The 230686-nt window shown below is 63.5% G+C and carries 204 protein-coding genes, 1 tRNA gene and 2 pseudogenes (2 of these 207 cut by a window edge); 113 read left to right on the top strand and 94 right to left on the bottom strand.

Annotated elements, in window-relative coordinates; translation table 11 throughout:
• From ACVIIW_RS12725 to ACVIIW_RS12740, 4 genes are all read right to left on the bottom strand, one after another.
• A protein-coding gene (locus ACVIIW_RS12725; RefSeq protein WP_456701062.1) for a spermidine synthase crosses the window boundary here: on the bottom strand, positions 1-760 show its 5' end (the start). The gene continues 1502 nt to the left of window position 1, outside the view; the window shows 760 of its 2262 coding nt (coding positions 1-760); it begins with the start codon at positions 758-760; its stop codon lies off the left edge, out of view.
• Positions 757-1062 carry a hypothetical protein gene (locus ACVIIW_RS12730; protein WP_456701063.1) on the bottom strand — a complete coding sequence of 102 codons (306 nt, stop codon included), beginning with the start codon at positions 1060-1062 and terminating at the stop codon, positions 757-759. Before ACVIIW_RS12730 ends, ACVIIW_RS12725 begins: the two co-directional genes overlap by 4 nt.
• A 584-nt stretch (positions 1063-1646) precedes the next feature.
• Positions 1647-1895: a lysozyme inhibitor LprI family protein gene (locus ACVIIW_RS12735; protein WP_456701064.1), complete on the bottom strand. Its 249-nt coding sequence runs from the start codon at positions 1893-1895 to the stop codon at positions 1647-1649.
• A gap of 316 nt (positions 1896-2211) precedes the next feature.
• Complete coding sequence (locus ACVIIW_RS12740) at positions 2212-3135, bottom strand: LacI family DNA-binding transcriptional regulator (RefSeq protein WP_456701065.1); 924 nt, start codon at positions 3133-3135, stop codon at positions 2212-2214.
• Between the two features lie 375 nt (positions 3136-3510).
• Between ACVIIW_RS12740 and ACVIIW_RS12745 the strand changes: the two genes are divergently transcribed.
• The 5 genes from ACVIIW_RS12745 to ACVIIW_RS12765 are packed head-to-tail and all read left to right on the top strand — an operon-like array spanning position 3511 to position 10385.
• A complete protein-coding gene (locus ACVIIW_RS12745; protein WP_456701066.1) occupies positions 3511-4803 on the top strand; it encodes an ABC transporter substrate-binding protein in 1293 nt (430 codons plus the stop codon).
• 35 nt (positions 4804-4838) lie between these two features.
• Positions 4839-5879 (top strand): carbohydrate ABC transporter permease, encoded by a 1041-nt coding sequence (locus tag ACVIIW_RS12750; RefSeq protein WP_456701067.1) that lies wholly within the window; start codon positions 4839-4841, stop codon positions 5877-5879.
• A gap of 10 nt (positions 5880-5889) precedes the next feature.
• Positions 5890-6945 (top strand): carbohydrate ABC transporter permease, encoded by a 1056-nt coding sequence (locus ACVIIW_RS12755; RefSeq protein ID WP_456705142.1) that lies wholly within the window; start codon positions 5890-5892, stop codon positions 6943-6945.
• Between the two features lie 16 nt (positions 6946-6961).
• Positions 6962-8044 carry an ABC transporter ATP-binding protein gene (locus tag ACVIIW_RS12760; protein WP_456701068.1) on the top strand — a complete coding sequence of 361 codons (1083 nt, stop codon included), beginning with the start codon at positions 6962-6964 and terminating at the stop codon, positions 8042-8044.
• A 19-nt stretch (positions 8045-8063) separates the two neighbouring features.
• A complete protein-coding gene (locus ACVIIW_RS12765; RefSeq protein ID WP_456701069.1) occupies positions 8064-10385 on the top strand; it encodes a TIM-barrel domain-containing protein in 2322 nt (773 codons plus the stop codon).
• Here ACVIIW_RS12765 and ACVIIW_RS12770 read toward each other — a convergent pair.
• The 5 genes from ACVIIW_RS12770 to ACVIIW_RS12790 all read right to left on the bottom strand — a co-directional run bounded on the left by ACVIIW_RS12770 (position 10378) and on the right by ACVIIW_RS12790 (position 14594).
• Positions 10378-10956 (bottom strand): hypothetical protein, encoded by a 579-nt coding sequence (locus tag ACVIIW_RS12770; RefSeq protein WP_456701070.1) that lies wholly within the window; start codon positions 10954-10956, stop codon positions 10378-10380. The two genes, ACVIIW_RS12765 and ACVIIW_RS12770, sit on opposite strands and share 8 nt — an antisense overlap.
• Positions 10957-11185: 229 nt before the next feature.
• Positions 11186-11929 (bottom strand): CoA-transferase, encoded by a 744-nt coding sequence (locus ACVIIW_RS12775; protein ID WP_456701071.1) that lies wholly within the window; start codon positions 11927-11929, stop codon positions 11186-11188.
• On the bottom strand, positions 11929-12747 hold the full coding sequence (locus tag ACVIIW_RS12780) for a CoA transferase subunit A (protein WP_456701072.1): 819 nt from the start codon (positions 12745-12747) through the stop codon (positions 11929-11931). Before ACVIIW_RS12780 ends, ACVIIW_RS12775 begins: the two co-directional genes overlap by 1 nt.
• Before the next feature lie 239 nt (positions 12748-12986).
• A complete protein-coding gene (locus tag ACVIIW_RS12785) occupies positions 12987-14009 on the bottom strand; it encodes an aldo/keto reductase (RefSeq protein ID WP_456701073.1) in 1023 nt (340 codons plus the stop codon).
• A 159-nt stretch (positions 14010-14168) separates the two neighbouring features.
• The gene (locus tag ACVIIW_RS12790) at positions 14169-14594 is read right to left on the bottom strand and encodes a PaaI family thioesterase (RefSeq protein ID WP_456701074.1); all 426 of its coding nucleotides are present in this window, start codon (positions 14592-14594) and stop codon (positions 14169-14171) included.
• 72 nt (positions 14595-14666) lie between these two features.
• On the opposite strand from ACVIIW_RS12790, the gene ACVIIW_RS12795 reads away from it, so the two are divergent.
• On the top strand, positions 14667-15293 hold the full coding sequence (locus ACVIIW_RS12795; RefSeq protein ID WP_456701075.1) for an NUDIX hydrolase: 627 nt from the start codon (positions 14667-14669) through the stop codon (positions 15291-15293).
• A 55-nt stretch (positions 15294-15348) separates the two neighbouring features.
• Positions 15349-16565, top strand: a pseudogene (locus tag ACVIIW_RS12800) (hypothetical protein).
• A 125-nt stretch (positions 16566-16690) separates the two neighbouring features.
• Here ACVIIW_RS12800 and ACVIIW_RS12805 read toward each other — a convergent pair.
• A complete protein-coding gene (locus ACVIIW_RS12805; protein WP_456701076.1) occupies positions 16691-16993 on the bottom strand; it encodes a hypothetical protein in 303 nt (100 codons plus the stop codon).
• A 195-nt stretch (positions 16994-17188) separates the two neighbouring features.
• Here ACVIIW_RS12805 and ACVIIW_RS12810 point away from each other — a divergent pair, with 195 nt between their 5' ends.
• Entirely contained in the window at positions 17189-17668 is a 480-nt protein-coding gene (locus ACVIIW_RS12810; protein ID WP_456701077.1) for a hypothetical protein, read from the top strand.
• Between the two features lie 113 nt (positions 17669-17781).
• A complete protein-coding gene (locus ACVIIW_RS12815; RefSeq protein WP_456701078.1) occupies positions 17782-18588 on the top strand; it encodes an SDR family NAD(P)-dependent oxidoreductase in 807 nt (268 codons plus the stop codon).
• Between the two features lie 21 nt (positions 18589-18609).
• Here ACVIIW_RS12815 and ACVIIW_RS12820 read toward each other — a convergent pair whose 3' ends face one another.
• The gene (locus ACVIIW_RS12820; RefSeq protein WP_456701079.1) at positions 18610-20187 is read right to left on the bottom strand and encodes a cation:proton antiporter; all 1578 of its coding nucleotides are present in this window, start codon (positions 20185-20187) and stop codon (positions 18610-18612) included.
• A gap of 71 nt (positions 20188-20258) precedes the next feature.
• Here ACVIIW_RS12820 and ACVIIW_RS12825 point away from each other — a divergent pair, with 71 nt between their 5' ends.
• The 4 genes from ACVIIW_RS12825 to ACVIIW_RS12840 all read left to right on the top strand — a co-directional run bounded on the left by ACVIIW_RS12825 (position 20259) and on the right by ACVIIW_RS12840 (position 25040).
• Positions 20259-21032 carry a hypothetical protein gene (locus ACVIIW_RS12825; protein ID WP_456701080.1) on the top strand — a complete coding sequence of 258 codons (774 nt, stop codon included), beginning with the start codon at positions 20259-20261 and terminating at the stop codon, positions 21030-21032.
• A 158-nt stretch (positions 21033-21190) separates the two neighbouring features.
• Complete coding sequence (locus ACVIIW_RS12830) at positions 21191-22576, top strand: tetratricopeptide repeat protein (protein ID WP_456701081.1); 1386 nt, start codon at positions 21191-21193, stop codon at positions 22574-22576.
• Between the two features lie 216 nt (positions 22577-22792).
• Positions 22793-24715: a propionyl-CoA synthetase gene (locus ACVIIW_RS12835; protein WP_456701082.1), complete on the top strand. Its 1923-nt coding sequence runs from the start codon at positions 22793-22795 to the stop codon at positions 24713-24715.
• A 64-nt stretch (positions 24716-24779) separates the two neighbouring features.
• Positions 24780-25040, top strand: a complete 261-nt coding sequence (locus ACVIIW_RS12840; protein WP_092226968.1) for a hypothetical protein — start codon at positions 24780-24782, stop codon at positions 25038-25040.
• A 109-nt stretch (positions 25041-25149) separates the two neighbouring features.
• Here the strand turns inward: ACVIIW_RS12840 and ACVIIW_RS12845 are convergent, their stop codons facing one another.
• Positions 25150-25845, bottom strand: coding sequence for a DUF1013 domain-containing protein (locus ACVIIW_RS12845; protein ID WP_456701083.1), 696 nt, complete (start codon positions 25843-25845; stop codon positions 25150-25152).
• 267 nt (positions 25846-26112) lie between these two features.
• On the opposite strand from ACVIIW_RS12845, the gene ispH reads away from it, so the two are divergent.
• From ispH to rnhA, 3 genes are read left to right on the top strand one after another with little or no spacing between them, the layout of a single operon-like run.
• Entirely contained in the window at positions 26113-27081 is a 969-nt protein-coding gene (gene ispH / locus ACVIIW_RS12850) for a 4-hydroxy-3-methylbut-2-enyl diphosphate reductase (protein WP_456701084.1), read from the top strand.
• Positions 27082-27087: 6 nt separating this feature from the next.
• A complete protein-coding gene (locus tag ACVIIW_RS12855) occupies positions 27088-28071 on the top strand; it encodes a homoserine kinase (protein ID WP_456701085.1) in 984 nt (327 codons plus the stop codon).
• Complete coding sequence (gene rnhA, locus ACVIIW_RS12860; RefSeq protein ID WP_456701086.1) at positions 28068-28532, top strand: ribonuclease HI; 465 nt, start codon at positions 28068-28070, stop codon at positions 28530-28532. The genes ACVIIW_RS12855 and rnhA overlap by 4 nt, the downstream gene beginning before the upstream one ends.
• Positions 28533-28665: 133 nt before the next feature.
• Here rnhA and ACVIIW_RS12865 read toward each other — a convergent pair whose 3' ends face one another.
• From ACVIIW_RS12865 to ACVIIW_RS12880, 4 genes are all read right to left on the bottom strand, one after another.
• On the bottom strand, positions 28666-29151 hold the full coding sequence (locus ACVIIW_RS12865; protein ID WP_092226973.1) for a peroxiredoxin: 486 nt from the start codon (positions 29149-29151) through the stop codon (positions 28666-28668).
• A gap of 223 nt (positions 29152-29374) precedes the next feature.
• Entirely contained in the window at positions 29375-31060 is a 1686-nt protein-coding gene (locus ACVIIW_RS12870; RefSeq protein ID WP_456701087.1) for a long-chain-fatty-acid--CoA ligase, read from the bottom strand.
• Between the two features lie 208 nt (positions 31061-31268).
• Positions 31269-32753, bottom strand: a complete 1485-nt coding sequence (locus ACVIIW_RS12875; RefSeq protein ID WP_456701088.1) for a D-alanyl-D-alanine carboxypeptidase family protein — start codon at positions 32751-32753, stop codon at positions 31269-31271.
• Between the two features lie 200 nt (positions 32754-32953).
• Complete coding sequence (locus ACVIIW_RS12880; RefSeq protein WP_456701089.1) at positions 32954-34774, bottom strand: glucan ABC transporter ATP-binding protein/ permease; 1821 nt, start codon at positions 34772-34774, stop codon at positions 32954-32956.
• 296 nt (positions 34775-35070) lie between these two features.
• Between ACVIIW_RS12880 and ACVIIW_RS12885 the strand changes: the two genes are divergently transcribed.
• The 7 genes from ACVIIW_RS12885 to ACVIIW_RS12915 all read left to right on the top strand — a co-directional run bounded on the left by ACVIIW_RS12885 (position 35071) and on the right by ACVIIW_RS12915 (position 40637).
• Positions 35071-35433 (top strand): hypothetical protein, encoded by a 363-nt coding sequence (locus ACVIIW_RS12885; protein WP_456701090.1) that lies wholly within the window; start codon positions 35071-35073, stop codon positions 35431-35433.
• A gap of 112 nt (positions 35434-35545) precedes the next feature.
• A complete protein-coding gene (gene hisE, locus ACVIIW_RS12890; protein WP_456701091.1) occupies positions 35546-35950 on the top strand; it encodes a phosphoribosyl-ATP diphosphatase in 405 nt (134 codons plus the stop codon).
• 34 nt (positions 35951-35984) lie between these two features.
• Positions 35985-36587 carry a YqaA family protein gene (locus tag ACVIIW_RS12895; protein ID WP_456701092.1) on the top strand — a complete coding sequence of 201 codons (603 nt, stop codon included), beginning with the start codon at positions 35985-35987 and terminating at the stop codon, positions 36585-36587.
• Positions 36588-36642: 55 nt separating this feature from the next.
• Positions 36643-37179: a hypothetical protein gene (locus tag ACVIIW_RS12900; RefSeq protein ID WP_456701093.1), complete on the top strand. Its 537-nt coding sequence runs from the start codon at positions 36643-36645 to the stop codon at positions 37177-37179.
• Positions 37180-37208: 29 nt separating this feature from the next.
• Positions 37209-38609, top strand: a complete 1401-nt coding sequence (locus tag ACVIIW_RS12905; protein ID WP_456701094.1) for an aspartate ammonia-lyase — start codon at positions 37209-37211, stop codon at positions 38607-38609.
• 274 nt (positions 38610-38883) lie between these two features.
• Positions 38884-39852: an NAD(P)H-dependent flavin oxidoreductase gene (locus ACVIIW_RS12910; RefSeq protein WP_456701095.1), complete on the top strand. Its 969-nt coding sequence runs from the start codon at positions 38884-38886 to the stop codon at positions 39850-39852.
• 11 nt (positions 39853-39863) lie between these two features.
• The gene (locus tag ACVIIW_RS12915; RefSeq protein WP_456701096.1) at positions 39864-40637 is read left to right on the top strand and encodes a thioesterase family protein; all 774 of its coding nucleotides are present in this window, start codon (positions 39864-39866) and stop codon (positions 40635-40637) included.
• A gap of 28 nt (positions 40638-40665) precedes the next feature.
• Here the strand turns inward: ACVIIW_RS12915 and ACVIIW_RS12920 are convergent, their stop codons facing one another.
• Positions 40666-41439 (bottom strand): AraC family transcriptional regulator, encoded by a 774-nt coding sequence (locus ACVIIW_RS12920; RefSeq protein ID WP_456701097.1) that lies wholly within the window; start codon positions 41437-41439, stop codon positions 40666-40668.
• Between the two features lie 97 nt (positions 41440-41536).
• Here ACVIIW_RS12920 and ACVIIW_RS12925 point away from each other — a divergent pair, with 97 nt between their 5' ends.
• The gene (locus ACVIIW_RS12925; protein ID WP_456701098.1) at positions 41537-42457 is read left to right on the top strand and encodes a DMT family transporter; all 921 of its coding nucleotides are present in this window, start codon (positions 41537-41539) and stop codon (positions 42455-42457) included.
• Between the two features lie 353 nt (positions 42458-42810).
• Here ACVIIW_RS12925 and ACVIIW_RS12930 read toward each other — a convergent pair.
• Positions 42811-44034: pseudogene (locus tag ACVIIW_RS12930) on the bottom strand (AMP-binding protein); the annotation flags it as partial.
• Between the two features lie 110 nt (positions 44035-44144).
• Between ACVIIW_RS12930 and ACVIIW_RS12935 the strand changes: the two are divergent.
• The 4 genes from ACVIIW_RS12935 to ACVIIW_RS12950 all read left to right on the top strand — a co-directional run bounded on the left by ACVIIW_RS12935 (position 44145) and on the right by ACVIIW_RS12950 (position 47099).
• Positions 44145-45110, top strand: coding sequence for an NAD(P)H-dependent flavin oxidoreductase (locus tag ACVIIW_RS12935; RefSeq protein ID WP_456701099.1), 966 nt, complete (start codon positions 44145-44147; stop codon positions 45108-45110).
• Positions 45111-45233: 123 nt separating this feature from the next.
• On the top strand, positions 45234-45482 hold the full coding sequence (locus tag ACVIIW_RS12940) for a hypothetical protein (RefSeq protein ID WP_092226984.1): 249 nt from the start codon (positions 45234-45236) through the stop codon (positions 45480-45482).
• 133 nt (positions 45483-45615) lie between these two features.
• Positions 45616-46377 (top strand): hypothetical protein, encoded by a 762-nt coding sequence (locus tag ACVIIW_RS12945; RefSeq protein WP_456701100.1) that lies wholly within the window; start codon positions 45616-45618, stop codon positions 46375-46377.
• An 86-nt stretch (positions 46378-46463) separates the two neighbouring features.
• The gene (locus ACVIIW_RS12950; RefSeq protein ID WP_456701101.1) at positions 46464-47099 is read left to right on the top strand and encodes a hypothetical protein; all 636 of its coding nucleotides are present in this window, start codon (positions 46464-46466) and stop codon (positions 47097-47099) included.
• Positions 47100-47193: 94 nt separating this feature from the next.
• Here ACVIIW_RS12950 and ACVIIW_RS12955 read toward each other — a convergent pair whose 3' ends face one another.
• From ACVIIW_RS12955 to ACVIIW_RS12975, 5 genes are all read right to left on the bottom strand, one after another.
• Positions 47194-47427 (bottom strand): hypothetical protein, encoded by a 234-nt coding sequence (locus ACVIIW_RS12955; protein WP_456701102.1) that lies wholly within the window; start codon positions 47425-47427, stop codon positions 47194-47196.
• Positions 47428-47722: 295 nt separating this feature from the next.
• Entirely contained in the window at positions 47723-49552 is a 1830-nt protein-coding gene (gene edd / locus ACVIIW_RS12960) for a phosphogluconate dehydratase (RefSeq protein ID WP_456701103.1), read from the bottom strand.
• A gap of 70 nt (positions 49553-49622) precedes the next feature.
• Positions 49623-51101, bottom strand: a complete 1479-nt coding sequence (zwf, locus tag ACVIIW_RS12965) for a glucose-6-phosphate dehydrogenase (protein WP_456705143.1) — start codon at positions 51099-51101, stop codon at positions 49623-49625.
• A gap of 51 nt (positions 51102-51152) precedes the next feature.
• Positions 51153-52112 (bottom strand): carbohydrate kinase family protein, encoded by a 960-nt coding sequence (locus ACVIIW_RS12970; RefSeq protein ID WP_456701104.1) that lies wholly within the window; start codon positions 52110-52112, stop codon positions 51153-51155.
• An 8-nt stretch (positions 52113-52120) separates the two neighbouring features.
• Positions 52121-53359, bottom strand: coding sequence for an ROK family transcriptional regulator (locus tag ACVIIW_RS12975; RefSeq protein ID WP_456701105.1), 1239 nt, complete (start codon positions 53357-53359; stop codon positions 52121-52123).
• A 205-nt stretch (positions 53360-53564) separates the two neighbouring features.
• On the opposite strand from ACVIIW_RS12975, the gene ACVIIW_RS12980 reads away from it, so the two are divergent.
• The 3 genes from ACVIIW_RS12980 to ACVIIW_RS12990 all read left to right on the top strand — a co-directional run bounded on the left by ACVIIW_RS12980 (position 53565) and on the right by ACVIIW_RS12990 (position 56561).
• Positions 53565-54584, top strand: coding sequence for a substrate-binding domain-containing protein (locus ACVIIW_RS12980; RefSeq protein ID WP_456701106.1), 1020 nt, complete (start codon positions 53565-53567; stop codon positions 54582-54584).
• A 106-nt stretch (positions 54585-54690) separates the two neighbouring features.
• Positions 54691-55773: an ABC transporter permease gene (locus ACVIIW_RS12985; protein WP_456701107.1), complete on the top strand. Its 1083-nt coding sequence runs from the start codon at positions 54691-54693 to the stop codon at positions 55771-55773.
• Positions 55749-56561, top strand: a complete 813-nt coding sequence (locus ACVIIW_RS12990; protein WP_456701108.1) for an ATP-binding cassette domain-containing protein — start codon at positions 55749-55751, stop codon at positions 56559-56561. The genes ACVIIW_RS12985 and ACVIIW_RS12990 overlap by 25 nt, the downstream gene beginning before the upstream one ends.
• Before the next feature lie 213 nt (positions 56562-56774).
• Here ACVIIW_RS12990 and ACVIIW_RS12995 read toward each other — a convergent pair whose 3' ends face one another.
• A complete protein-coding gene (locus ACVIIW_RS12995; RefSeq protein ID WP_456701109.1) occupies positions 56775-57653 on the bottom strand; it encodes a GNAT family N-acetyltransferase in 879 nt (292 codons plus the stop codon).
• Between the two features lie 334 nt (positions 57654-57987).
• Here ACVIIW_RS12995 and ACVIIW_RS13000 point away from each other — a divergent pair, with 334 nt between their 5' ends.
• The 3 genes from ACVIIW_RS13000 (at position 57988) to ACVIIW_RS13010 (ending at position 60958) form a co-directional block, all read left to right on the top strand.
• Positions 57988-58911 (top strand): 2-hydroxyacid dehydrogenase, encoded by a 924-nt coding sequence (locus tag ACVIIW_RS13000; protein ID WP_456701110.1) that lies wholly within the window; start codon positions 57988-57990, stop codon positions 58909-58911.
• Between the two features lie 13 nt (positions 58912-58924).
• Positions 58925-59281: a cupin domain-containing protein gene (locus ACVIIW_RS13005; RefSeq protein ID WP_092226994.1), complete on the top strand. Its 357-nt coding sequence runs from the start codon at positions 58925-58927 to the stop codon at positions 59279-59281.
• Between the two features lie 219 nt (positions 59282-59500).
• Positions 59501-60958 (top strand): NAD-dependent succinate-semialdehyde dehydrogenase, encoded by a 1458-nt coding sequence (locus ACVIIW_RS13010; protein ID WP_456701111.1) that lies wholly within the window; start codon positions 59501-59503, stop codon positions 60956-60958.
• 132 nt (positions 60959-61090) lie between these two features.
• Here ACVIIW_RS13010 and ACVIIW_RS13015 read toward each other — a convergent pair whose 3' ends face one another.
• Complete coding sequence (locus tag ACVIIW_RS13015) at positions 61091-61780, bottom strand: haloacid dehalogenase type II (RefSeq protein WP_456705144.1); 690 nt, start codon at positions 61778-61780, stop codon at positions 61091-61093.
• Positions 61781-62124: 344 nt separating this feature from the next.
• On the opposite strand from ACVIIW_RS13015, the gene ACVIIW_RS13020 reads away from it, so the two are divergent.
• The gene (locus ACVIIW_RS13020) at positions 62125-63501 is read left to right on the top strand and encodes an aminotransferase class III-fold pyridoxal phosphate-dependent enzyme (RefSeq protein ID WP_456701112.1); all 1377 of its coding nucleotides are present in this window, start codon (positions 62125-62127) and stop codon (positions 63499-63501) included.
• A gap of 16 nt (positions 63502-63517) precedes the next feature.
• On the opposite strand, the gene ACVIIW_RS13025 is transcribed toward ACVIIW_RS13020, so the two are convergent.
• Together ACVIIW_RS13025 and ACVIIW_RS13030 are read right to left on the bottom strand one after the other, a co-directional pair.
• Positions 63518-63994, bottom strand: coding sequence for an Lrp/AsnC family transcriptional regulator (locus ACVIIW_RS13025; protein WP_027544593.1), 477 nt, complete (start codon positions 63992-63994; stop codon positions 63518-63520).
• Positions 63995-64107: 113 nt separating this feature from the next.
• A complete protein-coding gene (locus tag ACVIIW_RS13030) occupies positions 64108-65433 on the bottom strand; it encodes an NAD(P)/FAD-dependent oxidoreductase (protein WP_456701113.1) in 1326 nt (441 codons plus the stop codon).
• Between the two features lie 685 nt (positions 65434-66118).
• Here ACVIIW_RS13030 and ACVIIW_RS13035 point away from each other — a divergent pair.
• The 9 genes from ACVIIW_RS13035 to ACVIIW_RS13075 all read left to right on the top strand — a co-directional run bounded on the left by ACVIIW_RS13035 (position 66119) and on the right by ACVIIW_RS13075 (position 77065).
• Positions 66119-67807 (top strand): ABC transporter ATP-binding protein, encoded by a 1689-nt coding sequence (locus ACVIIW_RS13035; RefSeq protein ID WP_456701114.1) that lies wholly within the window; start codon positions 66119-66121, stop codon positions 67805-67807.
• 9 nt (positions 67808-67816) lie between these two features.
• Complete coding sequence (locus ACVIIW_RS13040) at positions 67817-69481, top strand: peptide ABC transporter substrate-binding protein (protein ID WP_456701115.1); 1665 nt, start codon at positions 67817-67819, stop codon at positions 69479-69481.
• A 73-nt stretch (positions 69482-69554) separates the two neighbouring features.
• On the top strand, positions 69555-70505 hold the full coding sequence (locus ACVIIW_RS13045; protein ID WP_456701116.1) for an ABC transporter permease: 951 nt from the start codon (positions 69555-69557) through the stop codon (positions 70503-70505).
• 39 nt (positions 70506-70544) lie between these two features.
• Positions 70545-71423 carry an ABC transporter permease gene (locus tag ACVIIW_RS13050; protein ID WP_456701117.1) on the top strand — a complete coding sequence of 293 codons (879 nt, stop codon included), beginning with the start codon at positions 70545-70547 and terminating at the stop codon, positions 71421-71423.
• 54 nt (positions 71424-71477) lie between these two features.
• Positions 71478-72788 carry an NAD(P)/FAD-dependent oxidoreductase gene (locus ACVIIW_RS13055; protein WP_456701118.1) on the top strand — a complete coding sequence of 437 codons (1311 nt, stop codon included), beginning with the start codon at positions 71478-71480 and terminating at the stop codon, positions 72786-72788.
• 112 nt (positions 72789-72900) lie between these two features.
• Positions 72901-73503 (top strand): hypothetical protein, encoded by a 603-nt coding sequence (locus ACVIIW_RS13060; protein WP_456701119.1) that lies wholly within the window; start codon positions 72901-72903, stop codon positions 73501-73503.
• Positions 73475-74332 carry a GNAT family N-acetyltransferase gene (locus ACVIIW_RS13065; protein WP_456701120.1) on the top strand — a complete coding sequence of 286 codons (858 nt, stop codon included), beginning with the start codon at positions 73475-73477 and terminating at the stop codon, positions 74330-74332. The genes ACVIIW_RS13060 and ACVIIW_RS13065 overlap by 29 nt, the downstream gene beginning before the upstream one ends.
• Before the next feature lie 26 nt (positions 74333-74358).
• The gene (locus ACVIIW_RS13070) at positions 74359-75528 is read left to right on the top strand and encodes an alanine racemase (protein ID WP_456701121.1); all 1170 of its coding nucleotides are present in this window, start codon (positions 74359-74361) and stop codon (positions 75526-75528) included.
• Positions 75529-75604: 76 nt separating this feature from the next.
• Positions 75605-77065 (top strand): aldehyde dehydrogenase family protein, encoded by a 1461-nt coding sequence (locus tag ACVIIW_RS13075; RefSeq protein ID WP_456701122.1) that lies wholly within the window; start codon positions 75605-75607, stop codon positions 77063-77065.
• Here ACVIIW_RS13075 and ACVIIW_RS13080 read toward each other — a convergent pair.
• A complete protein-coding gene (locus ACVIIW_RS13080) occupies positions 77059-82944 on the bottom strand; it encodes an AAA family ATPase (protein ID WP_456701123.1) in 5886 nt (1961 codons plus the stop codon). The two genes, ACVIIW_RS13075 and ACVIIW_RS13080, sit on opposite strands and share 7 nt — an antisense overlap.
• Before the next feature lie 476 nt (positions 82945-83420).
• Here ACVIIW_RS13080 and ACVIIW_RS13085 point away from each other — a divergent pair, with 476 nt between their 5' ends.
• From ACVIIW_RS13085 to ACVIIW_RS13110, 6 genes are all read left to right on the top strand, one after another.
• Positions 83421-83972 carry a nucleotide-binding domain containing protein gene (locus tag ACVIIW_RS13085; RefSeq protein ID WP_456701124.1) on the top strand — a complete coding sequence of 184 codons (552 nt, stop codon included), beginning with the start codon at positions 83421-83423 and terminating at the stop codon, positions 83970-83972.
• Positions 83969-84973 (top strand): 4-hydroxythreonine-4-phosphate dehydrogenase PdxA, encoded by a 1005-nt coding sequence (gene pdxA / locus ACVIIW_RS13090; protein WP_456701125.1) that lies wholly within the window; start codon positions 83969-83971, stop codon positions 84971-84973. The genes ACVIIW_RS13085 and pdxA overlap by 4 nt, the downstream gene beginning before the upstream one ends.
• On the top strand, positions 84973-86028 hold the full coding sequence (locus tag ACVIIW_RS13095) for a cupin domain-containing protein (RefSeq protein WP_456701126.1): 1056 nt from the start codon (positions 84973-84975) through the stop codon (positions 86026-86028). Before pdxA ends, ACVIIW_RS13095 begins: the two co-directional genes overlap by 1 nt.
• Positions 85976-86458 carry a cupin domain-containing protein gene (locus tag ACVIIW_RS13100; RefSeq protein WP_456701127.1) on the top strand — a complete coding sequence of 161 codons (483 nt, stop codon included), beginning with the start codon at positions 85976-85978 and terminating at the stop codon, positions 86456-86458. The genes ACVIIW_RS13095 and ACVIIW_RS13100 overlap by 53 nt, the downstream gene beginning before the upstream one ends.
• Before the next feature lie 88 nt (positions 86459-86546).
• Entirely contained in the window at positions 86547-87869 is a 1323-nt protein-coding gene (locus ACVIIW_RS13105) for an NAD(P)/FAD-dependent oxidoreductase (protein WP_456701128.1), read from the top strand.
• Positions 87870-88307: 438 nt separating this feature from the next.
• Complete coding sequence (locus tag ACVIIW_RS13110; protein WP_456701129.1) at positions 88308-88448, top strand: hypothetical protein; 141 nt, start codon at positions 88308-88310, stop codon at positions 88446-88448.
• 137 nt (positions 88449-88585) lie between these two features.
• Here ACVIIW_RS13110 and ACVIIW_RS13115 read toward each other — a convergent pair whose 3' ends face one another.
• The 5 genes from ACVIIW_RS13115 to ACVIIW_RS13135 all read right to left on the bottom strand — a co-directional run bounded on the left by ACVIIW_RS13115 (position 88586) and on the right by ACVIIW_RS13135 (position 93538).
• Positions 88586-89431: an ABC transporter permease gene (locus ACVIIW_RS13115; protein WP_456701130.1), complete on the bottom strand. Its 846-nt coding sequence runs from the start codon at positions 89429-89431 to the stop codon at positions 88586-88588.
• 1 nt (position 89432) lies between these two features.
• Positions 89433-90281: an ABC transporter ATP-binding protein gene (locus tag ACVIIW_RS13120; RefSeq protein ID WP_456701131.1), complete on the bottom strand. Its 849-nt coding sequence runs from the start codon at positions 90279-90281 to the stop codon at positions 89433-89435.
• Complete coding sequence (locus ACVIIW_RS13125; RefSeq protein WP_456701132.1) at positions 90278-91324, bottom strand: ABC transporter substrate-binding protein; 1047 nt, start codon at positions 91322-91324, stop codon at positions 90278-90280. The genes ACVIIW_RS13120 and ACVIIW_RS13125 overlap by 4 nt, the downstream gene beginning before the upstream one ends.
• Positions 91325-91391: 67 nt before the next feature.
• Positions 91392-92606 (bottom strand): CaiB/BaiF CoA transferase family protein, encoded by a 1215-nt coding sequence (locus ACVIIW_RS13130; protein ID WP_456701133.1) that lies wholly within the window; start codon positions 92604-92606, stop codon positions 91392-91394.
• Complete coding sequence (locus ACVIIW_RS13135) at positions 92603-93538, bottom strand: hydroxymethylglutaryl-CoA lyase (protein ID WP_456701134.1); 936 nt, start codon at positions 93536-93538, stop codon at positions 92603-92605. Before ACVIIW_RS13135 ends, ACVIIW_RS13130 begins: the two co-directional genes overlap by 4 nt.
• Before the next feature lie 88 nt (positions 93539-93626).
• Between ACVIIW_RS13135 and ACVIIW_RS13140 the strand changes: the two genes are divergently transcribed.
• Complete coding sequence (locus ACVIIW_RS13140; RefSeq protein WP_456701135.1) at positions 93627-94535, top strand: GntR family transcriptional regulator; 909 nt, start codon at positions 93627-93629, stop codon at positions 94533-94535.
• A gap of 546 nt (positions 94536-95081) precedes the next feature.
• Here the strand turns inward: ACVIIW_RS13140 and ACVIIW_RS13145 are convergent.
• Positions 95082-95166: transfer RNA gene (locus ACVIIW_RS13145), tRNA-Leu, on the bottom strand.
• A gap of 157 nt (positions 95167-95323) precedes the next feature.
• Here ACVIIW_RS13145 and ACVIIW_RS13150 point away from each other — a divergent pair.
• Entirely contained in the window at positions 95324-95866 is a 543-nt protein-coding gene (locus tag ACVIIW_RS13150) for a disulfide bond formation protein B (RefSeq protein WP_456701136.1), read from the top strand.
• Here the strand turns inward: ACVIIW_RS13150 and ACVIIW_RS13155 are convergent, their stop codons facing one another.
• The 3 genes from ACVIIW_RS13155 to ACVIIW_RS13165 are packed head-to-tail and all read right to left on the bottom strand — an operon-like array spanning position 95867 to position 99412.
• Complete coding sequence (locus ACVIIW_RS13155) at positions 95867-96598, bottom strand: ABC transporter ATP-binding protein (RefSeq protein ID WP_456701137.1); 732 nt, start codon at positions 96596-96598, stop codon at positions 95867-95869.
• On the bottom strand, positions 96595-98364 hold the full coding sequence (locus ACVIIW_RS13160) for a branched-chain amino acid ABC transporter ATP-binding protein/permease (protein WP_456701138.1): 1770 nt from the start codon (positions 98362-98364) through the stop codon (positions 96595-96597). Before ACVIIW_RS13160 ends, ACVIIW_RS13155 begins: the two co-directional genes overlap by 4 nt.
• A 7-nt stretch (positions 98365-98371) precedes the next feature.
• Positions 98372-99412, bottom strand: coding sequence for a branched-chain amino acid ABC transporter permease (locus ACVIIW_RS13165; RefSeq protein WP_456701139.1), 1041 nt, complete (start codon positions 99410-99412; stop codon positions 98372-98374).
• Between the two features lie 177 nt (positions 99413-99589).
• Here ACVIIW_RS13165 and ACVIIW_RS13170 point away from each other — a divergent pair, with 177 nt between their 5' ends.
• On the top strand, positions 99590-100111 hold the full coding sequence (locus ACVIIW_RS13170) for a MarR family winged helix-turn-helix transcriptional regulator (protein ID WP_456701140.1): 522 nt from the start codon (positions 99590-99592) through the stop codon (positions 100109-100111).
• 311 nt (positions 100112-100422) lie between these two features.
• Here ACVIIW_RS13170 and ACVIIW_RS13175 read toward each other — a convergent pair whose 3' ends face one another.
• The 9 genes from ACVIIW_RS13175 to ACVIIW_RS13215 all read right to left on the bottom strand — a co-directional run bounded on the left by ACVIIW_RS13175 (position 100423) and on the right by ACVIIW_RS13215 (position 110335).
• Positions 100423-101706 carry a glycerate kinase type-2 family protein gene (locus tag ACVIIW_RS13175; protein ID WP_456701141.1) on the bottom strand — a complete coding sequence of 428 codons (1284 nt, stop codon included), beginning with the start codon at positions 101704-101706 and terminating at the stop codon, positions 100423-100425.
• Positions 101707-101907: 201 nt separating this feature from the next.
• Entirely contained in the window at positions 101908-103137 is a 1230-nt protein-coding gene (locus ACVIIW_RS13180) for an ABC transporter substrate-binding protein (RefSeq protein WP_456701142.1), read from the bottom strand.
• Between the two features lie 227 nt (positions 103138-103364).
• The gene (locus ACVIIW_RS13185; RefSeq protein ID WP_456701143.1) at positions 103365-104591 is read right to left on the bottom strand and encodes an ABC transporter substrate-binding protein; all 1227 of its coding nucleotides are present in this window, start codon (positions 104589-104591) and stop codon (positions 103365-103367) included.
• A 119-nt stretch (positions 104592-104710) separates the two neighbouring features.
• Positions 104711-105940, bottom strand: a complete 1230-nt coding sequence (locus ACVIIW_RS13190) for an ABC transporter substrate-binding protein (RefSeq protein WP_456701144.1) — start codon at positions 105938-105940, stop codon at positions 104711-104713.
• 41 nt (positions 105941-105981) lie between these two features.
• On the bottom strand, positions 105982-107001 hold the full coding sequence (locus ACVIIW_RS13195; RefSeq protein WP_456701145.1) for a branched-chain amino acid ABC transporter permease: 1020 nt from the start codon (positions 106999-107001) through the stop codon (positions 105982-105984).
• A gap of 2 nt (positions 107002-107003) precedes the next feature.
• The gene (locus ACVIIW_RS13200; RefSeq protein WP_456701146.1) at positions 107004-107882 is read right to left on the bottom strand and encodes a branched-chain amino acid ABC transporter permease; all 879 of its coding nucleotides are present in this window, start codon (positions 107880-107882) and stop codon (positions 107004-107006) included.
• A 12-nt stretch (positions 107883-107894) separates the two neighbouring features.
• Complete coding sequence (locus tag ACVIIW_RS13205) at positions 107895-108608, bottom strand: ABC transporter ATP-binding protein (RefSeq protein WP_298875186.1); 714 nt, start codon at positions 108606-108608, stop codon at positions 107895-107897.
• Positions 108605-109402 (bottom strand): ABC transporter ATP-binding protein, encoded by a 798-nt coding sequence (locus ACVIIW_RS13210; protein ID WP_456701147.1) that lies wholly within the window; start codon positions 109400-109402, stop codon positions 108605-108607. Before ACVIIW_RS13210 ends, ACVIIW_RS13205 begins: the two co-directional genes overlap by 4 nt.
• Positions 109403-109468: 66 nt before the next feature.
• A complete protein-coding gene (locus ACVIIW_RS13215; protein ID WP_456701148.1) occupies positions 109469-110335 on the bottom strand; it encodes an IclR family transcriptional regulator in 867 nt (288 codons plus the stop codon).
• A gap of 130 nt (positions 110336-110465) precedes the next feature.
• On the opposite strand from ACVIIW_RS13215, the gene ACVIIW_RS13220 reads away from it, so the two are divergent.
• The 10 genes from ACVIIW_RS13220 to ACVIIW_RS13265 all read left to right on the top strand — a co-directional run bounded on the left by ACVIIW_RS13220 (position 110466) and on the right by ACVIIW_RS13265 (position 124750).
• Positions 110466-112562 (top strand): 3-hydroxyacyl-CoA dehydrogenase NAD-binding domain-containing protein, encoded by a 2097-nt coding sequence (locus ACVIIW_RS13220; RefSeq protein WP_456701149.1) that lies wholly within the window; start codon positions 110466-110468, stop codon positions 112560-112562.
• Between the two features lie 223 nt (positions 112563-112785).
• A complete protein-coding gene (gene pimA / locus ACVIIW_RS13225) occupies positions 112786-114462 on the top strand; it encodes a dicarboxylate--CoA ligase PimA (protein WP_456701150.1) in 1677 nt (558 codons plus the stop codon).
• Positions 114459-115646 (top strand): acetyl-CoA C-acyltransferase, encoded by a 1188-nt coding sequence (locus ACVIIW_RS13230; RefSeq protein ID WP_456701151.1) that lies wholly within the window; start codon positions 114459-114461, stop codon positions 115644-115646. The genes pimA and ACVIIW_RS13230 overlap by 4 nt, the downstream gene beginning before the upstream one ends.
• 16 nt (positions 115647-115662) lie before the next feature.
• Entirely contained in the window at positions 115663-116853 is a 1191-nt protein-coding gene (gene pimC, locus ACVIIW_RS13235) for a pimeloyl-CoA dehydrogenase large subunit (protein ID WP_456701152.1), read from the top strand.
• Between the two features lie 91 nt (positions 116854-116944).
• A complete protein-coding gene (gene pimD, locus ACVIIW_RS13240; RefSeq protein ID WP_456701153.1) occupies positions 116945-118087 on the top strand; it encodes a pimeloyl-CoA dehydrogenase small subunit in 1143 nt (380 codons plus the stop codon).
• A gap of 123 nt (positions 118088-118210) precedes the next feature.
• Positions 118211-118984: an SDR family NAD(P)-dependent oxidoreductase gene (locus tag ACVIIW_RS13245; RefSeq protein WP_456701154.1), complete on the top strand. Its 774-nt coding sequence runs from the start codon at positions 118211-118213 to the stop codon at positions 118982-118984.
• A 206-nt stretch (positions 118985-119190) separates the two neighbouring features.
• Positions 119191-120696: a glycerol kinase GlpK gene (gene glpK, locus ACVIIW_RS13250; protein WP_456701155.1), complete on the top strand. Its 1506-nt coding sequence runs from the start codon at positions 119191-119193 to the stop codon at positions 120694-120696.
• Positions 120697-120765: 69 nt separating this feature from the next.
• On the top strand, positions 120766-123213 hold the full coding sequence (locus ACVIIW_RS13255; RefSeq protein WP_456701156.1) for a penicillin acylase family protein: 2448 nt from the start codon (positions 120766-120768) through the stop codon (positions 123211-123213).
• A 33-nt stretch (positions 123214-123246) separates the two neighbouring features.
• Positions 123247-123840: a GNAT family N-acetyltransferase gene (locus ACVIIW_RS13260; protein WP_456701157.1), complete on the top strand. Its 594-nt coding sequence runs from the start codon at positions 123247-123249 to the stop codon at positions 123838-123840.
• Between the two features lie 280 nt (positions 123841-124120).
• The gene (locus ACVIIW_RS13265) at positions 124121-124750 is read left to right on the top strand and encodes a glutathione S-transferase family protein (protein WP_456701158.1); all 630 of its coding nucleotides are present in this window, start codon (positions 124121-124123) and stop codon (positions 124748-124750) included.
• A gap of 16 nt (positions 124751-124766) precedes the next feature.
• On the opposite strand, the gene ACVIIW_RS13270 is transcribed toward ACVIIW_RS13265, so the two are convergent.
• From ACVIIW_RS13270 to metF, 3 genes are all read right to left on the bottom strand, one after another.
• Positions 124767-125333: a YbhB/YbcL family Raf kinase inhibitor-like protein gene (locus ACVIIW_RS13270; protein ID WP_456701159.1), complete on the bottom strand. Its 567-nt coding sequence runs from the start codon at positions 125331-125333 to the stop codon at positions 124767-124769.
• Positions 125334-125614: 281 nt separating this feature from the next.
• Positions 125615-129481: a methionine synthase gene (gene metH, locus ACVIIW_RS13275; protein WP_456701160.1), complete on the bottom strand. Its 3867-nt coding sequence runs from the start codon at positions 129479-129481 to the stop codon at positions 125615-125617.
• Positions 129482-129487: 6 nt separating this feature from the next.
• On the bottom strand, positions 129488-130405 hold the full coding sequence (metF, locus tag ACVIIW_RS13280; RefSeq protein ID WP_456701161.1) for a methylenetetrahydrofolate reductase [NAD(P)H]: 918 nt from the start codon (positions 130403-130405) through the stop codon (positions 129488-129490).
• A 389-nt stretch (positions 130406-130794) separates the two neighbouring features.
• Between metF and ACVIIW_RS13285 the strand changes: the two genes are divergently transcribed.
• Positions 130795-131811, top strand: coding sequence for an LLM class flavin-dependent oxidoreductase (locus ACVIIW_RS13285; protein WP_456701162.1), 1017 nt, complete (start codon positions 130795-130797; stop codon positions 131809-131811).
• Positions 131812-131848: 37 nt separating this feature from the next.
• On the opposite strand, the gene ACVIIW_RS13290 is transcribed toward ACVIIW_RS13285, so the two are convergent.
• Both ACVIIW_RS13290 and ACVIIW_RS13295 read right to left on the bottom strand, forming a co-directional pair.
• Entirely contained in the window at positions 131849-132709 is an 861-nt protein-coding gene (locus ACVIIW_RS13290) for a prephenate dehydratase (protein WP_456701163.1), read from the bottom strand.
• A 21-nt stretch (positions 132710-132730) separates the two neighbouring features.
• Positions 132731-133471, bottom strand: a complete 741-nt coding sequence (locus ACVIIW_RS13295; protein ID WP_456701164.1) for a 3-deoxy-manno-octulosonate cytidylyltransferase — start codon at positions 133469-133471, stop codon at positions 132731-132733.
• 219 nt (positions 133472-133690) lie between these two features.
• On the opposite strand from ACVIIW_RS13295, the gene ACVIIW_RS13300 reads away from it, so the two are divergent.
• The 7 genes from ACVIIW_RS13300 (at position 133691) to ACVIIW_RS13330 (ending at position 142676) form a co-directional block, all read left to right on the top strand.
• Positions 133691-134245: a c-type cytochrome gene (locus ACVIIW_RS13300; RefSeq protein WP_456701165.1), complete on the top strand. Its 555-nt coding sequence runs from the start codon at positions 133691-133693 to the stop codon at positions 134243-134245.
• A gap of 211 nt (positions 134246-134456) precedes the next feature.
• A complete protein-coding gene (locus ACVIIW_RS13305; protein ID WP_456701166.1) occupies positions 134457-136358 on the top strand; it encodes an ABC transporter substrate-binding protein in 1902 nt (633 codons plus the stop codon).
• Between the two features lie 14 nt (positions 136359-136372).
• Complete coding sequence (locus ACVIIW_RS13310) at positions 136373-138259, top strand: extracellular solute-binding protein (RefSeq protein ID WP_456701167.1); 1887 nt, start codon at positions 136373-136375, stop codon at positions 138257-138259.
• A 3-nt stretch (positions 138260-138262) separates the two neighbouring features.
• Positions 138263-139372 (top strand): microcin C ABC transporter permease YejB, encoded by a 1110-nt coding sequence (locus ACVIIW_RS13315; RefSeq protein ID WP_456701168.1) that lies wholly within the window; start codon positions 138263-138265, stop codon positions 139370-139372.
• Positions 139372-140550, top strand: coding sequence for an ABC transporter permease (locus ACVIIW_RS13320; protein WP_456701169.1), 1179 nt, complete (start codon positions 139372-139374; stop codon positions 140548-140550). Before ACVIIW_RS13315 ends, ACVIIW_RS13320 begins: the two co-directional genes overlap by 1 nt.
• A 7-nt stretch (positions 140551-140557) precedes the next feature.
• Positions 140558-142195, top strand: a complete 1638-nt coding sequence (locus ACVIIW_RS13325; protein ID WP_456701170.1) for an ABC transporter ATP-binding protein — start codon at positions 140558-140560, stop codon at positions 142193-142195.
• Positions 142196-142487: 292 nt separating this feature from the next.
• Complete coding sequence (locus ACVIIW_RS13330) at positions 142488-142676, top strand: hypothetical protein (RefSeq protein WP_456701171.1); 189 nt, start codon at positions 142488-142490, stop codon at positions 142674-142676.
• Positions 142677-143669: 993 nt separating this feature from the next.
• Here ACVIIW_RS13330 and ACVIIW_RS13335 read toward each other — a convergent pair.
• The 6 genes from ACVIIW_RS13335 to ACVIIW_RS13360 form a co-directional block, all read right to left on the bottom strand.
• Positions 143670-143969 (bottom strand): hypothetical protein, encoded by a 300-nt coding sequence (locus tag ACVIIW_RS13335; RefSeq protein WP_456701172.1) that lies wholly within the window; start codon positions 143967-143969, stop codon positions 143670-143672.
• A 112-nt stretch (positions 143970-144081) separates the two neighbouring features.
• Complete coding sequence (locus ACVIIW_RS13340; RefSeq protein WP_456701173.1) at positions 144082-144324, bottom strand: phage integrase N-terminal SAM-like domain-containing protein; 243 nt, start codon at positions 144322-144324, stop codon at positions 144082-144084.
• Between the two features lie 373 nt (positions 144325-144697).
• A complete protein-coding gene (locus ACVIIW_RS13345) occupies positions 144698-145294 on the bottom strand; it encodes a c-type cytochrome (RefSeq protein ID WP_456701174.1) in 597 nt (198 codons plus the stop codon).
• 58 nt (positions 145295-145352) lie between these two features.
• Positions 145353-145943 (bottom strand): c-type cytochrome, encoded by a 591-nt coding sequence (locus tag ACVIIW_RS13350; protein WP_456701175.1) that lies wholly within the window; start codon positions 145941-145943, stop codon positions 145353-145355.
• A 72-nt stretch (positions 145944-146015) separates the two neighbouring features.
• Complete coding sequence (locus tag ACVIIW_RS13355) at positions 146016-146786, bottom strand: outer membrane protein (RefSeq protein WP_456701176.1); 771 nt, start codon at positions 146784-146786, stop codon at positions 146016-146018.
• 25 nt (positions 146787-146811) lie between these two features.
• Positions 146812-148302, bottom strand: a complete 1491-nt coding sequence (locus ACVIIW_RS13360; RefSeq protein WP_456701177.1) for a cytochrome C — start codon at positions 148300-148302, stop codon at positions 146812-146814.
• Positions 148303-148604: 302 nt separating this feature from the next.
• On the opposite strand from ACVIIW_RS13360, the gene ACVIIW_RS13365 reads away from it, so the two are divergent.
• The gene (locus ACVIIW_RS13365; protein ID WP_456701178.1) at positions 148605-149228 is read left to right on the top strand and encodes a c-type cytochrome; all 624 of its coding nucleotides are present in this window, start codon (positions 148605-148607) and stop codon (positions 149226-149228) included.
• A 52-nt stretch (positions 149229-149280) separates the two neighbouring features.
• Here ACVIIW_RS13365 and ACVIIW_RS13370 read toward each other — a convergent pair whose 3' ends face one another.
• Both ACVIIW_RS13370 and ACVIIW_RS13375 read right to left on the bottom strand, forming a co-directional pair.
• Complete coding sequence (locus ACVIIW_RS13370; RefSeq protein ID WP_456701179.1) at positions 149281-149955, bottom strand: Crp/Fnr family transcriptional regulator; 675 nt, start codon at positions 149953-149955, stop codon at positions 149281-149283.
• Between the two features lie 526 nt (positions 149956-150481).
• The gene (locus tag ACVIIW_RS13375) at positions 150482-151882 is read right to left on the bottom strand and encodes an invasion associated locus B family protein (protein WP_456701180.1); all 1401 of its coding nucleotides are present in this window, start codon (positions 151880-151882) and stop codon (positions 150482-150484) included.
• A 1007-nt stretch (positions 151883-152889) separates the two neighbouring features.
• On the opposite strand from ACVIIW_RS13375, the gene ACVIIW_RS13380 reads away from it, so the two are divergent.
• The gene (locus ACVIIW_RS13380; RefSeq protein ID WP_456701181.1) at positions 152890-153897 is read left to right on the top strand and encodes a cytochrome-c peroxidase; all 1008 of its coding nucleotides are present in this window, start codon (positions 152890-152892) and stop codon (positions 153895-153897) included.
• Positions 153898-153944: 47 nt separating this feature from the next.
• On the opposite strand, the gene ACVIIW_RS13385 is transcribed toward ACVIIW_RS13380, so the two are convergent.
• Positions 153945-154106: a hypothetical protein gene (locus ACVIIW_RS13385; protein ID WP_456701182.1), complete on the bottom strand. Its 162-nt coding sequence runs from the start codon at positions 154104-154106 to the stop codon at positions 153945-153947.
• Positions 154107-154399: 293 nt separating this feature from the next.
• Between ACVIIW_RS13385 and ACVIIW_RS13390 the strand changes: the two genes are divergently transcribed.
• The gene (locus ACVIIW_RS13390; RefSeq protein ID WP_456705145.1) at positions 154400-155407 is read left to right on the top strand and encodes a hypothetical protein; all 1008 of its coding nucleotides are present in this window, start codon (positions 154400-154402) and stop codon (positions 155405-155407) included.
• A 2-nt stretch (positions 155408-155409) separates the two neighbouring features.
• On the opposite strand, the gene ACVIIW_RS13395 is transcribed toward ACVIIW_RS13390, so the two are convergent.
• Positions 155410-155766, bottom strand: a complete 357-nt coding sequence (locus tag ACVIIW_RS13395) for a methylamine utilization protein (RefSeq protein WP_456701183.1) — start codon at positions 155764-155766, stop codon at positions 155410-155412.
• A 211-nt stretch (positions 155767-155977) separates the two neighbouring features.
• Between ACVIIW_RS13395 and ACVIIW_RS13400 the strand changes: the two genes are divergently transcribed.
• Positions 155978-158914 (top strand): EAL domain-containing protein, encoded by a 2937-nt coding sequence (locus ACVIIW_RS13400; protein ID WP_456701184.1) that lies wholly within the window; start codon positions 155978-155980, stop codon positions 158912-158914.
• Positions 158915-159982: 1068 nt separating this feature from the next.
• Here ACVIIW_RS13400 and ACVIIW_RS13405 read toward each other — a convergent pair.
• Together ACVIIW_RS13405 and ACVIIW_RS13410 are read right to left on the bottom strand one after the other, a co-directional pair.
• The gene (locus ACVIIW_RS13405) at positions 159983-160825 is read right to left on the bottom strand and encodes a C40 family peptidase (protein WP_456701185.1); all 843 of its coding nucleotides are present in this window, start codon (positions 160823-160825) and stop codon (positions 159983-159985) included.
• Positions 160818-162191 carry a leucyl aminopeptidase family protein gene (locus tag ACVIIW_RS13410; protein WP_456701186.1) on the bottom strand — a complete coding sequence of 458 codons (1374 nt, stop codon included), beginning with the start codon at positions 162189-162191 and terminating at the stop codon, positions 160818-160820. The genes ACVIIW_RS13405 and ACVIIW_RS13410 overlap by 8 nt, the downstream gene beginning before the upstream one ends.
• Before the next feature lie 189 nt (positions 162192-162380).
• Here ACVIIW_RS13410 and ACVIIW_RS13415 point away from each other — a divergent pair, with 189 nt between their 5' ends.
• Complete coding sequence (locus tag ACVIIW_RS13415; protein WP_456701187.1) at positions 162381-162584, top strand: hypothetical protein; 204 nt, start codon at positions 162381-162383, stop codon at positions 162582-162584.
• 275 nt (positions 162585-162859) lie between these two features.
• Positions 162860-163672: a tetratricopeptide repeat protein gene (locus ACVIIW_RS13420; RefSeq protein WP_456701188.1), complete on the top strand. Its 813-nt coding sequence runs from the start codon at positions 162860-162862 to the stop codon at positions 163670-163672.
• A gap of 130 nt (positions 163673-163802) precedes the next feature.
• Here the strand turns inward: ACVIIW_RS13420 and ACVIIW_RS13425 are convergent, their stop codons facing one another.
• From ACVIIW_RS13425 to ACVIIW_RS13465, 9 genes are all read right to left on the bottom strand, one after another.
• Positions 163803-164777 carry a type II secretion system F family protein gene (locus ACVIIW_RS13425; RefSeq protein WP_456701189.1) on the bottom strand — a complete coding sequence of 325 codons (975 nt, stop codon included), beginning with the start codon at positions 164775-164777 and terminating at the stop codon, positions 163803-163805.
• A 9-nt stretch (positions 164778-164786) separates the two neighbouring features.
• A complete protein-coding gene (locus tag ACVIIW_RS13430) occupies positions 164787-165764 on the bottom strand; it encodes a type II secretion system F family protein (RefSeq protein ID WP_456701190.1) in 978 nt (325 codons plus the stop codon).
• 16 nt (positions 165765-165780) lie between these two features.
• Complete coding sequence (locus tag ACVIIW_RS13435; RefSeq protein ID WP_456701191.1) at positions 165781-167244, bottom strand: CpaF family protein; 1464 nt, start codon at positions 167242-167244, stop codon at positions 165781-165783.
• Between the two features lie 21 nt (positions 167245-167265).
• On the bottom strand, positions 167266-168531 hold the full coding sequence (locus tag ACVIIW_RS13440) for an AAA family ATPase (RefSeq protein ID WP_456701192.1): 1266 nt from the start codon (positions 168529-168531) through the stop codon (positions 167266-167268).
• Positions 168528-169262, bottom strand: a complete 735-nt coding sequence (locus tag ACVIIW_RS13445; RefSeq protein ID WP_456701193.1) for a CpaD family pilus assembly protein — start codon at positions 169260-169262, stop codon at positions 168528-168530. Before ACVIIW_RS13445 ends, ACVIIW_RS13440 begins: the two co-directional genes overlap by 4 nt.
• Positions 169263-169282: 20 nt before the next feature.
• The gene (locus ACVIIW_RS13450) at positions 169283-170758 is read right to left on the bottom strand and encodes a type II and III secretion system protein family protein (RefSeq protein WP_456701194.1); all 1476 of its coding nucleotides are present in this window, start codon (positions 170756-170758) and stop codon (positions 169283-169285) included.
• Positions 170759-170769: 11 nt separating this feature from the next.
• Positions 170770-171567, bottom strand: a complete 798-nt coding sequence (cpaB, locus tag ACVIIW_RS13455; protein WP_456701195.1) for a Flp pilus assembly protein CpaB — start codon at positions 171565-171567, stop codon at positions 170770-170772.
• Between the two features lie 125 nt (positions 171568-171692).
• Positions 171693-172217 carry an A24 family peptidase gene (locus ACVIIW_RS13460; RefSeq protein WP_456701196.1) on the bottom strand — a complete coding sequence of 175 codons (525 nt, stop codon included), beginning with the start codon at positions 172215-172217 and terminating at the stop codon, positions 171693-171695.
• Between the two features lie 301 nt (positions 172218-172518).
• Positions 172519-172683 carry a Flp family type IVb pilin gene (locus ACVIIW_RS13465; RefSeq protein WP_092227069.1) on the bottom strand — a complete coding sequence of 55 codons (165 nt, stop codon included), beginning with the start codon at positions 172681-172683 and terminating at the stop codon, positions 172519-172521.
• A 255-nt stretch (positions 172684-172938) separates the two neighbouring features.
• On the opposite strand from ACVIIW_RS13465, the gene ACVIIW_RS13470 reads away from it, so the two are divergent.
• Entirely contained in the window at positions 172939-173766 is an 828-nt protein-coding gene (locus tag ACVIIW_RS13470; protein ID WP_456701197.1) for a sterol desaturase family protein, read from the top strand.
• Between the two features lie 143 nt (positions 173767-173909).
• Entirely contained in the window at positions 173910-174410 is a 501-nt protein-coding gene (locus tag ACVIIW_RS13475; RefSeq protein ID WP_456701198.1) for a pilus assembly protein N-terminal domain-containing protein, read from the top strand.
• Between the two features lie 320 nt (positions 174411-174730).
• Here ACVIIW_RS13475 and ACVIIW_RS13480 read toward each other — a convergent pair whose 3' ends face one another.
• From ACVIIW_RS13480 to ACVIIW_RS13495, 4 genes are all read right to left on the bottom strand, one after another.
• The gene (locus tag ACVIIW_RS13480; protein ID WP_456701199.1) at positions 174731-174943 is read right to left on the bottom strand and encodes a cold-shock protein; all 213 of its coding nucleotides are present in this window, start codon (positions 174941-174943) and stop codon (positions 174731-174733) included.
• A 264-nt stretch (positions 174944-175207) separates the two neighbouring features.
• Positions 175208-175495, bottom strand: a complete 288-nt coding sequence (gene infA / locus ACVIIW_RS13485) for a translation initiation factor IF-1 (RefSeq protein WP_008131890.1) — start codon at positions 175493-175495, stop codon at positions 175208-175210.
• 23 nt (positions 175496-175518) lie between these two features.
• Positions 175519-177069 (bottom strand): DEAD/DEAH box helicase, encoded by a 1551-nt coding sequence (locus ACVIIW_RS13490; RefSeq protein WP_456701200.1) that lies wholly within the window; start codon positions 177067-177069, stop codon positions 175519-175521.
• Positions 177070-177271: 202 nt separating this feature from the next.
• Complete coding sequence (locus ACVIIW_RS13495) at positions 177272-177484, bottom strand: hypothetical protein (protein ID WP_456701201.1); 213 nt, start codon at positions 177482-177484, stop codon at positions 177272-177274.
• Positions 177485-177573: 89 nt separating this feature from the next.
• Here ACVIIW_RS13495 and urtA point away from each other — a divergent pair, with 89 nt between their 5' ends.
• The 15 genes from urtA (at position 177574) to ACVIIW_RS13570 (ending at position 191725) form a co-directional block, all read left to right on the top strand.
• Entirely contained in the window at positions 177574-178896 is a 1323-nt protein-coding gene (gene urtA / locus ACVIIW_RS13500; protein ID WP_456701202.1) for an urea ABC transporter substrate-binding protein, read from the top strand.
• Positions 178897-178978: 82 nt separating this feature from the next.
• On the top strand, positions 178979-180589 hold the full coding sequence (urtB, locus tag ACVIIW_RS13505) for an urea ABC transporter permease subunit UrtB (RefSeq protein WP_456701203.1): 1611 nt from the start codon (positions 178979-178981) through the stop codon (positions 180587-180589).
• On the top strand, positions 180586-181749 hold the full coding sequence (urtC, locus tag ACVIIW_RS13510) for an urea ABC transporter permease subunit UrtC (protein ID WP_456701204.1): 1164 nt from the start codon (positions 180586-180588) through the stop codon (positions 181747-181749). The genes urtB and urtC overlap by 4 nt, the downstream gene beginning before the upstream one ends.
• A 5-nt stretch (positions 181750-181754) precedes the next feature.
• Complete coding sequence (urtD, locus tag ACVIIW_RS13515) at positions 181755-182516, top strand: urea ABC transporter ATP-binding protein UrtD (RefSeq protein WP_456701205.1); 762 nt, start codon at positions 181755-181757, stop codon at positions 182514-182516.
• Positions 182517-182603: 87 nt separating this feature from the next.
• Positions 182604-183299, top strand: a complete 696-nt coding sequence (urtE, locus tag ACVIIW_RS13520) for an urea ABC transporter ATP-binding subunit UrtE (protein ID WP_456701206.1) — start codon at positions 182604-182606, stop codon at positions 183297-183299.
• Positions 183300-183352: 53 nt separating this feature from the next.
• Positions 183353-184195: an urease accessory protein UreD gene (locus ACVIIW_RS13525; protein ID WP_456701207.1), complete on the top strand. Its 843-nt coding sequence runs from the start codon at positions 183353-183355 to the stop codon at positions 184193-184195.
• A 24-nt stretch (positions 184196-184219) separates the two neighbouring features.
• Positions 184220-184522, top strand: a complete 303-nt coding sequence (locus ACVIIW_RS13530; RefSeq protein ID WP_007605424.1) for an urease subunit gamma — start codon at positions 184220-184222, stop codon at positions 184520-184522.
• 9 nt (positions 184523-184531) lie between these two features.
• Positions 184532-184837, top strand: a complete 306-nt coding sequence (locus ACVIIW_RS13535) for an urease subunit beta (RefSeq protein WP_456701208.1) — start codon at positions 184532-184534, stop codon at positions 184835-184837.
• A gap of 218 nt (positions 184838-185055) precedes the next feature.
• Positions 185056-185595, top strand: a complete 540-nt coding sequence (locus tag ACVIIW_RS13540; protein WP_456701209.1) for an HD domain-containing protein — start codon at positions 185056-185058, stop codon at positions 185593-185595.
• Positions 185596-185629: 34 nt separating this feature from the next.
• Positions 185630-187342 (top strand): urease subunit alpha, encoded by a 1713-nt coding sequence (ureC, locus tag ACVIIW_RS13545; RefSeq protein ID WP_456701210.1) that lies wholly within the window; start codon positions 185630-185632, stop codon positions 187340-187342.
• 139 nt (positions 187343-187481) lie between these two features.
• Entirely contained in the window at positions 187482-187781 is a 300-nt protein-coding gene (locus tag ACVIIW_RS13550) for a putative quinol monooxygenase (RefSeq protein WP_456701211.1), read from the top strand.
• A gap of 6 nt (positions 187782-187787) precedes the next feature.
• Positions 187788-188396 (top strand): urease accessory protein UreE, encoded by a 609-nt coding sequence (locus tag ACVIIW_RS13555; protein WP_456701212.1) that lies wholly within the window; start codon positions 187788-187790, stop codon positions 188394-188396.
• Positions 188377-189105, top strand: a complete 729-nt coding sequence (locus ACVIIW_RS13560; RefSeq protein WP_456705146.1) for an urease accessory protein UreF — start codon at positions 188377-188379, stop codon at positions 189103-189105. The genes ACVIIW_RS13555 and ACVIIW_RS13560 overlap by 20 nt, the downstream gene beginning before the upstream one ends.
• Positions 189106-189143: 38 nt before the next feature.
• On the top strand, positions 189144-189767 hold the full coding sequence (gene ureG, locus ACVIIW_RS13565; protein ID WP_456701213.1) for an urease accessory protein UreG: 624 nt from the start codon (positions 189144-189146) through the stop codon (positions 189765-189767).
• Positions 189768-190066: 299 nt separating this feature from the next.
• Positions 190067-191725, top strand: coding sequence for a CHASE domain-containing protein (locus ACVIIW_RS13570; protein ID WP_456701214.1), 1659 nt, complete (start codon positions 190067-190069; stop codon positions 191723-191725).
• 10 nt (positions 191726-191735) lie between these two features.
• On the opposite strand, the gene ACVIIW_RS13575 is transcribed toward ACVIIW_RS13570, so the two are convergent.
• The 6 genes from ACVIIW_RS13575 to ACVIIW_RS13600 form a co-directional block, all read right to left on the bottom strand.
• Complete coding sequence (locus ACVIIW_RS13575) at positions 191736-192095, bottom strand: RidA family protein (RefSeq protein ID WP_456701215.1); 360 nt, start codon at positions 192093-192095, stop codon at positions 191736-191738.
• 59 nt (positions 192096-192154) lie between these two features.
• On the bottom strand, positions 192155-192763 hold the full coding sequence (locus ACVIIW_RS13580; RefSeq protein ID WP_456705147.1) for a TetR/AcrR family transcriptional regulator: 609 nt from the start codon (positions 192761-192763) through the stop codon (positions 192155-192157).
• Between the two features lie 104 nt (positions 192764-192867).
• On the bottom strand, positions 192868-194010 hold the full coding sequence (locus ACVIIW_RS13585) for an OpgC domain-containing protein (protein WP_456701216.1): 1143 nt from the start codon (positions 194008-194010) through the stop codon (positions 192868-192870).
• A 189-nt stretch (positions 194011-194199) separates the two neighbouring features.
• Entirely contained in the window at positions 194200-194652 is a 453-nt protein-coding gene (locus ACVIIW_RS13590) for a hypothetical protein (protein WP_456701217.1), read from the bottom strand.
• A gap of 90 nt (positions 194653-194742) precedes the next feature.
• Positions 194743-195108, bottom strand: a complete 366-nt coding sequence (locus ACVIIW_RS13595) for a DUF883 family protein (RefSeq protein ID WP_456701218.1) — start codon at positions 195106-195108, stop codon at positions 194743-194745.
• A gap of 79 nt (positions 195109-195187) precedes the next feature.
• A complete protein-coding gene (locus ACVIIW_RS13600; RefSeq protein ID WP_456701219.1) occupies positions 195188-196300 on the bottom strand; it encodes an AI-2E family transporter in 1113 nt (370 codons plus the stop codon).
• 208 nt (positions 196301-196508) lie between these two features.
• On the opposite strand from ACVIIW_RS13600, the gene ACVIIW_RS13605 reads away from it, so the two are divergent.
• Together ACVIIW_RS13605 and ACVIIW_RS13610 are read left to right on the top strand one after the other, a co-directional pair.
• On the top strand, positions 196509-197279 hold the full coding sequence (locus tag ACVIIW_RS13605; protein ID WP_456701220.1) for a L,D-transpeptidase: 771 nt from the start codon (positions 196509-196511) through the stop codon (positions 197277-197279).
• A 17-nt stretch (positions 197280-197296) separates the two neighbouring features.
• Positions 197297-197950 carry a DUF2865 domain-containing protein gene (locus tag ACVIIW_RS13610; protein ID WP_456701221.1) on the top strand — a complete coding sequence of 218 codons (654 nt, stop codon included), beginning with the start codon at positions 197297-197299 and terminating at the stop codon, positions 197948-197950.
• 5 nt (positions 197951-197955) lie between these two features.
• Here ACVIIW_RS13610 and ACVIIW_RS13615 read toward each other — a convergent pair whose 3' ends face one another.
• Positions 197956-200049 (bottom strand): methyl-accepting chemotaxis protein, encoded by a 2094-nt coding sequence (locus tag ACVIIW_RS13615; RefSeq protein ID WP_456701222.1) that lies wholly within the window; start codon positions 200047-200049, stop codon positions 197956-197958.
• 234 nt (positions 200050-200283) lie between these two features.
• Here ACVIIW_RS13615 and ACVIIW_RS13620 point away from each other — a divergent pair, with 234 nt between their 5' ends.
• Entirely contained in the window at positions 200284-200439 is a 156-nt protein-coding gene (locus ACVIIW_RS13620; protein ID WP_008546817.1) for a Thivi_2564 family membrane protein, read from the top strand.
• Positions 200440-200502: 63 nt separating this feature from the next.
• Here the strand turns inward: ACVIIW_RS13620 and ACVIIW_RS13625 are convergent, their stop codons facing one another.
• The 3 genes from ACVIIW_RS13625 to cysD all read right to left on the bottom strand — a co-directional run bounded on the left by ACVIIW_RS13625 (position 200503) and on the right by cysD (position 205689).
• Positions 200503-202668, bottom strand: a complete 2166-nt coding sequence (locus ACVIIW_RS13625; protein ID WP_456701223.1) for a malate synthase G — start codon at positions 202666-202668, stop codon at positions 200503-200505.
• Between the two features lie 289 nt (positions 202669-202957).
• Positions 202958-204874: an adenylyl-sulfate kinase gene (gene cysC, locus ACVIIW_RS13630; protein ID WP_456701224.1), complete on the bottom strand. Its 1917-nt coding sequence runs from the start codon at positions 204872-204874 to the stop codon at positions 202958-202960.
• 20 nt (positions 204875-204894) lie between these two features.
• Positions 204895-205689 carry a sulfate adenylyltransferase subunit CysD gene (cysD, locus tag ACVIIW_RS13635; RefSeq protein WP_456705148.1) on the bottom strand — a complete coding sequence of 265 codons (795 nt, stop codon included), beginning with the start codon at positions 205687-205689 and terminating at the stop codon, positions 204895-204897.
• Between the two features lie 245 nt (positions 205690-205934).
• Between cysD and cysG the strand changes: the two genes are divergently transcribed.
• The 12 genes from cysG (at position 205935) to ACVIIW_RS13695 (ending at position 217139) form a co-directional block, all read left to right on the top strand.
• Positions 205935-207359 (top strand): siroheme synthase CysG, encoded by a 1425-nt coding sequence (cysG, locus tag ACVIIW_RS13640; protein ID WP_456701225.1) that lies wholly within the window; start codon positions 205935-205937, stop codon positions 207357-207359.
• Positions 207356-207673: a DUF2849 domain-containing protein gene (locus ACVIIW_RS13645; protein WP_456701226.1), complete on the top strand. Its 318-nt coding sequence runs from the start codon at positions 207356-207358 to the stop codon at positions 207671-207673. The genes cysG and ACVIIW_RS13645 overlap by 4 nt, the downstream gene beginning before the upstream one ends.
• Before the next feature lie 11 nt (positions 207674-207684).
• Positions 207685-209340 carry a nitrite/sulfite reductase gene (locus ACVIIW_RS13650; protein WP_456701227.1) on the top strand — a complete coding sequence of 552 codons (1656 nt, stop codon included), beginning with the start codon at positions 207685-207687 and terminating at the stop codon, positions 209338-209340.
• On the top strand, positions 209327-209842 hold the full coding sequence (locus ACVIIW_RS13655; RefSeq protein ID WP_456701228.1) for a DUF934 domain-containing protein: 516 nt from the start codon (positions 209327-209329) through the stop codon (positions 209840-209842). Before ACVIIW_RS13650 ends, ACVIIW_RS13655 begins: the two co-directional genes overlap by 14 nt.
• Entirely contained in the window at positions 209839-210564 is a 726-nt protein-coding gene (locus ACVIIW_RS13660; RefSeq protein ID WP_456701229.1) for a phosphoadenylyl-sulfate reductase, read from the top strand. The genes ACVIIW_RS13655 and ACVIIW_RS13660 overlap by 4 nt, the downstream gene beginning before the upstream one ends.
• Before the next feature lie 112 nt (positions 210565-210676).
• Entirely contained in the window at positions 210677-211678 is a 1002-nt protein-coding gene (locus ACVIIW_RS13665; protein WP_456701230.1) for a sulfate ABC transporter substrate-binding protein, read from the top strand.
• 36 nt (positions 211679-211714) lie between these two features.
• Positions 211715-212551: a sulfate ABC transporter permease subunit CysT gene (gene cysT / locus ACVIIW_RS13670; protein WP_456701231.1), complete on the top strand. Its 837-nt coding sequence runs from the start codon at positions 211715-211717 to the stop codon at positions 212549-212551.
• Positions 212552-212561: 10 nt separating this feature from the next.
• Entirely contained in the window at positions 212562-213473 is a 912-nt protein-coding gene (cysW, locus tag ACVIIW_RS13675; protein ID WP_456701232.1) for a sulfate ABC transporter permease subunit CysW, read from the top strand.
• Positions 213463-214500: a sulfate/molybdate ABC transporter ATP-binding protein gene (locus ACVIIW_RS13680; RefSeq protein ID WP_456701233.1), complete on the top strand. Its 1038-nt coding sequence runs from the start codon at positions 213463-213465 to the stop codon at positions 214498-214500. The genes cysW and ACVIIW_RS13680 overlap by 11 nt, the downstream gene beginning before the upstream one ends.
• A 90-nt stretch (positions 214501-214590) precedes the next feature.
• Positions 214591-215094: a CAP domain-containing protein gene (locus tag ACVIIW_RS13685; protein ID WP_456701234.1), complete on the top strand. Its 504-nt coding sequence runs from the start codon at positions 214591-214593 to the stop codon at positions 215092-215094.
• A gap of 79 nt (positions 215095-215173) precedes the next feature.
• A complete protein-coding gene (locus tag ACVIIW_RS13690) occupies positions 215174-216349 on the top strand; it encodes a DUF3734 domain-containing protein (RefSeq protein WP_456701235.1) in 1176 nt (391 codons plus the stop codon).
• 1 nt (position 216350) lies between these two features.
• Complete coding sequence (locus ACVIIW_RS13695) at positions 216351-217139, top strand: 3-hydroxybutyrate dehydrogenase (protein ID WP_456701236.1); 789 nt, start codon at positions 216351-216353, stop codon at positions 217137-217139.
• A 132-nt stretch (positions 217140-217271) separates the two neighbouring features.
• On the opposite strand, the gene ACVIIW_RS13700 is transcribed toward ACVIIW_RS13695, so the two are convergent.
• The 3 genes from ACVIIW_RS13700 to ACVIIW_RS13710 form a co-directional block, all read right to left on the bottom strand.
• Complete coding sequence (locus tag ACVIIW_RS13700; protein ID WP_456701237.1) at positions 217272-218096, bottom strand: sulfite exporter TauE/SafE family protein; 825 nt, start codon at positions 218094-218096, stop codon at positions 217272-217274.
• A gap of 196 nt (positions 218097-218292) precedes the next feature.
• On the bottom strand, positions 218293-219660 hold the full coding sequence (locus ACVIIW_RS13705) for a lipopolysaccharide biosynthesis protein (protein ID WP_456701238.1): 1368 nt from the start codon (positions 219658-219660) through the stop codon (positions 218293-218295).
• Between the two features lie 111 nt (positions 219661-219771).
• Complete coding sequence (locus tag ACVIIW_RS13710) at positions 219772-220611, bottom strand: protein-disulfide reductase DsbD domain-containing protein (RefSeq protein ID WP_456701239.1); 840 nt, start codon at positions 220609-220611, stop codon at positions 219772-219774.
• A gap of 142 nt (positions 220612-220753) precedes the next feature.
• Between ACVIIW_RS13710 and ACVIIW_RS13715 the strand changes: the two genes are divergently transcribed.
• Entirely contained in the window at positions 220754-221398 is a 645-nt protein-coding gene (locus tag ACVIIW_RS13715) for a YqgE/AlgH family protein (RefSeq protein ID WP_456701240.1), read from the top strand.
• A gap of 89 nt (positions 221399-221487) precedes the next feature.
• On the opposite strand, the gene ACVIIW_RS13720 is transcribed toward ACVIIW_RS13715, so the two are convergent.
• Both ACVIIW_RS13720 and ACVIIW_RS13725 read right to left on the bottom strand, forming a co-directional pair.
• Positions 221488-222375, bottom strand: coding sequence for a TauD/TfdA dioxygenase family protein (locus ACVIIW_RS13720; protein WP_456701241.1), 888 nt, complete (start codon positions 222373-222375; stop codon positions 221488-221490).
• A gap of 98 nt (positions 222376-222473) precedes the next feature.
• Positions 222474-223253 (bottom strand): SDR family NAD(P)-dependent oxidoreductase, encoded by a 780-nt coding sequence (locus tag ACVIIW_RS13725; RefSeq protein ID WP_456701242.1) that lies wholly within the window; start codon positions 223251-223253, stop codon positions 222474-222476.
• 116 nt (positions 223254-223369) lie between these two features.
• On the opposite strand from ACVIIW_RS13725, the gene ACVIIW_RS13730 reads away from it, so the two are divergent.
• Both ACVIIW_RS13730 and ACVIIW_RS13735 read left to right on the top strand, forming a co-directional pair.
• Positions 223370-224107: an SDR family NAD(P)-dependent oxidoreductase gene (locus tag ACVIIW_RS13730; RefSeq protein ID WP_456701243.1), complete on the top strand. Its 738-nt coding sequence runs from the start codon at positions 223370-223372 to the stop codon at positions 224105-224107.
• Between the two features lie 74 nt (positions 224108-224181).
• Positions 224182-224556: a CsbD family protein gene (locus ACVIIW_RS13735; protein WP_456701244.1), complete on the top strand. Its 375-nt coding sequence runs from the start codon at positions 224182-224184 to the stop codon at positions 224554-224556.
• 157 nt (positions 224557-224713) lie between these two features.
• Here the strand turns inward: ACVIIW_RS13735 and ACVIIW_RS13740 are convergent, their stop codons facing one another.
• Entirely contained in the window at positions 224714-226462 is a 1749-nt protein-coding gene (locus ACVIIW_RS13740) for an SGNH/GDSL hydrolase family protein (RefSeq protein WP_456701245.1), read from the bottom strand.
• 146 nt (positions 226463-226608) lie between these two features.
• Positions 226609-228000 carry a lytic murein transglycosylase gene (locus ACVIIW_RS13745; protein WP_456705149.1) on the bottom strand — a complete coding sequence of 464 codons (1392 nt, stop codon included), beginning with the start codon at positions 227998-228000 and terminating at the stop codon, positions 226609-226611.
• 201 nt (positions 228001-228201) lie between these two features.
• On the opposite strand from ACVIIW_RS13745, the gene ACVIIW_RS13750 reads away from it, so the two are divergent.
• Complete coding sequence (locus ACVIIW_RS13750) at positions 228202-229077, top strand: UTP--glucose-1-phosphate uridylyltransferase (protein WP_456701246.1); 876 nt, start codon at positions 228202-228204, stop codon at positions 229075-229077.
• Between the two features lie 179 nt (positions 229078-229256).
• On the opposite strand, the gene ACVIIW_RS13755 is transcribed toward ACVIIW_RS13750, so the two are convergent.
• Positions 229257-230686: the 3' portion of a sensor domain-containing diguanylate cyclase gene (locus tag ACVIIW_RS13755; protein WP_456701247.1), read on the bottom strand. Its footprint extends 67 nt past the window's final position; only the last 1430 of its 1497 coding nucleotides appear in the window; the start codon falls outside the window, past its right edge — the gene reads right to left on this strand; its stop codon occupies positions 229257-229259.

The raw sequence follows: 230686 nt of genomic DNA on the forward strand, positions 1-230686 counted from the left end.
GGATGAAGGCAAGCCCCGTCCAGATCAAACGATCGCGTGTACTGCTCGCTCTGCTCAATTCAATGACCTGCGTCGGCTCACCCGGGCGACGCCTCTCTGACAACATGATGGCGGCGCACGAAGCCACTCCCAGAGCCAATACTGCAAATCCAGCGGACCAAAACGTCGCCTGTCGATCAAGCGGCAGTTCCGGCTCGACTACCAATGGATATGCTAACAGCGCTAGAAGGCTTCCGGCGTTGCTCACTGCATAGAGAAAGTAGGGATCGCGCGCCCCCTTGTGATCGCCATCCGCGAACCAATGCTGCAAAAGGGGTGCTGTCGCCGAAATAGCGAAGATCGGGATCCCACACGACGAGCTGAGGCGCAACAACAGCCATAAGACCGCGGACTGGTCCGCTGACGGTCCGTCGGGTCCAAGCGTCAAGGGAAGTGCAATGGCCGATAACGGCAGAAGAATGCAGACGTGAACGCCAACTTGCGCTAAGCGCGATGATAGTCGGGTTAGAAGATGCGCGTACGCGTAGCCAAGAAGCAGCATAGTCTGGAAGAACACGAGGCAGGCGCTCCAGACCGATGCTGCTCCGCCGAGCTTCGGCAGCACCATCTTGGCTATCATCGGCTCGACGAGAAACATCAAGCCCGCGCTTAGAAACAGGGTGGCTGCAAATGTCGGTATCGCCAGCGAGGATCGAATGGGCAGCCGACCAACACCTGCTGAAACGTTCATTGTGGCCCAGAAATATTTCAAAGTATTCATTGCCCCTCGGCCTTGACCGGCGGCATCTGCGTGCCTTGGACGCTCTGGCTCAGCGACGCCAGCGCGGTCCTGAGGTCATCAGAAATCGGCGCGAGCCCCTTGATCTCTTCGAAGGCCTGGGAGACGCGCTCATTCGCTGATTTCTCGAATGGTTCGAAGCCGTCGGAGATGCGCGTTCCACCTCCGAGAACGAGGGCAGCGATCGGTCCTAGCACGAGGATCGTGGTCCAGACGCCGAGTCTGTGGTTGCTGCTGTGTTGCTGAAGTGTGGGCGATGGCTGCACAAGGTGGTTGTTGGCCATTGTCGTAGCTCTCGGCGAGTGCATGATCACCGATATTCGCGAACAACGACAGACCAGGCGACTGCTATTAAGTGGTAACCTGCTTGTGTTTGCGGGCTTTCGCGTCTGAAAGGTCTCCCTGGGTCGCCATGGATTTTGCGAGGTCCTGTCGTCACACCGGAGTAGTTACAAGTGCGCAGCCGCGCGGGGCGGCAGCGGCCCGGGCCTCCGGATGAAATTTTGATTGACTGGAAGCTCTCGCCCCCGTGGACGAAATTACGGTGACAATGCACAAGACTCGTCGGCCGTCACGCGTCTCCACGATCCAGGCACCACATACACCGTTCTACAGTTGCGGTGATTCCAGGCCAACCTCCGCCCAGTACAGTTGGGCTATGTGACAACGGCTTCGTCGGGCACCGCGACCCATTCGCCGTCGATGAGAGGAATGCTGCGCATCAAGGCGTCCCGTTGAGGCGGTTTTCAAGCTGCAGCGTTCGCTGGACCAGGTCATCCAGTTCATACGACTGCGACTCGAGGAATGCGACGGACCCATTGTCGGGATCACTCGCCAGCCGGTGGGTCTCGCTCAAATGATGCTTGAGCTAGGCCCTCTGCTCCTGCTGCAATTGCGCCCGCTTCCCGTCCGCGGCCCCATGCAAAAGCCTCTGATAGGCGGCATTCAGTCGCGCATCCCATTTGCCGATTTCGACTTTGCCGCAATCCAGCATCTTCGCGGACACGCCGTCGGCCTGCGCCGTGCAGGCGTCGAACTCCGCGCTCTGCTGCGCGCTTGCAGGACATGCGGCGATCGAGAGGACGGCTCCCAGAACGAGCGATGATTTCCAGACCATTGTGGCCGTCCCATGCGTAGCTTTCACTGCGTAAAGCCTCATCCGCCTGTTGTGGCTTTTTCGCGATTGCCCTGATGAAGGCAGCGATGGCGGGGATCCACGCGCAGCCCGTCTTCGCCAGCAGGCTTCGCCGGGCAACCTCACTGCGTCGCTATCAGGGAGAAGAGATCGGCCGCGCCAAGCCCAGCTGCGAGGCTTGCTGGGCGCATTCAGAACCAAATTACGAAGCGCTATATCATTGAAAGAACGATATGATCTCTTGTGTTGGTCAGGCGCCACGCATGCGCCCACCCGGAACGCCGCGAACGGTCGCGTATCAGCCGAACTTGCAGGGAAGCAGGCGCTCGCCAAAAGCTTCGCCTCGCCAGATCAATTGCAGGCCCGCGACGATCTCCGCCCCGTAAACGGCGTAGGGAATTTCGATCGACTTCAGCCAGGGTGCAACCCACTGGTTGAGAGGCGTGCCGTCGATGCTGACAAGATCGCAATCGCCGGGAATCTTCAGGCCGTGCTCAAGGGCGCGCCGGTTCACGCCGTAGGCGATTTGGTCGCTCACACAGAGAATGGCGTCCGGCGTCTCGCTGCCGCGGAAAATTCGCGCGCCGGCATCGTAGCCTATTTGCAGATGCGATCGCCCTTCCCCGTCGGCCCGGATGATCGCCTCGTCGGACCATCCGCGCTCCCGCAGCCTGGCCACGAAGCCTGACACCCGGTCTCGCGATGCGGACGAGCCCAGCCGCGGAAAAACAACGGCCGGGGCTCGCCGCCCGAGATCGGCGAAATAGTCGGCGACGCGAGCACCCGCCGCGCAATCGTCGATTCCGACGAACGGGCCGTTGCCGTTCGGATCACGGCGGTTCACGAACACTATTGGGACGCCCGATGCCGAAAGCTCGCTCAAGCCGGGGCTGGGCACCGCGGCGACGAGGACGTAGCCGCTCACCATCTGGGCCCGCATCGCGTGGAGATACTCGTCCTGAAGCTCGGGCCGGTCGTGCGTATCGCACAAGACCATGACGTAGCCCGCCTCGCGCAGCGCCGCCTCGGTCGAACTTGCGATCGTCGCCATCGCCGGATTGTCGAGGTTGGCCGCGATCATCGCCACCAGCTGGCTTTGGCCGCGCTGGAGCGCGCGTCCCACCGGGTTCGGCCGGTAGCCAACCGCGTCGATCGCGTCGAGCACCCGCGCCACGGTGGCCGGCGAGGCGCGGCGCATCTCGCCATTGACGATCCGCGACACGGTCGAAACCGAGACGCCAGCCCGGACTGCGACTGTGGCAAGTGAGACGTCGTCTGACATAGGCCTCCGTGGGGTCTGGCCCGATCGCCTTTTCATTGTCATTTCCGACGTCCGTGGTCGAGCCCTTCCTGCACAACTAGCAAACGAAGAAATAGGGGTATTGACGCTTTGGCAAACGTTTGCCAAAGTCAGCTTAATCTTTGTTGGCGGTTTTACGCCAGCAGAAAAAGCGTGAATTCGTGGGACACGGCATCCGACTTGGGTGGGTGCCGATGCGGAAGGAAACGTCGGCACAGAGGATCCGGCCGAGAACGGACCCGTGCAATTTCTCGCGGACCCGGTGCGGGGCCGCCGAGCGGAGAGGGAGATACGAGCATGCGCGCCGCCACGACCGTGATCACGTCTTTTGCGCTGTGCTGTCTTGCCGCCGTTGTGTTCGGCGGGCCGGCCGCCGCTGAGACCACCACGCTGCGAATGACCTGGTACTCGGATGGCAACGAGGGCGAGGTGATGGCTGACCTGCTCAAGCGATTCCACGACCAGAACAAGGACATCGAAATCGTCCTGGATCAGGTGCCCTACAAGGCGGTCAACGAAACCTTGCCGGTGCAGCTGGCCTCGGGCCAAGGCCCCGACATGGCGCGCGTCGTCGATATGGGCGGTCTGTCGCGGTTTGCACTCGATTTGCGCCCCCTCCTCAAGGACCCCGGTTACTGGGAAGCGAACTTCGGTCCCTTCCTCGAATGGATGCGCCCGGCTGGCGATACCAAGTCAATTCCGGGCTTCATGACCCAGCTCACCGTCACCGGCCCGTTCGTCAACAAGACGCTTTTCGATCAAGCCGGCGTCGCGATCCCGGGCGAGAAGTCGACCTGGGAGGACTGGGCCAAGGCGGTGAAGCAGGTTGCGGACAAGGTCCAGGCGCCGTTCCCGCTCGCGCTCGACCGCTCGGGCCACCGATTCTATGCGCTCGCGGTGTCGCAAGGCACGCAGGTCTTCGGCGCGAACGGCGAGCCGGAAGTCGTCGACGAGGGGTTCAAACGCGCGGCGCAGCTCGTCTACGACTGGCATAAGTCCGGCGTGATGTCGAAGGAGCTGTGGGGCTCGGTCTCGGGCACCGCCTATCGCGGCGCCAACGACGAATTCAAGAACGCGCAAGTCGTGATGTATCTGTCCGGATCGTGGCAGATCGGTCAGTTCGCCAAGACCATCGGCGACGCCTTCGATTGGGTGGCGGTCCCCAATCCCTGCGGGCCCGGCGGCTGTAGCAGCATGCCGGGCGGCGCCGGTCTCGTCGCTTTCAAGACGACCCAGCATCCGAAGGAAGTCGCGCGGGTGATGGAATATCTCGCGAGCGAACCGGTGCTTGCGGAGTTCTATTCGCGCTCGCTCTTCGTTCCCGGCCACCTTGGGCTCGCGAAGAAGGGCATCGACTATCCGACGGCCAGCCCGGATGCTGCCGCCGCGCTGAAGGTCTTCACCGCAAGCGCGGCCCAGATTTCCCCGCTTGCCTACCGCATCCAGGGCTACGGCAACAGCCGGATCATCCTGAACGCCGCCATCAGCCGCCTCGGGCAAGCTGTCTCCGGCGAGACGACGCTCGAGGACGCCTACAAGCGCATCACCGCCGACGTCGCGCAGCAGATCGCCGAGCGCAACAAGAAGTGAAGACAACTGGTTCATCGGACGGGAGGATCACTGCGATGTCGGAGATTCTGTCCGCCACTCGGCCGCAGCGCGGCTTAGCAAACGGAGCGCTCGCATGGCTTGGCGGCGTTGCCGCTCTGCCTGTCGGCGTCGCGTTGCAACTGCTCGATCCGCCAATGCGCGCGATGCAGCGCATGATCGGCGCGCGGCGCATGGCCTATGTGTTCCTGCTGCCCAACTTCGTCTTCTTTGGCCTGTTCGTGTTCCTGCCGATCGGCATCAACGTCGTTTTCTCGGTGACCGGGGGCACGGCCCTGTTTCCCTCGCAGCGCCCCTATGTCGGCGCTGAGCAGTTCGCCTATCTGTTCGACTGCGGATCCTATCTCGATCCGTCGAGTTGCCGCGAGGACCATTTCTGGCGCGGCGTCGCCAATACGGTGAAGTTCATCTTGTTTCAGGTGACGGCGATGGTGCTGTTTTCGCTCGTCACGGCGCTCGTCCTCAATATGAAGATCCGCGGACGTGGCTTTTTCCGGGCGGTGTATTTCTTCCCCGTCCTGCTGTCCCCCGTGGTCGTCGCGCTGATCTGGAAATGGATTCTGCAGCGCGACGGACTCCTCAACGCCGCCATCACCACATTTGGCGGGCAGAAGATCCTGTTCTTCGTCGATCCCGGCTGGGCGATGTTTTGGGCGGTGTTCGTGTCGGTGTGGGCGCATATGGGCTTCTACACTCTGATCCTGCTCGCCGGCCTGCAAGCGATCCCGGCCGACCTCTACGAGGCGGCCGAGATGGACGCGACGCCGCGCTGGCGCGTGCTGATGCGCATCACGCTGCCGCTGCTGTGGCCGAACATGATCGTCGTGATCGTGCTCGCGTTGATCAAGGGCGCGCAGACCTTCGACGAGGTCTTCGTGCTGACCGGCGGCGGTCCCGGCACCGCGACGCTGATGGTCGTCCAGTACATCTATGAGACCGCGTTCTCCAGCCAGGTGCAGAATTTCGGCCTCGCCGCGGCCGCCTCCGTCGTGCTCGGCGTAGTCCTTTTCGTCCTGACGCTCCTGCAATTCGCCGCCGCGCGGCGCAAAGAGGTCTGAAATGGCAACCATGCGCCTTTCAACTCTGATTGGCCAGCGTCGCAACGGCCAAGGGCGGCCGCTGCACTGGACCGACGTCGCGGCCTACGTCTATCTGGCGTTCGGTATCGTGCTGATGTTCGGCCCGGTGCTTTGGTTGGTGATGTCGTCGTTCAAGACCCAGAGCGCGCTGCTGGAATTTCCGCCCTCCGCGCTGCCATTCGCGCAGGTCGAGGTGACGGTGCCGGGTCAGCCACAGAAGCTGCCACTGTTCCGCGTGGCGCTGCCCGATGGCACGGTTCGTGAACTGGCGCAGGTCCGGCGCATCGGGCTCATCGCCCAGATGGTCGATCCCGCCGATCCCTCGCGACAATTCCGCGTCGCGATCGATAAGCGCGAGCCGGTGCGCCGCATCGCGCTTGCGACCGAGAATTACAGCGAGCCGCTCCAGCGCTTCGCCTTCCTGCGCTTCCTGTTCAATTCGGTGTTCGTGACTGTCGTCGCGACGCTGATCACACTGCTGATCAATTCCATGGCTGCCTACGGGCTCGCCGTCTACCAATTTCCCGGTAAGCAGGCGGCGACGCTGGCGGTGATCGGAACGCTGATGATCCCGATGACGATCATCCTGGTGCCGGTCTATCTGGTGGTGACCGAACTTGGCCTCACCAACTCGCTGTGGGCGGTGATCCTACCGGGGGCGGCGACGCCGACGGGGGTATTCCTGCTGCGGCAATACATGCTGACCCTGCCGAAGGATCTGATCGAGGCCGCGCGTATGGACAAGGCGTCCGAGTGGCAGATCTATTGGCGCATCGTGATGCCGCTGACCCTGCCGGCGCTGGCGGTCCTGGCGATCTTCTCGATCATGTGGCGCTGGAACGAATTCCTGTGGCCGCTGGCGGTCCTCACCAAGACCGAGGTCTACACCCTGCAGATCGCGCTCAATGCCTTCCAGGGCGAACTCCAGACCCAGTGGCACTACTTGCTTGCGATGACGGTCGTGACGCTCATTCCCGTCGCGCTCGTCTTTGTATTCCTCCAGCGTTTCATCGCGACGGGCATCGGCTCGACGGGAATGAAATGACCGATCGGACCATCCAATGGCTGAATTGAAACTCACGGGCGCGCGTAAATCCTTCGCCAATGTCGACGTGCTGCACGGCATTGATCTGGCGGTGAAGGATGGCGAATTCGTCGTCTTCGTCGGCCCCTCCGGCTGCGGAAAGTCGACGTTGCTGCGGGTCATAGCCGGCCTCGAAAACGTCACCAGCGGTGAGGTCCTTATCGACGGCGAGCGCGTCACCCACCTGCCGGCGTCCGAGCGCGGGCTCGCCATGGTGTTCCAGTCCTATGCGCTTTATCCGCACATGAGCGTGGCCAAGAACATGGCCTTCGCGCTCGAGAACATGGGGCTCAAGCCTGCGGAGATCCAGGCGCGAGTGGCGCGTGCCGCGGCCATGCTGCGGCTCACCGATTATCTCGACCGCAAACCGAAGGCGCTCTCCGGCGGCCAGCGACAGCGCGTCGCCATCGGACGGGCCATCGTGCGCGATCCGAAGATCTTCCTGTTCGACGAGCCGCTGTCGAACCTCGACGCCGAATTGCGCGTCGCCACGCGCAAGGAACTTGCTGCGCTGCATGCCAAGCTCGGCGGCACGATGATCTATGTCACCCACGATCAGGTCGAAGCCATGACGCTGGCCGACCGCATCGTGGTGCTCAACGCCGGCCGGATCGAACAGGTCGGCACGCCGCTCGAACTCTACAACCGACCCTCGAACGCCTTCGTTGCCGGCTTCATCGGTTCACCCCGCATGAACTTCCTGCCGGCTGTGGTGACGTCCGACGACGGCACACTGCGCCTGAGCGTTGGTGAGCGCGAAGTCGAATTGCCCCGGACGGCATCCGGCCTCGTTCCCGGAGCGGGCGTGACGCTCGGCATCCGTCCCGAGCATATCGACGTCGCACCCAACACGGGCATGCTCGCGGCCACCGTCGATCTCGTCGAGCAGCTCGGCGGCGAGACGTTCATCTACGCCTCGGCGCCCGGCCTGCCGCAGATCACACTGCGCCAGGACGGCCAGTCGCAGTTCCACCGCGGCGACGCGATCGCGATCCGCTTCGCCGCCGACCATCTGCACATCTTCGATGCAACAACGGGCGCGGCCCTCGCGCGGCCCTGAGAGACCCGGAGCCTATCCCATGAAAGCCCTGACCCACGGCCGCTTCCGCGGCCTCGACGGCAATGCCGCGCTGTTCGAACTTTCGACCGGACCGGCGGCTGCCCCGCTCGCCACGCTCCGCATCACCCTTCTCGAGCGCGACATCGGCCGCGTCACCTTGCGCCGGCCGGAGGGCTATCGCCTCGATCGCGGCTGGGCGATCGCGCCTGATCGCTCCGAGCCGCCGTTCGAGGGACGGCCGCGCGACGACTTCGCAGGCTTTGCCAATCCGGCGCCGACGGTCTCGGAGGCCGGCGGCATCGTCACGCTCGCCGCCGCAGGTCTCAGCGCGCAGATCCGGCTCGATCCGTTCGGCATCGCCTGGAACCGCAACGGCGAGGATCAGCCATTCCTGCGCGACCGTCCGACCCAGGCTTATTTCCTGTCGCGCAAGACCGGTGCGTTGCTGCACGCGATGGAACGACATGAAGACGAACGCCATTATGGCCTCGGCGACAAGGCTGGTCCGCTCGATCGCACGGGGCGGCGCTTCGCCATCGATGCCGTCGACCCCTGCGGCTTCGACGCAGAGCTGTCCGATCCGCTCTACAAGATGCTGCCGTTCTTCATCGTCGACGGCGCGCGCGGTGCTCACGGCATTTTCTACGACAACCTTGCGCTCGGCTCGGTCGATCTCGGCTGCACGCTCGACAATTACCACGGCCTGTTCCGCAGCTACCGTGCCGAGGACGGTGACCTCGATTATTACGTGCTCGCCGGCCCGACGGTACCCGAGGTCACGCGCCGATTTTCCTGGCTGACCGGCGGGCAGGCTTTCGCGCCGCGTTGGACGCTCGGCTTCGCGATGACGACCATGACCATCGCGGACGCACCGGACGCGGACGCGCGGATCACCGGCTTCATCGAGGATTGCAGGCGCCACGGCATCCGCTGCGACAGTTTTCACTTCGGCTCGGGCTACACCTCGATCGGCAACCGTCGCTACGTCTTCAACTGGAATCGCGACAAGTTTCCCGACCCGGCGGCGACCATGGCGCGGCTCAAGGCCGCCGGCATGCAGCCGGTCACCAACATCAAGCCTTGCCTGCTCGACGATCACCCGCGGCTCGCTGAAGCCAGGGCCAATGGCATCCTGGTCGTCGATGGCGAGACCGGCGAGCCGGCGGTGGCGCAGTTCTGGGACGGCCTCGGCTTCCATGTCGACTTCACCAATCCGCAAGGACGGCGGTGGTGGGCGGACGGCATCCGTGACGCGCTGCTCGCCTTTGGCGTGACAGCCGTCTGGAGCGACAACAATGAATTCGAAATCTGGGACGAAGACGCGGTGTGCGATGGCGACGGCCGGCCGTATCCCCAGGCGCTGGCCCGTCCGGCGCAGGCGCTGTTGATGCACAAGCTTGCCTACGAGACCCAGGCCGCGCAGGCGCCGGACAAGCGTCCCTACACGATCACGCGGGCCGGCAGCGCAGGCATCGCCCGCTACGGCCAGACCTGGAGCGGCGACAACGAAACGTCCTGGAAGACGCTGCGCTACAACCTGACCCAGGGCCTCAACATGAGCCTGTCGGGCCTCTACAACATCGGCCATGACGTCGGCGGTTTCCATGGCCCGTCACCCGGGCCGGAACTGCTGTGCCGCTTTGTCGAGTTTTGCGCGCTGTGGCCGCGCATGGTGATGAATTCCTGGAAGACGAGCGGCATCGTCAACACGCCCTGGATGCATGAGAGCGTGCTTCCCGAGGTGCGATCGGCCATGAATTTGCGTCACAGCCTCATCCCCTATCTCTATACCCAGATGTGGCGCGCCGCGGCGGACGACGTGCCCGCGGTGCGCCCGCTGCTGTGGGATTTCGCGTCCGACGCAGTCGCCGCAGCCGTCGAGGACGCATTCATGCTCGGTCCCGATCTCCTCGTCGCTCCGGTGCTGGAAGAGGGCGCGACGACGCGCGAGGTCTATCTGCCCGCCCATCCTGGCGGCTGGTACGACTGGCATGACGGTACGCCGTTCGAGGGCGGGCGAACCATCACCGTCGCAGCACCGCTGGGCCGGCTACCGCTCTTCGCGCGCGCGGGCTCGATCGTTCCGATCGAGGACGAGAAGGGGCTGACGGCAATCGTGTTCGGGCCCCCCGATCATGGCGGCTCCGGCCTTGTCTATGTCGATGATGGCGAGACGGCGGATTGGCGCAGGACAGGCCGGGCAATCGAATTCCGTCTGCGTCGCGATGAGATTGGTTTCGTTCTCGACGTCTGTGGAGAAGAGTTGGCGGCACCCATCCGCGCCCGCGGCGTCGGCGTGCCGAAGCTGCGCCTCGACGCGAAGCGTCTGTCGCCTACTTGAACGGATCCTGGACCGACGGCGACGACTGCCTGATCCGGCGCACACTCACTGGCGTGCCGTCGGAGACGAACAGCAATTCATATGTCCGGCCTTCGCTGTCGATCGCAGAGCAGGTGACGTCGTTCACCCTCCTGGCGGCGAAATTGCCTGTTTGCCGGCAGGTGCCGGTGGAGGTCTGCGCAGCCGGGACCGGCAGGCCGTCAACCTTTGGCCTGTGCTTGGAGTTGAGCAGCATGCGGTCGATCGGCAGCTCATAGGAATTGTCGTCGGCCCGCTTGCCGTTCTGGCCGGAGAAGGACACGACGTGGTTCTCGTCGCTGGGGTCGTCGACGGCGACGGCGAAATTGACCCGGCCCTTGTCGTCGTGCGCGAAGGCCACGGTCTTGCAGGCAAAGGGACGCCCGGCGACCTTCAGCGTCTTGCAGTGGCCCGACATCAGAGCCAGCACGTCGACAAGTGAATTCTGTTGCGCCGGCGGATTGTTCACCGGGACCGTGGTGGAAGATTCGGCCAAACAAGGACTTGCGAGAGCAATGAGAGATGCAGCCAGAACCAGTCGGTGGAGGCGCATCGTCAGGCTCATGTGCCGGCGGGCCACGGAGGGGCGGAAGTTCCGTCCAGTAACCATCAGATCGCAAATTGGTTGCGATCCCGTTTGCTCCGTCACGTGTCCGGTCAAGCCCGTCTGCAATACCACCGCGCCACCCATCGGCGATTCGCCCTGACCGCCCGCCTCAATCGTGCCAGCAGGCACTTGCCGCCAAGCCGATGTTTTTTTCGTGGCAGCAACGAAGCGGGCGTCATGCCGCCTGCTTCATGGTCCGAGCAAAAGCCGGATAAGTCTCGGCAAGCTCATCGAAAATCCGGCCGCGGAGCAGCGCCAGCGTCGCGGCATCCGGCCGCGGGGTCTCGCGCACGACGTCCGGCTCCCGGTAGGCGAAGCCCGTGTTCTCCCTGATGTCGGCCGGGGTGAAGGGCGGGTGCACGGAGCGCAAGGCAAAGCCGCCTGCCTCGCGATCGAAGTCGAACAGCGCCATGCTGGTCAGCAGCGCATGCGGCCCGCCGCGGCGCGGCACCTCCGGCGTTATGGCACGCGCGCTGACGAAATCGACCTTGGGTACGAACACGCGCGGCGAATGCTCCTCGCGAAACAGGATCACGCGCGGCACGAGATGATAGAGATAGGCCGAGCCGAACGAGCCGGGCCAGCGCACGTGGCTCGCGGGATAATCGCCGGTGCCGACCAGGTTGATGTTGCCCTCGCCGTCGATCTGGCCCCCGCCGAGGAAGAAGGCGTCGACCCGGCCTTGCGCGGCACAGTCGAACAGCTCGATGCCACCATTGGTGAAGAAATTATGCGCCCGCGATCCCAGGATCGAGATACGCACCGGCGGCTTGCCACAGAGCTCGTTGCGGGCGCGCAGCAGCATGGCCCCGGCCGCAGGGATCGGCGACGACGCGCCGACCGCGACATGACGGATGCCGTCGAGCAGATCGGCAATGGTCACAATCAGGATTTCGCGCCGCTCGCGCTCGGCTGACATCACGCGACCTGCTTGCGATGGGTCAGGAAGGTCGAGAGGTAGGCGCGAAAGCCGTCGTCGCTGCGCGCCATCGCGGCGTAGCGCGCAATCTCGGCCTCGTCGGCCGGATATTCGTCCCACAGCGCCAGCGGCCAGGCGCCGCGTTCGGCGACGGCGATGGTGTCGACATAGAGCGAAGGCAGCACACCGGCAGCGGAATCCTTGCCATCCAACAGATTGCGATCGACGATGCGCTCCACGGTGACCAGCGTGCGCTTCGACGCATAAGCGAGGTCGGCGAGCTCGCGATGCCGGCCGATGCGGACATTGCCGGCGCGGTCGGCTTCGGGTGCGTGAAACAGCGCAACGTCAGGCGAGATCGCGGGCACCACGACCACCTTGCGCGCCTCGCCGACGGGACTATCGATCACCTGCCAATCGGATCGCACGTTGAGGAGATCGCTGCCGATGATGCCGGCGATCGGCATGAACGGCACGCCTTTCTGCGCGGCGAGCAGCCCGGCATAGATCGCGGGGCAGGTGGAGTCGCGCATCGTGAAGGCTCGGCTCTTGATGCCGGCGGTGAAGCGCGGCGCGGCGCCGGCCTCGCCCAGCGACACCGCGCTGGTTTCCAGCGAGGCGACGGCCCCGGCACCGATCAGGAGATCGGCCTGCAGGCCGGAGATCGGCACGCAGATCAGCTTGAGGTCGCGGACTCCGGCCTCCAACAGCGCCGCGGTCGCCGTCATTGCCACGCCCGAGCCGTCGACGGGAATTGCCAGCGACCGGCCCGGTGTAACCCGCGCCGCCAGTGCCTCCAGCGCAACGATCTCGGTCATGGGCGTCCTCCGGCCGTGTTGTCTCCATCCTGCCTCAAGCCATCGCCGCCTGCCAGCGCGTCTCGCGCAAGGATGGCGTGCGGCCCGCATCGCCGTGCGCGCGCTCCAGCGTTTCCGCCGTGCCGGTCTCGCCCGAGAGCATCTGGTCGACGCGCTCGCTGGAGGCGGACGCCGCCTGTTCGGATGTGGTGGAGAGCGGGAGGCCGTAGCGGTCCTTGCGCCATTGTCGTCTTCCGCTCTCACGCCGTTCGCGCGCGGCGTCCTTCGATCGGATAGGCGGGATCGTTGTAGCCCGGCGTCGAGGGATGACCCGGCACGACCAGCCGGTCGATCAATGCCTCGTCCTCCGCGGTGAAGCGGTAGTCGAGCGCGCGGATATAGCCGTCCCACTGCTCCTCGGTGCGCGGGCCGGCGACGATCGAGGAGACGAAAGCGGAATTGAGCACCCAGGCGACCGCGAACTGGCCGGCGGTGATACCGTTCTTCTCGGCGTGAGTCTTGATCTCCTGCGCGAGCTCAAGCGATTCCGGCCGCCATTCCGTCTGCATCATCCTGACGTCATTGCGGCCGGCGCGCGTCTCCTTGTCCGGCGCTGCATCGGGCTTGTACTTGCCGGTGAGCACGCCGCGCGCCAGCGGGCTATAGGGCACGATGCCGAGGCCGTAATGGGCGCAGGCCGGAAAGTGCTCGACCTCGGGCATGCGGTTCATCGCATTGTAATAGGGTTGGCTGGCCACCGGGCGGTCGATGCCGAGCCGGTCGCAGATGTTGCAGATCTCGGCGACGCGCCAGGCACGGTAGTTGGAGACGCCGAAGTAGCGGATCTTGCCTGATCGGACGAGATCGCCCATCGCGCGCACCGTCTCCTCCAACGGCGTCGCATGGTCTTCCTTGTGCAGATAGTAGATGTCGATGTGATCGGTGCCGAGCCGCTTCAGGCTTTCGTCGGCCGCCTGCAACACCCACCGTCGCGAGAGTCCGACGCGATTGGAATCGTTCCCCGTACCAGTGTTCATGGGATTGGCGAGTTTCGTCGCGAGCACCCAGGCATGCCTGATGTTGCCGATCGCGCGGCCGACGACTTCCTCGGAGACGCCCTTCGAATAGGCGTCCGCCGTGTCGATGAAATTGATACCGGCCTCGTACGCCTTGGCAATGATCCGCTGCGAGGTCGCCTCATCCGTCGGCCCGCCGAACATCATGGTGCCCAGGCAGATCGGCGAGACCTTCAGGCCGCTGCGGCCGAGTTGGCGGTATTGCATGGGCGGATCCTTGTTGCTTCTTGTGGCGCCAGCATAGCTGCCCGGTTCCGTCATTGCGAGCGGAGCGAAGCAATCCAGAACTGCATCTGCGGAGAGACTCTGGATCGCTGCGCCGCGCTCGCAATGACGCGGAGAGAGCGGGGGCAGCTCGACCGCAGCCTACGCCGGCCCCTTCAGGATCTTGAACACGCCGTTCGCCATCACCACGCAGCGGCCGTCGACGGTGACCTCGGTGCTCATGAAGATCAGGCTGCGGGTCGAGCGCACCACGCGGGGGCGGGAGATCAGGATGTCGCCGATCTGGCCGGCCTCGACGAAATGGGTGTCGAGCTGCACCGTGGCCATATACTCCTTGCCGGAGACATAACGGGCGCTCATGCCGCAGGTGCGGTCCGCAAAGGTCATCATCACGCCGCCCTGGACCATGCCGCGGCGGTTGTGGTGCTTGTCTTCGGTCGCGAGCGCGAATTCGTAGTGGCCGTCGACCTTGCGCTCCCACAGGGGGCCGACCAGGTGCATGAAGCCCGTGGTCTCCAGGATGCTCCATCCGTCCGATTTGAGCATTGCGGCCGTTTTGCTGGTCATGGCGCCGTCCATCCTCGCAACGCTTGATCTCTCCTCGTTTCATCGAGCGCGGTCCTGGTGTAGTCAAGCATCATGAGAGCTTTCGGCGATGCCACCAGACGGAATATCGCAGAGGCCTGCGCCGCATTTGCGCGGCTGCCTGATGCAGCCGCGCCATCGGCGCTGAAGCGGGCCGCGGTGGTGCTGGCGCTGACCGCGTCCAATGACGGTCACGACACGGCGTTTCTGCTGACCATGCGCGCATCGAGCTTGCGCTCGCATCGCGGCCAGTGGGCGCTGCCCGGTGGTCGCTGCGACGCCGGCGAAACGCCGGTGGAGGCAGCATTGCGCGAGCTGGAGGAAGAACTCGCGCTCAGGCTTGCACCTGACGCCGTGCTTGGCCTGCTCGACGACTATCCGACGCGCTCCGGCTATCTGATCACGCCGGTCGTGGTCTGGGCCGACGAGAGCGCCGCCATCGTGCCGAACCCGGACGAGGTCGCCTCGGTCCATCGCATCGCGCTCGACACGATCGAGCGCGACGATGCCTTCGACTTCACTGCGATACCCGAAAGCAGTCGCCGCGTGATCCGCTTCCATCACCAGATGAGCTTGATCCACGCACCGACCGCGGCGCTCATCTACCAGTTCCGCGAGGTGCTGGCCGGGCGGCAGACCCGCGTCACGGACCTGGAACAGCCGGTGTTCGCCTGGAAATGAGATGGTAAACGGCGTGTTAACGTGACGGTTACCTGATGCCTGCTAAGACGGCAGCATGCATCATTCGATTCGAACATATCTGGCGCTGGTTCCACTCGCGGTCGTCCTGCTCGTTCCCGCCGCGCGTGGCGGCGGGTCCGACGCGCTGCCGTCCGCCGTTCGCAATGCCAACGCCCAGCTGCTGTCGCAGTTCTTCGCGCAAGGCGGCGGCGCATCGCCGGCCGTGCTGGAATATCGCCGCAAGCTGGCGGAGTATCAGCAGATCCGTGGCGCCTTCGACGAAGAGGCCGGCGCCTATTGGAGCCAGGTCACGGAAAAGCGGAAAGGCCGCAACGCCAAGCGGCGCAGTGGGCAGCAGATCACGCTCGACGACTACGTGCTGGAGCAGCCGCCTGTCTATACCGGCCCGAAGCGGCCGGTGAATCCGGAGCCGGAGGAAACGCCGAGCCGTCCTCCCCGCAAGCCGCTTCCGGTCGCCTCCGATCTTTTGCGCGCAGCGCAGGATCTCTATCAATTCACGCCGCAGCGGCCGACCTCCGAGGTCGAGTTCAAGCGTGCCTATGCGCGCTACGCGCTCGCATCCGGGCTGACGCGCGAGCAGGCGGTGCGGGTCTATTCGTTCGAGACCGGAGGTACCGGCAATTTCGACGTGCAGGCCGGCATCGAGCATGGTGGCAAGCGCGCGATCTCGACCGCGATGGGCTACAACCAGCTGCTCACCACCAACAGCGTCGAGCTGCTCGCCGAGCAGGGGCATGAGTTCATCCGCGCGCTCTCCGACAAGATCGCGCGCTCCTCCGGGCCGGCGCGGCAGTTGCTCGAGCACAAGCTTGGCGTTCTGAAGAAAATGGTGGCGCATGCGAAGTCGGTGCCGGACACCTGGTCGGAGCATGAGAAGATCGGCGACACCGCGCAGGGCTGGGCCATGCATGCGATGGTGCTCGACATCGACATCGGGCCGATGCTGCAAACCCACAAACTCTTGACCTCGGTGCTGTTCGCCCGCGCCAAGGGCTACACCCGTCCACTCACCGCGGCCGAGCTCGAGATGATGAACCTCACGGGCGACGGCACCGGCCTGGACATGGTGACGATGCCGCAGGCGATGCGCGAGCAGGTGCCGACCTCGAACTTCTTCCAGCGCAGCGGCTACGAGCGCAACCCGTCGCGATCCGCCACAACACGGTGGCCAAGCTGCTGGCGGTGACGGATGCGCGGATGGACAGCAACAGCAACAATGCCGGCGCACGGGAGCTGGCGGCGGCGTTTTAGGACGGTGCCTCTTCCGGGTGAGGGGGTACAGGTCTCTCGACGATCTCATGCGCGGAGAGAAGCCTCTCGCCCCAACCGCCTCCCCGTAGGAACGGGGCGAGGGAGCGCGCCAGCGATCGTGGCCTCTACTGATCTGGCCCGAACTTGAACCGGCCGTCGCCTTCGAGATACTGCCCGCTGCGCATATAGAGCTGGCCGTTCTGGCCGATGAAGAACAGCGTGCCCCTGGGCACCTTCTTGGCGCCCTTCAGGAGTTCACCTGCATTGCTGGTGCCCATTTTGTAGGAAAACGTCTTGCCTTCCTTGTCATAGGCATAGCCTGTGTCCGGCTTGAGCTCCCACGGCGTTGCGGTGTTTTGCGCGAAAGCGGGCGCGGAGAGCGCGCCCAGTGCGGCTGCAATTGCAAATGTCTTGATTGAAAATGCCATCATCCATCTCCCCACCATCGGTGGTGCCCGTTTTGAACAAATCACGAACGATGATGCCCGGTCAATCCGCAATGACGCCGCAGCGCATCACGCCTTGCCCAGCAGTTTGTGATTTTCCCTTCGTCCCCTCGCGACTATGTTCCGCTTTCAGTCTAGAACGCAACACGACCAAAGATAGTGGTGGGGGTGATTCGAATGCGTCATGTCATTAAATTCTGCTGGGCTGCCTTGGTGTCGCTGACACCGCTGGCGCCGGCCGCCCGGGCCGACGACTTCCAGCTCAGCCACAACCAGCGGATTTCGTGCAGCCGCGGACTTGCCCCGGGCAAGCTCAATACCGCGACCTGCAAGTCCTACACCTATCTCTTCAATACCAAGACCTCGGAATATTTCCGCTGCCAGGTCTCGCTGGCGCTGACCCGCGACAACAAGGAAGTCATCAACGTCCAGACCGACGGCGGCTGCACCAAGAAGCCGCGCATCTTCGAGACCGACGGTCACTATGATTTCGACGCGACGGAGACCGAGCCGCCGAACACCAACTCGTTCTTCGGCCCCGGCGGCTATTCGGTTTGGGCCGCCGACATGACCACGCAGAAGATCCGCGGCTGCATCACCATCTCCTCCGGCCTTGGTTCCGACATCTCCAAGTGCCTGGACATGACGTTCCAGTAAGGGTTTGCCAGCGACGGGTTCACCCTCTCAGCGTGCGGCGAGATGGTGTCCCCGCAAGATGAGCGCCGGCAAAGATCCGGGCTCCAACAAAGAACAAGATGGGAGAACACGCGATGGACCGGCTCAAGGGCAAGGTTGCGATGGTGGTGGGCGCCGGCTCGATCGGACCCGGCTGGGGCAACGGCAAGGCCACCGCGGTGACCTTTGCGCGCGAAGGCGCGCAGGTGTTTTGCGTCGACCGCAACGGCACTGCTGCCGAGGGGACCGCGGAGATCATCACCGGCGAAGGCGGCAAGGCGATCGCATTCACGGCCGACGTCTCGCGCGCGAGCGACATCGAGGCGATGGCCGCGGCGTGTCTCAAGGCCTATGGCCGCATCGACGTGCTCGACAACAATGTCGGCATCGCCGAGATGGGCAGCGTGGTCGAGGTCACCGAGGAAAGCTGGGACCGCGTCTTCTCCGTCAATCTCAAGAGCGCCTATTTCGCCATGAAGCACGTCATCCCCGTGATGGTGAAGCAGGGCGGCGGCTCGATCATCAACATCTCCTCGATCGCCTCGATCCGCCATATGGGAATTTCCTACGTCACCTACGGCACCTCCAAGGCTGCGATGAACCAGATGACGCGCACCACAGCGATCGAGTTCGCGAAGCATCACGTGCGGGTGAACGCGATCCTGCCCGGCCTGATGAAGACGCCGATGGTGGAGCATTCGGCGGGCTTGGCTGCGAGCTACGCCAAGGGCGATGTCGAGGCGATGTGGCGCGCCCGCGATGCGCAGGTGCCGATGGGCCATATGGGCGACGCGTTCGATGTCGCCAATGCCGCGCTGTTCCTGGCGTCGGACGAGTCGAAATATGTCACGGGGATCGAACTCGTGGTCGACGGCGGGATCACCTGCAAGGCGGGGGCTTGAGTTTCGCCTCGCGCGCCACGACTATCCGCCCGCACTCAGCTCCGCGCGATCCAGCTCCTCCTCGATCCGGTGAAACGCATCGTCGCCGATCACGTCGGTGGCGCGCAGGTCAAAAATCGATTTCCGTGCGGCGTCGATGGCGCGGCGGCGCAGCGGATCGGCGGGGAGTTCGCCGTTGGCGATGCCGCCGTGAGGATCATCGTCGGCCTGCATCAGGACGGCGCGGTATTCGAGCCTGAGGATTTCAGCCTCCTCCGAGGGATCGTCCTCGATGGCATCGAGTGCGGCGCGATAGGCAATGGCGCGGGCGCGCGCGACCTCGATGCCCACCGGGTCGTCGTCCTTGAGCGCGAAGGCAAGGATCAGCGGCCGCAGCGTCAGGCCCTGGATCACCAGCGAGCCCAACACCACCGCGAATGCGATGAAGACGATGAAATCACGATAGGGGAAGTTCGCCGGCAGCGCGAAGGCGGTCGCCAGCGTGACGAGGCCACGCATGCCGCACCAGGAGATGATGAGGCCGCCCTTCGGTGAAGCGACGGCGTTAGGATCTTTCGGATGAAAGATCCCTTGGACAACCAGCACACGCAAGGTCGTGCGGTAGAACGTCACCCAGAGCAGCCGGACCAGAACCACGGTGAGCAGGATCCAGGCGGCCGCCACGCAATATTCCCATCGGACGTCCGCATCCAGCCGCGTCCAGATCGGCCGCATCTGCATGCCGATCAGCATGAAGGCGAGCACGTTGAGCACGAATACCGTGGTTTCCCAGACCGCATAGGACGGCACCCGCAGCCGCGCCGGCATGCGCAGCCCGGCCGAACGCGCGACCGTCATGGCATAGACCACGATGGTGAGGATGCCGGAGAGGCCGAGATGCTCTGCCGTGATCCAGACCAGGAAGGTGGTGGCGAACTGGACGATGATCGCGCTCGGCGCTTCCTTTACCCGTTCCATGAGCAACGGGATGATGCGTCCCGCGGCTAATCCGGCGACGACGCTGCCGACCAGCCCCAGCGCGATCGTCGGCGCGACCTCGCTCCATTTGAGGTGCTCCATGACAACGGCGCCGACCGCGATGCGATAGATCAGGAGCGCGCTGGCATCGTTGAGCAGGCTCTCACCCTCCAGCACCTTGACCATGCGGTAGGGCAGTTTCACCTGGCTCAGGATCGCGACCGCAGCCGCGGCATCCGGCGGTGCGACGATTGCACCGAGGGCCACCGCGGCGGCCCAGGGCATGTCCGGGAAGAGCCGATGCGCGACATAGGCGACGCCGGCCGTGGTCAGGCCGACCGCGGCCACGACCAGGGTCGAGACCGGAACCCAGTTCTTGCGCAGGTCGCGCAGCGAGGTGTCGAAGGCGGCATCCAGCAGCACCGGTGCGACAAAAAGCGCCAATGCCAGATCCGGTTCGAGCGTCCAGGTCGGGCTATCAGGCACGAAGGCGATCAGCGCGCCGCCGATCGCGAGAAAGGTCGGGTAGGGGACCTTGATCCGCCGCGCCAGCGCCGATAATGCAACGGCGCCGAGCAGAAGCGCGATGATCCATTCGAATGTCGACAAATTGGTCCCCAAAACCGGTGTGAGCGGCGCCACAAGCTAGCACCGATCGGGCCGTATGATGAATAATACGGCCTCAAGGCAAGCCTTTCCGACCCGCAACGAGCATGCGTTTTCAAAAGTTCATTCAGGTCTCGGCTGCAGCGCTGCTCTCGGCGCTCTCAGCGATCTTGGCTGGAGCGGCTGATGCTGCGGCCGGGGGCGAGCCGGCCGGAATCGTGCAGGTCGACATCGCGGCATGCCTTTCCGCAGCTGCGGCCGATGATGCGGACAAGGCCGGCGCGGCCTGCGCCGCCGTCATCGATGACGAGAAGACGGCCAAGCCCGACTTGATCAAGGCGCTGATCGCGCGCGGTGCGCTTTATGCGCGTCATGACCAGATCGACCGCGCCATCGCCGACGACAGCCGCGTGCTGCTGCTTGATCCCACGCTCGCCGATGTTTTCAACGCGCGCGGCGATCTCTGGCTGAAGAAGGGGGACAAGCCCAGAGCGGTGCTGGATTTCGGCGCGGCGCTCCGGATCGATCCGAACCATGAAAAAGCCAAGGCCAACCACAAGGCGATGGCGCGCGAGATCGAGCGGATCGGCGCGCAGATGGCGGTTGCCGGCAAGCCCAGCTTCAACTGCGCAGGCGCGCACCGCCCTGTCGAGAAGGCGATCTGCGGAAATCGCGAACTCGCGGACCTCGACAGGGAGGTTTATGTCGCCAATGCGCGCGTACAGCGCGCGGCGCGCAACGAGGGCGAGGCGAAGAAGCTCCAGCGTGAGCAGGAAGACTTCATCGCCCGCCGGAATGCCGGGTTTGGCCGGCCGGGATATGATCTGAAGAAGGCGTTGCAGGAGCGTCTGCAACGATTGAATGGGCTGGACGGGTCTTGAGTTGACCCCATGGGAGGTCGTCACGCCCGGGCATCCACGTCCACGATGAAGGCGTGGATGGCCGGGACGAGCCGGCCATGACGTCGGAGACAGCCCCATTTGAACCCACTTACCCGTCGCCGCGACAACCGGAAAATCTGAGTCACGGAGTTATCGCCATGTGCGGCTCGCGTTCTTCCGCGCAAGCATTCCCGATTGCAAATGGCCGGGTAAGCCGCTTCCTTATCGGCGCTGCAATCAGCCTCGCTATCGCCGCTCCGGCATCTGCCGCCGCCGATTGCGTGATGGGCAGCAAGGCTGCGCCTGCGGACCTGATCTCGGTATGCAGCGCCGTCATCGACCAGGCCTCGAACCCGGCGTCCGATCGCGTCGCGGCGCTGCTGGTCCGGGCCGATGCCAATGCGCGGATATCAGGCGGTCTCACGCAGGCGTTGCGGGATATCGATCGTGCCATCGCGCTCGATGGCAAAAACGCGAGCGCCTGGCGGTTGCGAGGCAATTTGTTGCGGGAGGCTGGCGGCGATCTCAACCGCGCCGCGTCCGATCTCAGCAAGGCGATCGAACTCGATCCGACAGATGCCGAAGCCTATGAACAGCGCGGCGTCGCCTACACCAACCAGCACCGACTCGATCGCGCGCTCGCCGATTACGACCAGGCGATCAAGCTCAAGCCGGATTATGCGCAGGCCTGGTCCGACCGCGGAGCTACCTTTTATCTCAAGGGCGACTACGACAAGGCGGTGAGCGATCTGAGCGAGGCGCTGCGGCTCGATCCCAACCGGCCGCGCAGCTACACCAATCGCGGCGCCGCCTACAAGAAGCTCGGCCAGCTCGAAAAGTCCATCGCCGATGACGACGAGGCGATCAGGCTCGATCCGAAAGTGCCGGAATATTACGACAATCGCGGGCTCTCTTATGCCGCGACGAAAGACTACGACAAGGCGATCGTCGACTATAACCAGGCGCTTCAGCTGGCGCCGCGGCCGAACTTCTTCACCAACCGCGGCGATTCCTACCAGTTCAAGGGCGAGTTCGGCGCGGCGCTCAGCGACTACAATGACGCGCTGAAACTCGATCCTGACTTCGCGAAGGCCTACAACAACCGCGCCGTGCTCTACACCAGGATGGGCGAGCGCAAGAAGGCGCTGGCTGATTACGAGACGGCGCTGCGGCTCGATCCCGGCAACACCAACGCCGCGGACGGTCGCCGCACCATGATCACGGAGATCGCAAAGTTCGGCGCCGTCCCGCCGCAGCCGCTCGCTGCGAATTCCGGAAACGGACCGTCATTCGATTGCGCCCATGCCAGGCGCGAGGTGGAGAAGGTGATCTGCGCCGATCCACAGCTCGGCATGCTCGACCGCCAGCTCGCCGAGGCCTATCAGCGCGTACTGCGATCGATGAGCCGGCGCTCGGCCGCCGATCTGCGCAAATCCCAGCATGAATTCCTCGCCACCCGCGACGCCAGCTTCCGGCTCCCCGGCTACGATCTGAAGAAGGTCATGCAGGACCGGTTGCAGCGGTTGAATGCGATGGAGGGGTGAGGTTCTTCGCCTCTTCCCGCACGCGGCGCCAGCGAGCAGACCACCTGCGCAGCGCCCCTGCCTCCGCCAAAAGGCCGATCCTTTTCAGCTTGAACCGCAGCCCGTTCCCGGGAAAATACGTCTCAAACAAGGTCGGCATTTGATCCCTGTCATGGCGCGACTTCTACCCTGCCATCAGGTCAAGGCGAGGCCATCAAAGGGAACGGGAGCGCGGCAATGGACGTCCAGGGAACCGGTGGCGGGAAGAGCCGATATCACGAAGTCCATGCGCGCTCGCTGGCTGATCCCCAAGGCTTTTGGGCCGAGGCGTCGAAGGAGATCGACTGGATCGAGCCGCCGAAGGCAATCTTCGATGGCGCGCAGGGCGTCTATGGCCGCTGGTTCGCCGGTGGAGTCGTCAACACCTGCTACAACGCGCTCGACCGTCACGTCGAACGTGGCCGCGCTGACCAGGTCGCGCTGATTCATGATTCGCCGCTGACGAATTCCGTCGCCAGGTTCACCTATGCGGAGCTGCTGGCCGAGGTGCAGGCGCTCGCCGCGATCATGCAGGACTTTGGCGTCGCCAAGGGCGACCGCGTCATCCTCTATATGCCGATGGTTCCGGAGGCCGTGGTCGCGATGCTGGCCTGCGCCCGTATCGGAGCCGTACACTCCGTGGTGTTCGGCGGCTTTGCCGCGAAGGAGCTTGCGACCCGCATCGACGATGCGCAGCCAAAACTCATTCTCTCCGCAAGCTGCGGCATCGAGCCTGGCCGCATCGTGCAGTACAAGCCGCTGCTCGACGAGGCGATCAAGCTGGCGTCTTCGAAGCCGAAGGCCTGCATCGTGCTGCAGCGTCCGCAGCTGACTTGCGACCTCGCGCCAAAGCGCGATTATGACTGGGCGAGCCTGCGCCGCAAGGCGATGAACGACGGCAAGCGCGCTCCTTGCGTGCCGGTTGCCGCCACCGATCCGCTCTACATCCTCTACACGTCGGGCACGACAGGCATTCCCAAGGGGGTCGTCCGCGACAATGGCGGCCATCTGGTCGCGGTGAAATGGTCGATGTTCAACCTCTATGGCGTCAAGCCGGGCGAGGTCTGGTGGTGCGGCTCCGATATCGGCTGGGTGGTCGGACACAGCTACATCGTCTACGGGCCGCTGCTGCACGGCGCGACCTCGATCATGTACGAGGGCAAGCCGATCGGCACGCCCGATGCCGGCGCGTTCTGGCGCGTCATCTCCGAGCACAAGGCGGTCGCCTTGTTCACCGCGCCGACCGCGTTTCGCGCGATCAGGAAAGAGGATCCGGAAGGCAAGTTCATCCGGCAATACGATCTTTCCCAATTCCGCACGCTGTTCCTCGCCGGCGAACGGGCCGACCCGCCGACGGTGGAATGGGCGGAGCAGCAGCTGAAGGTGCCTGTCATCGATCATTGGTGGCAGACCGAAACCGGCTGGTGCATCGCCGGCAATCCGGTCGGCCTCGGCCAGCTGCCGGTCAAGCACGGCTCGCCGACGGTGCCGATGCCCGGCTACCAGGTCGACGTCGTGGACGAGGCGGCAAAACCCGTCGGCCCCAACACCATGGGCTCGATCGTGATCAAGCTGCCGATGCCGCCAGGCTGTTTGCCGACGCTGTGGAATCAGGACGCGCGCTTCAGGGAAGCGTACTTGAGCGAGTTCCCCGGCTACTACAAAACCTCGGACGCCGGCTACAAGGACGAGGATGGCTACGTCTTCGTCATGGGCCGCACCGACGACATCATTAACGTCGCCGGCCACCGTCTCTCCACCGGCGGCATGGAGGAGATCCTGGCCTCGCATCCTGACGTCGCCGAATGCGCCGTGCTCGGCGTCAAGGATCCGATCAAGGGCGAGGTGCCCTGCGGCTTCCTGGTGCTGAAGGCCGGCGTGAAGCGCCCGCCTGATGAGATCGAGAAGGAGATCGTCGCGCTGGTCCGCGACAGGCTCGGTCCGGTCGCCGCCTTCAAGCTCGCCATCACCGTCGGCCGGCTGCCCAAGACGCGCTCGGGCAAGATCCTGCGCGGCACCATCAAGAAGATCGCCGACGGCGAGGCCTGGACCATGCCCGCCACGATCGAGGATCCAAAGGTGCTCGACGAGATCGGAGAGGCGCTGAAGGGCAGGGCGTGAGCGACGGCGACTTACAATCTCCTCATTCCCGCGCTAAACAAGGCCCGCCAACAGGGGACCTCGTATGCCACTCGCCACCGCGCCGCGCCTGCTCGCAGCCGTTCTGCTCGCCATCGCTCTCTCCGCCTGCTCGGCGCGCTACCAGACGCCGGTGGCGATGGGAGGTGATGACGATGATGCGGTGTGCCAGAGCCGCGGCTATGCGCAGGGCTCACCAGAATACGTGGCATGTCGCAAGGACCGCGACGTGCAGCGTAGCGCCGCCACCTCACGCGCCGACCGCCGTCAGCGCGATCTCGGCGAATACATGCTGAACCATCCGTAGCGGCCCTGATCGACGCTTCTTCCGTGATTGCGAGGTGAGGTTTTCGAAACAAAAACGCGGCGGGTTGTCCCGCCGCGTTTTGCGTTTCGATGACGAAAGGGAGGGGCGACTACTCCTCCTCTTCCTCGTGCTTCTTGCCGCCGAGGGTCTTGAGCTTGGCGAACACGGCGTCGACGTTGAGGTCGTCGCTCGACTTCTCCGACTGCTCGTACTCGTCCTTCTTGGTGGTCTCGGAGGCCGGCAGCAGCGTGGCGCCGCCATAGGCTGCGTCGATCGGCTTTTCCTTGGCCGCCCGCGCCACTTCGAAATCGAGCTCGATCTGCGAGCAGAGGCCGAGCGTCACGGGGTCGATCGGGGTCAGCTGGGACGTGTTCCAGTGGGTGCGGTCGCGGACGCTGGCGATGGTGCTCTTGGTGGTGCCGACCAGACGCATGACCTGGGCGTCCTTGAGCTCGGGATGGCTGCGCAGCAGCCACAGGATGGCGCTGGGGCGCTCGTGGCGGCGCGACACCGGGGTGTAGCGCGGGCCTTTGCGCTTGGGCTGCGGCGGCAGCACGACCTTGCTCTCCTGGAGACGGAGCCGGTAGTCCTGGTTCTTCTCGCCCTTCTCGATCTCCTCGCGGGTGAGCTGGCCGTTGGAAATCGGGTCCATGCCCTTGATGCCCTGCGCGGCGTCGCCGTCGGCGATCGCGCGCACCTCGAGCGGGTGCATCTTGGTGAAATCGGCGACCTGGTCGAAGGTCAGCGCGGTGTTGTCGAGCAGCCAGACGGCGGTCGCCTTGGGCATCAGAGGTGCGTTGCTCATGGCAAATCTCCTTTGTGCTTCGCCCACCCCTCTGGAGGCGAAACCGGTGGTCATCAGCGATGACAGGGAATTCGCGCTATATAAGCCCGGAGGGGGTAGCCACGCAATGGTTCTGCTATAGATAGTGCCTTGACAGCGCCCGAAAGGGGGCCCAATTCCCTCTCAAGCCGCTATATCGTCGAAGCAGACGGTTTTACGCCCTTTTCCATCCATCGACCCGTCCCGCGCCAGCAGGCGAGTGGGGTGATTCGGTCCCGAGATCGCTCAATGTCAGCCAAACCAGACCTCAAGATCGTGCTTTGTTCTCCTCGCGGCTTCTGCGCCGGGGTGGTCCGGGCGATCGATACCGTGGAACGGGCGCTCGATAAGTATGGCGCCCCCGTCTATGTTCGCCATGAGATTGTGCACAACAAATACGTCGTCGACGGGTTGAAGAAGAAGGGCGCGATCTTCGTCGAGGAGCTCGCCGAAATCCCCGAGAATACCACCGCGCCGGTGGTGTTCTCGGCCCATGGCGTGCCGAAATCGGTTCCGGCCGACGCCTCGTCGCGCAATTTGTTCTCGCTGGATGCGACCTGTCCGCTGGTCACCAAGGTGCACCGCGAGGCCGCGATCCACTTCAAGCGCGGCCGCGAGATCTTCCTGATCGGCCATTCGCATCATCCTGAAGTCGTCGGCACGCTCGGCCAGCTTCCGGTCGGCGCCGTGACCCTGATCGAGACCGCCGAGGACGCCAAGACCATCAATCCGAAGGACCCGGATAATCTGGCCTTCGTGACCCAGACCACGCTGTCGATCGACGACACCGCCGAAATCGTGGCGCTGCTCAAGGAGCGCTTTCCGAACATCAACGGGCCGCACAAGGAAGACATTTGCTACGCCACCACCAACCGCCAGCTCGCGGTGAAGAAGGTGGCCCCGGTGGTCGACGCCCTCATCGTTGTCGGTGCCCCCAATTCGTCGAACTCGCAGCGCCTGCGTGAGGTCGCCGAGCGCGAGGGCTGCGGAATCGCGGTGCTGGCGCAGCGCGCCGCCGACATCGACTGGACGAGGTTCGGCAACATCAAGAGCCTCGGCATCACCGCAGGTGCGTCCGCCCCCGAAGTGATCGTCGAGGAGATCATGGACGCGTTCGCCGAGCGCTACACGCTGCATGTGGAGACGGTCTCGGCCGCCGAAGAGAACGAGTTCTTCCCGCTGCCGCGCCAGGTGCGCCCCGAAGCCGCCGCTGAGTAGATTTTCATGGCGGTCTACACCGACGTTGCCGCCGACGAGCTTGCGGATTTTCTGAAGCAGTACGATGTCGGCGAATTGCTCTCCTACAAGGGCATCGCCGAGGGCGTCGAGAACACCAACTTCCTGCTGCACACGAGTCAGGGCTCGTTCATCCTCACGCTCTATGAGAAGCGCGTGGCGAAGAACGATCTGCCGTTCTTCCTCGCGCTGATGACGCATCTGGCCGAGCACGGCGTGAACTGCCCGCTGCCGGTGAAGGCGAAAGACGGCGAGGCGCTGCACGAGATGCAGGGAAGGCCCGCCGCGATCATCACCTTTCTCGAAGGCATCTGGCCGCGCAAGCCGAATGCCGTGCATTGCGCCGGCGTGGGCGACGGGCTCGCGAGAATGCATCTGGCCGGCGCGAACTTTGCCGGCAAGCGTGCCAACGCGCTCTCGGTTGCCGGCTGGCGACCCTTGTTCAATGCGGCGGCGGACCGCGCCGACGAGGTGCAGCCGGGCCTGCGCGCGTTCCTCGCGGCCGAGCTCGACTATCTCTGCGGCGGCGTCTGGCCGGCGGATCTCCCCGAAGGCGTGATCCACGCCGATCTCTTCAACGACAACGTCTTCTTCCTCGGCGACAAGCTCTCGGGCATCATCGACTTCACCTTCGCCTGCAACGACATGCTGGCCTATGACGTCGCGATCTGCCTGAACGCGTGGTGCTTCGAGCCCGACCATTCCTTCAACGTCACCAAGGCCCGAGCCTTCCTCAACGCCTATGGCCGGGTGCGCAAGCTGAGCGAGGCGGAAGAGGCTGCGCTGCCGCTGCTGGCGCGCGGCGCTGCGATCCGGTTCCTGCTGACGCGGCTGGTCGACTGGCTCAATGTGCCGCCCGGCGCGCTGGTGAAGCCGAAGGATCCGCTGGAGTATTTTCGCAAGCTGCGCTTCCACCAGAGCGTTTCCAGCGCGCGCGATTACGGGTTGATAGCCTCAGGACTGGTCGCGTGAGCGAGCTCCCCAACGTCACGATCTTCACGGACGGCGCCTGTTCGGGAAATCCCGGGCCCGGCGGCTGGGGCGCAATTCTCAAGTTCGGCGACAAGGAAAAAGAGCTGAACGGCGGCCAGCCGCACACCACCAACAACCAGATGGAATTGATGGCGGCGATCTCCGCGCTCGAAGCGCTGAAGAAGCCGTGCACCGTCGATCTCTACACCGACAGCCAGTATGTCCGGCAGGGCATCACCGGCTGGATCCACGGCTGGAAGCGCAACGGTTGGCGCACCGCCGACAAGAAGCCGGTCAAGAACGTCGAACTGTGGCAGCGCCTCGATGCCGCGCTGAAGGCGCACGAGGTTCGCTGGCACTGGGTGAAGGGCCACGCCGGGCATCCCGAAAACGAGCGCGCGGATCAGCTCGCGCGCGATGGGATCGTGAAGGCAAGGACGCAAGCGCGGGTGGCGGAGTAGGGGCATACGCTCCCTCCGTTCATCATGGCCGGGCTTGACCCGGCCATCCACGCCTTCCACACGCAGCCAAAAACGTGCATGCCCGGGACAAGCCCGGGCATGGCGTCATTGGTGGTACGAAGTGGCCTGAAGCTTACAGCTGCCCCAGCAGTGTATCGCCGCCCGACACCTCGACCTTGCCGGGCATCGCCTCCACATTCAGCTTCTTGACCACGCCGTCCTCGACCAGCATCGAATAGCGCTTGGAGCGGATGCCGAGGCCGTTGCCGGAGGCGTCGAGCTCCATGCCGATCGCCTTGGCGAAGTCGGCATTGCCGTCGGCGAGGAAGATCGCCTCGTCGCGCTGGTCGGTGTCGCGCTTCCAGGCATTCATGACGAAGGCATCGTTGACGGAGACGATCGCGATGGTGTCGACGCCCTTGTCCTTCATGGCATAGGCGTTGAGGAAGATGCTCGGCAGATGCATCTTGTGGCAGGTGCCGGTGTAGGCGCCGGGCACCGCGAACAGCGCCACTTTCTTGCCCTTGAAGATATCGTCGGTGGTCTTCACCTGCGGGCCTTCCGCCGTCATCACGCGGAATTTCGCCTCGGGCAGCTTGTCGCCAGTCTGGATCGCCATCGTCGTTTCTCCATGGAAAGGGCCGGGGCTGTTCTAGAGCATTTTACCGCCGGAGGGAAACGGCTTCAAACAGCCGTGACGAGGCCGCGGTGCCTTTTTCTCGTCCTTGCGAGGAGCTCTTGCGACGAGCCGATGCAGACTGCCTCCGCAGATACATTCTCGGATTGCTTCGCTTATGACGTAAGGGCGCGCAGACGCGCGCCGTTCCGGGACAGAGGCGGCCTTACGCCGCCTGGGCCTTCTTCTCGTCGCGCAGCTCGCGGCGCAGGATCTTGCCGACATTGGTCTTGGGCAGATCGCTGCGGAATTCGATGTGCTTGGGTACCTTGTAGCCCGTCAGCTGCTCGTGGCAGAATTTGATGACGGATTCAGCCGTGAGGTTCGGGTCCTTCCTGACCACGAAGGCCTTCACCGCTTCGCCCGACTTGGCGTCGGGAATGCCGATGACGGCGCATTCCAGCACGCCTGGATGGCTCGCGATCACTTCCTCGATCTCGTTCGGATAGACGTTGAAGCCGGAGACCAGGATCATGTCCTTCTTGCGATCCACGATCTTGGTGTAGCCCTTCTCGTCCATGATGCCGATGTCGCCGGTGCGGAAATAACCGTCCGCCGTCATCACCTTCGCGGTCTCTTCGGGCCTGTTCCAGTAGCCCGACATCACCTGCGGGCCCTTGGCGCAGATCTCGCCGGCCTGGCCGAGCGGCAGCTCGTTGCCATCGTCGTCGCGGATCGAAATCCAGGTCGAAGGCACGGGAATGCCGATCGTACCTGTGAACTCCGTTGCCGTCGCCGGGTTGCAGGTCAGCGTCGGCGAGGTCTCCGACAGGCCGTAGCCTTCGGCGATGAAGCAGCCGGTGATCGCTTTCCATTGATCGGCCACGGGGCGCTGCACCGCCATGCCGCCGCCGTTGGATATCTTCAGCTTGGAGAAGTCGAGCTTCTTGAAGTCGGGGTGATGCATCAGCCCGTTGTAGAGCGTGTTCACTGCCGGGAAGCTGTTGACCTGGTACTTCGCCAGCTCCTTGACGAAGCCTGCGATGTCGCGCGGGTTCGGGATCAAGAGATTGCAGCCGCCGGCGCGCACCGCGAGCAGATAGCAGGCCGTCAGCGCGAAGATGTGATAGAGCGGCAGCGCGCAGACGATCATGAGCTGCTCGACATGCGGCGGCGCATTGAGCGCCGGCTGCAGCCAGGCATCGTTCTGCAAGACGTTGGCCACGATGTTGCGATGGAGCAGCGTGGCGCCCTTTGAGACCCCGGTGGTGCCGCCGGTATATTGCAGGAAGGCGACGTCGCCGGGCGACAATTTCGGCTTGTTGAAGGTCTGGCCACGTCCGGCCGAGAGCGCGTCGTTGAACGACACCGAGCCCGGCAGTGACCAGGCCGGCACCATCTTCTTCACGCGGCGGACGACGAGATTGACGATCATGCCCTTGAAGCCGAGCAGATCGCCCATGCTGGCGACGATGACGTGCTTGACCGTCGTCCTCGCGACCACCTGCTCGACGGTATGCGCGAAGTTCTCCAGCACGATGACGGCTTCGGCGCCGGAATCCTTGAGCTGATGCTCCAGCTCGCGCGGCGTGTAGAGCGGGTTGACGTTGACCACGGCAAATCCGGCGCGCAGCACCGCGGCGGTGGCGACGGGATATTGCAGCACGTTCGGCATCATGATTGCGACGCGAGCGCCGCGCTGCAGGCCGCGACCCTGCAGGTAAGCCGCGAGCGCCAGCGACATCTGGTCGAGGTCGCGATAGGTGATGGCCTTGTCCATGCAGATGAACGCCTTGCGGTCGGCGAACTTCGTAAAGCTCTCCTCAAGCAGGTCGACCAGCGATGCGTATTGCGTCGGCTCGATATCGGCGGGCACGCCGGGCGGATATTGCTTGAGCCAGATGCGCTCCATGGAAACTCCCCTCTCTTGCATCAGAGCCCGTTGTGCCTCGGGCTTGCCTCATTGCCCGCAGTATCGAGCCTGCCGGAACGGCTGGCAAGCGGTCCAGGCTTGGAGGCCGAGGCTTAGGGCAAAGGCTGGAGAGTGGCTACTGGAATCGTCGCAAATCGCTGCCGCAGGTGCGAAGTGCGCTCGCAACCAACGGGCCGGCCGCGTGAACCTAGCTGTTGTTGGGCGCGGGCTTCGGCCTGGTGGCCGCCTTCGGCTTGGCCGGCTTGGCGGCAGCCTGGTCGCTGCTCGCTGCAGGTTTGTCCGTAGACTTGGCCGCGGCATGCTTGCTTGCCGCCGGCTTTGCCGCGGCCTTGGCATCGCTCTTGGCATTGCTCTTGGCAGCCGCGTCCGGCTTTGTGGCCGCGGGTTTTGCAGCCGCTGCCTTCGCATCGGTCTTGGCGCCGGTCTTGGCATCACTTTTGGCATCGCTGCCGGCGTCAGGCTTCTTGGCGACGCGCGGCTTCTTGCCACGCGCCTTCGGCGGACTCTGCTGGTCCGTGTCGGCGGCGACCGCCGCGACCAGGGCTGCGCCGGTGCGAGTCGGGCCGGTGTACACCACGACGGGCTCTGCGGCCGCAGGCGCTGAAGCCATCAGCTCGGAGGCCTTCATCAAAGGGGGCTGGAGGCCTGCGGTGAAGAACGTCACCTGGGCTGCGCCGCCGGTTGCGGAAGCCGGACCGCCCGTCGCGCCATTGGTCGCGATCAACGCATCGTCGTCGTCGCTGGCCGGATGCTTGCGATGACCGCCGCACATTTCCTCGCGCAGGTTCGGCGGAGAGGCATCGACCGGCACGAGGTTTTCGACCGTGCCGAGCGAAGGACGCAGCCACGACAGATTGTCCTGGCTGAAGCCGCGCTCGAGCAGCTGCGCGGCCTTCACCGCGCGCGCGGTGCCGGAGCTGGCGCCGAGCACCACCGCGATCAGGCGGCGGCCGTTGCGGGTGGCCGATGCCACGAGATTATAGCCGGAGGCGCAGATGAAGCCGGTCTTGAAACCGTCGGCGCCGGGATAGCGGCCGATCAGCTTGTTGAAATTCGGCGTGATGCGCTTGCCGAAGCGGATCGCCGGGATGTGCACGTAGGACTCGTATTCCGGCAGGTCGCGCAGGAACGAGCGCGCGAGAATGCCGAGATCGCGCGCCGAGGTGACGTGCCCGTCCGCGGGCAGGCCGTTGGGATTGACGTAGTTGGTCTGCGTCATGCCCAATCGCTTCGCGTTGTCGTTCATCATGTCGGCGAAGCCGTCGATCGAACCGCCGACGCCCTCCGCGAGCACCACCGCCATGTCGTTCGCCGACTTGACCATCATCATCTTCAGCGCGTTGTCGACGGTCACCTGTGTTCCCGGACGGAGGCCCATCTTCGAGGGCGACTGCGAGGCGGCCATCGGCGACACCGTCAGCAGCGTGTCGAGCGTGATCTTGCCGTCCTTCACCGCTTTCAAGGTCACATAGGCGGTCATGATCTTGGTGACGGAGGCCGGATACCAGGGAATGGTCGCGTTCTCGGCTTGCAGCACCTTGCCGCTGTCGGCTTCGATCAGCAGCAGCGCTTCGGCATTGGCGAGGCTCGGCAGGACAAGCGCACCGATGGCGAGCGCTGCAGCGAACAGGTTGAACAGGGACTTGCGAAGCAGCGGGCGAAAGGCGTGCACTATCCGATTCCGGTCCTGGGAGATCCGCCTGATACGGACGGTTCTCGTGTGATGTACGCTCTGAAATCCAGCGCCGCCGCTTGCGGCGGTCGCAAACCTATACCGGCTCGTGCGTCGAGAATAGGGGCTTCCGCCTGGTATTCCGCAATGAAATAGGCCGAATTTCGACGGTGCTGCGGGGACTTGTTGAGGGGACTTGGTCAGGAGGATTTGGCGGCGGAAGCCGCGGCCTCGGCGGCACTCGCGCCGTGCCGTGCGTTTGCCTGTCCCTGTGTTTGTTCCCGTTCCTGCACCATGAACTGAGCCTTGGCGAGCTCGGCAAAATGGCCGCCCTTGGCCACGAGTTCATCGAAAGTTCCGCTTTCGATCACGCGTCCGTTCTCGAACACCAGGATCCGCGTGGCGTTGCGAATGGTCGAGAGGCGGTGCGCGATCACGAAGGTGGTGCGGCCCTTCATCACTTCATCGAGAGCGGCGTTCACCTTGGCCTCGGTGACCGCGTCGAGCGCGCTGGTGGCCTCGTCCAGGATCAGGATCGGTGGGTCCTTCAGCAGCGCGCGCGCGATCGACAGCCGCTGCCGTTCGCCGCCGGACAGCATGCGGCCGCGCTCGCCGGCATTGGTCTCGAAGCCGCCGCTGCGCTCGATGAAATCGAGCGCCTGCGCGCGCTCCGCAGCCTTGCGCATCTCGGCTTCGGTCGCATCCGGCTTGCCCACGCGCAGATTCTCCGCGATCGAACGGTTGAACAGGAGCGCTTCCTGAAACACGACGCCGATGTTTCGGCGCAGCGATGTCAGCGTGACGCCGCGCACGTCCATGCCGTCGATCCTGATGAAGCCGGATTGCGGATCGAAGGCGCGATGCAGCAGCGCGATCGCGGTCGACTTGCCGGCGCCCGTCGGGCCGACCAGCGCGATGGTCTGGCCGGGCAGCGCCGTGAAGGAGAGGTCCTCGACCGCCGGTCGCTTGCCGTCATAGGAGAAGGTGACGTCGTTGAACTCGACGAGACCCGACAGCCTGCCCGCATCGATCGCGTCATGCCGGTCGTGGACTGCCGGCACGGCATCGAGCACGCCGAAGAACTCGCGCAGGCGCGGGGCTTCCATGAACACGTTGTTGATGAAGCTCACCACCTGCTCGAGCTTCTGGATCAGCAGCGTCGCGAAGCTCACGAACATCACGATCTCGCCGACCGAGCTGAGACCCTGCCCATGCAGTGCGATGCCGAGCGTGAAGATCGCGAGCACGGTGATGGTGGTGGAGGCGCGCGTGATCACGGTGACGAGCGCCCACCAGGACAGCACCGGCATCTGCGCCGCAAGCAGCTGGTCGGCAACCGAACGCAGTCCCTGCACCTCGGATTCGACGCGCACGAAGCTCTGCACGAGCGCGACGTTCCCGAGCGCGTCGGATGCGCGCGCGGAGAGTTCGCTGTACTGCTCCTCGACCGCCATCTGCATGCCGAAGGTCCTGCGCACGACGAAGGTCGTCAACGCGGTGAAGACGATGCACAGCACGAAGAGAAGGATCGCGAGCCGCCAGTTCAGATACAGCGACAACGGCAGCAGCACCACGACCGACAGGATCGCGGCAAAATGCTCGCGGAAAAAGCCGAGCCAGAGCCGCCATAGCGCATCGGTGCCGTTGAGCATCACCTTCATCAACCGGCCCGAATGGGTGCCGGAATGGAACGTCAGCGGCAGCTGCAGGATGTGCTCGAAATAGCTCGTCAGCACCGCCTGACGCTGCCGGTGGGAAAGCCGGTCCGCTTGCAGTGCAACGAGCGCGCTGCAGGCGATTGTGAACAGCCCGAACGCCACCCAGGCCATCAGGAATGGCCATGCGGAATTCGAGCCCTGCACCGTCTTGCCGGAGAGCACGTCGACGATGCGCCCGAACAGCACCGGCTCGGCGAATTGCGAGGCGGCGAGCAGAAGATTTGCGAAGGCCAGCAACCAGCCCAGCCGCGCCTCCTTGCCGAGCAGCTCGAGAACGCGGGTATAGAGGCTGAAGATGGACATGAGGCGGCGCTGACCGGGACAGGCGATTTGACGATGGGATTGCATTTTAAGCAGGGATCGTCAGCGAGATACAGCGGAAGCTTTTGGCGTCTTTAGCCGATCTATCGAGTGGCCGAGCCTGTGCGGGGTCGGCGCGCATCCTTCAACCTGAACAGGAGATGAGCGGCGGTTGCGTCATGTTTACGCAACCCCGTTCAGCTTGTGTTGGGTTTGGGGAACCCAAGATGGGATGCAGGTGTTTGAAGGACTTGAGCCTGTCTCGAGGCACCCCAGAGGTCCCAAGGAGGGTCCAAATCATGTTCGACCGATTTGCGAAATTTGCTGGCCGCAAGGCCGTTCTTGCCACCGCGGCGGTGCTCGCGCTGACCGCCGTCGCCCCCACCGCATCGTTCGCAGGCGGCCGCCATTGGCATGGTGGTGGCGGTGCGGCCTTCGCCGGCGCGGCCATTGCCGGCGCCATCGGCACCGGCCTTGCGATCGCAGCGACCCGTGACGCCTACGCCTATGATGCGGGTCCGGGTTACTACTACGACAGCGGCCCGGCCTACTATGGCGGCCCCGGCTATGGCTCCTATTACTACGGCTCGGGCTATCAGGAGCGCTATGGCGGCTACGACAAGGTCTGCGCCCACGGCTATTCCGGGTACGGTTGCAATTAACCGTTCGGCCATAAGCCATCGACCAAACAGGCCGGCGCGCTCGCGCCGGCCTTTTTGCCTTTATTGTCAAGCGTTAACGCGTCGACCATTTGTTTAGAGTAATTTTGCGTCCATGAGTGATTCGCTTGAGCGGCTATATCTGGCTGTGCTCGCGGCCAGGGACCTTGATCCGGCAATCTCGCGTACCGCGCGGCTGTTTCAGCGCGGCCCCTCCAAAATGGCGAAGAAGCTGGCCGAAGAGGCCATCGAGGTCGTGATCGATGCGGTCAACGGCGACACCGAAGCGGTGATCCGGGAAAGCGCCGACCTGCTCTACAATCTCACCGTGCTCTGGGCTTCCGCCGGCGTCCGTCCCGAAGATGTCTGGCGTGAAATGTCGCGACGGGAAGACATGCTCGGCATTGCCGAAAAGCTGCCGAAATCGTCGATGAAGCTGCCCAAGGTCGCGTCACCCCCTACCTCGGCCCGGCGTCCAATCGTCGCGATCGAGGGCCGTTCGGCACGGAAACGGCACTAAATCATCACAAACTCACGATGGACAAATCCGTCACATGGTGCTTGATCGCGGCGCCATGCTGAAACGTATCTACGATTGGTGCATCGACGCCGCCCACAAGCCCTATGCGCTCTGGATCATGGGTGCCGTGGCTTTCGCCGAAAGCTCGTTCTTTCCCGTTCCCCCGGATGTGATGCTGATCCCGATGTCACTGGCGCGCCCGCAGCGTGCCTGGGTCTATGCGGCGATCTGCACGGCGACGTCGGTGTTGGGCGGCCTGCTGGGCTATGCCATCGGCGCGCTCCTGTTCGACTCGGTCGGCCACTGGCTGATCCAGGTCTACGGCCTCGGCGACAAGGTCGATGCTTTTCGTGCCTCCTACGCCCAGTGGGGCGCGGTCATCATCCTGCTCAAGGGACTGACGCCGATCCCCTATAAGCTCGTCACCATCACCTCGGGCTTTGCCGGCTACAATCTCGTCCTTTTCATCCTGTGCTCGGTCGTCGCGCGCGGCGGACGCTTCTTCATCGTGGCGATCCTGCTCAACCGCTATGGCGACTGGATCCGCGAGCGGATCGAGAAGCATCTCGGCCTGTGGGTCGCGCTCGGCGCTGCCGTGCTGGTGCTTGGCTTCGTGGTGGCGATCAAGCTGATCTAGGATTTGAATCGGCGGCGGCTTTGCCGCTGGGCCGGCTTCGGCTACGCTTGCCTGCATGATGGTTCGATCCGGCAATCCGGTGGTGCGGCTCGGGACGCTGAAATCAGCAGTGCTGCTGTTGCTTGCTGTCGGTGGGGCCGGATGGGCGCAATCCGCGCCGCCGTCGCTCGGCTTGCAGGAGCAGGGACCGCTGGCCGCGCCGCCGTCCTCGACGCCGGCTCCCTCGGCCCCGCCCGCGCGGGAGGAAAACCCCGGCCTGTTCAACGAAATGGGCAAGCTGTTCGACAAGCTGCCATCGATCCTGCCGCCCACCAAAAGCCCCGGCGAGACCATCAACGATCTGTCTCGCCTGGCACGGCCGGCCACCATGGTGTCGGGCCGCGCGGCCTGTCCGGTTTCGTCCAATGGCGCGCCCGACTGCAAGCCCGCCGCCGACCAGCTCTGCCAGAGCAAGGGCTACAGGGAAGGCAAGAGTCTGAACACCGACGCTGCCGAGAAGTGCTCGGCCAAAGTTCTCATTCCGGGCAGGCAACGCAAACCGGATGATTGCCGCACCGATACCGTCGTCACCAGCGCGCTGTGCCAGAACTAGGGACGTCGCGCGAGCAGCAAGGAGCGCCCATGAGCCGCACGGAGCAGGACTTCCTCGGACAACGTGAGATCGCCGACGACATCTACTACGGCGTCCAGACCATCCGGGGTAAGGAGAACTTCCACATCACCGGCATTCCGATGAACCAGGAGCCTTACTTCGTGAAGGCGCTCGGTTACGTGAAGAAGGCCGCTGCGATGGCCAACCGCGACCTGGGCGCGATCGACGCCAAGGTCGCCGATGCCATCATCCTCGGCTGCGACCGCGTCATCGCCGGCGACATGATGGACCAGTTCGTCACTGATTTTATCCAGGGCGGCGCCGGCACCTCGACCAACATGAATGCCAACGAGGTGATCGCCAATCTCGCGCTGGAATCACTCGGCTTCGTCAAGGGCGACTACCAGCACGTCAGCCCGAACGACCACGTCAATTACGGCCAGTCGACCAACGACACCTATCCGACCGCGTTTCGGCTGGCGCTGATCCTGCGGCTCGAGAGCTACATGACGGCGCTGCGCCAGCTTCAGGAGGCGTTCTTCGCCAAGGGCCGCGAATTCGATCGCGTGCTGAAGATGGGGCGCACGCATTTGCAGGATGCGGTGCCGATGTCGCTCGGCGCCGAGTTCAGGGGATGGGGCACCACGATCGGCGAGGAGGTCGACCGCATCTCGGAAGCGCGCGCGCTGCTGCGCGAGATCAATCTCGGCGCCACCGCGATCGGCACCTCTGTCACTGCCGCGGTCGGCTATCCCAAGCTCGCAGTCCGGCACCTGAGCGCGCTGACCGGGGTCGACTTCATTCTCGCCGGCGATCTCGTGGAAGCGACGTCGGACACCGGCGCCTATGTGCAGCTCTCCGGCGTGCTGAAGCGCACCGCGAGCAAGCTGACGAAAATCTGCAACGATATCCGCCTGCTGGCCTCCGGTCCGCGTGCCGGCTTCAACGAGATCAATTTGCCACAGCTCCAGCCGGGCTCCTCGATCATGCCGGGCAAGGTCAATCCCGTCATCCCCGAGGTCGTCAACCAGACGAGCTTCCTCGTCATCGGCCTCGACACCACGGTGACGCTGGCGGCGAGTGCCGGCCAGCTCCAGCTCAACGTGATGGAGCCGGTGATCTCGTTCGCGCTGTTCTTCTCGATCCGTACCATGGAGCGCGCGGTCAACAGCCTGCGCGAGAATTGCGTCGTCGGCATCACCGCCAACGAGGAGCACACCCGCAACATGGTGCTGAACTCGCTCGGTATCGTCACCGTGCTGAAGCCGCTGCTCGGCTACAAGCAATGCGCCGAGATCGCACGCGAGGGCTACAAGAGCGGCAAGTCGCTGCACCAGATCGTGGTGATCGAACGCAAGCTGCTGACGCAGGAGAAATGGGACGAGATGTTCTCGTTCGAGCGCCTGATCAATCCGGATTTGACCGGGTAGGCTCGCGCCATCCGCAAGTCTCTCCTCGTCCCCGCGAGGAGTCCTTGCGACGAAGCAATCCAGACTGTCTCTATGGAAAGACACTGGATTGCTTCGCTTCGCTCACAATGACGGAGAAGGCGGATAGACTGCACGCGGTCGGAATTCCGCGCGTTGGAATTGTGGTAAGGGCGTCCGCCGCGGCGTCGCAACGCAATGCTTGACAGTGGAAAGATTGCCTTGTTGGTATGGCCCCCAACCTTCAATGCGTCCGCCAGCAAAGGATCGTTCCACCATGTCCATGCCTGCTCTGTTCAAGGGGCGCCTGTCGATCCCGGTGATCGGTTCGCCGCTCTTCATCATCTCGGTGCCCGATCTCGTGATCGCGCAGTGCAAGGCGGGCGTGGTCGGCTCGTTTCCGTCGCTGAACGCGCGCCCGCCGGAGCTGCTCGACGAATGGTTGGCGCGGATTACCGAAGAGCTCGCGGCCTATGACCGCGCCCACCCCGACAAGCCATCGGCGCCGTTCGCGGTCAACCAGATCGTGCACAAGTCGAACAACCGGCTCGACCACGACATGCAGCTTTGCGCCAAGTACAAGGTGCCGATGATCATCTCCTCGCTCGGCGCGCGCGAGGAGCTGAACCAGGCCGTTCACCGCTGGGGCGGCATCGTCTTCCACGACGTGATCAACCAGAAGTTCGCCCGCAAGGCGATCGAGAAGGGCGCCGATGGCCTGATCCTGGTCGCGGCCGGCGCCGGCGGTCACGCCGGCACCATCTCGCCGCTCGCTTTCGTCGCCGAAACCCGCAAATGGTTCGACGGCCCGATCGCGCTGTCGGGCGCCATCGGCAACGGCAAGGCGATCCGCGCCGCGCGCATCCTCGGTGCCGACTTCGCCTATATCGGCTCGGCCTTCATCGCGACCAAGGAAGCCAACGCGGTCGAGAAGTACAAGGAGATGATCGCGGGCTCGACGGCCGACGACATTGTCTATTCCAACCTCTTCACCGGCGTGCACGGCAATTATCTGAAACCTTCGATCCTCGCAGCCGGCATGGATCCGGAGAACCTGCCGACATCGGATCCATCGAAGATGAACTTCGGTACCGATGCATCAGGCGAACGCCCCAAGCCGAAGGCCTGGAAAGAGATCTGGGGCTCGGGCCAGGGCATCGGCAGCGTCGACGGCATCGTCCCCGCCGCCGATCTGATCGCGCGCTTCAAGAAGGAATATGAGGAAGCGATCGATCCGCCGTTGTGATCGGTCTCGCAATGAGCGCCATCTACAGCGTCGACGGCAACAACGTCGTCACCAGCCCCAATGCCGCAGGGCCATGGGATCGGCGCATGCAGCACGGCTCGGCGCCATCTGCGCTGGCGGCATGGGCGGCGGAGCGCATTCCGACGCCCGTGCCGATGAACATCGCGCGTGTCAGCATCGACCTGATGCGCCCGGTGCCGGTCGGGCCGCTCACGATCGAGACGGACATCTTGCGCGAGGGCCGCAAGATCCAGCTCTGCGGGATCAAGCTGCTCGCCGGCGGCGTGCAGGTCGTTGGCGCCACCGTGCTCAAGATCAAGCAACAGTCTCAGCCGCTGCCTGATGACGTCAGGGATCCGCCGGTCGCGCTGCCGCCGCCCGAGGATTCGCTGGTCGAGGACGGGCACGGCGCGACCAGTCCGTTCGCGGGCATGGTCTCCATGCGCGCGGCGCGCGGCCGCTTCGGCCAGGCCGGCGCCGGCGCGATCTGGTTTCGGCTGGACCATCCGCTGGTTGAAGGTGAGGCGGTCTCGCAGGCCGTGCGCGCCGTGGTCGCCGCCGATTTCTCCAACGGCACCGCCTCGACGCTCGACTTCGGCGCCTGGACCTATATCAACGCCGACCTCACCGTGAGCCTTGCGCGCCAGCCGGTCGGCGATTGGATTTTGCTCGACGGTGAATCCTGGATCGGCCCTGACGGTGCAGGGCTCGCGATGTCACGCTTGGCTGATCGGCAGGGCTATTTCGGCCGCGCGATTCAGAGCCTTGTGATCGAGAAGCGGTGAAGGCACTGGTCAGGGGGCAGGCGGCGCCTCACCGGTAAAACATCGACGGCGGCACCCCGAAGTGCCGGCGGAACATTGCCGCAAATGCACTCTGGCTCGCGTAGCCGCAATCGAAGGCGACGTCGATGATCTTCTCGCCGGAGGCCAGTCGGCGCAGCGCGCGCAGCAGCCGCGCCTGCTGTCGCCATTGCGCGAAGCTCATGCCGGTCTGTTTCGCGAACAGGCGATGCACTGTCTTGGCGGTGACGCCGACGCGATCCGCCCATTGTTCGGCGGTTGAACCGTCGGACGGATCGTCGGCGATTGCCACGCAGATCGCACGAAGCCTGGCGTCATCGGGAAAGGGCAGATGCAGCGGCAGTGCGTCCGAGACGCGCAACTCGTCGAGCAGCAGCCGCATCAGGCGGCCGTCGCGGCCAGTCTCGTCGTAGTCGATCGGAATGCGCGTGGCCGCGATGATCAGCTCCCGCAGCAGCGGCGATACCGCGAGTACGCAGTTCTTTTCCGGCAGATGCGGTGATGCCTGCGATTCGACGAACACCGTCCGGATCCGCACCTGCCCCGACATGATCGTCTCGTGGTCCAGACCAGGCGCAAGCCAGACCGCCCGGTTCGGCGGTACGATCCACGTGCCCGCGGCCGAACGCACCACCATGACGCCTTCGATCGCGTAGAGCAGCTGCGCGGTCGGATGCGCGTGCACGCCGGTGGAGGCGCCATCCGGATAATCCGCTTCCATCCCCACCAGGGGGCGATGGGTCGCGTGGAAGGCAAGATGGCGCGAGGTTAGTTCGTCCAGCATGTCTCAATCTCGACAGTCACGGTCAGTCTAGAGCGATACGGACGCTCGCGGAAGCGCTACGCCCGGCTTCACCATTTCGAGCTCAACGGTTGAAACCATGGCCACCAAGCCCGCTTTCCTCTATCCGTTCTTCGCCATCGTGCTGTGGGCAGGAAACGTCATCGTCTCACGGTTGTCCGCCCACGCCATCGGCCCCGAGGCGATCACGTTCTATCGCCTCCTGCTCGCGGTCGGATTGATGAGCCTGTTCGTCGGGCGGCCTGCTTGGTGCAACCGCGCGGCCATCTGGCCGCATCTTGGCCAGTTCGCCGTCCTCGGCTTTCTGGCGATGTGCCTGTTCCAGAGCCTGTCATATCTCGCAGCCGAGACCAGCACCGCGACCAACATGGCGGTGTTCACCGCGCTGACGCCGCTGCTCACGGTGCTGCTGAGCGCGCTATTGCTGCGCGAGACGCCGACTGTGGGCCTCGTCGGGGGCGGCGTGCTGTCGCTCGCCGGCCTCGTTTATCTCGTCAGCGGCGGCGATCCGGCCGCGTTGCTGCGCAACGGCGTGCATCCGGGCGATCCCCTGATGTTCCTCGCCGCGCTGGTCTATGCGCTCTATGGCGTTCTGCTGAAGCGCTGGGATCTGCCCGTGGTTGGTTGGCAATCGACCTACATGCAGGCGCTGTGCGCGCTGGCCATCATGTTTCCGGCCTTTCTCGCCACGCCGGCGCCGATGCGCGCTCTCAATGCCGAGACGTTGCCGCTGATCGCCTATGCCGGCGGGCTTGCCTCGATCGTGCTGCCGTTCCTGTGGGTCCGCGGCGTGCAGATCCTGGGTCCCAATCGTTGTGCGATTTTCATGAATCTGCTGCCGGTGCTCACCGCGTTGGGTGCCATTCTGCTGCTCGGCGAACCCGTCCGCGCCTCCGATGTGATCGGTGGTGGTGTTGCGCTTGCCGGCGTCGGCTGCGCTGCGCTGTTTCGTCGGCCGCTATGGATGTCGAAGCCCGTGATGGGAGCGCCCGGCAATTAACCGGCAGGCTTCCGCCGCCGCGGAAGGGATGCCTAGCATCCTGCCAGTTCATAATCCGTAGAAGATCTTGATCTCCCACAGCACCACGATGATAGCCGTGATCAACGTGACCGCGGCGACTGCACTTTCCAGGGAAGCGACTCTCATGTCCCACTCCGCTTCCCCAGCCCCAGAAGCGATGTAGTTGATTCCCTGATTTGCCGGCAATCGGGCGGGCGCACGGACGCGCACTCCGTCGCGCATTGTGGTGCCGGCGCCACAACGACACCGTAATATCCCGGGTGAAAACGCTGATTGTTTCGGAGGGTTCGCGCGATGCGTGTGGTCCGAACCCGGTGCTGCAATCAGGGAGATTACCCGACCATCCGGCCCCGGCCGCTCCAAAAGCCGGCGCGCAGCACCTTCTTGTCGATCTTGCCCACACCGGTCATCGGCAGCTGCTTGACGAACTGGATCTGCTTTGGTGCATGCGCGGAGCCCTTTCGCGTCCGCACCATATTGATCAGCTCGTCCGGATCGGGCTTCGTACCCTCGCGCGGCACGACGATGGCCGTGACGGCCTCGCCCCATTTCTCGTCGGGGATTCCGACCACCGCGACCATCGCGACATCTGCATGTTGCGACAGCACGTCCTCGACCTCGCGTGGAAAGATGTTGAAGCCGCCGGTGACGATCATGTCCTTCTTGCGGTCGAGGATGAACATGTAGCCGCGTTCGTCCTGGCGCGCGATGTCACCGGTATGGACCCAGCCGTTCTTCAACGTTTCGGCGGTTATCTCCGGCCGCCTCCAGTATTTCGCCATGACATGCGGCGCGCGCACGCAGATCTCGCCGGGGTCGCCCGCCTTCACCTCCTGGTCGTCGTCGTCGAGAATCCTGACCTCGCAGGCCGCGATCGGGAAACCGCAGGACAGGAACAGCTCTGGCGTCTTGGCGTCGTGATCCCGTTTGCGCAGCACCGAGACCGGATAGCACTCGGTCTGGCCATAGAGCTGCGAGAACACCGGGCCGATGCGCTCTATGCCTTCCACCAACCGGCTCGGCGACATCGCAGAGGCGCCGTAAAGCACGAGATCGAGCGAGGAGAGATCGGTCTTGCCGAGCGCGGGATGGTCGAGCAGCACATAAATCATGGTCGGCACGAACAGCGTGAAATTGATCCGCTCGCGGGCGATCGTCGCCAGCACGGCTTCGGGATCGAAACCCCCGAGCATGTGCACGCTGCCGCCGCGCATCAGTGTCGGCAGCACCTTTGTGCCTGCGACGTGGCTGATCGGCGCGACCGTGAGATAGCGCGGGGCGTCGGGGATTTCGAAGTCGGCGAGGATCGCGCCGGCAGCGCCGGCATTCTCGCGGTGATAGCGCAGCGCCCCCTTGGACTTGCCCGTGGTGCCGCCGGTGTAGTTCAGCGTGGAGAGATCGTCGAGACCAGCGAGGCACCGCGCGCCGGCATGTCCCGCGCTCTCGGTCGCGGCCAGCAGATCGACGCCGTAATCGGCCGGCCCCCTCGTGAAGACAGCCTTGAGCAGCGTCGCCTGCGCGGCGAGCTCGCCAGCGCCCGTAGCGTCTGCGCACAAGCCGAGGACGATGCGTAGAGCGGATCGGACATATGTTTCCTCGTTGCTTTGTCATCGGCTTCTCGCGTGCCAATGTTGTCGAGGACTCTAGCAGAGAGAGGGAGGTCTGGGTGGCATCCGATCGACTGCAACATGTTCGCGATCGTCTGAGCTTGCCGCTGATCGCGGCGCCGATGTTTCTGGTGTCAGGCGTCGAGCTCATGGTCGCGGCTTGCCGCAACGGCGTGATCGGCAGTTTTCCCACCGTGAATTGCCGCAGTACGGAACGGCTTGATGCGTGGCTCACCGAGATCGCAACGCGGTTGCGGCAGCACGAGGATCAGACCGGCTGCAGGGCCGCGCCGCTCTGCCCGAATTTGATCGTGCATCGCTCCAATGCACGGCTGGAGCAGGATCTTGCCGTGCTGCTCAATCACCGGCCCGAAATCGTCATCACGTCGGTCGGCTCGCCCGCGCCGGTGTTGCAGCCGCTGCATGATGCGGGCGCGCTGGTGCTGGCGGATGTTGCTTCCATCCGCCATGCCGAACGCGCGGCGGCGGCAGGCGCCGACGGGCTTGTGCTGCTTACCGCCGGCGCTGGTGGGCAGACCGGCTGGCTCAATCCGTTTGCCTTCGTCCGCGCGGTGCGCGCGTTCTACGACGGCATCATCGTGCTCGCCGGCGGCATCAGCGACGGCCGCGCGCTGCATGCGGCCGAAGTGCTCGGTTGCGATCTCGGCTACATGGGCACCAAATTCATCGCGACGCACGAGAGCATGGCGGACGAGCGCCACAAGCAGATGCTGGTCGACAGCACCGCCGACGACATCCTGCTCACCACCGCGTTCACGGGCCTGCAGACCAGCATGCTGACCCCGTCGATCGTGGCGGCCGGGCTTGATCCTGACGATCTGCCGGCACGCGGTGCCATCGACATCGGCAAGGACATCGACGTCGGTGCGCGTGAGAACCGGCCGCAGCGTTGGCGCGACATCTGGAGCGGCGGGCATTCGACTTCAGGCGTCGCCGGCGTGATGGCGGTCGACGAACTCGTGGCGCGGACGGTCACGGAGTACCGCGAGGCTCGCGAGCGGTAATCTTCTGCGCCCTGGTTCGGTTAATCTCGCATGGCTCCGCAAGCCGGCGCTTAACGGGAGATTAACCAACCCTCGCCAAGAATCCCCAACAGGGCCGCCAATCAGGACCGAGAGGGACAGGCGATGGATTTCGATTTTCTCAACAGCAAGACCTCGGCAACGCTGGACGAAATCCGCGTCCGCGTCGCCCATGCGCTGGCCCGCCACCCGCTGTGCCGCAATGTCCGCTTCGACATCGTCAGCGTCCCCCGGACCCGCCGGGGCGGCAATTGGACGGTGACGTTGCAGTCCGTCGAGCCGCGCGCCGTCTGGGAGGCCTCCGAGATCGTCGCCGACATCCAGGATGCCTATGATCTGGCGCTAGCTGCCTGATCTTACTTGGTATTCTGGATTCGTCGCCGCAGGCAGGGTGATTGTCGCCGCAAAGGCACACTCAAGCCTTAATTCGTTCCCTTTTGCTGGGCATCTCTAACAACAACGTGAAGCGGCCCTTCCGGAGAGACGTTTGTCCAGAGCCATCACCATCACCGTGCTGACCTGCTTGCTGGTCCTCGGTGCAGCCACCACCGCCATTCTAGGCCGTGACAGCGTGCCGAGCGCCGGTGCCGAGATGATCACGCAGGCACAGCCGCCGAAGCAGATCACCGCCAACCGCGCCGCCAAGGCGGACCGGCTGGTTCCGACACTGGCGCTGGCCTCGGCCGCGATCGAGCCCGTTCAGGTGCCGGCCGACAAGCTGTCCCAGGCGCCCGTTCTGACCGAGCCGCTGCGCCAGGCCTTTGCCGCGTCCACGCCCGCCGATTTCCCCATGCCCAAAGCTGTCGAGTCAACGGCTGTTGAGCCTAAGGCCGGCAACACCAAGGTGGCCTCGTTGGAGGCGCCTGTTGCTGCCGAGGTCACCGTCGCGCTCCACGACGCCCCGGCCAAGCCGAAGGTCGCCGCCAGGCCGCAGCCGCAAAAGACCTATTCGCTGCTCTCTGACGTGCAGATCGCCGGCATCAGGGATCGCCTGAAATTGTCGTCGTCGCAGGAATATTACTGGCCCTCGGTCGAGAGCGCGCTGCGCAACGTCGTCCGCAAGATCTCCGCGAACAAGCTCTCCAATCCGAACGGGCCGAACGTGCAGATCGATCCGAACTGCGACGAGGTCCAGCAATTGAAGTCGGCCGCTATGCCGCTGTTGTTCCAGTTGCGTGACGACCAGAAGGAAGAAGTGCGCAAGCTCGCCCGCGTCATCGGACTCGAGAAGGTCGCCGAGCAGATCTGACAGGACATTCCCTCACGGGGAACCTGTTCCATCAGGAACATCCGACAATCGTCGGGCGTTGCCCGCTCCGAAGAGGGAGTGGACCTATGCGCGCCTTGACAGCGTATTTCGTCGGCGCCGGATCGATCATTGCCGCCATCGCCATTGGTCTCGGCGGCGGCATCGTTGCCGGCAACATCATGCATCCGATCGCGCCCAAGCAGGGACCCGACACAGCCAAGGCGGCGCAACGCGCCGAAGCCGCCACGCCGGTGACGACGAATGCGCCATCGGAGCGTGTGCAATATCTCACGGGATCACAGTCGTTCGGCGCGATGATCGCCGCGCCGGCTCAGGCACAAGGCGAAGCGAAACCCGATGCCGGAACTAGTCAGGCCAGCGCTGAGCCGCCCAAGCCAACGCCTTCACCATCTCCGCAAGCAACGAAACCCGCCGAGCAGCAGGCCTCCACAGAGCCGGCATCTCCTCCCGACAATGCCTATGCGAAGGCCAGCAATTCCGACGTGAAGCGCGCCGCATCCGAACGACGGCGGGCGGAACGGCACGAGCGCTGGGCGCGCCACCGTTACGAGCAACGAGATGCCCGCGGCATGCGCGATCAGACCAATTGGGATGATGTGGCACGCAACGTCCGCGAGGATTCCAACGCGCGCGACTACGCCAGCCGGCCGCGCGGCGGCTTCCCGCAAATCCGGCTCTTTGGTCTCGATGACGACGACTAAAGGGAGACGGGATTGAGTTGGAGTCGCCGTCGCGCGTTCCGTGGCAGCCCGTTCCTCGAACGCTGCGCGCGCCCTGTCGCGTGATGTGTCGCGGCTAAAGCGTCTCCACCCGTGGCGGCGGATATCGCCGCACCAGCACCGACAGCGGCAGGCGCCGCTCGTCCGCCGGCAGCTCCAGCCAGGCCAGCACCAGCGGCCGCTTCCAGTCACCGAGGCCGAAATCCATGTCGATCCATTTCTGCGGCTCGGGCCCGTCGAGCCCGCGGACCCAGACGAAATAGCGGGGCAGGTCGTCGGCCTCCGTGTCGGTCGTGCGTCTTCCGGCCATCACATGCTCACTGCATCGACATGCGTTCGCCGCAGGATATAGGTATTGCCGTGGCGAAGTCGAAGGTCGCCGAGCCGCCGATCGACCGGGCGCCTGGGTTTGGAGAACATGAGCGAAGCTGTGATCGATGCTTGGCGCGACGTGTTGCAGGTCGCGACGCGGCTGGCTCGCTCCCGGTTTTCAACCGGGCGATCGAAGGCCAGGGAATCATGCACGGCCTCGCGATTTTCACCCGATTGGGCACGGGGAGCCTGGCTTATCGCGAGCAGAGATGCCGCGGACGCGTCTCGCGCATTCAACCGGCAAAAACGCTTGCGCCGGTATCGGCGCTACTGACCCGTTCGCGGAACAAGCCGAAGAGTTCACGGCCGACCCCCACATGCGCCCCCGAGAGATCTGCTTGCGCATGCACTCGTGTGGCCCAGTCGCCGGGATCGACGAGCACCTCGAGCCGGCCGGCGGCGGCGTCGAGCCGAACGACGTCGCCATCGCGAATCCGTGCAATCGCGCCGCCCTCGGCTGCTTCCGGAGTGACGTGGATGGCTGCAGGAACCTTGCCGGACGCACCTGAAAGCCGCCCATCCGTCACAAGCGCGACCTTCAGGCCGCGATCCTGAAGTGAGCCAAGAGGCGGCATCAGCTTGTGCAACTCGGGCATGCCGTTGGCCTTCGGACCCTGGAATCGGACCACCGCGATAAAATCACCCACGAGTTCGCCCGCAGCGAAAGCCTTTTGCAGATCCTCCTGGGAATGGAATACGCGTGCAGGCGCCTCGATGACCTGGCGCTCGGTCGAGACCGCGGATGTCTTGATGACGGCGCGGCCGAGATTGCCCGTCAGAACCCGTAGACCGCCCGTTGTTTGGAAAGGCTCGGCGGCTCCTCGAAGCACGGCAGGATCGCCGCTGGCGACGGGGCCGTCATGCCACGTCAAGGCTCCCTCGGCATCGAGCGCCGGCTCCTGCAGGTAGGCGTCCAGTCCATCGCCGCAAACGGTTGTGACGTCGCGGTGAAGCAGCCCCTCCGCCAGCAGTTCCCGTATCAACATGCTCATCCCGCCGGCCGCGTGAAAATGATTCACGTCTGCCGAGCCATTGGGATAGATGCGCGCGAGCAGCGGGGTCACCTGCGCGAGATCGGCGAAATCGTCCCACGTGAGGCTGAGGCCGGCCGCGGCACCCATGGCAACCAGATGCAGCGTCAGGTTGGTCGAGCCACCTGTCGCATGCAGCCCGACGATGCCGTTGACGAAAGCGCGCGCGTCAAGCATCCGGCCAATCGGGGTATATTGATTGCCGAGCGCGGTGATGTTCAACGCCCGCTTGGTGGCTGCGCGGGTCAGTGCATCGCGCAAGGGCGTGTTCGGTGTCACGAAGGATGCCCCCGGCAAATGCAGACCCATGATTTCCATCAACATCTGGTTGGTGTTGGCCGTGCCGTAGAAAGTGCAGGTGCCCGCGCCATGATAGGCCTGCGCTTCAGCTTCCAAGAGCGCTTCGCGACCGAGCTTTCCTTCCGCGTAGGCCTGCCGGATCTTCGACTTGGCATCGTTGCCAAGGCCTGAAGTCATCGGACCGGATGGAATGAATATCGCGGGCAAATGCCCGAACGAGAGCGCGCCGATGACGAGGCCAGGCACGATCTTGTCGCAAATGCCGAGAAACACCGCAGCATCGAAGGTTTGATGCGACAGCGCGACCGCGGTGGACAAGGCGATGACGTCCCGCGAAAACAGCGAGAGCTCCATTCCCGCTTCGCCTTGCGTGATGCCGTCGCACATCGCAGGGACGCCGCCCGCGACCTGGGCAACTCCACCGGCTGCGCGCGCGCTTTGACGGATCAACTCAGGGAAGCGCTCGTAGGGCTGATGGGCCGAGAGCATGTCGTTGTAGGCGGTGACAATTCCGACGCTGGGAACGTGGCCATCCTGCATCGCCTTCTTGTCGTGCGTTCCGCAAGCCGCGAAGGCGTGGGCTTGATTGGCGCATCCCAATCGCCGCCGCACCGGCGTAGTGGCCGCTGCCGTGATGCGGTCGAGATAGCGTGCACGGCTGTCGTGACTGCGGCGAGCGATGCGATCCGTCACCTCGGCGACCCGCGCATTGACCCTTGCATCGATCGTCATAGAAGCCTCCTGTTCAGGAATATTCCGTCTGCAATGCCCGCCTCTGCGCCATCGGCGGATCGAGCCGAGGTCATGGACCGTCCTCCGCCCATGTTCGGCCGTCGCGTTCGATCAGCGCGACGGCGGCAGAGGGGCCCCAGCTGCCCGCGACATAGGGCCGGGGAAGCTCATTCATCTGGCCCCACGCCCGGCGGATCGGATCAATCCAGCGCCATGCTGCTTCGACCTCGTCACGGCGCATGAACAGCGTCGCGTTGCCGCGGACCACATCCATCAGGAGCCGCTCATAGGCGTCCGGCACGGAGACGTCGAAGGCTTCCGCAAAGCTCATGTCCAGCGGGGTGTATCGCAACCGCATGCCTCCCGGCCCGGGCTCCTTGACCATGAGACAGAGCTTGATCCCCTCGTCCGGCTGCAGGCGGATCACGAGTCGCGTCTGCAAGACCTTTCCCGACTCCGAATCGAAGATCGAATGCGGGACTTTGCGGAAAGTCACGACGATTTCGGAGCTGCGCTGCTGCAGCCGCTTTCCGGTGCGCAGGTAAAACGGAACGCCGGTCCAGCGCCAATTCGCAACGGCAACCTTGAGCGCCACGAAAGTCTCGGTTGTACTTTGGTGATTGGCGATCTCGTCGGCGTAGCCGGGGACAGCGACGCCGTTACACGCACCGGCGCGGTATTGACCCGGCACAGTCAAGGCCGCCGCGTTCGTCTCGTCGATTCGCTCGAGCGACTTAAGGACCTTGAGCTTCTCATCGCGCACGGCATCGGCTTCGAGCGAATATGGCGGCTCCATCGCGACAAGGCACAACAGTTGCAGGAGATGGTTCTGCACCATGTCGCGGAGAGCGCCCGACGTGTCGTAGTAGGCGCCACGTTCTTCCACGCCGATGGATTCGGCGACCGTGATCTGCACATGATCGATGTGGGCGGCGTTCCACAGCGGCTCGAACAGCGCGTTGGCAAAGCGCAGCGCCATCAGATTCTGCACGGTCTCCTTGCCGAGATAGTGATCGATCCGGTAGACGCGCTCCTCCGGGAATGTGCTGCCGATGGTTTTATTGAGCCGGATCGCGGACTCGACGTCCTTGCCGATCGGCTTCTCGATGACGATGCGAGAGTCGCCGGTTGCGAGGCCGTAACTTCCCAACCTCTCGCAGATCGGTCCGAACAGCTGCGGTGCAGTCGCTAGATAATGGACCTGAACGCGTTCGGCGTAGTGCGACAGGGCGGCTGCGAGTTCGGCCCACCCGTTTTCACCTTCTGCATCGGCGGCCATGTAGTTGAGGCGCGCAAGGAAGCGATCGAGTACGGGTCCGGTGGTTTTCGATTCCGGCACATGCTCCAAGATGGCCGCGCGCACCATTGCGAGAAATTCGTCCCGGGGCATCGGGCCGCGTGCAACGCCGAAAATGGTGGCCGCATCGGGCAGCTGGCCGGCGAAATCGCGGCGAAACAGCGCCGGTAACAGCTTGCGGCGCGCAAGATCGCCGGTCGCTCCGAAGACGGTCAGGACAAAGGGAGCAACCGGAATCACGCGGCCGGTCACGCTCGCCCGTTTCTCAATTCCAACAGATCCCATGCCGCCATCTTGCATTCGTCAGCCTCTCGGATGTGGATTCAGGCTTGCTGTGATGTCGTCCGCAGTCGGCAGATCGGCGCCGCTGCGGGAAACCGTGACTGCGGCGGCGATCGTCGCATAAGCGAGCAGGTCGCGGATGTCCGGCAGTTCGAGCGTCGCGATCGCCTCAGGATGGAGCCTTCCGGTCTTGGCGAGCTGCGCGAGCAGCGCGGCGTGGAAAGTATCGCCGGCGCCGACGGTGTCACGCACGACGACATGACGACCCGGCACGGAAACGCTGCCCGCGGCGGAAAACGCGGTCGCGCCCTTCGCTCCCTCTGTAACGACCACAAGGCGCGCCCCGCAGCTGAGCCAGTAAGTGGCGGCGTCGGCGATTGACACGCGACCGCCCCACGCAACGCGGATGTCCTCGTCACTCGCCTTGATCATCGTGGCCGTCCGGTAGAAGCGTTCCGCAGCGACGGCCCAGCGTTGCAGATTGCCAACGACGCTCAAACGCAGGTTCGGATCGACGCTGATGACGCGACGCCCCTGCTCGCGTTGGGCGAGCGCGGCATATGCGGTGCCGACCGGTTCGACCGCCATGCAATAGGAGCCGAAGGTCAAGGCTCGAATGTCGTCCGGCAGCGCCGCGGGCAGATCAGCAGGTTGAAGCGAACGATCCGCCGCGCCCTCGCCATGGAACGCGTAGTTTGGCTGACCGTCATCGGCAGTCGCCACGACCGAAATCGTGGACAGCCGGTCGGTGCGGACGACAAAGCGATCGTCGACTCCTTCGCGTGCGAGGGCCTCTGCGAGGAACACGCCGAATCGATCGCGCGAGATGCCACCGAGAAAAGCCGTTCGAACGCCAAGCCTGGCCAGGCCAACGGCGACGTTGAACGGAGAGCCTCCGGCAACGGCGCGGGCCGGCATTTCCGTTGCCTCGGGTGCCTTCACGAACAGGTCGATGAGTGCTTCGCCGCAAACGAGAATCACGATGCTGCTCACTCCTTGAAGAGCACGTCGTAGTCGCGGGCGAATGCCGCGAGCAACGGCAAGGCCGCGCCGCCAATCGCGCGCGCATCACGCCCGATCGAGCCTTCGACCACCACGGCATCGGTGAGGCCCTGACGATCCATGTCGACCCAATATGCGTTTGTGCGCGCAACGAGCCGTCGACGCACATCGAGCGGAAAGGCCCCGTCGATGATGACGGCTTCGAAGTCGATAACGGCCAGCAATGCGGCGGTCGCTTGTGCCAGCGCCTGGGCAGCTTCGGCAATCCAGCCTTCCAGCGGTTCATCGAAGCTCGACCAGTCGTCGGGCGACAGCCAGATATCCGTGCTCTGGCGGCCCGCGGCGATCAGACGTCGCTCCAGCCGGTAGATGGAGGCGGTGCGGATCAGCTGTTGAAGGCTTGCCGCGCCATTGTCCTCGCGCCGCATGATCGGCATCGAGCCAAGCGCGCCGGCATTGCCGCTGCGGCCGGGGAAGAGGCTGCCGTTGAGAGCGATGCCGCCGCCGACGAATGCGCCGATATAGAAATATGCGAAGTCGCGATAAGCAGCCCCGGCACCGAAGTTGAGTTCCGCCGCACATGCCGACGTTGCGTCGTTGCAGACGCGCACCGGCCAGGGGGCGAAGCGGCGCGAAAGCTCGGCGGCAACGTTGAAGTTCCGCCATTTCCCGAGCAGGCCCGGCGGCGTTTGCAAATCCGCTTCCCAATTCCACAACTCAAAGGGCATCGCGACGCCGATGCCGCTAATTCTGCGTTGCTGGGATTCAGGCAGTTCGTTGAGCAGACCCGGCATCTCGCGTTCTACAAACGCAACGATGTCTTCAGGGAGAGGAAAGGAATAAATCATGCGGCGCCTGGCGCGAATTCCGGCAGTGAAATCCATCAAGACCAGATCAGAACTGCGCCGGCCGATCATCAGACCGACTCCGAAGGCACCGTCCGGGTTGAGCGAATAAGGCACGGAAGGTTGTCCGATGCGCCCTCGCTGCGGCTCGCCCGCGAGCAGCAGGCCATCAGCCTCCAGCCGGTTGATGATCACCGTTGTGGTCTGAGTGGACAGACCGGTCATGCGCGCGATCTCGACCTTGGCGAGACCGCGGTGGCGCCGAATAAGCGAAAGGATCAGGCGCTCGTTGTAAAGTCTCACGCCCGACTGGGTCGTGCCGCGGCTCTCGCCCGACGAGACTGCCTGTGGATTCCCCGCAACCGATCCCGTTTTGTCCATCCGCGGCCTCCAAACTCCGTGTTCTCGCTGTGCGGTGGTCTTATGGCCGATCCCAAGCGGTTTCTCCTGACATGAACCCAGAATGGACGCCTGTCAATTAATAAGTCGGGATGATTTATTTATTGACACGCGCGTTCCCGTGCTTCTAGGATCGTCAGAACGCGGTCCGGCCGCGCCCAACAAAGTGTTCCAGGGAAGGGAAACAATGCGTCAGTCAATCAGTCTCGTCGCTGCGCTCGCGCTTACTCTCGGCGCCGGTAGCGCTCATGCGGCCGACAAGCCGATCGTCGGCCTGATCACCAAGACGAATACGAATCCATTCTTCGTGAAGATGAAGGCCGGCGCCGAAGAGGCGGCGAAGTCCAACGACGTCGAGCTGCGCTCCTTCGCCGGAAAGGTCGATGGCGACAATGAGAGCCAGGTCGCAGCAATCGAGAACCTGATCGCGGCCGGCGCCAAGGGCATCCTGATCACGCCGAACGATTCCCGCGCCATCGTGCCGGCCGTGGAGAAGGCGCGCGCTGCGGGCATCGTGGTCATTGCTCTCGATACCCCGCTCGATCCCGCGAATGCTGCGGACGCAACCTTCGCCACCGACAATTTCCTGGCCGGCCAGATGATCGGGCAGTGGGCTGCCAAGATGCTGGGAGCCAAGGCGGCATCCGCCAAGATCGCGCTGTTGGACCTGAACGTGAACCAGATCTCGGTGGACGTCGCCCGCGATCAGGGCTTCCTCAAAGGCTTCGGTATCGATCTCGGCAATCCCGCCAAGATCGGTGACGAGAAGGATGCGCGCATCGTTGGACATGATGTGACGCTCGGCAGCGAGGAGGGCGGCCGCAAGGCGATGGAGAACCTGCTGCAGAAGGAGCCGGGCATCTCGCTGGTCTACACCATCAACGAGCCGGCGGCTGCGGGTGCTTACGAGGCGCTGCGTTCGGTCGGCCGCGACAAGGACGTGCTGATCGTGTCCGTGGACGGCGGCTGTCCCGGCGTGCGCAATGTGAAGGACGGCGTGATCGGCGCCACCTCCATGCAGTTTCCGTTGCTGATGGCTGCGAAGGGCGTCGAGGCGGTGAAGGTCTACGCCACGGGCGGCGGCAAACCCAAGCCGTCGCCTGGTCTGGACTTCTTCAACACCGGCGTCGAACTCGTCACCGACAAGCCGGCCGGCGAACTTCCGTCGATCGACAGCACGGCAGCACTGAACAAGTGCTGGGGCTGATCGCCAAAGCGTCCCCGACACGGACAGGCGCCCGGAGGGCGGGCGCCTGAGAATGCCGCAAACGTCCGCTCCGAAGCTGGCTCGGTACGCAATGAGGAAACCGGTGATGACCGAAATCGGAAATGCCCACCCTGGTGGTCAGGCTTTCGAGCTCGTGCTCGACAAGAGCGAAAACCGCGTGGCCGAATTCGAGGTCCGTGCGAGATCGCCGCTGCAGAAACTGCAGCACCTTCTCCACGCCAATCCCACGGCGGTCCCGGCGATCGTGCTCCTGCTCAGCGTTGCGGTGTTCGGATTGATCGTCGGGCCGCGCTTTCTGTCGCTGTTCAATCTGTCGCTGATCATTCAGCAGGTGACGATCATCGGCGTGATCGGGGTTGCCCAGACGCTGATCATCATCACCGCAGGCATCGATCTGTCGGTCGGCGCCGTCATGGTGCTGTGCTCCGTGATCATGGGCAAGCTTGCGATCGCAATGGGGCTCGCGGCGCCGCTGGCGCTGCTGATCGGTCTTGCCGTGGGCGCGGGCTGCGGGGCGATGAACGGCGTGCTGGTGACGCGCCTCAAGCTGCCGCCCTTTATCGTCACGCTCGGGACCTGGTCGATCTTCTTCGCCCTCAATCTCTGGTACTCGGCGTCCGAGACCATCCGCTCGCAGGACGTGGCGAAAGCCGCGCCGCTGCTGCAGGCACTCGGAATGCCGGTGGATGTGTTCGGCGCGCGCTTCACCTACGGCTCATTCTTCATGCTGGGGCTGGTTGGGTTCATTTGGTTCGTGCTCAACCGCACTGCCTTCGGACGTCACCTCTATGCGGTGGGTGACGATCCCGATGCGGCGCGGCTGGCCGGTATCCGGACCGGCCGTATCCTCTTCGCCGTCTATGTGATCGCCGGCATGATCTGCGCGCTCGGCGCCTGGGCGCTGATCGGGCGCATCGGCTCGATCAGCCCGCAAGCCGGCCAGACCGCCAATCTCGACAGCATCACGGCCGTGGTGGTCGGCGGCGCCAGCCTGTTCGGCGGCCGTGGTTCGATCATCGGCACGCTGATCGGCGCCCTGATCGTCGGCGTATTCCGCAACGGGCTCGCGCTGTCGGATGTCGACGTGCTCTGGCAGGAATTCGCAGTCGGCTGGCTGATCATCGTCGCCGTGGCCCTCGATCAATGGATTCGCAAGGTGTCGGCATGAGCATTGAAACCAGCACTCCCCAGCCGGTTCTGCAAGCGCGCGGTCTCGTCAAGCGCTATGGTCGTGTGACCGCGCTCGATGATGCCGATTTCGATCTCTACCCCGGTGAAATCCTCGCCGTCATTGGAGATAACGGCGCGGGAAAATCCTCGCTGATCCGCGCGCTGTCCGGAGCGCTCGTTCCCAATGCGGGCGAGATCAGGCTCGAAGGCAAGCCCGTCGCGTTCCGCTCGCCTCTCGATGCGCAGGCTGCAGGCATCGAGACGGTTTATCAGACGTTGGCGCTGTCTCCGAGTCTGTCGATCGCCGACAACATGTTTCTCGGACGCGAATTGCGTCGCACGGGACCACTCGGCACGGTCTGCCGCATGCTCGATCGCAGAGCCATGCAGCGCATAGCCCGCGAGAAGCTCACGGAGCTTGGCCTCATGACGGTGCAGAACATCAATCAGCGCGTCGAGACGCTATCGGGCGGGCAGCGCCAGGGCGTAGCGGTGGCAAGGGCTGCGGCCTTCGGCTCGCGCGTGGTGATCCTGGACGAACCGACTGCGGCGCTCGGGGTCAAGGAATCCCGTCGTGTGCTCGAACTGATCCTCGACGTGCGGCGGCGAGGTTTGTCGGTCGTCCTGATCAGCCATAACATGCCGCACGTGTTCGAGATCGCCGATCGTATCCACATCCATCGGCTCGGCCGGCGGCTCACTGTGATCGATCCAAAATCCTATACGATGTCGGATGCCGTCGCCTTCATGACCGGCGCGCGCGCGCCGGCCGAAGCGGCAGCCTGATGTGTGACTTCTGACTTCCGGCCGGCGACGCCTACGCCTTCAGGTGCATTCGCGCAAAGTTCGCAGCCTCCTCGATCGAGGCCATGCCCTCGCCGGGCATCGGTGCGAAGAGCTGACAGCAATGGCACATCCCGTCCCAGACCTTGAGCTCTGCGGCGGCGCCGCGATCGGCACCATGGAGATCAGCCCCGCACGGAGCTTCGCCTCAGAGTCTCAGCTCAACGCGTGACCGGCTAGCCCGTACACCCACGGCTCGTTTTCCTTTCGGTTCAGGAATCGCCGACCCTTAGACATCGTTGTGACGGTCTCGGCTATCCCGAGGCGGCTCTGTTGAAGGAAGTCGGCAAACAGACCTGTCTGCTCCCGCGTATCGACGCGGACGAATTGCCCCGCGAGATCTTTGAGATGCACCGCCGTGAGATGGATCGCATCACAATCATTGCTGGCGATGATGGGGCCGATCACATGACCGCGCCCGAATTCGCGCTTCATGGAAAATCCGACGGCCTCCCCGCCGCGGCGCAAAACCGAGATTGAGGCACCTTCAGAAAGCAATGCGAGCACCTTCTGCCGGTTAGTTCCGAACGCGCGCTCATCCAGTGCCGCGATCTCTGCGATGTTCGCAGCGGAAATCGAGCTCAATTCACCGGCCAGAGCCGGCACCGGCGGAGGGGGTGAGACGACTTCGCCTTGCCACTGATACACGGTGGCTTCCTTCGTGAACCCCAGCGACAGATACAGATGATAGGCGGCATGGGTTGAGTTGAGGGTCAAATTCCGATCGCCACACCGCTCGAAAACCTGCTCCATGAGCCAGCGGCCGGTTCCTTGTGCCTGGGTTCGGGGCGATGTGATCACCAGGCCGATGGTCGCGAATTCCTGGCCACAAGGGAACCACATCGCGCTGCCGAACACGCGCCCTATGCCATCAACGGCGACGATGCCATGACCGATGCGGCGCAAAAAGTCCCAATCCTTGGGTCGATGCGGCCAGCCGACACCGATCGAAAGCGCGTGGAGGAGCTTCACATCAACGTCGTCGATGTCCTTGGCCGCCAGTTCAAAGGACTTCACGCGTACCGTTCGTCCCATTCAGCTCATCCGTTCCTTGCGGCAACACGCTTTCGGCCTATCGCCCTCGCCGGCCTTCTGCTGCGTGCTGCACAAGCCCGTTTTGCAGCAGCATAACGCGGAAGGCCAGCAGGTTTCGCCTGTTTGGCAGGCGGTATTCGGAATGTTCCGCCGCCAGCGCAAGTCGATTCAGCAGGGAAAGCTCCTGGTTGCGGCCTATCGATATCCGGCAACAGCAGACAGGGTGAGCCCCAGTGAATGTTGAAGGCTTCGCTGGAGGCGCCGCCCTGCCAGCCCTCGGTGGTCGGCCGGGCCGGTCTCAACGCCCAGCATCCCGGGCGAGGACCTGAGATCGATGGCGTTCCTTTTCAATTCCGATGCTGCTCGAGGGGCAATCTTCCGGCAGGCCTTTGCGCGCGAGCTCCCTGATCTCGAATTCTATCATTCCGGTGAATGCGTTGATCCGGCAAAGGTACGCTACCTGCTGACCTGGAACGTACCCGATCATGTCGAGCGGTTTCGAAATCTGGAAGTGCTTTTTTCCATCGGTGCTGGGGTCGACCAATTCAAGCCGGAGACCATATCCGACCGCGTCAAACTCGTGCGCATGGTTGAAGACGGCATCATACGCATGATGCAGGAATATGTCGTGCTCGGCGTGCTGACGCTCCATCGCGAGATGCCGGCCTACCGGGAGCAGCAGAGAAAGGGCCTATGGCAAGCCCTTGCAAGCGTTCAGCCGACCGGTCGGCGCGTGGGCTTCCTGGGCCTTGGGATGCTGGCGCAAGCCGCGATCGACCGCTTGAGGCCCTTTCAATTTCCGCTCGCAGGGTGGAGCCGCAGCAAGAAAGAGGTCGACGGTGTCACCTGCTTCCATGGCGAGGACCAGCTCGACAGTTTCCTGCAAGGAACGGATATCCTGGTCTGTCTTCTGCCCCTGACGGGGCAGACGAGCGGCATCCTGAATGCAAGGCTCTTCTCGCTTTTGCCGGCGGGAGCGAGGCTGCTCCATGTCGGCCGCGGCCCGCAGCTTGACCACGGTGCACTCATCGAAGCGCTCGACAACGGGCATCTCGCGGCCGCCATGCTCGACGTCACCGATCCCGAGCCATTGCCAGAGAATGATCCACTCTGGTCGCATCCGAAGGTGATCATCACGCCACATATCGCGTCCGTGACTCAAGCGGATACGGCGGCACAATCCGTCATAGAGAACATCCGGCGCCACCGCGCGGGACTGGATCCGATCGGCCTCGTCGATCGAACACTCGGCTACTAACGGGAAGAATGCCATGTCGCTTCTGGTTACCATCGATACCAATCCGGATTTCGCACCGAAGAACGCCCTGCCTGCCCCGGAACGGCTCATTTCTGGCAATCCTTCCTTCAAGACCTGGGCACAGGACGCCTCGAAAGGCGAAAAGGTGCTGACCGGCGTATGGGAAGCCACGCCGGGCGAGACCCATTCCATCAAGGGCACCACCTTCGAGTTCTGCCACATCATCTCGGGCCTCATCGAAATCGAGGAAAAAGGCGGCGAGGTCAGGAGGTACCGCGCCGGCGACAGCTTCGTGATGAAACCCGGCTTTGTCGGCGTCTGGCGCACGATCGAAACCGTGCGGAAGATCTACGTCTGCCATTATGACTGAGACGATGGCGAGGACCGCTGTTAAGCGGTCCTGTTAAGCGGTCCTCAGAATTTTCGACTTGCGAAGCCGCGTCCGACCAGATTCAACGCGGCCAGTCACTTCATTCTCGATGAAAAATGCGGCGTGCGGTCCTGTACTGCTCGCATGAAACGGCTTCGCCTCGCCAAACGCAATTCCAGGCACCGACGGCGAGGTCGGGTGAAGGCAAGGAGCAAGCCCATGATTGCATTGAAGGACAAAGACCTGTTTCGCCAGCAGGCGCTGATCGGCGGCAATTGGCGGGATGCGAGCACGCAAGCCACCGTTGACGTCATCGATCCTGCGAGCCAGAAAGTGCTTGGCACCATCCCTGACATGGGTCGAGACGAGACCAGGGCAGCAATCGACGCCGCGGCCGCTGCGTTCAAGCCTTGGAAGACGAAGGCTCACGCGGAACGTGCTGCGCTGCTGGAGCGCTGGTATGAGCTCATGCGACGCCATGAGCAGGATTTGGCGCTGCTGCTGACGCTGGAGCAGGGCAAGCCGCTTGCTGAATCGCTTGGAGAGATCCGGTACGGGGCCTCCTTCGTCAAATGGTTTGCGGAAGAGGCCCGCCGCATCAACGGATCGACAATCCCGGCGCCGACCGTTGATCGCCGCATTCTGGTGCTGAAAGAACCGGTCGGCGTCTGCGGGATCATCACGCCCTGGAATTTCCCCAACGCGATGATCACGCGGAAGGTGGCACCCGCGCTTGCCGCGGGCTGCACAGTCGTCATCAAGCCATCCGAATTTACGCCCTTTTCAGCTCTCGCCATCGCCGTTCTGGCTGAGCGGGCCGGCATTCCAGCGGGCGTGATCAACATCGTGACGGGCATGCCGGCGGACATTGGCGCGGAGCTGATGGCCAACGAAACCGTCCGCAAGATTTCGTTCACCGGCTCCACGCGTGTCGGCGCGCTGCTGATGAAGGGCGCCGCCGACAACATCAAGAGACTGAGTCTCGAATTGGGTGGCAACGCGCCGTTCATCGTCTTTGACGACGCCGATATCGACCGGGCGGTCGAGGGGGCGATTGCGTCAAAATTCCGCAATGGCGGGCAGACCTGCGTCTGCTGCAATCGCATTCTCGTTCAATCCGGCATCTACGATGCCTTCGCCGAGAAGCTCGGCGGCCGGGTCGCGAAATTGAAGGTCGGTGCCGGTACGGAAGAGGGGGTCGCAATCGGGCCGATGATCAACAGCGCGGCGATCGAGAAGATCAAGCGGCACGTGCTCGACGCAATGGATAAGGGGGCGAAGATCATCTCGCAGAGCGCAGCCGTGCCGGAGGGGCGGCAATATGCCCGGCCTCTCGTGCTTGGTGGCGCGACGACCGAGATGCTACTCGCGTCGGAGGAGACCTTCGGGCCGGTCGCTCCGCTTTTCCGGTTCGAGACCGAGGACGAGGCGATTGCGATCGCAAACGGTACGCCATTCGGCCTTGCGGCGTATTTCTACACTGAAAACCTGAAGCGTTCCTGGCGTGTCGCCGAAGCGCTGGAGTTCGGCATGGTTGGCCTGAACACCGGCCTGATTTCGACAGAGGTTGCGCCGTTCGGTGGTGTCAAGCAGTCGGGACTGGGACGCGAGGGATCGCAGCTCGGGATAGAAGAATATCTCGAGACCAAGGCGCTCCATGTCGGCGGTCTGGACTGAGCGGTCCATCGGGTAATCTGAAACAAGAAAAGGGGGCGGCTGAACCGCCCCCTTTTTCCTTTGCAGCACAGATCTCTATCGAAGGTTTCCAAGAACTGAAGTTGCCGCGAGAGATCCCGAAGAGAACTGCGCTCACGCGCTTTTGCGAAGGGGCTCCAAGCCGACGGCCCCGGCAAGCCCATCGATGCCAGCGACCTCGGTGTATTCATAGAACGGGTTCGCTGGCTCATGACCCCGGTTCACCCAGACCTTGCTCTTGATGCCGAGATCGTAGGCGGTCATCAGGTCGTAGCGGAAGGAGGAGGAGACGTGGGTAATGTCTTCCGGCCCGCAGCCCAGCTTGTCCAGCATATATTCGAAGCCCTTCATCTGCGGCTTGTAGGCGCCGGTTTCCTCCGCCGTGATGACCATGTGGAACGGAGCGCCGAGCTTTTCGACGTTCGACATGATGAGATTCTTCATGGAGTTCGATAGGATGACCAACGGAATCTCCCTGGCAACTTTGGCCAGACCCGCCGGGACGTCGGGATGTGGGCCCCATGTGTGGACCTCTTCATTGATGCGCTGGGCATCCTCGGGCCGAAATACGATACCGTTGCGCTTGCACGCGCGCTCTACCGAATTATGCACGACCTCGAAGTACGGCTTCCACGCGCCAAGAACCTCGTCCAGGCGATAGGCAGCGAAATCCTTGATGAAACTTGCCATCGTCGTGGCAGAAAGTTGAGAGCCGTAGACTCGCCTTGCCGCGCCGGCCATGTCGAAATTGGTCAGCGTGCCGTAACAGTCGAAAGTGATGTACTTGGGTCTGAAAGTTGCCATGACTCGATCCTTCTCGGTCCTCACGCACCGCATTCCGGTACGACAGGGATCATAGCGCGCAGACGACCGGATAAAGCACCGCCGTCGCGGCGACCGGGAGCAGATTGTATCGTATCGGATCGGAGCCATGGCAGAGAGTTGCACGAAAAGACGCCCGCCGACGTGAGCGCCAATGCCTGACGCAGCCCGATGCCGGCATAACATGCGGCGCCGATCGTCAATGGCAGTCAAAATGCTCTTCGTCCATGTCTAGCGTGGGAGCAACTGCTGTCTTGGTCATCCTATGTTGACTGCGAAAGCATCGCGCTGGCTGCACAGGCGCTGCAGTTGATCTGGAGGACGACATGTTGAGCAACTCGCTGATTGAACTCGATCGCGCCCATCTGATTCATCCGGTCTCATCGTATCGCAGCCACGAGGCGACTGGCGTCCGCGTACTGAAGTCAGGGAAGGGCGCGACACTGACCGATGTCTCGGGCCGCCAATTGCTCGACGGCTTCGCCGGCCTGTGGTGTGTCAATGCGGGCTACGGACAGGATAGCATCGTTGAAGCGGCCACGAGGCAGCTCCGCGAACTGCCTTATGCGACGGGCTATTTCGGGTTGGGCTCCGACTCGGCTATCCGGTTGGCTGCAAGGCTGGCTGAACTGGCGCCCGGCGATCTCAACCACATCTATTTCACGCTGGGTGGCTCCGATGCCGTCGACAGCACGATCCGGTTCATCCGCTACTACCATCACGCCAAGGGCACGCCACAGAAGGACCAGTTCATCTCCGTCGAGTATGGCTACCATGGATCGTCAACGGCAGGGTCTGGCCTGACGGCGCTGCCCGCCTTTCATGCGGGTTTCGGGGTGCCCCATAGCTGGCAGCACAAGATCCCGTCGCACTATGCCTATCGCAATCCGGTCGGTCCCCACCCGCGGGCGATCATCGATGCGTCCGTCGCGGCCCTGCGGGCGAAGATCGCCGAACTGGGCGCGGATCGTGTTGCTGCCTTCTATGCCGAGCCGATACAGGGCTCGGGAGGCGTCCTCGTTCCGCCGCCGTCCTGGCTGAAGGCCATGCACGCGGTTTGCAAGGAGCATGACGTTCTGTTCATTGCCGACGAGGTCATCACCGGCTTTGGCCGAACCGGTCCGCTCTTCGCCTGTGAAGAGGATGACGTCGTGCCGGATCTCATGACAACGGCAAAGGGACTGACGTCGGGCTATGTGCCGATGGGGGCCGTTCTGATGTCGGACCGCGTCTACAACACCATTGCCGATGGCGCCGGCAAGGCGGCGGTCGGTCACGGCTACACCTATTCCGCGCATCCCGTCAGCGCGGCCGTCGGGCTCGCGTGCCTCGACCTCTACGAAAACGGCTTGCTCGAGAACGGCCGCAAGGCCGGGCACCGCCTCATGGAAGGTCTTCGCGCGCTGGCGGATCATCCGCTTGTCGGCGATGTCAGGGGCCGCGGCATGCTGGCCGCAATCGAGCTCGTTACCGACAAGGAACGCAAGACGCCCCTGCCGGCGGAAGCAGACGCGGCGCGCCGCATTTTCGATCGCGCCTGGGACAACGGCCTCGTCATCCGCGCCTTCGCGCAGGGCGTGTTGGGTTATGCTCCGCCGCTCTGCTGCACGGATGCGGACATCGAGGCCATCATCGAGCGGACAAACGCCACGCTCGACCAGACGCTCCAAGACAAGGACGTCCGCGCGGCCATGAAAGGCTAAGCACCGCGCCCGTCCTCTAGCCGTTGAATATGCTTTCGAGAGGCAGATGGGATTTCACGATCGGCGACTTCAGCACGACGAAGCTGAAGTACTTGTCGATGCCGATATCCATCTCCACCAGGCGTTCCATGACCGCCTGGTATTCGCTGATCCCTGCGGTGATGAACTTGACGAGATAGTCATACCCGCCCGAAACCAGATGGCATTCGACGACGGAATCGATTTTCTCGATCGTCGTGAGAAAGCGGGCGAAATCGATTTGCCTATGATTCTTGAGCGTGATTTCCGCGAAGACCGTCAAGGTCTGACCGAGCTTGGCAACGTCGATCTGGGCGGAATAGCCGGTAATGAAGCCCTCCGTCTGGAGCCTTTTGACGCGCATCAGGCAGGGGCTCGGGGAAAGGTTTATCAGCTCTGCGAGCTCGACGTTGGAGATCCGCCCGTTCTTCTGCAGTTCGCACAAAATCCTGATGTCGATCTTGTCGAGCTTCATAGCATTGCCATGAGATGGAGGCCGACCACGGCGTCGAGGTTTTGCTTCAGCGTCATATGCATTGTCATAGCATCAATCGGCATTTTTTCCCAACCAAGGGCGGAAACTGGATTCTAGAAGTCACTGACTTTGCCCCAGGCGCTCATTTTCAGCCGCTCCGGCCTGTAGGGGCGCGGGTCGACGATGGGCGCACTGCCCGTAATGATGTCGGCGATCATGTGCCCGGCGCCTGGGCCGATCCCGAAGCCGTGGCCGCTGAATCCTGCGGCCAGGATGAAACCTGGAATCGACTGAACTTCGCCGATAGCGGGGATGCCGTCCGGCGTGCTGTCGATGTAGCCGGCCCAGACATTCGAGATTTCGACGCGCTCAAGTTCCGGCACGAGCTCGCAGGCTCGTCGATGCGTCGCGCGAATCTGCTTCATGTCGGGGCGCGGATCGAGCGTCCGGTTCAGCTCCATCGGCGTCACCTCATCCAGTCCCCATTTAGCCAGAGTCTCGTGGCCCTGCCGCAGCCCCTCGAAAGCCCCAGGGCTGAGACTTCGCCACCGGCGCGCGAACAGAGGCAGGAATTCGCGTCCGAATCTGAATTGCTGCGGCGTTGGGTCAACTCGCGCACGCCCGCTGATGGCGAGCGTGTATCCGCCATCGCCCCGCCGGGTGAGCGAGACGAGCCCGGTGTGAAGAGCATCAGGAAGGCCGCCAGCGCCAGGAGCCACGGCGAGAATGGACTGGCGCACGGACGCCTGCGGGAAGCGAATTCCAAGCTGGTTGCAGAACGACGATGCCCACGCACCTCCTGCCATGACCACTGTCTTGGTCCGGATCGTGCCGGCTTCGGTTACGACCCCGCTGACCCGGCCACCACTGAGCTCCAAGCCGCGCGCCGCGCATTGCTGGTGCACCGTCCCACCGGCCGCCATGATCGCACGCGCGGCAATGGGCACTGCCTTTGAGGTATCTGCCGTCCCGTCCGTCGGCGAGAAGACGCCGCCCTTCCACTTGCGACCCGTCGCCTTGCCCCGACCGCTCGCCTCTTCCGAGCTCAACATATGCGTCGTGACGCCGACGGTCCTGGCGAAGTCTCGCCACTTGGCCCAGCCTGCCAGCTCATTCTCGTCGTTCGACAAATACAACAGGCCGCAGCGGCGAAAGCCGGTGTCTTCACCCGTTTCCTGGGCAACTCGTTCCCAGAGATCGAGGCTCTTGGTCGCAAGCGACAACTCGCGTGCATCGCGGTTCTGTTGGCGGCACCATCCCCAGTTGCGGCTGGACTGCTCGGCGGCGACGCGGCCCTTTTCGAGCAAGGCAACCTTGAGGCCGCGACGCGCCAGATAGTAGCTCGTGAACACGCCCACGACGCCGCCGCCGATGACGACGACGTCCGCCTCACGAGGCAGGGACGGACTGGATTCGATATGCAGGAGCGGCGCGCTCATTGGGCAGGAATCTCCATATGGCTCTATCGTATCCGAGGAGGTTCGGCAGACACGCAGCGGACTTTCAGGCTCGGGCGGAATATCCTGCGGTTTGCTGCTTTTGGCATAGGCAATTGTTGCGGGATGCTTCGCTGGCGCGGCAAATCGTAGGCGAGGAATCCAATGGATAGTCTCTGCAATCGGATCAGCCCTTCGTCGTCGGCGGCTTGCCCCAACCCCGCGCCTGCATCGGCAGCCCTGGCAGCCGCAGACCGAAATGCCAAAACGGGCTTCGTTTTTAGAAGTTCGTGCTGCCTATCCGGCGCGTTTCGGCGACTCCGGGGTGATTGAAGCAGTCAGACTCGCGAATACCGGATCAATGTCGATCAAAGGGCAAAGTTTAAAAGGTGACGCTTGATGAGCCTTGTCTGGGAGGAGACCTTTGCCGAAGCGATCCAGCGAGACGCCAATGGCAGGCACTCGGACCTCGATTCATTGTTCGAGCCGTTCCCTCGACTGATGGGCCGCGCTCGGCGACGCCTTTGCCGGTAGAGCAGCACTCTGAATCATGTCGGATTCATCGCGCGGAGAATGGCAGAATGACCGACGAGTTGTTGACCTGTCCGAGCGTAGTGGCGGCAAACGGGGCCGAAGAGCCGACCGACAACCGGATATCAGGACGCTGTTGAAAGGGGAGAATGCTCAAATGACCTCTGCTCCCCAGCCTGTAGCCTCGGAAGATGTGGTACTCGCGGTCTGCGGCCTGACCGTGAGTTTGCCGGCGGGCATGGAGCGGGCGCACGCGGTCGAGAACGTCTCCTTCGAATTGAGGCGCGGTCAGATCCTCTGCATCATAGGAGAATCCGGATCTGGCAAATCGGTCACGGCCAACGCGATCATGGGGCTGTTGCCCAGGTCGATCCGCGTGTCCTCGGGAGCAATCCGTCTGGAAGGGATGGATCTGGTCGGACTCTCGCAGGAGAGGCTACGAGACCTCCGTGGCCGTATCGTCTCCATGATCTTTCAGGACCCGCTGTCCGCGCTCAATCCGTTGATGACCGTGGGCGCGCAGATCGAGGAAGTGATGGCGGCGCACGGCGTGGGGACGCCGAAATCCCGTCGTAGTCGCGCCATGGAATTGCTGATCGAGGTGGGCCTGCCGGATCCGCCGCTCATGTATCATCAATATCCGTTCCGGCTCTCGGGCGGGCAGCGACAGCGGGTGATGATCGCCATGGCTCTGGCTTTGGAGCCTACGATCCTGATCGCGGACGAGCCGACCACCGCCCTCGACGTGACGACCCAGGCCCAGATCCTGCATCTGATCCGCGATATCCAACGCCGCAAGGGAATGAGCGTGATGTTCATTACCCATGATTTCGGAGTCGTGGCGGAGATTGCCGATTCCGTCGTGGTGATGGAGAAGGGACATTGCGTGGAGCAGGGGAGCGCCGAGCAGGTGCTGAAATCCCCGAGTCATCTCTACACGCGCCGCCTGATCGCGGCCGTGCCGCATCTGACGGGCAAGGACCGCCTCCCGGCGGAAGCTGCGGCCCCGTCCCCCATTCTGAAGGTCGAATGCCTGGTCAAGACCTATCGCAGCGGCAGTGCGCTGTTCGGTAGGCAGCGGATCGTACCCGCGGTCAATGGCGCGTCGTTCGACCTTTCGCCGGGACGCACCCTGGGCGTCGTCGGAGAAAGCGGCTCCGGCAAATCATCGCTCGGGCGACTGTTGATCAAGCTCCTCGACAGCGACAGCGGCTCCATCCTGTTCGAGGGACGCGATATTGCCCGGCTGTCCGAAGCCGAGTTTCGGCCGCTTCGGCCGAAGATCCAGATGATTTTCCAGGATCCTTTTGCCTCGCTCAATCCGCGGTCGACGGTCGGGCAAATTTTGACCGTTGGTCCGATTGCGCACGGGACGCCTCACAAGCTGGCTTGCGAGCAGGCGCGAGAGCTCCTCGCCCATGTCGGCCTGGATGCGGGAACGTTCGATCGCTATCCCCACGAGTTCTCGGGTGGTCAACGTCAGCGCGTCGGCATAGCCCGGGCGCTGATGTTCAAGCCGAAGCTGCTGATAGCGGACGAAGCGGTTTCCGCACTCGACGTATCGATCCAGGCGCAGATCTTGAAGCTGCTGGACCAGGTTCAGCGCGAGACCGGCGTATCGATGGTGTTCATCACGCACGATTTGCGTGTGGCCAGCCAGATCTGCGACGAAATCGCAGTCATGCATCGAGGCCAGATCGTCGAGCACGGACCGCCGTCGCAGATCTTCCTGAACCCGAAATCCGCCTACACGCGCGAACTCGTCGCTGCCATCCCCGGCGAGCGGCAAAGCAGCGCCCGCTCCGCTGGAAGCCAATCGACCCTTGCCGGACATAGCCACAAATGAGGAGGCGTCATGACTGAAGCTCAGACTGCATCGATCTATTCGCGGCGTAGCGCACTCCAGTTGATGGTCGCCGGAGCAGCCGGCCTTACCGGATCAAATCTGTTCGGCAAACCTGCCCACGCGCGCACCTCTCCGGCGAAACCGAGCGGCCGCGTGATCGTGGGGCTTGGACAAGAGCCGACCGTCTTCAATCCGCTGATGGTACACATTGAAGTCGATGACGGTGTGCATTTCTCGGTTTTCGACGCGCTGTTCCGCATCGATCCGCAAGGCGTCATTCAGCCCAACCTGGCCGTGGAGGTGCCGGACCAACAGAACGGCGGCATCACGCCGGACGGCCTCAACTGGCGTATTCGCTTGCGTGACGATGTGCTCTGGCACGACGGCAAGCCTTTCAGCGCCGAGGACGTGAAGTTCACTCTCGAACTGATCATGAATCCCAACTTCCGCAGCTGGCGCACGGCCGGCCATGCTCTCGTGCGCGACATCAAGGTGATCTCGCCCACGGAGATCTCGTGGCGAATGGAAGAGGCCTTTGCGCCTTATCTGTCGTTCCTGACCGAAACTTTCATCGTACCGAAGCACGTCCTCGAGAAGGAGGCCAATCCGAACAGCGCCGCTTTCAATCAGGCGCCTGTCGGCACCGGTCCGTTCAAGTGGGGCCAGCGCATCGCCGGCGATCATCTCGAGCTCGTGGCGAACCGCGATTATTTCGGGGAAGGTCCTCATATCGAGACGTTGGTCTTCAAATACATCCCGGACCTCACGGTTCTGTACACCCAGTTCAAGAGCGGCGACATTGATCTCGTAGGTCAGCCCTACATCACGCCTGATCATTATGGGGAGGCCAAGACGCTGCCGAACCGTGTGGTGACGCTCGTCCCGAGGACCTCGTTCGAATCCTTCTACCTGAACCTCGAGCGCCCGCAGTTCAAGGAGCTTGCCGTTCGCGAGGCGCTTTACGCGGCGATCGACAAGGAGGCGATCATACAGGGTCTCTACTACGGGGTGCCTTCGCCGACAGAGACGTTCATGCCGCGGCAATCCTTCTTCTTCAACCCCAATCTGCCCTTGCACCAGTTCGACGTGAATCGCGCGGCCAAGATCCTCGATCAGGCCGGCTGGGCAAAGGGCGCGGACGGCATTCGTGCCAAGAACGGCGTTCGCCTATCCTTTGCCAATTCGACCACGTCGGGCGATCCCCTTCGCGAACAGGTGCAACAATACCTGCAGCAGACGTTTGCTCAATTGGGCATCGAGATGAAGATATCGAACCTGCCCGCCGCCGTGATGTGGGGCGATTTTTGGGTGCAATCGCAGTTCGATTCCGTGATCGTCGGCTCCTCGTTTCTGATCGGTGCGGACCCGGACGTCACCAATCGCCTGCACTCGCGCTCGATCGCAGCGAAGGGCGGCCGCGGCTCGAACAATGCACAATACGCAAATCCGGAGGTTGATGCCTTGCTCGACAAGGGCGCACGCACCTTCGATCCGGAAGCGCGGCGCCCGATCTACTTCCGCATCCAGGAACTCGTGCGTCGCGATTTGCCGTTCCTGCCGCTGTATCAGAACAACTCGGTCGAAGGTCTCAAGAAGGGGATCAACGGCTTCGTGCCGAACGGCAATACGCGCACCGAATCCTGGAATGCGCTGGCCTGGTATTGGGCGAGCTGACGTGCTGCCGGCCGGGGCTCGGTGGCCGAGGCCGGCGCGGGAGTGATGCTGCAACGCTAACATGGTGACTCGAATGTCCGGGTTCCTGCTCAATCGTCTCGTGCAAAGCATCGTGCTGCTGGTGATCGTCTCGATCATCGGTTTCACGGTTCTGAACCTCATGCCGGGTGGACCTCTTGCGCAATTCGGACTGGATCCCGGCATGTCCCGGCAGGACGTGCAGCGACTGACAGCTCAGCTGGGGCTGGACCGGCCGCTGTGGATTCAGTATCTCGACTGGGCCTGGCGACTGGTACGGGGCGACTGGGGGCACTCTTTCCGTGACGGCTCTTCGGTGCTGGCGGTGATTGGCCGACATCTCCTGGCGACGCTGCTGCTGATGGGCACATCCACCGCATTGGCAATCGCGGCCGGCACGTGGATCGGAATCCGTGGCGCCACCCATCGCTATTCCCTGTTCGACTACTGCGCGACGGTCGGCGCGATGGTGGCGCTATCGGTCCCGACCTTCTGGTTCGGCCTGATCGGCATCTACATCTTCACCCTGAAGCTGGGCTGGGTACCCGCAGGCAACATGTACACGATCGGCGACGGCTCGGTGCTGGACTATCTGCATCACCTGATCTTGCCGAGCTTGGTGCTGTCGCTCGTTCATGTCGCGATCTGGAGCCGCTATATGCGTACGGCGACACTCGATGCGCTCAGTCAGGATTTCGTCAAGACGGCGCGAGCCAAGGGCTTGAGCGAGCGTCGCATCCTGCTGAAGCATGTCGTCGGCAATGCGCTGCTGCCGATGATCACCCTGGCAGGGATGCAGCTGCCCAGCATTCTCACCGGGGCGCTGGTCACCGAGACCGTGTTCACCTGGCCGGGCATGGGGCGACTGTTTCTCGACAGCCTCGGCTACAGCGACTATCCGGTCGTGATGGGGCTGTTGATCTTCTCGGCCATGCTCGTCCTGTTGGGCAACCTGATCGCAGACATCGTGATCGCGACCGTCGATCCGCGCATTCGCCTGGCCTGAGCCCTGCGGACTCACGCCAGATAAGAGGAGCCAGGAGATATGACCGCCATCGTCGCGCACGCAGCTCCGACCCGCTGGTGGCACAGCCGTGCTGTCAACCGCTTCATGCGTCACCATCTGGCACTCCTGGGAATCGCGATGATCACGCTGCTTGTGCTGGCGTGCGCCATCGGTCCCTATGCCTTGCCCTACGATTCGCTCCACATCGACCTGCGCGCCCGCTTTGCTCCGCCCCTGGCAGGCAACCATTACTTGGGCACGGATCCCTTGGGGCGTGACCTCGCCGTGCGGCTGTTGATGGCCGGTCGCGTCTCGCTCGCGGTGGGATTCTCCGCGATGTTGCTGTCGACGTTGATCGGTACGCTCGTCGGCGTGACGGCCGGCTACCGCGGAGGCTGGGTCGGGGCGGCACTGATGCGGACGGTGGATGGCTTCCTGTCCTATCCCTCGATCTTCCTCGTGCTGGCGTTGGCCGCAACGCTGCGGCCAAGTCCGGTGATGATCACCGTGATCATTGCCGTCACGAGCTGGATGGAGACTGCGCGAATCGTCGAGGCCGAGGTCCGTTCGCTGCGCGAGCGCGAGTTCGTCCAGGCTGCGCGCATGGTCGGGCTTGGCAGGGCGCACATCATGTTCCGCGAGATCCTCCCCAATGCCATGGGGCCCATCATCGTCGCCGCAAGTCTGGCCGTCGCGCGCGCGATCCTTCTGGAGGCCTATATCAGCTTTCTCGGCTACGGAATCCAGCCGCCGCTGCCGAGTTGGGGCAATATGCTCAACGGCGCCCAGCAATATCTGGCCAGTGCTCCGTGGCTCGCCATCATTCCCGGCGCCGCGATCACGATCGCCGTGACGAGCTTCAACTTCATCGGCGATGGGCTCCGAGATGCTCTCGACGTTCGAAACGACAACTTCTGATCAGTGTGAGCCAAGTCGCGGCCGGACATAGAAGACATAAGAAGAGCACACGCCATGCACGCGCCCAGAATTGCCGAGAAGGCGACGCCCTACTGGTGGGAAGCTGCCCCGCTGAAGCCGCTGTCTCGGCAGCCATCGCCCAAAAAGCTCGACGTACTGATTGTGGGCGCGGGCTACGCCGGACTTTCAGCCGGCCTGGTATTGGCGCGCGAGGGACGCTCAGTTGCAGCTTTCGATGCAATGGATCCCGGAGAAGGGGCTTCCACGCGCAATGGTGGGATCACCAGCGGAAGCATTCGTCCGGATTACGCGACACTCTCGCGCCGCTTCGGTGAAGAGAAGGCGCTGGCGATCGAAGCAGAAGGCAAGGCTGCACGCGAGTTCCTCTACGAGTTCATCAAGACGGAAGGGATCGCATGCGACTTCCAGCCGGTGGGACAGTTCAAAGGCGCCTTCGGATTTGAACAATACGAGGCCATGGCGCGTACCGCAGAAAGGCTCGCGAAAAAACTGAAGATCGAGGCTTATGCCGTTCCGTATGTCGAGCAGCGCAAGTATATCGGCACCGATGTCTATCGCGGCGGCACGGTTCGAATGGACATCGGCGGATTGCATCCGGCGAAATTCCATGCCGAGCTGCTGCGCGTCGCGCTCGCCTCGGGCTTGACGGTCCACACGCGGACATCGGTCGTCTCTATAGAAAGACATGACGGCGGATTTCGCGTCGTCACCGCGGCCGGTCAGGTGCAGGCGCGTCAGGTGCTGGTTTGTACCAACGGTTACACGGATGGCGCCGTGCCCTTCCTGCGCCGCAGGCTGGTCCCGGTTCGCAGCCGGATCATTGCGACGGAGGAGCTTGCGCCCGACGTCATGGCGCGGCTGATGCCGAAACGGATGATGATCACCGAGAACCGGGAGGTCGGGTTCTATTATCGGCCCTCGCCCGATGGCAAACGCATTCTGCTCGGCGGCCGCGACAGCTCTCGGGTCGGCGATCCCGTTGCTCCGAAGCTGCTTCTGCGCAGCGGCCTGGTGAATCTGTTCCCTGAGCTGGAGAGCGCTCGCCTGTCACACAGCTGGTTCGGCAATGTGGCGATGAACCGCGACATGATTCCGCGCATCTTCCAGAAGGACGGCATCGTCTATGCGACCGGATTCTGCGGTTCGGGCGTTGTCTGGGCACCATGGATCGGCATGCATGCGGCCCACAAGCTGTTGGGACATGACGAGCAGGCGCGCACGGCCTTTGACTTCCGGCCGCCGGCCTTCATCCCGTTCTATCGAGGCAATCCCTGGTTCATGCCTGCGTTCATTCAGACCTATCGCATGCGTGATCGGATCGCGCTGTGGCGTGCCAGCCGCTGATCGCTGACAGCACCGGATCCAATTAGCGGCACGGCCGCCTCTCAAAAGAAGAGAATCGACGCACTACGTCTCCACACGCGGTCATTCGGGTCGCAGGCAGTTCTGCGAGATATTGCGCGAAGGGCTCGCGCAGGATGGCGGGCTCTACGTTCCCGAGAGCCACCCTCGCGTGGACCACGCCACGCTGGATGCGTGGCGTACGCTGTCCGACGCCGACCTGGCTTTCGAGATCCTGTCGCTCTACGTCGACGATATTCCGCCGGCCGATCTGAAGGCCATCTGTGACAAGACCTATACGCCGGAGGTCTTCGGCCATGCGCGGCAAGAAAGGGGTGCGGGTCTACATGCTCTCGCCCCGCGGACGAATGAGCGACTTTCAACAAGCTCAGATGTTCAGCCTCCAGGACCACAACATCCAACAATTGCGGCAAGATCGTTCTGGACTGGAAAGCGTGATTGCGGGCTTGCGAAGCACCTTCGAGAGCACGTGACGCGCACCCGCCGACAGCAGATTGGACCTTCTGCGGCATCACCAACGAAATACTATGCCGGACTTTATTCCAGCCTGATGCGTAATGCTGTCGGGCTCAAGCTACACAGTAGACCGTGCGGGGATCATCGGATGGTCCTTGCCTGGCAAGCGCTGGCGATCAGGCTGGCAATCCGAGCAGAGAAGCCGGCGTATCATGACAACCGCAGATTACCAGACGAATGAAGGCGTGGTCCTCGTCCCTTTCGCTACGTCACATCTGCAAGGCGCCCTGAAGCTCTCGCAGGAGATGTCCTGGCCCTATCGGCTCGCGGATTGGGATGTCGCGCTGCAGTTGGGCCATGGCTTTGTTCTGCAGCGTGCCGGAGCGGTGGTCGGCACCGCAGCCTGGTGGCCGTACGGCGAGACACATGCTTCCGCCGGGATGATCATCGTTGCGAAAGCCGCTCAAGGCCGTGGCTACGGTGCGCGGCTGATGGATGCGCTGCTTGCGTCCGCGCATCCACGGTCTATCGCGCTGAATTCGACGGCGGAAGGCATTACGCTTTACCGGCGTCGCGGCTTTGTGCCGATCGGGGTCATCCACCAGCATCAGGGAATCCCAAGAGGACGCCATGAGTCGCCGCCGGGGCTCGTCAGGCCAATGGCTGCATCGGATTTCGGGGCGATCATGCGACTCGATCGCGAGGCCACGGGCTTGGAGAGACGACAGATGCTCGAAAAGCTGCTCCAAAGCGGTGATGGCTATGTCCTGCAGCGTGACGGCATGGCCCGCGGCTATGCCGTCTCCCGGCTTTTCGGCCGCGGTCATGTCATAGGACCTGTCGTCGCCGAAACCGCGACCGACGCACGCGCGCTGATCGAGGCTGCGCTCGCGCGGCTCGGCAGCGTTTTTGTCCGCATCGACACCTCTGCCACGTCGCAACTCGGGGAATGGCTTCAAGGCATTGGCCTCGAGCGGGTCAGCGATGCCACCACCATGGTGCTGGGCACGCCGGCGTCATCGAGCGGGCCGGCGCGCGTGTTTGCGATTCCCAATCAGTCTTTCGGCTAGGAGAGATCGACGTGCGACGCGGGGAGATGAGCGGGACGGATCACCGGGACGGCGAGGCGGCCGCAACGCTCGGCACGTTGGCCACGCCGGCTCTCCTGCTCGATGAGCATCGGCTCGATCGCAATCTCGCCCGCCTGTCCTCGCGCATGGCGGAGCGGGGCGTCGTGCTGCGTCCCCACATGAAAACCGCGAAATCCATCGATGTGGCCCGACGGGCCTGTCCGTCCGGATCGGGGCCGATCACCGTCTCCACCCTGGCGGAAGCCGAGTACTTCGCGCGGCACGGTTTTCGCGACATGACTTATGCCGTGGGTCTGGCGCCCCACACAGCTGAAAGAGCGATGCGTCTGCGGAAAGCGGGCCTCGACCTCAAGGTACTGCTCGATTCGACGGAGCAGGCGAGACTGCTTGGCGCCGCCGGGCGTGCCGCAGGCGTGACACCGTCCGCGTTCATCGAGATCGACTGCGATGGTCACCGCGGCGGGCTGACCGCCAACGATCCAAAGCTCATTGCAGTCGCGGTCGCGCTGGGCGAGGCCGGAGTCAGGCTCGCCGGGATCCTCACCCATGCCGGCGAATCCTACAGCCTCTTCACGCGCGAGGCTCTCGTCGCGGCCGCGGAGAATGAGAGGGTGGTGGCGGTTGCGGCGGCGGAGACCTTGCGGGCGGCCGGCCATGAATGTCCTGCCGTCAGCGTCGGCTCGACGCCGACCGCACATTTCGCCGATGATCTGACCGGCGTCACTGAAATGCGCGCCGGCGTCTACATGTTCTTCGATCTGGTCATGCAAGGCGTCGGTGTCTGCACGACCGACGACATCGCCATCTCGGTGCTCACCACCGTGATCGGCACGAAGCCCGAGAAGGGCTGGATTTTTGTCGATGCGGGGTGGATGGCGCTCTCGCGCGACCGCGGCACTGCGGCGCAGCGGGTTGACCAGGGATATGGTCTGGTCTCCGACGTGGCCGGCAAGCTCTATCCCGACCTGATCGTCTCGCAAGCAAACCAGGAGCACGGGATCCTCGCCATCAGGCCCGGGTCGGCGCACGCTTTGCCCAATCTTCCGATCGGCGCGAAGATCAGGATTGTCCCCAATCACGCCTGTGCGACGGCGTCGCAACACGAACTGTACAACGTCGTCTGCGCCGGCAGCGACGCGATTCACGCCCGATGGCCCCGGATGCGTGGCTGGTAGGGCTGACCGGCCATTCCCAGCCCTTCCGGTTCCTGCCGCTGATCGGCGCCTGTTACAGGATCAAGGATTGCTTCCAATGACCTCGCCCCTTCGACGCCTGACGGAAGCCGGCTTCCTCGGAAAATTCTACATCGACGGAAAATGGCGGAAGCCGATCGGATCAGTCACGGCAGCAGCAACTGTCGTCAATCCGGCGACGGAGCAGCCGGTCGCCGACGTCGCCCTCGGCGATGATGATGACGTGGATTGCGCCGTCGCGGCCGCCAGACGAGCCTTTGCCGGCTGGTCCATGACGCAGCCGGCTGTGAGAGCGGCACTGCTCGACCGGATTCACGCCTTGCTCCTTGAGCGGCTGGAGCTGTTCGCGCAGGCCCTCACGGCCGAGATGGGAGCCGCTATCACCTACGCGCGCCGCGCGCAGGTGCCGCTGGCCGCGGAACACATCCGTGTCGCCCGCGACAATCTCGCGATTTATCCGTTCATCGCCGCGCGCGGGAGCACCGCGATCATGCGCGAGGCAATTGGCGTCTGCGGCCTCATCACGCCATGGAACTGGCCGCTCTATCAGATCACCGCCAAGGTGGGTCCGGCGATCGCAGCCGGCTGCACGGTGGTGTTGAAACCGAGTGAATTGTCGCCGCTGAGCGCCTTGCTGTTCGCTGAGGTGATGAACGACGCCGGTTGTCCACCCGGCGTGTTCAATCTCATCAACGGCACTGGTCCAATCGTAGGAGCCGGTCTGGCGTCGCATCCGCAGGTGGACATGATCTCGATCACCGGCTCGACGCGCGCCGGGGTTCTCGTCGCGCAAGCGGCCGCGCCCACCGTCAAACGCGTTGCCCAGGAACTCGGCGGCAAGTCGCCGAATATCATCTTGCCGGACGCCGATCTCAGCCGGGCTGTTTCGCTCGGCGTCGGCGCCGCGTTCCGCAATCTCGGCCAATCCTGCAGCGCACCGACGCGCATGCTCGTGTCTCGCTCACACATGGAAGAGGTCGAGACCTTGGCGGCAGCGGCCGGTTCAGAACTGGTGGTCGGCCATCCCCGTGCGGAAAGCACGACCCATGGCCCGATCGCCAACCGGCCGCAGTTCGAGCGCGTGCAGACCATGATCGGCGTCGGCCTGGAGGAAGGCGCCAAGCTCGTCATCGGCGGGCCGGGGCGGCCCGGCGACCTTCAGATTGGCTTCTATGCGCGACCGACCATCTTCTCGAACGTCCGCCCCGACATGCGGATCGCGCAGGAGGAGATCTTCGGCCCGGTGCTGTCGATCATTCCTTACGACACCGTGGACGAGGCGATCGCGATCGCCAACGACACCGTCTATGGCCTCGGCGCTCACGTGCAGGGCACTGATATGGAGACAGTGCGGGCCGTCGCCCGTCAGATCCGGTCTGGTCAAGTTCATCTCAACCATCCCGACTGGGACCCCAACGCACCCTTTGGCGGATACAAGCGCTCCGGCAACGGCCGGGAATACGGCCGCGAAGGCATAGACGAATATATCGAGACGAAGGCTGTCCTTGGATTCTACTGATCAGACGCCGTCTCGTCTGCGGGACGGACCGGCACGGTGAAGTGAAAAATCGCGCCGCGGGGCAGGTTAGGGGTCACCCATAAGCGCCCGGCATGAGCTTCGATGATCGAACGGCAGATGGACAGTCCCACACCGAGTCCGCCCGCCTTCGTCGTGTAGAAGGGGGTAAAGACGTGCTCGAGATTCTCCAGCGCCAACCCCGGTCCCGAATCCTGCACCTCGACAAGAACACGATCAGGCGCGACCGAACCGGTGGTGATAAGCACCTTTCTGGCGTCGTCCGCGACCGTGCCCATTGCCTGGACAGCATTGACGATCAGATTAAGGACCACTTGCTGCAGTTGGACGCGATCGCCCTCGATACGCGGCAAGCTTTCTGCAAGTTCCGTCTGAACCGAGACGCCGTTTTTCATCGCTTCGCCGCGGGTAAGCTCAATCACATCCCGGATGGCCTCGTTGATGTCCAGATTATCCTTCCGGGGCGGTGCTTTTTTGATGTGATCACGAATTCGCTGGATGATGTTGCCGGCCAGAGCAGTATCGTTCATGACCCAATCCAGTGATTGCCTCACCCTCGCGAGATCGGGTGGATCTCTGTCAAGGAACCGGGCGGCCGCACCGGCATTCATGGATGCCGCCGCGACCGGCTGGCTTACTTCGTGGGCAATCGAGGCCGTGAGTTCGCCCATGGTGGCGAGCCGGTTGGCATGCGCCAACTCCCTCTGCATCTCGCGCAGAGCCTCCGTGGCGCGCTTCTGTTCGGTGATGTGCCGTCCCACGCCGCGGTAACCGATGAACCGACCGGACTTGTCGAAGACCGGCATCCCGGAGACGGAGACGTAGCGCTTGCGGCCGTCGCTCGTAGGGCGCGCGAGCTCGAAATCACGGAACGGCTGGTGCGCATCGAGCGTCTCCCGATGCTTGCGCCAAGCTTCCTCGTCGGGCTCCAAGTAGGGTACCTCCCAGCGCGTCTTACCAAGTTCAGAACCCGCTCCCGGAGCGTCAGCAATGGTTTCGGCGAACTCCTGGCGGATGAAGCGATGGTTCGCATCTGACTCCCAGTACACGTCGAAAGAGAACTGTACGAGAGTACGAAAACGTTCTTCGCTCTCCCGCAGAGCCTCCTCGGACCGTTTACGCTCGGTCAGGTCGACGACAAAGGAGACACCTTGGTCCCGTTGCTCGTCGAACGCAGCCATTCCGATCAGGACCGGCACGCGGCTTCCGTCCTTACGGAAATACTCTTTCTCGAACGGTTGTACGCTCCCCATCTTCTTGAGTTCCGGGATCCACCATCGTTCGTGGCGGTCGAGCCATTCCGGCGGCGTCAGGGCGGTCCAGAGCAGGCGGCCAGAGGCGAGATCCTCACGGTTGTACCCCACGATGCGCAGAAACGCGTCATTGGCCTCCAGAATGGGACCTTCAAGCTCCCAGATGACGATTCCGACGATGTTGGCGTCGACAAGTCGTCGGATTTTCGCTTCGCGCTCCCTCACATCGCGGTACAGCGTGGCATTTTCCAGCGCGATTGCAGCCTGGGAGGCGAGCAGCTTCAGCACCGCAATTCGCGCCGGTGCAAAAACGTGGGGCGTCAACGTATTCTCAAGGTAGAGTACGCCAATGAGCTTGCCATGGTTGATCAAGGGCAGGCCGAGAATGGAACGGGCCTTGAGCTGATTGACGTAGGGGTCCGTGGCAAACGGAGGCTCGACGGCGGCATCGTCGAGAACGGCACATTCTCTGGCTCGCAGGACGTAGTGAAGAACGGATTCCGGAAGCAGGTCCGCGGTCACGCGTGTTTCTCGCAGTTCGACGATGACTCTGTCGCCGTGGGTCGTAGCTTCCGCCTCGATGCGCGGCTCGGTGTCGTGCGACAGAATCAACAGACCTCGGTCAGCACCAGCTTGTTCAATGGCCGTGCGCATGAGAGTGTCGACGAGCTTCTCCAGCACCATCTCGCCCGACACCGCTTCCGACACCTTGATGACGGTGGCTAGGTCGAGGTGCTCGACCGGTCCCCCGATTGTGCTCATCGGGCCGTTCTCCGATCTCTCCTCCCTCAGGTACGGGTACATACGCTCGAGCTGCCTCACCTTGCCGTCGGCTCCCCAGCGCTGATAGCCGTATCGGGCATCCCGCAAATAGGCATGCGCGATGGTTTCGAATCCTCGCGCCGCGTAGAAGCGCGCAGCAAGTTCGCTGGCCAGCGCTTCATCCTGCACGAAACCGTTCTCGCGGGCAGAACGGATGGCGCGGTCGTAAAGACGCATGGCGTCAAGATCGCGGCATTCGATGCGTACTATTTCGGCTTGCACGAGCAGCGCTCGGCTTTCGAAGTTCTGTGGACAACCATGCGCCCAGCTATCGAGTTGTTGTTTGTGCTCGGACAGCAGCTGGAGATAATGCGAGCGCTCGTCGGCTGGAACCGTGTCCAAGAAAGCCGCAAGCGTCAGCGCGCGATAGAAATTGTACTCCGCAATCTCGAAATACGCGAGAAAAGACGGAGATACAAGCCGCTCCGCCTGAGCTGCTGCCTCGATGGCGGATGCATAGTCGGCGGCGTAGTAACGCGCTTGCAGCTTGCGGATCCAATAGCGCCAAGCCGCATATGCCAGCCGCCGGTCGCCCGTGAGATGCTCTTCAAATCGACGCTCGTCGAATTCGGCGTCGCTGAAGCAGCCAAATTCCGGTGTCAGTCCGCGCAGCGTGCGGATCAGCCCGAGCTGCGCCCTGATCACATCGGCGACGAGCCAGAACTGCGCTTTTTGCGCAAATTCGAGCGCGGCTTCCGCTTCATTCTGGATCTCCACCAGCGGTTCACCGCTTGCGATAAGGTGTGTGATCAAAGCGCCGCGCGCGATGTTCGCAAAGCTCACATCGCCTGTCTCCTGCGCGGCCTCGAGCGCGGTCCGCACCAGGGGAATGGCCGTGCGGACGTGCCGCGTCCAGGCAACAACGTGCCCGAACCCCAGGTAGACACGCGCTTTGAAGCCAAGGAGCCCGCCGTTCTCCACCAAATCCACGCCGAGTTGGCCGAAGCGAAATCCCGATTGGTAATCACCGAACCGGGGCCCGAGCAGCATTCCGAGCCAGACATAGGCGAAACATGATGCACCGCGATTGCCATGTTCGAGACTCACGTTGGCCATGCGAGCAATGACAAGGCAGTGCAGATTGGTATCGGTGAACAGGGCCGGTGGCAGCAGCTCCGCGAGCACGTCCATGGTCGCACACCATATCCCGTCACTCATCGCCGGCAAAGCGATGAGCGCCTCGATCGGCCGGCTTCCGAGCCGCCGCCACATCTCTTCGAATTCGCCCCGGACCTCCTCGTCCGTCGGATGCGGCGACCACGAGATGCCAACGTGCTTCAGATATTCGAGGCCCACATCGACGGCACGGTCGCTCTGAGCCAAGGTCATGTAGAGCGGCACGCGCACACAGGTGATCGCTGCGAGATCGACCAGGTTTGCGGCGCGATGCGCTAGCATCGCAAGCCGCTGCTCCGCTGCCGCCAACGCGCCAGTGAGGAATTCGCATTCCGCGCGAAGCAGGTTGAGCGCAAAGGCGAGTTCGTGTTGTTGCTTCCAGCAGTCTTCCGGCAGCAGGCGTGCTCCATCGACCAGATATTTCAGCGCCGGCGCGTAAGCGGTCGAGCGTTTGGCGCGTTTGCCTGCGAGCAGATTGAGCTCGGCCAGCTGCTCGCGTTCATCTCGCGAGGTCATCAAGGTCTCGCCACGGTTTAGTTGGTTGACGATCTCGAAGATGGCCTTCTCACGCTCCTCCTGCAGAGTCTGCGCCAGAAGTCGGCGGCCAATTCGCAGATGCACCGCCGCGCGTAGATCATCCGCGATCAGCGAATAGGCGGCTTCCTGCACGCGGTCGTGCACAAACCTGTAGGCTCCCGTCTGGTGCTCGACCAATTCCTGGCGAACGGCCTCCCATAGATCGGAATGAACCTGCGGATCGGAGCGCTCGAGCACGATCGAGAGTGTCGTACTTTCGGCGATGTTGCCGAGACAGGCCAGCTGCTGCAGCGTATTCAGTGTGCCAGCCGGCAGGCGGCTCAGCTTCTCGATCATCAGGTCCACGACATTGTCGGTATGACCCTTGAGGTGAATGCGATCCAGATCCCAGCACCAGCACCCTGCGTCATGATCGAATCGGACTAGTCCCTCTTCGGCAAGTGCGCGGAGGAACTGAATGACGAAGAATGGGTTGCCGGCCGTTTTCTCGTGGATCAGCTGGGCGAGCGGCGCGGCACGCTTCAAATCGCAGTGAAGCGCATCTGAAATCAATTGCGAAATGTGTTCGCCGGCGAGCGGCGCAAGGATGATCTGCTGCACGTTTGCGCCAGCGTTCCTTATGGCTTCAAGCCTCCGCCGCAATGGATGAGCGGCGGTGACTTCGTTGTCGCGATAGGCGCCGATCAGCATCAGGTATTGCAGATCGGACCGGGTCAACAGATCCTCAAGCAGGTCCAACGTAGCAGCATCGAGCCACTGCAGATCGTCGAGGAACAGCGCCAATGGATGCTCGGATCGTGCGAACACCCCTATGAAACGCCGGAGCACGAGATGGAAGCGGTTTTGTGCCTGCCGCGGGGGCAACTCGGCAACGGGCGGCTGCTCTCCCATGATCAGCCGCAATTCAGGGATCAGGTCGGCAACGAGCCGTCCATTTGCGCCCAGCGCATCTTGAAGGGCTTGGCGCCACCTCGTGAGTTCGGCGTCATTCTTGCTCAGAAGAGACCGCACGAGACTCTGAAAAGCCTCGACCAGCGTGGAATACGGAATATCGCGTTTGTACTGATCGAACTTGCCTGAAGCGAACAGTCCCTGCGACGGAATTAGCCGATGATGGAGCTCATTGACCACCGAGGACTTGCCGACGCCGGCATAGCCGGAAACCAGCACCAATTCCGGCGCGCCGCTCTTAATCATGCGCTCAAAGGCAGCCAGCAAGGTTTCAATCTCGCAGCCTCTTCCGTACAGCTTTTCGGGGATCAGCAACCGGTCGGGCGTGTCGTACTGCCCGAGTGCAAACTCTTCTACGCGGCGTCCGGTTTCCCATTCACTCAGGCAGCGGCTTAGATCATGCTCGAGGCCTGACGCGCTCTGATAGCGTTGCTCGGCGGACTTGGCGAGCAGCTTGAGGACTATGGCCGAGATTGGGGCCGGTACAGTGCTCACCCGCTCGCTGGGCGGCACCGGCTTTCTCGCGATATGGCAATGCACCCACTCCATCGAATGTGCCGCAGTGAACGGCAACGAGCCGGTCAGCATTTGATAGAGCGTCACACCAAGCGAGTAGAGATCGCTGCGGAAATCGATCGAGCGGTTCATCCACCCGGTCTGTTCGGGCGCCATGTAGGGGAGCGTGCCCACGATAAACTCGGGCGGTCCTGGCGTGCGTCGTTCCCGGACCAGGCGTGAGGCTGTACCGAAGCCGGTGAACCGGATCCGTCCATCCTCGCAATTCACCAGAATATGCGCGGGTTTGATGTCCTTGTGAATAAGGCCGCACCGATGCACCTTGTTCATGGCTCTCGCGATGCCGATCGCCAGTCGCAAGAAGCGTCCGATGTCCATGGGAGCGCCAAGCAACCGGTCGAGCGGCTGGCCGCCAGGATACTCGAGCAGCAGAACTGGATGACCGCCGGAGTACTCCAGCCCAAGCGGCCGCAGGGCCCATCCGCCGTCCAGCTGGTCCTTCAGTGCAAACTCGTGAGCGAGACGATCAAGGATGCCGGACGAAGCGTGCTTCACCTTGGGAAGTACCGCCAACACAGCTCTGCAGCCGCTATTCGAATCCGGGCGCAATGCCCGGCAAAAGATGCGGGCATCGTCCTCCCATAGCACTTGGAACCTGTTGTCCATACGCGTCGAACCGAAAACGATGGGTTCAACCGGAAGCCTCCAAGTGGCCCAACGCCCGGGTGAGGAGGTACTGTCCTAAGCGTGGAGTCTGCCACAAACGCGGGCATGTGCCCAGTGTAAGCTGCCGCGTCGGCCAACGCAGCTCGAAGAAGCGTCGCGGATCGTCTGCAGAGGTTTTCTCACAATCCTTGGTTTATCCCGGTTCGGCGCTATCGGAATAGGCTCGTTCGCGCCGTGCGCGTCAGGCGCTGACAGCACATCGCCTGGTCCTGCGCGTCTTCAAGCAACTTCGTGCCGAATTTCGCTTCGTTTGACCGCGCGTGCTTCATCTACGCTGGAGCCAATTGGCAACGGGATGCGTAGCTGGAGGGTGACCAAATTCCGCAAAAGGCGCTTGCGATGAGCCAGCGCCTTCGCGCCGGTGCGAGCTGAAAACTATCGCTTTTCATGCTACGTTGATTTGGCATGATTGATCCATGCGAACCGATCGTCCATGTACAATTGCCATTCTCGCCGATGACCTCGGCTCTCCGGGCCTGGCTCTGGCCTTGGCCAAGCGGCTTGCGCCGGTACAGGTTGCGTCTGACGTGACGCTGGCCGGTGGCAGCGAGATTCTTGTTGTTGTCGGCAGTTCCAACCCGCGCCGCCATCGTCAGGCCGATCGGATCGGGGTCGAGCGCGGTGTTGCCCTGTTACGAGCTCCGGTGGAACGTATCGACGACCCCGGCTCCATCCTGCGCGACATTGCGCAGGCTGCAGCTGGAAGTGTGGTCGACGAGCGTTTCGACGTGGTGATGGCCACTGGCGGGGATACAATGGAGGCGATCCTCGATGGCCTGGACATCTCTGCGTTCGAGATTCTGCAGGAGCTCGAGGCAGGGTTTCCGCTCGGCCGCGCGTCGCTCGGGAATGGGCGAGAGCTGCTCATCGCCATGAAGGCGGGCGGCTTTGGCGACGACGACACGCTGCGCCGTGCGATCGCGCGGCTCCGCGCCTGCGCCTCGCTGTCAGAAAAGGTTCTGCGATGACCCAAATAGCTCCCCTTGCCATCACCATGGGCGATGCCTCCGGCATCGGCCCGGAGATCGTGGCCAAGACATTGGCGAAAAGCGCCGAAAACCTGGTCGTCTTCGGCAGCTCGGTCGTGATGGAGAACATCGTCGATCGTCTGGGTCTCGGCCTCAAGGTCAAGCGAATCGCCGGACCTCACGAGGCGCGGTCTGAGCCGCGGTCCGTCGAGGTCGTGGAGGCGACGCAAATCATCGCGCCGCCTCCGCTCGGGAGAGTCAGCGCCATGTCCGGCCAAGCTTCCTTCGACGCCGTCGTCGCCGCCATCGCGGCAGCCAAAACCGGCAAGGTCAGCGGCATCGTCGCCGCGCCAATCAACAAGGAGGCAATGGCAAGCGCGGGCATTCGGTATCCCGGGCACACTGAGATTCTCGCGGAGTATGGTGGCGCGAAGCGCGTCGCGATGATGCTGGCCAACGACGAAATCCGCACGGTACTCGTCACGATCCATACGTCTCTGCGCAAGGCCATCGACGAGGCGGATTTTGATGCGCAGATGTCGGCCATTCGGCTCGCAAATGAGGGTGGGAAGGCTCTCGGAATCGCGGCACCGCGCGTTGCGGTGGCAGGGCTCAACCCCCATGCCGGTGAAGGCGGTCTCTTCGGCGACGAGGAAATCCGGATCATTGGTCCCGCGATCGAGGCGGCACGCGCAGAGGGCATCGACGTCAGCGGCCCTTGGCCCGGCGACACCGTCTACATGCAGGCCCGCAAGGGCCGCTTCGATGTGGTTGTGGCCCAATATCACGACCAGGGCCTGATTCCTGTGAAATATCTCGGCCTCGAAAAGGGTGTGAACATCACGCTGGGCCTGCCGTTCGTCCGCACAAGCCCTGACCACGGCACTGCGTTCGACATTGCAGGCCGAGGCATCGCCGATCCCGCCAGTCTCGAGACCGCGCTGGCTTACGCGCGAAGGCTCGTCGCCGCGCAGATTAAAGCCAAAGAAGGGGTAGTCTAATGGGCCTTCGCTTCATCTTCATGCTCACGCGCAACGATCGCACCGTCGAGGACGCATCTGAACAACTCAAGACCGCTCTGGGCCTCGGTGTTCGCCACATTGGCTTCAAGGACATCGGCCTGCCGATCGACAGACTCAAAGTGCTCAATCAGGCCATCAAGGCAGATGGCGCGACCTCCTATCTCGAAGTCGTTTCACTCGACCGGCAAAGTGAGATCGTTTCGGCGAAGGCGGCGGTCGAAATCGGCGTCGACGTCTTGCTCGGCGGCACAAATGTTGACGACGTGCTACCGATCCTTGCCGGCACCGGGATTCAATACTGCCCCTTCCCGGGTCGCATCTCCGGTCACCCGAGTGTGCTCGAAGGGACGATCGATGAGATCGTTGGGAGTGCCAAGGCGCTCGCCTCGCGGGAAGGCGTTTATGGCCTCGACCTGCTCGCCTATCGCTCCAAGGAAGACGTCCCGGCCCTCATCAAAGCGGTTTGCGCGGCGGTGCCCAAGCCCGTCTACGTGGCCGGCTCGATTGATACGCCTGAGCGGATCGCCGCGCTGAAGGACGCAGGAGCCGCCGGCTTCACCATCGGCACGGCCGCATTGGATGGCAAGTATCCGGCCGTCGACAAGGACGTCGCTCGCCAGCTCGGGGCCATCATTCGTGACGTGGCCGCTCTGAACCGGCATCTCTCGCCGCTCCACAAGAAGAACCTCGCCAACTCGTTCGGGCAGCTCGAGGAGACCTGGTCTCCGAAGATCGCCGGCCAGATCAACGACATGCAGATCAAGCTCGCCAAGTTCGCGGGCGAGTTCGCCTGGCGCTTTCACAGGAGCAGCGACGAGCTCTTCCTGGTGCACAAGGGCCGCCTGCTGATGAAGTTCCGTGATCGGGACGAGATCATCGAGCAAGGCGAGTTCATCGTGGTCCCCCATGGGGTCGAGCATTGTCCCGTCGCGCTGGACGACATCTGCGAGGTCTTGCTGCTCGAACCCGGCACAGCCTTGGATGCCGGCACCGCTCACGCCGGGCCGCCTGGTTTCCGGCGATCCGTCCTATAAGACCTGGGAGCAGGATTCCTGCCGCGGCGACTCGGTGAAGGCAGGAGTCTGGGAGGCCTCGCCTGGCGAGAACCGCTCGATCGAGGGCGAGACCTTCGAGTCCTGCCACATCGTTTCCGGCGTGGTGGAGCTGACCGAGGAAGGCAAGAAGCCTCGCATTTTTCCGAGCTCACGCAGCCTCTCGGACAGACGGGTCGCCAGCTCGGGCGCGAGCTCAACAAAGACCATGTTGGACTGCGACGGTGTGACCGTCAGGCCCTCGATCCCCATAATGATCCAAGCGGCGCACGAAGGCTTCGCCACGAGCGCGGTTCAACGGGTCTGCAGGCAGGCTGCGTCACCCTCAACCGAACCGGGACTCGATCGGGCTCGAGCAGCTTGTATCACTCAAGCGGTCAAAAACCCGAACATCTTGCGAAGTCCCGGATGATTTCAGCACATTCTATCGCGCGCACGATGCGATGAACGGCTGATCGGAAGCTTTGCTTCCGCATTTGGCAGCCGAGGTTTGTTGGAATATGTCGCCCCGCGTCGAGCGCATTCACAGCGACGAGCGTGTTCCGGCCGAGGCCGACGTCGTCATCGTCGGCGGCGGCATCCTCGGCGCTACGGCCGCCTATTACCTGGCGAAGCGCGGTGTCTCCGTGGCGCTCCTGGAGAAGGGCCACGTCGCCTGTGAGCAATCGAGCCGAAACTGGGGTTGGTGCCGCCAGCAGAACCGCGACCGGCGCGAACTGCCGCTCTCGGTGCTCTCGATGCGGCTGTGGGACGAACTCACGCGCGATATCAATCGGGATCTCGGATTTCGACGCTGCGGTCTGGTTTATGCGACCCATGACGAGGCTGTGCTCGCGGGCTGGGAAAAATGGCGCGAGGTCGCCAGGGAATACGACGTCGACACACGCGTGCTGAGCCGGTCCGAGGTCGCCGAGCGCGTCCCCGAAGCGCGGGACAAATGGGTCGGCGGCACCTATTCGGAGCGGGACGGCAAGGCTGAACCTGCGCTCGCCGCGCCTGGTATCGCCGATGGGGCCAGAGTGCTGGGCGCCACGATCCACCAGGGATGCGCCGCGCGGGCGCTCGACTTGGCCAATGGCAACATTGCGGGCGTGCACACGGAGAAGGGCTATATCAGAACCAGCGCGGTGCTGTGCGCCGCCGGTGCCTGGTCCTCGCGCTTCCTTCGCCCGCTCGGGATCCGTTTCCCCCAGGCGAGCATCCGGCAGACGGCGCTGCGTTCCACCCCCACGATCAACATCGGCGAGGCGGTCTCGACACCCTACTGCACGATCACGCGCCGACTGGACGGCAGCTACACGCTTGCGATCAGCGGCAAGGCGAATCTCGAAATCACGCCCCAGGCGCTCCGGTACAGCCGGGAGTTCATGCCGCAGTTCTTGCGTCGCCTGAAGAACGTCAGGCTCGGCGTCGGGCGATCATTCGTTTCGGGGCCGGATTCATTGCCCGCGCTGCTGACCAACGACGATCGCATCTTCGAACAGAATCGCGTGCTGGATCCTCCGCCTTTGAAATGGCTGATGAGCCAAGTGGTGGAGAGCGTCCGGAAGACCTTCCCCCAACTCGGCGAAATAAAAATCGACAGCGCCTGGGGCGGCTTCGTCGATTGCACGCCGGATGCAGTGCCTGTGGTATCGCAGGTGGACGGGGTGAAGGGCCTCGTCCTCGCGGCGGGCTGCTCGGGTCACGGCTTCGGCCTGGGCCCGGGACTCGGCTATCTTGCCGCACAGCTTGTCGTCAACGACACGCCGTGCGTCGATCACACACCGTTCCGGCTGTCGCGTCTGGTCGATGGTTCCAAGCTGGACATCTCCGCCATCTGAAGATCGAGCCGGAGGTCAGGCCTGACGCGCGACAAGCGGCGCGCGATCGATCGCGCCGTCTCGGAGCAAAATTGGACGGAAAATTCGGGCCGTCGGACCGGGGCGGCCACTATGGCGACGCAACCCCTGTAACCTCTCCAGGAATTAACTGGCGCGCTGTAGGCCCCGGATCTCAGGCTTGACGTCGTTCAGGGACGGTTTCGGAAGGCTTCTCGCAGCTAGTTCCTGACCAGCGCGGATCAAATTCTCCATCGCCCGTGCGAATAGGGCGTCCTGTACCGCCAGCCCCTGGTTGAGCATGCCAACGAAGCTCGCGTAGATGAAGTTGGCGAGCTCCATGATCTCCGGGATTCGTCCTCGGGGCGTACATGGCCGCACGCAACCAATCTGCGTAGAGCAACAGGAATTCATGGTCCTTCTCTGTGCCATGTGCTCCGCATGCGGACGGCGAAGCACATAGAGCGTCATTTCCTGCAGCGCGAGTTGCTCGCCTGGAGCTTTCTTGATTTCGCTCCAGATGAACTGCAGAAGATCCGCGAAGTCCTGAACAAGCGGCTCCAGCGCGGGTCCCCGGAATAGGTTCGGTGTTTGTCTTGATCAGTGCGACTTCGGCAATTCTTTCCAGGGTAACTTGCCCGGTGCTGGCGATGCACTCCCGCGAGGACCATGTGGTGCCGCCTTGCTTAAGTTGATCTTTCGGCGGTGGTGCCTGGCCCTTAATGCTCGAACTGCGGCTGCCAGCGCAGCAGATAAGACTGCAGTGCGCGGACGGCGACCGCCAGCAGGATTCCTACGAACATCATGACGAAGATGGCGACCATCATCTCGCTGGCGTTGGCGCGTGCCTCCGCCTCGATGATGAGCTTGCCGAGCCCGCGCTCGGCACCGATGAACTCGCCGACGATGACGCCGATCAGCGCGAATGAAACCGCCGGCAGCAACGAAGCGAACACCCAGGCGAGCGCGGAGGGAATCACGACCGTGCGCAGCACGGTGAATTCGCTGGCGCCGAGCAGGCGAGCAGCCGCGATCTGGTCGCGGTCGACCGCGCGCGTGCCCTCGAAGGTGTTGAAGAACACCACGAAGAACACGACGAGCCACGCGGTCGCGATCTTGGAGAGATCGCCGAGGCCGAAGATCAGGATGACGAGCGGCACCAGCGCAATGCGCGGGATCGAGTTTAGCGCCACGATGTAGGGCCCGAACACGCGCGCCAGAAAATCGGAGCGGCCGAGGATCAGACCGGCCGCAATTCCGCTCGCCGAGCCGAACAGAAATCCCCACCAGGTGTTCTTCAGGGTCACCAGGGTGGCGAGCCAGAGATTGTTGTCGTTGCCTTTGAAGCAAGCCGCAAAGCCGCTTGCATCGGATAAGCAGCCAAGACGGAGGAAGCTCTGCCAGATCAGCGACGGCTTTGCGACGAAGTAAGGATCGAGGATTTTCGGCACATAGGCCTTCGGCAGCAGCGCCTTGCTCCAGTCGAAGCCCCATTGCCAGATGATGAGCACGGCTGCGAGGATCGCGATCTGCCAGAACAGGATGACGGCGCGGCTTCTGCTCATATCAGTCGGCCCTGGTGCGGCGGAATTCTTCGCCGAGCGAATGCCAGATGTGGGAGTAGAGGCGGCCGAATTCGGCGGTCTCGCGCAAGGCGACAGGATCGCGCGGCCGCGGCAGCGCGATCTCGAAATCCTCCTTCAACCGCCCGGGCCGCGCCGAGAGCAGGATGATGCGGCTCGCCAGGGTAATGGCTTCGCCGAGATCGTGCGTCACGAACAGCACAGTCTGCCGTTCACGCTCCCAGATCTCCAGCAGCGTCTTGTGCATCTCGAGCTTGGTGTGGGTGTCGAGCGCGCCGAACGGCTCGTCCATGAGCAGGATCTCCGGCTCCAGGATCAGCGTGCGCATCAGGGCGGCGCGCTGGCGCATGCCGCCCGACAGCATGCGCGGGAAGCTTTGCGCAAAACCTGAGAGGCCGGCCTTGTCGATCGCCGATGCAACGCGCCGCCCACGTTCCGGCTTGGGCAGCCCGGCGATCTCCAGACCATAGCCGATATTCTGCTCCACGGTGCGCCAGGGAAACAGCGTGTCACGCTGGAAGACGTAACCGACCTTGCGGTTGACCTTGCCGGTGTCAACTGCGTCCTCGTCGATCAGGATGCGTCCGCCCGAGCGCGGCAACAGGCCTGCGACCATGTTCAGGATGGTGCTTTTGCCGCAGCCGGAGGGGCCGAGCAGCGCGACGAACTCGCCCTGCTTGACCTCGAAGGAAACGTCATCGACCGCGACGAACTCGCGGCCGGCCGAGATGAAGCGCTTGGCGAGACCTTGCACGGCAACGCGCGAGCGGGCCGCGGTCGCATCCTTGTCCTCTCGCGCGAGGGCGAGGCTCGGGCCCGGCGTGGCCATCATTTGGATTTCGCCCCCGCTGCTGCGAGGAAGCTCATGTCGACGACGTCCTCATATTTGGTTTCGGGAATATCGGTGCCCTTGCGATACCAGGGCTTTGCGCCGCGCTCGAACGCGGCCTTGTCGATCTGCCCGTCATAGGCCCAGGTGGATGTGTCGAAGCCGAGTTCGGCGCTGACCGCATCCGGATCGATGCCGGAGAAATATTTCGGCGTGACCAGCGCCTGCACCTCGGCGAGCGGAGCTGCCTTGACGTAGGCCATGGCACGCGAGATCGCGTTGACATAGGCCTGCACCATCGCCTTGTCCTGCTCGACCGTATCCTGCAACGTGTAGATCACGAGGACGGGCAGCGTGCCGCCAAAGTCCTTTTCGAACACGCCGGGCTTGGAGGTGTCGTAAATCGTCTTGCCGAATCCCTTCTTCTCGACTTCGACGATCCAGCTCGGCGGCGCCATGATGGCGTCGAATTGCTTGGTCTGCAGGGAAGGGAACATCGTGTTGGGGCCGCCGCCGGCAACCCAGTTCACCTTGTCGCCTAGCCCGCGCGCCTCGAACACATAGGTACCGAACACCCAGGTGCCCGAACCGATGGCGGTCGCGGCGACGATCGGCTTGGCGCCATCGGCGCGCTTGTAGGAGGCAAGCTTCTCGACCGAATTGATGCCGCTGTCGTAGAGGTCCTGCCGAACCATGATGTTGGCATAGGAGCATACCATCTCGGTCGCGAGCAGGATCTTGCAGGGCTTGCCACGTGCGCTGAGCTGGAGCGGATGGCTGGCATCGCCATGGGCGAACAGGGCTTGCCCCGCAGCGAGCGTCTGCCGGCCGAACGTGCCGGCGTTACCTGTGACGAGCTTGGAATCGAGCCCTTCGTCCTTGAAGTAGCCCTTCAGCTCCGCGATCATGCCGATGGCATAGACCGGCGACACCGGTCCGAATGCGAGCGAGACCTGCTTCGTTTCGGCGTGCAACCGTCCCGGCAGCAGCGACGCGCCCGCCCATGCGGAGCCCGCGATCAGCGCCTGGCGCCTGTTTATGCTCATGTGCTGCTCCTCCCTTGGTTCTTGCCTTAGTTCTTGCCTTGGTTCTTGTTGAGCCGGGCCGGCCGGATCAGGACGGCGCAACCTTGATCGTGCCCTGCTTGCGCAGCGCTTCGATCTCATCCGGCGACATGCCGATCTCGCTGAGGATCTCGCTGCTGTGCTCGCCGATCCCGGGAGGATCATAGCGATTGGGCAGACGCATTCCGTCCATGGAAACCGGCAACAGCGGCGTCTTGGCATCGCGGCCGTCAGGAAGCCGAATGTCGGTCAGACCACCCGACCGGTTGAGATGCGGATCGTCGAAGAGATCGCCGGGCTTGTTCACCGGGGCGTAAGGCAGATCGAGCTGCTCGAGCCGCGCGGCGAGATCGGCCTTGTCCCATTGCTTGAATATCTCAGCGATCTCCGGGATCAGCCAGTTGCGATGATCGACGCGGCCGTTGCTGGTCGCAAAGCGGGGATCGGAGAGCCAGGCTTCGCGACCGAAGGCGCGGCAGAACGCCTCCCACTGCTCTTCACCGACGATGGTGACGAACAGTTTCGAGCCATCCCTGGTGTCGAAGAGGTCGTAAACCGGCCACGGGCTGTCCTTGATCGAATATGGAACGGACGGCTGGCCGCTGACCACCTCGCACATCATCGCCTGCGCCATCAGGAAGACGTTGTTCTCATAAAGGGCGCTCTGGATGTAGCGGCCCCGTCCGGTGCGCTGCCGCTCGGCGAGCGCAGCCTGGATCGCGATCACCCCGAACATGCCGCCCATGACGTCGTTGACGGAAGCGCCCGCGCGCATCGGCCTGTCGGGCAAACCGGTCATGTAGGCGAGGCCGCCCATCATCTGCACGACTTCGTCGAGCGCGAGACGGTTCTCGTAAGGCCCGGGCAGATAGCCCTTGAGCGAGCAATAGATCAGGCGCGGTGCAAAGGTCGCGACGCTCTCGTAGTCGAGGCCGATCCGCTTCAACAGGCCTGGCCGGAAGTTCTCGATCAGGACGTCGCTGCTGGCAATCAGCCTGCGTGCGATGTCCTGGCCCTGCGCGCTTGATGTGTCCAACGCGATGCTGCGCTTGTTGCGGCTGTAGGTCGCAAAGAAGCCGGCCGCAGGCCCCTTGAAGGTGCGGGTGCGGTCGCCCTTGGGCGGTTCGACCTTGATCACGTCGGCACCGAGGTCGGCGAGGATCAGCCCGCAGCTCGGCCCCATAACCATCTGGCTGAACTCGATCACGCGAAGGCCGGCCAACGGTCGAAGCTCAGATGCCGTCTCACGCGCAGCCATGGTCATGCCGCCCTCTGCAGGACCTTGGGAATTCCGGCCTCGTGCAGATGGCCGGTCAGATGGTTCGCCGGAATGTGGCGGGCGAGAATCTCGCGCGTCTGCATCAGGCGGTCGAGGTCGATGCCGGTGGAGAGCCCCATACGCTCCAGCATGAACACCAGATCCTCGGTGACGATGTTGCCGCGCGCGCCCGGCGCGAACGGGCAGCCGCCGAGGCCCGACACCGCGGCATCGAATCGGCGTATGCCGGCTTCGAGCCCGGCGACGGCATTGGCAAGGCCCGCGCCGAGCGTGTCGTGCAGATGCAGCCGCAGCGACATTTGCTTTCCGACCTCACGCTGCACGGCGGCCACGATCTGCCGGATCGATGTGGGCGTCGCATAACCGACGGTGTCGGCAAGCCCGATCTCGTCGGCGCGGGCCTCCGCGAAGGCGCGCGCGACCCGGCATACGGCGGCTTCGCTCACCTCGCCCTCCAGCGAGCAGCCGAACGCGGTGGAGATCGCGCCCACCAGTTGCGGCCGCTGACCCACCGGGCGAGCATCGATCACGGTACGCACCGCGCGAAAGCCCTCGATCTGCTCGTCGATCGTGCGGCGCACATTGGCGCGGTTGTGCGTCTCGCTGGCCGAAATCACGAAATAGATGGCGTTGACGCCGGCCGAGATGGCGCGTTCGGCGCCCTTCACGTTGGGCGCCAGTGCGCCGATGGTCGCGGCATCGTGCGTGAGCGCATGCGCCATCACCGCATCAACGTCGGCGAATTGCGGCACGACCTTCGGCGGCACGAAAGAGCCGGCATCGATCTCGCGCACGCCGGCGGCGGCGATCGCATCGATCAGCGCACACTTGGCTTCCGTCGGAACGAAGACGGCCAGGTTCTGCAGGCCGTCACGCGGAGCGACTTCGCAGATGTGGACGTCGGGCGCGCGCGCCATCGGGGCTCTCCCTGCTCGATTGTATATTGTTGCATTAAAGAACAATCCATGGGACAGTCTGTCAAGCCCTAAAACTGCGTGCAATGCAATGACGGCCACCCAGAGTTCCCGACGTTCCCACGGCAAAGCAGGTTCCGAGCGCGCCGAGCACGTCGCCGGCCTGATCATGGCGCTCGCCCGGCGCGACGGCATGAAGGCCGGCGATCGCCTGATCGAGCAGAGGCTGGCGGATGCGCTCGACCTGTCCCGCGCGCCGATCCGGCTCGGGCTGAAGGCACTGGAAGCCGCAGGCCTTGCGCGCGGCGAGCCGCATCGCGGCTTCGTGCTGGCGAAGAATCCGACCAGCGGCGCGGCCCAGCCGGCGCTCGCGGCGGTCAGACGCGGCGAACAGATTTATGCGAGCATTGCCGGCGACGTTCTGACGCGGCGGCTCTCGGCCGACGTCACCGAGGCAGAGTTGATGCGCCGGTATGATCTGAGCCGGGCCGATCTGCAGCGTTTGCTCGATCGCATCGCGGCCGAGGGGTGGATCGCGCGCTTGCCGGGCTATGGCTGGCGTTTTGCGGAGTCAGTGTCGAGCCCGGCCGCGCAGGCGCAGGCGATGGCCTTTCGCGTGGTGATCGAGCCGGCGGCGATGGCGCAGCCGGGCTACGCACTATCGTATGAGGTGATCGCGCGGCTGCGGGAGCGGCAACAGCGGGTCCTCGACGGCGAATTCGAGAAGATGACCATCGGCGAGGTTTACCAGTCGGGCTGCGATTTCCACGAGGAGATCATCCGCGGTGCCGGCAATCCCTTCTTCCTCGAAGCGCTCAAGCGCGTGAACTCGATCCGCCGCTTGTTCGCCTATCGCAGCTTCGCCGACCGTGAAGGCATGCGCCGACACGTGCGCGAGCACCTGCGCTTGCTCGACCTGTTGGAAGGGCGCCACTTTCCGGAAGCAGCTGAGCTGATGACGCGGCATTTGCAGCGCCCGCTAGTCGAAGGCCTGTCTTGATGATCTTCGCGCCGCTGGGAAACTATTGATCCAAGCTGCCATGGGTCAACACACGATCACCAACCGACGTCAGCACTGATGGAGAAGCTTATGCGTCGAATCCCCGTCGCGATTTCGTTGCTTGCGCTCACAGGGGGCCATAAGCCTTGGAATCTCGACAGGGCACACCGAGCCCTCCCTGCTTCCGATCGGAGCGAGGGTCGGGGATTTGGACCTTTCACCTGTTTATCGTTGGTCCGACTCTCTGCCAGAGCGACCGGGGCTCATGCCGCGCAAGGAGACGGGGCCAGCACAGCCCGAACAACAAGCGCAGGTCTTGCCAACGGATCCTCTCATCGTTCCGGTGGGCCGTCTGCTCGATTTCGTCGTTCGGAATAAGAGAAATCAGCTGCGATCTCTGATTCTCGAGGCCACAAAAATACCAACAAATCGGACGGCGTGGGGCCAGTGTTTCGCTCGTGTCTTCAATGAGTCTTGGAGATTTTCCGAAAAAGATGGAAATCCAACCAATGGTTTAGGTTGCTGATAACATTAGCAATTTTTTCTTGGTGCCCCTGGCCGGAATCGAACCAGCACTCCTTGCGGAACTCGATTTTGAGTCGAGCGCGTCTACCAGTTCCGCCACAGGGGCCCTCGGTCGGCCCCTCCGATGGAGGGCGTCGCGAAGCCGGCGGACTATAGCCATGGGGAAGACGGGGTCAACCCGCGCCAAAGTGATACCCGATGTTCTCGACAGGGGCTTGGGTCGGGGCTAGAGCCTTGAAGCCAGCCCCACCTGAAGAGGCCCCGTGACGACCCAGAGTGCCGCAATGCCCGCGTTTCGCCCCGCTGTCGGCGGCCCGGCGCTGACCGCCGCGCTGGCCGTGACCGTGATCGCGGCTGCGACGATCGCGGGGGCCTGGTTTTTTCAGCTCGTTCTGGGGATCATGCCCTGTCCGCTCTGCCTCGAGCAGCGCTACGCCTATTACCTCGCGATCCCGCTCGGGGCGCTCATGGTGCTGGCGGCGCGGGGCGGGGCGCCGCGGCCGCTGCTGCTGGCCGGGCTCGCGATCCTCGCGCTGGCAACGCTCGCCAATGCCGGGCTCGGCACTTACCATTCCGGCGTCGAATGGGGGTTCTGGAAAGGGCCAACCGATTGCTCCGGTCCGATCGTCAATCTCGGCAGCGCCGGCGACCTGCTGTCGCGGCTCGACACCGTCAAGGTGGTGCGCTGCGACGAGGTGCAGTGGCGCTTCCTTGGCCTCTCGCTTGCCGGCTACAATGTGCTGATCTCGCTAGCGATGGCCGCGATCGCGGCCTGGGGCTTCGTGCGGACGGCGCGGCGCGCCTAGCTAGATGGCGCTCGCGCCTTCGTGCTCGAAACCGAGATAGCTTGCCGCCACCCGTTCGTTCGCCGCGATATCGCTCGCCTTGCCGCTGAGCACGAACTCGCCGAGCTCCATCACATAGGCCTGGTCGGCGATCTTCAGCGCTGCCTGGGCATTCTGCTCGACAAGCAGCACAGAGACGCCGCTGGCCTTTAGCTCGGTGACGATGCGGAAAATGTCGGCGACGATGATCGGCGCGAGGCCGAGGCTCGGCTCATCCAGCATCAGCAGCTTTGGTTCGCCCATCAGCGCGCGGCCCATCGCAAGCATCTGCTGCTCGCCGCCGGACAAGGTGCCGGCGAGCTGTTTGCGGCGCTCCTTGAGGCGCGGAAACAGCGTGTAGATCCGCTCGATCGAGCCCCGCGCCCTGCTCCGCTCGATGCGGAAAGCACCTAACTCGAGATTGTCCTCGACATTCATGGTCACGAACAATTCGCGGTGCTCAGGGACCAGGCCGAGGCCCATCGCGACGCGATCCTCGATGTCGAGCCGGGCCAAATCCTGGCCGGCAAAGTTGACGCGACCCTTGAGCGGGAGGATGCCCATGATGGCCGATAGCAGCGTGGTCTTGCCCGCGCCGTTGGCGCCGACGATGGTGACGATCTCTCTCGCGCCGACTTCGAGCGCAACCGAGCGCACCGCTTCGACCTTGCCGTAGGCGACATGCGCGTCGGTGACCGATAACAGCGCGCTCATGCCGCCACTCCGAGATAGGCCTTGATCACTTCGGGATTGGTCTTGATCGTGGCGGGCGTTCCTTCCGCTATCTTGGTGCCGAAATCCAGCACCACGATGCGGTCGGCGAGGTTCATCACGAAGCCCATGTCGTGCTCGACCAAAAGGACGCTCATGCCGCCGTCGCGCAGATCGCGCAGCAGCTTCGCAAGCTGTTGCTTCTCCATGTGACGCAGGCCGGCTGCCGGCTCGTCGAGCAGCAGCAGCATCGGGTCGACGCACAACGCGCGCGCGATCTCGACGATGCGCTGCTGGCCGAGCGAAAGGCTGCCTGCAAGCTGATGCATCTGCTCCGCGAGACCGACGCGCTCGATCTGGCGGGCGGCCTCCGCCAGCAGTTTGGCTTCATCGGCGCGGTCGAGCCGCAGCATCGCGGCGAGCGGCCCGGAATGACCGCGAAGATGCGCACCGATCGCGACATTCTCCAGCACGGTCATGTCGGGCACGAGCTTGACGTGCTGGAAGGTCCTGCTGATGCCGAGCTTGACGATCTCCTGCGGTGGCGCGCGGTCCACCCTTTTGCCGAGCACCGAGATCGAGCCCGAGGTCGCCGACAGCACGCCGGTGATCAGGTTGAAGGTCGTGCTCTTGCCGGCACCGTTCGGTCCGATCAGGGCGACGATCTCGCGGGCCTGGACGTCGAACGAAACATTGTTGACCGCGACCACGCCGCCGAACTGTTTCCGCGCTTTTTCGACTTGGAGCAACACGCTGCCCTCGGCCCGCGAGCGGGTGCGCTGTTCGAGTTTCAGCGAGGTGTCAGGCTTCTTGCCGCCCCTGCGTTCGGGCAGCAGCGACATCAGCCACGGCCACACCCCGCCGGGCGCGAGCTGGAGCAGGGCCACCAGCATGATGCCGAACACGATGGTCTCGACTTGGCCGGAGCCGGGCAGGATCAGGGGCAGATAGCTCTGCAGCACCTCTTTCAGGATGACCACGATCGCTGCGCCCAGCACGCCGCCCCAGACATAGCCGGCGCCGCCGACCACCGCGATGAACAGATATTCAATGCCGGCCTGCGCGCCGAACGGCGTCGGGTTCACCGCGCGCTGGAGGTGCGCATAGAGCCAGCCGGAGAGGCCGGCGAGCACGGCGGCGTGGATGAACACCAGCATTTTTGCGCGCGGGGTCTGCACGCCGAACGCTTCCGCCGCGACATGCCCGCGCCGCAGCGCGCGAATGGCGCGGCCGGTGCGGGAGTCCAGCAGGTTCATGGTGACCAGCGCCGAGAGGATCACCGCGACCCAGATCGCAAAGTAGATCGAGGCGGGATCGAGCATCCTGAACGAGCCGATCGACAGCGGCGGGATCGCCGAGATTCCGTCGTTGCGTCCCAGGAATCCGAGTTTGCTGAAGAGGTAGAACAGGCCAAGCCCCCAGGCCAGCGTGCCGAGCGGCAGATAATGCCCGGAGAGGCGCACCGTGATCAGACCGAGCAGCACCGCGAGCAGCCCGCTGACCACGAGCGACAGCGGCAGCGTCAGCCAGGGCGACAGCCCGTAAGCGGTCGTGAGCAGCGCCGTGGTGTAGGCGCCGAAGCCGACAAAAGCCGCCTGGCCGAACGAGGTGAGGCCACCGACGCCGGTGAGCAGCACGAGGCCCATCGCGACCAGCGCGGAAAGACCGATATTGTCGAGCAGCACGATCCAGAACGGTGGCATGCCCGGAACGAACGGAATCGCCGCCATAACGAGTGCGAAGACGAGGATGGGAAGCCGGCTCTGCATGTTGGTGTCAGTCCTTCTCTTCCTCGACCGCAGGCGCCGCGAGCGAGCGCAGCAGCAGCACGGGGATCAGGAGCATGAACACGATCACCTCCTTGTAGTTGGAAGCATAGAAGGACGAGAACGCCTCGACGATGCCGACGAACAGCGCCGCGACGGCAGTCAGCGGATAGCTGACGAGACCGCCGATGATCGCGGCCACAAAGCCCTTCAACCCGATCAGGAAGCCGCTGTCATAGTAGAGCGTCGTAATCGGCACGATCATGATGCCGGACAGCGCGCCGATGACGGACGCCAGAAGGAAGGCGATCTGGCCCGATAGCGTGGTGCGGATGCCGGCCAGCCGCGCCCCTAACCGGTTGACGGCGGTGGCGCGCAGCGCCTTGCCGTAAAGCGTCAGGCCGAAGAACAGCCAGAGGCCGACGATGAAGGCGACGGTGATGCCGTAGACCGTGATGCTCTGGCCGGTGAAGCGCAGCGAGCCCGCGGTGAAGGCGCCGGAGAGCACGGCCGGTCCGCGCTGGCCCTCGGCGCCGAAGAACAAGAGCCCCAGCCCTTGCATCGCCAGATGGACGCCGACCGAGGCGATCAGCAGCACCAGCACCGAAGTGTGCGCCAGCGGCTGGAACGCGATGCGGTAGAGATAGAGGCCGATCATCGCCACGATCACCAGCGACAGTGCGATGCAGACCGCGACCGGCGGCTTCTGGGCGGCGAAGTAGATCGTCAGCGCCAACACGATCGCCGGCAGCACGATGTTGGCGAGCACGCTGCGCAGGATCAGCCGGCCATGTAGCGCCTTGCGCGCGACGAACAGGTCGAACGCGCAGGCACCTATGCCCATGGCCAGCGCCAGCTTGGCCGTGCCCGGCATCTGGCCCGACGCCAGCGAGGCATAGGTCAGCGCGCCATAGGTGACGAACTCGCCCTGGGGGATGAGGATGACGCGGGTGACGGCGAACACGAGCACCAGCGCCAGGCCGAGCAGCGCATAGATCGCGCCATTGGTGATGCCGTCCTGTAGCAGGAACAGCATGATGGTGGTGTTCAAGACCGGACGCTCCCCCTCGAAGATTGGGGACCCGTCTCCGCGCTTGCGGTGGATGGTCCCTCACAGCCATTGAAATACGCTGACGATATTTGATATGATCCATAACAATTATCAAATATAACATCAAGGGTGGGAAACGACCCGTCCCGAATTTAGCGGGATTGCGAGCATGAGGCGATGACCGTTTCGAAAAGCGCTGAGAAGTCCTCCGAAAAACCCGGCGAGGCCACCAAAGGCCGCAAGGATGCGCCCGAGGGCCTGCCCGAAGCCCTCCAGCTGGGCGAGCTCTCCGAACAGCTCGGCTACGTGCTGAAACGGGCGCAGCTCAAGGTATTCGAGAATTTCCTGCGCTGCATGGCCTCGCTCCAGCTCACGCCGGCGCAGTTCTCGGTGCTGTTGCTGGTCGAGAAGAACCCGGGCCGGAACCAGACCGAGATCGCCTCCACCCTCGGTATCCTCAGGCCGAATTTCGTCGCCATGCTCGACAATCTCGAGAGCCGCGACCTCTGCGCCCGGATCCGCTCCACCAACGACCGGCGTTCGCACATCCTGGTGCTGACCGATAAGGGCAAGGCGGTCCTGACGCGCGCCAAGAAGCTCGTCGCCACCAAGCACGAGTCGCGGCTCAACGAGCTGCTCGGGCAAGCCAACCGCGAAGCGCTGCTGCACATGCTGTCGAAGATCGCCAACGAATTTTGAGGGTTGCGCCGCTGCGAACCGGTCGGCCAGTGCAGGCGTCTCCGCGGAGAGGAAGCGGCGCACGCGAGCAGCTCGCCGAGCGCGAGCGGATCGAGGTCTGCGTCCTAGTCGCTCTCAGCCATGCGCGGTGTCCCCGAACGCGCATTAGGGCAGGCGACGGTGAAATGAGCCCCATCATTTGTCCAAACACCGGGCTTGTTGCGCGAGCTTACAGGCGGCGCGGCCAGTCGCCAAATCCGCGGCCTGCGGCGTGGATTCAGAGATCGCTCACCATGGCGACGCCTGGGACTCAACCTGGCAGGCGGCAGGTATCAGTCGACCAGGATCACCCTGATGTCGTTCACATTGGTCAGCGTCGGGCCGGGCATCAGCAGATCGCCGGTCACCTCGAAGAACGTCGTCGCGTCGTTGTTGTCGAGATAGGCTTGTGGCTGAAGTCCCTCCGCCTCCATCCTGGCGAAGGTCGCCGCGTCGATCAGCGCACCGGCGGGATCGGTGGGGTTGCCCGCGCCGCCGTCCGCGCCGTCGGTGTCGCCGGCAAGCGCCGAGATGTCGGGCGTATTCTTCAACAGTGAGGCCAGCGCCAGCGCGTATTCCTGGTTTGGGCCGCCGCGGCCATTGCCTCGCACGGTCACCGTGAGCTCGCCGCCGGACAGGATCGCGACGCGCTTGCCCTGCGCCCGGGCGGCAAGCGCGAGCCTAGCGTGATCGGCGGCGACCTCGCGGGCCTCGCCCTCGAGATCGGCGCCGAGATCGATGGTCTCATAGCCCGCGTCCTTGGCGAGCTTCACCGCAGCGTCGAGCGATTGCTTGGGCCGCGCGATCAATTCGAAATGCGCGCGGGCAAAGGCGGCGTCGCCGGGTTTGCAGCTTTCATTGGCGGGATCGTCGAGCGCGCGCCGTACGGCGTCGTCGATGGCGAGCTTGTACTTTGCAACGATCGCGCGTGCGTCGGCCAGCGAGGTCGGATCGGGCACGGTGGGACCCGAGGCAATCGCGGAGGGATCGTCGTGCGGCACATCGGAGATCGCCAGCGTCACGATCTCGGCGGCATTCTTGCCGGCGCGCGCCAGCCGCCCGCCCTTGATGCGCGAGAGATGCTTTCGCACGACATTCATCTCGCCGATCGGCGCGCCCGAGCGCAGCAGAGCCTTGTTGACCGCCTGCTTCTGCGCAAAGCTGATCCCATCGACCGGCGCGATCCAGTTCGCCGAGCCGCCCCCGGTGAGCAGCACCAGCAGCAGATCGTCAGGACCGGCTTCGCCTGCGAGCGCGAGCGTGTCGGCCGCACCCTTCAGGCCGGCCTCATCGGGCACGGGATGGCCGGCTTCGACGATTCGGATGCGGCGGGTCGGCGCGCCGTAGCCGTGGCGCGTGGTGGCGATGCCGACGAGGCGCTCCGGAGCCAGCTTGAGGGCATCGAGATAGTGCCGTTCCGCGGCGGCGGCCATCGCGGCGGCGCCCTTGCCGGCGGCAAGGCAGATCACCCGGCCCTTCGGAGCGGGGCGCAGATGCGGCGCCAGGATCGTATTCGGATGGGCCGCGGCAACGGCGGCGTCGTAGAGCGCGCGGAGCAAGGGACGTCGGTCGGTCATGACGATGGCCTTCGGCAAACTCGTGAGCAGACTAGAGCTGTGGCGAGAACGTCGCCATTCCCCTGCCTAGCGCATCGGACGCGAAAGGGTAAGCTTGCTTTACCATCATTCGGTTGTGCAATCGCGTGATGATAATCGGCATGCAGCAAAACCCCCTGCGATCGTCTCGCAGGGGGGCTGCTTCTCTGCGCGTCGGAGCGGCTAGCCGCCGACGTCGGCGCTGATCACGTCGCCGAACAGATCCCACTTCTCGCCCTTGAACTTCTCGAGCTGAAGCTGGCTGATCGGCGCAAAGTCGGTCGGCGAGGTGTTGATCTGGATACCGGGCAGCAGCACCTCGGTGCGGAAGTTCTTCAGGCTGGCGGCCTGTTTCATGACGTTCGCGCGGGTGAGATCGTCGCCGCACTGCTTCAACACCTGGACCAGGGTCTGCGCCACGCCGTAGCCGACGATGGTGCCGTGGTCGAGCTTGTCGCCTTCGGGGAAGTATTTGGTCATGAAAGCGAGAAATTCCTTCATGCCGGGGTCGTTGTTCCACTGCGGATCCGAGACGTCTTTCAGATAGTCGGCGGAGATGATGTCCTGCGCATTCTCGAAGCCCGCGGGCTTGAGGACGCTGCCGACGGAGCCGGAGACGTTGTTGAGGAAATGCAGCGGCTTCCAGCCGACCTCCGCCACCTTCTTGATCGCCTGCGCCGCGAATTTCGGCGTCGTGATGTTCATGAACACGTCGGCGCCGGTCGACTTCAGCTTGACGATGTGGCTGTCGATGGTCGGCTCGGTGGTCTCGTAGCTTTCCTCCGCAACGATCATCGAGGACGCCTTGGAGCCGAGGCCGTCTTTCAGGCCCTTGAGATAGTCCTTGCCGTAATCGTCGTTCTGGTAGAGCACGGCGATCTTGGCGTCGGGCTTGTTCTTCAAAAGCCATTTCGCGTAGATCTGCGTCTCGCTCTGGTAATTGGGTTGCCAGCCCATCGTCCAAGGGAAGTTCTGCGGATCGTTCCACTTGGTGGCGCCGGTGGCGACGAACAGTTGCGGTACCTTCTTGGTGTTCATGTATTTGTGGATCGCCGAGTTCGACGGCGTGCCGAGCGAATTGAAGATCAACAGCACTTCGTCGCTTTCGACCAGCTTGCGCGCTTGCTCGACTGCCTTCGGCGGCGAGTAGGCGTCATCGTAGGAGATGAAGTTGATCTTGCGGCCGTTGATGCCGCCCTCGTCGTTGATCTTCTTGAAATAGGCGGCTTCGGTCCGTCCGATGATGCCGTAGGCGGAGGCCGGTCCGCTGTAGGGCATGATGTTGCCGATCTTGATCTCGCTATCGGTCGCGCCGGTATCGTATTTCTTCTGGGCGGACGCGATGGAGGTCGAGGCCGCAATGAGCGCGAGCGCCAGTGACGCGGCCGCAAGCTTGCCGGTGACAGCGGGCATTCCAATCTCCCTTTTTCCTTGGTGTGTGCGCTCCTTTTCTTGGCTTCATTGTTCTTGAGCCGCGCGAGGCCAATTCAATACGATTTGGCTTGGGCCTTCAACAGAAAGCCCCCCGCGAGGTCGTCGCAGGGGTTGCGTCTTTAGTAGTCAGGAGCGCCTGTGCAACTGCGAGAAGGGTGGGGACCTTCCTGGTTGCTTCACATCCATCGAGCCATTCTGAGTTGCCGTTAACGAGCGGGCTCGCTCGAAATGACGTCGCCGAACAATTCCCAGGCCTTGCCCTTGAACCGCATCATCTGAAGCTGCTCGATCGGCGCGAAATCGTCGGGCGCGGTGTTGATCTTGATGCCGGGAAGCAGCGTGTCTGGCGCGAAATCGTGCAGGCTCGCAGCCTGCTTCATGACGTTGTCGCGGGTCAGATTGTCGCCGCACATCTGCAGCACCTTCACCATGGTCTGTGCGGCGGCGTAACCGAACACCACGCCGGCGTCGAGCTTGTTGGCCTTCGGATCGTACTGCGCGACGAAGTCGTAGAACTTCCTCATGCCGTCATCCGCATTCCATTGCGGGTCGGAGCCGTCCTTGATGTAGCTCGCCGACAAGATGCCTTGCGAGATCTCGAAGCCCGCGGGCTCGATCACTCCCCCGACCGACGCAGACACGTTCGAGATGATGTGGACGGGGTGCCAGTTGATCTCGGCCGCCTTCTTGATCGCCTGCGCGGCGAATTTCGGCGTGGTGACGCTGATGAACACGTCGGCGCCCGCGGCCTTCAGCTTCACGATGTGCTCGTCGATCGCGGGCTCCGATGTGTCGTAAGCCTCCTCGATCACGATCATCGAGGCCTTGGCGCCGAGGCCGTCCTTCAGCCCGTTCAGATAGTCCTTGCCGAAATCATCGTTCTGGTAGAGCACGCCGATCTTTGCGTCCGGCTTCTCCGTCATGATGTACTTGGCGTAGACCTTCGCCTCGCTCGCGTAGCTCGGCTGCCAGCCCATCGTCCAGGGATATTGCTTCGGGTCGTTCCACTTCGAGGCGCCGCTCCCCACGAACAATTGCGGCACCTTCTTCTCGTTCATGTATTTGCGGATGGCGCCGTTGGTCGAGGTGCCGAGCGAGCCGAAGATCAAGAGCACATTGTCGCTCTCGACCAGCTTGCGGGCCTGCTCCACCGTCTTCGGCGGCGAGTACCCATCATCGTACGAGATAAATTTGACCTTGCGGCCGTTGATGCCGCCCTCGGCATTGATCTTGTTGAAATAGGCTTCCTCGGCCTTGCCGATCGCGCCGTAAGCGGAGGCTGGTCCGCTATAGGGCATGATGTTGCCGATCTTGATCTCGGTATCCGAGGCGCCGTTGTCGTAGGCTTTCTGCGCCAGGGCGGGATTGCCCATCGCAGTGCACAACGCGAATGCGGCCGAAAACGCCGCAACCTGAAATCGAACGACGGTCATCGCTCTCCCACCTCACCTGGATCGGCGCCGCATTGAACAAGATTGATCCGTGACGTCAACAAGAAGCCCCCACGATCGCTCGTGGGGGCCTCGTCAGTTTGGACCATTGCGACGACGCGTTATTCCGGAGCGACGTCGCCGTTCATGATGTCGCCGAACTGTTCCCACTTCTCGCCCTTGAAACGCTGCATCTGCAGCTGGCTGATCGGGGCGAAGTCGTTCGGACCGGTGTTGATCTTGACCCCGGGCAGCAGCGTGTCCGGCGTGAAGTCCTTCAGGCTCGCCGCCTGCTTCATCAGATTGGCGCGGGTGAGATCGTCCCCGCACTGTTCCAATGCCTTGACCAGCGTCTGAGCGGCGCCGTAGCCATAGACGACGCTGGAGTCGGTCTTGTCGGCGCCGGGCATGTACTTGTCGAGGAACTCGACCCACTTCTTCATGCCGGCATCGTCGGCCCAGCGCGGATCGGCGCCGTCCTTGGCGTAAGCCGCCGACAGCACGTCCTGCGAGGCTTCGAAGCCCGCAGGCTTCATCACGCTGCCGACCGAAGCCGACACGTTGGTGATGATCTGGAGCGGCTTCCAGCCGAGCTCGGCGGTCTTCTTGATGGTCTGGGCGCCGAACTTCGGCGTCGTGTAGATCAAGAGCACGTCGGGATTGGCGGCCTTGATCTTGACAATGTGGCCGTCGATCGACGGCTCGGAGACCTCATAGCTCTCTTCCATGATGATCATGGACGAGGCTTTGGCGCCAAAGCCGTCCTTGGTGCCCTTGAGGTAGTCTTTGCCGAAATCGTCGTTCTGATAGAGGATCGCGACCTTGGCGTCGGGCTTCTCCTTCATCAGCCACTTCGCGTAGATCTGCGCTTCGCTCTGGTAGGACGGCTGCCAGCCCATGGTCCAGGGAAAGTGCTTCGGGTCGTTCCACTTGGTCGCGCCGGTGGCGACGAACAGCTGCGGCACCTTCTTGGCGTTCAGATATTTCTGGATCGCGGTGTTGGAGGGCGTGCCCAGCGGGTTGAACACGGCGAGTACCTCGTCGCTTTCGACCAGCTTGCGGACCTGCTCGACCGCCTTCGGCGGTGAATAGCCGTCATCATAGGTGACGTAGACGATCTTGCGGCCGTTGATGCCGCCCTTGTCGTTGATCATCTTGAAATAGGCTTCTTCGGTCTTGCCGATGATGCCGTAGGCCGACGCCGGACCGCTGTACGGCATGATGTTGCCGATCTTGATCTCGGTATCGCTCGCGCCGGTGTCGTAGGTCTTCTGAGCGAATGCTGCGCCGGAGGTGAGGGTCGCGAGCGCCGTTACAAGTGCGGCGGTTCGCAGTGTTCTTCCGAAAGGCAATTGGGTCTCCTTGGTTAGACAAACAGTGTTGACGAGCGTTTTCAGCTTTTTCTGAGCCGTCCGGCGAGTTGCTGGCCCATGATCGCGAGTTGCCTTGCCCCGTGCGGCACGAGGTAGATGACGAGGAACAGGAGCACGCCGAACACGGCGCCGGAGAGGCCCTTGGAAATGCCCTCCGCGATGTTGGGCACGAAGATGATGAAGGCGGCGCCGACGATCGAGCCGGGCAGCCAGCCGACGCCGCCGACGACCATGCCCAGGAACAGCTGGATCGCGAGCGTGATGGTGAAGCTGTCGGGCGCGACGAACTGCACCGCGATCGCGCTGAGGCCACCGGCGACGCCGGTGATGCCGGCCGAGACGCCGAAGGCGAGCGTCTTGTACAGCGCGACGTTGACGCCCATGGCCGAGGCCGCGATCTCGTTGTCGCGGATCGCCATGAAGGCGCGGCCCGAGCGGGAGCGCAGCAGGTTGACCGAGAAAATGTAGATCGCGAGCACGACGACGAGCGTAAAATAGTACAGCCACATGTCCTGCGACATCTTCAGGCCGAACGGCGCGTCGGGCTTGGTGACGACGAGGCCTTGCACGCCGCCGGTCCAGGGCTCGAGGAAGTTCAGCTTGAGGAGCTGCGGCATCGCAGTGGCGAGCGCGAAGGTGGCAAGCGCGAGATACACGCCGGAAAGCCGCAGCGCCGGCTGGCCGAACAGGAAACCCGCGCCAAAGCACAGCACGCCAGCGACCGGCAGGCACAGGAAGTACGGGATGTTGAATTGCTCCATCATGACCGCGGTGATGTAGGCGCCGATGCCGTAGAACGCGCTTTGGCCGAGCGAGAACTGGCCGCTTCCGCCGGTCAGGATGTTCAACGCCAGCACGGCGAGGCCGAGATAGAGCAGCTGGGTCAGCTGGAAGATCACGAAGTTCTTCGCAAACACGGGAACGACGAGGAGCAGCAGCAGCACCACCACGGAGGTGCCCGTGCCCAGCGTCATGGCCCGTTTCGGAACAGCCTCGACTGCCTCGTTGCCTTGGGCGGCGACTTCTTCTGCGGCGCTCATGATCAAACTCGCTTGACGATGTGCCGGCCGAACAGGCCAGCGGGTTTGACGACCAGGACGGAGATGATCAGCGCGAGCGCGATCGGGAGCTTCAGCTCATTGCCGACGCCGGGGATATAGGTGCCGGCGAGGTTCTCGAAGATGCCGACCAGGAAGCCGCCGACCACGGCGCCGAAGGGGCTGGTCAGTCCGCCGAGCACGGCTGCGGCGAAGCCGTAGATCAGCACGCCGCCCATCATGTTGGGCTCGAGGAACACGACAGGCGCAATCAGCATGCCGGCGATCGCGCCGATCGCGGTGGCCATGCCCCAGCCGAGCGCGATCATCCAGCTCGTGTTGATGCCGACGAGGCGGGCCGATTCAGGCACGGAGGCGGCCGCGCGCATCGCAAGGCCGATCCTGGTGTACTGGAAGAAGAAATACAGACCGAGCAGCAGCAGCACGGTGACGCCGATCATGCCGGCCTGGTGGGTCGAGATCAGCTGGCTGCCCAGGAACGGCGCGGAGCCGAACGGGGTCGGATATTGCTTGATGGTGAAGTCCCAGATCAGGCCGGCCGACGAGTTGATGATCGCGAACAGCGCGATGAAGCCGGCGACGTTGGTCAAGACAGGCGCTTTCGCCAGCGGCTTGAACAGGATGCGCTCGATGGCGATGCCGGCGACGAAGGAGAAGAGCAGCGTGATCAGGAAGGCGCCCCAATAGGGCACGCCCCACTTCATCAGCTGCCAGGAGATGAAGGTCGAGAACATCGCCATCTCGCCTTGCGCGAAGTTGAGATGGTCGATGGCCTGGTAGATCATGACGACCGCGAGCGCCATGCAGGCGTAGATCGCGCCCGTGGCAATGCCGGCCAGGACCTGGTTGGTAAACAGTTCCATCGTGCCGGCTCCTCAGTAACCCAGATAGGATTTGCGGATTTCTTCGTTGTTCGCGATGTCCTTGGCATTGCCCGACATCACGATACGGCCGGTCTCGATCACATAGGCCTGGTCGGCGAGTTCGAGCGCAAGCTGGGCGTTCTGCTCGACCACCAGGATCGACACCTTGTCCTCGCGGTTGATCTTGCCGAGGATGCCGAACAGGTCGCGCACGACGAGCGGCGCAAGCCCAAACGACGGCTCATCGAGCAGCATCAGCCGCGGCCGCAGCATCAGCGCACGCGCAACCGCGAGCATCTGCTGCTCGCCGCCCGAGAGCGTGCCGGCCTGCTGGGTATGCCGCTGCTTCAGAACCGGGAAATGCGCGTACATGCGCTCGATGTCGGAGACGATGCCGGCATTGTCCTTGCGGGTGATGGCCCCGAGCTGGAGGTTCTCCTCCACCGTCATGGTGGTGAAGGTGCCGCGGCCCTGCGGCACGTGGGCGATGCCGAAGCGCACGATGCTTTCGGTGGAGCGGTTGTTCAGCGGCTTGCCGTCGAACTCGATGCCGCCGGTGGAGCGCACCATGTTGCAGATCGCGCGCAGCGTGGTGGTCTTGCCGGCGCCATTGGCGCCCAGCAGCGTCGTCAGCGAGCCCTCGTTGAGCGAGAAGGTGAGGCCATGGAGCGCCTGGACCTGGCCGTAATAGGCGCGCAGGTCCTTGACGTTGAGCAGAACAGTCATTGGTCCTTGCTCCCGAGATAGGCCTTGATGACGTCGGGGTCCGCCTGCACCTGGGCGGGCGTGCCTTCCGCGAGCTTCTTGCCGAAATTCAGCGCGACGACGTGGTCCGCGATCGACATCACGAGGCCCATGTGATGCTCGACCAGCAGCACCGTCATGTGGCGCTCGTCACGGATTTTGCGGATGAGGTCGCCGAGCACGTAGACCTCTTCATGGTTGAGACCGCCGGCGGGCTCGTCGAGCAGCAGGATCTTCGGGTCTGCCGCGAGTGCCCGCGCCAGCTCGACGCGCTTCTGCGTGCCGAAGGGCAGGCCGGAGACGGTGGTGTGGGCGACCTCCTCGAGGTCGAGATAGGCGAGGATCTCGCGCACCTTGTTGTTCACGCCGGTTTCGCTGCGGCGAATCCAGGCCAGGCGCAGCGAGTCGCTGATGATGTCGCTGGAGGTACGGGCGTGGGTGCCGACGCGGACATTGTCCATCACCGACAGGTTCGGAAACAGCGCCACGTTCTGGAAGGTGCGGCCGATGCCGATCTCGGCGATCCGGTGCGGCGGTCGATTCAGGATGCTCACACCCTCCATCAGGATGTCGCCGGATGACGGCTGGTAGAGGCGTGAGAGGCAGTTGAAGAGCGTGGTCTTGCCGGCGCCATTGGGGCCGATCAGTCCGAGGATCTGGCCCTTATGCATGTCAAAGGACACGCCGTTGAGCGCGACGATGCCGCCGAACACGACGCTGACGCCGCGAACGGCAAGCAGGGGCGATGTCCCCTGCGCGAGCTGTGCCTGCGTCATGTCGTCTCGCCCACAGACATCAGTGGGCGAACGGGCGACGCGAGTCGCTCCCTGACACGACAAAGGCTATCTGAACCCCTCGGCCACACGCGCAACTTTTCCTCCTGATTTCAGCTTTTTGCTGACTTCATTTTTGGATTGCGGCATCAGACCCCCAAGCGCCGCTTCGATGTTCCTTACCATCGCCAGCAAGCGCGGTCCAATGTCGTTGATCAATCGCTCTTCCGTGAAGCGGAATGCGGGGGCGCCGCAATTGAACGCGTAGGGACCGGTTCCGTCGTTGAGCTTGAGCGCAACGCCGGCTGCGCCGATGTCGTCGTGCCAGTCGCCGACGGAGATCGCGAAGCCATGCTTGGCAACCGTCTCGCCGGAACGCTCCAGGCCGTCGCGCATCTTGGGCCACCGGCTGCCGTAATGCTCGCGCAGTTCGCGCAGCAATTCGGTGCGCTCGTCATCGTTCAGCGCCCAGAAATAGGCGCGCCCCATCGCGGTGGTTGCAATCGGCACGCGCGATCCGACGTCAAGTTGAACTCCGACCGTCTCGGTGCCGCGGCTCTGCCCGAAATAGATCATGCTTTGGCGATCGCGGCCGCCGATTGCGACGGCGCCCCCCGTCGCGCGCATCACGTCCTCGCGAAACGGTTCCGACAAATGCCGAACGCCGAGATTGGCCAGCGCGGCGTAACCGAGCGCCATTGCGGCGGGCGCCAGCTGATACTTTTCGAAACGGGGAACCGGTGTCAGATAGCCGAGCTTTGTCAGCGTGTAGGTCAGCCGCGACACCGTCGGCTTCGGCAGGTTGGTGCGGGAGGCAATCTCCTGATTGCCGAGAAGTCCGTCGCTCGGTTGGAATGCTCGCAATACATCAAGCCCGCGGGAAAGCGCGACGACGAAATTCCGATCGGTCGCGGTCTTCTTTCCTGTACGCTTCATCCCTGATCTGCTTCTTGCGCGGAGTCGTTGACAAGCCACGTGCTTCAAAATAACCCTGCCGTCAAGATGCGGAATTAAATTCCGCACCGCGAAATCGAACAAAAGTAAATCCCCACCAAGGAGGGAAGCCGTGAGCGAAGTGGTCAAGCTTGAGCGTCATGACGAAGTCGGGATCGTCACGGTCAATAGCCCTCCAGTCAATGCGCTGAGTGCCGCAGTTCGTGGCGGTATCTTGGAGTGCATGAAGGCCGCGATCGCAGATCCCGCCATCAAGGGCATCGTGCTGACCTGCGCCGGCCGTACCTTCATCGCGGGCGCCGACATCACCGAGTTCGGCAAGCCGCCGAAGGCCCCCGCGCTCAACGACGTGCTGGCGGAGATCGAGAACTCGCCCAAGCCGGTCGTGGCCGCAATTCACGGCACCGCGCTCGGCGGTGGCCTCGAAGTGGCGCTTGCCTGTCATTTCCGCGTGGCCGTGAAGGAAGCCAAGCTCGGCCTGCCCGAGGTGAAGCTCGGCCTGTTACCGGGCGCCGGCGGCACCCAGCGCCTGCCGCGCGCGGTCGGTCCCGAGCTCGCGGTCAAGATGATCGTCGGTGGGGATCCCATCGGTGCGGCTGAAGCGCTCAAGACCGGCTTGATCGAGGAGATCGTCGAAGGCCCGGCCTCCGGCGGAGAAGCCTTCGTGCGCAAGCTGCTGGCCGAGAAGCGCCCGCTGCGCCGGCTGCGCGACGATGATTCAAAGATCGCGGCAGCGAAGGCCGATCGCTCGATCTTCACCAATGCGGTCGCGGCCATGACCAAGAAGGCGCGCGGCCTGGAAGCGCCGTTCGCCGCTGCCGACGCGGTCGGCTACGCCATCGACCTCCCGTTCGACGAAGGTCTGAAGAAGGAGCGCGAGGGTTTCCTCAAGCTCGTCGCCAGCGACCAGTCCAAGGCGCAGCGTTACGCCTTCTTCGCCGAGCGCGAAGCCGCCAAGATCGCAGGCGTGCCCGAAGGCACCAAGTCGCGCCCGGTCAACCGTGTTGCCATTCTCGGCGCCGGCACGATGGGCGGCGGCATCGCGATGTCCTTTGCCAATGCCGGCATCCCCGTCACCCTGATCGAAACAGGCGAGGAGCAGCTCAAGCGCGGCATGGGGATCATGCAGAAGAACTGGGAAGCGACCGCCGCCCGCGGCGGCATTCCGGCCGATGCGCCCGCCAAGCGCATGGCGCTGATCAACGGCGTCGTCGGAATCGAGAATGTCGGCGATGCCGACCTCGTCATCGAAGCGGTGTTCGAGACCATGGCGGTGAAGCAGGAAGTGTTCGGCAAGCTCGACAAATACGCCAAGCAAGGCGCCGTGCTCGCGTCCAACACCTCGTACCTGAACATCGACGAGATCGCGAAGGCGACCAAGCGTCCACAGGACGTGCTCGGCATGCACTTCTTCTCGCCGGCCAACGTCATGAAGCTGTGCGAGATCGTGCGCGCCGACAAGACCGCACCGGATGCGCTGGTTACCGCCGTGAGCATCGCCCGCAAGATCGCGAAGGTGCCGGCCGTGGTCGGCGTCTGCGACGGTTTCGTCGGCAACCGCATGCTGGCGCAGCGTGGCAAGCAGTCCGAGAAGCTGTTGTTCGAGGGCGCGCTGCCGCAGCAGGTGGACGCTGTCGTCACAAAATTCGGCATGCCGATGGGCCCGTTCGCGATGGGCGACCTCGCCGGCCTCGACATCGGCTGGCGCTCGCGTAAGGACCGCGGCATCAAGTCGGAAATCGCCGACGCGCTGTGCGAAGCCGGCCGCTTCGGCCAGAAGACCGGCAAGGGCTACTACAAGTATGAGCAGGGCTCGCGCGCGCCGATGCCGGATCCCGAGGTCGAGAAGCTGATCGACGAGACGCTGCTGCGTCTCGGCCGCAAGAAGCGCGTCGTCAGCGACGACGAGATCCTCGAGCGCATGATGTATCCGATGATCAACGAAGGCGCGAAGATCCTCGAAGAGGGCATCGCGGCACGCCCCTCCGACATCGACGTGGTCTGGCTCTACGGCTATGGCTGGCCGATCTATCGCGGTGGCCCGATGTTCTGGGCCGACAGCGTCGGCCTCAAGCATATCGCCGACCGTCTTTCCTACTACGCCAAGGAAACCAACGACCCCAGCCTCGAGCCCGCCCCGCTGCTGAAGAAGTTGGCTGCCGAAGGCAAGACGTTCGCGTCGCTGGCGGCCGAGTCGAAGGCGGCGTGAACAGGTTGGGCTCGGTGATCACGAATGCCTTTCCAGGGCAGCGCTCTCTCCGTTCCGTCCCCCCTCGTGGGGGAGGGGCGGGGAGGGGGGAAGCCCCGGGCGAGGTCGGCGCTTGTGGCCACCCCCTTGCTCAACCCTTCCCCACAAGGGGGAGGGGAGCCCATCCGCCGGTGCCCACCTCACACGGCCCGGCTACTACCGCTTTGCAGAGTATCGATCGCCCATGACCCATCCCGGCGAACAGTTTTACCCTGAGGGCGTGCATTGGGACGACAGCATCGTCCAGGGCACGCTGCCCGACCTGCTCTCGACGGCCGCCGCAACTTACGGCCCGCGCATCGCGCTTGAATTTCGCGATCGTCCGATCACCTATGCCGAGCTGGCCGCTCAGGCCGAGCGCGCGGCGGCCGCGTTCCTGCGCGCCGGCTGCGGCAAGAACAGCTCCGTCGCGCTGTTCCTCGGCAATACGCCGGACCATCCCGTCAATTTCTTCGGCGCGCTGAAGGCAGGCGCCCGCGTCGCGCATCTGTCGCCGCTCGACGGCGAGATCGCGCTGACGCACAAGGTCTCCGATTCCGGCTCGCGCCTGCTCGTCACCTCGAACCTCCAGGCCTTGTTGCCGACCGCTCTGAAATTTCTGGAGAAGGGGCTGATCGATCGCCTGGTCGTCTGCGAGGACGACAGCTGGGGCAAGGCCGGCACGCCGCAGGCGGCGATCCCCGATGATCCCCGCATCGTCACCTTCAAGGCCTTCGTCGAGGGCGCGCCGCTGCCGGCACAATGGCCCGCAGTTTCGGTCGATGACGTCGCCTTGCTGCAATATACTGGCGGCACCACCGGCCTGCCGAAAGGCGCGATGCTTACGCATGGAAATCTCACCTCGGCGGTGTCGATCTACGACATCTGGGGCAAGCCGGCCCGTGAGGCGCGTGGCGACGTCGTCGAGCGCGTGATCTGCGTGCTGCCGCTGTTCCACATCTATGCGCTCACCGTGGTGTTGCTGTCGTCGCTCCGCCGCGGCAATCTGATCTCGCTCCACCAGCGCTTCGACGTCGAAGCCGTGATGCGCGACATCGAGGTCAAGCGCGCGACCTATTTCCCCGGCGTGCCGACGATGTGGATCGCGATCGCGGCACTGCCCGATCTCGACAAGCGCGACTTCTCCTCGCTCACCGCGATCGGCTCCGGCGGCGCACCGCTGCCGGTCGAGGTCGCGAGCTTCTTCGAGCGCAAGGTCGGCAAGAAGCTGAAGAGCGGCTGGGGCATGACCGAGACCTGCTCGCCCGGCACCGGCCATCCGCCCGTCGGACCCGACAAGCCCGGCTCGATCGGGTTGATGCTGCCCGGTATCGAGCTTGACGTCGTCTCGCTCGAAGATCCCACCAAGGTGTTGCCGCCGGGCGAAGTCGGCGAGATCCGCATCAAGGGCCCGAACGTCACCAGAGGCTACTGGAATAGACCCGCCGGATCCGCGGAGGCTTTCGTCGACGGCCGCTTCCTCACGGGGGATATCGGCTATGTCGACACCGACGGCTATTTCTTCCTGGTCGACCGCAAGAAGGACATGATCATCTCGGGCGGCTTCAACGTCTATCCGCAGATGATCGAGCAGGCGATCTACACCGTTCCTGGCGTGCATGAAGTGATCGTGCTCGGCATTCCCGACCCCTATCGCGGCGAGGCCGCGAAGGCCTTCATCAAGCTGAAGCCGGGCGCCAAGCCGTTCTCGCTCGACGAGCTGCGTGCGCAGCTTGCCGGCAAGGTCGGCAAGCACGAAATGCCGGCGGCGGTCGAATTCGTCGACGACCTGCCGCGCACGCCGGTCGGAAAATTGTCGCGCCACGAACTGCGCCAGCAGCAGAAAACATCACAATCCACGCAACCAGGAGGTCGCTCTTGACCGACGCCGTCATCGTTTCCACCGCCCGCACGCCGATCGGCAAGGCCTATCGCGGCATGCTCAACGCCACCGAGGGCGCGACGCTGCTCGGTCACGCCATCAGCGAAGCCGTCGCGCGCGCAAAAGTCGATCCGAAGGAGATCGAGGACGTCGTGATGGGCGCCGCCCTCCAGCAGGGCGCGACCGGCGGCAACATCGCGCGCAAGGCGTTGCTCCGTGCCGGCCTTCCCGTGACGGTCGCCGGCACCACGATCGACCGACAGTGCGCCTCGGGCCTGCAGGCGATCGCGCTGGCCGCGCGTTCGGTGATCTTCGACGGCGTCGAGATCGCGGTCGGCGGTGGCGGCGAGTCGATCTCGCTGGTGCAGAACGACAAGATGAACGGCTTCCACGCCCAGGATCCGGCGCTGCTCAAGATCAAGGGCGAGGTCTACATGCCCATGATCGACACCGCCGAAATCGTCGCCAAGCGCTACGGAATTTCGCGCGAACGCCAGGACGAATATTCGCTGGAGAGCCAGCGCCGCACCGCAGCCGCGCAGCAGGGCGGCAAGTTCAAGGACGAGCTCGCGCCGATCACCACGCAGATGGCGGTTACCGACAAGGCGACCGGCACGGTCTCGATGAAGGAAGTGACGCTATCCCAGGACGAAGGTCCACGCCCCGAGACGACGCTCGAAGGCCTTGCCGGCCTCAAGCCCGTGCGCGGCGACGGCTTCTCCATCACCGCCGGCAATGCCAGCCAGCTCTCCGACGGCGCCAGCGCCTCGGTGATCATGAGCGACAAGGAGGCGGCGAAACGCGGTCTCAAGCCGCTCGGCATCTTCCGCGGCTTCGTCTCGGCCGGCTGCGAGCCCGATGAGATGGGCATCGGCCCGGTGTTTGCCGTGCCGCGCCTGCTCAAGCGCCATGGCCTCAAGGTCGACGATATCGGCCTCTGGGAGCTGAACGAAGCCTTCGCGGTGCAGGTGCTCTATTGCCGCGACAAGCTCGGCATCGATCCTGACAAGATCAACGTCGATGGCGGCGCGATCTCGGTTGGCCATCCCTACGGCATGTCCGGCGCACGCCTGACCGGCCACGCCCTGATCGAAGGCCGCCGTCGCAAGGCCAAGTACGCGGTCGTCACCATGTGCGTCGGCGGCGGCATGGGCGCGGCTGGTCTGTTCGAAATTTTGCAGTAATTCATAGGAGGATCCGATGGATCTCGCATTCACGAAAGAAGAGCAGGCGTTTCGCGAGGAAGTGCGTTCATTCTTCCGCGAGAACGTGCCGCCGGATACGCGGCGCAAGCTGGTCGAAGGCCGTCACCTCTCGAAGGACGAGATGGTGACGTGGTGGCGCATCCTCAACAAGAAGGGCTGGGGCGTCAGCCATTGGCCCAAGCAGTATGGCGGCACGGGTTGGACCTCGGTGCAGCACTACATCTTCAACGAAGAGCTGCAGTCCTATCCGGCGCCGCAGCCGCTCGCCTTCGGCGTCAGCATGGTCGGCCCCGTCATCTACACCTTCGGCAATGAAGAGCAGAAGCAGAAGTATCTGCCGCGCATCGCCAATGTCGACGATTGGTGGTGCCAAGGCTTCTCCGAGCCCGGCTCCGGTTCGGACCTCGCCTCGCTCAAGACGAAAGCGGAGCGCAAGGGCGACAAGTGGATCATCAACGGCCAGAAGACCTGGACCACGCTGGCCCAGCACGCCGACATGATCTTCTGCCTCTGCCGCACCGATGCGTCCGCCAAGAAGCAGATGGGCATCTCCTTCATCGTATTCCCGATGAAGTCGAAGGGCGTCACCGTGCGCCCGATCCAGACCATCGACGGCGGCCACGAGGTCAACGAAGTGTTCTTCGACGACGTCGAGGTTCCCTACGAAAACCTGATCGGCGAAGAGAACAAGGGCTGGGATTACGCCAAATTCCTGCTCGGCAACGAGCGCACCGGCATTGCGCGCGTCGGCGTCTCCAAGGAGCGGCTGCGCCGTATCCGCGACCTCGCCGGCAAGGTCGAATCGTCAGGCAAGCCGATCATCCAGGACGCGGCGTTCCGCGAGAAGCTGGCGGCCTGCGAGATCGAGCTGAAGGCGCTCGAGCTGACGCAGCTGCGCGTCGTCGCCGATGAAGGCAAGCACGGCAAGGGCAAGCCCAATCCGGCGTCCTCGGTGCTGAAGATCAAGGGCTCCGAGATCCAGCAGACCACCACCGAGCTGCTGATGGAAGTGATCGGCCCGTTCGCCGCGCCCTACGATGTGCACGGAGACGACGGCTCGAACGAAGCCATGGACTGGACCGCCCAGATCGCGCCGAGCTACTTCAACAACCGCAAGGTCTCGATCTACGGCGGCTCCAACGAGATCCAGCGCAACATCATCGCCAAGGCGGTGCTGGGATTGTGACGCTCTCTCCTCGCCCTCTCCCCGTTCTTACGGAGAGGGTAGGGGTGAGGGGCCTCTCTCCGTGCGAGATTTATGACCTAGGGAAACAGAGATGGATTTTGATTTGACCGAGGAGCAGCGGCTCCTGAAGGACAGCATCGACGGCCTGCTGACCGATTGCTACGATTTCGAGAGCCGCAAGAAGTACATGAAGGAGAAGGGCGGCTGGAGCAGAGCCGTCTGGGGCAAGCTCGCCGAGCAGGGCCTGCTTGGTCTGCCCTTCAGCGAGGCCGATGGCGGCTTCGGCGGCGGCGGTGTCGAGACCATGATCGTGATGGAAGCGCTCGGCAAGGCTCTGGTGCTCGAGCCTTATCTCGCGACCGTCGTGATCGGCGGCGGCTTCCTGCGCCACGCCGGCACCGACGCGCAGAAGGCCGCGCATATCCCCGGCATCGTCGACGGCAGCAAGACGCTGGCGTTTGCCCAACTCGAGAAGAACTCGCGCTACGATCTGTTCGACGTCGCCACCACGGCGAAGAAGAAGGGCGACGGCTGGGTCATCGACGGCGAAAAATTCGTCGTGCTCAACGGCGAGAATGCCGACACGCTTGTCGTCACTGCGCGCACCAGGGGCAGCCGCCGCGACACGTCAGGCATCGGCGTGTTCCTGGTCCCCGCGGATGCCAAGGGCGTCACCAAAAAGTCCTACCCGACCCAGGACGGCCTCCACGCCGCCGACATCACCTTCACCGGTGTCGAGGTCGGCGCGGATGCGGCGATCGGCAATCCCGATGACTCGCTGGCCCTGATCGAGCGCGTGGTGGACGAAGCCCGCGTCGCGCTATGCGCGGAAGCGGTCGGCCTGATGGACGAATCGCTCAAGACCACGGTCGAGTACATCAAGACCCGCAAGCAGTTTGGCGTCGCGATCGGCTCGTTCCAGTCGCTGCAGCACCGCGCCTCCGACATGTTCGTCGCCGCTGAGCAGGCGCGCTCGATGTCGATGTTCGCGACCATGGCGAGCGATTTCGAGGACGCACACGAGCGCTCCAACGCGATCGCTGCGGCCAAGGCGCAGATCGGCAAGTCGCTGAAATTCGTCGGCCAGCAGTCGATCCAGCTCCACGGCGGCATCGGCATGACCATGGAGGCGAAGATCGGCCACTACTTCAAGCGCCTGACCATGATCGAGAACACCTTCGGCGACACCGACTACCACCAGCGCCGCGTCGCGGATTCGGGTGGGTTGATCTAGATCTCTGCTTCGTCATTGGAGCGGAGCGAAGCAATCCAGAATCTATCCGCGGAGATAGTCTGGATTGCTTCTCGCGTCGGTCCTTGCAATGACGGAACAAGCGGCATCAGCGGAGCAACGACAATGAAAAACACCCCGTTCGATCTCACCGGAAGAGTCGCAGTCGTCACCGGCTCCAGCCGCGGCATTGGCCGCTCCTCCGCCGAGCTGCTTGCCAAGTTAGGGGCCAAGGTCGTGGTGTCCTCGCGCAAGGCGGACGCGTGCAAGGAAGTCGCCGACGGCATCAATGCCTCAGGCGGCGACGCCACCGTCATCCCCTGCAACATCGCGCGCAAGGCCGAGGTCGAGGCGCTGATCTCGGGTGCGACCCAGCACTACGGCAAGATCGACATCCTGGTCTGCAACGCCGCGGTGAACCCGTATTACGGCCCGCTGCTCGACATCACGGACGAGGCCTTCGACAAGATCATGGGCTCGAACGTCAAGAGCAACATCTGGCTCTCCGCGCTCGCAATCCCGCAGATGGCGGCACGCGGCAACGGCTCGGTCGTCATCATCTCCTCGATCGGCGGCTTGCGCGGCTCGACCGTGATCGGTGCCTACGGCATCTCCAAGGCGGCCGATTTCGCGCTGTGCCGCTCGCTCGCCGGCGAATGGGGCCCGAAGGGCGTCCGCGTCAATTGCATCGCGCCGGGCCTCATCAAGACCGATTTCGCCCGCGCGCTGTGGGAAGACGAAGCCAACCTCAAGCGCCGCACCGCGACCACGCCGCTGCGCCGCATCGGCGAGCCCGACGAAATCGCCGGCGCCGTCGCCTATCTCGCCTCGGATGCCTCGAGCTTCATGACCGGCCAGACGATCGTGATCGACGGCGGCGTCACCACGGCGGCGGTGTAGGCTTCGCGCCACTTGCGATTGTATCTCAGCGCCGCTTCGCTTACCCTCTTCTTGAGGGGGCGGGTCGAGCTACGCTGGTCCCGGACCCCTCCAGGGGAGGGTAAGCGAGAGCCAGCTTGACCTCTCCGCGGCAATCCCGTTTCTTTGGCGCGACACAATGACCCCTCCCGGGGTGAGCGCCCAAGAAAACGCCAAGGTAAGCTTCCATGTCTTTCGTCCTCGCCATCGACCAGGGCACCACCTCCTCGCGCGCAATCGTCTTCCGGAGCGACATTTCGATCGCGGCCCGCGCGCAGCAGGAGTTTCAGCAGCATTTTCCGGCCTCGGGCTGGGTCGAGCACGAGCCGGAGGACATCTGGACCTCGACCGTGATGGTCTGCCGCGACGCGATCGAGCAGGCCGGCATCACGGCCAAGGACATCGCGGCGATCGGCATCACCAATCAGCGCGAGACCACCGTGGTGTGGGACCGCACCACGGGCCAGGCCGTGCACCGCGCCATCGTCTGGCAGGACCGCCGCACCGCCGGCATCTGCGCCAAATTGAAAGCAGATGGCCGCGAGCCGCTGATCTCGCGGAAAACAGGCCTGATCATCGACCCCTATTTCTCCGGCACCAAGGTCGCCTGGATCCTCGACCACGTCCCCGGCGCGCGCGCGCGTGCCGCCCGTGGCGAGCTGATGTTCGGCACGGTCGATTGCTACCTGCTCTGGCGCCTCACCGGCGGCAAGGTACACGCCACCGACGCCACCAACGCCTCGCGTACGCTGCTGTTCAACATCCACACCGGCCAGTGGGACGACGAACTGCTCGAGATCATCGGCGTGCCGCGCTCGATGCTGCCGGAGGTGAAGGATTCCTCCGCCCGCTTCGGCGAGAGCACGCCTGATTTGTTCGGCGGCCCGATCGCGATCGCAGGCATTGCCGGCGACCAGCAGGCCGCGACGATCGGGCAAGCCTGTTTCCGCCCCGGCATGATGAAGTCGACCTACGGCACCGGCTGTTTTGCGCTGCTCAACACCGGCTCCACGCCCGTGGTCTCCAAGAACAAGCTGCTCACCACCATCGCCTACCAGCTCGACGGCAAGCGCACCTACGCGCTCGAAGGCTCGATCTTCGTCGCAGGCTCGGCGGTGCAATGGCTGCGCGATGGTCTCGGCATCATCAAGCACGCGGCCGAGACCGGCCCTCTTGCTGATCAGTCCGACTCCATGCAGAGCGTTTATCTCGTCCCGGCCTTCGTCGGCATGGGCGCGCCCTACTGGAATCCGCGCGTCCGCGGCGCGCTGTTCGGCCTCACCCGCAACTCCGGCCCGGCCGAGCTTGCGCACGCCGCGCTCGAGAGCGTCTGCTACCAGACCTTCGATCTGTGGGCCGCGATGCGCGCGGACTGGCCGAGCTCGGAAACGGCGAGTGTCGTGCTTCGCGTCGATGGCGGCATGACGGCGTCCGACTGGACCATGCAGCGCCTCGCCGATCTCCTGGACGCCCCGGTCGACCGTCCCGTGATCCAGGAGACCACGGCGCTCGGCGCGGCCTATCTCGCCGGCCTCAATGCGGGCGTCTATCCCGAGCCGACGAAATTCGCCGACAATTGGCGCCTCGAGCACCGGTTCAGGCCGAACATGAGCCAGGCCACGCGCGATCGAAAGCTCGCCGGCTGGGCCCGCGCGGTGAGGGGTGTACTGGCAAGCGACGAGGGCGAGGAATAGGCGGGTTCTTGTACGGGCTACCGGGCCAAAATTAGCGGCACGCAAAAAGAACAACAACGGGAGAAGAGAATGAACACGGATTTCAACCGGGTCATCCAAAAGCTCGGCATCGCGGCGATCTCCGCCGCGCTGCTCACGTCCACCGTCATCGCGCGCGAACAACCGAACCCGCTGCTCAGCGCGCGCCAGGTCAAGACCGACGTCGAGGGCCTCGACGCGCCCGGCCAGATCCTGGTCGATGTCTGGGGCATCCCGCACATCTATGCCGGAAACGAGCACGACCTGTTCTTCCTGCAGGGCTTCAACGCCGCGCGGGACCGGCTCTGGCAGATCGATCTCTGGCGCAAGCGCGGCCTCGGCCTGCTCGCGAAGGATTTCGGCCAGGCCTATGTCGAGCAGGACAAGGCGCTGCGGCTGTTTCTCTATCGCGGCGACATGAAGGCGGAATGGACCTCCTACGGTCCCAAGGCGAAGACCTATGCGGACGCGTTCGTCGCCGGCATCAACGCCTATGTCGCCGACGTGCGCGCGAGCAAGCGCCCGCTGCCGATCGAGTTCAGGATCGCCGGCACCATGCCCGACACCTGGACGGCAGACGATGTCGTTCGCATTCGCAGCCACGGCCTGACGCGCAACGTCTCCTCCGAGGTCAAGCGCTCGCTGGTCGCTTGCGCCGCCGGCCTCGATGCCGATCGTTTCCGCGTGAAGCTGGAGCCGGCCTGGACGACGAAGGTGCCTGACGGCCTCGATCCCTGCGCCGTGCCGAAGGCCGTGCTCGCGGCCTACGATCTCGCGACGCGCCCCGTCGCCTTTGCCGCGCCCAAGGACCAGAAGGCGGCGCTCGCGCACGATCCCGACAAATATCTCACCGAGGCCGACCAGCAGCGCGACACCATCGGCTCCAACAATTGGGTGATCGCGGCCTCGCGCACCGCGACGGGCCGCCCGATCCTCGCCAATGATCCGCATCGCGAGCACAGCGTGCCCTCGCTGCGCTATATCGTCGGACTCAATGCACCCGGTCTCTCCGTGATCGGCGCCGGCGAGCCCGCGCTCCCAGGCATCTCGATCGGCCACAACGGCACCATCGCCTTCGGCCTCACCATCTTCAACGTCGACCAGGAAGATCTCTACGTCTACGAACTCAATCCGCAAGATCCCAACCAGTATCGCTATGGCAATGGCTGGGAGGACATGCGCATCGTTCACGAGACGGAGGAGGTGAAGGGCGAGGGCAATCGCGAGATTGAGCTGAAATTCACGCGCCACGGGCCCGTGATCTTCGTCGACGAGGACAAGAAGCACGCCTTTGCCGTGCGTTCGATCTGGTTCGAGCCGGGCACCTCGGCCTATTTCGGCTCGTCGGACTACATGACCGCAAAGGACTGGAGCGGTTTCCTCGCCGCCATGCGGCGCTGGGGCGCCCCGTCGGAGAACCAGGTCTATGCCGACACCAGGGGCAATATCGGGTGGGTCGCTGCCGGCAAGACGCCGCGCCGCCTCAATTTCGACGGCCTGATGCCGGTGCCCGGCGATGGCCGCTATGAATGGCAGGGATTTCTCTCGCTGGACGAGCTGCCGAAATCCTATCAGCCGAAGCAGGGCTATTTCGCCACCGCCAACCACATGAACCTGCCGGCCGATTATCCGGTCAACGAGCGCAGGGTCGGCTTCGAATGGTCCGACAGCGCGCGCTGGCAGCGCATCACCGAGGTGCTCGCGGCCAACAACAAGGTGACGCTCGCCGACGCCATGGATCTGCAGAACGACGACACCGCCATGATGGGACGGCGGCTGGTCAAGCTGTTGCAGCCCCTCACCTCTGACGATGCCAAGGTGAGGCAGGGTCTCGATCTGTTGAAGCGCTGGGATGCGCGCGACGCCGCCGACAGCGCCGCGGCGGCCGTGTTCGAGGTCTGGATCGCCAATCATCTCGGACCGGTGCTGTTGAAGATCACGGCGCCCAAGGCCGCCGGCCTGATCGCGCCTGAGGCCTCCAGCATTTCGGCGCTCGTGGCCGCGCTGGAATCTCCGGATGCATCGTTTGGCGCCGATCCCGCTGTGACGCGCGACCAGATCCTGCGCGACAGCCTCGGTGCGGCGGTGGCCGATGTCATCAGCAAGCTCGGCCCTGATCCCTCCACCTGGCGCTGGGGCCGCCTGCATGTCGCACAGTTCGACCACGCGCTGATACCGCTCGCCGACAAGGCCACCGCGACGCAGATGTCTGTCGGTCCGCTCGCCTTCGGTGGCGCGGGCAACGTGCCGCGCGCCGCCACCTATCGCCGCTCGGATTACCGGCTCCTGTCGGGCGCCTCGTTCCGCATGGTGCTCGACGTCGGCAATTGGGACGCCAGCCGCACCATCAACACGCCAGGGCAATCCGGCGATCCCTTCAGCGGCCACTACCGCGACCTCGCGCCGCTGTGGGCGACGGGGCAATACGTGCCGCTGCTCTACAGCCGCAGCGCAGTGGAGGCTGCGACCGCGGAGGCAATCACGCTGACGCCGAGGTGACGTCGCGCTGACCTAAACTGAACGAGCCATTCCATGATCCTCCGCGACGGCTATTCCGACATCCCCGCCGGCAAGATCGCCGCAGTCGTCACGCATCTTGAGATGACCGCACCGCCCCCGCGCCGCGACGATCCGCCCGGCAAATGGTTGCTGCGCAGGGTCGAAGCGCCCGCACTTGCCTGGTACCGCGATCTCTTCCGGCGCGTCGGTGAGAACTGGCTGTGGTTCTCACGAGCCCGCATGAACGACACCGAGCTTGCCGCGATCATCCACGCTGCAGGTATCGAGATCTACGCCCTCGTCGTTGACGGCCGCGAGGAAGGCATGCTCGAGCTGGATTTCCACGAACCGGGCCAATGCGAGCTGGTCTATTTCGGCGTCACCGACAGCTTGATCGGCACCGGCGCCGGCCGCTTCCTGATGAACCGCGCACTGGAGCGTGCATGGTCAAACGGCGTGCATCGCGTCTGGGTCCACACCTGCACGTTCGATCATCCCTCGGCCGTCGCCTTCTATCAGCGCTCGGGATTTCGTCCGTTCCGACGGCAGGTCGAGGTCGCGGATGATCCGCGCCTCGACGGAACGGCACCGCGTGATGCGGCGAAGCACGTGCCGATCATCGAATAGCATGCGGGCCCCGCGGCCATTTATGGACGTTGTCGTCCTCTGCCAACCGCTCGCGGCAAAGGTCCGCGCCGGACGGCGTTGAAGTGAGTCGGCGCAGTCGCGGCAGATGAATCCCCCGTGCCGCCAGTTCATGAGGGCGTCGCAGAACATGGTCTCGTCATCCGTTCGACGGTTGTCGGCGAAGAACCGGCAGGCGATATTGCGAGCGACGTCTTAAACCAATCGAGCGGTTCTGGCGTGGGCAGGCGGGTCAGGCCCCGAGAATAACAAGAGGTGCACCATGTTCCTGGTAGGCCAATATGATTCCCCCTTCGTCCGCCGCGTCGCGATTGCGCTGCGGCTTTACGGGATCACCTTCGAGCACAAGCCGTGGTCGACCTTCGGCGATGCCGACAAGATCGCGCCGTACAATCCGCTGCGCCGCGTGCCGACGCTGGTGTGTGATGATGGCGAGGCGCTGATCGAGAGCACGATCATTCTGGACTATCTCGACGAGCTTGTCGGTGCCGGCAAGGCGATGCTGCCGCGAAGCGGCGCTGAGCGTCGCCGGCACCTGCGCATCTGCGCACTCGCGACCGGCCTCGGCGACAAGGCGGTCAGCCTGCTCTACGAGCGGGTGCTGCGGAAGGAGCAGCTCGCGCTGTGGGTCGAGCGCTGCCAGGCACAGATCGGCGACGTGCTGAAGGTACTGGAAGCCGAGCGCGCCAAGGTGAAGACGCCGTACTGGCTGGGGGACCGCATCGGCCACGCCGATGTCGCGGTCGCCTGCGTCGTGCGCTTCACCCGCGAGGCGCACCCACAGCTCTTCGATCCCGCACGCTATCCGGCGCTTGCGGCCCATGCCGAGCGCTGCGAGGCGCTGGCGCCGTTCAAGGAGATCGTCCAACCGCTCGCCCCGCCGAAAGCGTGAGCGTCGCCAGGTCACCTCATCGGCCGTAGAGACCGGTCAGTGTCGCTTTCGCAAGCGTGTGAAAGTGCAGATCGAAACCAACCAGCGCTGCCGACGCCGAATGATCCTTGGCGTCCGGTAGTTTTGCGACATCTACGGCGAAGACGGTGATCTGATAGTGATGCGGCTTGTCGCCGGTCGGTGGGCACGGTCCGCCATAGCCATCGCTGCCGAAGTCGGTGCGGCTCTGGACCGCTCCCTTCGGCAGCAAGTTCTTCTTCGGATCGCCTGCCCCCTTTGGAAGCGAAGCGACGGAAGCTGGAACATTGAAAACGACCCAATGCCACCAGCCGCTGCCGGTCGGCGCGTCAGGATCATACATCGTCACGGCGAAGCTCTTGGTGCCTGCCGGTGCACCGCTCCAGCTCAAGGCCGGCGAAACGTTGTTGCCCGTACAGCCGAATCCCTTGAATACCTGCTCGTTGGCGATCGTTGCGCCTTCGGCGATGTCCGGGCTGGTCAACGCGAGGCTCTGCGCACCAGCTTCGCCTGCAGAAAGCAGGAACGCGCACGATGCCAGCCATGAGAACGCAAACCTTGTCATGGAGACTCCCTTCGCAGAAGCATTCAAAACACCGGAAGGTAGCGCCCAAGGAACGATGTTTCAATCGGCCTGCCCCGTTGCTTTCGATGCTGCGGCGCAATCGGGCGCTGCGAGGCACTGGCACCGTTCAAGAAGATCGTCCAGCCTCTCGCTCTGCCGCAGGGGTGAATGCACATCCGCTGTGATGTTGCGTTGCGCTACTTGCAGCATCATTCCCACGATAGATCACGCGGTATGGGTCATGGCTTTCGCCAGGACGACACCGGATGTGCGGCAAGAGCCTAACCCGCCCCGACGCGCTTTTTCTGCCAGGCCAGATGCACGGCGCAGGTGCAGCCGGGGGGGTGCGCGGCGAGGTCGTTGGACGTGACGTCGTTCGCCGGTGTAGCCGCGAACGAGGCATTCACGTCCCTGGCGGCCGAAGTCTGTTGCGCCGGGATGTAGTTGAGGATCGGCGCCAGCCAGCGTTCGACCTCGGAGACGCTCATCTCCTTGCGCGCGGCATAGTCCTCGACCTGGTCGCGTTCGATCTTGCCGACGCCGAAATAATAGCTCTCGGGGTTCGCGAAATAGAGCCCGGATACGCTGCTGCCCGGCCACATCGCAAAGCTCTCGGTCAGCTTCACGCCGGCGGTCGCTTCCGCATCCAGCAGCGCGAACAGCGTCGCCTTTTCGGTGTGATCGGGCTGCGCGGGATAACCGGGCGCCGGGCGGATGCCCTGATATTTTTCCAGGATCAGATCCTCGTTCGATAGCGTCTCGTCAGGCGCGTAGGCCCAGAACTCGCGGCGGACGCGGGCATGCATGCGCTCGGCAAAGGCTTCGGCGAGGCGGTCGGCCAGCGCCTTGCACAGGATCGAGGAGTAATCGTCATTGGCCATCTTGAAGCGCTCCGCGACCGCGTCCTCGCCGATCCCGGCGGTGACGACGAAGCCGCCGACATAGTCGGGCACGCCCGCAGGCGCGACGAAGTCGGCCAGCGCCGCGTTGAAACGCCCCTCGCGCTTTTCGAGCTGTTGGCGCAGCGTGTGCAGCGTCGCGACCTTCTTGGTGCGGCTCTCATCGGCATAGAGCACGATGTCGTCGCCATCAGCGTTCGCCGGCCAGAAGCCGACGGTGGCGCGCGCCCGGAACCATTTCTCCTTCACGATGCTGTCGAGCATCCTGCGCGCATCGTCGTAGAGCGAGCGCGCGACTTCGCCGACCTTGGCATCGTCGAGGATGGCGGGGAAGCGCCCGGCGAGCTCCCAGGTCTGGAAGAATGGCGTCCAGTCGATATAGGGCACCAGCTCGGCGAGGTCGTAGTCGTCGAAGCTCTTGGTGCCGAGGAAGGTCGGCTTCACCGGCTTGCTGGCGGCGAAGTCGACCGGCACGCGGTTCTTGCGCGCGTCGGCCAATTTCAGCCGCTTCTTGTCGGCCTGCGCACGCAGATGCGCCTCGGAGATCTTGGCGTATTCGGCGCGCACCTCGGCAGCATAGGCCTCGCGCTTCTCAGGCGAGAGCAGCGAGGAGGCCACGCCGACCGCGCGGCTGGCGTCGTTGACGTGGACGACGGGGCCGGCGCGATAGCTCGGATCGATCTTCACGGCCGTATGCACGCGGCTCGTGGTGGCGCCGCCGATCAGCAGCGGCAGCTTCAGGCCCTCGCGCTGCAGCTCGCCGGCGAAAAACGCCATCTCGTCGAGCGAGGGCGTGATCAGGCCCGAGAGACCCACGATGTCGGCGTTCTCAGCCTTCACCGTCTCGACGATCTTGGATGCCGGCACCATCACGCCGAGGTCGATGACTTCGTAATTGTTGCACTGGAGCACGATGCCGACGATGTTCTTGCCGATGTCGTGGACGTCGCCCTTGACGGTCGCCAGCACGATCTTGCCGGCGGAGGAGGAGCCTTCGGCGCCGATGCCGTTGGCGAGATTGCGCGCCTTCTCCTCTTCCATGAACGGCATCAGCCAGGCCACCGCCTGCTTCATCACGCGCGCCGATTTCACCACCTGCGGCAGGAACATCTTGCCGTCGCCGAAGAGATCGCCGACCACGTTCATGCCGGCCATCAGCGGTCCCTCGATCACGTCGAGCGGGCGTGACGCGTTCTTGCGGGCTTCCTCGGTATCCTGCTCGATGAACTCGGTGATGCCATGCACCAGCGAGTGCGACAGCCGCTTCTCCACCGGCCATTCGCGCCAGGCGAGATCGGCTTCCTTGGCCTCGGTCTTCTTTCCGCGGAATTTCTCGGCCAGTGCCAGGAGGCGCTCGGACGCGCCCGCGTCGCGGTTGAGGATGACGTCCTCGCAGACCTGGCGCAATTCAGGGTCGATGTCGTCATAGACGATCATCTGCCCGGCATTGACGATGCCCATGTCCATCCCGGCCTTGATGGCGTGATACAGGAACACCGAGTGCATCGCCTCGCGCACCGGCTCGTTGCCGCGGAACGAGAACGACAGGTTCGAGACGCCGCCAGAGATGTGCGCGCCCGGCAGGTTCTGCCGGATCCAGCGCGTCGCCTCGATGAAGTCGACGCCGTAGTTGTTGTGCTCCTCGATGCCGGTCGCGATCGCGAAGATATTGGGATCGAAGATGATGTCCTCGGGCGGGAAGCCGACCTTGTTCACCAGGATGTCGTAGGCACGCTTGCAGATATCGGTCTTGCGCGCGAACGTGTCGGCCTGGCCGACTTCGTCGAACGCCATCACCACGACAGCCGCGCCATGGCGGCGGGCGATTTTTGCTTCGTGGATGAACTTCGCTTCGCCTTCCTTCATCGAGATCGAATTGACCACCGGCTTGCCCTGCACGCATTTCAAGCCGGCCTCGATCACCGAGAACTTCGAGGAGTCGACCATCACAGGAACGCGGGCGATGTCTGGTTCGGCGGCGACGAGGTTCAGGAACGTCACCATCGCGGCCTCCGAATCCAGAAGACCCTCGTCCATGTTGACGTCGATGATCTGCGCGCCGTTCTCGACCTGGTCGCGCGCCACCTGGAGCGCGGCGGTGTAGTCGCCGGCGGTGATCAGCTTACGGAAGCGGGCGGAGCCGGTGACGTTTGTTCGCTCGCCGACGTTGACGAACGGAATCGCATCCGTCAGCACGAAGGGCTCGAGGCCGGAAAGCCTTAAGCGTGGCGCGATCTCGGGAACGATCCGCGGCTTGTGCGGGGCGACGGCGTGAGCAATCGCCGCGATATGATCCGGCGTGGTGCCGCAGCAGCCTCCGACGATGTTGACGAGGCCGTCGCGCGCGAATTCGCCGACCAGCCGGGCCATGTAGTCCGGCGTCTCGTCATACTGGCCGAATTCGTTGGGCAGACCGGCGTTCGGATAGGCGCAGACCAGCGTGTCTGCGACGCGGCCGATGTCGGCGATATGCGCGCGCAAATCTTCCGCACCGAGCGCGCAGTTGAAGCCGATGGTAACGGGCTTGGCGTGCCGCACCGAATTCCAGAACGCCTCCGGCATCTGGCCCGAGAGCAGGCGGCCGGACTTGTCGGTGATGGTGCCCGACACCATCACGGGCATGTCGATGCCGAGTTCTTCGGTGATCTCGGCGATGGCGTAGAGCGCCGCCTTGGCGTTGAGCGTATCGAAGATCGTCTCGACCAGCAGCAGGTCGACGCCGCCGTCGATCAGGCCGCGGATCTGCTCGCCATAGGACTTGCGCAAATCGTCGAAGGTGACGGCGCGGTAGCCGGGATTGGCCACATCAGGCGAGATTGAGGCGGTACGGTTGGTCGGCCCGATGGCACCCGCAACGAAGCGCGGCTTGCCGTCTTCGGCGGCGACGCGCCGGGCGGCATTGCCGGCAAGGCGGGCACCATCGCGCGCCATTTCATACACAATGTCGGTGAGGTCGTAATCGGCCTGCGCGATTGAAGTGGTCGAGAAGGTATTGGTCGCCACGATGTCGGCGCCGGCGCGCAAATACGCGGCGTGGATGTCCTCGATCGCCTGCGGCTGGGTCAGGATCAGGAGATCGTTGTTGCCGCGCAGGTCGCGATGAAAGTTCTTGAAGCGCGTGCCGCGGAAGGCGGCCTCGTCGAACTGCAGGTTCTGAATCATCGTGCCCATGGCGCCGTCGAGCACGAGGATGCGCTCGCGCGCGGCGTTGATGAGGGCGGTTCGTTTCGGCGAGGTGGATACAGACATGGTGCTTTAAGCCGCCTTCTGCGTGCTCTTGGCGCGAATGCCGAGCAAATGGCTGATTGCGAACACGAGATCGGCGCGGTTCATGGTGTAGAAATGGAAGGTGTCGACGCCGTGTTTTGCCAGTTTCTGCACCTGGCCGGCTGCCACCGTGGCGGCGACGAGCTTGCGGGTCTCGGCGTCGTCGTCGAGGCCTTCGAATTTCGCGGCGAACCAGTCCGGCACGGTGGTGCCGGCGCGCGTGACGAAATTGCGGGCCTGCTTGAAATTGTGCATGGGCATGATGCCCGGCACGATCGGGATGTTGATGCCTCGCGCATGGACGCGGTCGAGATAGCGGAAGTACAGGTCGTTGTCGAAGAACACCTGGGTGATCGCGCGCGTCGCGCCGGCATCGACTTTTGCCTTGAGCGTATCGATGTCGGCGTCAAAGTCCCGCGCTTCGGGGTGCTTCTCGGGATAAGCAGAGACACTCACTTCGATGTCGGCATGCCGCTTCTTGATCCCGGCGACAAGCGCATCCGACGTCTGATAGCCGTCGGGATGGCTCGCATAGGGCGTGCCGATCCCGCCTGGGGGATCGCCGCGCAGGCCGACGATGTGGCGGACGCCGACCTCGTGATAGCGGTCGACGATCTCGTCGATTTCGCCGCGCGAGGCCCCGACGCAGGTCAGGTGCGCCGCCGGCAGCAGCGCGGTCTCCTTGAGGATGCGGGAGATGGTGGAGTGGGTGCGTTCGCGAGTCGAGCCGCCGGCGCCGTAGGTCACCGAGACGAATTTCGGATCGAGGGGCGCGAGCCGGTTGATGGTCTCCCAGAGATTCCGCTCCATATCTTCGGTCTTGGGCGGAAAGAATTCGAAGGAGATCGCAGGCCGCTTCACGGCGAGGTGCCCGTCGGCTGCCGCAGGCGTCGTCAAGTCGGTCATGGCACCACTCACTCCAGGGCTCAGCCAGGTATCTGGCGGCCGGGTCAAGCTTGGGAGGGGTAACATAGAGCAATGCGGCTGGGCTCAACAGCCCATCGCATATGGGAAATTGCCCACTTCCTGCGAATGTATCCCTGAAATTGGCGTTTCTGACGGTGTGAGTGGGATAATGAGAAGTTCTATTTATCGCATTAATATCAGTCGTTTAGATATGAGAAGGGTGATTTTTTGCAGCCAGGTTTGGCGGTGGGCATGATGAATTCTGTGTTGCAAGCCTAGTGCTTGGCCCAACGAACGGCAGTTCCGGGCGTCCGCCTCCCGGCCGCACACGCCAGATCTGCGCTATGCACCCATTGTCGCCGCGCCGCCCTCCGCTACGTTAGCGCGCGATGATCCCGCTCTCAGTCCTCGACCTCTCGGTCGTCACCACGGCCACGAAGCCCGCTGCGGCGCTGCGCAACAGCATTGACCTGGCGCGCCATGTCGATGGGCTCGGCTATGTTCGCTATTGGCTTGCCGAGCACCACAACCTCGCTTCAGTCGCGAGCCCCGCGCCCGACGTGATGATTGGGCAGATCGCGGCGGTGACGAAGCACATCCGCGTTGGCTCCGGCGGCGTGATGCTGCCCAACCACGCGCCGCTGGTGGTGGCGGAGCGATTCAAGATGCTGGAGGCCTTGTTTCCCGGCCGTATTGATCTTGGCCTGGGCCGCGCGCCAGGCACGGATGGGGCCACGGCCTATGCACTGCGCAGCCGGCTCGACCGGCGCGAGGGCGATGATTTTCTGGAGCGGCTGCACGAATTGATCCTGTGGGAGACGCGCGAATTCCCCGCAGGCCATCCCTATCACAACGTCGTCGCGATGCCTGACGACACCCCGCTGCCGCCGATCTGGCTGCTCGGCTCCAGCGATTATTCCTCTGAGCTTGCAGCCCAGGTCGGCATGGGCTTCGCCTTCGCGCACCATTTTGCATCCCACGATGCCATCGACGCGATGGTGCATTATCGTAACCGCTTCCAGCCCTCGGCCTGGCGCGCGACACCGCATGCGATCCTCGCCGTTGCCGTCATTGTCGCCGATACCGACGAGGAGGCGGAGAAGCTCGCGGCATCGTTCGATCTCAATCGTCTGCGCCGCGACCGTGGACAATATCTGCCACTGCCGAGCGTCGAGGAGGCGCTGGCCTATCCTTATACGGATTCCGAGCGCGTCTCGATTGCGCGTAACCGCTCGCGCCTGTTCGTCGGCAGCCCCGCGACGGTGCAGAAGAAGCTTCGGCCGCTGATGGATGCGAGCAAGCCGGACGAATTGATGGTGATCACCGCCGTGTACGACCACGAGGCGCGCAAGAGGTCGTATTCGCTGTTGGCGCAGGCGTTCGGGCTGACGAAGCAGGCAGCATGAGCCGCTGTTACCCTCCCCCTCCAGGGAGGGTGGCAGATCAATCCTGCAGCGTCTCGCTGAAGGTCGCGCGGAACGGGTGGCCCGGATAGACGCCGACGATGCGGAATTCGCGCGAGAAGAATTTCAGCTCCTCGATCGCAAACGCGAGACCCTTGTCTTCAGGGTGGCCGTCGACATCGGCGTAAAACTGCGTGGCGAAGAAATTCCCGTCGACCATGTAGCTTTCGAGCTTGGTCATGTTCACGCCATTGGTGGCAAAGCCGCCGAGCGCCTTGTAGAGCGCGGCCGGCAAGTTGCGCACCCGGAAGACGAATGTGGTGACCAGCGGGCCCGAACCCTGCGTGGCCCATTTCGGCTCGCGCGCCAGCACGACGAAGCGGGTGGTGTTGTGGGCCTCGTCCTCGATGTCCTCGGCGAGAATGTCGAGGCCGTAAATCTTCGCGGCGAGGCGCGAGGCGATCGCAGCGACAGTCTTGTCCTTGCGCTCGGAAATGTCACGGGCGCTACCGGCCGTATCCGCATGCACGATGGGCTTGATGCCGAGCTTCCGAATGACGCGCCGGCACTGGCCGAGCGCATGCACATGGCTCTCGACACTCTTGATGTCGGAAATATTGGTGCCCTTGACCGCCATCAGCTGATGGCGGACCGGCAAGAACCATTCACCGATGATGAAGAGGCCGGAGGCCGGCAGCAGATGGTGGATGTCCGCGACGCGGCCCGCGACCGAATTTTCGATCGGGATCATGCCGAGATCGGCCTCGCCCGAGGAGATCGCCGACAGCGCGTCCTCGAAGGTGGCGCAGGGCATCGGCTCCGCGTCGGGATAGGCTTCGACGATGGCGATGTGGGAATTGGCGCCAGGTTCGCCCTGGAATGCGATCTTCATCTTGCTCATGGCGGGCCTTGTAGCAGCGGCTCAGGATTTGGAAAGGATTCTGCGGGCGGTCTCCAGGTCCGCCGGCGTGTCGACCCCGCGGGGCACGGTGTCGACGATGGTGAAGTCGATCCGCATGCCGGCCTCGAGGGCCCTCAGTTGCTCCAGACTTTCCTGCAACTCCAGTGGAGAGGGCGGCAACGAGACATAGCGCTCCAGCGCCGCGCGGCGATAGGCGTAGAGGCCGATATGATGGTAGCGCGGTCCGTTGCCGGCCGGCGCGGTGGCGCGGGTGAAATAAAGTGCGCGCATGCGCCGGCCGCCGAGCGAAGTTCCGATCGCCTTCACGACGCTCGGGGCGAGGTCCTCCTCCTCGGTGTGGATCTGCGATGCCAGCGTGGCGATGTCGACGGCCGGGTCCTCCAGCGGCGGCAGCACGTCGCGGATATTGTCGGTCGTGATCGTCGGGAAGTCGCCCTGGAGATTGATCACGATCTCGGCCTGTCCGCCCGGATCGAGCTTCTGCATGGCCTCGTGGATGCGGGCCGAGCCGTTGAGATGGTTGGGGCTGGTCATGACCGCCACGCCGCCATCCGCTGTGACGGCGTCGGCGATCTCCTGCGTATCGGTCGCGACCGCGACCCGACCGACTGCCGCTTCCTGCGCCCGGCGCAGCACATGGATGATCATCGGCAGGCCCACGATGTCCTTCAGCGGCTTGCCAGGCAGGCGGGTCGACGCCATGCGGGCCGGGATCAGCACCAGAATGCGGGGATTGGTCATCGGTTCAAGAGCCTGGAAACGGGGCGATTTCCGCACCGGGAAATGGGGTGGGGATCGGCTGAAAGCCGCATCGCTTATACGGGTTGCCAGACCCCGGGCAAACCGATATCTGAATGGCAAAACTCGGGGAAACAATAAGGAACGTGTGATTCTCCCGAGGCTCGTCCTGGCGGCCGCCCGGCCGCTTGTTCCTTCTTGCGGTGTGGGGCCTGGCCGGAAATGGACTCTTTCGAACTCAACAAGATTCTTGGTGCCGTGCTCGGTACCTGTCTCGTTCTGCTGGTGACGAGCTTCACCGCGAACGCGCTGTTCTCGCCCAAGATGCCGGAGAAGCCGGGCTTCGAGATCGCCGTGAAGGAAGAAGCTGGTGACAAGGGCGGCGCTCCCGCGGCCGCAGCCCCGTCCGAGCCGATCGAGAAGCTGCTCCAGACCGCCTCCGTCGAGAAGGGCGCGGCTGCCGCGAAGAAGTGCGGCGCCTGCCACACCTTCGAGAAGGGCGGCCCGAACCGTGTCGGTCCGAACCTCTACGGCATCGTCGGCGACAATCGCGGCGAGGACCGCGGCGGATTCAATTTCTCAGCCGCCATGAAGGCCAAGGGTGGCACCTGGACGATCGACGATCTCAACAAGTTCATCGCGAATCCGAAGGGCTTCATTCCCGGCACCGCGATGGGCTTCGCCGGCATCCCGAAGGACTCGGAGCGCGCCGACGTCATCGCCTATCTCAACAGCCTGTCGGACAGCCCGAAGCCGCTGCCCACCGCGGCGAAATAAGCCTGTCGGACCGACCTTGGACTGTGCGGCCAGGCCCCCAAGCCTGGCCGTTTCCTTGTCTGGAGCCTCGCACTGTCGTTACCGGGGCGTTTGGCCGCAGCGGACTGGCCGCCTGGCCCGCCAAGATGAGGAAAAAGCAACATATTCCGTCGAAACCTCGCCTATATTGGGAACTTAAAGGAGTAGCCTCCTTCAAGACAGGGATGTTGATTTGGCCATTACCCGACGCGATCTCCTGCTCACCGGCGCGGCCGTAGCCGCGCTTCCCGCCCTCGGCTCTGCAGCCGGTGTTCCCATCGTCCGCACGGCGGCGGCGCAATCGGGCGGTGAGCTGCCTTGGCGGCATGCGCTGTCGCTGTTCGGCGACGTCAAGTACCCGGCCGACTTCAAACGGTTCGACTACGTCAATCCTGATGCGCCCAAGGGCGGCGCGGTACGGCAGATCGCGATCGGGACGTTCGATAATTTCAACTATGTTGTTTCCGGCGTGAAGGGCAATCTCGCCGCGCCGGTCCCCTTGATTTACGACACCCTGACGACCGCCGCTCTGGATGAGGTTTCGACGGAATACGGCTTGCTGGCCGAAGCGGTCAGCCGTCCCGACGATTCCTCCTTTGTGATCTATCGTCTGCGCGCACAGGCCAAATGGCACGACGGAAAGCCGGTCACCGCCGAGGATGTGATCTACTCACTGGACGTGCTGAAGAAGAATCATCCGTTTTATGCGGCGTACTATCGACATGTGGTCGGCGCCGAGAAGGTCGGCGACCGCGATGTCAAGTTTACGTTCGATGCGCCGGGAAACCGAGAGCTTCCGCAAATCGTCGGTCAACTCGTGGTTCTGCCCAAGCACTGGTGGGAGGGGACGGATGCCCAGGGCAAGAAACGCGACGTAACGGTGACCACGCTCGAAATTCCGCTCGGCGGGGGGCCATATCGAATCAAGGATTATGTCGCCGGCCGCAGCATCGTGCTGGAACGAGTCAAGGATTACTGGGGGAGCGAGGTCAACGTTAACATCGGGCGAAATAATTTCGACGAGCTGCGGTACGAATATTTCAGGGATGCCACCGTCGCGATCGAGGCTTTCAAGGCCGATCAGGTTGACTGGCGCGCCGAAAACAGCGCGAAGAACTGGGCGACGGCCTACGATTTCCCGGCTGTTGCCGAGAAACGCGTTGTTCTGGAGGAGTTTCCAAATCGCAGCTCGGGCGTGATGCAGGCCTTTGCCCCGAACTTGCGTCGCGCCAAGTTCGCGGATGCGAGGGTGCGCCGGGCCCTCAACTATGCGTTCGACTTCGAGGAGATGAACAAGCAGATCTTCTTTGGTCAGTACAAGCGCATCGGCAGCTATTTCGACGGAATCGAAGATCTGATGGCGACCGGCGTGCCGGAAGGAAAAGAGCTCGAGATTCTGGAGGGCCTCCGTGCTGAGATTCCGCCCGAGGTGTTTACGACGCCCTACACAAACCCTGTCGGCGGTAGTCCGGAAGCCGTACGCGAAAATCTGAGAGAGGCGCTGCGCCTGCTGAAGGAAGCCGGCTATGAGGTGCGCGATCGTAAGCTGATCGAAGTCAAGACAGGTACCCAGCTCTCTCTCGAATTGCTGGCTCAGGACCCGGCCTTCGAAAGGGTCATGTTGTTCTACAAGCCCTCCCTGGAGAGGCTCGGCATTGCAGTCAGCGTCCGAACGATCGATCCGACGCAATATGAAAACCGGCTGCGCGAATGGGATTTCGACATCGTCGTTGCCTCCTGGGGAGAGTCCTTGTCCCCGGGCAACGAGCAGCGCGAATCCTGGGGCTCGAAAGCTGCGGACATGAGCGGTTCGCGCAACGTCGTCGGTATCAAGAATCCGGCGATTGACAAGCTGATCGACCGGGTCATCTTCGCGAAGGATCGAGCGGAGCTCGTGGCCGCGACCAAGGCGCTGGACCGCGTGCTTCTGTGGAACCATTATGTGGTGCCGCAATGGAATTATCCAAAACTGCGCACGGCGCGATGGGATCGCTTCGGCAGGCCGGCCGAAATGCCGAAATACGGCCAGTCGACCTTCCCCTTCATCTGGTGGTACGACGCAGACAAGGCGGCACGGATCGCGAAGAAGTCGTGAAGGACATTTCTCGCATGGCGCAGCTTTCACGCCGGCATGTGCTGGTCCTCGGTGCCGGCGGCATGGTCAGCGCTGCCGCATTGCGCAGCGCGGCGGCATCGGAGGGGCCCAGCGAGGCCCACGGCATGTCGGCGTTCGGCGATCTGAAATATCCCGCCGATTTCCACCATTTCGACTATGTCAATGTCGACGCCCCGAAGGGCGGCACGTTCTCGCTGATTCCGTCGACGAGGGGCTACAACCAGTCCTTCTTCACCTTCAACTCGCTCAACGCCTTCATCCTCAAGGGCGAGGGTGCACAAGGCATGGACCTGACCTTCGCCACGCTGATGGCGCATGCCGGCGACGAGCCCGACGCCATGTACGGCTTTGCCGCAAAGTCGGTGCAGATCTCTCCGGACAAGCTCGCCTATCGCTTCACGATGCGGCCCGAGGCGACGTTTCACGACGGCACCAAGCTGACCGCGCACGACGTCGCGTTCTCGATCAACGTCCTGAAGGACAAGGGCCATCCGCTGATCCAGATCCAGATGCGCGACGTCAAGGGCGCTGAGGCCATCGACGACGCCGCCGTGATCGTGACCTTCGCCGCGAAGCGCGCGCGCGACGTGCCGCTTTATGTGGCGAGCCTTCCGATCTTCTCCAAGGCCTATTACGCGAACCGGACGTTCGACGAGACCACGACCGACGCGCCGCTGGGCTCGGGGGCCTACAAGGTCGGCAGGTTCGAGATCAACCGCTTCATCGAGTTCGAGCGCGTCAGGCATTGGTGGGGCGCGGACCTGCCGGTCTGTCGCGGCAGCAATAATTTCGACGTGGTCCGCTACGAATTCTACCGCGACCGCGACGTCGCGTTCGAAGGCTTCACCGGCAAGAACTATCTCTATCGCGAGGAGTTCACCTCGCGCATCTGGGCGACGCGCTACGACTTTCCCGCGATCAGGGAGGGACGGGTCAAGCGAGAGGAGGTGCCCGATCAGACGCCTTCGGGCGGACAAGGCTGGTTCCTGAACACGCGGCGGGACAAGTTCAAGAACCCCAAGGTACGCGAAGCATTGAACTACGCGTTCGACTTCGAGTGGACCAACAAGACCATCATGTACGGCGCCTACGCGCGCGCCCGCTCGCCGTTCCAGAATTCCGATCTCGTCGCCGAAGGGATGCCCTCGCCGGAGGAGCTGAAGCTGCTCGAGCCGTTCCGCGGCCAGGTGCCCGACGAAGTCTTCGGTGAGCCCTTCGTGCCGCCGGTGTCGGACGGTTCGGGGCAGGACCGCGCGCTGCTGCGCAAGGCGCAGCAATTGCTCCAGGAGGCGCAGCTTCCGGTCAAGGAGGGCAAGCGGCTGTTGCCGAGCGGCGAAGTCTTCGCCATCGAGTTCCTGACAGACGAGGCCTCGTTCCAACCGCACCACGCCTCATTCCTCAAGAACCTGAACATCCTTGGCATCGACGCAAATCTGCGCCTGGTCGATGCCGTCCAGTACCGCGCCCGCGTCGAATCCTTCGATTTCGACGTAGCCATCAACCGCATCACCATGTCGGCCACGCCCGGCGACAGCTTGCGAACCTACTTCACCTCGCAAGCGGCGATGACCAAGGGCTCCTACAATCTGGCCGGCGTATCCAGCCCCGCGCTCGACGCGCTGGTCGAGAAGGCGATGGCCGCCGAGACGCGCCGGGATCTGACGGTTGCCTGCCGCGCGATCGATCGCGTCTTCCGCGCCGGCCGCTACTGGGTGCCGCAATGGTACAATACCAGCCACCGGCTGGCGTATTGGGACGAGTTCGACCATCCCGCGAACCTGCCGCGTTACGCGCTCACCGACTATACGAGCGGCGTAGGGGAGCGGACGCTGTGGTGGTACGATGCCGCCAAGGCCGCCAAGCTCGATCAGGCGAAGTAGCTCATGAGCGCCTATATCGCACGCCGCCTCCTCCTGATGATTCCGACGCTGCTCGGGATCCTCTTCATTTCGTTCGTGGTCGTGCAATTCGCGCCGGGCGGTCCGGTGGAGCGCGTGATCGCGCAGTTGTCGGGCGCCGATACCGGCGGCACCTCGCGGATCTCCGGCGGCGGCGACTTCGCGCAGCGTGCGCCGGGCCAGGGCGGAGCTGGCAGTGATGCCATCAATTCGAAATACCGCGGCGCGCAGGGCCTCGACCCCGATTTCATCAAGAAGCTGGAAAAGCAGTTCGGCTTCGACAAGCCGGCGCCGGAGCGGTTCGCGTTGATGGTCTGGAACTACGCGCGCTTCGATTTCGGCAAGAGCTATTTCCGCGACGTCAGCGTCATCCAGCTCATCAAGGAGAAGCTGCCGGTCTCGATCTCGCTGGGCCTGTGGCTCACGCTGCTGACCTACCTGATCTCGATTCCCCTCGGCATCCGCAAGGCGGTGAAGGATGGCACGCGCTTCGACACGTGGACATCGAGCGTGATCGTGCTCGGTTACGCGATTCCAGGCTTCCTGTTTGCGATCCTTCTGATCATCCTGTTCGCCGGCGGCTCATTCTTCAATTGGTTCCCGCTGCGCGGGTTGACATCCGACGGCTGGTCGCAGTTTCCCTGGTACTGGAAGATCATCGACTATTTCTGGCATCTGACGCTGCCGATCATCGCGATGGGACTCGGCGCCTTTGCGACCATGACATTTCTCACCAAGAACTCGTTCCTGGACGAGATCCGCAAGCAATATGTCATGACGGCACGGGCGAAGGGCTGCAGCGAGCGCCAGGTGCTCTACGGCCACATCTTCCGCAATGCGATGCTGATCGTGATCGCGGGCTTCCCCGGGGCCTTCATCAGCGCCTTCTTCTCGGGCTCGCTGCTGATCGAGACCATCTTCTCGCTCGATGGGATCGGGCTGCTCGGTTTCGAGAGCGTTCTCAACCGCGACTATCCCGTCGTGTTCGGCACTCTCTACATCTTTTCGCTCATTGGTCTCGTGGTCGGTCTGATCTCCGACCTGACCTATATGTGGATCGATCCACGGATCGATTTCGAGGCGCGGGAGGTCTGATGGCAGTCACCGCGCCCACCCCGGTCGAGACCACCACGAGGTCGCCGTTCGGCGAAGCCGTGCCGATCACGCGCAAGTCGTTCGCACCGTCGCCGCTCAACAAGCGGCGCTGGCAGAACTTCAAGGCTAACCGCCGCGGCTACTGGTCCTTCTGGATCTTCATGGTCATGTTCGTGGTCTCGCTGTTCGCCGAGCTGATCGCCAACGACCGTCCCTTCCTGATCAAATATGACGGCCATCTCTACTGGCCCGCCTTCGTCACCTATTCGGAAACGACGTTCGGCGGCGATTTCGAGACCGCGGCCGACTATCGCGACCCCTACCTGCAGAAGCTGATCAAGGACAAGGGCGGCACCATCGTCTGGCCGCTGATCCGCTACTCCTACGACACCCACAATCTCGATCTGCCGACGCCGGCGCCATCGCCGCCGACCTGGCTGTTGACGGAAGCCCAGTGCAAGCCGGTGCTGGAGAAGAAGGGCCTGAAGAGCTGCCGCGACCTCGAATACAACTGGCTCGGCACCGACGATCAGGGCCGCGACGTCGTGGCGCGGATGATCTACGGTTTCCGCATCTCGGTGCTGTTCGGACTGGCGTTGACGATCTGCTCGTCGGTCATCGGCATCATCGCCGGGGGCGTGCAGGGCTATTTCGGCGGCTGGACGGATCTGTTGTTCCAGCGCTTCATCGAGATATGGAACGCGATACCCTATCTCTATCTGCTGCTGATCGTCGCGGCCGTGCTTCCGCCGGGCTTCTTCATCCTGCTCGGCATCATGGTGTTGTTTCACTGGGTGTCGCTGGTCGGCCTGGTGCGCGCGGAATTTCTGCGCGGACGCAATTTCGAATATATCCAGGCGGCGCGCGCACTGGGTGTGTCGGATAAGGTCATCATGTTCCGGCACCTGTTGCCGAACGCCATGGTCGCGACCATGACGTTCCTGCCGTTCATCGTCTCATCCTCGGTGATGACGCTGACGGCTCTCGATTTCCTGGGTTTCGGCCTGCCGCCCGGCTCGCCATCGCTCGGCGAATTGTTGTCGCAGGCGAAGGCGAACGTGCAGGCGCCGTGGCTCGGCTTCGCCGGCTTCTTCTCGGTTGCGAGCATGCTGTCGCTCCTGCTCTTCACCGGCGAGGCCGTGCGCGACGCCTTCGATCCGCGCAAGACGTTCAAGTGAGGGCGTGATGGACGCGATCAACCAGCCCCTGCTTGCCGTACGCGACCTCTCGGTGGCTTTCCACCAGGGCGGCGCCACCACGCTCGCCGTCGACAGGATCTCGTTCCAGATCAAGCGCGGCGAATGCGTCGCGCTGGTCGGCGAATCCGGCTCCGGCAAGTCGGTCAGCGCGCTGTCGATCCTCAAGCTGCTGCCGTATCCCAGCGCCTCGCATCCCTCGGGCAGCATCCGCTTCAAGGGACAGGAGCTGATCGACCGGTCCGAGCGGCAGATGCGGGAGATCCGCGGCAGCGACATCTCCATCATCTTCCAGGAGCCGATGACCTCGCTCAATCCGCTGCACACGATCGAGGCGCAGATCGGCGAGATCATCCAGCTGCACAATCCGGTCAGCAATGCCGAGGCACGCAAGCGGACGCTGGAGTTGCTGACGCAGGTCGGAATCCCCGAGCCCGAGACGCGGCTCAAGAGCTATCCGCACCAGCTCTCCGGCGGCCAGCGCCAGCGCGTCATGATTGCGATGGCGCTCGCCAACGAGCCGGATCTCTTGATTGCGGACGAGCCGACCACCGCGCTCGACGTCACCGTGCAGGCGCAGATCCTGTCGCTGCTCGCCGAGATCCGTTCGCGTCTCGGCATGAGCCTGCTCTTCATCACCCACGATCTCGGCATCGTGCGCCGCATCGCCGATACCGTCTGTGTGATGAAGGGCGGCGTGATCGTCGAGCAGGGGCCGGTGGAGCAGGTTTTCAAGACGCCGAAACATCCCTATACGCGCGACCTGCTCGCGGCGGAGCCGAAGCCTGATCCGGCGCCGCCGCAGCCCAATGCGCCGGTGGTGATGTCGGCGGATGATCTCAAGGTGTGGTTTCCGATCAAGCGCGGCTTGATGCGCAAGACGGTCGGCCACATCAAGGCGGTCGACGGCGTCAGCGTCGCCGTGCGCAAGGGCGAGACGCTCGGCGTCGTCGGCGAGTCGGGCTCGGGCAAGACCACCCTGGGTCTCGCCTTGCTGCGACTGATCTCCTCGAACGGACGCATCGTCTTCCTCGGCAAGGACATCCAGGGCTTGCGCTTCAAGGAGATGCGCCCCTTCCGGCGCGACATGCAGATCGTGTTCCAGGATCCGTTCGGCTCGCTCAGCCCGCGCATGTCGATCGCCGACATCATCGCCGAAGGCCTCTCCGTGCATCAGCCGAAGCTGTCGCGCGAGGAGCGCGAGGCGCGCGTCGTCAAGGCGCTCGAGGACGTCGGCCTGCAGCCGGACACGCGCTATCGCTATCCGCACGAATTTTCCGGCGGCCAGCGCCAGCGCATCTCGATCGCGCGCGCGGTGGTTCTGGAGCCTGACTTCATCGTGCTCGACGAGCCGACCAGCGCGCTCGACATGCTGATCCAGGCGCAGATGGTCGATCTCTTGCGCGAGCTGCAGCGCAGGCGCGATCTCACCTACATGTTCATCTCGCACGATCTGCGCGTCGTCGCCTCGCTTGCCAGCCATCTCATCGTGATGCGCGGCGGCAAGGTGGTCGAGGAAGGCCAGGCCGCCGAGCTGTTCAGGAATCCGAAGACGGATTACACCCGCGCGCTGTTCGCGGCGGCGTTCCGGCTGGAGACGTCAGGCGGCGGCGAGGTGGCGACGTAGTTCTTCCTTCACCTCTCCCGAAGGGAAAGGTCGATTTGCTCCCGGCGATGCGCGGCGGGCTACCGGCATGACGCATGTCGTCCAACGGCTTCGACAGGAAAACATAGTTTGACCGGGGCTACGGCTTGCCCGACCGCCGCTGGCGAGCCATGGCGGAGATCCGCTTCATCCGGCTTCAGGCCGAGATGATATCGTAATACGATAGTTCAACGCGCAATTAACCTATGTGGGCGTCGGGGCATGATGACGCAGATACACTTTTCCGTTCCCTCTGAATGACATGGAGCATGGGATGGGAAAGAAGCGAAGACGGTTCAAGCAAACAGACTCGCTGGAAACTCGCCTGCATCAATTCGCGCTGGAGTTGCACGAGCAGGCCGTGCGGACGCCTCCGGGCGAGGAACGATCCGCGCTGTTGAAACGCGCGTATAACGCAGATCAAGCAATCGATCTGGAGCGTCAACTCCGCCGGGCTCAATAGGACCGCGTGTCTCAGGGTTTAGCCCAGGGGTCTCTATCTTCCCTGTTGCCCATGGGTGGTGCAACCATTCCCCGGCCATCACCGGCCAGGCTCTCGGGCGCCGGTGGCTGAGACGCCGACAGCGCTCCGGCCTGCAAAACCATGGGAGCGCGGTATGCGGATATCCTGCGCATGCGAGCGTTCCGCTACAGGAACACCGTAGTCTTCCGGGTCGTCTAACGTCGGGAAGTGGACAGAGCCGCGCACGCACTGCAGCGACACTGACGACGTTTGATGCCGTAATCATATTGGCTGGCGCTCAGGCCCGGCGGTCGTAGGGGTGCGACTGCCGGGCCTGATTTGCGTTTGCTGTGACGTAGATCACCGGCCGCTCCGCCGCGCGGTACGAGCGGCCATGGACCGCACCATGCTGCAACCTCGCGATGGCCCGGCAACACGTCGTCCTCGGTGAAGAGGCAAGAGGCTCTGATCGCGGAGCTGGACCGCGATGGCCACGATGCCTCTGATGCTCTGAAGCTCCTTGCCACCCAGCGCGCGACGCAGCCGCTGCACCTGCAGGACCGCAACCGGCAGAGTTGGCAGGCCAAAGCCATGCCGACATTCCAGCAGGCCGAGAAGCGTCCGGTTAGCGGAGCCCACCTTGTGCAACCAAGAGGATCCTTATTCCTCCCTGCAAACGCCAAATTGACCAATCCGGTCGCAGTTTTCAGCAGCAGCGTTTGAGCCACAGTCGTTGCAGCGACATCGGAGAAGCCCGCTTGCGCAAGCGCGGCCTTCGTATCCTCCGGATCGCCGAACTGGAAGAAATCGGGCCCGTGTTTTCGAGGGTGACCGGAAGGGGCTGGCATGCGTCCCGACGGACGCGAATGACCCTGAGTCTGGGTTGGCGAGGCGCGGCGTAATGCAGGGCAATTCATCGGACCAGAAAGAAGGCCGCCGGCAATGTGTCCGGCGGCCTCATCGTTTGACGTGGTTCGCCGAGCGGCGCTCCGACTACAGATCGATGCTGACAGCGATATTACGGCCCGTTAGTTCCGCAATCTTCAGTCCATCCGCATACACCTGCGCGAACTCCGCGTCCTTTGACACGGCCTCCTGCACTTTACCGTAAACTTCCCAATTGGCGTAGCGCGTCGTCACCAGCAACTCTCCAGCCCACGGGCCGGTGTGGAAGCGGGACAGCCGAAGAAATTCCGCGCCGTGTTTCTCGAAGATTTTCTTCGCCTGCCTGACGACCCGGGTCATGTCCTCGGGCTTCTCGGTCTTGAAGCGAGTGAATTGAACGATCGGCATTGGCTACCTCCATCATTGTGTGAAATGTCCAAGAGGCATGTACGAGCTGACCTTGAGGAGCGAGCCTCAATGCAATCTCGATGAAGATTTGTATTGCCAGATTGAGTTTGGTTCAAGCTTCGCAAGCGACAGCGACACTGCCGCATCTCGATGGAGGCGCTGCTTCAGTCATGATCCGATTGCGGTTGCAGATGCTGGCACCACTCTCGATGAGGTACAGCTGAAATAGCCGCATCTCGTCGGTGGTCGCCGTATCGGGCGACCGCTTGAGCCAGGCGGCAAACCGCTTGCAGCTTTGGATGTGACTGCGTTGCGTGTGCGGGTTGAGGCTGCGCGCGGCCATGTCTTCGATCATACGCTGACGCAGCGACTGACGGTGTTGGTCTCGCTCATGGAGAGTCCCATTCTGAGAGAGGTTGACGACACTTCGATTCTCAGGACGGGGCTCTCCAACGGCTATTGGGATCCTCTCAACCGACTACGCTCTCTCGCCTCTTGCCCCCGCGCGGCGGGCTGGAGCGCAGCGACTTTGTGCATTGGCCCGTCGCTGACCTCCGTCCACAGCGCTCCGATGTCCGCTTCCGACAGATGATCCGACCAAGGGCATGCTGGCTACCGAGGGCAGCCTTCGACCCAAAGCGGTCATCGGCGACAAACTCAGTTGCTCCGAGCGGGCATCCTGACATCCGTGAATTGCAATAGGCCCGACTAGTTGTCTCAATCGACACCTATCTGACGAAGCTGAGATAGGACGCGAGTGCCTCGATCTCGTTCGGGCCGAGTGCGCGCGCAACAATCGGCATCGGCGTGCCCGTGCCCGAATGATATCCTTGGCCCCACTGCTCGAGCCGCGCCTTGACATAGAAATAGGCAAAGCCACCGAGGCGGGGAATCTCCCGCACGCCTTCGGCGTTCGGGCCGTGACAGGCGTAACAGGACGCGATGTTGGCTTCGGGAATGCCATCCATGTAGATGGCCTTTCCCCTCGCCATCAGATTGCGGTCACCGTCATTGGCGGGCCTTGGCGGAATGGATGCGAAGTAGGCCGCGAGATCGCGCGCATCGCGGGAATCCAGCGCTGCGACGGCTCCCCACATATACTGCTTCGAGAGGGGATTATCCCGCGTGTGCTCGCGGAAGCTCCGCATCTGGCTTTCGAGATAGGCCGGACGTTGCCCAGCCAGTCTGGGGGCCACCGTGTAGCCCTGCGCCGACGTCCCATGACACCAGGTGCAGTTGCGGAAGCTGGCACCGTCCCACGCCATTGCGGGCCCCATGCAGGCCAGCATTGCGAGCAGCGCTGTCTTCAGTCCGATGCGCTTCATGACCTCTCGTCCCTGCGCGATGTGGTCCGCCTGCTCTCTACCTTCGGCCTTGCGCCCCTCATTGCATGTAGCTCACATAGGCAGCCACCGCTTCGACCTGTGAGCGCGTCAGATTATGCGCGGTTGGTGCCATGATCGCGGAAGTGTCGACCGCCGATCCCTGGCCGCGCACTTTCGTCCAGCCGGTGAGCTGGCCCACCGTGTACTCGTACAGCTGGCCGGCGAGCCGCGGAATTTCGTTCTGCCCCTTGCCGTCACTCCCATGGCAGGCGGCGCAGGCCGGCACGTTGGATTCAGGAAGGCCTTCCTCGTAGATCCGCTTGCCTACCGCGGACGCGGCCCTCGGCGCCCCGCCGATCGGCTTCGGATCGAGAGCCTTTAATTGTGCCGCAAGCGCCGAGACCATCGACGGACTCAGCACGTGAGCGACATTCTGCATCACGGGATTGGTGCGCCGGCGCTCGATGAAGGCGCGGAGCTGATTCTCGAGATATTGCGGCTGCTGTCCCGCCAGACGCGGCATCGGAAACCATCCGCGGTAGCCTTGCGCTGACAGTCCGTGGCAGGTCTTGCAATATTCGATCTTGGCTTCGAAGCCGCTCCTGTCCTGTGCGTGAGAAGCGACGGAGCCGACCACCGTCAGGGCCATGGCGCACAGAACCACACGCAGTCGATCGACGTGCCGCGATGACGATCGCCCTGGTGCAGAAGGCGCGGTCATTTATTGACCCGCCCACATGTGGAAGTTCAGCCCGATCTTCACGACCTGGACTGTCTGATTGATGCTCACCGGACCTTGAGTCCCGGTGAGCGGATCAAACATATTCACGGTGCCGCGGCCGAACCCGTAATAGTCATATTCGAAGCTTGCGGACCAGTGACGCGTGAAGGCCCAGTCCACGCCCGCACCCACGGTCCACCCGACCCGGTTCTCGAGCCCGCGGAAATCAAATGGCACGCCGCCGATTGAACCGCTGACCTCGTACTTGTCGCCGGCCAGCGCAACGCCGCTCTTGCCGTAAAGGAGGACGTTGTCGAAGGCGTAGCCGACGCGGCCGGTCACGCTGGTCAGAAAATCAGTATTCGCCTGCACCATTGCGGTATCGGGAGGGCTGGCCGGGAGGTCAACGACCTTGCTGCGTTTCATGGTCGAGCCCGACGCGCTGCCCTCGATGCCGATCACGAAGGCGGAGGACGCGAGCTGATAGTCGCACCCGATCTGGCCACCGATAACGGCGCCGCTCGGCTCGGGATTGACGGTCGTTACCCCAACCGTGCCGCCCGGACCCGCGTTGTCCTGTACCAGCTGTACAGGGTCGGCGATGTTCTTCTTGGCGAAGCCGCCGCCAAGATGCATACCCCCGTAACAACCGGTCCAGTTGAAGCGCTCCGCGAAGGGTGCCGGTGGCGCCACGGCCAAATCGGCGGCCGTTGCGGCGCCAGCCACTGTCATCCCCAGCGCTGCGACGGTTGCGAACAGCAGATTCTTCATCGGACCATCTCCCGTGCGGTCTGGCCTACATCGCGAACCAGGCGTGGAGGAACAGCGTGTTGTTGTCGTGGGCACCAACCGAAGTGCCATTGAACTTGTTGTAATAGGTGTATTGCAGGCCGACGCGGGCGTTGAACCAGGGCCAGCCGATCATCTTGCTGGCGCCGAACGGGATGTAGGCGATCTCGGCCTGGAAGCCGTCGCTATTGGGCGTGAGGGCCAGCCCGCTGAGAGGGTCAGGACCATAGAGGCTTATGTCGGGTGTCCCCCAGATCTTGAAGTACTGCCCGGTGAGGACAACGCGGTTGTCGGCACCCAGCGCCACGGAGCCTTGCAGCTTCAGACTGTTGACGAGGTTGGTGGGATTGGCCGCGGCAAAACTCGCAAAGCTCGAATCGAGCCGCTGGTATTCGCGGATATAGCTGCCGCGCAGTGTCAGCCAGAAATTGTCGCCTTGATATTGGTACTGCGTGTCGAAGCCGATGTCGGTGAATTTGTCCGACAGGGGGTCAACAGCGGTCGTCCAGGTGCCAAAGGCCGTATTGAGCCAGGGATGGAGCTCGGAATACATGCCGAACGTCCCGATCATCCATGTGTGTCTGTCCCAGTGCGGCTCAAGCGCGACACGCCAATAGGGCGCAATACCACTGAGTTGGCCGACGCCGAACGGATCGGTGCCGAGCGCATTCTGCTGGCTGAATGACAGCGTCTTGTAGCCCGTCACTTCGAGATACAGCAGATCGTTGATCATCGCGTAGGCGCCAACGCCGCCGACATGCGCGGCCAGCGCACCTTCGACGACGGTTTTTGTGGTCGGGGTGGCAGCAAGCGTCGACGCCACATACGGGAAAGACCATGCCGGCGTCGTGTTCCACAAATCCTGCACAGTCGGGTTGTTGTTGGCGGTGATGCCGTAGACGATGTCGAGCGGACCGACCATCGCGGTATTTGCGAAGCGGACGTCGGTGTTGTCCCAGGTCCAGGTATGTCCGAACGGATCGCCGAAGCCTCCGGCGGGCACTGCATTATATGTCACCTGCGCGAAGGCGCCGATATTGCTGGTGATCGCGCCGCCCCAGAACATGCTGAACGGCGACAGTACGGTGTTGTTGTTCGGGCTGTAGGGATCGGTCGGCGGCGGCAGATCCGCCTGCGTATGAGTGAAGCCGACGACCGCCATCATCGAGATCGGCGGTACCCATTCCTTGCTGTCGTCGCTTGCCGCCGGCTTGTCATTCGGCGCCTTCACATAGCCACGCAGCTTGTCGTACTCGGCGCGCGCGTTGATCGCGTCGTTTGATGAAAACGGCGTCGTGCGAAATTGCCCTCCACCCGGCGCATAGCCGAGCAGCTTGAACCGGCGTCCATAGGGGGTGAGTGCAGGAAAGTCGGTGTGGCACGTACCGCAAGGTTGCCCTGTCTGACGCGCGAAGCTCGGCAAGGCTTGCGCGGGCGGCGCAAAAGCGATCGTCAGCCAGATCGCTGAGCACGCGAGCGCAGCTGCCGCCAACAGCATCCGGATTGCACGGGACTCGAAAAGACGACCCCACTCGGCTCGCATCGCGCCATCCATCCCCTCGCAGCATGCCGCCGGCGCGGTCATGAACATCGAGGCACCGTCGAGCTAAAACCGGGCCAGCTCGAAGCGACTGTTCAAAACAGAACAGCGATTTTGATTTCGATGGTGTGAGACGTTTTAGCAACATGGATTAGGCGTAAACAAAGCAACGATGCCCACCACGCTTATCGCGGACAATTTTGCAAGTTGCACAACTACTATCATCGGGGGACATTATGAAGCTCCATGAACTGAGGCCGATGCTGCTGGCGGCATTCCTGATGACTGGCGTCTCCGCGCCGAGCCTTGCACAGGAAAAGGATACCTCCGTCCCTGCGCAGGAGCTTAGGGCCAAGACTGACTACTGCAAGACGTGTCACGGCCTATCGGGACAAGGTTTCCGGGGATCCTTTCCGATGCCGCGATTGGCGGGGCAACAGCCGGAGTACGTAAAGAATCAATTGCAGGCCTTCATCGAACGCAGGCGAACCAATCCGGTGATGTTCCAGGTGTCGCATGTCCTGACCCCGGCGATGCTCACAGCCCTTTCAACCTATTTCAAGGACCTCAACCCGAAGCCATTGGGGGGCGCACCGAGGGACCAGCTGGCTGTCGGAAAGAAAATCTATGACGAGGGCGTTCCTGCCGCCGAGGTCCCGCCATGCGCATCCTGCCACGGACCGGACGCCAAGGGCGCCGATGCGTTTCCGCGCCTGGCGGGCCAGCTCCACGACTACATGATCAGAAAGCTGACGAACTGGGACAAGGAGCGCGGCCAGGACAAGGCCAACCCGGACAATTCGGCGATCATGCAACCGATCGCCCACAATCTCACGGAAGTGCAGATCAAAGCCGTCGCAGCCTATCTCAGTTATCTGGAATAGGTCGGCCCGTAGCGTGCGCGGCTCGCGCCGGTATGATTGATCACGCGACCGGCTAGACTCCCAACACCGAGACGAGGAGTGCGGTGTAGACTTGAATCTTTCGACCGTGGCTGTCGTAGCTGATGTATCCCTGCTCGCGAAACTTGTTCATGAAGGTGCTGATTCTGGATCGGGTCGTGCCGACCATCTCCGCGAGCGCTTCCTGGCTGAGGTTAATCTCATTCGGTCTTCCACCGTCTTCTCCCTGCTCGGCAAGGACCAGCAAAAGCCGCGCAAGCCGCTTTTCGCTCAGGTTCAGCAACTGGTCACCCAAGTCCTCCTCGAGCCGCGTATTGCGCGACAGAAGATGCGCCATGAAGAATTTTGAGAACTCCGGCTCAGCACTTAGGGTCGACAGCATCACTTCGTTCGTCACCGAGGTGATTAGGCAGTCTTCCAGCGCCACGACGGTTGCGGTCCGGAGGTTCGCGCTGCCCAAGCTGGTTTCACCGAAGAACTGTCCCTGCCCGATGATCCCAACGATAGCCTCCTTGCCCCGGTTCGAAAGCGTCGTAACCTTGACCCGCCCCCTGCGGATGTAGCCAACAGTGTCGGCGGGCTCACCCTGGGTACAAATCTGCCAGCCGGCTTCAAATCGCTCCAGCGTCACGCCGGCGGCGGGCTTGCTGAGGAATGCCTTAGGATCGAACGGCGCTTTGGTCGTTCTATCGAGCGGTGCATCAGACATGGCATGCACTTACCAACCCTGAAATCTTGCACAGCCATTGATAGACTGTTGGCAAGCGCGCGCGTTGCGACAGATCAAGGCCGATCTATCTGCAATTGCGAGGCTTTCCTGATTTCAGTTTGCGCACTAACGCACCTCGTCGGCGGTCGCCGTATCGGGCGACCCGCTTGAGCCAGGCGGCAAACCGCTTGCAGCTTTGGATGTGACTGCGTTGCGTGTGCGGGTTGAGCTTGCGCGCAGCCATATCTTCGATCAGACGCTGACGCACTCCTCAGGACGGGGCTCTCCAACGGCTATTGGGATCCTCTCAACCGACTACGCTCTCTCGCCTCTTGCCCCCGCGCAGCGGGCTGCAGCGCAGCGACTTTGTGCTTTGTGCCCGATGCTGCCATTCTCGAAGTTCGTCCAAGTGTCGGCTGTCGGGTGGAAAACCGGAAGCGCCGGGCGGTGGGCCAGACCGCCGATTTTTGACCCGGAGCGGAAGTGGCGGTTTTCGCGAACGAAAGCCGTGATGGCGTGTTGCCCCTCACTCTTCATCCATGCCGAAGTCGAAAGTTTGCGTCGGCGCTCCCTTGCGCGCGGTTGCAAATTGATCGAGCGATAGCGTCAACGCAACGGTTGACGAGTTCAGGTCGCTAAGTCCGAGCTTCAGGTTCTTGCCGGATTCCAGCTCCGCTATCAGATCCGGTTTCACCGCATCGGCTGCGATACAGATGTTGGTGAGGCACCAAGTGAACGGAATTTGGCTGGCTCGTCCCTGATCTACCGCCACGTTGACTCCGCGCTGCAGGTTCGCTCCTTGTGGAACGAACAACTGCAAGCGGGCCGGACCGTCAGCCCGCTGAATGAGGTCGACGCGCACCACGACTTGATTGTCCTCGTCGGTTCCGGTCTTTGTCGTTCGACAGATCGAAGTGCCATCAGACGAGTCAAAGCAAAGCTTTTGCCACTCCGAATACTCAATTGTCTGAGGGATGCGCACGCTAGGAGGCTTGGCCGGCCCCTCAGCCGAAGTATTGCTGCTCGTCCGGGGTTGGACGTCGCTGGTGGCTGAATGCTTGTCGAGAAACTGGGCGACGAGCGGAGACCAAATCGGCACCGCGTCGGGCGAATCGATCATGAAATGACCGTCGTTTCCGAACGCCGGCAGCATGCGATACTCCACATTTCCACCGGCCGCTACGAATGCGTCATACATCCGCTTCGTCAGCGCCGGCCCGAAATAAGTGTCGTTTTCCGTGTAGATCCACAGCATCGGAATTCGCGCCGTTCGACCGAATTCAGCTGTGGCATCGACGAGTTTGTCGGGGGCACAATTGTTGTTTGGCTTACCGTCCACTCTACCTCCGCGTCCCGCCGCGAAGGTAATGATTGCCTGAACAGGTGAGGGATTGAGGCTGGCAAGGGCGATTGATCCCCATCCGCCGCCGGACTGCCCCACGACGACGACCTTGCCGGGCTGAATGTATTTTCTTCTGCTGATATTGTCGATGATCCACTGGTTCAGAGTGGCGATGGCAAGGCCTGGACCACGGAAGTTCGGGTTATCGCAGCTGCCGACATGAGCAAATACGGAGCCATAAATCCCTCGATCTTTGTTATCGAGGCTGCTGGCGCCATATCGTACGGGCGAGATGACGAAATATCCCTGGTTTGCAAACCACCGTGCGGCTTCCCGGTATTCGACGGTCGGGAACATCGTTCGTTCCTGAGCACCCAAACTAATTCCATGGTTCATGATCACGAGGGGGAACGGGCCTTCGCCAACCGGCTTCACCACGAAGGCAAGCACCGGTAGTGGGAATGGCAATGCCCAAATTTCCTCTTGGATTCTTCGCGACCCAGCAACGTCTTCCGCCAGGGCCGGGGACCGAAGGGTCGGCAGAAATGCCAGCAAAATCAGGGGAATTAGAAGGCGCTTCAGCATCTTCTTGTTCTTTCCTAGCGAAGGGGAAAGATCCGGAGCAGGCGTTCGCTCCTTGCTCCGCATGTTCGGAGGCTAAGTATCTGGTGAAACGAGCTTCTTGACGTAGATCAAACCTGACCTGCGGCTGCCACCGCAGCGGCGGGTACAAGGTCGGAATTCTAGGTCTTGTTGATTGGTCGTTTCCGGCCCCCAACAGACATTGGCCACTGCCGCTTCAATGTCGGCTTCCGAGAGAGCAAAGCAGACGCGCCGGAATTTCGATCAGGCATGCGACAGCCGTGTTCGCGGGCGATGCGCTGCCCGGAATATGGGAATAGGAGTTCTGCGCGCTCAGTGCCCGGGTATGATGCCGGTTTTTGCGTTGCCCAAATCCTGAACGGCGTTGTTCATTGTACTGTCGTTGACAAAGCCACTGGCCGCCGATGATGAGCCAGAATTTTTTCGTTCGTTAGCGGTATTGCCGAGCCGACTTCCTGTCGTTCCGTGACTGAGGGCGTTGCTCGTGTTTGGTCCCGGCGACCCCCCGGTCCCGTTTACCGATCCAGGATTAGACATTGACCCAGCAGCCGTGCTGCCCGAGCCCGCCCCCGCTGCCGAACCGGCACCACCGCCGGCGCCGGCGCCACCGCTGCTCTGTGCATAGGCGAGGGTGCTAAATGCGCTGACGCATAGTGCGACCAGTCCAACCCGAACTCTCATGGTGAGACCTTCCTTGTGCTACGCCGACAAGTGCGGGGGTTCGCAGCAGTTCCAAAGAGCGGCCGATGTGCGTCCGATATTGCCGGACGAAAGTGCAGGCGGTTGCGATGTAGGCCACAGCGTCGAACCGTGACTTTTGCCTTCTCGGCTGTCGCAGGAGGACCGGACGTAGTTGCTGGCGTGCTAAATCGACGCGAATGACCCGAAGGCGGTCTCCCGATAGGCTCGCGTTTCGACGCCAACCGGCCATTAAGGCTTCCTTGACCAACTTGTTCATATCATGAGCGGCTATTTTCCTGAGGAAGCCGATGAAAGTCTGGGCCAGCCTGGCTTTGCTTGCGGCGTTCGTACCGCTGGGGCAGCGCTTTGGCTCGACGGCGGCGGAGACATCAAGCGAAGCGGCGGAGATCCGCGCCAGCTACCGTCGGCCGGTGGCGATTCCCTTTCCTGATGGGAATCCTTACTCGGCGCAAAAAGCGGCTCTTGGGAAGATGTTGTTCTTCGATCCGCTGCTGTCGAGGTCTCGCACCGTGTCATGCGCGACTTGCCACAATCCCTCGCTGTCTTGGGGAGATGGCCTCGCGCGCGCAGTTGGGGAGGACCCGAAAGGCCTGCCGCTTCGCGCACCCACTCTGATCGATGTGGCGTTCACCGAGCCGCTGGGTTGGGACGGAAAGTTCAAGGATCTCGAATCCGTCACGTTTGGTCCGATCACGGGGCGAGCCAACATGAATCTGACCGAATCGGAACTGATCGACCGGCTCTCTGCCACGACGGGCTATGCAGAGGCGTTCGCGAGTGCGTACGGCGATGGTGCGATCACGCGTTCCAGGATCGAAGCTGCCTTGGCGACCTTTCAACGTACGATCGTCGCCGGGGAGTCCCCGTTTGATCGCTGGATCATGGGCGACGAAATCGCGATCAGCGCCGGGGCCAGGCGTGGGTTTGAGATCTTCAACGGCAAAGCGCGTTGCGCAAACTGCCACAGCGGACCGTCTTTTACGGATGGATCGTTTCAGGATATCGGCACAGCGAGAGACAGCGATATTGGCCGCGGCCGGCTATTTCCGAGCTCGCAAAAGCTGCGATATGCGTTCAAGACGCCGACTTTGCGCAATGTCGCGCAGCGCGCGCCGTACATGCATGACGGATCTGTCGCGACGCTCGAAGAAGTCATCGAGCTGTATGACCGGGGTGGCATCGACCGTCCAAGCAGATCGCCGTCGATCAGGCCTTTGTTTCTAACGACGAGCGAAAAGGCGGACTTGCTCGCCTTTCTTCAGACGCTTACTGCGGCGCCCCGTCGAGGCCTGTGACCGACCTCCGCGCTGAGGGGCCTTCTGATCGCGTTTGCGCGGAGGGCTCAGTAAAGGTGCGGCAATGCCGATCCGAGTAGGCCAAAGCCGAGGACCAGAACGGCGCCCTTCACGACTTCCAGAGTTTCGCTGCGCACCGCAAAGCGCTTTGCGCCACGGACAAGCAGCGAGGCTACTGTCGCACGCGCCGGTCCTGGTTCTCTGAACATGGACTGCTCCATCCAGCCATTTGTCTGGTGCGTTAATACGGCAGCGGAATTGAGGGCTCGTCCTCGAAACCTGTAAAATTTGAAAGGACTGGCGGGAGTTCTGGACTCTGATCGGGCCGGCTGCGCCTCATTAACCACCAAACCACCAAGGGCTGCCACGGAGATCCCAAAGCTTAAAATTTATGGTAAGGTGAACAAATCGTTAAAGCTGTCCCCTCCCAAGTGGGCGGATTTTTGAAATGTTCAGTTCTCAGCGACGAGACGCCCTAGCGGCGTCGCGAGCCGTTTCCTTGCTGTCGAAGTCGGTCGTTGGATTTGCCATCTGGATTCTCGGGACCGGTGCTGCGAGCGCCCACGTCAAATGGTTCTGCGCGTATGATGCCGCCGGCCAGCCGCGGGGCCTCGAGAACGTGCTGTGTCAAGATTTTGAGCTGCTCCTCGGACTTGCCCTGCTCTGGTTCTTTTCCGGCTGCGTCGCGGAGCGCACGTCGTTGGGAGAGCTGATGGTCCGCCCCCTTAACCGTTTCACGGAAGGCCTGCGGCTGCACACCGAAGTGATGATTCGTGCGGTCTGTGGCTTTTTCTTTATCTCGCTCTGGGCGATCGGCGGTATCATCCTGACTCCCGAATTGAAAACCACATCGCCCGAGGTGGGGATTTTGCAACTCGCCATCGCAGCCGGAATGCTATCGCGCCGCACGCTGCCGCTCTCGGCCGCCGGAATCGTGGTGTTGTTCGGGCTGGCTGTGCGCGACTACGGCACGTTCCATCTGGCCGATTATCCAATTTTTCTCGGCCTTGCCGGCTATTTGGCTCTCACCGGCTTGCAAAAGAATCTGTTGGGCATTCCGCCCCTGGACGTCGTGCGTTATGCGACCGCTGTCACCTTGATGTGGGCATCTGTGGAGAAGTGGGCTTATCCGGAGTGGAGCTTTCCGCTCCTGATCGAGCACCCCGGCATCACACTCGGCTTCAATAATGAGTTCTACATGCGGGCCGCGGGAATGGTCGAATTCACGCTCGCCTTTGCGCTGGCTTGGACGCCGTTGGTCCGGCGTGTCGCGGCGGCCATGCTGCTTGGAATGTTTATCGGCGCATGCTTCGAATTCGGCAAGCTGGATGTGATTGGTCACTCGGCGATTATCGTCGTTCTCGTCGCAATTCTTTCCGACAATCGGCCGATCGCGGCCGACTATCGTGCTCCGTGGCTCGCTCCTGCCGGCCTGTGTGCTGCACTGACGATTACACTGTTCACGTACTACGTCGGCCACGCCGCGATCTTCAACACTACGATCCTTTAGGCCTACTTTGTGACGTGCACGCCGAGTTTCATCTTGGGATGAATGCCGCACAGCACCGTGTAGTCACCGGGCACGGAAAATACGACATCGAATTGGCTGCCCGGCTGCTGATCACCGCTGTCGAAGTTAAAGGTCTCCGAGCTCAAATAGGCGTGATGCAAGAGCTCGCCGTCGTCGTTAACAAACCGCAAGGTCTCACCACGCTTGACGATGATCTCTCGCGGCCTGAACTCGCGGTCCCTTTGCGAGATCATGTAGGGATTTGCGCCTAGCGCAACTCCGGTGATGAGCCCGCCAAGGATGGCGGCTGTGACCCCGAGACCGAACTTCCCCGCGCGGAATGGTACCAGCCTTGCCATCAATTTAGCCCCGCTGAAAACCTCAAGTTTACCAAAAAATCGAACCGGCTCGGATTCCCGGCCGCGCAACTACTCCTATACTTATTACAGCTTGATCTTAACGATTTCCGCATCCCTTCCGGTCATTACTAGGGAAATTTGAGGCGGAGGCAGCGAGGCTGCGTCCGCGCGGCGTGTTTGCGATAAGTTTTTTGCAGCGAAAGACATGGCGATGAGTCTTTTCATCGACAGAATTGCGCGTCAAACGCGAGCGGTCCCCGGGACGCTTCGGTCCATGGTCGGCTGCCTGTCGAATCTCCTCGCCTTGCGAGGTTCGATCCGAGTCGGAATCTGGACCTTTTGTCTCGCGATGAGCGCGGTAGCCGCAGCCCTGGGAGGCTATGCCACGCTTGGCATTCGGCATGCCGGCGACTTTGTTACCAGAACGTTCGACGAGTCGCTGATGTCGATCAACTATGCGCGCGCGGCTGGCGCTGACTTCGCGGCAATGCGTGTGGCATCGGCACAACGCCTGCTCACAAAAGATCCCTCGATCCGTGCTCGACTTGACGCGGAGATCGGCGCGCTTGCGAAGTCGCTTTCGGAAGATGTCACGATCGCCGCGGAACGCTCGCAATCGGCGCGAGCTGAAAAGGCAGCCGCCAAGGTCCAGGAGGCGGCTAGCGCCTGGATCGCGCTTCATCGGCCAATCCAATCAACAATAGACGAGCGCGCGTCGAGCAATGCGCAGGATGTCGAACTCGACCAGTACTCCAAGACTGTGAATCAGCAGATCGAACTGCTTGTCAACTACACCGCCGGTGATGGCTTTCTATTTCGTCAGCGTGCCCTGGCCGCCATCAAACGGGATCTCGAGGTCAATATCGCGGGGCTGGCGCTTGCGCTTTTGCTGTCCGCGCTGTTTTCGTGGATTTTGGTACGCCGGATCATCGGCCCAGTGGCGATCGCCTCTAAAGCTGCAACGAGCATTGCCGATGGCGATTTGAACACGGACATTCCGAAAGGCGGCGGGGACGAGTTGGGTACTCTCCTGAGCGCAATGGGAAGGATGCGGGACAATATCAGATCGATGGTCGATCGAGAGGTGGCCCAGCGACGTTCGGCCCAGGCGCGGCTGTCCGATGCACTCGAGAACTCCCGTGAGGGGGTTGTGCTCCTGGACGGGGATGGCGAGATCGCCTTAGCCAACTCCAGGGCCAGTGAATTCATTCGCTGCTCGCCTCAACTGGTTCATCCGGATCCCTGGCGGAGCCGCATGTCGACTGGGGGCAGCAGCTCATTGAGCCTCGTTCACAGGGACATCCCAGGTGATAGTGAGGGCATGGAAGCCGAAGCGCAGCTTCCGGACGGGAGGTGGCTCCGGGTCAGCCGCAGCTTGACGCAAGAAGGCGGCGTCATGCTCGTCTACAGCGATATCACCGGGTTAAAGCAGCAGAAGGCCGAACTGCACGCCACGAATCTGAGACTAGACGCGGCGCTCACCCATATGTCGCAAGGGCTCTGCCTCTATGGCAACGAGGGACGGCTGCAGGTCGTCAACCGTCGCTTCTGTGAGATCTTCGATATTTCGCCCGAGCTCGTGCGACCGGGAATGACGTTCGAAGACGTCCTCCGTTTAAGTGTTGCCGCCGGCAATCATGGCAGCCAAACGGTGGCCGATCTTCTGGCTGAGTGCGAGGAGTTCCTGGCTCGGCGCAAGAGCGGCAATTACCTCCAGAACCTCAGCGATGGACGTGTCGTGTCGATCGCCCGCCGCTCTACACCCGACGGCGGCTGGCTGATCAGCTGTGAAGACGTGACCGAACAGCACAGGGCTCAATCGCAAATCGCGTTCATGGCGCGGCATGATGCTTTGACCAGGCTGCCAAACCGGTCTCTGTTTGCCGAGCGGATCGAGCAGGCCCTCGCAGACACCGGCCCGGGCGGCGACTTCGCCGTGTTCTGCATCGATCTGGATAATTTCAAACAGATCAATGATACGTTGGGACACCCGGTCGGCGATGGGCTGCTTTGCGCGGTCGCAGAACGATTGGAGGCCTGCGTCCGAGAGGTTGATACCGTAGCGCGCTTGGGAGGCGACGAGTTCGCGATCATCCAGGCGGAAGTTCGGACAGCGGAAGAAACCGAGCGCCTTGCCCAGCGGATCGTGGAGCGCGTCGGTGCTCCGTATGACTTGAAGGGCCATCGCGTTAATGTCGGCTGCAGCATCGGAATCTGCCTGGCGCCATGTGACGGCACGACACGCGAGACGCTACTGAAGAACGCAGATCTGGCGCTGTACCGGTCCAAGATGGACGGCAGGGGAAGATGGCGCTTCTTCGAGCCCGCGATGGACGTCACTGCGCAAAACCGCCGAGCGCTCGAAATCGACCTTCGCGAGGCAATGGAGAAGGATGAGTTCGTTCTGTTCTACCAGCCGGTTTATAACCTGCGCACGGACCGGATCAGCGGCTTCGAGGCATTGTTGCGCTGGCAGCATCCGACGCGCGGACTGGTTCCCCCTGACCAATTCATCCCGCTCGCGGAGGAAATTGGTCTGATCGCTCCATTGGGGGAGTGGGTGCTGAATCGAGCCTGCGAGCAGGCGGCCAGTTGGCCGAACGAGTTCAAAGTTGCGGTCAACGTCTCGCCGACCCAATTTCGGGACCCGGGTTTGACGAACGTCATCGCCGACGCATTAGCCACGTCGGGGCTGGCGCCGCACCGGCTCGAACTTGAAATCACCGAATCGGTTCTGCTCGGCAACAACTCTGAAACTATCGCGATGCTGCACGAGCTGAAGGCGCGTGGGCTGCGCATCGCCCTGGACGATTTCGGGACGGGCTATTCGTCTCTGAGTTATCTCCGCAGTTTCCCCTTTGACAAGATCAAGATTGATCAGTCCTTTGTCCGTGACGCAACGGCAACAAAGGGATCGAAATTGATCGTGAGAGCCATCACCAGCCTCGCAAGAAGCCTCGGCATGACAACAACCGCAGAGGGCGTCGAGACGGTTGAGCAGCTGAACGAAATGAAGGCGGAAGGATGCAACGAGGCGCAAGGGTTCCTATTCAGCCGTCCGGTCCCAGCAACCGAACTCGCATCAACCATCCTGACGTTGCGGAAAGCCCTAAAGCGGAGTGAATGGAGCAGGGCGAGAGCCAGCTAGGACTTAGAGACTGCGAGCGTCGGCCCTGGGCGAACTTGCCAAGTGAGCTGGTGTGCCATGGAGCTCGGCTTGTTGGTGCGGCGCGCCGGGGCGCCGGTTCGACGTGTCTTGGCTCGCCAGTGAGAAATTGGTCGGAACAATGTCGATCAACTTGCCCGAAGCAAAGGCAGGTCTGCTGCCCTAGAGGGCGCCTTTCGCAGATCGGAAACGATACGAGCAGCGAGCGCGCGGGATTGCACTTTCGCCGCTGCGATGTAGGTTGCTTGGAACTTGCGTGTTTTGGCTAAGGTGAGATGAAATTGAGCGGCCGCCGGTTTGCCTTCGGCATCCTAGCAGTTGTCTTGATCGGCAATGCAGGGGCTCGCGATCGAGGCGGCCAATATGCCGGCTCGCCTCTCACCAAGAAGAGCGCATGGAAGTGCTCGAACGGGCCGGCCAGGAAACGATCTTAGCCCGCACGGTGCTAGAAACGTTTCCATCCACTCAACTGCAATTCGTTGCGCACCGTGATCGGATCGTCCGACAATTGCATGGCGCCCTAGGCGGCTAAGCGCGGCGTGACTATTGCACTTGCGCCGGCGGAGCTAGCTATCAAAGAAATCGGCCCACCAATGAGTGAGCCGACCCTGGGATCAGCGGCGTGGTTGTCCCAAAGAAAAAGGCCCCCGGGTGGGGGCCAAGTCTGGGAGGGACGCATCAATTGTAGAGCCAACCTCTCCCATCTCGCCGCGTTCCTACTGGTGCTGACGAAACTGCCGCTCCAACTCAATTGCTTGATCTGCGTTATAGACGCCAAAAATCAGCGAAAGACGCGTTTGGACCAAACGTTCCTAATTGCCCCGCATCATCAGCATAGGGACTTAACACAAGTAAACTCGCAAAGCCTGCTACGACAATACCGACAAATACTCGTTTGGCCAGGTCCATCATTGCCGCCGTTCTGGAGCTTTGGCGATAGTGGCAGACCAAGAGAGGAGGCGCATTCGCCTAGGTGAAGGAGAAACCCAGATCCTCCAACATGTCGCCTTCCGAGAGCAAAGCGGACGCGCCCGATTACGACCAGGCGCGCTACAGACGTTTGATCTCCACGACCTCACTACCCGCCGCCTTGATCCGCGCAATGGCCGGCGCGATCGGCTCGATCACCGTTGCCATGTGGTGCGCGTTGGCGTGCGCCATCGTACGGCCATCGCGCACGATGGCGACGTGGCCCTTCCAGAAGATCAGATCGCCGCGTTGTAGCGTATTCCGCTCATGCGGCTCCAGTGCACGGCCGAGACCGGCCTGCTGCATGTCGCTGTCGCGCGGGCAGCCGATGCCGGCTGCGCTCAGCGAGACCTGGACCAGGCCCGAGCAATCGATGCCGAGGCTGCTCTTGCCGCCCCAGAGATAGGGCGTTCCGACGAAGCGCTCGGCGACCGCGACGAAGTCGCCCTCGCGATGGTCGAGCGGCGCGAGATGGTTTTTTGGAACGAACGTGCCCTCGCGCGTGACCGCGAAAGGGCCATCCTCGCGCGCGATCGTGAGCTTCGATCCCAGCACTAGCGCATCGGCCGGCGGCAGCTTGATCGAGGGTCCGGGGAAGGCGAGCGTGCGCAGCGCGCTCACCTTGTGTGTCGGTGCGGCCGCCGGCTTCATCAGCGCGGCGTCGGGCAGCCAGCCGACATAGCCGTCACCGCCGAGCTGGCCCCACGCCCAGCCCTCGCCGTTGTGATCATAGACCGTGACGCGCTCGCCGCGCAGAGCTTCCGTCATCAGCATGGCATTCGATGACGGCTGTTCGCGAACCGGCGCGATCGGTGCGATCACCTCGAATTCCTCGCCGGTCACGAAGCGGTCGGCCTGCACTTGGCCTTCGAGGTATTTGGCGGCGAGATCGCCGCGCGCCGGTGTCAGCCTGACATCATGCATAGCGCTCGCTCAGCACCTTGTAGATCGCGCGGGCGGCCTGGCATTCGCCGCCCTCAGGCCGCGCCGGCTTGGCCGTCGGCGTCCAGCCATAGATATCAACGTGCAGCCAGCTCTTGGCGTGCTCGACGAAGCGTTGCAGGAACAGCGCGCAGGTGATCGAACCGGCAAAGCCGCCCGACGGTGCGTTGGTGATGGTGGCGGTCTTGGAGTCCAGCCACGCATCGTAAGGCGGCCACAGCGGCATGCGCCACAACGGATCGTTCTCCTTCGCCGCGCAACGCGCGACGTCGGCCGCCAGCGTCTCATCATCGGTATAAAAGGGCGGTAAATCCGGCCCCAGCGCGACGCGCGCGGCACCCGTCAGCGTGCCCAGATCGATCAGCAGCTCCGGTTTTTCCTCGTCGGCCAGCGCCAGCGCGTCGGCGAGCACCAGCCGTCCTTCCGCGTCGGTGTTGCCGATCTCGACCGTGATGCCCTTGCGGGAGGCAAAGATGTCGAGCGGGCGGAAGGCGTTCCCGGCGACCGCATTCTCCACCGCCGGGATCAGCACGCGCAGCCGCACCTTCAGCTTCGCATCCATCACCATGCGCGCCAGCGCCAGCACATTGGCGGCGCCGCCCATGTCCTTCTTCATGATCAGCATGCCGCTCGACGGTTTCAGATCGAGCCCGCCGGTGTCGAAGCAGACACCCTTGCCGACCAGCGTCACCTTGGGATGGGCGGGGTCACCCCAGCCGATGTCGATCAGCCGCGGGGCGCGGCTCGAGGCCATGCCGACGGCGTGGATCAGCGGAAAGTTCTTTTCCAGCTCCTCGCCGATGGTGCAGGAATAGCTCGCGCCGAATTCCTCCGCGAGCGCTTGCGCGGCTGCGGCAAGCTCCTCCGGCCCCATGTCGTTGGACGGCGTGTTGATGAGATCGCGCGCCAGCATCGCGGCGCCGGCCATACGGTCGATCTCGGCGACGTCGACGCCGTCAGGCGCGAGCAGCCGGACGTCGGGCCTCTCGGCCTTGCGGTAGCGGGCGAAGCGGTAGCACCCCAATGCAAAGGCCAGGGCGGCCAGCCGTGTATCATGCGGTGCATTGGCAAAACGATAGGTGCCCGGCGGCAGCAGGCCGGGTAGCGCGCCCGGCCGGAACGGATCGCGCGATCTGGTGCCGTCGTCCTCGAGGCCGAACAGCACCTGCGCGATCGCGCCGTCGGGCGCGGGCAGCGCGAGATAGCCGCCCGGCTTGGCGGCGAAGGCGTTCGCCGTGGCGTATTCGCGCTGCGCTGGCGGCAGCGCCTCGCGCACGGCCTCCCAGCTCGACCTGGTGACGAAGGTGATCGGGGTGGCCGTGGTCGATGTCGCGAAAACGGAAGGCATTGGCAGGCTCGGAGGTCATTCGGTTGCAGCAGACTTCGCAGAGTTTGGCCGCGGCTGCAATCGGCTTTGCGGTCACCGCCGGGTGAGCCGCTACTCGCGGAGAAGCAGCCATGCTAGGTTCCGGCGGTGGTTGTTCGCTGCGCAGAGAACGCCGGCAACCGAAGACGAAGCGTGCCGGGAGGAATCGCCATGGAATTTGTGTGGAGCGGGATCACATTCGTTGGCCAGGTTGTCGAGGTGGTGTTTGGCTATGTCGAGCATCACCACTGGGTGTTCGCGTTCCTCGCAGGCGGTTACGTCTTCTATCTGCATGACCGTTCGATTCACGCGCGGTTCGATGCACTCGACAAGCGCATCGACGAAATCCGGAAGCGTCTTGCCATCGAATATTGATCGCGCCTCATGAAACAGCTGAGGACGTCCCGGATGAACGCGCCCATCATGGGATGGTCACGCCCCGGCTGGGCGTCGAGCTTGCGGGCAGCATCTGCTGCGAAACCTGAATGATGAGGTGAAGGTGCTCGGTCTCGATCCCGGCCTGGGCGGCGCAACCCCACCAGATATGGCCGCCGGAGAGCGGCGGCTCCCTGCGTTAACCGGCCATTAGGGTTAACAGTCTATTGCTGACGCGTTCGGCTCGATCATCAGGCTCGAGAGTCAAAAGCGTCATGCGTCAACGGTTCCGCCCAGCCCGGCTTCTCGCCTCCGCTTCGCTGATCGCGCTGGTGGCCGCGAGCCTCGGCGGCTGCACGGCAACGTCGAAGCTCTCCGATGTCACCGGATCGATCGGGCCGAGGGCGGAAGCGGCGCCTGCCGATCCGGCGCGCGCCGTCGAAGTCTATGGCGAGCGCTACCGCGCCAACCCCAAGGATCCCGAAACGGGGTTGGCCTATGGGCAGGCCTTGCGTGCCAACGGGCAGCGCGCACAGGCTGCCGCCGTGCTCGAGCAGGCGACCATCGCCAACCCCGGCAACAAGCCGTTGCTGGCCCAATATGGCCGCGCGCTCGCCGACAACGGCAATTTCCAGCAGGCCTACGACGTGCTGTCGAAGGCGCATTCGCCCGACAATCCGGACTGGCGCCTGCTCTCGGTGCAGGGCACCTGCCTCGACCAGATGGGGCGCCACGACGAGGCGCGCGCCTATTATACGAGCGCCCTGAAGATCGCGCCCGGTGATCCCGGCGTGCTGTCCAATCTCGGCCTGTCCTACATGCTGTCGCGCGATCTGCCCAAGGCGGAAGAGACGCTGCGGCAGGCTTACGCTTCGCCGCGTGCGAGCTCGCGGGTGCGGCAGAATCTCGGCCTGGTGGTCGGCCTCCAGGGTCGCTTCGCTGAAGCCGAGAGCATCGTGAAGGCGGACCTGCCGCCGGACGAGGCGGCGGCGAATGTCGCCTATCTCAAGGACATGTTGAACCGCCACGACGGCCCGCGCGGCGCATCGAAGCGGACGCCGGTCGCCTCGCTCAGCCAGCCCGGCTGATCTGCCGCCTGTGGCGCGATGAAGTGAATTTCGCCCGACGGTTCGAGGGTTTGCCGCGATCCAGATGGGCATGGCGCCGGCGGTGGCCGGCTACTGTGCATGGGGTTGTTTTCGCGCTTTTGGTCCGCCGTCAGTGTAGCTCGGAGATCTTGATACCCGTCGGTCCGAGAATGACGACGAACAGCACCGGCAGGAAGAACAGGATCATCGGCACTGTCAGCTTCGGCGGCAGCGCGGCAGCTTTCTTCTCGGCTTCGTTCATGCGCATGTCGCGGTTTTCCTGCGCCATGACGCGCAGGGATTGCCCGAGCGGGGTGCCGTAGCGTTCGGCTTGCTGAAGCGCAAGACACACCGATTTGACGCCTTCGAGCCCCGTGCGCTTCGCCAGGTTTTCGTAGGCCACCTTGCGGTCCTGCAGATAGGACAGCTCGGCGGTGGTCAGGGTGAATTCTTCCGACAGCGCGATCGACTGTCCCACGATTTCGGTGGCGACCTTGCGGAACGCCATTTCCACCGACATGCCGGACTCGATACAGATCAGCAGCAAATCGAGTGCATCGGGAAAGGCGCGCTTGATCGAGAGCTGACGCTTGGAGATCGCGTTCTTCAGGAACAGCATCGGCGCCTGCAGGCCGAGATAAGCCGCGCCGACGCAGATGCCGATCTTGATCGGCATCGGGCGATCCATGTGGGCGATCAGGAACACGTAGAGGACCGAACCGATGAACAGCACGAGCGGCGTCACCATGCGTGCGAACAGGAAGGTGATGTAGGGTGCCTGGCCGCGATAGCCCGCCATGATCAGCTTGTCGCGCGCAGCCTCCTGCGCCAGCCATTTGGTGAGGTTGAAGTCCTCGACGACCTTGGAGACGAGCTGCTTGGGCGTCTGGCGCAGCGAGACCTTCTCGCTCTTGTGGAGGCGTTCGCGCTCGCGCTGCCGGATTCTCTCGCGCTCGCTCGCCACTGCCTTCATCCGCTTGGCGAGCCCTTCGCCGGCGAACATCGGCATGACCAAGGTGTACACCGTGGCGCTGGCCGCGATGGCCGCCAGCAACATGGTCATGAAGTGGACGTCGTGCAGCTTCGTGACGAGCAAATCAACCATACGGCACCATCAAAAATCGAAGTTGATCATCTTCTTCATCACCATGATGCCGATCGACATCCAGACGACGCAGCCGACCAGCATCAGCTGGCCGGTGGGATGGGTCCAGAGCAGCGAGATGTAGCCAGGCGTGGTGAGATAGACGAGGAACATCACGATCGGCGGCAGCGAGCCGATGATGCCGGCCGAGGCCTTGGCCTCCATCGACATCGCCTGGATCTTTTCCTTCATCTTCTTGCGGTCGCGCAGCACCTTGGAGAGATTGCCGAGCGCTTCGGAGAGATTGCCGCCCGACTTCTGCTGGATCGACACCACGATGCCGAAGAAATTGGCCTCCGGCAGCGGCATGCGGTCGTAGAGCCGCGAGCAGGCGTCGCCGAGCGGCATGCCGATGGCCTGCGTCTCGATGATGGCCAGGAACTCGCTGCGCAGCGGTTCCGGCGCGTCGGCCGCGACGACCTTGATGGACTCGAACAGTGGCAAGCCGGCCTTGATGCCGCGGACGATGACGTCGACGGCGTCCGGCAGTGCTTTCAGGAATTTGTCTTCGCGACGCTTCTTCAGGAAACCCAGCGCCCAGCGCGGCAGGCCGAAGCCGCCGGCAAAGGCCAGACCGGCAGCGCCGAGCAGGCCGCCGCCGCCGAACAGCGCGCCGAAGAAAAACACACCCGCCACGACGCCGGACACGATCCAGAATTTCTGCGTCGTCCAGTCGAGGCCGGCCTGCGACAGGCGGATGTTGAGCGGAACGCTCTTCTCCTGTGCGCGCCTCGCCTCGAGATCCTTGAGCGAACTTTCGACTTGCTCACGGCGCGATCGCTGGCTTTTTTCGGCCTGCTTGGCTGCGGGCGCATCGGGCCGCCCGATCGAAGCGCGGCGACTTTCGGCCTTCCGCTCGCCCGACAGCATCGGGTAGAGGAAAACCCAGGCGATGCCGCCGACGGCGGCGGTGGCGAGGAAAGCGAGGGCAAGGACCTGCATGTTCATCGCTGTGCCGACCTGCTCACGACTTCGGTCCCGTTTCCGCGGCGTCGAGCGCCGCGGCCAGCCGCTTCTCTTCACCGTAATAGCGCGCACGTTCCCAGAATTTGGGGCGCCCGATGCCGGTCGAACGATGCTTGCCAATGATCTTGCCGTTGGCGTCTTCGCCGATCAGGTCGTAGAGGAAGACGTCCTGGGTGATGATGGTATCGCCTTCCATGCCCATCACCTCGGTAATGTGGGTGATGCGGCGCGAGCCGTCGCGCAGACGCGCGGCCTGCACGATGACATCGATCGAGGCGCAGATCATCTCGCGAATGGTGCGGGAGGGCAGGGAGAAGCCGCCCATCGTGATCATCGATTCGCAGCGCGACAGCGCTTCGCGGGGATTGTTGGCGTGCAGCGTTCCCATCGAGCCGTCGTGGCCGGTGTTCATGGCCTGGAGCAGATCGAATGCTTCCGGGCCGCGGACTTCGCCGACGATGATGCGCTCGGGACGCATACGCAGGCAGTTGCGCACCAGCTCGCGCATGGTGACCTGGCCTTCGCCCTCGATGTTGGGGGGACGGGTTTCGAGCCGGACCACGTGGGGCTGCTGGAGCTGAAGTTCGGCTGCGTCCTCGCAGGTGATGACGCGCTCGTCATGTTCGATGTAGTTGGTCAGGCAGTTGAGCAGCGTGGTCTTGCCAGAGCCGGTGCCGCCGGAGATCAGCACGTTGCAGCGGACACGTCCGATGATCTGGAGGATTTCCGCGCCCTCCGGCGAGATCGCGCCGAACTTGACCAGCTGATCGAGCGTCAGCTTGTCCTTTTTGAATTTGCGGATGGTGAGCGCAGGACCGTCGATCGCGAGCGGCGGCACGATGGCGTTGACGCGGGAGCCGTCGGCGAGGCGGGCGTCGCAGATCGGTGAGGATTCGTCGACGCGCCGGCCGACCTGGCTGACGATGCGTTGGCAGATGTTGAGGAGCTGCTGGTTGTCGCGGAACCGGATTCCGGTGCGCTGGATCTTGCCTCCGACTTCGATGAAGACGGTGCCGGCCCCGTTCACCATGATGTCGGCGATGTCGTCGCGGGCGAGCAGCGGCTCGAGCGGACCATAGCCCAGCACGTCGTTGCAGATATCGTCGAGCAGCTCTTCCTGCTCGGCGATGGACATCACGATGTTCTTGATCGCGATGATCTCGTTGACGATGTCGCGGATTTCCTCGCGCGCGGACTCGGAATCGAGCTTGGCGAGCTGGGCGAGGTCGATGGCCTCGATCAGCGCACCGAAGATGGTCGCCTTGACCTCGTAATAATTGTCCGAGCGGCGGCTTTCCATGGCCGGCGCGGGCCGGGACGGGGCGAGCGGCGGGGAGGCGACGGCCGGGGGGGGCGGCGCGCGCGACACCGTCGGCGCCGGAGCCGTGGCAGGCTCTGACGACACGGCGCCGGGCTTGGGAGCCCGAAAGTCGGTGTCTGTTCCGCTACGCTTACCGAACACTTAACAACTCCATGCGGCGGCCTATTTTCCCCGCAACTTCTCAATCAGCGGTGAAAGCAGGGACGACTTTTGTTTCTTCGTCTCGCTCCGGCCGGTCAGGCGTTGGGCGATCTGGAGGAACATTTCGATCGACTTGTGATTGGCGGAGATCTCCGCGATCATCTGGCCGTTGTTGGCAGCCGCGCCGAAGATCTGCGGCTCGAACGGGATCGAGACCACCGGTTGGCTCTCGATCGCCTTGGCGAATTCGGTGGCGGCGATCTCGGGCCGCTTGGGAATGCCGACCTGGTTCAGGCAGTACAGCGGCGGGCGGTCGTTCGGACGCGCGGCCTTCAGCAGATCGAACAGGTTCTTGGTGTTGCGCAAATTGGCAAGATCAGGTGCCGCCACGATCAGAATGTCGTCGGCGCCGATCAGGGCGCGCTTGGTCCAGCCCGACCATTGATGCGGGATGTCGAGCACGATGCAGGGCATGGTCGAGCGCAGCGTGTCGAACACGGCATCGAAGGCGTCCGTGCCGAAATCATAGACCCGGTCAAGCGTCGCAGGTGCCGCCAGCAAGCTGAGATGGTCCGTGCATTTCGACAGCAGGCGGTCGATGAAGGCGGTATCGACCCGGTCGGGCGAAAACACCGCATCCGCGATACCCTGCGGCGGGTCCTGGTTGTAATCGAGCCCGGCGGTCCCGAAGGCGAGGTCGAGATCGGCGACCACCGCGTCCATGGCGAGATCCCGTGCGATCGCCCAGGCGACGTTGTGGGAGACGGTGGAGGCGCCGACGCCACCCTTGGCGCCGACCACGGCGATGATACGGCCGACCGCCTTGGCTTCCGGCGCCGAGAACAGGTTGCAGATCGAGCGCACGACGTCGATGGCGCCGACCGGTGCAAGCACGTAATCGCTGACGCCGCGGCGCACCAGCTCTCGATAGAGCATGACATCGTTGATGCGGCCGATCACGACCACGCGGGTACCGGCGTCGCACACGGTGGCGAGTTGGTCGAGCCCGGCCAACAAATCGTTGCGCGCATCGCTCTCGAGCACGATCACGTTCGGCGTCGGCGCCGAGCGATAAGCTTCGATTGCAGCTGTCATGCCGCCCATCTGGATTTTCAGATGGGCCTTGCCGAGACGGCGATCCTCGCCGGCCGATTGTATGGCCGCGGCGGTCTCCACGGTTTCGCAGAATGCCTGGACCGAGACACGCGGTGCGGGCGCAATATGCTCCTCGGCCGGCGACGGGGCCTCCGGCTGCTCTTCCTGAGTCTGGCGCGCGTAGCTGATCATTTGCCGGAGTCGCTGAGTTTGGCCTTCTCGGCCTCGGGATAGGTGGTCGTCGTCGTCGTGCCCTTGCGGTACTTCTCGAACGCGGTGATGCGCCGCGCCGTGTAGGCGGGGGTCTCAGGCCGCGGCTGCTCGAGGTCCGACGGATTGTCGATCATGGCCGCCATGTTCCGCTGATAAGAGCAGCCGAAATTGTAATAGTCCTTGTTCTCGAACCAGCTCTTGTTCTTCATGGAGGGGCCGACATCCTCCGGCCAGAGGCCGCAGGGGCCTGCGACCGCCGCGATCTTCGAATAGGTCAGGCGGATCGGCGGCAGGAAGTGCTTGTCTTCCGGCTGATAGGGGCGGGCGATGATGCCGCGCGGGGGAACGCCAGCCGCCGCCAGCATGGCCTGAATCTCGCGCATGGATTCCGCCACCGGACGCGCATTGGGCGTTCCCGTGGGCACATCGATGTGGATTGCGCCGGTGCCCTCGTGCATCCAGGTCGACGCCAGGCCCATCACGTCGGCGCGCTGGGCGGCGGTCAAACCGCCGCGGGCGTGGCCGACGAAAACGACGATCGAGCGGTTCTGCTCCTCAATCGCGATCGGATGACGTTGCTTGTAGTCGTCGGGAATGGAGCCGGTGGCCACCTCGTCGTGCTGGCAGCCGCCGAGCGCGAGCGCGATACCGACGAGCACGCCACCGAGGCCGGCGGCGCGGTGGCGGGTCTGGGGTCGTGGTGTGATCATAACTAGGTCCCCGTTCCGCGTTAGTCGGTGATGAAGCCGTAGGTGCCGCGGTAGTTCTTTGCCGGTTCAGTCCGGCCCGGCACGCCATAGATGCGGTTGATGTTGCCGATCAGTTCGGCCTGCGGATCCGAGGGTGCCGCGAAGCCGTCATCCGGCCGCGACAAGTCCTTCGGCGACGCTGCGCGAACGATATAAGGCGTGACGATCACGACCAGCTCGGTCGTGTTGTTGACGAAGTCGCGGCTGCGGAACAGCGTGCCGAGAATCGGCAGCTGCATCAGGCCTGGCAATCCGCTGACAGCCTGCTTGGTCTGCTGCTGGATCAGCCCGGCCATCGCCATCGCGCCGCCGGAGGGAATTTCGAGCGAGGTTTCCGCGCGGCGGGTCCTGATCGAAGGTACCGTCAACGAGTTGACCGACGACGAGGTCACGGCCTGCGACAGTGTGATCGCATTGTCGTTGGAGAGTTCCGACACTTCGGTCATCACCCGCAGGCTGATCTTGCCCTCGGTCAGCACGACAGGCGTGAAGTTGAGCGAGATGCCGAACTTCTTGAAGCTGATCTGGGTGGTGCAGACATGCGTGGTGGGATCGCAGGCATAGCCTGCCGGCACCGGGAACTCGCCGCCGGCGATGAAGGTCGCCGATTCGCCCGAGATTGCGGTCAGGTTCGGTTCGGCCAGCGTGCGGATCACGCCCGCGGTTTCCATCGCGCGGAGCGTCGCCTGCACCGACGGGGTTGCGCCGAACTTCGTGGTCAGACTATTGCCGTCCACGAGATTGTGGCCGAGTGCGGTGAACGGATTGGAGTTGTTGAAGCTCACCACCGACGTGCCGTAGTTGAGGTTTGCGGAAAGGTCGATGCCAAGCTGCTTGACGATGTTGCGCGCGACTTCGGCAACCGTCACCTTCAGCATGACCTGGTCGCGGCCGCGGACCACGATCGAATTCACCACCTTGTCGGGCCCACCGGCAAGCCGTGCGGCGAGATCGTTGGCCTGCTGCGCTTCCACAGGATTGGCCGCCGTCCCGGTCAGGATGATGCCGTCGCCGAGGCCGTCGATCTGGATGTCGGAATTGGGCAGGATCTGCTTCAGCGCGGCGCGTGCACCGTTGAGGTCGCGCTTGACCGCGATGTCATAGGCCGCGATCTGCTGGCCGGCGGAATCGAAGAACACGATGTTGGTTTGGCCGACCGAGGCGCCGATGATGTAGGCGCGCTGGGCGGAGCGGACCACCGCATTGGCGATCTTGGGATCAGCGACCAGCACATCCTTGATGTCGCGCGGCAGGTCGATCACGATCGACTTGCCGACGCCGAGCGAGAGGAAGCGCGCGTTCATCTGGCCGTCGGCCGCAACCGGCGCTGCGGGACGGTAATCAGCGGCGATCACGGGCGTCAGCACGGGGTTGAGCGTCAGCGCGACAGCGGCCGAGAACGACAGGGCGCGAACCATCGTGGTCCGCATCGTCGTCGGATTTGCCCTGCATGTCATATCGACTGTCCTCATCGTGCCTTCGCCGCCTGGGTTGCGACGCCGTAGCGAATGATCGAAATGCCGTCGCGCTTCTGCGCGGATTCATCGAGCGTGATCTCGGTCGACTTGACGTCGGCAATGCTGCGCAGCGCCAGCGACAGCGTTCCCGCCTGGCGGGACGAGGCAAGCTGCTGGGCCTGCGCGGGATTGAGTTCCAGCGTCACGGTCTTGCCGAGCACCGTGTTCTGGCCGTCCTTCTCCTTCGGAGCCTGATCGATGGCGAGCACGCGGACGTTGACCAAAATGACTTCGGTGTTGATGATGTCCTGGCCACCGGCGGCCTGATCGGGGTTCTTGAGGCGGCGCGTCAGCAGCACGTCGACCCGATCGTTCGGCAGGATGAAGCCGCCGGCGCCCGTTTCCGGCGAGATTTCGGTCGAGATCGCGCGCATGCCTGACGGCAGGATCGCGGCCATGAATCCGGACCCATCGGCCTTGACAAGCTTCTGGTCGCGGATCGGTTCACCCTGGATGAAGGGGGCACGCGCGATCGACCCGGTGACCTGGGTCGCGCCGTCGGGGCGCTCGTTGCGGCGAATGAAGCTGGAGCTGGCAGTCGCGGTCGGCCAGGTCTGCCACTGCACGTCTTCCGGCTTCACGGTCTGGCCGAGACCGATGTCGTTCTTGGCGACCAGAACGTCGGTGGTGGGAAGCTGCGCGGCGGGAGCTGCTGGAGGCGGCGCAGAGTCCGAGCCGCTCGCCAGATACGCGGCGACGCCGCCGGCGCAGATGGCGACCGTCAGGACGACTATGCGTGCCCTATTCATACGCTTCACTTTCCACAGAACGCCGCGACGCTGCCGCCGCCGTATTCGGCAGTTGACCAGCTATTCGTCAAAGCATGGTTAATGAGGCGTATCTAAATCGCCTTAACGCCTGGTTATCGCGGCGTTTAGCGCAGCGCGAGGTGAGCGAGATCGATCGCCTTCACCCATCCGGTTTCCGGGTAGATCAGCAGCGCGCCGAGCGCGAGCGCGATGCCATAGGGAATGCCGGTCTGCTTGTCGTGCAGCCGTGCGAGCCAGGCCTGGCCGGCAAGCCCGTAAGGCAACGGCCATTGCCGGAACTGGAGCAGGAGCAGCGTCAGCGCTCCGCCGAACAGTGAAGCGTAGAGCAGGAAGTCCGTCAATTGCGCGAAGCCGAACCAGAGCGCCACCGCGGCCGCGACCTTGGCGTCGCCGCCGCCGATCCAGCCCATCGCGAAGCAGGTGAAGGCCACGACGAGGATCAGCGCGCCGGCGCCGAGGTGGCCGAGCAGCTCGTATGGTGCCATGCCACCGGCAAAGGCCAGCACGAAGAAGCCGGCGATCAGCGCCAGCGAGACGCGGTTCGAGATGGTCATGGTGAAGAGATCGCTGGCGGCTGCGAACGCCATCAGGGCCGGGAAGAGCAGAAGGCGCGCGAGGTCGAGGATCATTGGCTGCGTCTTGGGCCTGGGTCTATTGCCGGATCGGGGCGTCGGCGCATGCTAGAAGGCAGTGCTAAACAAACCGACAACGGGTGCCGGCGGCCTCACCACATGCTGGCGATGCGCATTGCGAGCGTGGCTACGGCGAGCAGCAGTGCAAGGCAGACCCAACACGCCGACGCGTCGATGCGCGCCGTGTCCGCCTCGCTCGCCGCAACCGCGGCAGCGGTCCTGTGTTTACGCAACGCCACTGGAACTCGCCCCGTCCAAAAAACAAAGGCCCCGGAGATCCGGGGCTTTTGCGGTTCGCCTACTTCAGCGAGGAGCTGATCGAGCCGAACTTCGTGTTCAGCGAGGTGCCGAGCTGGTTGACGACGGTGATGATGGCCAGCGCGATGCCGGCGGCAATCAGACCGTATTCGATGGCCGTGGCGCCGGATTCGTCTTTGGCGAAACGCGCAATCAGGTTCTTCATGGACTAAACTCCATCTGGGTGTGGTCGCCTCGTTCGGCGCTGCATTGACGCGACGACCATGTGAGCCGAGCTCTTTCGGTGGAGTTAACTGGATCGGTCAAACCCGCGTCTCGCGCGATGCTTTTGGCCAAAGTGAATTTCACCTTAAGGCGATCATCGCAATTCGTTCGGTTCGGAACGGGGCGTCAACTTCATCCTCCCTTAAATTTAGCGGAGTAGGCGTAGAGAGATCAGCAGCCAGGAAGAGAAGCGATGATGTCGAGCCTGCCCATGCAAGTCGCCCTGATGCTCGGCGAGACCATCGAGAAGGTGGTTCCCGTCACCTTCATGCTCGCAGTCCTGTTCACGGTGCTGGAGCATTTCTGGGCCTGCAATCCCGGTCCGTCCTGGTGGCGCAAGCGCGAGATCGTAACCGATATCTGCTACTGGTTCTTCGTTCCGGTGTTCGCCCGCACGATGCGGATCGGACTCCTGATCGTTACCGCGGGCTTCTTCTTCAACATCCACGACGCCGACGAGCTGATCGCCTTCTACGACAACGGGCACGGCCCGCTGTCGCAGCTGCCGCTCTGGCTGCAGGGTGTTCTGTTCCTGGTACTCGCCGACTTCATGCTGTACTGGCTGCACCGGCTGTTTCATGGCGGCGAGTTCTGGAAATACCATGCGATCCATCACTCCTCGGAGGAGATCAGCTGGATCTCGGCGGCCCGCTTCCATCCGGTCAATCTGATGCTCGGCACGATCGGCGTCGACGTCGTACTGCTGATGGCCGGCATTTCGCCGAACGTGATGATCTGGGTCGGCCCGTTCACGACCTTCCATTCGGCCTTCGTGCACGCCAACTTGAACTGGACCTTCGGGCCGTTCAGATATGTGCTGGCGACGCCGGTGTTCCATCGCTGGCACCACACTGCGCTCGAAGAGGGCGGCGACACCAATTTCGCCGGCACCTTTCCGATCTGGGACGTGCTGTTCGGGACCTTCCGCATGCCGGCTGGCGAACTGCCGAAGGATTATGGCAAGGACGAAGCGACCATGCCGAAGGAGATCGCCGGCCAGCTTGCCTATCCGTTCCGGCAATAGGCGGGCCACAAAACGTCAGTCCGTTAGAACAATAGTCGGCGAATTTGGGGAACGTTCACGAATTACAGGCAGGTTAACCGGGTCGGGCGCCGGCTCCGCTCCCTGATCGATTCTGCCGGTTTGTGACGTCCCGGGGTAAGAGTATGCGTAAAGTGTTCCTGCGCCGTCATGCGCGCATCTGTCTGCTGGTTACGGCAAGTGTACTGGCTTCGCCGTCCATTGGCCTTGCCGAGCCCACCATCGATACCATCGCCGTGAATGTCGACCAGGCCAAGCTCGTTCGGCTGCCCGGCAAGGTGGCGACGATCGTGGTCGGTAATCCCTTGATCGCCGATGTCACCCTCCAGCCTGGCGGGATGATCGTCGTCACCGGCAAAGGCTACGGCGCCACCAATTTCATCGCGCTCGATCGCGGCGGAGAGATCCTGGTCGACCGGCAGATCCAGGTCGAGGGCCCCAGCGACCGGCTCGTCACCGTCTACCGCGGGGTCGATCGGGAGTCCTACAGCTGCATGCCGCTTTGCCAGCGCCGGGTTACGCTCGGCGACAGCGACACCTACTTCAACACCACGATGAGTCAGGCTGGTGCGCTGAACAGCAATGCCAGCGGCACCGGCGGCGCGGCGGCCGCCAAGACGAACTAGCAAGGCAAATCAACGGCCAATGCAGCCGCGTGGGACCTGTGGTCCCGCGCGGGCGCTGGCGCGTCGGTGACCGCGCAGCAGCCAGCGTGGTTAACAGGCCTTAACGGTTCGCTAGGGCGAGTTCGAATTGTCCAATCAGCAAAATAACCAGTTTCCGGTCCTGATCGGGCCCGGATGATCGCGGCCGCCGGTTCACACTCCGGACTGAAACCTATCCGTTCTGCAGCTACGAAAAAGGCCGTACGTCCCGCACGGCCTTTTCCATTGTTCCGAGGGCCGGCGCTGAATCCTTGCGTGTCCCGCGAGGATGCGCGCTGGAATCAGCCGGCGTCGCGCAGGTTGTCGGCGGCCGACTTACCGGACCGGCGATCGGCGACGATCTCGTAGGAAATCTTCTGGCCTTCGCGCAGCGAGCCGAGGCCGGCGCGCTCGACGGCGCTGATGTGAACGAACACGTCGCTGCCGCCATCATCGGGCTGGATGAAGCCATAGCCCTTGGTTGCGTTAAACCACTTCACGGTTCCCATGCTCACGGGGGTAGTCCCTTCTCAGATACACAATGTAAGAGCCCGCTCGCGCAGGCCGGTTAGATCGAATTTTGGAAGGGTCGTCAGCGTGTCTGAACCGGCTGTACCGGTGGATGCTAATATCGTCCGGCCGAAAATCGATGTGTTCATTTTATTGGAATCAAGGCGCCAAAACAATCCTGACGCGCACGATTTTTTGATCCACCGTGTTCTCCACGGCGGATCAGCTTCAAGTCAGCACCTTTATTCCACGCTTGCGCGCGGGAACCATTAACGGCGACGGAATTGGCCGCCGCGCTGTCCGGGACGGGGAGGTCCGCCCACCCCGCTCGGCCGTTCGTCCTTGTGGCGGAAAATCAGCCGGCCCTTTTCGAGGTCGTAGGGCGACATCTCCACCGTCACGCGGTCTCCCGCCAGCGTCTTGATGCGGTTCTTCTTCATCTTGCCGGCGGTGTAGGCGACGATTTCGTGCCCGGCGTCGAGCTGCACGCGGTAGCGCGCGTCGGGGAGGATTTCGGTGACCAGTCCTTCGAACTGGATCAGCTCTTCCTTAGCCATGAATTTCTCCAGGTCGTGGACGGCTAGTGCGAATGGGGTTTGCGGTTCGGGTGGCCGTTCGGCCGACTCTCACGGCGCAAAAAGGCCACGCCTTGTATCCCATCGGGCGCTCCGGCGCTATGCGTCGAGCGCTGTTCCGGGCGGTCGTTTGCCGAAGAATGCATCTTTCCACCGGAGCGACGACGGCGCGATCCCTTCGCATTGCTGCCGGGCCGTCCGTCGACGTGTCGCGCCTCGCCGTGGCGGCCCTCACCGGCCCGTCCGTCGCTCGGCTTGCCGGCGCTGTGGTGGCGTCCGTCGCCGTGCCGTTCATCGTTACGCCGTCCGTCGCCGTGGCGTGCGCCTTGCGGACGCTGGCCCGGGCGGGCGGCCGGCCGGCCCTGCCGTTGCTGCGGTGGGGGAGCACCGGCATCGCGGCGGCCGGCATCGGTGCGGAGGTCCTCGCGCGGCAGCGCCACGCGGATCAGCTTCTCGATGTCGCGCAGATAGCCGAGCTCCTCGCCGCCGGCCACCAGCGAGATCGCGGTGCCGTCGGCGCCCGCGCGCGCGGTGCGGCCTATGCGATGCACGTAGGTCTCGGGCACATTGGGCAGGTCGTAGTTGATGACGTGGGTGATCCCGTCGACATCGATGCCGCGGGCGGCGATGTCGGTGGCGACCAGGGTGCGGATCTCGCCGGAGCGGAATTGCGCGAGCGTCCGCTCGCGATGGTTCTGCGACTTGTTGCCGTGAATGGCGCTAGCGGCGATGCCCGTCCTCTCGAGCGTCTTCACGACCTTGTCGGCGCCGTGCTTGGTGCGGGTGAAGACCAGCGCGCGGTTGATCGGCTCGTCCTTCAGGAGCTTGGTCAGGAAGGTGGCCTTGGCCGAGAAGTCGACCTGGATGATGCGCTGATTGATACGCTCGGCGGTCGAGGAGACCGGTGTTACCGCGACCCGGGCCGGATCGCGCAGCATGGCGTCGGCGAGTTCGGCGATGTCCTTCGGCATGGTAGCCGAGAAGAACAGCGTCTGCCGCTTGATCGGGAGTTTCGCGACGATTTTGCGGATGTCGTTGATGAAACCCATGTCGAGCATGCGGTCGGCCTCGTCGAGCACGAGGAATTCGACGCTGCTGAGCTTCAGTCCGTTGCTCTGCACGAGGTCGAGCAGGCGGCCGGGGGTGGCGACCAGCACATCGACGCCCTGCATCAGGGCACGGACCTGGCGGCCCATCGGCACGCCGCCGATGGCGAGCGTCGAGGACAGACGGATGTGGCGACCATAGGCATTGAAGCTGTCGAGGATCTGCCCCGAAAGCTCGCGGGTCGGCGACAGCACCAGGACGCGGGCCGTCTTGGGCTGCGGCTTGATGCGGTTCTCGAGCAGGCGGTGCAGAATCGGCAGCGCAAAGGACGCTGTCTTGCCGGTGCCGGTCTGGGCGATGCCGACGACGTCACGGCCGGTCAGCGCCGTGGGGATCGTTTGGGCCTGGATGGGGGTAGGGGTGACGTAATTCTCTTCGGCGAGAGCACGTGCGATCGGTTCGGCGAGGCCGAAGTCCTGAAACGAAGTCAAAAGATGGGTTCTTTCCATGTCAAATGCGATCGGCCCTACGCAATCGGCGGGGCGCGCGCAAAAGGGTGTCGAGAAGACACCTGCGTGTTTGGGGTGTCGGATGGCTTGGGAGATATGGGGCAAGCCAGAGGCCCGTACGGGCTTAAGAACACGCGGCTCGCTACGACCGCTCGATTCGCGAACGATCTCCACCACTATATGGAACATTGAGGGGGCGCTTTCAAGGCACGCCCTCATCACGCTTCGATTTGCGGTGCAAAAATAGTGGTGCCGGAAATTTAGCCAGCAGATGGATTTTGCTCATAAAATAATCTGATTGGCGCATAAGCATACATTTTACCCGCCCAATATTTGGGCGGCCGGACTGCGGCGAAAGTTTGTTTGCGGCAAAATTATCAAGACTGACCAACCACTTGGCAGGCGCCCAGCCCATGGCACGGTTCTTGCGATTCCGTTAATCGCAGGCGGCCGTGGGGCCGTTTCGCAGCGTTTTCACGTCTGCGTCAGGGAGATGATACATCCATGCCTACCAAATCCATTCACGATATAGCGGCGTCATTTAGCCGCCGCGGCGTGCTCGCCGCGACCACCGGACTGATGCTTGGTCTGGCGTCCATTTCCGGCGCGAAGGCCGCCGACGACACCATCAAGGTCGGCGTCCTGCACTCCCTCTCCGGCACCATGGCCATCAGCGAAACCACGCTGAAGGACACCATCCTCTTCCTCATCGACGAGCAGAACAAGAAGGGTGGCGTGCTCGGCAAGAAGCTCGAGGCCGTCGTCGTCGACCCCGCCTCGAACTGGCCGCTGTTCGCTGAAAAGGCGCGCGAGCTGATCACCAAGGACAAGGTCGCCGTGGTGTTCGGCTGCTGGACCTCGGTGTCGCGCAAATCGGTGCTCCCGGTGTTCAAGGAGCTCAACAACATCCTGTTCTACCCTGTCCAGTACGAGGGCGAGGAGTCCGAACGCAACGTGTTCTACACGGGTGCCGCGCCGAACCAGCAGGCGATCCCCGCCGTCGACTATCTGATGAAGGAAGAGAAGGTGAAGCGCTGGGTGCTCGCGGGCACCGACTACGTCTATCCGCGCACCACCAACAAAATCCTGGAAGCCTATCTGAAGTCCAAGGGTGTCGCTCAGGAAGACATCATGATCAACTACACGCCGTTCGGTCACTCCGACTGGCAGACGATCGTGGCCGACATCAAGAAGTTCGGCTCGGCCGGCAAGAAGACGGCGGTGGTCTCGACCATCAACGGCGACGCCAACGTCCCCTTCTACAAGGAGCTCGGCAACCAGGGCATCAAGGCGAAGGACATCCCGGTGGTCGCGTTCTCGGTGGGTGAGGAAGAACTCGCCGGCATCGACACCAAGCCGCTGGTGGGTCATCTCGCCGCTTGGAACTACTTCGAGTCCATCAAGACCCCGGCGAACGAGAAGTTCATCAAGGATTGGCAGGCCTACACCAAGAACCCGAAGCGTACGACCAACGACCCTATGGAAGCCCACGTGATCGGCTTTAACATGTGGGTGAAGGCCGTCGAGAAGGTGAAGTCGACGGATCCGGACAAGGTGATCGACGCGCTGCCCGGCATCGAGGCTGCGAACCTGACCGGTGGCACCTCGAAGATGCTGCCGAACCACCACATCACCAAGCCGGTGTTCATCGGCGAGATCAAGGGCAACGGCCAGTTCGACGTGGTCTGGAAGACCCCGGGTCTCGTGGCTGGCGACGCCTGGTCGAAGGAGCTCGACGGCTCCAAGGACCTGATCGGCGACTGGGTCGGCAAGAAGTGCGGCAACTTCAACACCAAGACCAACAAGTGCCTCGGCTCCGGCTCCTGATCCGGACCTGACATTCGACTGCACGACGGGAGAAGACGGCTATTCCGCCGTCTTCTCCCCACTTCTGCCGGGGTGAACCAAAGTGCCAACCAATCTGTCCGCTCGTCTCTCTACCTTTGTCCTCTCGCTGTTCCTGATCGCGTTCGCGCTGCCGGCCTTTGCCGGTCCGTTCGAGGACGCGGTCGCCAAATTCGCCAACGACGATTTTTCCGACACGGATGAAGCGATCGGCGTCGTCGCAAGCAGCGGCAACAAGCTGGCTTTTCCGATCATCAATGCACTCCAGGACGGCCGTCTCATGGCCGATCCTGACACCAAGAAGGTTTACGTCACCGGCACCGACGGCAAGTCGATCGATGCCGCGACCGGTGAGTCCGTTGCCAGCGTGCCTGACAGTGCCAGCGCCGTCCGCCTCAACAACCGCCTGCGCCGCAGTGTCGACGCTGCGCTCGGTAGCCTGACGCTACAGTCGCCCGATCTCGGCACGCGGCTCCAGGCTGCGCAGTCCGTCTTCAAGTCGCATGAAGAGACTGCGCTCGAGCCGGTCGAGACCGCGCTCGCCAAGGAACCCAACCGATCGGTCAAGGCCGCGCTCGGCGAGGCGCGCGCCGCGATCCTGCTGTTCAAATCCGACGCCACCGAAGTGCAGAAGCTCGAGGCCGTCGCCACCATCAAGGCGCGCGGCGATCAGGAAGCGCTGGCGCTGCTCTCCGACATCGGGACCGACCAGCCCGCCTCGGTGGCCAAAGCCGCGACGAGCGCCATCAGCTCGATCCAGAACTCGCTCGCGGTCTGGTCCGCGGTGCAGAATGCCTGGTACGGCCTCTCGCTCGGCTCGGTGCTTCTGCTCGCCGCGATCGGCCTTGCCATCACCTTCGGCGTGATGGGCGTCATCAACATGGCGCATGGCGAAATGGTGATGATCGGCGCCTACACCACCTTCGTGGTGCAGGAGGTGATCCGCACCCGCTATCCCGCCCTGTTCGACTATTCGCTGCTCATCGCCGTGCCGCTCGCCTTTCTCGTCGCAGGCGCGATCGGCGTGCTGATCGAACGCAGCATCATCCGCTTCCTCTACGGCCGGCCGCTGGAGACGCTGCTTGCCACCTGGGGCCTGTCGCTGGTGCTGCAGCAGGCGGTGCGCACCATGTTCGGTCCAACCAATCGCGAGGTCGGCAATCCCTCCTGGATGAGCGGCGCGTTCGAGCTCGGTCAGATCACCATCACCTACAACCGGCTCTGGATCCTCTGCTTCACCCTTGCGGTCTTCGTGATCCTGCTCGCCATGTTGCGCTACACGGCGCTCGGCCTCGAGATGCGCGCCGTGACGCAGAATCGCCGCATGGCGGCGTCGATGGGCATCGCCACCTCGCGCGTCGACGCCTTGACCTTCGGCCTCGGTTCGGGCATCGCCGGCATCGCCGGCGTGGCGCTGTCGCAAATCGACAATGTCAGCCCCAATCTCGGCCAGAGCTACATCATCGACAGTTTCATGGTCGTGGTGTTCGGCGGGGTCGGCAATCTCTGGGGCACCCTCGTCGGCGCCTTCACGCTCGGTATCGCCAACAAGTTCTTGGAGCCGGTCGCCGGCGCCGTGCTCGGCAAGATCGCGATCCTGGTCCTGATCATCCTGTTCATTCAAAAGCGGCCGCGCGGCCTGTTCGCGCTCAAGGGCCGTGCGGTGGAAGCATGACCCCTCACATGCTGACGCGATCACTGGACCGCGGCGCGACGATCTTCCTGTTGGTCGTCGCCGCCTGCGGCGTCCTCATCCCGCTCTCCAATTTGCTGCTGCCGGCGGGCTCGGTCCTGCAAGTGCCGACCTATCTTGTCGCGCTCTGGGGCAAATATGTCTGCTACGCCATCCTGGCGCTCTCGATCGACCTGATCTGGGGCTATTGCGGCATCCTCTCGCTCGGCCACGGCGCCTTCTTCGCGCTCGGCGGCTATGCGATGGGCATGTATTTGATGCGGCAGATCGGTACCCGCGGCGTCTACGGCAATCCCGTTCTGCCCGACTTCATGGTGTTCCTGAACTGGCAGAAGCTGCCGTGGTACTGGCACGGCTTCGACATGTTCTGGTTCGCGGCGCTGATGGTGCTGTTCGTGCCGGGTCTGCTGGCCTTCTGCTTCGGCTGGCTCGCCTTCCGCTCCCGCGTCACCGGCGTGTATCTGTCGATCATCACGCAGGCGATGACCTATGCGCTGCTGCTCGCCTTCTTCCGCAACGATTTCGGTTTCGGCGGCAACAACGGCCTGACCGACTTCAAGGACATTCTCGGCTTCAACGTCCAGGCCGAGGGCACGCGCGCCGCGCTGTTCGCGCTCAGCTGCCTGGCACTGATCCTCAGCTTCCTGATCTGCCGCTCGGTTGTGTCCTCCAAGCTCGGCAAGGTGCTGATCGCGATCCGGGACGCGGAATCGCGCAGCCGCTTCCTCGGCTACCGTGTTGAATCCTACAAGTTGTTCGTGTTCACGCTGTCGGCCTGCATGGCCGGCGTCGCCGGCGCGCTCTATGTGCCGCAGGTCGGTATCATCAATCCGTCCGAATTCGCACCGGGCAATTCGATCGAGGCGGTGATCTGGGTCGCGGTCGGCGGCCGCGGCACGCTGATCGGTGCGGCGCTTGGCGCGATCGTCGTCAACTACGCCAAGACGTTCTTCACCTCGGGCGTGCTGGCGCCGTACTGGCTGTTCATGCTGGGTGCGCTGTTCATTCTGGTGACACTGCTGCTGCCCAAGGGCATCGTCGGCACTTTCAGCGCCTGGCGTGAGGCGTTGAGAGAGAGGCGCCCTGCTGCGGCGAGTGCGGCGGCCGAAGACGGCATCACCGAACCAAAGATGGCGGAGTAGCGGTCATGAACGTCATGGATACCCGCGCGACCTCCGCGATGCTCTATCTCGACGGCGTGCACGTCTCGTTCGACGGTTTCCACGCCATCAACAATCTGTCGCTGACGCTCGAGCCCGGCGAGATGCGCGCCATCATCGGCCCCAACGGCGCCGGCAAGACCACGATGATGGACATCGTCACCGGCAAGACCAAGCCGGACGCGGGCACGGTGCTGTTCGACGGCGTCACGGACCTGACGCGCCTCGACGAGACCCGCATCGCCGAGCTCGGCATCGGCCGCAAATTCCAGAAGCCGACGGTGTTCGAGAGCCAGACCGTACAGGACAATCTCTTGCTCGCGCTCAATGTTGATCACTCGGTCCGCAGCACGTTGTTCTGGCGCGGCAGCAGGGCGGAGTCGGAGCGCATCGACAAGGTGCTGGAGACGATCCGTCTCACCGATTCCCGCAATCGCCTCGCCGGCAGCCTCAGCCATGGCCAGAAGCAATGGCTCGAGATCGGCATGCTGTTGGCGCAGGACCCGAAGCTGCTGCTGGTCGACGAGCCCGTCGCGGGGATGACCGACGTCGAAACGCATCTCACCGCCGAGCTACTGAAAGAAATCAACAAGACCCACACCGTCATGGTGGTCGAGCACGACATGACCTTCGTGCGCGAACTCGGGGTTAAGGTGACGTGCCTGCATGAAGGCACGGTGCTCGCCGAAGGAACCATCGACCAGGTCTCGTCCAACGAGCGGGTCATCGAAGTCTATCTGGGTAGATAGCGAATGGCGAATAGGAGTGCCGAATGAACGGGCTGTTCCTCGTATTTGCTACGGGCCATTCGCCATTCGCCCGCAAAGGTGTTTCCGATGCTCGAAGTTAAAGACATCAACCTGTTCTACGGCGCGGCGCAGGCGCTGCGCGGCGTCTCGATTGCGGCTGAGCCCGGCAAGGTGACTTGCGTGCTCGGGCGGAACGGCGTCGGCAAGACCTCGCTGCTCCGCGCCATGGTCGGGCAATACCCGATCTCATCGGGCGCCATCGTGTTCGACGGCGGCGATATCACCGGCCTCAAGCCCTATGAGCGGGCGCGCAAGGGCATCGGATTCGTGCCGCAGGGCCGCGAGATCTTTCCGTTGCTGACGGTCGAGGAAAACCTCAAGACCGGCTTCGGCCCGCTCAAGCGCCAGGACAAGCATATCCCGGACGACGTGTTCTCGCTGTTCCCGGTGCTGGAATCCATGCTCGGCCGTCGCGGCGGCGATCTGTCGGGCGGCCAGCAGCAGCAGCTGGCGATCGGGCGCGCGCTGGTGATGCGGCCGAAATTGTTGCTCCTCGACGAGCCGACCGAGGGCATCCAGCCCTCCATCATCAAGGACATCGGCCGCGCCATCTCATACTTGCGCAATCTCGGCAACATCGCCATCGTGCTGGTCGAACAATATCTCGACTTTGCCTGCGAACTCGGTGACAGTTTCGCGGTGATGGATCGCGGCGCGGTGAAATTCACCTGCGACCGCTCCAATCTCGACCGAAGCGAGATCAGCCGCCAGATGGCGCTGTAAGCCGGGACATTGTAGGCTGGAAAAATCCTGCCGCGGCCGGCTGGGGGAGACGGATGCGCAGCGACGCCTTGGTGAGTTCTTTGGCGACATCTTCGGTGTTCGAAGCCAACCGTGCGCGCGGCGCGGTCCACTTCGACGTGTACGCCCGCGACGGCGTGACGCGGCGCGGCGCGTTGCATGAATCCGGCTCGCTCCGCGTGCGCTTTCCCTCGCCCGAGGACGATGGCCTGTCTGGCGTGTTCGTCAACACGGCCGGCGGCGTTGCCGGCGGCGACCGCTTCGACATCGAGATCGCGGCCACTGACGCCGCGCGCTTGACGCTGACGACGGCGGCCGCGGAAAAGGTCTATCGCGCGCCGGGGGCGGCGGCGCAGCTCAACATTTCCTTGAAGGTCGCTGCAGGCGCGCACCTCGGCTGGCTGCCCCAGGAGACCATCCTGTTCAACCGTGCCCGGGTTCATCGCCGCTTCGAGATCGAGCTCGATGAGGCCGCCTCGCTGCTGCTTTGTGAAATCGTCGTATTCGGCCGCACCGCCATGGGCGAGCGCATGGAGCACGGCGAGTTCGTCGATCGCTGGCGGTTGCGCCGCGGCGGCAGGCTGGTGTTCGCCGAGACCATCAGGCTCGACGGCGATATCGGCGCAAAACTGGTTCGATCCGCGGTCGCCAAGGGTGGTGCTGCAATAGGCACCGCGTTGATCGCTCCCGGCGACGAGGCGCTGATCGGGCGCATCCGCGAAGCGTCGGACTCCTTCTCCGGGGAGGTCGGGATATCGGCCTGGAATGGCTTTGCATTGGCGCGGTTCTGTGCCCAAGATGCGGCGCGTTTGCGCGCCGACATGATGGCCGTGCTGGCGCGCACCGGTGCCGCGCTGCCGCGGTTGTGGCTGAATTGAAGTGTTGAACGGAAGAGATTCTTCATGAACCTGTCTCCCCGCGAAAAGGACAAGCTTCTGATCTCGATGGCGGCCATCGTGGCACGCCGCAGGCTGGACCGCGGAGTCAAGCTCAACCATCCCGAGGCGATCGCGATTATCTCCGACTTCATCCTCGAAGGTGCGCGCGACGGCCGCACGGTCGCCGAGTTGATGCAGTCAGGCGCCCAGGTGCTGACCCGCGACCAGGTGATGCCCGGCATCCCCGAGATGATCCACGACATCCAGGTCGAGGCGACGTTCCCTGACGGGACGAAGCTCGTCACCGTGCACGAACCGATCCGATAGGAGCGAAGCATGATTCCCGGCGAACTCTTCATCCAGGACGGCGAGATCGAGCTCAATGCCGGTCGCAAAACCGTGACGTTGACGGTGGCCAACACCGGTGATCGTCCGATCCAGGTCGGCTCGCATTACCACTTCTTCGAGACCAATCCCGCGCTGAAATTCGATCGCAAGAAGTCCCGCGGCATGCGCCTCGACATCGCCGCCGGCACCGCCGTCCGCTTCGAACCCGGCCAGACCCGCGAGGTCCAGCTCGTCGCGCTCGCCGGCAAGAAGACGATCTACGGTTTCCGTGGTGAGGTCATGGGGAAGCTGTGACGTAAGCCGAGATGAGTGCCGTGATCTGCAGCGAGGTGAGCACGTCGGTCGGGCTCCCTCCCTCCTTGCGGGGGAGGGTTGGCGAGAGGGCTATGCCGCACGACAAAATCCCTCGGTTTCGAAGAACCCGCGCCAAGCAATTGCGCCGGGAGATGACGCGCGCCGAGACGTTGCTGGGGCGTCACCTCAAAGCGCATCGCATGGAGGAGAGTTGAACCATGCTCTCACCGGTCCGCCTTGTCTCCGAAGCTGCCGAACTTGCTGCGCATCGCCACAATGGCATGGCGCGGAAGGGACGCGGCAGTGAGCCCTATATCAATCATCTTGCCGAGGTGGCCAACCTACTCGCCACCGCGACCGATGGTGTCGACGCCGAGATCGTCGCGGCGGGTTGGCTGCACGACTCGATCGAGGATACCGATACCACGCGCGCGGAGCTTGCGCAGACGTTCTCTGAGCGCGTCGCTTCGCTTGTCGTCGAGTGCACCGACGACATGAGCCTGCCGAAGGCCGAACGGCGGCGGAAGCAGATCGAGGACGCTCCGCACAAATCTTCCGGCGCAAAGCTCATCAAGATTGCCGACAAGATCAGCAATATCGGCTCCCGCATTCGGTCCGATCCGAGCGCCGATGAGCGCGACGACCTTGCCGACTACACCGGTTGGGCCGAGCAGGTTGTCGCCGGCTGCCGCGGCGGTAACGCCTGGCTCGATACGAAATTCGACGATGCTGTGAAAGCAGCGAGGGCTTTGCTGTGACCAGCCAACAGTTCAATCGCAAACGGGGCTTGTGATGTCCGTCAAAATGAAGCGTTCCGTCTATGCCGACATGTTCGGCCCGACCATCGGCGACAGGGTGCGTCTCGCCGACACCGATCTCATCATCGAGGTGGAGAAGGATTTCACCACCTACGGCGAGGAGGTGAAGTTCGGCGGCGGCAAGGTGATCCGCGACGGCATGGGGCAGTCGCAGGTGACCAACAAGCAGGGTGCTGCCGACACCGTCATCACCAATGCGCTGATCGTCGACCACTGGGGCATCGTCAAAGCCGACGTCGCCATCAAGGATGGCATGATCTCCGCGATCGGAAAGGCCGGCAATCCCGACATCCAGCCGGGCGTGACGATCATCATCGGCCCTGGTACCGATGTGATCGCGGGCGAGGGAAAGATACTCACCGCCGGCGGCTTCGACAGCCACATCCATTTCATCTGCCCGCAGCAGATCGAGCATGCGCTGATGTCCGGCGTCACCTCGATGCTCGGAGGCGGCACCGGCCCCTCGCACGGCACCTTCGCCACCACCTGCACGCCCGGGCCATGGCATATCGCGCGGATGATCCAGTCGTTCGACGCCTTCCCGGTCAATCTCGGCATCTCCGGCAAGGGCAATGCCTCGCGGCCCGCAGCCCTGGTCGAGATGATCAAGGCCGGCGCCTGTGCGTTGAAGCTGCACGAGGATTGGGGTACCACGCCGGCCGCGATCGACAACTGCCTGTCGGTGGCTGATGACCACGACATTCAGGTCATGCTGCATTCCGACACGCTGAACGAATCCGGCTTCGTCGAGGACACCATCAAGGCGTTCAAGGGACGCACCATTCATGCGTTCCACACCGAAGGCGCCGGCGGCGGGCACGCTCCTGACATCATCAAGGTCGCCGGTCTGAAGAACGTGCTGCCATCCTCGACCAATCCGACGCGGCCGTTCACACGCAACACCATCGATGAGCATCTCGACATGCTGATGGTGTGCCACCACCTCGATCCCTCGATCGCGGAAGATCTGGCGTTCGCCGAAAGCCGCATCCGCAAGGAGACCATCGCGGCCGAGGACATCCTGCATGATCTCGGCGCGCTCTCGATGATGTCGTCGGACTCCCAGGCGATGGGCCGGCTCGGCGAGGTCATCATCCGGACCTGGCAGACTGCCGACAAGATGAAGAAGCAGCGCGGATCGCTGCCGCAGGACAAGGGCAAGGACAACGACAATTTCCGCGTCAAGCGCTACATCGCCAAGTACACGATCAACCCGGCGATCGCGCACGGCGTATCAAAGCTGATCGGCTCGGTGGAAAAGGGCAAGCTTGCCGATCTCGTGCTGTGGTCGCCCGCCTTCTTCGGCGTCAAGCCTGACTGCATCGTCAAGGGCGGCACGATCGTCGCGGCACCCATGGGCGATCCCAACGCCTCGATCCCGACGCCACAGCCGGTGCATTACCAGCCGATGTTCGGCGCCTTCGGCAAGGCGCGCACGGCGTCCTCCGTGGTGTTCACCTCGAAGGCCGCGATCACCGGCGGTCTCGCGCGAAAGCTCGGCATCGAGAAGAAGCTCTATGCGGTCCAGAACACCCGCAAGATCTCCAAGAAGAGCATGATCCACAACGACGCCACGCCTGACATCGAGGTCGATCCGGAGACCTACGAGGTGCGCGCCGACGGCGAGCTGCTCACCTGTCCACCCGCCGAGGTGCTGCCGATGGCGCAGCGATATTTCATGTACTGAAATAGCGCTCAACGCATGTCCCCGGCGCATGTCGCACTGCGTGTCCGGGGGCGGCTTTTCCGGTTTTGCGTTCGATCCCGGCTGGTCTAATGTCCCGCCCGGTTATCGTAACCCAGAAGAAAAGCCGGGAGGATTTCTCGTGATCTACGTCGTCGCCACCCTGACCATCAAGCCCGAAACGCGCGCCGAATTCATTGCAGCCGCCACCGCCTGCATCAGGGAGACGCGGAAAGAGCCGGGCAATATCGCCTACGATCTGCATGAGAGCGTCACCGATCCCGCCAAGATGGTGTTCGTCGAGCAGTGGGAAAGCGCGGAGGCGCTGGTGCCGCATCGCGGCCAGGAGCACATGAAGACGTTCGGCCGTGTCGCGGTGAAGTGCTTTACGGCGCCGCCGAAGATCGAGGTGATCACGCCAGAGAAGGTCGAGACGAGGTAACAACGCATGATCCGGGCGACGCAGGTTAGGGGACAGCACCGCTTCACGGAAACGCCGGCGGATACGGTCGTGCTCGATTTCGACGATCGGCACCGCCGTCGCATGGCCATGACGGGCACACGGGGGCTCGAATTCCTGCTTGACCTGGAGAATGCGGTCGCGCTGCGCGGCGGCGATGCGCTGGTGCTGGACGACGGAAGGTTGGTCGAAGTGGTCGCGGCGCCTGAGCCGCTGCTGGAGATCCGCGGCCACGACCCGCACCATCTCATCCGTGTCGGCTGGCATCTCGGCAACCGTCATCTGCCGACGCAGATCATGGCCAAGAGCCTGCGCATCCGCCGCGACCACGTCATTGAGGCGATGGTGAAGGGCCTTGGTGCCCGCGTCGTCGAGATCGAGGCGCCGTTCGATCCCGAAGGGGGCGCCTACGCCGAGGCCAGCCATGTGCACGGTCACGACCACCATGCACACGACGATCACGGCCATCATCGCCATGATCATCATCATGATCGCGCCGCGCATGACCATGGGCATGATCACCACCATCACCACGACGGGCATTGCGACCATCCCGACCATCACCACGGCCACAAGCATGCTCATGACCACAAATGAGCCCGTCAGTGCCGCCGACCTCGCAGAGCGCGAGGCGGCGGCGCTATATCGGCTTATGACATGGTTGTCGCCGGCGTTTCCCGTCGGCGGTTTTTCCTATTCGAGCGGTATCGAGTGGGCGGTCGAAGCAGGTGATATCACCGATCTCGCAACACTCGCCGACTGGCTCGATGCCATGCTGGGGGACGGCTCGGGCTTTTGCGATGCGACGTTCCTGGTTCAAGCCTATCGTGCCGCAGAGGCCGGCGAAGACGCGGCTCTGAGCGACGTCGCCGAGCTCGCCGCCGCTTTCGTGCCGTCGCGCGAGCGCCAGCTCGAGACGACCTCGCAAGGGCGCGCCTTCATCGACATCTCCCGGTCCGCGTGGGATGCCGAGGGCCTTGCCGCCATGGTCGCGGCATGCCGCACGCCTCCGGTCTATCCCGTCGCCGTGGGGGTCGTCGCGGCGCTGCATGGCGTGCCGCTGGCGCCGACGTTGCACGCCTTCCTGCATGCGCTGGTCTCGAACTGGATTTCCGCGGCGAGCAGGCTCGTTCCGCTCGGCCAGACTGACAGCCAGCGTGTGCTGGTGAAGTTGGAAGCCGCTGTGGCAGCGACCGCCAATCGGGCGCTGAACGCGACGCTGGACGATCTCGGCAGCGCAACCTTCCGCGCCGATCTCGCCAGCCTGCGGCACGAGACGCAATATACACGGCTGTTTCGCTCGTGAGCGGTGCGGCCTTCACTGACCAAGAGAGAGCAAGCCATATGTCGAAATCTCACGGCCCCCTGCGTGTCGGCGTCGGCGGCCCCGTTGGATCGGGCAAGACCGCGCTGATGGACCTGCTTTGCAAGACCATGCGTGAGCGCTACGACATCGCCGCGATCACCAACGACATCTACACCAAATGGGATGCGGAATTCCTGGTGCGCTCAGGCTCGCTGACGCCGGACCGCATCGCCGGCGTCGAGACCGGCGGCTGCCCGCATACCGCGATCCGCGAAGATGCATCGATGAATCTCGCAGCGGTCGCGGACATGCGCGCCAAGTTTCCGGGGCTGGATCTCGTACTGATCGAATCCGGCGGCGATAACCTCGCTGCCACTTTTTCCCCAGAGCTTGCCGACCTCACGATCTACGTGATCGACGTTGCCGCCGGCGACAAGATCCCGTCCAAAGGCGGCCCAGGCATCACCCGTTCCGATCTCCTGGTCATCAACAAGACCGACCTCGCGCCCCATGTCGGTGCCTCCCTCGAGAAGATGGACACCGACGCCAGGCGCATGCGCGGCGAGCGCCCCTTCGTCATGACCAATCTGAAGAAGAGCGAGGGTCTCGACCGGATCGTCGGCTTCATCGAAACCAAGGGTGGGTTGAAACGGGCGGGCTGACGGGCCGCGGCGACGTCGCGCAGGTCTATTCCGCCGTTAACCTATGAGGCAAAGCGGGCCGGACGGAACCAATTTCCGACACGGCGATTGTCTACCTTCGGTGCCCGGAGAAAAGCCGCTATTGGCCGGATCATCGGCCGGGCGGATTAAGCTTTTTGGGCGACCCAAGTTGCGTACAGATGCCTCCTCCGTCATTATCTCCGCCACTGGGCTCACCCTGTTTCGGCACATGGCCGTTCGAACGGCGTTGATATGCTCCGTGTTTATTGCCGACCTCCTGCCTTCGCCTGAGTAGTCGCGTGGTCCGGTTGGGTTTCATCATCGGCTTTATCGCTCTGCTCGGAGCTCTGCTCTCCGGGCTTGCAGCCTATCGCGTCCACGACCAGGAGCTGGCGCTGGATCGGATTGCGCTCGCGCGTGCGATCGACGTTCATGCCAGCCTCGTCCAGGACCGGTCAACGGAACGAGAGCTGCTGGCACGTGTCGCCTCAGGCCTGTTCCGCGCGCCATCGGTGCTGAAGCCAAATATGCTGGAGCCGCTGCGCTCGGCGATCTACGCCTTCAAGACCGATTTCGTGGTGGCCGGCTGGGTCGCCCGGCTGCGGCCCAGCGAGCTCGCCGCGGCACGAGCTGCTATTGCGGCCGCCGGCTTCCCGAATCCCGAGATACGCGACTACAGCGACAAGCCGATCGATCCGGCAAGCCTGACGCAGCCGATCGACGTGCTGATGGACCTGGAGCCACGCAGCGACGAGACCAAAGCGCTGCCTGGGCGCAGTTATGATGACGACCCGGTTCGCAATGCAATGCTCGCGCGCGCCAGGGTCGAGAAGCGGTCGGTCGCCTCCGACCCCGTGCCGCTCTTGCGCGACAACGGACCGATCGGCGTGATCGTAGCTGCCCCGGTCATTCCTGAAGGTGCCACCGAGCCGGTCGGCTTCATCACGTTTTCCTACGAGCTCGCCTCGCTGATGCTGACCAATGATGACCTGTCGCTATTCTCGGTCGCACTGAAGGATCCGCGCAAGGAGGGCAGCGAGCTGGTTGCCAACGACCAGGGTGTCGTCTCCACCCGCATGACGACGCCTGACGGGCCGGCGCCGTCCGCGATACGCAACGTCAGCTTCGGCGGCCGCGACTGGCAGCTCGGCTATTACGCCAAGACCAATTCGGCGCGGCGGGCCGAGCAGACCGCGATCATCGTGGCGGCGATCGGCTTCGCCATCACCGCGATGGTGTGTGGCCTGTTCGGTTACGTCGCCTACAACAATCTGCGGCTCAGCCGCGAAATCCAGGTGCGGATCGGCTTCGAGCGGCGGCTGACGGCCGTCATCGACGAGCTGAATCACCGCGTCAAGAACATCCTTGCGGTGATCCAGTCGATCGTGACGCGCACGCTGCGCCACGGCTCGGACATCGACGTCGCGCGTGAGCTCCTGATCGGCCGTATCCACGCCATGTCCAACGTGGTGTCGCTGCTCAGCGAGAGCCAATGGCAAGGCGTCAAACTGAAAGGCCTGTTCGAAGCTCGCGCCATCCCGCATGCCGAGCGTATCGCCGTCAGCGGCCCTGACATCGCGGTCAGCGCGCGCGCCGCGCAGAGCCTGTCGCTGCTGTTCTTCGAGCTTGCCTCGCACTCGGACGAAGGCCTGTCGTTGGTCGGCAAGCATCCGCACATCACCGCGAACTGGACGGTGACGGGTGAGGAGCCCGAGGCGGTGTTTCATTTCCGCTGGGAGGAGTTCAACACCAGCGAGGCGACGCGGCGGCCGGATTCGGATTTCGGCTTGATCCTGCTCGATCGCGTCGCGCCCGAAGCGCTCGGCGGCACCGCCAAGCGCTATTTCACCGACGTCTCCTATGTCTACGAGCTGACCGCGCCGATGGAGACGGTCGTCGACATGACCGAACGCGACCGCACGGAAAAGCTCTCGCAGCCGGTGCAGCCGGTGCGGTAGACCATGCCGCTCAGCTCGGGGTCGATCGCGCGGCGATGGCGGTAATCTCGAGTTTGACGTTTGGACCGAGATCGGCCACGCCGACGGCGGCACGCGCCGGCAAATGAACTTCCGCAAAGTGCGCCTTCCAGGCCGCATTGAACGCAGCCTTCTCGCTGAGATCGGTCATGAAGATGGTCACTTGCAACACGTTGGCCAGGTCGGATCCGAGAGCCTGGAGCAAACGCGATAGCTGGCCAAGCACATCGTTCGCCTGACCCGACATGTCCAGGCTGGTGTCCTCGGGGACGATGCCGCCGATATAGAGCACGCCTCCATGCTCGACCACTTCGTGGAGTAAACCTTCGTACGGCAAGATGCGCTTGATCATGATGACAACGATGCTCCTGTCGAATGTGGCATGAGATAGGGTCGCGTCGAGCACCAGGCCTAGGCCTTGGGCCGCAACACAAGATCGACCAGATGACGCGCGTAGGCCGGGGTGATCGGCGCGATGCCGAAGATGTAACGGTAGAACAAGCTGCCATAGATCGCGTCGTAGAGATCTTCTGGCGGAGCCTCGGCCAGAATGCTGCCGTCGCGCTGGCCGGCGCCGATCATCTCGACCAGTGCGCCGCGGCGGAATTGCAGATACCGGGCATAGAACAGTTCGGCCGAGCCCGTCTTGGAAATGCATTCGGATATGACCGCGAGCTGGACCTTGCCGAATTCACCTTGCAAAGCTTCGGCATAGGCCGCGGCGTGGCGACGCGCGCGCGCCGCTGCCGTGCCTGCGCTCACCGGCGGCAGCGGAAGCATCTGGGCGGCGTGATGCAGGAAGGCGTCGATCAGGAGCGCCTCTCGCGACGGCCACCATTTGTAGATCGTCATCTTGGAGACGTTGGAGTGGCGTGCGACCGCATCGATCGTGGTTGCGGCAAGGCCGGTCGCGGCCATCAGGGCGTATGCGCTTTCGAGGATGGCGTTGGCGGTCTCGATCGAGCGTGGCCGGCCGCGCCGGGGCGCACCCTCGGCTGCTTCAGACGTGCCTTTCGCCATGACCAAGCCGGTCTCCTTGCAACGAACCGCCGTTCCCGCGGCCGCTCCGTCCCGCATAGCGCAGCTGCGGCGCCCGGCCTAGCGAAATCGCGTCGCCGCCGCGCCTAGGCCCGCTGGCGCAAGGCCGCCGGTTCGTCCTGCCGCTTCGACCAGGAAATATAGTAAGCCACCGCCGTCATCGCCGCGAATCCGGCAAGGCTCACCCCGATCTGCATCACGACCAGATTGGCACCGGTGATCAGGATGAGGTGGCCGGCGAAGGACAGGAAAACGCCGATGCAGAACACCGCGAGCCATTCCTCGCCGCATTTGGTCACCATCTGGAGTGACTTCCGTTGCAGCCACGGATGGTCGGGCGGAACGAGATGGGTTGCGATGAAGGCCAGCGCAAGGAAATGGATCACGCGATAGGGTGCGAGGTATTCCTTGTCGGTCGCAGAGATGCCATCGCGCACGATTTCCGGCAAATAGGCTGATAGCGCCGGCGAATGGCGCATCAGGGTGATGGCCATCGCCAGCACGAGATAGGCGCCGGCCGCGATGCGGAGCCAGGACATTTTGTGTAGGCTCTGGCCTGAGACGCCGGTGACGGCGAACCAGCCGCCCAGCACCATCAGCATTTGCCAGCACAGCGGGTTAAAGGTCCATTCCAGGTCGGGATAGGCGTGAAAATTCCAGCCGAACCAGCGTGCGGCGAGATATAGCGCGACCGATGCTGCGAGAGTGAGGTTAGGGCCGCGCAGCAGTCCCCACAGCACGAAAGGGAAGAACGCCATCAGCGGAATCATCAGCTGAAGCAGGTCGAGGTTGAGCGGTTCTTCCTGAAGCACCAGTCCCTGGACCAGGGTCCGGAGCGGATGCTCGAGAATGCCGGAGATGTTGTAATCGCTGATGATCTCCGGTGCCATCGATTGCGAAGCGACATAGGCGATGGTGTCGATGTAGATCACGAACAGCACGACATAGGCGGCATAGAGCCGCCAGACGCGGCGGAAGACGCGCGTCGCCGCGACGACATAACCGCGCTCCAGCGCCATCCTGCCGTGGATGATGGCAACGCCGTAGCCTACCACGAACACGAACAGGTCGGCTGCGCCGCTAAAGCCGAAGTTGCGCAGCGTCAGCAGGTTCACGACATTGTTCGGGATGTGGTCGACGAATACCGACCAGTTGGCAATGCCGAGCGTCAAATAGAGCCTGGCGTCGTGCTGAAATGCGGCAAGGTTCGCCTTGACGGACGGTTTCATTGCGGAAAATAGCTTCTAGAATCAGGGGCGATGCTTTTAGCGGCAACCACCTGCTTGTCCGAGTAGCGTTTGCGTGAAGCAAGGCGGATTGGCCAGGCTTGATGAAGAATTGCGCAGAACAGCGCAATGGAATTCCAGCCGGCCGCTGGTTGAGGTCAGGGGCGCAACTTTATTAACGCGGACCTGGCCTCACTCGGCCGGCTCGGCCGAAGGCTCGTCTGCCGCTCCGGCGCGGCTTGCCATGATTCCAAGCGCGACCCCGCCGACTGCCAGGATCGGCAACAGCCGCTTGACTCCGATGGCGCGCACGATCTGCAAGCCGGTGGCCAGCAGCATGGGATCGGCAAGCATGCTCGGAGCCGCCTTGGCGGCGCGTTCGGCAGCGATGCGCGCGCGAGCCCGCACCTCCCGCTTGTAGCCCCAATAGCTTCCCGCTGCGGCGATCGTCAGCAGGAAGAAGACGCCCGCCCCCGCGAGGCAGGCCTGCACGGGGCCGTATTTTTCGAGAACCGAGATGAAGGCTGCCGCGCAAAGGAAGCAAGTGGTGACGAAGAGCGCGAGCGCTGCACCCGCCGCCAGCGAGGCCAGCCGAACGGTCGTGCCCGTCGATGCGCTGATGCCGTCGATGATGCGCTGAAACACGGCCTTACTCCTCAGATCCCCACAGCCAATTCATCACCGGCAGGTCACGGCGGCACAGGCCGTCGTGACCGTAAAACCCATCGCGGCGCGTTACCGGCGCCAGGCGAACCCGATCAGGAAGCCGATGCCGAGCGCAACACCGACGGTCGCGAGTGGCCGTTGCGTGATGGCCTCTTCCAGCGTCTCCTCGATCGAGCCGTAGGCATCCTGCGCCGCGTCCATCATCGCACTGCCGCGCTCCGAGAAGTCGTCGAGCGTCGAATCCATGTTCTCGCGCGCCTGCTTGTACCCGCGGCGGGCTTGCTTGCCCGAAGCGTTGGCGAACGTGTTGAGTGCGTCGGTGATCTGGTCGGTGAGGGCGGCGATATCGCTTTTCACGGCTGCTACATCCTTCTCGAGACGTTCTGCGGTGGCTTTGTCGGTCCAGTCTCGCATCCCGGTTTCGCCATTGGTCATAGAGGGGCTCCAAAACTCGCATCGGCGAAGATAGCCGGAAAACGCCCCGTCTTCGGGGAAGTTCCCTTCGCACCAGCCATCACGCCTCCGGAAGCTGCGGCGAATTCTCGGGCAACAGATGCTCCTTCAGGATCAGCCCGACGATCAGCAGCGGAGATGACAGGAACGAGCCCATCGGGCCCCATAGCCAGGTCCAGAAGGCGAGTGCGATGAACACCGCGAGCGCATTCAGGGCCAGCCTCCGGCCGATGATGGTGGGCGTAACGAAGTGCCCTTCCAGGAAAGTGATGCCGGCGAAGGCGATCGCCGCGGCCAGGCCGCCGCCGATGGTTGGGAAGGCGACCAGCCCTACCACGGCCAGCACGGCGAACATTGCAACCGGCCCGATGATCGGGATGAAGTTGAGGGTGGCCGCAAGCGCGCCGAGGCCGGCCGGATTTGGCATGCGGGTCACTGCGCAGACCAGGCCTGCCGCAATGCCCACGCCGATATTGATGATCGTCACCGTCAGCAGATAATTGCCGAGATGGACTTCGATCTCGTTGAGGATCCGCAACGTGCGCAGCCGCGCGTCGCGTTCGCCGAAGGTCATGATCAAGGCCCGCCGCAGGTCGCGCCAGCTCGCGATGAACAGGATCAGGGTGGCGAAGAACAGCAGGAATTCGGCGAAAGTCGGCGACAGGAATTCGAGCGTCGGCTGCACCCAATCGAACTTGGGAATCTGCAGGCTCGGCAAGCCCTCGGAGCCGCCGACCATGCTTTGCAGTTCACGCCACAGCGCGAGCGGCCGATCGAACACGTGCAGCTTGTCCTTGAGCTGCGCAGCGAGTTCAGGCAAGCGCGAGCTCCATTCCATGACCGGTGCCGCAATCAGCGCGACGACGAAAGCGACCATCGCGGTCACAGCGACCACGATGAGTACCGCCCCGAGGGCTCGCGGTACCCTTTGCTTTTCCAGGAAGGTCGCGGCCGGCGACAGCATGGTACCGGCGACCACGGCCATTACGACCGGCAGGAAGAACGCCTTGGCGACATAGAGCACCGCGACGACGGCGATCAGAAGCAAACCGGCAAGCGCAAACGCGACGAACTCGGTACGCCGGATCACCGGTGGGAGTTCGCTATGGCTCTCGGGAAGCGGGGCACCTTCGCCGTCGCCGGAAATCAGTCGTTCACTGGGAAGGACGCGCACAATATCTCTCCCCGCACGGAAGGCTTCCGGGCGCCCATTGACGACGAGAAAACGCGTGAGGAGTGCCGCGGTTCCATCGCGCCTTCGTGAAGCCGTGCTCGCTTGACCGTGACGCGGCTGCCTCACGCGGCGGCGGAACTTGCATCAGCGCTGCTGCGTTTACGGGACAGCAGCATCACCCAGATGCATACATCCAACGGGGCAGCACATGACAAAGTTCTCTGTCGTCCGTCGCAGCTTTTCGCCGCGAATCATCACCGCTTGTGCTTTTACGACAGCTTTGCTGACGGTGCCGTTCGCGGCTCAGGCGCAAACGCTCGGCTATGCGCCGATGCAGCCGCAGACATATTCGCAGGACCAGATCTATTCGCAGGGCTCCACGAACGAGGCGCCGCAGCCTGCGGACGAGGATGCGGCGCTGCCGGATCGGCTCCGGCGGCAGATCGTAAGCTTCGACCGTAACGAGCCGGCCGGCACCATCGTCATCGATACCGCCAACACCTATCTCTATTTCGTCCTCGGCAACGGCCGCGCGATGCGCTACGGCGTCGGTGTGGGGCGCGAGGGGTTCACCTGGTCGGGCGTGCAGAGCATCAGCCGCAAGGCGGAGTGGCCGGATTGGCATCCGCCGGCCGAGATGATCGCGCGCCAGCCTTATCTGCCCCGCTTCGTCGCCGGCGGCCCCGGCAACCCGCTTGGCGCGCGCGCGATGTATCTCGGCTCCAGCGAATACCGCATCCACGGCACCAACGATCCCACGACGATCGGCAAGTTCGTCTCCTCCGGTTGCATCCGCCTCACCAATGAGGACGTCAGCGATCTCTTCAACCGCGTCGGCGTCGGCACGAAGGTTGTCGTGTTGCCGAAGAACGCACCACTGATGGCGCGCGGGGCCGATCCCGCCCGCAAGCGGCCGGCGGTGTCGACGCTGCACGCGGGGCGCCAGGCGCTGAACATCCCGGCGTCGTCGGTGGACTAAGGGTTGCGTGAGGTCAGATGATGAAACGTTCGACCAGCAAGTCGGCTTGCGCAACGGCCGCGTTCGTCGCGGTCGCTTCCCTGGGCCTTGCTCTGACGCCTTCCGCGCATGCAGAGGATTTCTTCTCGGCGCTGTTCGGTGGCTTCCACATGCGGCCGCCGCCTGAGATCCGCGTGCCGTTCCAGAACGACGACATGCCACGCTACGAAGCGCCGCGCCAGCGCGCGTCCTATGGCGGCGGCACCGCTTATTGCGTACGCGGCTGCGACGGCCGTTACTTCCCCGCGCAAGGCAACGACGCCGAGAGCAAGGCGCAATCCTGCAAGAGCTTCTGCCCCGCGTCAGAGACCTCGCTGGTCTACGGCAGCGATATCGACGATGCCACGACGGACAAGGGCAAATCCTATTCCGACCTGCCCAACGCCTTCCGCTATCGCAATGAGATCGTCGCGGGCTGCACGTGCAACGGCAGGGACCCGGTCGGGCTCGCCCAGGTCAAGATCGAGGACGATCCGACCCTGCGCAAAGGCGACATCGTTGCAGGTGCCAACGGCCTCGTCGTAGCCAATCGCAACGCCAATGATCGCCGCGGCGTCGCAATGAATTTCTCGCCATTGCCGGACAGGATGCGCGCCAAATTCCACCAGGTGCCGGTGGTGGCGAAGGAGTAGGAATTTTACGCCGCGCGGATCTTGCCGAGAAAATCGCTGACCTGATTGCCGAGCTGAAGGCTCTGGGTCTCCAGCATTTCGGCGGCCTGCTTGACATTGTCGGCGGCGCCGGCTGCGGTGTCGGCGTCGGTCTTCACGCCGGTGATGTTGTCGGAAACTTTCTTCGTGCCCTGCGCCGCGTATTGCGTGCTGCGGGTGATCTCCTGCGTGGCTGCGCCCTGCTCCTGCACGGCGGCCGCAATCGCGGTGGCGACCTCGTTGACTTCGCCGATGATGCCCCCAATCGCCTGGATCGCGTCGATGGCGTCGCCGGCAACCTTCTGGATGTCGGCGATCTGCTCCGAGATATCCTCGGTCGCCTTCGCGGTCTGGCTGGCCAGCGTTTTGACCTCGGAGGCGACGACCGCAAAACCGCGGCCCGCTTCGCCGGCGCGGGCGGCCTCGATCGTCGCGTTGAGCGCGAGCAGATTGGTCTGTGCCGCGATGGTGTTGATGAGGCCGACGACCTCGCCGATGCGACCGGCGGATCGGGCAAGTCCTTGCACCGTGCCATCGGTCTGCTCCGCCTGAGCCACGGCCCGGCTGGCGATGCCCGCGGCATGTGCCGCCTGTTGGCTGATGTCGCTGATGGAGCAGCTCAGCTCCTCGGACGCAGCAGCGACGCTGTCGACGCTCAGGGAGGCGTCTTCGGCCGCCTTTTCAGCGGACCGAACCCGATCATTGGTCTGCCGCGACACTGCCGAGAGATCGGATGAGGTTTTCCGCATTTCGCCGGAGGCTTCACTCAGCTCCTCGAGTGCCTTGCGCACGAGCCCCTCGAATTCGCCGATGTGGATCTCCATGGCACGCTGACGGCCCGCGGCCGCGGCATTGCGCTCGCGATCCTTGGCTTCGATCTTCAGCTTGTCGGCGGCCTGCTGCTTGAACGTCTCCAGCGCGCCTGCCAGCGCGCCGATCTCATCCATCCTGTCTTCGTATCCCGTCTCGACGGAAAGGTCGCCACCCGCAACCTTCAACATGGCGTCGCGCATGTCGTGCAACGGCTTGATGACGCGCCGGCTCACGGCCAGCATCGGACCAACGGCGAGGCAGATGGCGAGGAGAACCAGCGCCAATTGCAGGATCAGGGCGTGCAGAGCCGAAGCGCGCTGGGCGGAGATGTGTTCGCGGGCCGCATCAAGCGCTGCCTCGGCCACACCGACCGCGGCGACCAGCCGCGCGACGCTGAACGGGCTCCATTCGTTGGCTACCATCTCGGGCTTTTCGCCCGATGCCAGTGCGTTCATCAGGCGATCGCGCAGGTCCACATATTGCGGGTCGAAATATGCGCTCTTGTTCTTGGTGATTGCGTCCGATAGCGCCGCCGGCAACTGCATGCCGCCGGTGGTGACCTCCAGCGCATGCCAGGCGGCCTCTACGCCTCCGACCAGCCTGATGTAGGATAGTCGTATTTCCGGGGTGACCTTTCCCGTACCGAGACCGTTGGAAACGAGAATTGAAGCGTCGCCCGCAGTGTTGCGAAGCAGCCATGCTGCCTGCTTGATGATCAGCAACTGATCGACCGCTGCGTCCTGATGGTTGATGGAGGCGGCGAGAATTCCAGACAACTTGTCGAGCAATACGACCAGTCCGGTTTCGGTATCCATGTATTCCTTGCCGAGAGCGACGCGGCGCGCGGCCTTGGGTTTCGCAATCTCCTGCCAGAATTGCTTCTGCATGCTCACGAGAGCGCGGAACAGTCGGTCGAACTCGGAGAGCAGCGCCGGCTTCTCGGCAAATTCGATGCTGCCGAGCAGATCGCGTGCCCTGACCATTGCGGGCATCTCGACGTCGTGCAGATCGCGCAGGTATTTTTCGATCGCCGGATCCAGCGATTGGTCGTTGTGAATCACGCGGTTCGAGGTGGAACGGTCGGCGCGCATCCGATCCATCGCCTTGAACATGTCGGCGGATGCGTCAGCGATGACGGCAATGCGGTTGGCGATCTGGAGACGTTGCCAGGAATCCCAGGCGATGAGCAAGGCTCCGACGACCACGCAGCAGGAAGTGGTCAGGATCACGCTTCTCAGCAGTGCGGATACCGTCAAGCGGTTCAACATGGCGCCCATCCCCAGCAATCATGAACTCCACCAGCGCCCCGAGTTCGAACGGGACGCGCAAAGCGGGCATTTGCGCGTCGCTCGGCGGCAGTCTCCGGGGCATTTGGCCACAAAAGAGTAAAAAACTTGGTCGCGACCGGAGGATTACGGCTTCGCGTCCGGTTTCAAAAATGGAACCCGACGCGAAGCCTCGACGTTAAGCCACGTTACCAACTGGCCTGAAGGGGGTTGCAAATGCTGGTCGGCGTCCTCGTCACATTCCTGGTCGTCATTCTCGTTCTTTATCTCATTAACATGCTGCCGATGGACGGCCGCGCCAAGCAGATCGCGCGCGTCATCGTCATCATCATCGGCATCGTGTCCCTGCTGAAATATCTCGCGGTGTTCTAGCTACGATTGCCGACAAAAAAAGCCCCGGCCTGAGCCGGGGCCTCTGATGTTCGAACAGGGGCCTCAGCCCGCCGCTTTCGCCTCGCGGCGGCGCGCGGTGAGGATGTATTCGGTATAGCCGTTCGGCTGCTCGCGGCCTTTGAAGACGAGGTCGCAGGCGGCCTTGAAGGCGACGCCGTCGAAGGCCGGCGCCATCGGCTTGTAGATCGGATCGCCGGCGTTCTGCTTGTCGACGACGACAGCCATGCGCTTGAGCGATTCCATCACCTGCGCCTCGGTGATGACGCCCTGATGCAGCCAGTTGGCGAGGTGCTGACTGGAGATGCGCAATGTCGCGCGGTCTTCCATCAGGCCGACATCGTGAATGTCAGGCACCTTGGAGCAGCCGACGCCCTGGTCGATCCAGCGCACGACGTAGCCCAGAATGCCCTGGCAGTTGTTGTCGATCTCCTGCTTGACGTCATCGGGCGCCCAGTTCGACTTCGACACCGGAATGGTGAGAATGTCCGAGAGCTTTGCGCGCGGCCCGCCCTTGGTCAGCTCCTGCTGGCGTGCGATGACGTTGACCTGGTGGTAGTGCAGCGCGTGCAGCGTCGCCGCGGTCGGCGAGGGGACCCAGGCGGTTGTGGCGCCGGCCTGCGGATGGCTAAGCTTCTGCTGCAGCATGTCGGCCATCTTGTCGGGGGCGGCCCACATGCCCTTGCCGATCTGGGCATGGCCGGGAAGGCCGTCGATCAGGCCCATGTCGACGTTCCAGTCCTCATAGGCCTTGATCCAGGCCTGCGCCTTCATCTCGTTCTTGCGGATCATCGGACCCGCTTCCATCGAGGTGTGGATCTCGTCGCCGGTGCGGTCGAGGAAGCCGGTGTTGATGAACATGATGCGCTTCGAGGCGCGCTGGATGCAGGCCTTGAGGTTGACGGTGGTGCGCCGCTCCTCGTCCATGATGCCGACCTTGAGCGTGTTCTCAGGCAGGCCCAGCATCTTCTCGACGCCATCGAAGATCTCGCAGGTGAACGAGACCTCGTCCGGGCCGTGCATCTTCGGCTTGACGATATAGGCCGAGCCGGTGCGGCTGTTCTTGACCTTGGAGTTGCCCTTGAGGTCGTGGATCGCGAGCAGGCCGGAGACGGCGGCGTCGAGTAGCCCTTCCGGCACTTCCTCGCCGTTCTCGTCGAGCACCGCGTCGGTGAACATGTGGTGACCGCAATTGCGCATCAACAGCAGGCTGCGGCCGTGCAGCTTCACTTCGCCCTTGCCGTCAGGCGTCTTGTAGCTGCGGTCGGCGTTGAGCGATCGCGTCAGCGTCCTGCCGCCTTTTTCGAAGTCGGCCGACAGCGTGCCGTTCATCAGGCCGAGTGTATTGCGATAGACCAGCACCTTGTCCTCGGCATCGACGGCGGCGACCGAGTCTTCCATGTCGAGGATGGTCGACACGGCTGATTCCATGATCATGTCGGCGACGCCGGCCGGGTCGTCCTTGCCGATCGCGCTGCTGCGGTCGATCTTCACTTCGACATGCAAGCCGTTGTTGACGAGCAGCACGGCGCTCGGCGCGGCCGCATCGCCCTGGAAACCGGCGAATTGCGCGGCGCTCTTCAGCGCGGTGGCGTTGCCGCTCTTCAGCTTCACGGCGAGCTGGCCCGCGACGACGCTATAGGCGGTGACGTCGGTGTGGCTGCCGGTCGCCAGCGGCACGGCGGCGTCGAGGAACGCTTTTGCTTTCGCGATCACCTTGTCGCCGCGGGCCTTGTTGTAGCCCTTGCCACCCTCGGTTGGGTCATGCGGGATTGCGTCGGTGCCGTAGAAGGCGTCATAAAGCGAGCCCCAGCGCGCATTTGCCGCGTTCAGCGCATAACGTGCATTGGTGAGCGGCACGACGAGCTGCGGGCCGCAGATCTTGCCGATCTCCTCATCCACATTGGCGGTCTCGACCTTCTGTGTCGCCGGCTCCGGAACGAGATAGCCGATCTCCTTCAGGAAGGCGGTGTAGGCGTTGAGGTCGAATGCCTTGCCTTTGTGGGCCCGGTGCCAGTCGTCGATCTTGGCCTGCAGCTGATCACGGACAGCGAGCAGCGACCGGTTCTTCGGCCCCAACTCCCTGATGAGGCCCGCCACCCCGGCCCAGAACGCATCCGGCGCGATCCCGGTTTTCGGGGCGGCTTCCTTGGCGATGAAATCGAAAAGGACCGGGGCGATCTTCAATCCGTGGGCGTCAACGCGTTTCATGATGGTCTTTCTTGTTGGAAATGGCTGTTTTTGGCTGCTTTTGACCGCCAGCAGCAAAATGCGCCCGCGAGAGGCGGCTTTCGGGACCTATTAGCCCCAAAATCGGGGCGGTGAGAAGACCCCCGGCGGATTGTCAAAATGTCAAGGAGAGGTGGAGTGCCGCGCAACCTGTCATTCCCCGCGAAAGCGGGGAATCCAGCACGGCACGGCATCCCCGTATCCCAATGCTGTCTCTGGAACGTTGGGTCGCCCGGTCAAGCCGGGCGACGACCGCTGGGGTAGGACCGCCTCAAATATTCGCGGCGAGGTCCACGACTTCGTCGAACAGTACGCCCGATGTCTTCAGCATCTGTTCGATCTCATCCGCCGCTTCGGCGACTGTCCGTGTCGACGTATCGATCACGAGCTCGGCCGCTTCCGGCGCCTCGTAGTCGTTGCCGATACCGGTGAACGACGCCAGTGCACCCGCGCGGGCTTTCTTGTAGTGGCCCTTGGGGTCGCGCTCCTCGCAGATCTCGGCCGGCGTCGCGACATGGATCTCGCGGAACGCGGCGTCGGCGATGCGGCGAGCGGTGGCGCGATCCTCGCGCGCCGGGGAAACCGCGGCGACGATGGCGATATGGCCGTTCCGCGCCAGATGCGTCGCGACCTCGGCGAGACGGCGGATGTTCTCACTGCGATCGGCGGCAGAGAAGCCGAGATCGCCGTTGAGCCCGGCCCGCAGCGTGTCGCCGTCGAGCAGGATCGGCGAGCCGCCATTGGTGAACAGCCGCCGCTCCAGCGCCTTCGCCAGGGTCGACTTGCCGGAGGCCGGCAGGCCGGTGAGCCAGACGACCGCGCCGTTGTGTTGATAGCGCGCGGAGCGTTCGTCGGGACGGAGTGCGGATTCTACCGGAACGATGTCGACCGGCACGGCGCGCTGCCCGGCATCGACCGACAGCACCAGGCCGCCGCCGGCGATGCGCCCTGACACCTCGATCACGAGGCGGCCGGTGCGCGGATTCTCGGTGTAGGGATCGGCTGCAATCGGATTGGACAGGGAGATATCGATCTCGCCGACATGATTACGGCCGATCGCCTTGTTCTCGCGGCTCTCGAGCTCGCCGGGATCGACGGCCTTTTCGATGGCCACCACGGTGGCCCGGCTTTCCTTCGGCCCCGAGCGGACCAGGATCTGGTCGCCCTTGGCGAGCGGCTTGTCGTGCAGCCAGAAGATGCGCGCGCGGAGCCGCCGCGTCTCGCGCGGGGCAGCGTCGGTGTGTGCGATGATGTCGCCGCGCTCGATGAACAATTCCCGGTCGAGCGTGATGCCGACCGACCGGCCGGCGCCCTGGCGCGTTGCGACCGGCGTCACCGGCCAGCTCTCGACCGTCTTGATCTTGGCGATCTTGCCGGCCGGCATGATCACGATCTCGTCGCCGGCAATCAGGCTGCCGGATTCGATGCGGCCGGCGACGATGCGGCGATCGTCGAACTTGTAGATCGCCTGCACCGGCAGCCGCAGCGCCAAGGCTTCCAGCGGTCGCGCCGGCTCGAGCCGATCGAGCGCTTCAACCACGGTCGGTCCCTTGTACCAGCCGATGCGGTCGGTGCGCTCGGCGACGCCGTCGCCGTCGCGCGCGGAGATCGGGATCACGGCGGCCGGCGTCACGCCGAGGCCGTTGAGATGCGCCGAAATCTCGTCGCTGATCTCCTTGAAGCGATCGGCGCTGAAATCGACGCGGTCCATCTTGTTGACCACGACAGCGACCTGCTTCACACCGAGCAGATGCAGGAGATAGCCGTGACGCCGGGTCTGGTCGCGCACGCCTTCGAGTGCGTCGATGATCAGCACCGCGCCGTCGGCCTGCGACGCACCGGTGATCATGTTGCGCAGGAATTCGGCGTGGCCGGGCGCGTCGATCAGCACGATGTCGCGCGAATTGGTGCGAAAGCGGATCTGCGTGGTGTCGATGGTGATGCCCTGGTCGCGCTCGGTCTGGAGCGCATCGAGCAGGAACGACCATTCGAACGGCATGCCGCGCCGCGCGCTGACGGCCTTCAGCATTTCCAGCTTGCCGTCCGGCAGGCTGCCGGTCTCATGCAGGAGGCGGCCGACCAGCGTCGACTTGCCGTGGTCGACATGGCCGACGATGACGATGCGGACCTGCGGACGCGTGGTCCCGTTGGGCGTAGCGGACGAAGAGGGGGTGACGATCATGTTCATGGCCGTGATGCGTCCTTGAATCAGAGATAGCCGGCGACGCGCAGGCGCTCGAAAGCATCCTCGGTCTCGTGGTCGAGCGCACGGCCGGCACGCTCCGGCACCTTGGTCTGCTCGAGTTCGGCCAGGATCTCGTCGATGCTGGATGCTGTTGAAGCAACCGGATTGGTGATGTCCTGATCACCCAGCGAGCGATAGCGCTTGCCGTCCTTGGCGAGATACAGCGGGATGATCGGGATGTTCTCACGCTTGGTATAGGCCCAGATGTCCGCCTCGGTCCAATGCAGGATCGGGTGAATGCGCAAATGCGCCCCCTGCGGCGGCGATGCGTTGAAATGATCCCAGAACTCCGGCGGCTGATCGCGGACGTCCCAATTGCCTTCGAGGCCGCGCGGCGAGAACACGCGCTCCTTGGCGCGGGTGGCTTCCTCGTCGCGTCGAATGCCGGCAATCAGGCCGTCGAAGCCGTATTTCGCCAGCGCCATCTTGAGACCTTCGGTCTTGCGCGCGGCGGAACGGGCGGCCGGGGGCAGCGTGGGGTCGACGGCATCGATGGGCGGGCAGGGCTCGACGCGCAGGTCGAGCTCCCACTCCTTGCCGTAATGATCGCGAAAGCGATACATCTCCGGAAATTTCTTGCCGGTGTCGACATGAAGGGCCGGGAATGGCAGGCGCCCGAAGAACGCCTTGCGCGCCAGCCAGATCATGACGTTGGAGTCCTTGCCGAGCGACCACAGCAGGGCGATCTTCTTCAGACGGCCGAAGGCCTCGCGGAAGATGTAGATGCTCTGCGCCTCAAGCTGATCGAGATGGTCCATGCTGGGTGCGGCATCAGCAGAAAAATCTTGCGCGTTCACGCGCTCGACGAGAGCCGGGTTGTCCAGCCTGTCCGCAGCGGAATTGTCCTTGAGAAGATGCATCTCTGCCACTTTGCGTTTGGAGGCGAAAATTCTATAGTTGCACCGCAGAAGAGAAGAAAAAATTTTCTCTTTGCGCGCTCGAAACGACACATATATAGAAAATAATTCCAGTCAACCCCGTATGTGGGGCAAGCGAGTATCGAATGCGGTTCTTGCCGGTGTTCCTCGATCTCAGTAACGGTCCGGTGGTCCTCATCGGCGCGGGTGAGCTGTTGCGCGCAAAATTGCGCGTGCTCGCTTCTGCCGGTGCGCGCGTCCGCGTGCATGCGATCGATGGCAATCGGGACCTGGGTCTGAATTCAGGCGACAGTGCGCGTATCGAGATCGCGACCGGCGATCCGCTCACATCTGATCTTGCCGGTGTCATCGCGATCGTCTGCGCGGGTGCAGGCGATGTCGGCGTTGCGATGTCGGCCCGCGCAAAATCGCTCGGCCTGCCCGTCAACGTCATGGACGATCTCGACCATTCCAGCTTCATCTTTCCGGCGATCGTCGATCGCGGCGATGTCGTGGTCGCGGTCGGCACCGGCGGAACGTCGCCGGTGGTGGCGCGGCGCGTGCGCGAGAAGATCGAGGCGCTGCTGCCCTCGCGCATCGGCGAGCTGGCCGAGTTCATCGGTGGCTTCCGCAGATCCATCAACGAGCGCATCGCCGAGTTTCCGCTGCGCCGTCGCTTCTGGGAGCGCGTGATCGACGGCCCGATCGGCGCCGCCGTGCTGGCCGGCCGCAACGGTGAGGCCGATACGGCACTCAAGGCGATCTCCGATCCCTCGGCCTTCGCGCGCGCCGACAAGCCTGAAGGTTCGGTCGCGCTGGTTGGCGCCGGCCCCGGCGATCCCGATCTTCTCACCATCAAGGCGCTGCGCGCGTTGCAGGATGCCGACATCGTTTTCCACGACGAGCTGGTCTCCGCGGAAATTCTCGACCGCATCCGGCGCGACACCGCGCGCGTTGCGGTCGGCCGCCGCGTCGGCAAGCCCGGCATCGGCCAGGATGCCATCAACAAGCGCATGATCGAGGCCGCGCAAGCGGGGCAGCGCGTGGTGCGGCTGAAGGGCGGTGATCCCTTCGTGTTCGGCCGCGGTGGCGAAGAGGTGGAGGCGCTGCGCGCGGCCGGCATCGCCTATTCGATCATTCCGGGCATCACCGCCGGGCTCGGCGCCGCCGCCGATTTCGAGGTGCCGCTGACCTACCGTCATGAAGCCACCCGCATCACCTTCCTCACCGCGCACAAGGCGCGCGACGCGGAGACCGTCGACTGGTCGACGCTGACCGACACGAAAATGACCGTCGTTGTCTACATGGGCATGACAGCCGCGCCCGCTATTCGTGCCGGCCTGTTCGCCGCCGGCCGTTCGCCGGAGACGCCGGTCGGCGTGTTTGCCCGCGTCACCCGACCCGATGCGCAAGGCGCGATCGGCACGCTGCGCGACTTGCCCGAACTCGTGCGGCAGACCAGTGGCGGTCCTGCCATCCTCATCATCGGCGACGTGGTCCGGCATGCCGGCTCGCTTCGCCGTCAATCCCCAAAGCAAATCATCTCTGACCTATTGGATGCAGCCGAATGACCTCCCCGCTCGAACAGAAGAAGATCAAGATCGCCGGCCCCTCGGTGGTGACCGCCAACCGCACCTGGGACGGCATCGTGGTGTACCGCACCGCCGCCAAGGGCTGGTCCGCGGAGCTCTCGGAAGCTGCGATCGTGCGCAACTCCGATGAAGCGAAAGCCTTGCTCGCCGAATCCGTCGCTGATGACCTCGGCGCCGTTGGCCCCTATATCGCTCCGGTGCAGGTTGGCGCGGACGGCAAGATCGAACCGGGCAATCTGCGCGAACAGATCCGCCGCACCGGTGTGACCATCGGACAGCAGGCCCAGGCTTAAGGCATTTTCTTATGTACGCTTACGACGAAATCGATCGCACGCTCGTCAACGAGCGCGTCTCGGAGTTCCGCGACCAGGTGAAGCGCCGCCTCTCCGGCGAGCTCACCGAGGACGAGTTCAAGATCCTGCGCCTCCAGAACGGCGTCTATCTGCAACTGCACGCCTACATGTTCCGCGTCGCGATTCCCTACGGGACGCTGTCGACGAACCAGTTGCGGGCACTCGCCCATGTCGCGCGCAAATACGACCGCGGCTACGGCCATTTCACCACACGGCAGAACATCCAGTTCAACTGGATCAAGCTCGCCGAGCTGCCGGATGCGCTGGCCGATCTTGCCAAGGTCGGTATCCATGCGATGCAGACCTCCGGCAACAACATGCGCAATGTCACCTCGGACCAGTGGGCTGGCGTTGCACCCGGCGAGATCGAGGATCCACGGATCTGGTCGGAGCTGATCCGCCAGCACACGACCCTGCATCCGGAATTCTCGTTCCTGCCGCGCAAGTTCAAGATCGCGATCACCGCCTCGGAGCATGACCGCGCCGCGATCAAGATTCACGACATCGGGCTCAAGCTGATCAAGAACGAGAAGGGCGAGACCGGCTTCGAGGTGCTGGTTGGCGGCGGTCTCGGCCGCACGCCGTTCATCGCCAAGACCATCAAGCACTTCGTCCATGGCCGCGATATCCTCAGCTATATCGAGGCGATCCTGCGCGTCTACAATCAGTACGGCCGCCGCGACAATATCTACAAGGCACGCATCAAGATCCTGGTGCACGAGCTCGGCATCGAGAAATTCTCGCGCGAGGTCGAGGAGGAGTGGCAGCACATCCGCAATTCCTCGCTGCAGATCGACGACGAGGTGATCGAGGACATCCGCTCGCGCTTCACCTATCCCGCTTACGAGAAGCTGCCGCACATGCCGGACGAGCTGCGTCAGGCCGCGGCCGATCCCGACTTCGAGGCTTGGCGCAAGAACTCGGTGGCGCCGCACAAGGCCCAGGGTTACTCCATCGTCACCATTTCGCTGAAGCCGATCGGCAAGCCTCCGGGCGATGCCACGGCCGAGCAGATGGATGCGCTGGCCGATCTCGCCGACAGATATTCCTTCGGCGAGATCCGCGTCGGCCATGAGCAGAATTTGGCGCTGCCGCACGTCGCCAAGCGCGACCTGCCGGCGCTGTGGAAGGCGCTCGACAAGCTTGGGCTGGCGACGCCGAACGTCAATCTGATCACCGACATCATCGCGTGCCCGGGTCTCGACTATTGCTCGCTGGCGAACGCGCGCTCGATCCCGATCGCGCAGGAGCTGACGCGGCGTTTCGCGAACCACGAGCTTGCCAATCTGATCGGGCGTCTGCACATCAATATCTCCGGCTGCATCAACGCCTGCGGCCATCACCATGTCGGCCATATCGGCATTCTCGGCGTCGAGAAGAACGGCGAGGAGGTCTACCAGATCACCATCGGCGGCCGCGCTGACGAAGGGGCTGTGCTCGGAACGCTGATCGGTCCCGGCGTGAAATTCGACGAGGTCGCGGACGTGATCGAGGACGTGGTGGAGGCCTATCTGGCGCTGCGCGAGCGGCCCGAAGAACTGTTCATGGACACGGTGAAGCGCCTCGGCGTCGAGCCCTTCAAGGAGCGCGTCTATGCCACTCGTTAACGGCGGAAAAATCGTCGACGACAGCTTCGTCAAGCTCGCCGTCGATACGCCGCTGCCCGTGAGCGGCGACATCCTGGTGCCGGCCGAACGCTTCATCGGCGAGGCCGACGCGCTGCTCGAGCGTCCGGGCAAGGTCGGCGTGATCTGGCCGAACAACCGCGACATCGACGAGCTCGTGCCCTATCTCGGCAAGGTCGCGACCGTCGCGCTGGTGTTTCCGACCTTCCGCGACGGGCGCGCCTACAGCCAGGCGCGGCTGCTGCGCGAGCGGTACAATTATCGTGGCGACTTGCGCGCCACGGGCCAGATCCTGCGCGACCAGTTCGTTTTCATGCTGCGCGCCGGCTTCGATTCCTTCGAGGTGAAAAAGCAGGCCGACGCGGAAGCTTTCATGCAGACCGCGAAACGCTATTCGGTGTTCTACCAGCCGACCGGAGACGGCCGGATTACGGCGCTGCACCGGCGCATGCAGCTGCGCCACTCCGAAGGAGTCGGCACATGAACGCCATCGCGCCCCAGGTCTCGTCCGTTTCAGCGCTGCCTTCGGCGGCGGAGCTCGATCGTGCCTTGCGCGATGCTTCGCCTGCCGAAGTCCTCGCTGCCGCGCTGAAGGCGGTTGGTCGTGACAAGCTCGCGCTGGTGTCGTCGTTCGGCACGGAATCGGCAACGCTGTTGAAGGTGATGGCGGATGTCGATCCGGCGATCCCGGTGATCTTCCTCGACACCGGCTGGCTGTTCGAGGAGACGCTGGCCTATCGCGATACGCTGATCGCGATGCTGGGCTTGAAGGACGTGCGCTCGATCAAGCCAGCCGAGGAGGCGCTGTCGCGCGAGGATCCCGACCGCGAGCTCTGGTTTTCCGATCCCGATGCCTGCTGCCGCATCCGCAAGGTGGAGCCACTGGCGCGTGCGCTGAAGCCGTTCGATGCCTGGCTCAATGGCCGCAAGCGCTTCCAGGGCAATGCGCGCGCCGACATTCCGGTCGTCGAGGACGATGGCGCACGGTTGAAGTTCAATCCGTTCGCCAATGTCTCGCGCGAGGAACTCGAGGCGATTTTCGTCCGCGCCAAATTGCCGCGTCACCCGCTTGTCGTATCCGGCTTTCGCTCGGTCGGGTGTATGCCTTGCACGAGCAGAACAGCCGAAGGCGAGGACGAGCGCGCGGGGCGCTGGCGCGGCCGTGCCAAGACAGAATGCGGCATTCATACGATGAAGGGTTCGTAGCACAGTCGCGCTGCGAGCCTGCGAACAAGAAAATCCGCTTCCGTTGACTTGAAAGCGTTTCGCCACGAGTTTCGCCTGCATGCCTTCGTCGACATCGATGTCGTCGAAGTGAATGGAGATGGACATGATGCGCCGTATCGCTCCGCTCGCTGCAGGACTTCTCTGGGCAAGCTCGGCTCTCGCTGCTGATATCAACCTGTTGAACGTGTCGTACGATCCGACGCGCGAGCTCTATGCCGAATTCAACAAGGCGTTCGCCAACGCCTACCAGAAGGAGACCGGCAAGAGCGTCGAGATCAAGCAGTCGCATGGCGGCAGCGGCTCACAGGCGCGCGCCGTGATCGATGGCTTGCAGGCCGACGTGGTGACGCTCGCACTCGCCTACGACATCGACGCCATCGCCGGCAAGGGCCTCATCGCGGCCGACTGGCAGAAGCGGCTGCCGCAGAATTCATCGCCCTACACGTCGACCATTGTGTTCCTGGTGCGCAAGGGCAATCCGAAGGGCATCAAGGACTGGGACGACCTGCTCAAATCAGGTGTTGCCGTGATCACGCCGAACCCGAAGACGTCAGGCGGCGCGCGCTGGAACTATCTCGCGGCCTGGGGCTTCGCGCAGAAGAAATACGGCTCCGCCGACAAGGCCAAGGAGTTCATCGGCAAGCTCTATCAGCAGGTACCGGTGCTCGACACCGGCGCGCGGGGCGCCACGGTGACCTTCGTCGAGCGCGGCGTCGGCGACGTGCTGCTCGCCTGGGAGAACGAAGCTTATCTTGCGCTGAAGGAATTCGGCCCGGAGAAATTCGAGATCGTGGCGCCGCCGCTGTCGATCTTGGCGGAGCCGCCGGTCGCCATCGTCGACAAGGTCGCGGACAAGAAGGGCACCCGGTACGTCGCCGACGCCTATCTCCAGTATTGGTACACGAAGGAAGGTCAGGAGATCGCCGCGCGCAATTGCTACCGTCCGCGCGATGCGGAAATCGCCAAGAAGTATGAAAATTCCTTCGCCAAGGTCGAGCTATTCACCATCGATGACGTTTTTGGTGGTTGGACCAAGGCGCAGAAAGACCATTTTGCCGACGGCGGCATCTTCGATCAGATCTACAAGAACTGATCGGGCGCCGTCGGAGCGGCTTTAGCAGGGGGCCTGGTGAGCGCAATCGCAGCACGACGCCGGACATTGCCGGGCTTCGGTCTCACGATGGGACTGACGCTGACCTGGCTCTCTGTCGTTATCCTGATTCCGCTCGCCGGGCTGTTCCTGAAATCCACCGAACTCAGCCTTGATCAGTTCTGGGCGATCGTCTCCAGCCGTCGCACCCTGAATGCGTTGCGCGTCTCCTTCGGTCTGGCTTTTGCTGCCGCCTGCGTCAACCTCGTGATGGGCAGCATCATCGTCTGGGCGCTGGTGCGTTATCGTTTCCCCGGTCGGCGAATCTTCGATGCCATCGTTGACGTACCCTTCGCATTGCCGACGGCGGTGGCCGGCGTCGCGCTGACCTCGCTGTTCGCCGAGAAGGGTTGGCTGGGTGCGCCGCTCGCCGCGCTCGGCATCAAGGTGGCGTTCACGCCGCTCGGCATCTTCGTCGCCATGATCTTCATCGGCATTCCCTTCGTTGTCCGCACCGTGCAGCCGGTGCTCCAGGATATCGACGCCGAAATCGAGGAAGCCGCTGGCAGCCTTGGCGCCAGCCGCTGGCAGAGCATCATTCGCGTGATCCTGCCGTCGCTCGCGCCCGCGCTGCTTACGGGACTTGCGCTGGCCTTCGCGCGCGCGGTCGGCGAATACGGCTCGGTGATCTTCATCGCCGGAAATCTGCCCAACGTCTCCGAGATCGCGCCGCTCTTGATCGTGATCCGTCTCTCCGAATTCCGCTATGCCGACGCGACTGCGATCGCCGTGGTCATGCTCGTCGTCTCCTTCGTCATCATCTTCGCGGTGAACCGGTTGCAGCGCTGGGCGCAGGACCGGGTCCCGGTGCGTTGAGGTGGATGCGATGACGATGCAGATCGCAGATTCTGTCCCGCTCTCCGCCCCCAATGCCAGGACCCGTGCGCATGCGGCAGCCGCGCGCAACAATCTCCGCACCGAGCCGAAGGCGGTGCGCATCGCCATCATCACGCTGGCGGTATTATTCCTCTCCGTCTTCGTCGTACTGCCGCTGGTCCTGGTGTTCGCGCAGGCCTTCTCGAAGGGCATCCTCGCCTATTTCGCCGCGCTCGCCGAGCCCGAGGCGCTGGCGGCGATCAAGCTGACGCTCGTGGTGGCGGCGATCTCGGTCAGCCTCAATCTCGTCTTCGGTCTGGTCGCCGCCTGGGCGATCGCCAAGTTCGAATTCACGGGCAAGACCTTCCTGATCACGCTGATCGACCTGCCGTTCTCGGTGAGCCCCGTCATCTCCGGCCTCGTCTTCGTGCTGCTGTTCGGCGCGCAGGGCTATTTCGGCGGCTGGCTGCGCGACCACGACATCCAGATCCTGTTTGCGGTGCCCGGCATCGCGCTCGCCACCACCTTCGTGACGTTCCCGTTCGTGGCGCGCGCACTGCTCCCCTTGATGCAGGAGCAGGGCACGCAGGAGGAAGAGGCTGCGATCTCGCTCGGCGCCTCCGGCCTGCAAACCTTCTTCCGCGTCACGCTGCCCAACATCAAATGGGGCGTGCTCTATGGCGTGCTGCTCTGCAACGCCCGCGCGATGGGCGAGTTCGGCGCGGTCTCGGTCGTCTCAGGTCATATCCGCGGCGAGACCAACACCATGCCGCTGCTGGTCGAGATCCTTTACAACGAGTATCAGTTCGTCGCGGCCTTCGCGATCGCCTCGCTGCTCGCGATGCTGGCCCTGATCACGCTGGTCGCCAAATCCATTCTCGAACGCCACCTCGACGAAGGGCACGACGTCAATGACCATTGAAGTCAAAAATCTCGTCAAGAAGTTCGGCAGCTTTGCCGCGCTTGACGGCGTCGATCTCAAGGTCGCCGACGGCGAGCTGCTCGCCCTGCTCGGCCCGTCCGGCTCCGGCAAGACCACGCTGCTGCGGATCATCGCCGGCCTCGACTGGCCTGATTCCGGCGAGGTCGCTTTCAATGGCGAGGACGCGCTGGCGCAGGGCGCGCGCGAGCGCCACGTCGGCTTCGTGTTTCAGCATTACGCGCTGTTCCGTCATATGAGCGTGTTCGAGAACGTCGCATTCGGCCTGCGCGTGCAGCCGCGCGCGATCCGCAAGGACGAAGCGACGATCCGCACGCGCGTCAAGGAGCTGCTGGATCTCGTACAACTCGACTGGCTCGCCGACCGCTATCCGAGCCAGCTCTCCGGCGGTCAGCGCCAGCGCATTGCGCTTGCCCGCGCGCTCGCAATCGAGCCGCGAATCCTGCTGCTCGACGAGCCGTTCGGCGCGCTCGATGCCAAGGTGCGCAAGGAGCTGCGCAAATGGCTGCGCTCGCTGCATCACGAGATCAACGTCACCTCGATCTTCGTCACTCACGACCAGGAAGAAGCGCTGGAAGTCGCCAACCGCGTCGTGGTCATGGACAAGGGCAGGATCGAGCAGATCGGCTCGCCCGACGACGTCTACGAGAGGCCGGCGACCGCCTTCGTGCATGGCTTCATCGGCGAATCCATCGAGCTGCCGGTCCATGTGGCCGAGGGCGCGGTGCGGCTCGGCGACCGCCCGCTCAATCTTGCGGCGGACGGGCTTGCGCCTGGCGCGTCAAAACTGTTCGTGAGGCGACATGACATGCTGGTCGGCCCGCCCGGCTCGGGCGCCTTCGAGGGCGCGGTTCAACATGTCCGCAATTTCGGCCCGGTGCAACGGGCCGAGGTCGCACTGTCGGGTGGCGAGACCATCGAGATCGATGCACCCCGCGACCGGGAACTGCGCGCTGGCGACACGATCGGTCTAAACCCTCGCCGCTACCGGATATTTGCGGGCGCCTGAGCCGTCTCAAAGGCTCGAATTTTCCTCAAAATTCACCTTTCAGCCACGGTTGGTATGCAACAACGGCCCCTCATTTGGGGGCCCCTGAACATGCGCGCTGCGGCCGCAATTCTCATCATTTTGCTTCTCGCCGGCTGTGCCGGCAACGAAGCGCCGGTCCAGCAGCCGTCGATGTATGCCGACATGTCGGTGCCGGGCGCCAAGCTCGATGCGCCGGCCGCCGCGATCATGATCTCGCAATACCGCCAGAACAACGGCCTCGGCACCGTCGAGGTCGACCCTGAATTGATGCGGCTCGCCGAATCCCAGTCCAACGCCATGGCCGCCGCCAACAAGATGGACCATGACGTCCGTGCGCCCCTGGGCAAGCGCCTTGCCGCCGGCGGCTATCCCGCGACCGTGGCGGTCGAGAACATTTCGGCCGGCTATCATACGCTGGCGGAAGCCTTTTCCGGCTGGCGCGACTCGCCGCCCCATCGCGCCAACATGCTCAAGAGCGGTGTCACAAAATTGGGCATAGCGGCGAGCTATGCTCCAGGGACCAAGTACAAGGTGTTCTGGACCATGATCCTGGCCTCGACCGACCCCAGATAAGCCAGACTTGATCCCGGGATGCATTGACGCCGCGGCGAAACTGTCGCCACGGTGGCTCGCCTTTTGCTATTAGTCCCACATGACAGATCACAGCCCGGAAGTCGCAACAGTCCCCGCGAAGGCGCAGCGCGTCCTGGTTCTCCAGGGCGGCGGTGCGCTCGGCTCCTATCAGGCCGGTGCCTATCAGGCGCTCTGCCATTTCGATTTCGAGCCGGAATGGGTGGCCGGCATCTCGATCGGCGCGGTCAATGCCGCCATCATCGCTGGCAATGAGGGCCAAACCCGCGTCAAGCGGCTCAAGGAATTCTGGGAGATGGTGTCCGCGCCGGTGCCGTGGAAGCCGATCGGGAAGAGCGACCACGGCCGCGAGCTGTTCAATTCCACCAGCGCAGCGCTGATCGCGACCTTCGGCGTGCCCGGCTTCTTCGTCCCGCGTGTGCCGCCCGCGCCGCTCTGGCCGCCGGGGAGCAAGCAGGCCGAGAGCTATTACGATACCGCGCCGCTGAAGAAGACGCTGGAGCGGCTCGTCGACTTCGACCGTATCAATGATCTCAAGACCCGCCTGTCGGTCGGCGCCGTCGGTGTCACCTCCGGCAATTTCAAATATTTCGACAATTACGAGTTCAAGAAGCTCGGCAAGAAGATCGGCCCAGAGCACATCATGGCGTCGGGTGCGCTGCCACCGGGCTTTCCGTCCGTGGTGATCGACGGCGAGCATTATTGGGATGGCGGCATCGCCTCCAACACGCCGCTCGACTTCGTGCTCGACGCCGAGATCGACCGCGACCTCCTGATCTTCCAGGTCGACCTGTTCAGCGCCCGCGGCGACCTCCCGACCTCGCTGCTCGAGGCGACCGAGCGCGAGAAGGACATCCGCTTCTCCAGCCGCACGCGGATGAACACCGACAAGAACAAGCAGGTGCACAACACCCGCAAGGCGCTGCGCGCGCTGATCGACAAGCTGCCCGATTTTCTGAAGAACGATCCCTCGGTCGAGATCCTCAACAAGGCGGCCCGCGAGAGCACGATCACGGTGGTGCACCTGATCTATCGCAGCAAGAATTATGAATCCTCGTCCAAGGACTACGACTTCTCGCATGTCGCGATGATCGAGCATTGGGAAAGCGGCGTGCGCGACGTGCATCTGTCGATGCGCCACAAGGATTGGCTCGAGAGGCCGCAGTCCGGCGAGACCATGGTCACTTACGATCTCACGGGGGACGTCACTGCGCCCCCGCCACAAAGGAGCGAATAACATGGGTACACTCTCAGGCAAGAATGCCGTCGTGACAGGATCCACCAGCGGCATCGGACTTGCGTATGCGCGCGCTTTCGCCGCCGCCGGCGCCAATGTCGTCATCAATGGCTTCGGCTCGCCCGAGGATATCGAGAAGGAGCGCTCCAAGATCGAGTCCGATTTCGGCGTGAAGGCGGTCTACTCGCCCGCCGACATGACCAAGCCGGCCGAGATCGCCGGGATGATCGCGCTCGGCGAAAAATCGTTCGGCTCGGTCGATATCCTCGTCAACAATGCCGGCATCCAGTTCGTCTCCCCGATCGAGGAATTCCCGCCGGAGAAGTGGGACCAGATCATCGCGATCAACCTGTCCTCGGCCTTCCATGCCATCCGCGCCGCCGTCCCCGGCATGAAGAAGAAGGGCTGGGGCCGCATCATCAACACCGCCTCGGCGCATTCACTGGTCGCCTCGCCCTTCAAGTCGGCCTATGTGTCGGCCAAGCATGGCATCGCCGGCCTGACCAAGACCGTGGCGCTTGAGGTTGCGACCAGCAAGATCACCTGCAACTGCATCAGCCCTGGCTATGTCTGGACGCCGCTGGTCGAGAAGCAGATCCCGGATACGATGAAGGCCCGCAACCTCACGCGCGAGCAGGTCATCAACGACGTGCTGCTCGATGCGCAACCGACCAAGGAGTTCGTGACCTCCGAGCAGGTCGCAGCGCTCGCGTTGTTCCTGTGCAGCGACGATGCCGCGCAGATCACGGGTACCAATTTGTCGATCGACGGCGGCTGGACCGCGGAGTAAGGGCGCCGTTATCGTGGGGTGGGTTAGGCGAAGCCGTAACCCACCTCGTCTATTTCCACAGAGACAGGAGTGGTGGATTACGCCTTCGGCTAATCCACCCTACCATACCGAGGACGAGGCGGCAGCCCAACCTCAATGGCTCCAGGCCAGCGCCGTCACGATGGCGGATTGCACGTTCAGCTCGGTGAACATGATCTTGCTCGCGACCACCACGAGGACGCTGGCGAGCGCCACGCGCAGCACCGTCTCCGGCACGCGCGTCGCGCTGTAGCTGCCGATGACGATGCCGGGCAGCGAGCCCAGCAGCAGCACGCCCATGAGACCCCAGTCGACGGAGCCGAGCACCCAATGGCCAATGCCGGCCACCAGCGTCAGCGGCACGGCGTGCGCGATGTCGGAGCCGACGATGGTCGCCATCGGCAGCCGCGGGTAGAGCAGCAGCAGCACGGTTACGCCGACCGCACCGGCGCCCACCGACGAAATCGAGACCAGCACGCCGAGCACGATGCCGGTAATGATGGTCGCAATCATCGTGGTGCGCTCGCCGACCTGCTCCATGCGGCGGCGATAGCGCTCCATGATCGAATTGCGGAAGATCAGCGACGTCGCGGTCAGCAACAGCGCAAAGCACAGCACGAGGTTGACCAGATTGCGTTCGGTATCGCCTCGAAGATCGAGCTTCCACAGCACCAGCAGCGTCAAAGCGCTCGCCGGAATGCTGCCGCAGGCCAGCCGCAGCACCGCCGGCCAGTGCACGCTACGCGACCAGCCATGCACCACGCTGCCGCCGGACTTGGTGGCTGCGGCATAGAGCAGGTCGGTGCCGACGGCCGTGGTCGGGTGGATACCGAACAGCAGGATCAGGAGCGGCGTCATCAACGAGCCGCCTCCCACGCCGGTCAGCCCGACGAGCAGGCCGACGCCAAAACCCGAGGCGACGTAAAGCGGATCAATCATGGCTGGGGAAATCTAGGTTTATCTCGTCAGTTGGGCAATATGACGTAGAATAAACTTTCCCCGGGGCGCAACCTGTTGGGTGGAATAAGAAAAATCGTGCTACAATCCGAAGATTGGCAGAAGTTTCGCTTTGTTCTGCGGCTTGGCGCGAAATAGTCCTTCCCCGCGTCAGCGACCGGGGACGGCGGCGCAGGACCTATTTACCAAACGCCAGCACGTGCAGCCCGAGCCGCTGCCGCACGATCCAGAACAGCAGCGCCGTCTCGAAGGTGAGCGAGATCGACGTCGCGGCCGCGGCGCCGTGGCCGCCGAAGCGCGGCACCAGCGCGATGCAGAGCACGACGTTCATCACGAACGCCAACGCGTAGGCCAGCGCGCAGATCTTCTGCTGCCCGAGCATGTTGAGCAGCCGCTCGACCGGCCCGATCGCAGAACGGACGACCAATCCGACAGCGGCGACAAACATGATGTCGTAGCCGACAACGAATTGCGGTCCGAACAGCCAGAGCAGCGGCTTGCCGAGCGCAAGCAGCGCGGCGGTCGCGGCGAGCGAGGGCCAGAACGTCCAGGCGATGGCGTGCGCGACATAGGCCGACAGGCGCGCCTTGTCGCCGAGTGCGTTGTATTCGGCGAAGCGATGCGCCGTCGTCGCCGACATTGCGTAGTGGATGAACGACACCAGCGCCAGCGTCTTCACCACGGCGAAGTAGACGCCGACCTCGTCGGAGGGGCGGAATTGCTGGAGCACCAGCACGTCGGTGTAAGACAAGAGCAGGTAAAAGCTCTCGACCAGCAGGATCGGCAGCGACACTGCGAGCCACCCCCTGATGTCGTAAGCCTTGGGGCCCGGCGCGATGCCGTCGGCGAGCTTGCGGTTCAGCACGACCATCTGCCCGGTCATGGCGATCCACACGGCGCCCGCGCTCGCGGCCATCGCGGCAACAGCGCCGAGATGATAGCCGAGCAGGAAGGCGCCGGCCGTGATGCCGATGATCAGCGCCTGGCGGATGATGAACTGCGGCATCAGGCCGAGTTGCATCCAGTCATGCGAGCGCGCGATGCCGTCCTGGGTGTTGGCGACGACGAAGGCCGGCAGGGTCATGCAGCCGATATAGAGCGGCAATTCCTCGCCCGGATCGATCCAGGACGACAGCAGCTTGACGATGCCGGCAAGGCCGAGCGACACCAGCGTCGAGACGGCGAGGGTGAGCCAGCGGCTGCCGGAGAGAAAGCCGCGCAGCAGCGCATGGTCGCCACTGGTGCGATATTCCGGAATGATCTTTTGCGCGGAGGCGGAGATGCCGAAGTCCATCATGCTGCCGAGCAGCAGCACCCAGGTCCAGACATAGACATAGATGCCGTAGTCCGACGTTCCCATCCAGCGCGCGAGCAGCACCTGCGAAAAATAGGCAAGCCCCGCGCTGATGACGCGAATGATGAAGATGGTGCCGGCCAGCCGCCGCGTCAGCGAGGCTTCGCTCGAGCCGCCGTTCAACCTGGCACGCAACCGCGCGATCAGCCCTGATGGTCCGGTCGTAGCGGGGTCTGCATCCATCACGGCCAAGTCGAAATCCCCAGGCGTCCCGCGTCTTGCGGTACCCCAAGGATTAGCAACCATTCCTTAAGATTCGGTTGGGTGTTACCAGCGCCGTCGTGGCGAAAGCCAGGACGATACCTAGTCCAAATTCGTATTGAACTCGTACGATTTCTCCGGCCCGACCAGCGTGAACTTCAGTGCTGCGCCGTCGGGCTTGACGCCCGGCGGCAGGCCGTCGAGTTCGAACGAAAATCGCTTCACGCCGGGCGGGCTATGCTCGACCGCGTCAGGAATGGGCAAAGACCATTCGGGACTCGGTCCTTCGACGAACAGATTGACCTTGCTGTTCTCGGGCGCGACGACATCGACCACCACGTTCTTCGGGCCGTCGCGCTTGACATCGCGGATGGTCAGCGGATTGGGATCGCCGATATTGGCGGGCTTCGGCACGGTGTCGAGCGCCGCGCGCAGATTGGCGTCTTCGGTCGACGCAACATTGTTGAAGCCGAGCTCGATATTGGCCTCGACGGGAATGCAGAGCTTTTCGCAGACGGCGTAATTGATCTCGGCACGCAGCGTCACAGTCTTGTCCGCGGCCTTGGCGACGATGCGCAAGGGCAGCACGATCTGGTCGTGATAGCCGATCGAATGGCCGCCTGCGCCGTCGTCGAATTTCAGCGGTGCCGGCCACATCACGGTCACTGCTTCGACATTGTCCGACTTCGAGAAGTCGAACCGCGGCGGAACACCGGAGTCGCCGGGCATGCGCCAGTAGGTTTTCCAGCCGGGCTGGAGCTGGAAAGCGATACCGCCGATCAGCACTGCGCCGGTCCGCGATCCCGCCAGCAACCGCACCGCGGAATGTCCGTCGCGCAGCCACGGCGACGCGTCGTCGGCATGGGCACCCAACGCCAATGACGACGCAAGCAAGGTTGTCGCGACGCCGATCGCCGCATGCAAGGGAACTCTTGTCAACATGGCACGTCTTTACAAGGTCGCCCCGGGCCAAACCATTGAATTGCTTGTGATGGATGCACTCGATTCAAGTCTCTGCAAGCCTTGATTTGACACGGGATCGGCCCGACATCAGGATAGGAATTGAAACCGGAGTGCTTCACCGATGGCTCCCACAGGTAAACGGGCGGGCGAAAGCTCCCGCAGGGCAGGCCGCGCGCTCCCCAATTCGGCCGGTTATCTCGACGGCCGGCTCCTGATCGCGATGCCGGTGATGGGCGACTCCCGCTTCGAGCGCTCGGTGATCTATCTCTGCGCCCACTCGGCTGAGGGCGCGATGGGCATCATCGTCAACCATCCGGCCGGCAGCATCGATTTCCCGGAGCTGTTGGAGCAGCTCGGTATCATCAAGAAGGGCGAGCACATCAAGCTGCCGCAAAATGCCGAAAGCATGAAGGTGCTGGCCGGCGGCCCGGTCGACACCGGCCGAGGCTTCGTGCTGCATTCCAGCGATTTCTACATCGAGCACGCGACACTGCGGATCGACGACGGCGTCTGCCTCACCGCGACCGTCGACATCCTGCGCGCGATCGCCAACGGCTCCGGCCCCAAGCACGCCATCCTAGCGCTCGGCTATGCCGGCTGGGCGCCCGGCCAGCTCGAGACCGAGATCCAGAGCAATGGCTGGCTGCATTGCGACGCCGATGCGGATCTGATCTTCGGCGACGACGTCGACGAGAAATACGCTCGCGCCTTGCGCAAGATCGGCATCGATCCCGGAATGTTGTCGAACGAGGCCGGGCACGCGTAGTTGGTGCGGTAGACACAGCGCTGTCCTCCGGATCGGCGCTCCGCTTCGCTGCGCTTGCCAGGGACGACAGCGGGGTCTGGTGCGCCTTGCTACTCCGCCGCCTGTTGCTGCACCGTCGGCTCGGTTCCCGCCACCGTCGCCCTTCGCATGTCGCGCGGTTGCGATTGGTCGTAGCGGCGGACGCGGTGCATGGTCTGGCGGTTGTCCCACATCACGAGATCATGCAGCCTCCATTTGTGGACATAGACGAATTCAGGCTGCGTTGCGTGTTCGTTGAGGTCGCGCAGCAACAGCCGTCCCTCCGGCACGCTCATGCCGACAATCTTGCCGGCATGCGATGACAGATACAGCGACTTGCGCCGATGCACGGGATGGGCCCGCACCAGCCGCTGCAGCACCGGCTTGAACATGATCTTTTCCTCGTCGGTATATTCGGTGAAGCCGAGCGATCCGCGCGAATACATCAGTGAGTGCTCGCAGACGAGGTCTTCGATCTCGACCCGGGTCTCGTCGTCGAGCGCATCATAGGCCGCTCGCATATCGGCGAACTCGGTGTTGCCGCCCTTCGGGTTCACCACGCGCGCCGACAGCAGCGAGAATTTTGCCGGGATTGGGCGGAACGAGCTGTCGGAATGCCACAGGCAATTGCCGAGATTGAACAGATGCGCGCGGCTGTCCTTCGCCAGTGGCTTGCCGTCCTTGCCGAGATTGGAGACGTCGTTGAGGCCGGACTGGAGCCGGTAGTCCTTCTCCTTGGTCACGGTGCCGCCGCGCGCGTCCTCGCGCTGACCGAAATTCAGCGCAAAAGCCATCTGCTGTTCGTCGGTGATGTCCTGGTCGTGGAAGACGAGCACCGCATATTTGTCCATGGCGGCCTCGACGTCGCGCGCCTCATCCGGTGTGAGAGGCTTTCGCAGGTCGAGGCCGGAAACCTCGCCGACAAAATGCTTGTGAAGCTGCCGGATGGCGATCGTCATGGTGTCTCTCCCGCGAACCGCGAGCGGTTGGGCCCGCTCTGCTGTCGAAAAAAGCTACTCCTGCGCTTGATGATGTCAACGCTCCCTGCGCATGGCTCTCACGCGTTTCGGGCCATCAGGCCACCATCGACAGGAATGACCGCACCGGTCAGAAACGCCGCCGCCGGAAGACACAGGCTCAGTGTCATATGCGCGACTTCCTCGGGATCGCCATAACGTCCGAGTGCGGTGCGGCGCTTGGCGTAGATGGTCTTGTGCTCCTCGGAGATGCGGTCGGTAATCGCGGTGCGGATCGGGCCCGGGCAGATGCAGTTCACGGTGATGCCCTCGCGGCCAAGCTCGACCGCGAGCGACCGGGTGAGGCTCGCGACACCGCCCTTCGCGGCCGAATAGGGGCTGTGCAGCGCGGTGGCGCCGAGCGCCTCGGTCGAGGCGATGTTGACGATGCGCGGGGACTTCGACTTGCGCAAGTGCGGCAGCGCGGCGCGGATGACGCGCGGATGCGCCGTCAGCATCACAGCGATGCCCTTGGCCCAGGCATCTTCGTAACCTTCATCATCGATCGCGACGCGCACGGAGATGCCGGCATTGTTGACGAGGACATCGAGGCCGCCGAAATGCGCCGCGACATCCTTGACCACGCGCTTGATCTCGCCGCCATCGGCGACGTCGAGCTTCCACGCTTGCGCCGAACCACCGCTCGCCGCGATCTCCTTCGCAACCGCATGTGCCCCTTGCTCGTCGTAGTCGGTGACGGCAAGGTTGGCGCCTTCAGCCGCAAACACGCGCGCGGTCGCGCGTCCCATGCCGCTTGCCGCGCCGGTGACGAGAACGGTCAGGCCTTTCACTGAGCGGCTGAGCTCTTTGAATCCGGACATGCTGTTTCCTCGCAATCTCTTGCTTCTTGTTATGAGATTGACGAGGCTGGCATCGATCCCCAGACAGGTCAAACAAGCAAAACAGTCAAACAAGCACAACAAAAGGAGAGGCCGCGATGGCGAACGAGCTCGATTTCTCTGGCAAGCAACTGCTGGTCGTCGGTGGTTCCAGCGGTATCGGCAACGGCATCGCGCAGGCCTTTCGCGCGAGGGGCGCCGATGTTGCGGTGTGCGGCACGCGCGCTCGCGCAGCCGACTACCAGGAGGAGGAGGGCTCCGATCTCACGGGTCTTGCCTATACGCAGCTCGACGTCAGCGACCCCGGTGCGGTCGAAGCGTTCAAGCCGTCATTCGAGAAGCTCGATATCCTGGTGCTCGCGCAGGGCGCGGTGCTCTATCGCCGTGGCGAATTCGAGATGACGGGCTTCCGCAGGGTCGTCGAGGTCAATCTGATGAGTCTGATGGCGTGTGCGACGCGCTTTCATTCCATGCTGCGGCATTCCGGGGGCGCGCTGATCATGGTGTCCTCGACTGCGGCGTACCATTCCACCATGGGCAATCCCGCCTACAATGCGTCGAAGACCGGCGCGGTCGGATTGACGCGGACCTTGGGCGAGGCGTGGGCCGAGGACGGCATCCGCGTCAACGGCATCGCGCCCGGCCTTGTCGACACCAAGATGACGAAGGTGACGACCGACAATCCCAAGCGGCTCGAAGCCGCATTGTCACGCATTCCGCTGCGGCGATTGGGCACGCCCGCCGACATGGCGGGCGCCGCGCTATTCCTGGCCTCGCCGCTGTCATCGTACATGATCGGACAGACGCTCGTGGTCGACGGCGGGCTCATTCTCTGAGCCAAACTCTCGGTGGCCGTGGAACTGCGCTCCTCCTGATCGGTTACATGGGCAGACCCCCGAGGAGGAGCATCATGGATAAGGACAGGATCGTCGGATCGGCCAAGGAATTCGCTGGACGCGCAGAAGGCGCGGTCGGTGATCTCGCTGGCGATGGGCAGACCCAGGCGTCGGGCAAGGCCCGCGAAGCGGCCGGCACCGTGCAGAATCTCTACGGCCAGGCCAAGGACGCCGTGCGTGATGCGGCGGACACGGCCACCAGTTACGCCAAGGATGCCTATGACAACAGCGGCGAGACCTTCCGGGATGGCTCCAAGGCCATCGCGCAGAAGGTGCAGGACAACCCGCTCGGCGCGCTGCTCGTTGCGGGTGGCATCGGCTTCGCGCTCGCGCTCCTGATGTCGCGCCCCGCCCGTAGACCGCCACCGCGCTGGCCCTATTACCGCTGAACGATAAACACTGCTCTCGTGCCCCGGAACGCGCTGCAGCGCCAAAGCGCTGCTGCGCTGAGCCGGGGCCCGTTCTTTTGTGATGTTGTGAGAGGCTGGGCCCCGGCTGTGTCCCATCACCAAGAGGTGCTGCGCCGCGTCGGGGACACGGAGCCGATTACCGAATCACTTCCGCCGCCCGCCCGACATTGCCCGGGGGACGCGGGATCGCAGGATTCGGGTTCCGCGGCGCAGGCGCCAGTTGACGCGGCGCGGGCTGTGGCGAGCCGAAGCCGAAGAAATCGCGCAAGGATGGCGCGGCCTGTGCCGGCTGTTGCGGCGGCGCGGGCTTCTTCGCTGCGGGAGGTTTGGGCGGGGCGATCGCGGCGGGCGTGCCGGGCGCGACGACGGCCGCAGCGCCGCCATCAGGCGTCGTTGCCGCCATTGGTGTGTCGCCCTTGGCCTGTTCGCGGCCGACTTCGCGGCGCGGCCAGGCATAATCGTCAGCACGGCCGGCGGGCGCGGCCAGCGGCTCGCCCTTGACCAGCGTTCTTGCGGCGAGCGCATCGACGGCGGCGGGGCGCGTGCCCGGTCCGCCCAGCAATTGATCGGTCGAGATCGAGGCTGCGACCAGGGGCACGATCGGCCCGGCCAGCGGCCGCGGCGCGGGCTTGCCGGGCTCGGCGTTGGTGTCGGGCGTTGCGGGCTCGCTCGGCAGCGCGATCGGGCCGGAACGTCCGGCCAGGAGGCGCGTGATTTCGCGCTCGACGTAGTGGGCAAGTTTTCGCGCGCCCGGCTTGGTGAAGTAGACGCCATCATAGCTGCGCAGCTGGCGGATCTGGCCTTCGAAGTCGGGGCCCTTCTGCAGGAAGCGGCCGGCTTCGTCGACGAAGCCGTCCCAGACGTCGACATAGGTGATGCCGGCCTTGGCTGCGCCCTCGCGGTAGAGCGAATCCAGGAACAGCATGTCGGCGGTGCCCTTCGGCCCGCGAATCGCAGGCAGGCCGACCCAGAGCACCGGTACGCCCTTGGCCTTGAGGACGTTCGCAAGCTCCTCGATCTTCTTGCTGTAGAGCTCGACCCAGTGGTCGTCGCGGAATTCGTAGACGCCGTTCGGGTTGCGTGCGGTCTTTTCGGGCGCGGCGACCGGCGCGTCGGCGTTGTCGGCGTCGTCCTGCGGCAGGTCGGGGTCTGCTGCCGCCTTGTCATCGGCTGCTGTGGTATCGGACTTCGCGGTATCGGACTTCGCGGTATCGGACTTGGCGGTATCGGACTTGGCGACATCGGACTTGGCGTCGCCCGGTTTTGCGTCACCCTTTCCTTGCGGCTTGCCGCGCGCGCCTTTGTCGTTCTTCTTGTCGGCAGGCTTGTCGGATTTGTCGACCGTTTCGCGGATCGCGATGCGGTCGTTGAGGCCGAGCATGACAACGATGACGTCAGGCTTCTCGGTTTCGAGGATGCCCTTCGCGGCCGCCGCCCAGTCCGAGGGTTCACCCTTCGGCTGGTACTTGATCAGGCCTGACGTTGTCCTGTGCTTGCGGATCACGCCCATGTCGGGCTGCTCGGCGTAGGCGTCCTCTAAGCCATAGGCGAGCCAGTCGGCCATGGCGTCGCCGATCACCAGCACGTTCTTGTCGGCAACCGTCTCGCGCTTGGCCGGAGCCGGGGCGCGCGAAAAATCCTGGCGCGGGGCCTGTGGCTGCTGCTGCTGCTGGAATGGCGCGAAAAAGTCGCCGCCGAACCAGCCGCCACCACGTTGTGGCGGCGGTGCCGACCGCTGCGGCGGCGGCCTGCCGAAGCCGGGGAAGCTGAAGAACTGTGCGGAAGCCGGTCCCGCGACCCCGATCATGATCGCAAGCGCGGTCCCCAGCGCGATCAGCGGGCCGGTCTCGGTCAGCGCCTTGAAAAAGGATTTTGGCTTCGACATGCGATCTCGGGCGCGCGCAAGGGTCTGGAGACAGATCGATATAATAACGGAATCGGGCGCCAAACGGGCAAGTTCTCTTGCGGATTCCTTGGGAAAATACCGCCGAGCGGCCAAAATCCCTGATCAGGGTTAGTTTCGGCGCGTTTTTACCGCCCGCGCAGCCGGTCCAGCACGTCGGAGGTGGCAAATCCGTCAGCAGGCAGCCCGATCGAGACTTGGAAGTTACGCAGGGCGTCCCGGGTCTGGGCGCCGAACTGGCCGTCCGGAGTGCCCTTGTAGAAGCCGCGCTCGGCCAGAAGCTGCTGCAGTTCCAGCCGTTCGGTCCGCGATAGCTCTCGCTCCTGGCGGGGCCAGGGCTGTACGAAGGGCTGACCGCCGCGCAGGCGGTCGGCGAAATGGCCGATCGCCATCGCATAGGCCTCGGCCGGGTTGTATTTCATGATGACCCGGAAATTCTGCAGCATCAGGAAGCCTGGTCCTTGCGCGCCGGCGGGCGCCAGCAGATAGGCTTTCTCGGCCGGATGCGGGAAGGGCTGGTTGGTCGCCCGCTTGAGCCCGAGCTTCTCCCATTGCGCAATCGTCATCATCTTGGCGCGGTCGGCCAGCATGTAGTTGAAGCCCTGGGGCACCACGACCTCGTAGCCCCAGGTCTCGCCGGCCTGCCAGCCGTCCTTCTTCAGATTGTTGGCCGTGGAGGCGATCAGGTCGGTTGGATCGTCGACGACGTCGCGCCGTCCATCTCCATCCCCGTCCACGGCATAGCGCTTGAACGCGGTCGGCATGAACTGGGTCGGCCCGAACGCGCCGGCCCAGGAGCCGCGCATCTGCTCAGGGCGCAGGTCGCCGCGGTTGAGGATCTCCAGCGCGGAGAGGAACTCGTCCTTGAAATAAGCCTGGCGGCGGCCGATGCAGGCGAGCGTCGCGGTCGATTGCAGCACGCTGCGGTCGCCCATCTGCATCGAATAATTGGACTCGATGCCCCAGATCGCGGCGATGATATAGCGGTCGACGCCATAGGCCTTCTCGGTGGCATCGAACTGCGCCTTGTACGTGGCGAGAACTTCCTTGCCCTTGGCGAGGCGGTTGTCGTTCACGAGGATGTCGAGATAGTCCCAGATCGACTTGGAGAATTCCGGCTGCGAATCCATGAGATCCATGATGCGCAGGTCGGGCGCAAGCCCGGCGGTGAAGCGCTGAAAATTCTCCTGCGTGATGCCGCGGCGTGCGGCATCGGGCCACATGCCAGCGACGCAATTGTCGAAATTGCCGGCCGCCTCGCGGATCGCAGCCGCCGTCATCAGCGGATGGCCGGAGGCACCGTCCTCGCCGCTCCAGGGCTGAGGTCCGGCTTGGATGCCGCCTTGGCCGGGTGCGGGTTGCGACGGGTTCGACCCTGAGAAAATACCGCCGAACAGGCCCGACAGGCCGTTTTGTCCCTGAGCATGCGCGGACACGGGGAACAGCAGCGCGGCCGCAATCATTGTTGCGCCTGCAAGAGATCCCCCCCGTTTTGCCAATCCTGCCTGCGATCGCACCATGTCCCACCCGTCCAGCCAAAAATCAGCCATCAGGAGGCCTCGTTACGGTTGCCAATATCTTAAGAAAAGTGAAATTTCGCTGCCGGCCTTTTCTCAATTCGACGGGGCGGGCCCAACATCCGCCTTTGTTACCGGCTGCAACCCAGCTAGCAAGATGCCATTGCTTCTTTCACGTACGCTCAAGGGTATTCGATCAATCACATGAAAATCCGCAAAGCCGTATTTCCCGTCGCCGGCCTCGGCACCCGCGTCTTGCCCGCCACCAAGGCAATGCCGAAGGAAATGCTCACCATCGTCGACAAGCCGCTGATCCAGTACGTCTATGACGAGGCGAGGGAAGCCGGCATCGAGCACTTCGTCTTCGTCACCGGCCGCAACAAGAATGTCATCGAAGATCATTTCGACAGGATGTTCGAGCTCGACACGACGCTCGCCGCACGTGGCAAGAAGGCCGAGCAGGAGATTTTGGCGCAGAACCAGCCGGACGCCGGCGCCGTCAGCTTCACGCGCCAGCAGGCGCCGCTCGGCCTCGGTCATGCGGTCTGGTGCGCGCGCGACATCGTCGGTGACGAGCCGTTCGCGGTGCTGCTGCCCGACGAGCTCGTGCTCAATTCACCCGGCTGCCTGAAGCAGATGATCGAGACCGCTGCCACCCTCGGCGAGAAATCCAACCTGATCGCGGTCGAGGCCGTGCCCGATCATCTCACGCACCAATACGGCATCTGCGGCGTCGGAAAGCGCACCGGCAAGATGTTCGAGGTCGACGGCATGGTCGAGAAGCCGGCCAAGGGCACCGCGCCCTCCAACCTCTCGATCACCGGCCGCTATATCCTGCAGCCGGAGATCTTCAAGATCCTGGAGACCCAGGAGCGCGGCGCCGGCGGCGAGATTCAGCTCACCGACGCCATGATCGGCCTCGCCAGATCGCAAAAGTTCTACGGCGTCGAGTTCGAGGGCGAGCGCCATGATTGCGGCTCGAAGCCCGGTTTCCTCCGCGCCAACATCGCCTACGGCCTCAAGCGGCCGGAATTGCGCGAGGGGCTGATCGCGGAGATGAAGAAGTATCTGGGGCAGTAGTTTCCCTGCGACGTCCCGGCGAAGGCCGGGACCCGGAGCGCGTGATCTACCGCTTGCGAACGGTCGAAGTACCGAACGACGAGTCTTCGCCAAACCACGGCCTGTGCTGGGTCCCGGCCTTCGCTGGCACGACACCGAGCATGTGGCGGATGCTCGGCACTTGACGACGATAGCGTAGCTCACGCCACCAGCGAAAGCTTCGGCAGGCTCGCCACCACCGACTGATTCCGCCCACCGGCTTTCGCGGCATAGAGCGCCTTGTCGGCCGCGGCGACCAGCACGGACCAGTCCATGCCGCTGGTCGGCGCGAGGCTGGCGATGCCGCAGGAGACGGTCGATCCCGCCCCGCCATCAGACCAGCCCAGCACCTTGGCGCGGATGATCTCGGCGATCTTGAAGGCGTCGGCGGCCGACGTGTTCGGCAGCAGCACCGCGAATTCCTCGCCACCATAGCGCGCGGCGCAGTCGCCGGCGCGGCGCAGCGAATCGGAGATGCAGATGGCGATGCCGACCAGCAACTGGTCGCCGGCCTGGTGGCCGAACGTGTCGTTGTATGCCTTGAAATGATCGGCATCGATCATCAGAAGCGCGAGCTGTGTCTTCTGCCGCGCGGCGCGCCGCCATTCGCTGTCGATGACCTGGTCGAACTTGCGGCGGTTGCGCAGGCCCGTGAGCGCGTCGGTCGTCGCCATCTCCTCGAGCCTGCTCTCGGCGTCCGCGCGCCGGCTGATCTCGCGGGCGAGGACCAGCGTCGACGCCAGCACGAAGAGGATCAGCGCCAGCACCACCGCGCCGATGCGAAAGGCCTCCCTCTGCCAGAGTTCGAACACGGCACCGAGCGGTTTGCCCGCCACGACGAACAACGGACCAGAGCCGCTGCTGCGCACGTAGAGGCGCGGCGTTGCGTCCACCGGCCCCTTTCCGGCGAAGGATCCGCCAGCCTTGAGATTGTCGGGCTTCCACGCCTGCTGCGTTTCCAGATTCTTGCCGATGACGTCGAGATCGAATGGCCGCCGCATCATGATGGTGCGGTCGCGCTTGAGCACGGTGATGGTGTCCTCGGGATCGAGGTTCAGACGCTCGAACAGTTCGTGGAAATAGCTGAAGCGGATGGAGCCGGCGACCACGCCCATGAAGCCGCCGTCGGTGTCGCTGACGCGTCGGCTCAGCACGATCGAATAGGCGCCGCGGAACAGCATCGGCCGGCTGATGTAGAGACCAGCGTCGGGGCTGTCGCGGTGAATCCTGAAGTACTCTTCGTCGGCGCGGTTCTCCGGCTGCGGATCGAGGGTCGAGGCGTCGATGGTCAAGCGGCCATCCGCGTCGAACACCTGAATGGCGCCGAAATGCTTTGCGGTGGTGGAGTGGTCGAACAGGATGAGGTGGCGGATCGACCGCGAGACCGCGTTGATCTCCGGCAGCAGCATGTTGCTGGCGACCGCCTTCAGGGACAGATCATAGATGTCGATGTTGCGGCTGATGTCGGCGTCGATCGAGGTCGCCAGGTTCTCCAGGGTTTGGCGGGCCAGCGCCTCTTCGCCGCGGCGCATGTCCAGCATGACGTTGACGCAAATGGCGGAAAAGCCGATCACCGTCACGACGGACGAGA

The sequence above is a fragment of the Bradyrhizobium sp. USDA 4449 genome, from assembly GCF_054056275.1.

Bases quoted from the DNA above. Each gene is read 5' to 3' on its own strand.
- ACVIIW_RS12730 (WP_456701063.1), bottom strand. From the start codon at position 1,062: ATGGCCAACAACCACCTTGTGCAGCCATCGCCCACACTTCAGCAACAC.
- ACVIIW_RS12735 (WP_456701064.1), bottom strand. From the start codon at position 1,895: ATGGTCTGGAAATCATCGCTCGTTCTGGGAGCCGTCCTCTCGATCGCC.
- ACVIIW_RS12745 (WP_456701066.1), top strand. From the start codon at position 3,511: ATGCGCGCCGCCACGACCGTGATCACGTCTTTTGCGCTGTGCTGTCTT.
- ACVIIW_RS12750 (WP_456701067.1), top strand. From the start codon at position 4,839: ATGTCGGAGATTCTGTCCGCCACTCGGCCGCAGCGCGGCTTAGCAAAC.
- ACVIIW_RS12755 (WP_456705142.1), top strand. From the start codon at position 5,890: ATGCGCCTTTCAACTCTGATTGGCCAGCGTCGCAACGGCCAAGGGCGG.
- ACVIIW_RS12760 (WP_456701068.1), top strand. From the start codon at position 6,962: ATGGCTGAATTGAAACTCACGGGCGCGCGTAAATCCTTCGCCAATGTC.
- ACVIIW_RS12765 (WP_456701069.1), top strand. From the start codon at position 8,064: ATGAAAGCCCTGACCCACGGCCGCTTCCGCGGCCTCGACGGCAATGCC.
- ACVIIW_RS12770 (WP_456701070.1), bottom strand. From the start codon at position 10,956: ATGCGCCTCCACCGACTGGTTCTGGCTGCATCTCTCATTGCTCTCGCA.
- ACVIIW_RS12775 (WP_456701071.1), bottom strand. From the start codon at position 11,929: ATGTCAGCCGAGCGCGAGCGGCGCGAAATCCTGATTGTGACCATTGCC.
- ACVIIW_RS12780 (WP_456701072.1), bottom strand. From the start codon at position 12,747: ATGACCGAGATCGTTGCGCTGGAGGCACTGGCGGCGCGGGTTACACCG.
- ACVIIW_RS12785 (WP_456701073.1), bottom strand. From the start codon at position 14,009: ATGCAATACCGCCAACTCGGCCGCAGCGGCCTGAAGGTCTCGCCGATC.
- ACVIIW_RS12790 (WP_456701074.1), bottom strand. From the start codon at position 14,594: ATGACCAGCAAAACGGCCGCAATGCTCAAATCGGACGGATGGAGCATC.
- ACVIIW_RS12795 (WP_456701075.1), top strand. From the start codon at position 14,667: ATGAGAGCTTTCGGCGATGCCACCAGACGGAATATCGCAGAGGCCTGC.
- ACVIIW_RS12805 (WP_456701076.1), bottom strand. From the start codon at position 16,993: ATGGCATTTTCAATCAAGACATTTGCAATTGCAGCCGCACTGGGCGCG.
- ACVIIW_RS12810 (WP_456701077.1), top strand. From the start codon at position 17,189: ATGCGTCATGTCATTAAATTCTGCTGGGCTGCCTTGGTGTCGCTGACA.
- ACVIIW_RS12815 (WP_456701078.1), top strand. From the start codon at position 17,782: ATGGACCGGCTCAAGGGCAAGGTTGCGATGGTGGTGGGCGCCGGCTCG.
- ACVIIW_RS12825 (WP_456701080.1), top strand. From the start codon at position 20,259: ATGCGTTTTCAAAAGTTCATTCAGGTCTCGGCTGCAGCGCTGCTCTCG.
- ACVIIW_RS12830 (WP_456701081.1), top strand. From the start codon at position 21,191: ATGTGCGGCTCGCGTTCTTCCGCGCAAGCATTCCCGATTGCAAATGGC.
- ACVIIW_RS12835 (WP_456701082.1), top strand. From the start codon at position 22,793: ATGGACGTCCAGGGAACCGGTGGCGGGAAGAGCCGATATCACGAAGTC.
- ACVIIW_RS12840 (WP_092226968.1), top strand. From the start codon at position 24,780: ATGCCACTCGCCACCGCGCCGCGCCTGCTCGCAGCCGTTCTGCTCGCC.
- ACVIIW_RS12845 (WP_456701083.1), bottom strand. From the start codon at position 25,845: ATGAGCAACGCACCTCTGATGCCCAAGGCGACCGCCGTCTGGCTGCTC.
- ispH (WP_456701084.1), top strand. From the start codon at position 26,113: ATGTCAGCCAAACCAGACCTCAAGATCGTGCTTTGTTCTCCTCGCGGC.
- ACVIIW_RS12855 (WP_456701085.1), top strand. From the start codon at position 27,088: ATGGCGGTCTACACCGACGTTGCCGCCGACGAGCTTGCGGATTTTCTG.
- ACVIIW_RS12865 (WP_092226973.1), bottom strand. From the start codon at position 29,151: ATGGCGATCCAGACTGGCGACAAGCTGCCCGAGGCGAAATTCCGCGTG.
- ACVIIW_RS12870 (WP_456701087.1), bottom strand. From the start codon at position 31,060: ATGGAGCGCATCTGGCTCAAGCAATATCCGCCCGGCGTGCCCGCCGAT.
- ACVIIW_RS12880 (WP_456701089.1), bottom strand. From the start codon at position 34,774: ATGTCCATCTTCAGCCTCTATACCCGCGTTCTCGAGCTGCTCGGCAAG.
- ACVIIW_RS12885 (WP_456701090.1), top strand. From the start codon at position 35,071: ATGTTCGACCGATTTGCGAAATTTGCTGGCCGCAAGGCCGTTCTTGCC.
- hisE (WP_456701091.1), top strand. From the start codon at position 35,546: ATGAGTGATTCGCTTGAGCGGCTATATCTGGCTGTGCTCGCGGCCAGG.
- ACVIIW_RS12895 (WP_456701092.1), top strand. From the start codon at position 35,985: ATGGTGCTTGATCGCGGCGCCATGCTGAAACGTATCTACGATTGGTGC.
- ACVIIW_RS12900 (WP_456701093.1), top strand. From the start codon at position 36,643: ATGATGGTTCGATCCGGCAATCCGGTGGTGCGGCTCGGGACGCTGAAA.
- ACVIIW_RS12905 (WP_456701094.1), top strand. From the start codon at position 37,209: ATGAGCCGCACGGAGCAGGACTTCCTCGGACAACGTGAGATCGCCGAC.
- ACVIIW_RS12910 (WP_456701095.1), top strand. From the start codon at position 38,884: ATGTCCATGCCTGCTCTGTTCAAGGGGCGCCTGTCGATCCCGGTGATC.
- ACVIIW_RS12915 (WP_456701096.1), top strand. From the start codon at position 39,864: ATGAGCGCCATCTACAGCGTCGACGGCAACAACGTCGTCACCAGCCCC.
- ACVIIW_RS12920 (WP_456701097.1), bottom strand. From the start codon at position 41,439: ATGCTGGACGAACTAACCTCGCGCCATCTTGCCTTCCACGCGACCCAT.
- ACVIIW_RS12925 (WP_456701098.1), top strand. From the start codon at position 41,537: ATGGCCACCAAGCCCGCTTTCCTCTATCCGTTCTTCGCCATCGTGCTG.
- ACVIIW_RS12940 (WP_092226984.1), top strand. From the start codon at position 45,234: ATGGATTTCGATTTTCTCAACAGCAAGACCTCGGCAACGCTGGACGAA.
- ACVIIW_RS12950 (WP_456701101.1), top strand. From the start codon at position 46,464: ATGCGCGCCTTGACAGCGTATTTCGTCGGCGCCGGATCGATCATTGCC.
- ACVIIW_RS12955 (WP_456701102.1), bottom strand. From the start codon at position 47,427: ATGGCCGGAAGACGCACGACCGACACGGAGGCCGACGACCTGCCCCGC.
- edd (WP_456701103.1), bottom strand. From the start codon at position 49,552: ATGACGATCGATGCAAGGGTCAATGCGCGGGTCGCCGAGGTGACGGAT.
- ACVIIW_RS12975 (WP_456701105.1), bottom strand. From the start codon at position 53,359: ATGGACAAAACGGGATCGGTTGCGGGGAATCCACAGGCAGTCTCGTCG.
- ACVIIW_RS12980 (WP_456701106.1), top strand. From the start codon at position 53,565: ATGCGTCAGTCAATCAGTCTCGTCGCTGCGCTCGCGCTTACTCTCGGC.
- ACVIIW_RS12985 (WP_456701107.1), top strand. From the start codon at position 54,691: ATGACCGAAATCGGAAATGCCCACCCTGGTGGTCAGGCTTTCGAGCTC.
- ACVIIW_RS12990 (WP_456701108.1), top strand. From the start codon at position 55,749: ATGGATTCGCAAGGTGTCGGCATGAGCATTGAAACCAGCACTCCCCAG.
- ACVIIW_RS12995 (WP_456701109.1), bottom strand. From the start codon at position 57,653: ATGGGACGAACGGTACGCGTGAAGTCCTTTGAACTGGCGGCCAAGGAC.
- ACVIIW_RS13000 (WP_456701110.1), top strand. From the start codon at position 57,988: ATGGCGTTCCTTTTCAATTCCGATGCTGCTCGAGGGGCAATCTTCCGG.
- ACVIIW_RS13005 (WP_092226994.1), top strand. From the start codon at position 58,925: ATGTCGCTTCTGGTTACCATCGATACCAATCCGGATTTCGCACCGAAG.
- ACVIIW_RS13010 (WP_456701111.1), top strand. From the start codon at position 59,501: ATGATTGCATTGAAGGACAAAGACCTGTTTCGCCAGCAGGCGCTGATC.
- ACVIIW_RS13015 (WP_456705144.1), bottom strand. From the start codon at position 61,780: ATGGCAACTTTCAGACCCAAGTACATCACTTTCGACTGTTACGGCACG.
- ACVIIW_RS13020 (WP_456701112.1), top strand. From the start codon at position 62,125: ATGTTGAGCAACTCGCTGATTGAACTCGATCGCGCCCATCTGATTCAT.
- ACVIIW_RS13025 (WP_027544593.1), bottom strand. From the start codon at position 63,994: ATGAAGCTCGACAAGATCGACATCAGGATTTTGTGCGAACTGCAGAAG.
- ACVIIW_RS13030 (WP_456701113.1), bottom strand. From the start codon at position 65,433: ATGAGCGCGCCGCTCCTGCATATCGAATCCAGTCCGTCCCTGCCTCGT.
- ACVIIW_RS13035 (WP_456701114.1), top strand. From the start codon at position 66,119: ATGACCTCTGCTCCCCAGCCTGTAGCCTCGGAAGATGTGGTACTCGCG.
- ACVIIW_RS13040 (WP_456701115.1), top strand. From the start codon at position 67,817: ATGACTGAAGCTCAGACTGCATCGATCTATTCGCGGCGTAGCGCACTC.
- ACVIIW_RS13045 (WP_456701116.1), top strand. From the start codon at position 69,555: ATGTCCGGGTTCCTGCTCAATCGTCTCGTGCAAAGCATCGTGCTGCTG.
- ACVIIW_RS13050 (WP_456701117.1), top strand. From the start codon at position 70,545: ATGACCGCCATCGTCGCGCACGCAGCTCCGACCCGCTGGTGGCACAGC.
- ACVIIW_RS13055 (WP_456701118.1), top strand. From the start codon at position 71,478: ATGCACGCGCCCAGAATTGCCGAGAAGGCGACGCCCTACTGGTGGGAA.
- ACVIIW_RS13065 (WP_456701120.1), top strand. From the start codon at position 73,475: ATGACAACCGCAGATTACCAGACGAATGAAGGCGTGGTCCTCGTCCCT.
- ACVIIW_RS13070 (WP_456701121.1), top strand. From the start codon at position 74,359: ATGAGCGGGACGGATCACCGGGACGGCGAGGCGGCCGCAACGCTCGGC.
- ACVIIW_RS13075 (WP_456701122.1), top strand. From the start codon at position 75,605: ATGACCTCGCCCCTTCGACGCCTGACGGAAGCCGGCTTCCTCGGAAAA.
- ACVIIW_RS13080 (WP_456701123.1), bottom strand. From the start codon at position 82,944: ATGGACAACAGGTTCCAAGTGCTATGGGAGGACGATGCCCGCATCTTT.
- ACVIIW_RS13085 (WP_456701124.1), top strand. From the start codon at position 83,421: ATGCGAACCGATCGTCCATGTACAATTGCCATTCTCGCCGATGACCTC.
- pdxA (WP_456701125.1), top strand. From the start codon at position 83,969: ATGACCCAAATAGCTCCCCTTGCCATCACCATGGGCGATGCCTCCGGC.
- ACVIIW_RS13095 (WP_456701126.1), top strand. From the start codon at position 84,973: ATGGGCCTTCGCTTCATCTTCATGCTCACGCGCAACGATCGCACCGTC.
- ACVIIW_RS13100 (WP_456701127.1), top strand. From the start codon at position 85,976: ATGCCGGCACCGCTCACGCCGGGCCGCCTGGTTTCCGGCGATCCGTCC.
- ACVIIW_RS13105 (WP_456701128.1), top strand. From the start codon at position 86,547: ATGTCGCCCCGCGTCGAGCGCATTCACAGCGACGAGCGTGTTCCGGCC.
- ACVIIW_RS13110 (WP_456701129.1), top strand. From the start codon at position 88,308: ATGCGGACGGCGAAGCACATAGAGCGTCATTTCCTGCAGCGCGAGTTG.
- ACVIIW_RS13115 (WP_456701130.1), bottom strand. From the start codon at position 89,431: ATGAGCAGAAGCCGCGCCGTCATCCTGTTCTGGCAGATCGCGATCCTC.
- ACVIIW_RS13120 (WP_456701131.1), bottom strand. From the start codon at position 90,281: ATGATGGCCACGCCGGGCCCGAGCCTCGCCCTCGCGCGAGAGGACAAG.
- ACVIIW_RS13125 (WP_456701132.1), bottom strand. From the start codon at position 91,324: ATGAGCATAAACAGGCGCCAGGCGCTGATCGCGGGCTCCGCATGGGCG.
- ACVIIW_RS13130 (WP_456701133.1), bottom strand. From the start codon at position 92,606: ATGACCATGGCTGCGCGTGAGACGGCATCTGAGCTTCGACCGTTGGCC.
- ACVIIW_RS13135 (WP_456701134.1), bottom strand. From the start codon at position 93,538: ATGGCGCGCGCGCCCGACGTCCACATCTGCGAAGTCGCTCCGCGTGAC.
- ACVIIW_RS13140 (WP_456701135.1), top strand. From the start codon at position 93,627: ATGACGGCCACCCAGAGTTCCCGACGTTCCCACGGCAAAGCAGGTTCC.
- ACVIIW_RS13155 (WP_456701137.1), bottom strand. From the start codon at position 96,598: ATGAGCGCGCTGTTATCGGTCACCGACGCGCATGTCGCCTACGGCAAG.
- ACVIIW_RS13160 (WP_456701138.1), bottom strand. From the start codon at position 98,364: ATGCAGAGCCGGCTTCCCATCCTCGTCTTCGCACTCGTTATGGCGGCG.
- ACVIIW_RS13170 (WP_456701140.1), top strand. From the start codon at position 99,590: ATGACCGTTTCGAAAAGCGCTGAGAAGTCCTCCGAAAAACCCGGCGAG.
- ACVIIW_RS13175 (WP_456701141.1), bottom strand. From the start codon at position 101,706: ATGACCGACCGACGTCCCTTGCTCCGCGCGCTCTACGACGCCGCCGTT.
- ACVIIW_RS13180 (WP_456701142.1), bottom strand. From the start codon at position 103,137: ATGCCCGCTGTCACCGGCAAGCTTGCGGCCGCGTCACTGGCGCTCGCG.
- ACVIIW_RS13185 (WP_456701143.1), bottom strand. From the start codon at position 104,591: ATGACCGTCGTTCGATTTCAGGTTGCGGCGTTTTCGGCCGCATTCGCG.
- ACVIIW_RS13195 (WP_456701145.1), bottom strand. From the start codon at position 107,001: ATGAGCGCCGCAGAAGAAGTCGCCGCCCAAGGCAACGAGGCAGTCGAG.
- ACVIIW_RS13200 (WP_456701146.1), bottom strand. From the start codon at position 107,882: ATGGAACTGTTTACCAACCAGGTCCTGGCCGGCATTGCCACGGGCGCG.
- ACVIIW_RS13205 (WP_298875186.1), bottom strand. From the start codon at position 108,608: ATGACTGTTCTGCTCAACGTCAAGGACCTGCGCGCCTATTACGGCCAG.
- ACVIIW_RS13210 (WP_456701147.1), bottom strand. From the start codon at position 109,402: ATGACGCAGGCACAGCTCGCGCAGGGGACATCGCCCCTGCTTGCCGTT.
- ACVIIW_RS13215 (WP_456701148.1), bottom strand. From the start codon at position 110,335: ATGAAGCGTACAGGAAAGAAGACCGCGACCGATCGGAATTTCGTCGTC.
- pimA (WP_456701150.1), top strand. From the start codon at position 112,786: ATGACCCATCCCGGCGAACAGTTTTACCCTGAGGGCGTGCATTGGGAC.
- pimC (WP_456701152.1), top strand. From the start codon at position 115,663: ATGGATCTCGCATTCACGAAAGAAGAGCAGGCGTTTCGCGAGGAAGTG.
- pimD (WP_456701153.1), top strand. From the start codon at position 116,945: ATGGATTTTGATTTGACCGAGGAGCAGCGGCTCCTGAAGGACAGCATC.
- ACVIIW_RS13245 (WP_456701154.1), top strand. From the start codon at position 118,211: ATGAAAAACACCCCGTTCGATCTCACCGGAAGAGTCGCAGTCGTCACC.
- glpK (WP_456701155.1), top strand. From the start codon at position 119,191: ATGTCTTTCGTCCTCGCCATCGACCAGGGCACCACCTCCTCGCGCGCA.
- ACVIIW_RS13255 (WP_456701156.1), top strand. From the start codon at position 120,766: ATGAACACGGATTTCAACCGGGTCATCCAAAAGCTCGGCATCGCGGCG.
- ACVIIW_RS13260 (WP_456701157.1), top strand. From the start codon at position 123,247: ATGATCCTCCGCGACGGCTATTCCGACATCCCCGCCGGCAAGATCGCC.
- ACVIIW_RS13265 (WP_456701158.1), top strand. From the start codon at position 124,121: ATGTTCCTGGTAGGCCAATATGATTCCCCCTTCGTCCGCCGCGTCGCG.
- ACVIIW_RS13270 (WP_456701159.1), bottom strand. From the start codon at position 125,333: ATGACAAGGTTTGCGTTCTCATGGCTGGCATCGTGCGCGTTCCTGCTT.
- metH (WP_456701160.1), bottom strand. From the start codon at position 129,481: ATGTCTGTATCCACCTCGCCGAAACGAACCGCCCTCATCAACGCCGCG.
- metF (WP_456701161.1), bottom strand. From the start codon at position 130,405: ATGACCGACTTGACGACGCCTGCGGCAGCCGACGGGCACCTCGCCGTG.
- ACVIIW_RS13285 (WP_456701162.1), top strand. From the start codon at position 130,795: ATGATCCCGCTCTCAGTCCTCGACCTCTCGGTCGTCACCACGGCCACG.
- ACVIIW_RS13290 (WP_456701163.1), bottom strand. From the start codon at position 132,709: ATGAGCAAGATGAAGATCGCATTCCAGGGCGAACCTGGCGCCAATTCC.
- ACVIIW_RS13295 (WP_456701164.1), bottom strand. From the start codon at position 133,471: ATGACCAATCCCCGCATTCTGGTGCTGATCCCGGCCCGCATGGCGTCG.
- ACVIIW_RS13300 (WP_456701165.1), top strand. From the start codon at position 133,691: ATGGACTCTTTCGAACTCAACAAGATTCTTGGTGCCGTGCTCGGTACC.
- ACVIIW_RS13310 (WP_456701167.1), top strand. From the start codon at position 136,373: ATGGCGCAGCTTTCACGCCGGCATGTGCTGGTCCTCGGTGCCGGCGGC.
- ACVIIW_RS13315 (WP_456701168.1), top strand. From the start codon at position 138,263: ATGAGCGCCTATATCGCACGCCGCCTCCTCCTGATGATTCCGACGCTG.
- ACVIIW_RS13320 (WP_456701169.1), top strand. From the start codon at position 139,372: ATGGCAGTCACCGCGCCCACCCCGGTCGAGACCACCACGAGGTCGCCG.
- ACVIIW_RS13325 (WP_456701170.1), top strand. From the start codon at position 140,558: ATGGACGCGATCAACCAGCCCCTGCTTGCCGTACGCGACCTCTCGGTG.
- ACVIIW_RS13330 (WP_456701171.1), top strand. From the start codon at position 142,488: ATGGGAAAGAAGCGAAGACGGTTCAAGCAAACAGACTCGCTGGAAACT.
- ACVIIW_RS13335 (WP_456701172.1), bottom strand. From the start codon at position 143,969: ATGCCGATCGTTCAATTCACTCGCTTCAAGACCGAGAAGCCCGAGGAC.
- ACVIIW_RS13340 (WP_456701173.1), bottom strand. From the start codon at position 144,324: ATGATCGAAGACATGGCCGCGCGCAGCCTCAACCCGCACACGCAACGC.
- ACVIIW_RS13345 (WP_456701174.1), bottom strand. From the start codon at position 145,294: ATGAAGCGCATCGGACTGAAGACAGCGCTGCTCGCAATGCTGGCCTGC.
- ACVIIW_RS13350 (WP_456701175.1), bottom strand. From the start codon at position 145,943: ATGGCCCTGACGGTGGTCGGCTCCGTCGCTTCTCACGCACAGGACAGG.
- ACVIIW_RS13355 (WP_456701176.1), bottom strand. From the start codon at position 146,786: ATGAAGAATCTGCTGTTCGCAACCGTCGCAGCGCTGGGGATGACAGTG.
- ACVIIW_RS13360 (WP_456701177.1), bottom strand. From the start codon at position 148,302: ATGCTGTTGGCGGCAGCTGCGCTCGCGTGCTCAGCGATCTGGCTGACG.
- ACVIIW_RS13365 (WP_456701178.1), top strand. From the start codon at position 148,605: ATGCTGCTGGCGGCATTCCTGATGACTGGCGTCTCCGCGCCGAGCCTT.
- ACVIIW_RS13370 (WP_456701179.1), bottom strand. From the start codon at position 149,955: ATGTCTGATGCACCGCTCGATAGAACGACCAAAGCGCCGTTCGATCCT.
- ACVIIW_RS13375 (WP_456701180.1), bottom strand. From the start codon at position 151,882: ATGCTGAAGCGCCTTCTAATTCCCCTGATTTTGCTGGCATTTCTGCCG.
- ACVIIW_RS13380 (WP_456701181.1), top strand. From the start codon at position 152,890: ATGAAAGTCTGGGCCAGCCTGGCTTTGCTTGCGGCGTTCGTACCGCTG.
- ACVIIW_RS13385 (WP_456701182.1), bottom strand. From the start codon at position 154,106: ATGTTCAGAGAACCAGGACCGGCGCGTGCGACAGTAGCCTCGCTGCTT.
- ACVIIW_RS13395 (WP_456701183.1), bottom strand. From the start codon at position 155,766: ATGGCAAGGCTGGTACCATTCCGCGCGGGGAAGTTCGGTCTCGGGGTC.
- ACVIIW_RS13400 (WP_456701184.1), top strand. From the start codon at position 155,978: ATGAGTCTTTTCATCGACAGAATTGCGCGTCAAACGCGAGCGGTCCCC.
- ACVIIW_RS13405 (WP_456701185.1), bottom strand. From the start codon at position 160,825: ATGCATGATGTCAGGCTGACACCGGCGCGCGGCGATCTCGCCGCCAAA.
- ACVIIW_RS13410 (WP_456701186.1), bottom strand. From the start codon at position 162,191: ATGCCTTCCGTTTTCGCGACATCGACCACGGCCACCCCGATCACCTTC.
- ACVIIW_RS13415 (WP_456701187.1), top strand. From the start codon at position 162,381: ATGGAATTTGTGTGGAGCGGGATCACATTCGTTGGCCAGGTTGTCGAG.
- ACVIIW_RS13420 (WP_456701188.1), top strand. From the start codon at position 162,860: ATGCGTCAACGGTTCCGCCCAGCCCGGCTTCTCGCCTCCGCTTCGCTG.
- ACVIIW_RS13425 (WP_456701189.1), bottom strand. From the start codon at position 164,777: ATGGTTGATTTGCTCGTCACGAAGCTGCACGACGTCCACTTCATGACC.
- ACVIIW_RS13430 (WP_456701190.1), bottom strand. From the start codon at position 165,764: ATGAACATGCAGGTCCTTGCCCTCGCTTTCCTCGCCACCGCCGCCGTC.
- ACVIIW_RS13440 (WP_456701192.1), bottom strand. From the start codon at position 168,531: ATGATCAGCTACGCGCGCCAGACTCAGGAAGAGCAGCCGGAGGCCCCG.
- ACVIIW_RS13445 (WP_456701193.1), bottom strand. From the start codon at position 169,262: ATGATCACACCACGACCCCAGACCCGCCACCGCGCCGCCGGCCTCGGT.
- ACVIIW_RS13450 (WP_456701194.1), bottom strand. From the start codon at position 170,758: ATGACATGCAGGGCAAATCCGACGACGATGCGGACCACGATGGTTCGC.
- cpaB (WP_456701195.1), bottom strand. From the start codon at position 171,567: ATGAATAGGGCACGCATAGTCGTCCTGACGGTCGCCATCTGCGCCGGC.
- ACVIIW_RS13460 (WP_456701196.1), bottom strand. From the start codon at position 172,217: ATGATCCTCGACCTCGCGCGCCTTCTGCTCTTCCCGGCCCTGATGGCG.
- ACVIIW_RS13465 (WP_092227069.1), bottom strand. From the start codon at position 172,683: ATGAAGAACCTGATTGCGCGTTTCGCCAAAGACGAATCCGGCGCCACG.
- ACVIIW_RS13470 (WP_456701197.1), top strand. From the start codon at position 172,939: ATGTCGAGCCTGCCCATGCAAGTCGCCCTGATGCTCGGCGAGACCATC.
- ACVIIW_RS13475 (WP_456701198.1), top strand. From the start codon at position 173,910: ATGCGTAAAGTGTTCCTGCGCCGTCATGCGCGCATCTGTCTGCTGGTT.
- infA (WP_008131890.1), bottom strand. From the start codon at position 175,495: ATGGCTAAGGAAGAGCTGATCCAGTTCGAAGGACTGGTCACCGAAATC.
- ACVIIW_RS13490 (WP_456701200.1), bottom strand. From the start codon at position 177,069: ATGGAAAGAACCCATCTTTTGACTTCGTTTCAGGACTTCGGCCTCGCC.
- ACVIIW_RS13495 (WP_456701201.1), bottom strand. From the start codon at position 177,484: ATGGGCTGGGCGCCTGCCAAGTGGTTGGTCAGTCTTGATAATTTTGCC.
- urtA (WP_456701202.1), top strand. From the start codon at position 177,574: ATGCCTACCAAATCCATTCACGATATAGCGGCGTCATTTAGCCGCCGC.
- urtC (WP_456701204.1), top strand. From the start codon at position 180,586: ATGACCCCTCACATGCTGACGCGATCACTGGACCGCGGCGCGACGATC.
- urtD (WP_456701205.1), top strand. From the start codon at position 181,755: ATGAACGTCATGGATACCCGCGCGACCTCCGCGATGCTCTATCTCGAC.
- urtE (WP_456701206.1), top strand. From the start codon at position 182,604: ATGCTCGAAGTTAAAGACATCAACCTGTTCTACGGCGCGGCGCAGGCG.
- ACVIIW_RS13525 (WP_456701207.1), top strand. From the start codon at position 183,353: ATGCGCAGCGACGCCTTGGTGAGTTCTTTGGCGACATCTTCGGTGTTC.
- ACVIIW_RS13530 (WP_007605424.1), top strand. From the start codon at position 184,220: ATGAACCTGTCTCCCCGCGAAAAGGACAAGCTTCTGATCTCGATGGCG.
- ACVIIW_RS13535 (WP_456701208.1), top strand. From the start codon at position 184,532: ATGATTCCCGGCGAACTCTTCATCCAGGACGGCGAGATCGAGCTCAAT.
- ACVIIW_RS13540 (WP_456701209.1), top strand. From the start codon at position 185,056: ATGCTCTCACCGGTCCGCCTTGTCTCCGAAGCTGCCGAACTTGCTGCG.
- ureC (WP_456701210.1), top strand. From the start codon at position 185,630: ATGTCCGTCAAAATGAAGCGTTCCGTCTATGCCGACATGTTCGGCCCG.
- ACVIIW_RS13555 (WP_456701212.1), top strand. From the start codon at position 187,788: ATGATCCGGGCGACGCAGGTTAGGGGACAGCACCGCTTCACGGAAACG.
- ACVIIW_RS13560 (WP_456705146.1), top strand. From the start codon at position 188,377: ATGCTCATGACCACAAATGAGCCCGTCAGTGCCGCCGACCTCGCAGAG.
- ureG (WP_456701213.1), top strand. From the start codon at position 189,144: ATGTCGAAATCTCACGGCCCCCTGCGTGTCGGCGTCGGCGGCCCCGTT.
- ACVIIW_RS13575 (WP_456701215.1), bottom strand. From the start codon at position 192,095: ATGATCAAGCGCATCTTGCCGTACGAAGGTTTACTCCACGAAGTGGTC.
- ACVIIW_RS13580 (WP_456705147.1), bottom strand. From the start codon at position 192,763: ATGGCGAAAGGCACGTCTGAAGCAGCCGAGGGTGCGCCCCGGCGCGGC.
- ACVIIW_RS13585 (WP_456701216.1), bottom strand. From the start codon at position 194,010: ATGAAACCGTCCGTCAAGGCGAACCTTGCCGCATTTCAGCACGACGCC.
- ACVIIW_RS13595 (WP_456701218.1), bottom strand. From the start codon at position 195,108: ATGACCAATGGCGAAACCGGGATGCGAGACTGGACCGACAAAGCCACC.
- ACVIIW_RS13605 (WP_456701220.1), top strand. From the start codon at position 196,509: ATGACAAAGTTCTCTGTCGTCCGTCGCAGCTTTTCGCCGCGAATCATC.
- ACVIIW_RS13610 (WP_456701221.1), top strand. From the start codon at position 197,297: ATGATGAAACGTTCGACCAGCAAGTCGGCTTGCGCAACGGCCGCGTTC.
- ACVIIW_RS13615 (WP_456701222.1), bottom strand. From the start codon at position 200,049: ATGTTGAACCGCTTGACGGTATCCGCACTGCTGAGAAGCGTGATCCTG.
- ACVIIW_RS13620 (WP_008546817.1), top strand. From the start codon at position 200,284: ATGCTGGTCGGCGTCCTCGTCACATTCCTGGTCGTCATTCTCGTTCTT.
- ACVIIW_RS13625 (WP_456701223.1), bottom strand. From the start codon at position 202,668: ATGAAACGCGTTGACGCCCACGGATTGAAGATCGCCCCGGTCCTTTTC.
- cysC (WP_456701224.1), bottom strand. From the start codon at position 204,874: ATGAACATGATCGTCACCCCCTCTTCGTCCGCTACGCCCAACGGGACC.
- cysD (WP_456705148.1), bottom strand. From the start codon at position 205,689: ATGGACCATCTCGATCAGCTTGAGGCGCAGAGCATCTACATCTTCCGC.
- cysG (WP_456701225.1), top strand. From the start codon at position 205,935: ATGCGGTTCTTGCCGGTGTTCCTCGATCTCAGTAACGGTCCGGTGGTC.
- ACVIIW_RS13645 (WP_456701226.1), top strand. From the start codon at position 207,356: ATGACCTCCCCGCTCGAACAGAAGAAGATCAAGATCGCCGGCCCCTCG.
- ACVIIW_RS13650 (WP_456701227.1), top strand. From the start codon at position 207,685: ATGTACGCTTACGACGAAATCGATCGCACGCTCGTCAACGAGCGCGTC.
- ACVIIW_RS13655 (WP_456701228.1), top strand. From the start codon at position 209,327: ATGCCACTCGTTAACGGCGGAAAAATCGTCGACGACAGCTTCGTCAAG.
- ACVIIW_RS13660 (WP_456701229.1), top strand. From the start codon at position 209,839: ATGAACGCCATCGCGCCCCAGGTCTCGTCCGTTTCAGCGCTGCCTTCG.
- ACVIIW_RS13665 (WP_456701230.1), top strand. From the start codon at position 210,677: ATGGAGATGGACATGATGCGCCGTATCGCTCCGCTCGCTGCAGGACTT.
- cysW (WP_456701232.1), top strand. From the start codon at position 212,562: ATGACGATGCAGATCGCAGATTCTGTCCCGCTCTCCGCCCCCAATGCC.
- ACVIIW_RS13680 (WP_456701233.1), top strand. From the start codon at position 213,463: ATGACCATTGAAGTCAAAAATCTCGTCAAGAAGTTCGGCAGCTTTGCC.
- ACVIIW_RS13685 (WP_456701234.1), top strand. From the start codon at position 214,591: ATGCGCGCTGCGGCCGCAATTCTCATCATTTTGCTTCTCGCCGGCTGT.
- ACVIIW_RS13690 (WP_456701235.1), top strand. From the start codon at position 215,174: ATGACAGATCACAGCCCGGAAGTCGCAACAGTCCCCGCGAAGGCGCAG.
- ACVIIW_RS13695 (WP_456701236.1), top strand. From the start codon at position 216,351: ATGGGTACACTCTCAGGCAAGAATGCCGTCGTGACAGGATCCACCAGC.
- ACVIIW_RS13700 (WP_456701237.1), bottom strand. From the start codon at position 218,096: ATGATTGATCCGCTTTACGTCGCCTCGGGTTTTGGCGTCGGCCTGCTC.
- ACVIIW_RS13710 (WP_456701239.1), bottom strand. From the start codon at position 220,611: ATGTTGACAAGAGTTCCCTTGCATGCGGCGATCGGCGTCGCGACAACC.
- ACVIIW_RS13715 (WP_456701240.1), top strand. From the start codon at position 220,754: ATGGCTCCCACAGGTAAACGGGCGGGCGAAAGCTCCCGCAGGGCAGGC.
- ACVIIW_RS13720 (WP_456701241.1), bottom strand. From the start codon at position 222,375: ATGACGATCGCCATCCGGCAGCTTCACAAGCATTTTGTCGGCGAGGTT.
- ACVIIW_RS13725 (WP_456701242.1), bottom strand. From the start codon at position 223,253: ATGTCCGGATTCAAAGAGCTCAGCCGCTCAGTGAAAGGCCTGACCGTT.
- ACVIIW_RS13730 (WP_456701243.1), top strand. From the start codon at position 223,370: ATGGCGAACGAGCTCGATTTCTCTGGCAAGCAACTGCTGGTCGTCGGT.
- ACVIIW_RS13735 (WP_456701244.1), top strand. From the start codon at position 224,182: ATGGATAAGGACAGGATCGTCGGATCGGCCAAGGAATTCGCTGGACGC.
- ACVIIW_RS13740 (WP_456701245.1), bottom strand. From the start codon at position 226,462: ATGTCGAAGCCAAAATCCTTTTTCAAGGCGCTGACCGAGACCGGCCCG.
- ACVIIW_RS13745 (WP_456705149.1), bottom strand. From the start codon at position 228,000: ATGGTGCGATCGCAGGCAGGATTGGCAAAACGGGGGGGATCTCTTGCA.
- ACVIIW_RS13750 (WP_456701246.1), top strand. From the start codon at position 228,202: ATGAAAATCCGCAAAGCCGTATTTCCCGTCGCCGGCCTCGGCACCCGC.